Below are 230,686 nucleotides of genomic sequence, written 5' to 3'. Positions count from 1 at the left end.
CGTACGCCGTCGCGCCGCTTCGGGTCCGCGACCACGATCACGCCGAGCTGGGCGTCCACGTGGTGAACGAGAGACGAGATCCGCTCACGCAGATGCGCGACGGACGAGCCGGTCGCCGTACAGACCAGAACCACAAGGCCGGCCGATTGCAGCACGGGCAACTGCGGCGACTGCGGGCCGATCCGCCCGCAGTCGGCGAGCACGTCGCTGCCGTACATCTGGTTGAACGCCTGGCCGAGCGGCGCCCAGAGCCCACCCATGCCGCCGATCTGCTCCGGCGCCCGAACGCCCAGCAGTACGTCGAGCCCGCCGTCGAGCTGCTGGCTGTGCGCCATGATCACCTCGTCGCCGATGCCCTTGCGCCCAGCCGCCGCGAGGCTCACAAGGCCACGGTCCGGGTTGAGCGCGGTCTGGCTGGGGCCGGTCATCCGGATCGCGACATCACTGCCGGACGGATCACACTCGCTCAGCAACACCTGCCGCGGCCAAAGCGCCCCGATCACCAACGAAGCCGTCGTAACCCCCGGCGACCCCTTGGCACTGGCCAAAGCCACCAACGCCATCAGCGACCACCCGTCGCAGGCGCGATGTCGAGCTTCGTGTTCGGCGGGAGCTTCACCAGAACGACGCTCTTGGTGGCCGCCGCGCCACCAACCGGCGCGGCCTTGTCAGCGGGAACCAGAATCGTCGCCTCTTCGGTCTTGTCGGTCGTCGTCGTCTTCTTGTCGGACTTGTCCTCCGACGCCGTCACCAGCGCGGCATTGACCAGAACCACCGGTGCGCCCTCGCTGTTGTTCACGGGCACCCGGATCACCCGCACGATGTCCCCGCCGTCGATCCCGTCCGACGGCAACTTGCCCTGTTCGAGGCTCAACCCGACCAGTGCGCCGCCCGCGGGGATCTCCGGCTTGTCGCTGTCGGTGAAGTTCTTGCGCGTGATCGGCTGGTTCTGGAACAGCTTGGTGGTCGCGTAGCGCCCGACGTAGGACTTGGCCTCGGACCACGGCACCAGCGCCTTGGTGTCGCCGGCGAAGCTCGCCCGGGCCAGGTCGTTCTCGGCCAGCTTCTTGCCTTGCGGGATATCCGTCCGGACGGCGACGAAGTACTCACGGTCACCGCTGCGCAGGGCGATCAGGGCCGATCCGGCGGCACCCAGCAGGATCAGGATCACCGCCAGCGCGGCCAGCGCGGGTCGCCGCTCCCGCGTACTGGGAAGTCGATGAGGCCCGGAGACCGGGCTCTTGCCCGCATTCCGGGAGCCGGTATCCGTGGGACGCGAAGAAGACGAGAGGCTCACGCGCCCTACCGTAATGGTCTATCAGTCCCCCGCGCCTCCCCAACCCCGCAACCTGCCTCGGTCGAGCCCTCCCGTTCGCAAAACCGTTACACCACCCACCGTCCGACGCCCGCCCCCACGTCCACCAGGCGGCACGGTAATCAGTCCACTTCGCGCGGCCCAAGATGCACCTGCAGTTCCGAAATCCGGCAAGCCGAAGGCGGTGCGGCCCGCCGATATTCGGTGGTCTGGTGGGTGGCGGTGCGGGAGAGTTCACGGGTGGAGTTGGTGGAGCTCGTCCGTGCCTGGCCCGTCGGAGCGATCGAGACGGTGGTGCTGGTTGCGCCTGGGACGAACAACCTGACGTACTTCGTCGAGGCGTCAAGCGGGCGCTTCGTGCTGCGCCTTTCGGCGGCTACGCCCGACCGGTTGGCGTTCGAGCAGGCGCTGTGCGAACGGCTGACCGGCCTGCCGTTCGCGATTCCGATGCCCCTGGCAACGATCGGCGGACGCCCTTGGATCGAGATCGAGCCTGACGGAGGCGATCCGGACCGACGCGGGCTGGGCGGAACGAGGCTGGTCGCGCGGCTGGCCCGGGCGATTCCCGGCGACCACCCGCGTCGCGGTGACGCCGTACAAGCGGAGCTCTGCGGGCGGGCGCTCGCGCAGCTGGATCACGCCATGGCCGAACTACCGCCCGAAAGCCTTCCGCCGATTCGCGAGTGGAACGCGGAATTCACCACGCTGCACCCGCGCGTACGGAGTCTCGCCAGGTTCTTCGAGCTGCTTCCCGCCGACCGGCGGGAGGCGGCTCGCGAGTTCTTCGACCGGGTCATCCAGACCTTTGACGGCTGTGACCTGCCGCGCCAGGTGATCCACGCCGACTTCGGGGTCTCGAACGTCCTGTTGGCCGGCTACCAGGTGACCGGCATCCTCGATCTGGAGTTCGCCTGCCCCGGCTATCGGGCCATGGACCTCGCGGCCGCCCTTTGGTCCTTCGGCACCGACGACGAGACTGCCAAGGCCTTCCGTCGCGGCTACCTCGCCGAGTTCCCGCTCACCGACTCCGAACTCGCCTGGATACCCCACCTGCAACGCCTCCGCGAAGCCACCAGCCTCGTCCACCGCGGCGGCCGCCACCTAGACGGCCACATCTCCGCTACCGAGCTGGACGACCGTCTCAACCGCCTACTCACCCTCGACGCGAGCTTGCCGTTAGGCGGGTTCGGTTAGGTCTATTCGGAGGGCGCGGGCTTCTTGGCCGGCTTGTTCGAGGACCTTTTGGCGGGGGTCGGGGACTGGGAGGAAGGGGCCGCGGACCAACGGCGGGAAGGCCTTGAGGCGGGGGTCGAGCAGGACGCCGTCTACGGCGGTTCGGTCGCCGCCGCAGATGAGGGCGTCCAGGTCGCGGGCGTGCGGGACGAGGATGCGGACGGCGGCTTCGGCGGCGGCTTCGAAGGCGACGCGGGCTTGGCCTTCGCGGCGACGGGCGAAGCGTTGCTGGGACCAGCCGCCGGCTTTGGTTTTACCCTGCACGTGCCGCGATCCGACCTTCGAGTCGATCAGCTTGAGGCCATGGAAAACTCCCGCGCCGTAACCGCCGCGCCGTACCAGCAGGATGCCGAGACGGCGGTCCTTGAGCACGTGCGCGATCAGGCCTTCGCGGGACAGGTCCTCGAGCGGCCCGAACGGTACGTCGATCCGCGCCGTCGCGCCGTCGGCCGCATGGGCCGTGACCACCGACGGCTGGACGTCGTACGTCGTTTCGCCGTGGCGCGTGGCGAAGTTGTCCAGCCAACGGGCCAGACGTTCCGGCGGGATGTGCACCGCCTTCGCGACCTCAGCCGAGCTGGAGGAGTCGGACGAGCCGCCGCCCTCCGAAGAAGGCGACGGCTCGGGTGAACCAGTGGTCACCGGTGGATCAGACGTTGAAGCCGAGGGCGCGGAGCTGCTCGCGGCCGTCGTCGGTGATCTTCTCGGGGCCCCACGGTGGCATCCAGACCCAGTTGATCCGGAAGTCGTTGACCAGGCCGTCCAGCGCCATCCGGGTCTGGTCCTCGATCACGTCGGTCAGCGGGCAGGCCGCGGACGTCAGCGTCATGTCGATGATGGCGGTGTTGCCCTCTTCGATCGAGACGCCGTAGATCAGGCCGAGGTCGACCACGTTGATGCCCAGCTCGGGGTCGACAACATCCTTCAGGGCCTCGGTCAGGTCCTCGTCGGACACGACCGAACCGGCCGGCTTGGCCGCCGCGTCGAGGTCGACCTCAGGCAGCTCGATCTCGTCCTTCGCGACCCCAGCCTCAGCCACGTCGGCTTCGACAGCGGGCGCAGCCACGTCGGTCTCGGCACCAGCCTCGGCGGCGGTTGTGGCCGCCTCGGTCTCGGCGACAGCCGCGGCCTCGGTGCCCGCGTCAGTGGCCGGCGAAGCGGGAGCCGTCGCAGCCGAAGCCGCCACCTCGTCGGTGGTATCGATCTGCTCGGTCTCAGGCATTGCTAACTCCAGACTTGTTATCGGTCTTGGCCAGGGCCTGCGCGGTGGCGTCCCGCCAGGCCGACCAGCCCAGCAGGGCGCACTTCACCCGGGCCGGGAACTGCGCGACACCCGCGAAGGCGACGCCATCCTCAAGAACTTCTTCGTCCGGCTCGACATTCCCCCGGCCCTGCATCAGCTCGAGGAACTTCTCGTACGTCGCCATGCCCTCGGCCACCGGCTTACCGATGACCAGGTCGGTCATCACCGAGGTGGAGGCCTGGCTGATCGAGCAGCCGACGCTGGCGTGCGTCACCGCGGTCACGGTGTCACCGTCGAGCTCGACGCGCAGGGTGACCTCGTCGCCGCAGGACGGGTTCACGTGGTGCACCTCGACGTCGTACGGATCGGACAGTCCCGCGTGATGCGGGCTGCGGTAGTGATCCAGGATGATCTCCTGGTACAGCGATTCCAGCTGCATACGCCTCAGGCCACCTTGAAGAACGATCGAACGAAGCCGAGGCCGTCGACCAGCGCGTCGACCTCCTCCGGCGTCGTGTAGAGGTAGAAGGACGCGCGGGTCGAGGACTGTACGCCGAAGCGCTCGTGCACCGGCCGTGCGCAGTGATGCCCGGCCCGGACGGCGATACCGCGGGTGTCGAGCACCGTGGCCACGTCGTGCGGGTGAACACCGTCGAGCTCGAAGCTGATCGCGCCACCGCGGTTCGCGATGTCGGTCGGCCCGAGAATCTTCAGCCCGGGCACGCTCAGCAGGCCTTCCAGCGCATACGCCGTGATGGCCTGTTCGTGCGCCGCGACCTTGTCCATGCCGATCCCGGACAGGTAGTCCAGCGCCGCGCCGAGACCGACGGCCTGCGCGATCGGCGGCGTACCGGCCTCGAAACGCGCGGGCGGAGCGGCATACGTCGAGCCGGTCATCCGGACGACCTCGATCATCTCGCCACCACCGAGGAACGGCGGCAACGAGGCGAGCAGGTCGTACCGGCCCCAGAGCACGCCGATACCCGTCGGGCCGACCGCCTTGTGACCGGTGAAGGCCAGCAGGTCCGCGCCCAGCGTCGAAACGTCCACCGCGAACTGCGGAACCGCCTGCGAGGCGTCGACCACCAGGAGCGCGCCGACGGCGTGCACCTTCGCGGCGATCTCCTTGACCGGGTTGATCGTGCCGAGCGCGTTCGACACCCAGGCCAGCGAGACGACCTTGGTCCGCTCGTTGATCAACGTGTCGATCTGAGACAGGTCGAGCCGGCCCTCGTCGGTGACGCCGAACCAGCGCAGCGTGGCGCCGGTCCGCTCACAGGCGAGCTGCCAGGGCACGATGTTCGAGTGGTGCTCCATCTCGGAGATCACCACCTCGTCACCCGGCTTCAGCCCGGCGGTCAACGTGTGCGCCGCCAGGTTGAGCGCCTCGGAGGCGTTCTTGGTGAAGATGATCTCGTCCCGCGAGGGCGCGCCGATGAACGACGCCACCTTGTCCCGGGCACCCTCGAACGCGGCCGTGGCCTCGGCACCGAGCTGGTGCATGGCGCGAGCCACGTTCGCGTTGTGCTCGAGGTAGTGCGCGCGGATGGCGTCGACGACCTGGACCGGCTTCTGCGAGGAATTCGCCGAGTCCAGGTACGTCAGGGGGTAACCGCCCGCCAGCTCGCGCCCGAGGATCGGGAAGTCCGCCCGGACCGACTGCAGGTCCAGCGGGCTGCTGAAGGTCCGGGTAGAGGTCATGCCTGCGCGCTCGCCTTCAGGAACCGCTCGTAACCGTTGGCCTCGAGCTCGTCGGCCAGCTCCGGGCCACCCTCTTCGGCGATCCGGCCGTCGACGAACACGTGCACGAAGTCCGGCTTGATGTAGCGCAGGATCCGCGTGTAGTGGGTGATCAGCAGTACGCCCTTGTCACCCTGCTCGGCGAAGCGGTTGACGCCGGTGGAAACGATCTTCAGCGCGTCGATGTCGAGGCCGGAGTCGGTCTCGTCGAGGATCGCGATCTTCGGGTTGAGCAGCTCGAGCTGAACGATCTCGTGGCGCTTCTTCTCACCACCGGAGAAGCCCTCGTTCACGTTGCGCTGCGCGAAGTCCGGGTCCATCTCCAGGTCGCTGAGCGCCTTGTTGACATCCTTGACCCAGGTGCGAAGCTTGGGCGCCTCGCCGTCGATGGCGGTCTTCGCGGTACGCAGGAAGTTCGACACCGAGACACCCGGCACCTCGACCGGGTACTGCATGGCGAGGAACAGCCCGGCCCGGGCGCGCTCGTCGACGGCCATGTCGAGCACGTCTTCGCCGTCGAGCGTCACCGAACCGCTGGTGATGTTGTACTTCGGGTGTCCGGCGATCGAGTACGCCAGCGTCGACTTGCCGGAGCCGTTCGGGCCCATGATCGCGTGCGTCTCACCACCGTTGATGGTCAGGTCGACGCCCCGCAGGATCTCCTTCGGGCCGTTCTCGGTGTCGACCGACACGTGCAGGTCGCGGATCTCGAGCTTCGCCATGGGAATCTTCTTATCTCCGTAGTTCATTCAGGACGCTTGATTCAGGGGGTTCTTGACGTCGACCAGCACGTCGTCGCCATCGACTCGCACCGGATAGACCGGTACCGGGTCGTAGGCCGGCAGGCTGAGCGGTTCGCCGGTGCGCAGATCGAAGCGCGAGCCGTGCAGCCAGCACTCGATCTCGCAGTTGCCGACATCGCCTTCCGACAGCTGGATCTGCGCGTGCGAGCACTCGTCCCGCACCGCGAAGACCTGGCCCTCGCTCTTCACGACGGCGACCTCCACGCCGCCGACCTCGACCGCGACAACACTCTCGTCGGTCAGGTCGGCCAGCGCGCAGGCACGCTCGAAACTGTCGCTCATCAGCGCTGGCCGGCTCCAGCCGAGGCCTCGGCGGACAACGTCGCCGCGCGGGCCAGCTTCTGCTCGATCACCTCGTGCAGGCGCTCGATCACCTCGGGCACGCCGATCCGGCCGATGATGTCGTTGAAGAAGCCGGACACCACCAGGCGGCGGGCCTCGTCCTCGGGAATGCCCCGGGCCTGCAGGTAGAACAGCTGCTCGTCGTCGAACCGGCCGGTCGCCGAGGCGTGACCCGCACCCTCGATCTCACCGGTCTCGATCTCCAGGTTCGGCACCGAGTCGGCGCGCGCGCCGTCGGTGAGCACCAGGTTCCGGTTCAGCTCGAACGTGTCGGTGCCTTCGGCAGCCGCGCGGATCAGCACGTCGCCGATCCATACCGAACGGGCCGACTCACCGGCGAGCGCGCCCTTGTAGAGCACGTTGCTCTTGCAGTTGGTGGCCTCGTGGTCGACGAACAACCGGTGCTCGTGGTGCTGACCGGTCTCGGGGAAGTAGACCCCGAGCAGTTCGGCGTCACCGCCGGGACCGGCGTACATCACGTTGGTCGAGACGCGGACCAGCTTGCCGCCGAGCGTGACCACGACGTGGTTCAGCTTGGCGTCCCGGCCGACCTTGGCGTCGTGCTGGGCCAGGTGGATCGACTCGGAGTCACCGGACTGAATGCTGACCACGCGCAGCTCGGCGCCGTCGCCGACCACGATCTCCACGTTGCCGCCGAACTCACCGGCGCCGCTGTGGTCGATGATCACGGTCGCGCGGCTGTGCCGGCCGGCGTCGACGATGAGGTGGCTGTAGCCGCGACCACCCAGACCGGCGACGTTCACGTGCACCGCCTCGGTCAGCTCGGCGTCGGCCGGAACCCGCACCGCGACGGCCTTCTCCGCGTGGGCCCAGGCCACCACGGCGGCCCGGTCCTGCGGCTTGCCGGCCAGCACCGCGTCGGCCGCGACGGTCTCGACCGTCACGCCCGCGGGCGCCTGCACGTCGACCTTGACGGACTCGGTGCCGGGCTCGTCGGCGAACAGACCCTTGAGGAGCTTCACCGGGGTGAAACGCCACTCTTCCTCGCGCCCGTGCGGCACGGCGAAGTCGGCCACGTCGTACGACGCGACGCGCTCGCTGCGGGTCTGCAGGGGCACCTCGGACCCCGCACCGTGAGAGTGGCCCTTGTTGCCGGTGGCAACCAGGGTTTCGGTGGCTGACATCAGCCGACGGCCCCTTCCATCTGCAGTTCGATCAGGCGGTTCAGTTCCAGCGCGTACTCCATCGGGAGCTCGCGGGCGATCGGCTCGATGAAGCCACGGACGATCATCGCCATCGCCTCGTCCTCGGCCATACCGCGGCTCATCAGGTAGAAGAGCTGGTCGTCGCTGACCTTCGAGACCGTGGCCTCGTGGCCCATCGCGACGTCGTCCTCGCGGACGTCGACGTACGGGTACGTGTCCGAGCGGCTGATCGTGTCGACCAGCAGCGCGTCACAGCGCACCGTGGACTTGCTGTGGTGGCTGCCCGGCGCGACCTCGACCAGACCGCGGTACGACGTCCGGCCACCGCCACGGGCGACGGACTTCGACACGATCGAGCTCGAGGTGTACGGCGCGTTGTGCACCATCTTCGAACCGGCGTCCTGGTGCTGGCCCTCGCCCGCGAACGCGACCGACAGCGTCTCGCCCTTGGCGTGCTCGCCCATCAGGTACACGGCCGGGTACTTCATCGTCACCTTGGAACCGATGTTGCCGTCGATCCACTCCATCGTCGCGCCGGCCTCGCAGGTGGCGCGCTTGGTGACCAGGTTGTAGACGTTGTTCGACCAGTTCTGGATCGTCGTGTAGCGGCAGCGAGCGCCCTTCTTCACGATGATCTCGACCACGGCGGAGTGCAGCGAGTCCGACTTGTAGATCGGCGCGGTGCAGCCCTCGACGTAGTGAACGTAGGCGTCCTCGTCGACGATGATCAGGGTCCGCTCGAACTGGCCCATGTTCTCGGTGTTGATCCGGAAGTAGGCCTGCAGCGGGATGTCCACCTTCACGCCCTTGGGCACGTAGATGAACGAGCCGCCGGACCAGACCGCCGTGTTCAGCGCGGCGAACTTGTTGTCGCCGACCGGGATGACCGAGCCGAAGTACTCCCGGAAGAGGTCCTCGTGCTCGCGCAGACCGGTGTCGGTGTCGACGAAGATGACGCCCTGCTCCTCCAGGTCCTCACGGATCTGGTGGTAGACGACCTCGGACTCGTACTGCGCGGCGACACCGGCGATCAGGCGCTGCTTCTCCGCCTCCGGGATGCCGAGCTTGTCGTAGGTGTTCTTGATGTCGTCGGGCAGCTCGTCCCAGCTCGTCGCCTGCTTCTCGGTGGAGCGGACGAAGTACTTGATGTTGTCGAAGTCGATACCGGACAGGTCGGCACCCCACGACGGCATCGGCTTGCGGTCGAACAGCTTGAGACCCTTGAGGCGCAGGTCGAGCATCCACTCCGGCTCGCTCTTCAGCCCGGAGATACCCCGGACCACGTCGGCACTGATACCGCGCTGGGCGACAGCACCGGCGGCATCGGAGTCGGCCCAGCCGTACTGGTAGTTGCCGAGGCCTTCCAGTTCGGGGTGAGCGGTTTGCGTCATCTTGCAGTCCTCGCAGATTCGCCGTCGGAAACAGGGGCAACCGAAGCCGGGGCTCCGGGGATATGTGTGGTGCAGACGCCGTCACCATGCGCGATGGTGGCCAGGCGCTGAACGTGCTTACCGAGCAACCGGGCGAATACCTCGGTCTCGGCCTCGCACAACTGGGGGAACTGCTCGGCCACGTGGGCGACCGGGCAGTGGTGCTGGCACAGCTGGGCGCCGGTACCGGCGGTCATCGCGGAGGCCGCGAACCCGTCGGCGCTCAGGGCCCTTGCGAGCACCTCGGCCTTCTCCGCCTCCGGAGCGGCCTCGAGCAGCTCACGGTAACGAACCTCGACCTCGGCCACACGGCGGCGCGCGAACGCCGCCACCGCCTCCTCACCACCGGACTCGGCGATGAAGTGCAGCGCGGTCGCGGCCAGGTCGTCGTACGCCTGGTGGAACGCGTGCCGGCCGGTGTCGGTGAGGCAGAACACCTTGGCCGGGCGGCCGCGGCCGCGAGGGCCGTAGACGCGCTCCTCGCGGGCGATCACCAGCCCCTCGTCGAGCAGGTGGTCCAAGTGCCGCCGGACTGCGGCGGGCGTAAGCTCCAGGCGCTCCGCGAGCACCGCGGCGCTGGACGGCCCGTTGGTCAGGATCGACCGGGCAACCCGGTCGCGAGTGGACTCGTCCCGCGCGGCGGAAGCGCCCGCTGGGGCCTTGCCGGTCGTCGCGGAAGTTTTCACAACGCAAGTGTCGCGTAAATCGGGAGGCCCTTCAAATAAGGGCAACCTAACCCCGACGGCCTTTCGTTCCGTACGGTCTCCGGCTGGTCGCTCGCTGCTACCAGGGATGGTTCAGGGTCGGCCAGGGGCGTCCTGAGTGCCGGGACACGGCGGGAGTTTCCTACACTGCTTGCGTGCCAGCAGCGGTGGAGATCCACGACCTCGTCGTCCGGTACGGCGAGAAGACCGCCGTAGACGGCCTGAGTCTTTCCGTTGCGACCGGCTCGGTTACCTCTGTATTAGGGCCGAACGGCGCTGGTAAGACCACCACGGTGGAAAGCTGCGAGGGCTTCCGGCGGCCCACCTCGGGCCAGGTTCGCGTGCTCGGGCTGGACCCGATCGCCGACCATGACGCCCTGATGCCGCGGATCGGCGTGATGCTGCAGGAAGGCGGCGCGTGGTCCGGCGTACGGGCCCTGGAAATGCTCCGCTACGTCGCCGCGCTGCACTCGAACCCGCTGGACGTGAGCATGCTCACAGACCGGTTGGAGCTCGGCAGCTGCGGCCGGACGCCGTACCGCCGGTTGTCCGGTGGCCAGAAGCAGCGCCTCTCGTTCGCCCTGGCCATCGTGGGCCGGCCCGAGATCGCGTTCCTGGACGAACCGACCACCGGTCTCGACCCGCACGGCCGCCGCGAGATCTGGCAACTGATCCGCGAACTCCGCACCGACGGGGTGACCGTGGTGCTGACCACCCACGCGATGGACGAGGCCGAGCAGCTGTCGGACCAGATCCATGTGCTGTCCGCCGGGCAGGTGATCGCCTCGGGAACGCCGGGCGAGCTGACCGACCAGGGCGCCCGGTCCCTCGAGGACGTGTACCTCTCGCTCACCCATCCCCGGAAGTCGGAATGATCACAACCCCCAGCGTGCCGGACGCCCTCTCGGGTTCCTTCGCGCCGATGCCCGGCTCCGCGCCGTGGCGACAGAAGGTGCTCGCCCACGCCGGGATGGAGCTCCGCCTGCTGCTTCGGAACGGCGAACAGCTTCTCCTGGCTCTGGTCATCCCGCTGACCTTGTTGTTCCTCCTGGGCGGTACTGGCCTTGGTGACCGGTTGCCGCTTGGCGAGGGCCGGACGATCGACCTGGTCGTACCGCGAGTTCTAGCGCTTGCTGTGCTCTCGAGCTCCTTCACGTCGCTTGCGATCGCTACGGGCTTCGAACGTCGCTATGGCGTCATTAAGCGACTTGGGGCGTCTCCCCTGTCTCGGACAGGCCTACTCGCTGGGAAGATCGGGGCCGTTCTGGCGGTGCAAGCCGTGCAGATCGCCGTACTGGCCACTGCGGGTTTTGCTCTTGGCTGGAAGCCCTCCGGCGGTTTCGTCGCCTTCCTGGGCGTTGTGGTGATGGTTCTCTGCGGTACGGCGGCCTTCGCGTCGCTGGGCTTGCTGATGGCCGGGCTGTTCCGGGCCGAGGCCACGCTGGCGGCGGCCAACCTGCTCTATCTACTGCTCCTGGTCGGTGGTGCCGTGATGACGCCGGTGACCGAATATCCGTCCGGTCTGCAGACTCTGGTGAAGATGCTGCCGAGCGCCGCGCTGTCGAGCGGGATGTCGGATGCCACCCTCGCGGGCGTGGTTCCGTGGCCCGCCGCGCTGGCCCTGGTGCTGTGGTCGGCGGTGCTCGGTTATGTGGTCTCCCGCACGTTCCGGTGGGACTGACGCGAAGACGGGTGCACGCCTTGCCTAGACTGCGGCCGTGACCACGGAGACCCCGGCTCGTGCGACCGAGCCTGTGACCGGTATTTGGAAGTACGTCCCGGCGCCGAACCTGGACGTGGTCCGCCGGTGGGCCTGGGCCTCGGTCATCGCGAACATCGGCATCGTCATCACCGGCGGCCTGGTCCGCCTGACCGGCTCGGGCCTCGGCTGCCCGACGTGGCCTCGTTGCACCGAAGAGTCGTACGTGCCGCACGGCGAACTCGGCATCCACGGCGCCATCGAGTTCGGCAACCGCCTGCTCGGCTTCGTGGTCGCCGCCATCGCGATCGGTACGTGGATCGCGGTGATGCGCTACCGGCCGCGTCGTACCGATCTGCGCCGCCTCGCCACCGCGGCGGCCCTCGGCGTACCGCTGCAGGCCATCATCGGCGGCATCAGCGTGCGAATGGCCCTCAACCCGTGGGTCGTGTCGGCCCACTTCCTGGTCTCGATGGTGATCATCACCCTGACGGTCGCCATGCTCCGGCGATCGCGGACCAGCCCCTATCCGCACACGCCGCCGGTCGTACGCGCCCTCGCCACGTTCTGCGTCGCGGCGGTCTGGATCACCGTCGTACTCGGCACGGTCGTTACCGGAAGTGGCCCGCATGCGGGTGATCCCGACGTACCGCGGACCGGCTTCGACGAGGTGACGATCAGCCAGTTGCACGCGCATGCGGTCTTCCTGCTGCTGGGCATCTCGGTGGCGCTGGTGATCGCCACGCGCATCACGGCCACCTCGCGCACCCTGCGCAAGATGGCGGCCTGGCTCCTCGCGATGGAGCTGATCCAGGGCGCGGTCGGCTTCATCCAGTACTTCACCGGCCTACCGATCCTCGCCGTAATCCTCCACATGGCCTTCGCCGCCATCCTGATCGCCCTGGTAACCGCCGTCTACGGCGAACGCGGCACCCCCGCCACCTAGCCCCTCGCCAAACCCGCCCCACCGCCCAGCCCAGCCAGCCCGGCCCGGCCCGGCCATCGCGGCCATCGCGGCCGGAAGACCGCCGGGTGGACCGGGCTGACCGTTAGGCGCCGGGGCGGCGAGATTGGCCACCGGGTGGACGGATCGGCCGCCAGGTGGACGGATCGGCCCGGGTCGACAGGCGGACCGGGTGCAGGGCGGTATTAGCCGCCGGGTGAACAGGCTGACCGGGTGCAGGCCAGATTGGCCGCCAGGTGGATGGATTGGCCGCCGGGTGGATGGATTGGCCCGGGTCGACAGGCGGACCGGGTGCAGGGCGGTATTAGCCGCCGGGTGGACAGGCTGGCCGAGTGCGGGCTGGATTGGCCGCCAGACTGGATGGGCCGGCCGGGTGCAGGCCGGATTGGCCGCCTGGTGGACAGGCTGACCAGGTGCGGGCCGGATTGGCCGCCAGACTGGATGGGCCGGCGTTAAGCGCCGGTGGTGGAGCCGGGGCGGACGATCATCAGCACGGTGACGATTACCCAGAGCAGGTTGAAGATGCCCGTGTACATCGCAAGCCGGCCAGGCGTCACCGGCGCGTAGGCCGCCACCTGAGACGCCCCCACCTTGGGATCTGCCGGGTCAGCAGCCGCCTGAGGCGACGCCTCCGTGGCCTGAGGCGACGCGTCCGTCGCGTGAGGCGAAGCAGCGGACGTCTGAGATGTGGCCGGCGTCATCTGAGGCGAGGCAGCCGTCGTCTCGGGTGCGGTAGCCGTTGCTTGGGGCGAGTCGGCCGGGGAGGTGGTGAAGGACGCAAGGATGCTCTGCTGTCCGGGCAGGACCAGTACGACGAGTACGCCGGCGGCGGCAGCGGTCAGCACAATCGACGCCTGCACCCAGATGTCCCCGAAAACGCCCATACTTCCGGCGGTCGCGAACCCGAACACCGGCACGGCGATGCCCAGCCCGGCATAAACCTGGCAGATCCGGTACAACGTCCGCAGACTGGCGACCTCCCCATCCCCCGTCTTCCCCGCGGCCCGCGCGGCAAGAACCTGGCGCGTGGCGGCAGGAAACATGCTGGCCGCCACCGTCACCGGCCCAATCGCCAGAATCGCCACCACCACATGCAAACTCAGCAGAAATTTAGTCACGCGCGCGACGGTAGCGCCCCACCCGCCCCAAGAGAACTGGCTCAATCGCCACACACCGACAGATTCGCGCCATCTCCGGGCAGCAAACGTCAACCGGCTCCCGCGGCGGCGGGCACCACGCCAGGGCTGGCTCTCGCCAGAGCCTTCGCACGGTTGATGCGGGCAACAATCTCCGCCGGGTGGTCGAGATCCCGCCATGCCACCCGAACCACTTGGTATCCCAGTCCTCGCAACCGATCCTCTCGCCACTTCTCGGCCACGACGGCCTCCGCGCCGTCGGTGCCCCGGTATTTTGCTTCGCCATCGAACTCCACCACCACCCGCCAATCCGCGAACAAGAAGTCGACCCGACCCACCAACTGCCCCTCGGAGTCATGGATCTCCGCCTGCGGTACGGGCGGCGGCAAGCCGTGCTCCGCGATGACCACTCGCAATAGTGATTCGCCCACCGATTCCGTGCGGGCCTCTGCGAAATGAACCGCCCGCTCCGCCGTACGGATGCCCGTTCGCGAGGCGAACAGCGTCAGCGCGTCGGCCAGCTCCGCCGACGTCGTACGGCTGGAGTGCAGAGCGGCATCCACGACAGAGACCGCCACCGGATAGCGGGCGAAGCGGATCGCCTCCACCACCGCGCGGGCCATGGGCATCACCTCCGCTCCGCGGATCGTCAGCACCTCTCGCACCGGTGGCACGCCAACGTGCTGGACCACCTCAGGCGTCGTACGCCCATGGCCGGAGAACCTGGTCACGTGGACCCGGCTCAGGTCGAGCAACGAGACCGGCACGCCGAGCACGGCGAGCGCTGATTGGTGGCTCAGCACTGCTCGACCGCCCAGCCGGTGATAGACCGCCTGCGACATTCGGATATAACGCTCGAGCTGCGTCTGCCAGAGGGCCTGGTCCCCGTCTGGCTCGGCGAGCATGAACGCGCCTCGGCACAGCCTTGTCCATGCGCCGGTCCGCACGAAGGTTCGGATGTCGGAATCGGTGTAGCCGCAGCACAACGCGTCGGCGCGGCTGAACCAGCCACCCCGCCAGTCGGCGACCACCTGCAGTTTGTGTCTCATGCAGAGAAGATGCCGGGTTCCGGCAGGCCCCGCACAGCCGACAGTTCGGGTGTGGATAACGCCCGCTGCCGAGTTTTTGCGCCACTACCCGGCTGCAACCGGGTAGCCGTCACAAAAGTCGGTAGCGGCCCGACCAAAAGCCGGTAGCCACGCAAAAAGCCGCTAGCCGAAGCGCCCGGAGCCGCGGACGGTCCGCGCCGGGAAGCCGGAGGCCGGAGGCCGGGACGCCGAGGGCTGGGGGCCGGGGGCCGGGGGCTGGGCGGGGTTTAGCGGAGGAGGGGGTCTACGGCGGCGGCTACGAAGAGGAGGGCCAGGTAGATGTTGCTGTAGTGGAAGAGGCGCATTGGGCGGAGGGCGGCGCCTTCGGCTCCGGTGTGGGCGCGGGACAGGAGGGCCCACGCTTCGCGGAGGAAGACGACGGCCAGCGCGGCGGCGGCCAGGGGGTAGAGCCAGCCGGTGCCGGCGACGGGCCAGAGCGCGAGGGAGGTGATCACCATCACGACGCTGTACGCGAAGATCTGGCGGGCGGTCGCGACCGGGGTGGCGACTACGGGCAACATCGGTACGTCGACCGAGGCGTAGTCCTCGCGGTAGCGCATCGCCAGGGCCCAGGTGTGCGGCGGCGTCCAGAAGAACACCACGCCGAAGAGCACGAACGGCGTCCAGTCGAGCGAGTTGGTGACCGCGGTCCAGCCGATCAGCGTCGGGAAACACCCGGCGATTCCGCCCCAGACGATGTTCTGCACGGTCCGGCGCTTGAGCCAGATCGTGTAGACGAACACGTAGAACAGGTTCGCCACCAGGGCCAGGCCGGACGAGAGCCAGTTGACCAGCAGGCCGAGTTCGAGCGTGGCGAGCACGCCCAGCACGATGCCGAAGGTCATCGCCGAACGAGGTGAGATCGCGTGCCGCGGCAACGGGCGGCGCCGGGTGCGGCGCATCTGCTCGTCGATGTCGCGGTCCAGCACGCAGTTGATCGTGTTGGCGCTGCCGGAGGCCAGCACGCCGCCGAGCAAGGTGGCGGCGACCACGCCGAGCGCGGGCACTCCGTTGGCGGCCAGGAACATCACCGGCACGGTGGTGACCAGGAGCAACTCGATGATGCGCGGCTTGGTCAGGGCAACGTACGCACCGACGATGTCGCGGACCGACGGACGCGGCAGCTCAGCGGTTGCCAGGTCGAAGGAAGGCGGCGTCTCCGGGTACGACGTCGTCGCGGCTTCACGCGGGTCGACGGCCGTCACGAACACCTCGAGCGAATTGAACTGACGCCGGCGATCCGGCGCTGACGATTCGACAGTCTACGACCGCCAGGACAGTGCTCCCGCACCGCCCACCCCCAGCGCCCCGGACTTATGTAGCACAACTCACCCTCGACGTCCCGGGACCGTTGGAGCGACAGGCATTCGATGCATGTCCGGGCGGCTTCGGGGGCACGGGAACAAATGAAGACCTCGTGACGGTTGGCGAGGGGTGGAAGGCACTGTCCTTCCAGGCGAGTAGGCTCGCTTCCGGTGACGCGCGGGGGCGTGGTCAGCGGCACGGAAACGTGCTACGGACGCTCCCGGAATCGCTCGCCGCTACGTGCCGAAGCTTTGTGAGAGGAGCGCCGCCGGCGTGACGGAGAAGACCACCCCCGAGCTTGACTGGACCGACCTCGACCAGCGTGCCGTCGACACCGTGCGGGTGCTCGCCATGGACGCCGTGGAGAAGGTGGGCAACGGCCATCCGGGTACCGCGATGAGCCTCGCCCCGGCGGCGTACCTGCTGTTCCAGAAGGTGATGCGGCACAACCCCGCGGATCCGACCTGGGCCGGGCGCGACCGGTTCGTGCTCTCGTGCGGGCATTCCAGCCTGACGCTCTACATCCAGCTGTACCTGGCCGGCTTCGGCCTGGAGCTGGACGACCTGAAGGCGCTGCGCACCTGGGGCAGCCTGACGCCGGGTCACCCCGAGCACGGGCACACCAAGGGCGTCGAGACCACCACCGGGCCGCTCGGCCAGGGTGTCGGCAACGCGGTCGGGATGGCGATGGCGGCCCGCCGCGAGCGCGGCCTGTTCGATCCGGACACCGCCAAGGGCGAGAGCCTGTTCGACCACCACATCTACGCGATCGCGTCGGACGGTGACTTGGAGGAAGGTGTCGCCAGCGAGGCCTCCTCGCTCGCCGGGCACCAGCAGCTGGGCAACCTGACGCTGATCTGGGACGACAACCGGATCTCGATCGAGGACGACACCGCCATCGCGTTCACCGAGGACGTCGCCGCCCGCTACGCCGCGTACGGCTGGGATGTGCGCGAGGTCGACTGGACCAACGACGGCACGGGCTACGAGGAGAACGTCCAGGCCCTGTACGACGCGATCCAGGCCGGTAACGCGGTCACCGACAAGCCGAGCTTCATCCGGCTGCGCACGATCATCGGCTGGCCCGCCCCGAACAAGCAGAACACCGGCAAGATCCACGGTTCGGCCCTCGGTGCCGACGAGGTCGCCGCCACCAAGAAGGTCCTCGGGTACGACCCAGAGAAGACGTTCGACGTCGCCGCCGACGTGATCGAGCACACCCGCAAGGCTGTCGAGCGCGGTACCGCCCTGCAGACCGAGTGGCAGCAGAAGTACGACGCCTGGGCGAGCGCCTCGGCCGAGCGCGCCGAGTTGTTCCAGCGGCTGGAAAAGCGCGAGCTGCCCGCGGGCTGGGCCGACGCGCTGCCGAGCTGGGAGGCCGACGCGAAGGGTGTCGCCACCCGGTCCGCCTCGGGTGACACGCTCAGCGCGCTGGCGCCGAAGCTGCCCGAGCTGTGGGGCGGTTCGGCCGACCTCGCCGGTTCGAACAACACCACCCCCAAGGGTGAGCCGTCGTTCATTCCGGCCGAGCACGCCACCAAGGAGTACCAGGGCAACGAGTACGGCCGGGTGCTGCACTTCGGTATCCGCGAGCACGGCATGGGCGCCATCCTGAACGGCATCGCGCTGCACGGTGGCACGCGGCCCTACGGCGGCACCTTCCTGGTGTTCAGCGACTACATGCGCCCGTCGGTCCGGCTGGCGGCGCTGATGAAGCTGCCCGTCACCTACGTGTGGACGCACGATTCGATCGGTCTCGGCGAGGACGGTCCGACGCACCAGCCGGTCGAGCACCTCGCCTCGCTGCGCGCGATCCCGGGCCTGGACGTGGTCCGCCCCGGCGACGCCAACGAGACCGCCGCCGCCTGGAAGGCCGTACTGGAGAACACCGACCGCCCGGCCGCGCTGGCGCTGACCCGGCAGAACGTGCCGACGTACCCGCGCGGTACGGAGGGTTTCGCGACCACCGAGGGCGTTGCCAAGGGTGGTTACACCCTGCTCGACACCGAGGGCACGCCCGACGTGGTCCTGATCGCGACCGGTTCGGAGCTGCAGCTGGCCGTCGAGGCCCGCACGAAGCTGGCCGAACAGGGCGTGCAGGCGCGCGTCGTCTCGATGGTGTGCCGCGAGTGGTTCGACGAGCAGGACGCGTCGTACCGCGACGAGGTCATTCCGCCGTCGGTGCGGGCCCGGGTCTCGGTCGAGGCCGGTATCGCGCTGGGCTGGCGCGAGGTGGTCGGTGACGCCGGCCGCAGCGTGAGCCTGGAGCACTTCGGTGCCTCGGCGGACTACAAGGTGCTGTTCAGCGAGTTCGGCATCACCGCCGACGCGGTCGTGCAGGCCGCGCGGGACAGCATCGCCGCGGCCGCCGAGCTGGGTGGCGCGGGCGTTTCCGCGCAGCGCCGGCCCGCCGGTCCCGTGGGCCCCGGCGACGACGCCAGCGTGAGCGCCGACCCGGACGCCGACGCCACCAACGAGCGCAACTGAACCACTCACAACAGAACATCTCGGAGGGCTTCGGACATGAATGACCGATTGAAAGCACTCGCCGACGCCGGCGTTTCCATCTGGCTTGACGACCTGTCCCGCGACCGCATCAGCAGTGGCGGGCTGGCCAAGCTGATCCAGGACCAGCACATCAGCGGTGTGACCACCAACCCGACGATCTTCGCCAAGGCGCTGTCCACCGCCACCAAGGAGGACAGCCCGTACGCCGAGCAGGTGGTCGCGCTGGCCCAGGCCGGTACGTCCACCGAGGACGCCGTGCGGGTCATCACCACCGATGACGTGCGCGCCGGCGCCGACCTGTTCAAGCCGGTGTACGACGACACCGACAGCGTGGACGGCCGGGTCTCGATCGAGGTCGACCCGCGGCTGGCCCGCGAGACCGATAAAACGATCGACGAGGCCAAGACCCTGTGGGGCATCGTCGGCCGGGAGAACGTCTTCATCAAGATCCCGGCCACCAAGGCGGGTCTGCCGGCGATCACCGCGGTGCTTGCCGAAGGCATCAGTGTCAACGTGACGCTGATCTTCTCGCTCGAGCGCTACCGCGCGGTGATGGAGGCCTTCCTGGCCGGTGTCGAGAAGGCGATCGACAACGGCCACGACGTGACGAAGCTCGCCAGCGTGGCGTCGTTCTTCGTCAGCCGGGTCGACACCGAGATCGACAAGCGCCTGGACGCGATCGGTTCGGACGAGGCCAAGGCGCTCAAGGGCAAGGCCGCGATCGCGAACGCCCGCCTGGCCTTCGAGGCGTACGAGGAGGTCTTCGCCTCGGACCGCTGGCGCGAGCTCGAGACCGCCGGGGCCAAGCCGCAGCGCCCGCTGTGGGCGTCCACCGGCGTCAAGGACCCGGCGTACCCGGACACCCTGTACGTCGACCAGCTGGTCACCCGCGGTGTGGTCAACACGATGCCGCAGGCAACGATCGACGCGTTCGCGGATCACGGCGAGGTCAGCGGTGACACCGTGCGCGGCACGTACGACGAGGCCCGCAAGGTGATCGCGGACCTCGAGGCCCTCGGCGTTTCGTACGACGAGGTCGTGCAGCAGCTCGAGGACGAAGGCCTGAGCAAGTTCGAGGCCTCCTGGACCGAGCTGCTCGACACGGTCACCGGCGCCCTCAAGGACGCCAAGTGGTGACGGTCGTTCCGTCCGGCGGCGACTGGTCGGCAACCGTCGACAAGCTCGTCGCGGACAAGATCGCCTCCCGGATCGCCGCCAAGGACGCCACCATCTGGGGTCCCGAGGCGGAGTCCGAGTCGTCCATCCGGCTCAACTGGGTCGACCTGCACGAGACGAGCCGGCCGTTGCTGGCCGAGATCGAGGCGCTGCAGGCCGATCTGCGGGCCGAGGGCCTGGACCGGATCGTGCTCTGCGGTATGGGCGGTTCGTCCCTGGCGCCGGAGGTCATCACCCGGACCGCCGGCGTTGAGCTCGTCGTACTGGACTCCACCAATCCGAGCGTGATCGCCCGGGCCCTGGCCGGAGATCTGCAGCGCACGGTGATCGTCGTGTCCAGCAAGTCCGGCGGCACGGTCGAGACCGACAGCCAGCGGCGCGCGTTCATCCAGGCTTTCACCGAGGCCGGGATCGACGCTGCCAGCCGGGTGGTCGTGGTCACCGACCCGGGTTCGCCGTTCGAGCAGCTGTCGGCCGACGAGGGCTATCGCAAGACGTTCCTGGCCGACCCGAACGTGGGCGGGCGCTACAGCGCGCTCACCGCGTTCGGCCTGGTCCCGTCGGCACTGGCCGGCGCGGACGTGGCCGAGCTGCTGGACCAGGCCGCTGAGGCGGCTCCGGCCCTGCAGGCGGACAGCCCGGACAACCCGGCCCTCGTGCTCGGTGCTGTCCTGGCCGCGAGCCAGGGGCGCGACAAGGTGATCATCGCGACGGACGACTCCCCCATCGCCGGGTTCCCCGACTGGGCCGAGCAGCTCATCGCGGAGAGCACCGGCAAGAACGGCACCGGCGTACTGCCGGTCGCGGTGAAGGGCTTGCACGCGCCCGAGCTGCACAGCTCGGCCGCGGATCTCACCCGAGCCGTGCTCGTCGCCGACGCGCAGAAGACCGATGCGGCGAGCTACATCCCGTCCCTGGTCACGTCGGGTTCGCTCGGTGGGCAGCTGCTGTTGTGGGAGACCGCCACGGCCGTTGCGGGTTACCTGCTCGGGATCAACCCGTTCGACCAGCCGGACGTGGAGGCCGCCAAGAACGCCGCACGCGCTCTGCTGGACGCACAGCCCGAGCCAGAGGCCGCCGCGTTCAGCGACGGCGTGGTCGAGGTTCGTGGTTCGGAGGGCCTGCTCGACTCGGTGGACACCCTCGAAGCCGCGCTCGACACGCTGCTCGGCAAGCTGCCGGACGACGGATATCTCGCCGTCATGGCTTACCTGGATTCCGAGCGCGACGAGAACCTGCTGGCGATTCGTCCGGCCCTCGCGGCGAAGACCGGGCGACCGGTCACCTTCGGCTGGGGTCCGCGGTTCCTGCACTCCACCGGGCAGTACCACAAGGGCGGACATCCGCAGGGCGTCTTCCTGCAGATCACCGGTCAGGAGTCGGCCGACGTCGACATCCCGGACCGGCCGTTCAGCTTCGGCACGCTCATCTCGGCCCAGGCCGCGGGTGACGCGAAGGTGCTGGCCGAGCGTGGCCGTCCGGTGCTCCGCCTGCATCTGACCGACCCGCAGGCCGGCGTACAGCAGTTGATCTCGCTTCTCAACGCACACGACAAGAGGGACGGCGGGGAATGACCGTAGAGCTCGACGAGGATGGTTTGCCGCTGCCCCCGGTGAACCCCCTCCGGGACCCGCAGGACCGGCGACTCCCCCGGATCGCCGGGCCCTGCAGCCTGGTGATCTTCGGCGTCACCGGCGACCTGGCCCGCAAGAAGCTGATGCCCGCGGTGTACGACCTGGCCAACCGTGGCCTGCTGCCGCCGGGCTTCGCGCTGGTCGGGTTCGCCCGGCGCGACTACTCCAACCAGGACTTCGCGCAGATCGTGCACGACTCCGTCAAGGAGCACGCGCGGACGCCGTTCCGCGAGGAGGTCTGGCAGCAGCTCGCGGAGGGCTTCCGGTTCGTTCCCGGCGAGCTCGACGACGACGAGGCCTTCAAGCGGCTGCGGGAGACCGTCGACGAACTCGACGTCAACCGCGGCACCGGTGGTAACCACGCGTTCTACCTGTCGATCCCGCCGGGCCTGTTCCCGACGGTGGTGGAGCAGCTGTCCGAGCACGGTCTCGCCGACGACGTACCGGGCTCGTGGCGCCGGGTCGTCATCGAGAAGCCGTTCGGGCACGACCTGCAGAGCGCGCGCGAGCTGAACAAGGTGGTCGAGAGCGTGTTCCCGCCGCAGGCGGTGTTCCGCATCGATCACTACCTGGGCAAGGAAACCGTTCAGAACATGCTGGCGCTGCGGTTCGCCAACTCGATGTTCGAGCCGGTCTGGAACAGCCACTACGTCGATCATGTGCAGATCACGATGGCCGAGGACATCGGTATCGGCGGCCGCGCCGGCTACTACGACGGCATCGGCGCCGCGCGCGACGTGATCCAGAACCACCTGCTGCAGCTGCTCGCGCTCACCGCGATGGAGGAGCCGGTCAGCTTCGACGCGTGGTCGCTGCGCCAGGAGAAGAAGAAGGTGCTCGCGGCGGTCAAACTGCCCGATCGCCTCGACCTGCATACGGCCCGCGGGCAGTACGCCGCCGGCTGGGCGGGTGGCTCGAAGGTCAAGGGTTATCTGCAGGAGGACGGCATTCCGGCCGAGTCCGCGACCGAGACCTTCGCCGCGATCCGCGTGGACGTCGACACCCGCCGCTGGGCCGGTGTGCCGTTCTACCTGCGTACCGGTAAGCGCCTCGGCCGCCGGGTGACGGAGGTGGCCGTGATGTTCAAGCGCGCGCCGCACCTGCCGTTCACCGCGACGGAGACCGAGGAACTCGGCCAGAACGCCCTGGTGATGCGGATCCAGCCCGACGAGGGCATCACCATGCGGTTCGGGGCGAAGGTGCCCGGAACCGCCATGGAGATCCGCGACGTGAACATGGACTTCGCGTACGGCGGCTCGTTCACCGAGTCGTCTCCGGAGGCCTACGAGCGGTTGATCCTGGACGTACTGCTCGGCGATCCGCCGTTGTTCCCGCAGCACACCGAGGTCGAACTCGGCTGGAAGATCCTCGACCCGGTGATCAACTACTGGGCCGATAACGGCAAGCCCGAGCAGTACGAGTCCGGCGACTGGGGTCCGGACTCGGCGCACGCGATGCTCGCTCGTGACGGACGCGCCTGGAGGCGGCCATGATCATCGATCTGACCGATACGACGTCCAGCCAGATCGCCTCGGCCCTGCTGAAGGCCCGGCGCAACGCGGGCAGCCCGGCGATGGGCATGATCGGCACCATCGTGGTCGTGGTCGACGAGGCCTCGCATCACGACGCGCTCAAGGCGGCGAACGAGGCCGGCCGTGAGCACCCGTCCCGCGTCCTGGTCGCGATCCTGCGGCCCGGCCGGGGCCCGAGCGGTCTCGACGCGGAGGTTCGCGTCGGCGAGGGCGTGCCGGGTGAGGCCGTACTGCTGCGGCTGCACGGTGAGCTCGCGAAGGAGCCACAGTCGGTGGTCACGCCACTGCTGCTGCCCGACTCCCCCGTCATCGTCTGGTGGCCGGGCGGCGGGCCCAAGGTGCCGCACGAGGACCCGCTGGGCGCGCTGGCGCGTCGCCGGGTCACCGACGCGGCGGCAACTCGCCGGGGCTCTGTCGACTTCACCGCCCGCGCCGAGGGATACGCCCCGGGCGACACCGACTTCGCCTGGTCGCGGCTGACGCCGTGGCGGGCGTTGATGGCCGCCGCGCTGGACCAGTTCCCGACCGAGGTCACCGGCGCCGAGGTCGTCTCGGCCAAGGGCAACGCCAGCGCTGACCTGATGGCCGCCTGGCTGCAGAGCCGCTTGCAGATTCCAGTCGAGCAGAAGGCGTCGCGCGGTCCCGGTCTGACCGCCGTGCGGCTCTTCACGCCTGCCGGACCGATCGCGTTGACCCGGCCGGACGGCGCTGTCGCGACGTTCAGCATCCCGGGTCAGCCGGACCGGCCGGTCGCGCTGAAGCGGCGGAGTACGGCGGAGTTGCTGAGCGAGGAACTGCGGCGGCTCGACCCGGACGACGTCTACGCGCGCACGCTGAGCTACCTGGTCGAGCGGGAAAAGCTGCCCGCCGACGCCAAGAAGGTGGCGCCGGAACAGCGCCGTTCGACGCACGCCACGGCGAAGAAGGCCGCGGCCAAGACGGCGAACGCACCGGTCAAGACCACGACCAGCAAGCCGGCTCCGGGCAAGAAGACCACCACTTCTGCCGCCAAACCCTCCGCGGCGAAGGCGACCGGCGGTAAGGCTGCGGCCAAGAAGACGCCGGTGAAGAAGGCTGCTGGGCAGAAGAAGGCGGCCAAGTAGGTATGGGTTCACCCTCGATCCTGGTGCACGCCGACGCGGAGGCCCTGACCCACGCGGCGGCGGCACGGTTCATCACCCGCCTGGTGGATGTCCAGGCGAGCAGCCGAATCGCGCACGTCGTACTGACCGGTGGCCGGATCGCCGCCGCCATCTACCAGGTGGTGGCGGCATCTCCGGCCCGGAGCGCGGTCGACTGGAAGCGGGTCGACTTCTGGTGGGGCGACGAGCGGTTCCTGCCCGACGGTGACGCCGAGCGCAACGAGACCCAGGCCTGGGACGCGTTCCTGTCCACGGTTGGCGTCGACCCGGCGCGGGTGCACCCGATGCCGGCCGACTCGGGCCAGGGCCCGGAGAAGGCGGCGGCCGACTACGCCGAAACCCTCGCGGCCGCGGCGGGCCCGGGCGATCGGTTCGGCGTACCGACGTTCGACATCTTGATGCTCGGGGTCGGTCCGGACGGGCACGTCGCGTCGCTCTTTCCCGAGCAGCCCGCACTGCATGAGCAGGAGCGGTCGGTCGTGGCCGTGCACGGTGCTCCGAAGCCGCCGCCCACGCGGGTCTCGCTGACCCAGCCGGCGTTGGCCCGGGCGCGGGAGGTCTGGTTCGTGGTCTCCGGCGAGGACAAGGCGCAGGCCGCTCGGCTGGCGCTTTCGGGCGCCGGGGAGTTGCAGATTCCAGCTGCCGCTCCGAAGGGCCTGAATCGTACGCTCTGGCTCCTCGACGAGGCAGCCGCCAGCCAGATCCCCAAGCAGATCAGGGCTCCGCGCACATGACCTCGTTCCGCGACCTCCACACCGGTGGTCTGCTGATGCCGAACGCGTGGGACGCGGGCAGCGCGCTCGTGCTCGCCGAGGCGGGATTCGCCGCGCTGGCCACCACCAGCGCGGGAATCGCGTTCTCGCTCGGCAAGGGCGATCACGCCAAACCCGATGGCGCTCCGTCGGTCTCGCGCGACGAGATGTTCGAGCGCATCCGGCAGATCACGTCCGCCGTCGACGTACCGGTGAACGGCGACCTCGAAGACGGGTACGGCGCCGCGCCTTCCGTGGTCGCGGAAACGATCAGCCTGTCGATCGAGGCCGGTCTGTCCGGCGGCAACATCGAGGACTTCGACGGCCAGGGGCTGTACGACGAAGGGCTGGCCGTCGAGCGGATCGCGGCGGCCCGGGAGGCGGGTGGTTCCAGTTTCGTGCTGACCGCCCGGACCGACGGGCAGTTGCTCGCTTCACCAACTGGCCTGGACGAATCGATCCGCCGGGCCAACCGGTATCGCGCCGCCGGTGCCGACTGCCTGTACGTTCCCGGCGTCAACGACCTCAGCGCCATCACCACCTTGGTGCGCGAGATCGACGGCCCGCTGAACGTCGTACTCGGCCTCGGCAGCACCGCGCTCACGGTCTCCTCGTTGACGGACGCGGGCGTGGCCCGGATCAGCCTGGGTGGCAGCATCGCGCGTGCCGCCCTCGGCTTCATCCGGGAGAGCGCCCGCGAGTTACTGGACCAGGGCACGCTCGGCTTCGCGGCCCGGCAGATCCCGCACGCTGAGCTCAACGCGCTCTTCGCCGGACGCGCTCAGGTGCTCGATGGCGGCCAGGATGGCGGCAACTCCCATCAGGGCGCCGAAGACCGTGGCGGCCAAGGCCGTCAGCCGTAGTACGTCGCCCTCAGGGTCTACTAGCAGTTCGAATAGGCCCGACGCGAAGATGAAGCCGGTGCCGACCCAGGCGCCACTTAGCGTCAGCCAGCTCGAACGGCCCTGCACGAACGTCAAGAGGCCTACCACGCCAGCGAGAGCTATCAGGCCGCGCACTAGGTAGAACGTCTTCTGGGCGGCGGTTTCCACTGCTGTCGGGTTACCCCCGAACTCGCCACCAGTGGCCGCCCAAGCGAACTGGATCGCCGCGTAGCCGGTAGCAACAATGGCGGCCGTCTTGGCGATCAGTACCTGCAGGTCGTGCGTGGCTCCCCTGCGGAGCTCCCGGACCTCGAACAAGGCGGCCCAGCGTGTCCGTGCGTACAGGGCGAAGGCGATGGTCAGGCCGATTGCCTGCAGGGTGAACCCGCCATACACAACGGCGAACACCCAGTTGTCCAGGGTCGCTCCACTCGATGCGGGCGTACCGCCGACGATCAACTGGACCAGTACGCCGAGCGGCAGCCCTAGTGCGATCGGCGCGAGCAATCCGGTGCCAACCCACATCGGCACGAGCACCAGCCAGGCCGGGAGCCGTTTGCCCCAGGAGTAGGTGAACGCGAGCACGATGACGATCGCAATCAGGTCCATGCCCATGGTGATCACGTTCGCGGCGACCACCGAGGAGCGAGTCATCTGGTCGTCGGCACCACCGATGCCGCTGCCGAAGATCCACGCCAGCTTCAACCCGACGTACGGCAGGCAGGCCGCGATGGTCAGGTAACACGTCAACATCCGCGCTCTCGTCATAACCCCAGCCTGTCCCGTCAGCCCCTCCCCCGGCTCCCGCCCAAGCGGGATCTGCCTCCCCTACGCGAGGGAACTCGCCTTTCCAACAGGCCTTTCCTCATCACGCCGCCAACGTCCCTCCACGGCGAACCACCCACCTGCCGCCACTCCGTCTGACCGGTGACGAGCCGACCAGCGGCTGTGCGGCAACGGCCGCAGAGGTCGGTCCGGCTGAGATGGCGCCGTTCTGGTGACACTTCGGTGGGTGCTTCGAAGGGCGCTTCGGTGGTGCGCTTCGGTGGGGTGCTTCGGTGGTGCGCTTCGGTGGGGTGCTTCGGAGGGCCGCTTCGGTGGCGGCGCGCAGGCGGGTGGCTGGAAGTGGCCGAGATGCCTGTGCTGGCGTGATTGGTTCAGGCGGTCGGGTTCGGGATGTAGCCGGCTTGGCGGATTGCTTGGTGTAAGTCTTCGATGTCGAGGGCGGCATCGGCGGAGACCTCGACGGCGCCGGTATCAAGGTTGACCGAGATGGCGGAAACGGTGGGAAGCGTCATGAGTTCGTCGCTGATGAGGGCAACGCAGTTGCGGCAGGTCATGCCCTCTACCGCGATCATGTGAGTCGCCATTCAGATCGTCTGGGCTGGTTCGAGGGAGCGCGTGAGCTGGTGGGAACGCGCATCCCGCCGTCGGGCGCGAACTCCGCCATCCTCAGCGCGGCGATCCAGGTCCTCGACCGGGACGGCGAGGCCGGACTGGAGGCGATCGCGGCGGCGGGGGTGTCCCGGCAAACGGTCTACGCGCACTTTCCCAACCGAGCCGCCCTGCTGGACGCCGTACTCGCGGAACTGACAGCCGAACTACTCACCGAGCTGGACGAGCCTGGTCTCGAACTGCGTCCGGCGGCTGAGGGTCTGCGACGGGTATTGGCCGCGAGCTGGCTATCGTTCCAGCGTCATCCCCTGCTGTTGAGTCCGGGAGCGATCAGCGCCGGTTCCGCCGAGCTACATGAGCCCGTACTCGATCGAATACGCGCCATTCTCGAGCGAGGCAAAGTGGATGGCTCCTTCGATCCCGACACCAATTCGGACTGGCTGTTGATGGCGTTGATGACCCTGGGGCACGCCGCCGGTGAAGCGGTCGCGAGCGGCGCAATGACCCGGACCGAGGCGTGGGACTCGTACAAGTGGAGTATCGACCGGCTGACTGTTCGAGCCTGATCGAAAGGCTGGGCTGTGGCCGGGCGGGCACGGCTACCGTCGGAATCTCCGGTTGGTTCTGCGAAAGGTCCGGTCTTGCTGACACGACGTCGCGCCCTGGAAGTACTCGCGCTGAGTGCGACTTTGTTGCTCGGGGCAACCGTTCCGCTGACCGTGGACCGGCTCGGCGATGAGGTCGAGGCCGCGCCGGCCGCACAGTCCGACGCCGGTGGTTTCGACGGCACGGGCAAGGTGCTGATCCGCAAGGCCTCGATGGTGCTGACGATGGACCCGAAGCTCGGTCAGGGCCGGCTCGGCCAGCTCGAGAAACCCGACGTACTGATGACGGGTGACACCGTCACCGCGGTCGGCCCGAACCTGTCCAGCACGGGCGCGCGCGTGATCGACGGGCGCGGCAAGATCGTCTCACCAGCCCCGACGTCGACCGCGTCCTCACCGACGCCCAGACCGCCAGCGACCACGTAATGACCCTACTGAGTCGCTGACGCCGCTGCCCGGGGCTCTTTGCGGGAGCCCCGGGCAGCAACCATTCGAGCGATACCTCCCACCGACTCACCAGATAACACTCAGAAGGCCGGGCGGTGCATGCGCGTCGCCGTGTTTGCGCCCCGAGGCCGGGATCGGGGTCCTGGCAGGACAACGGGGCCTAGCACGGGAAAGCCGGGGCCTGGCAGGGGTAATCAGTTCCTGGCAGGGGTAATCGCTTCCTGGCCGGGGTTATAACCCGTGCTCGGACGCCGTTTGGGGTGCTCGGCTCCCGCAACGTGTCCCCCGTGCGTCGTCGCGATGAATCTGCGGGAAGTCATGCGCCCCTCCGCGCGAGTGGACGCGTACGAACCACCCCGACGGAAGACTTGCACGCCAGGAGTTTGGTCGCGGCCGAGCGACCTGATGCGGCTACCCGGTTTCAGCCCGGCTACCGGCTTTCGGCAGTGCCGCTGCCGGGTTTCGTACCGACTACCCGGTTGCAACCAGGTAGCGGCACCACAACCCGGTAGCCACCCTCCACCGCATAAGCGCTATCGCGAGCGGTGGAACGTGCGCAGCATCGACCACTCGGGGGAAGGGGGGTGCGGGCGGACGCGCCCAACTCGCGGGGAGTGGTGGGGGCGGAATGTGGCGAAGCGGGCCCGGTGGTGCGTGGGCCCGCTTCGTCGTACGGCTTGAGGTGGCGGTTTAGTAGAAGACTTCGCCGCGGGCCTTTTTGGCGCGCAGGGTCTGGACGGCCTCGGCCAGGATTTCGGCGGCTTCGGCCTCGCTGCGACGCTCTTTCACGTAGGCCAGATGCGTCTTGTACGGCTCGATCTTCGGTGGTGGCGGTGGATTCGTCGAGTCGGTGCTGGTGGGCAGACCACAGCGTGGGCAGTCCCACGCCTCCGGGATCGAGGCCTCGACGGCGAAGACCGTCGCGGTCTGATGTCCGTTGGCGCAGAAGAACACGATGCGCTGGCGGGGCGCGGAGTCGCCGCGCTCTGCCTCGCCCATCGGCCCAGCGCCGACCCTGCTACCGCGAATTGCACTGCCACTACCGGCCACTGGTGCGTCTCCTCAGTTACCGAGCTTGTACAGCAGCCCGAGGGCGACGATGGAGGCGAACCAGATCAGGCCGACGCCGATCGTGATCCGGTCCAGGTTGCGCTCAGCCACCGAGGACCCGCCGAGGCTGGACGAAACGCCACCGCCGAACAGGTCCGAAAGACCGCCACCGCGGCCTTTGTGCAGCAGAACGAGCCCCGTCAGGATGAGGCTGCAGATGACCACGACGATCGAGAAAGCGAGAATCACGAGGAGTAGCCTAACTGAAGGTCCAAGTAACGACAGATACCGGCGAACTCGTCGACCTTCAGGCTGGCACCGCCAACCAGGCAGCCGTCGACATCCGGCTGGGACATGATGCCACCTGCGCTGGCCATCTTCACCGATCCGCCGTACAAAATTCGCACCGAATCGGCCACAGCCGGCGAAATCGTCTCTTCGAGCCGGCCCCGGATCGCCGCGCAGACCTCCTGCGCGTCCTCCGGAGTGGCCACCTCGCCGGTACCGATCGCCCAGACCGGCTCGTACGCGATGACGACCTTGCGGGCGTCGTCCGGCTTCAGGCCGGCCAGCGCGCCGTCGACCTGGGCGAGGGTGTGCTCGACCTGACGGCCTTCCTTGCGCACCTCCAGGCCCTCACCGACGCACACGATCGGCGTGATGCCGGCCGCGAGCGCCTTGGTGGCCTTGGCGTTGACCGTCGCGTCGTCCTCGTTGTGGTACTGCCGGCGCTCGGAGTGACCCGCCAGCACGTAGCTGCAGCCGAGCTTGCTCAGCATCGCGGCCGAGATCTCGCCGGTGTAGGCGCCTTCGTCATGCACGGAGATGTCCTGCGCGCCGTACACGATCTTCATCCGGTCACCGTCGACCAGCGTCTGCACACTGCGCAGATCGGTGAACGGCGGCAGCACGGCGACCTCGACCCGCTCGAAGTCGTGCTTCTTGTCCTGCAGGGTCCACGACAGCTTCTGCACCAGGTGCACGGCCTCGACGTGGTTGATGTTCATCTTCCAGTTGCCCGCCATCAAAGGCGTGCGAGTGGTGTCGGCCATGGGTCAGTCCTCTTCCAGCACAGCGAGTCCGGGCAGTTCCTTGCCCTCGAGGTATTCCAGCGACGCGCCGCCACCGGTCGAGATGTGGCCGAACGCGTCGTCGGCGAAGCCGAGTTGCCGGACGGCGGCCGCGGAATCGCCACCACCGACCACACTCAGGCCGTTCACCTCGGTCAACGCACTCGCGACGGCCTTGGTTCCACCGGCGAACGCCTCCATCTCGAAGACGCCCATCGGGCCGTTCCAGAACACCGTCTTGGCCGCGGCGATCTCGGCGGCGAAGGCCTTACCGGACTCCGGGCCGATGTCGAGGCCGAGCTGGTCGGCCGGGATCGCGTCGGCGCCGACCACCGTGGCAGGCGAATCGGCCTTGAACTCCGGCGCCACCACGATGTCGGTCGGCAGCACGATCTCGACACCCTTGGCCTTCGCGGCCTCCAGGTAGCCCTTGACCACATCGAGCTGGTCATCCTCGAGCAGGCTCTTACCGACCTCGTGGCCCTGGGCCTTGAGGAAGGTGAAGACCATGCCGCCACCGATCAGCAGCTTGTCGGCCTTCTCGATCAGGTTGTCGATCACCGCGAGCTTGTCGGAGACCTTCGCGCCGCCGAGCACCACAACGTACGGCCGCTGGGGGGACTCGGTGAGCTTCCTCAGCACCTCGACCTCGGCCAGCACCAGGCCACCGGCGGCGTGCGGCAGCTTGCGGGCCACGTCGTACACGCTGGCCTGCTTGCGGTGCACAACGCCGAAGCCGTCGCTCACGAAAACATCGGCCAGACCGGCGAGCTCGTCGGCCAGCGTCGCGCGCTCGGCCTCGTCCTTGCTCTCCTCGCGCGGGTCGTACCGCACGTTCTCGAGCAGCAGCACCTCGCCCTCGTCGAGCTCCTGCACGGCCTCCTGAGCGCTGTCACCGGTCACATCGGTCGCGAAGTGGACCTTGATGTTCTGCTCGGCGAGCAGCTCGCCGAGGCGCTTGGCGACGGGCGCGAGCGTGAACTCCGGGTTCGGCTTGCCCTTGGGGCGGCCGAGGTGGGCGGTGACGATCACCTTGGCGCCGGCCTTGGCCAGCTTCACCAGGGTCGGCACGCTGGCGCGGATGCGGCCGTCGTCACCGATCGTCTCGCCGTCGATCGGCACGTTCAGGTCCGAGCGCACCAGCACCCGGAGCCCGGCGACGTCACCGAGGTCGTCGATGGTCTTCACAGTTCAGCTTTTCCTTCGGCGAACGCCTACGTCCGAAGAACCGAGGCTGGTTCTTCGGACGTAGGCCGGGTGAATGGAGAACGTCAGAGCGTGGCGCCGACGTGGTTGACCAGGTCAACCAGGCGGTTCGAGTAGCCCCACTCGTTGTCGTACCAGCCGACGACCTTGACCTGGTTGCCGAGCACCTTGGTCAGGCCGGAGTCGAAGATGCAGGACGCCGGGTCGGTGACGATGTCGCTCGACACGATCGGGTCCGCGGTGTAGCGCAGGAAGCCCTTGAGCGCGCCCTCGGCGGCCGCCTTGACGACCTCGTTGACCTCTTCGACCGAGGTCTCACGGCCGACGGTGACGGTCAGGTCGGTGGCCGAACCGGTCGGCACCGGCACGCGCAGCGCGTAACCGTCGAGCTTGCCCTTGAGCTCGGGCAGGACCAGGCCGATCGCCTTGGCGGCACCGGTCGAGGTCGGCACGATGTTCAGCGCGGCGGCGCGGGCGCGACGCAGGTCGCTGTGCGGGCCGTCCTGCAGGTTCTGGTCCTGGGTGTACGCGTGGATCGTGGTCATCAGACCCTTTTCGATCGTGAACGCGTCGTGAATGGCCTTCGCCATCGGAGCCAGGCAGTTGGTGGTGCAGGAAGCGTTGGAGATGATCGTGTGCTTGTCGGCGTCGTACAGGTCGTGGTTCACGCCCATGACGATGGTGAGGTCCTCGTTCTTCGCCGGGGCGGAGATGATGACCTTCTTGGCGCCGTTGTCAGCGTGCGTCTTGGCCTTGGTGGCGTCGGTGAAGAAGCCGGTCGACTCGATCACCACGTCGGCGCCCACGTCGGACCACTTCAGGTTCGCGGGGTCGCGCTCGGCGAAGGCCTTGAAGGTGTGACCGGCGACGGTGATGTCCTCGTCGGTCGCGGTGACGTCGCCCGGGAAACGGCCCAAGATCGAGTCGTACTTCAGCAGGTGGGCGAGGGTCTGGTTGTCGGTCAGATCATTGACGGCGACGACCTCGATGTCGGCACCTGACGCCTGAACGGCGCGGAAGAAGTTACGGCCGATGCGGCCGAAGCCGTTGATACCTACGCGAACGGTCACGGGACTGCGTCTCCTCAGATCTAGCTTTGAGCACTACCGCTACATCCCGAAACACTAGCCCAACCGCCCACTGAGCTCACTGGTGCTATCCACATAATGCCACCGGTACGAGGTGGTACGGGTTTCATCGCGACCCTTCATTAGGGCCGGGACGTACGACGGCCCCCGCTGATCACAGCGGGGGCCGGCTGGCGAGAGATCAGGCCGGGTCGAGCATGTCCGGGGTCAGGTTGGCCTCGGTGTTCGGAATGCCGAGGTCCGCGGCGCGCTTGTCGGCCATCGCCAGCAGGCGGCGGATCCGGCCCGCGACGGCGTCCTTGGTCAGGGCCGGCTCGTGCAGCTGGCCGAGCTCTTCCAGGCTGGCCTGCTTGTGCTCCAACCGGAGCTTGCCGGCCACCTGCAGGTGATCCGGTACGTCGTCGCCGAGGATCTCCAGCGCGCGGGCCACCCGGGCCCCCGCCGCCACCGCGGCCCGGGCCGAACGGCGCAGGTTCGCGTCGTCGAAGTTGGCCAGCCGGTTCGCCGTGGCACGCACCTCGCGGCGCATCCGGCGTTCCTCCCAGGCCAGTACGGACTCGTGCGCGCCGAGCCGGGTCAGCAGCGCGCCGATCGCGTCGCCGTCGCGGATCACCACCCGGTCCACGTTGCGCACCTCGCGGGCCTTCGAGCCGATCCCCAGCCGACGGGCCGCGCCGACCAGCGCGAGCGCCGCCTCGGGACCCGGGCAGGTCACCTCGAGGCTGGACGAACGGCCCGGCTCGGTCAGTGACCCGTGGGCCAGGAACGCTCCCCGCCAGGCCGCCACCGCGTCGCAGGACGCGCCCGACACCACAGCCGGGGGCAACCCCCGGACCGGACGTCCCCGGTTGTCCACCAGCCCGGTCTGCCTCGCCAGGGCATCACCGTCGCGAACGACGCGTACGACGTACTTGGTCTGCTTGCGGATTCCGGACGGAGAGATCACCACCACGTCGCTCGGGTGGCCGAAGATCTCCGCGATGTCCTTACGCAGCCGACGGGCCGCCGCGCCGCTGTCGAGTTCAGCCTCGACAACGATTCGGCCGGACACCAGATGCAGTCCCCCGGCGAACCGGAGAACGGAGGAAACCTCGGCCTTGCGGCAACAGGGCTTGGTGACCTGGATGCTGGTCAGCTCGGACTTCACCTGTGCGGTCATCGCCATGAAGGAAATCCTCCCACCGCTGTCAAAGACCCTTCGCCCGGGGTGACATAGCCACTACACATTGTCAGGAGAAACCTCCCGTTTCCTTGGCGTTCACTCGTCGCAATCCGCCCTCCAGCACACCCTGGCCTGCTGATTTCGTGAGTCCACTGGCGTACTAATCGTCGCTGGCCTGTCCCGAATGACCGAAGCCGGGATAGGCCGTGGTCACCCGTCCTCCTGAGGAGGCGCGAATGTCAGGCCGAACCGACCCGCGTCAAGGATTTGGGAATCGGCGTCGCCGACGCGTGCGCGCCTTGCCCCGGGCCGGTCCGGGGCAAGGACAGCGGGCTGTCAGGGGGCGGGTGAGGTATGACCGGTTGCCTCGAGTGGTCCGTACCCGGAGGACCAGCGGTGCCTCCGCGCCTGCGGACGAACGGGTCCTGCGTCGCCCAGTCGCGCCGGTGCGACCAGGTTGAACACTCGCGGCAGACGCCGGCGTGGTCCCGGGGCGACCTCGGTCGGTGCCTATTCGCCGGGTCGACCTTTGAAGTCGGGGGTCGACGTGCCAAATCTGACGGGTCCACTCCCTGTTCCGACGGTCGACCCTCGGAATAAGCCGCCCGACACGCCACCCGGACCCGGCGGACGCCACCCTCACCCGAGACGGTCGGATGCCGGGTTGTTGCGCGACTACCTGGCTGCAACCGGGTAGCCGGGCAAAAACTCGGTAGCGGGCACACCACAAGCCGGTAGCCGCGCCATAACCCGGTAGCCGCGCCATAACCCGGCAGCCGCCAGAGCGCCCGCACCGGCTCGCGGCGGCAGAGGGCGGATTGCGGCGAACGAACGCAAGGGGGAACGGTTTACTCGAAGATCTCGCCGTAGACCTTCGCGAGTTTGCCCGGGTGGTGATGGAACTGGGTGGTCGCCGTGTCAGCGATATCCGCGATCACCAGCTGCGCGCCGAGCGACTCCGCCGTACGACGCAACGAGGCCGGATCCGGCACGTGCCGCACATCCGCGAGCACCACGTCGATGCGCAGATCCGGCGCGTGCGCCGCGAGCACTTCGAGATGGGTCTCCGGGGAGAACCCGTCGGTCTCGCCCTTCTGCTCACCCAGGTTCAACGTCACCAGCCGGCGGGCCGAGGTCTGCTCGAGGGCGCGCGCGAGCGCCGGCACCAGCAGATTCGGAATCACCGAGGTGAACCACGACCCCGGGCCGACCACAACCCAGTCCGCCTCCGCGACCGCGACCAGCGCCTCCGGGCAGGCCGGTGGATCGGCCGGATCGAGCGCGACGTCGACCACCCGGCCGGTAGTGGTCGCCACCTCGGCCTGGCCACGGATCTCGCTGATCACACCGGGATGGTCGGGATCAACGCCGAGCACCCGGGCGGTGATGTCCAGCGGCACGGCCGACATCGGCAGCACCCGGCCTTCGGCACCGAGCAGCCTCGCGACCCAGTCGAGCCCGTCGACGGCTTCGCCGAGCAACTCCCACAACGCGACGATGAGCAGGTTGCCCACGGCGTGATCGTGCAGCCCGCCGTCACTGGTGAAGCGATGCTGCAGTACGTCGGCCCAGGTACGGCCCCACTCGTCGTCGCGGCACAGCGCCGCCAGGGCCATCCGAAGATCGCCCGGCGGCAGTACGCCCAGCTCGCGGCGCAGGCGGCCCGAGGAGCCGCCGTTGTCCGCGACCGTGACGACGGCGGTCAAGTGGTCCGTGACGTGCCGCAGCGCCGACAGAGAGGCCGCCAGGCCGTGCCCGCCGCCCAGGGCCACGACTCGTGGCGACCGGGTCACTCCCGCCCCAGATCCCTGTGTACGACCAACGTCGGTGATCCCTTCTCGCGCAGCCTGCGGGCCAGTTCCTCGGCCATCGCGACGCTGCGGTGCTTACCCCCGGTACAACCCACCGCGACCGTGACGAAGCGCTTGCCCTCGTTCAGATAGCCGGTCCGCAGGGTGTTCAGCACGCCCTCGTAGTCCTGCAGGAACTGCTGCGCCAGCGGATGGCCGAGCACGAAGTCTGACACGAGCCGGTCCTGTCCCGTCATCGGCCGCAGGTCGGGCTGCCAGTACGGGTTCGGAATGAACCTCATGTCGGCCACCACGTCCGCGTCGACGGGAATGCCGTACTTGAAGCCGAACGAGACGACCGTCGCGCGCAGCTCGGCGTTCTCCTCGTCACCGAAGGCATTGCGGACCTTGGCGCCGAGCTGGTGGATGTTCAGGTTGGAGGTGTCGATGACCAGGTCCGCCGTACCGCGGATCTCGGCCAGCAGTTCGCGTTCGCGCTGGATGCCGTCGAGCAGCCGGCCGTCGCCCTGCAACGGGTGCGGGCGGCGCACGGACTCCTGGCGACGCACGATGATGTCGTCAGCCGCCTCCAGGAACAACGTCAGCGGCCGGTAGCCCTTCTCGCGCAGGTCCTCCAGCGCCTTCGGCAACGTGTCGAAGAAGCTGCCGGTCCGGACGTCCACCACGATGGCCATCCGTGGCGTGGCGCCGGTGCCGATCACCTGGTCGACGATCGTGGTCAGGAACATCGGTGGCAGGTTGTCGACCACGAACCAGCCGAGGTCTTCCAGCACATCCGCGACGGCGCTGCGGCCTGCGCCGGACATCCCGGACACGATGATCAAGTTGCCGCTGGACTTCTCCATCAGTTCTCTTCCCCGTTCGAATCCCCGCTGCGCGCCCCCGCCACCTGGGGGGCGTCGTCGTCGAGTATCTCGCCCGTTGCCGTGTTGACCGACGGCGCCCGGCCGGTGTCGGCTTTCGTTGCCGCGGAGTTCACCGCGGCGACCACCGATTCCGCCGTACGACGGCCGAACCCGGGCAGCTCCGCCACCTCGTCCACCGACGCCTGCCGCAACTTCTTCAGCGAGCCGAAGTGCCGCATCAGGGTCTTGCGGCGGACATCGCCCAGACCTTGTATGTCGTCCAGCACGCTCTCCACCATCGTCTTGGAACGGCGGCTGCGGTGGTGCGTGATGGCGAAGCGGTGAGCCTCGTCGCGCAACCGCTGCAACAGGTAAAGGCCTTCCGACGTTCGCGACATGATGACCGGGTCCTCGGTGTCCGGCAGCCAGACCTCTTCCAGGCGCTTGGCCAGACCGCACACCGGGATATCGCCGACGCCGAGTTCCTCCATCACCTGCCGGGCGGCCGCGACTTGGGGCGGACCACCATCGACCACGACCAGCGCGGGCGCATACGCGAACTTGCGGGCGCGGCCGGTCTCGGGATCGATCAGGTTCGCCGTGGGGTCTTCCTCGACCACCTCCCCGGCCGCGGTGGCCGCAGCGGTTGCCACCGCCGTCGCGGCCCGGTCGTCGAGTAGGCGCTTGAACCGCCGCGTCAGCACCTCCGCGATCGAGGCGACATCGTTCTGCCCGTCGACACCCTTGATGACGAACTTGCGGTACTCGCTCTTGCGCGGCAGGCCGTCCTCGAAGACGACCATCGACGCGACCACCTCGGTGCCCTGCAGGTTGGAGATGTCGTAACACTCCATCCGCAACGGCGCCTCCGGCAGATCGAGCGCCTCCTGGATCTCCTCCAGCGCCTGGTTGCGGGTGGTGAGATCGCTGGCCCGCTTGGTCTTGTGCATCACCAGGGTCTGCTGCGCGTTCGCGTGGACCGTCTCCATCAGGCCCTTCTTGTCACCGCGCTGCGGTACCCGGATCGCCACCCGCGAACCACGCAAGCCGGACAGCCACTCGGTCAGCGCGTCCACGTCATCCGGAATCGCCGGCACGAGGATCTCGCGCGGGATCGTGTCGCCCGACTCACCGGCATACGTCTGCTGGATGAACCGCTCGACCAGGTCACCGGTGGTCGCCGTACCGTCGGCCTTGTCGGCGATCCAGCCGCGCTGACCGCGGATCCGGCCGGCGCGCACGTAGAAGATCTGCACCGCGACCTCGAGCGGATCCTCCGCGAGGGCGATCACGTCGGCGTCGGTACCGTCACCGAAGACCACCTGGTTCTTCGCGAGGGCCTTGTCGAGCGCGCTGAGGTCGTCGCGGATCTTGGCGGCGCGCTCGTACTCCATCAGGGCCGCGGCGGCCTTCATCTCCTTTTCGAGACGGCGCACATACGTCGTGGTCTGGCCGGAGAGGAACGCGACGAAGTCGTCCACGATCTGGCTGTGCTCGTCCTGCGACACATTGCCGGTACAGGGCGCGGCGCATTTGCCGATGTAGCCCAGCAGGCAAGGGCGGCCGATCTGGCGATGCCGGTTGAACACGCCCTTGCTGCACGAGCGCATCGGGAACACCCGCAACAGCAGGTCGACCGTCTCGCGGATCGCCCAGGCGTGACTGTACGGGCCGAAGTACTTGATGCCCTTCTTCTTCGCGCCGCGGCCGACCATCACGCGCGGATAGTCCTCGTTGAGGGTGATCGCGAGCCAGGGATACGACTTGTCGTCGCGGTACTTCACGTTGAAGCGCGGGTCGTACTCCTTGATCCAGGAGTACTCCAGCTGTAGGGCCTCGACCTCGGTACTGACAACCGTCCAGTCCACCTTGGCGGCGGTCGTGACCATCGACTGGGTCCGCGGGTGCAGATTGACCAGATCCTGGAAGTACGACGACAACCGCGCACGCAGGTTTTTCGCCTTGCCAACGTAGATCACCCGCCCCGAAGCGTCCCGAAACCGGTACACCCCAGGCGCGTCAGGAATTGAGCCCGCACTCGGGCGATAAGTCGACGGATCAGCCACACCACCACCCTAATTCCCTCCACCGACAGTCCTTCGCCACCGCCCTGCCCGGCGAGGGTTATCCCTTGCGGTACGTGCAGAAGCGATGCGCGTCAGGCGGGAATGCTGGGCATAGGCCTGGGCTGATCCCTGCTTGGGATGGGCCAAGGAGTGGGACGGGGGCGCAGGGTGATTAGGCATTTCGTATTCGCCCAACGTGAGGAGCACCGCCCTATGTCGCCCAAGCACGTCCGATCACGCCTGTCCCGCCGCAGCACCACCATCGCCACCGCGACCGTTGCGGCTCTGAGTGCCACCGCACTCGGTCTGACCGGCGCGATCACCTCGGCCAACGCCGACGAACCACCCGCGACCACTCTTGCCAAGGACGTAGTCACCGAGGTCGTCATCAAGGGCGCGAACAGCCCCGACGCGATCGCCGGCAGCTACCTCGTCGTACTGAAGGAACAACCCGCCACCCGCGCCGCGACCGCCCTGGTCGCGAAGACCCTGGCGTCGACGTACGACGCGAAGGTACGACGTACCTTCAGCTCGGCGCTGAACGGCTTCAGCGCGAGCCTGACCGAGGAGCAGGCGCGGAAGCTGGCCGGGGACGAGCGGGTGGCCTACGTGCAGCAGAACCAGCGGTTCCGGATGAGCCAGGACAACCCGGCGTGGGGCCTCGACCGGTCGGACCAGCGGGACCTTCCGCTCGACAAGTTGTACGAGGCACCGAACGCGGCCGACAACGTCAACGTCTACGTGATCGACACCGGCATCTTCGCCGGCCACGAGGACTTCGGCGGCCGGGCCTCGGTTGGTACCGACACCATCAGCGACGGCCAGAACGGCAAGGACTGCCAGGGCCACGGCAGCCACGTCGCGGGCACGATCGCCGGCAAGACGTACGGTCTCGCGAAGGGCGCGAAGGTGTTCGGCGTCCGGGTCCTCGACTGCCAGGGCTCCGGTACGACGGAGAGCGTGGTCGCCGGTATCGAGTGGGTCACCGCCAACGCCAAGAAGCCGGCCGTCGCGAACATGAGCCTCGGTGGTCCGGCCGACCAGGCCCTCGACGACGCGGTGAAGAAGTCGGTCGCGGCGGGTATCACCTACGCCGTGGCGGCGGGCAACGAGAGCGCGGACGCGTGCAAGGTCTCTCCCGCGAAGGAGCCGACGGCCATCACCACGGGCGCGACGGATGACACCGACACCCGGGCCAACTTCTCCAACTTCGGCAAGTGTGTCGACATATTCGCTCCGGGCGTTGACGTCGAGTCGGTCGGTATCAGCGGACCGACGGCCACCGCGACCCACAGCGGTACGTCGATGGCCTCGCCGCACGTGGCGGGCGCCGCGGCCCTCTATCTGAGCGCCAAGCCGGACGCGACCCCGGCCGACGTGGCCGCGGCCCTGATCGGCGCGGCGACGCCGGACAAGGTCAAGAACCCGGGCACGGGTTCGCCGAACAAGCTGATGTTCACCGGCGCGCTCACCTCGCCGCTGAGCTGACCCGAACGCGGAACGACCCGGCCTGCTGAGGTTGGCCGGGTCGTTCCATGTCCGCATTCAGCCGGTCGGCCTGCTAGCTAGTCGTTCTGTTGGCTGGCCGATCTGTTAGCTGGCCGGGCCGAGGATGTTGCCGTTCTCGACCGTCACAGCGACCGAAGCGAGCGGGCTGGTGGCCGGGCCGGTGGTGACCGAACCGTCCGCCACCTTGAATTTGCTGCCGTGACAGCCACAAACGATGGAGCCGTCGGCAACGGACTCCACGACACAACCCGCGTGGGTACAAACCGCGCTGAAGCCCTTGAACTGACCAGCCGTCGGCTGGGTGACGACCAGCTTCTGGTCCGGGAAGATCTTGCCGCCGCCAACCGGTACGTCGCCGACCGGTCCGAGCACCGCACCCCCGCCACCCGTCGAAGCGGTCGCACTCGGCGCCGAACTCGGTGCCGTAGTGGGCGTGGTCGCGGGTCCACTGCTCGGGGCTGTGGACGGCCCGGCCGAGGGCGCACCGTCGTCGCCGCACGCCACCAGCAGGCTGCCGCTCACTCCGGCGATGCCCGCGACGGCGGCTCCGCGCAGCACGGTTCGCCGATCCCGCACGACGCCTGCGATCGGTTCCTCGCTGTTGTTCTTGCTCATCGATCAGTCCTTCCAGAGGCTGACAAGAGGCCGTGTCCAACGACTCAACCACGCGAGACCGAAAGCGCGGCGAAATAGTTGAACGCTCTGCTACTCCAAGTTCTACCCGACCCGATCCGCCGAAGCGACCGATCCAGCCGGACTCTCCGATACACGGATCGCACCCCAATCCGGTTCAGCCCCCTGAGTACCAGTTCCCCAGCCCCCACCACCCCCGACACGCAGCCCCACCTCCACACCCCCACCAGCCACCGCCCCGCCGGCCACCCGCCGGCCACCGTGGTTCGGCCAGCTCCCTGTGGACAAACACCCCACGGTCGGACGCAAAATACGACCACCCTCCGCGCACCCCTCCACGAGCGGCCGCGCCTGAACACCCTGTTCGACTGGTCGCGCCCCCGAGGCGCCTCCGCAGATGGGCCGTAGCCGTACGCCGGTCAGTCCCGCAGTGGTCGTACGCCGCCCCTGCCGCAAGTGGTCAAGACCGCACACCGGTTCCTGCCGCGAGTGGTCACGACCGCACGCCGATTCCTGCCGCGAATGGTCACGACCGCACGCCGATTCCTGCCGCGAATGGTCGCGGGGGTACGCGACCACTCGCGGGGAGGCGGTAGTAAGTCCCGGGGTGCAGGCGACCACTCGCGGGAGTGGCGGTGCGGACGGGTTGGCGGGACGCGTCTGTGCGTCGGCTGCAGTGATCTCGGCCAGCTCCGCCTAGGGGCGGTCAGGCCAGGGAGAGGCAGATCGGGATCGAGATGGTCTGGATCGGCTGCGTACGGTCGGGCTGGGAGAAGAACTGGCCGCAGTACTGCGTATCAGCCGGCGTTCCCGGCGCTACCTGAAGGCCTTCGTTGAAGCCCTGACCGGCATCCCAATGCCAAGCCCCCGTGTACGACGTCCCGTTGCTGCCGGTCACTCGCGTAACCCCGTCCAACCGGGTGACGTTGTCGTCCTTCGTCATCACCAGGACCTCGTAATCACTGGACCCTTCAGGACAGACAGTGATCTTGATCGTGCCCTTGAGGCCGAACCCCAGCGGCTGCTCCTTGCTGACACACGCCATCGCCCCACCCGCCCTCTGAGCAGACGATGCGGCCGCACCAGCCGACTGGGCGGTTGGCGCCGTCGCACCCCCAGCCGACTGCGCCGATGCCACGGCGCCATCGGCGGAGTGGACCGATGCACCTGCGCTATCGGCGGACTGGGCGGAGGCGACTGCGCCGCCGGCGGGCACGGCCAACGCCGCCAGCCCGGCCAGTACGCCGATCGCCTTGCGCCGCGCGGAAATCCCCAGAATCGTCATTGCTCCACTCCCCTGTTTCGAACCAACGGTCGGGAGCAGTCGACCAGGAATCGATTTCAAGGGTCAACGAAATCGCAGGCATTCGACCCGCGTCGAAACGTCCATGGCACAAAGAAACACCTTGCCAACAACACGATTCGCCGGGCACTCAACGAGTACCCGGCGAACCACAACCAACTGACGGCCACCGTCCAACCACCAGCAGGCCGCCGCTGCGACCAGCAAAGGCGCCGCACCCACCAGGGGTCACCGCTGCCAACCCCAGCGGGTCTACAGCGCAGGCCACCGGTGGGTGGCCTGCGCAGCGATCAGCGGGTTGCGGTTAGGCCTTTCGTGCGGCTGCCTTGGTGGCGGTCTTTTTGGCCGGGGCCTTCTTCACCGCGGTCTTCTTCGCCGTGGTCTTGGACGTCCCTGCCTTGGCACCTACCTTCGCGGCACCGCTCGCGGCGGCGCCGTTCGACGCGGCCTTGGAGACCGTCGTCTTACCGCCCGCAGCCGAACCCGAAGCAGCAGCCGTCTTGGCCGAAGCCGGAGCCTTGGCCGAAGCGGCCGGGGCCTTGGCGGCTGCTCGCGCCGCGACCGCCTGCTGCTTCGGGCTGGGCTTGGCCGCACGGCCTTCGAGGATCTCCGCGAGGAACTGCCCGGTGTACGAGTCGGGGTTCTTCGCGACCTCCTCCGGCGTGCCCTCGGCCACCAGCGTGCCGCCGCGGCGACCGCCGTCCGGGCCGAGGTCGATGATCCAGTCGGCCGTCTTGATCACGTCGAGGTTGTGCTCGATCACCAGCACCGAGTTGCCCTTGTCCACCAGGCTGCCGAGCACGCCGAGCAGCTTGCGGATGTCCTCGAAGTGCAGACCGGTCGTCGGCTCGTCCAGCACATACACCGTCCGGCCGGTCGAACGCTTCTGCAGTTCGGACGCCAGCTTCACCCGCTGGGCCTCACCACCGGACAGCGTCGGCGCGGGCTGCCCGAGCCGGACATAACCCAGGCCGACCTCGTTCAGCGTCTTGAGGTGACGGGCGATCGCGGGAATGGCCGCGAAGAACTCCGCCGCCTCCTCGATCGGCATGTCGAGAATATCCGCGACGGTCTTGTTCTTGTAGTGGACCTCGAGCGTCTCGCGGTTGTACCGAGCGCCGTGGCAGACCTCGCAAGGCACGTACACATCCGGCAGGAAGTTCATCTCGATCTTCAGCGTGCCGTCACCGGAGCAGGCCTCGCACCGGCCGCCCTTCACGTTGAACGAGAACCGGCCCTGCTGGTAACCGCGAACCTTCGCCTCGGGCGTCTCGGCGAACAGCTTGCGGACGTGGTCCCAGACGCCGGTGTACGTCGCCGGGTTCGATCGCGGAGTGCGGCCGATCGGCGACTGGTCGACGTGAATGACCTTGTCCACGTGCTCCAGGCCGGTGATCTTCGTGTGCCGCCCGGGCACGTCGCGAGCGCCGTAGATCTGCTTGGCGAGCGACTTGTAGAGGATGTCGTTCACCAGGGTGGACTTGCCGGAGCCGGACACACCCGTGACCGCCACGAACATGCCGAGCGGCACGGCGACGTCGATCCCGGTGAGGTTGTGCTCCTTCGCGCCGAACACCTTCAGCTCGCGGCCCTCGGTCTGCGGACGGCGCACCGCCGGAATCGGGATCTCCTTGCGGCCGGAGATGTACGCGCCGGTGATCGAGTCCGGGTGGTTGCGCAGGTCCTCGACCGTGCCGGAGACGACCACCTGGCCGCCGTGCTCACCGGCACCCGGGCCGATGTCGACCACCCAGTCGGCGTGATCGATGGTGTCCTCGTCGTGCTCCACCACGATCAGGGTGTTGCCGAGGTCCTTCAGCCGGACCAGCGTCTCGATCAGGCGGCGGTTGTCGCGCTGGTGCAGGCCGATCGACGGCTCGTCCAGTACGTACAGCACGCCGACCAGGCCGGAGCCGATCTGCGTGGCCAGCCGGATCCGCTGCGCCTCGCCACCGGACAGCGAGCCCGCCGGGCGGTTCAGCGCGAGGTAGTCCAGACCGACGTCGAGCAGGAACCGCAGCCGCTCGCCGATCTCCTTGGTGACTCGCTCGGCGATCTGCTTCTCACGCGGCGTCAGATCCAGGTCGCTGAGGAACTCGTGCACCTCGTCGATCGACATCGAGCTGATCTCGGCGATGTTCTTGCCGCCGAGAGTGACCGCCAGCGAGATCGGCTTCAGCCGGGCGCCACCGCAGGACAGGCAGGGCACCTCCCGCATGTAGCCCTCGAACCGCTCGCGGCTGGTGTCGCTGGACGACTCCGCGTGCCGGCGCTCGACGTACGGAATCGCGCCTTCGAAAGTGGTGTAGTACGAGCGCTCGCGGCCGTACCGGTTCTTGTACGAGACGTGCACCTGCTGGTCGTGCCCGGTCAGCAGGGCCTTCTTCGCCTTCGCCGGCAGATCCGCGAACGGCGTCGTGGTCTTGATCTTGAGGTCCTTCGCGAGCGCGGCCAGCAGGCGCTCGAAGTACTGCGAGACGTTCGCCCCGGACCAGGGCTGGATCGCGCCCTCGTCCAGCGACTTCTGCGGGTCGGGCACGATCAGGTCGGGATCGACCTCCATCCGCGTGCCGAGACCGGAACACGCCGGGCAGGCGCCGTACGGCGAGTTGAACGAGAACGATCGCGGCTCCAGCTCGTCGATCGCGAGCGGGTGATCGTTCGGGCAGGCGAGCTTCTCGGAGAACCGGCGCTCGCGCAGCGGGTCCTTCTCGTCCAGGTCGACGAAGTCCAGCGTGACGATGCCGCCGGACAGGCCGAGGGCCGTCTCCACCGAGTCGGTCAGCCGGCGCTTCGCGGCGGACTTGACCGCGAGCCGGTCGACCACCACGTCGATGGTGTGCTTCTTCTGTTTGTCCAGCTTCGGCGGCTCGGTGAGCTGGATCGTCTCGCCGTCCACCCGGGCGCGTGAGAAGCCCTGACCGGACAGCTGCCGGAACAAGTCCAGGTACTCGCCTTTGCGGCCGCGGATCACCGGCGCGAGCACCTGGAAGCGGGCGCCCTCGTCGAACTCCAGCACCCGGTCGACGATCTGCTGCGGCGTCTGCCGGCTGATCGGCTCGTGGCACTCGGGACAGTGCGGGCGGCCCGCCCGGGCGAACAGCAACCGGAGGTAGTCGTAGACCTCCGTGATGGTGCCCACGGTCGAGCGCGGGTTCCGCGAGGTGGACTTCTGGTCGATCGAGACGGCCGGTGACAGCCCCTCGATGAAGTCGACGTCCGGTTTGTCCATCTGGCCGAGGAACTGCCGGGCATACGCCGAGAGTGACTCGACGTAGCGCCGCTGGCCCTCGGCGAAGATGGTGTCGAAGGCCAGGCTGGACTTGCCGGACCCGGACAGTCCGGTGAAGACGATCATGGCGTCGCGCGGCAGGTCGAGCGACACGTCCTTCAGGTTGTGCTCACGCGCGCCGCGCACGATCAGACGGTCAGACACAAGCTCTCTCTCAGCCGTTCTCGAGGGGTTCGGAACCGCCTCCGGAGGCACCTTTCCAGGCGTCCGGACACGGTCCAGGGACAAGCGCGATCATGCTAGCGAGGCCCTCCGACAGTTTTTGATTCGTCGCCGCCAGGTACCCCGGGCGACACCTGGGACGAGGTCTGAAAACGGGTTCAGCCGGGAAAGTGTCAGAGGCCTCTGGAACTGACCACCTGGGCCCGCACCAGCGTACCTACTGCCGCCTACTGCTCGGTCGAGAGCCGCAACACCCGACATCGAGGCGAGGGCCGGCAGCCCCCGCGCACCGACGACATGGGTTGGGCTGGGGCGAACCGGATGCGAGGATCGTTCCTGGAGACAGTGCCGCTCTGCTCGGCTGGTTGCCCGGCCGCGCGGACGGCGCAGACCTGACCACGACGGCGAACTGCCGGGCCTGGGGCTGAGGAGCGAGCGATGACCGAGTATCACGGCAACGTCCACGTCGGCGGCCCGGCGCAGACGCATGAACTGGCCGCGCTGATGATCACCAAGGTCGCGGTCGGCCCGATGAACAACAACGCGTACCTGCTGCGCTGCCGGCAGTCCGACGAGCAGGTGCTGATCGACGCGGCCAACGACGCGAAGATGCTGCTCGGCGTGATCGGCGGCGCCGGCCTGACCCGGGTGATCACGACCCATCGGCACGGCGACCACTGGCAGGCCCTGGCCGAGATCGTCGCGAAGACCAGCGCGATCACGGTGGCCGGGCGGTTCGACGTCGAGGGTATTCCGGTGCCCACGGACGAGGCCGTCGGCGACGGCGACCGGATCAAGGTCGGCGAGTGCGAGCTGGAGGTCATCCACCTGGTCGGTCACACGCCGGGCTCGATCGCCCTGCTGTACGACGACCCGGCCGGCGCGCCGCACGTCTTCACCGGCGACTCGTTGTTCCCGGGCGGGGTGGGCAACACCCACGACGATCCGGAGGCCTTCGAGTCCCTGCTCGGGGACGTCGAATCGAAGTTGTTCGACCGGTTACCGGACGAGACGTGGGTGTATCCCGGTCACGGCGCTGACACCACGCTCGGGGCCGAGCGGCCGAGCCTGCCGCAGTGGCGGGCCCGAGGCTGGTGACTCGCCCTCGACGTGGAAACTGACGAAAACTGGCGCATACTGGAGGAGACATGGAGCCTTATCGCGCGACGACGCGTCGTCACCTCGCCACTAGCCCCTTCAAGCCTCCGGTGCGGGAGCCGCTCAAGGTGTTCGCACCTGGAGACCGGGTTTCGCACGACCGGGAAGGCCTCGGCACGGTAGCCGCCGTGGAGGAGGGCGTCGCGGTGCTCGTCGACTTCGGTCCGAACCGGATCCGGGTCCTCGCGCCGTACGCCAAGCTTCACCTGCTCTGACCCTGCTGCCGCCGGGTTCAGCCCCGGTCGTTCCGGGCTGAGCCCGGCGGTGTGCTCATACGCCGGTTCGTCCGTGCCCGGTGTGAATCCCACCGTCGGCCTACCGCGCGAACCGCAGCCGGTCACAGCATCACGCAGAACTCGTTGCCTTCCGGGTCGGCCAGTAGCACGTGTTCGTCGTAGCGTTCGATCAGCCGTGCGCCGAGACCGGTCAGGCGGTCGACCTCCAGGGTGACGTCGTCGGCCGAAAGGTCGATGTGCATCCGGTTCTTGACCGACTTCGCCTCGGGCACCTGCTGGAAGAAGAACCTCGGGCGTACGCCGGGCGCCGGTTCGAGCAGTACGGAGGGATCGTCCTCGGGGTCGTCGATACCGAGGGCCCGCAACCGCGCGAGCTCCTCCTCGTCGTACGGCGCGATCGTGTAACCGTCGAGGACTTCCGCCCAGAAGCGGGCGAGCGAGGCGGGATGGTGGCAGTCGATCACCACGTCACGAAGGCGAGCCATACGGGCAAGCCTCACAGTTCGGCGGTTCAGCCGCCACCGGAAATCCGGACGCGTTTTGTCGGTGCCCGCGTGTTGAATGTGCGCATGCGAAGACGGATCGAGCAGCCACGGTTCGTGGCGGCGCTGCGTGAGGTGAACGAGAGCCTCGAAGCGGCCTGGCGGGAGTTCCGCGCCACGGCGGGAGTTGAGGCGGGTGGCCCGGATGACGAGCGGGAGCTGGCTCGCGTGGTGTTGCAGGACCCGTCGGAGTTCGACTGGCGGGTGGTCGATGCCGCGTTGACGAAGCTGAGTTGTGACGGGTGCGGCAACGGCCTCGGCGCCGGCCCGGTCGGCTGCCATCCCTGCGATCAGGCGAACGGGTTTCGCTTCGCCGCTCGTGAGACCGACCGCCCGGCAGTGCCGCCAGGTAACGAGCACGCGATCCGGGTGTCCTCGGCGGTCGCGCGCACCCGCGATCGGTACAGTCCGCGCGCCCGCTGCGGCTACGAGGTGTTCCTGCCGGACCTGCTCGCCGGCGAGTTACCCACCACGCCGGAGGCGCAGGCGCTGAAGGCCATCATCAATACCCGCACGGATGACCAACTGGAGTCCGTGACCACCTATGAGGAGTTGATCCGACGATGACGTCCCCTGAGGTGGTGCTGGCCGAGGTCGAGGCCCACCACGAGACGCTGACCGCCTGGCTCGGGACCGAGGCGGAGACAGCCGTGCTCGATCGGTTCCTGGCCGGGCAGTCCCCCGACTTCAGCCTCGTCGATATCGAGGGCAGAGTGCTCGGTCTGACCGACCTGGAGAACCTGTTGTCCGGCGCCCGCAATGCCGCGCCAGGTCTGCGCATCACGATCAGCGAGTTCGCGGTCGTCGCCCAGACGGCCGAGGTGGTGGTGTGCCGGTTCCTCGAACAGCACTCCATCGGCATCTCCCGTCGCGTCACCGCGGTGCTCGTGCCGGACACGGCCGCGCGCCATGGCCTGCGCTGGCTGTCGGTGCACGAGACGCCAACCCACTGAGTGCGACCGGCTCGTAGGGTGGGGTCATGCCACGTTCGATCGCCACCAATACGAAGGTCGACCTCGAGGGACTGCTGGAGTTCGTGCGACCGCGGCATCACCTGCTGCTGGTGACGCGTCGCCAAGACGGTTCGCCTCAGCTCTCGCCGGTTTCGGGAGGGGTGGACAGCGAAGGCCGGATCGTCATCTCGTCGTATCCGGAACGGGCCAAGAGCAAGAACATCCACCGCGACAGCCGTACGAGTGTGCTGGTGCTGTCCGACGACTGGGACGGCCCATGGGTCCAGGTCGACGGCACCGGCGAGGTGATCGAGCTGCCCGACGCGGTCGAGCCGCTGGTGGACTACTACCGGTCGATCGCCGGCGAGCACCCCGACTGGGACGAGTACCGCGAGGCCATGCGGAACCAGGGCAAGTGCCTGATCCGGATCACGCCCGAGCGCTGGGGCCCGGTCGCCACCGGCGGTTTCCCGGCCCGCTTCGCCGACTGACCCACGAGCCGGGCGCGGCCCGCTTCGCCGACTGACGCGCGAGGCAGGCCGGCGCGAGCGCTATTCGGCCGGGCCGGCGGCGGCTCGGGCGGCCATGGTCTCGGTGATGCGGACCATGGCGCCTTCGAGGTGCGAGCGCAGCGCTGCCTCGGCGGCGTCGGGATCCTTGGCCAGGCAGGCGTCGAGAATGGCCTGGTGCTCCTGGCGGGTCTGCTCGATCCTCGCCCGGGTCTGGCGCGAACCGAACCGGTAGCGCTCGCTGTTCTGCCAGACGGGTTCGATCGCGCGCGGCAGCCAGCGCGAGCCACCCGCGCGGTAGATCGCGAAGTGGAAATCGGTGTGCGCCTGCCGGGACGCGACGATGTCACCCACCCGGGACAACCTCACGTGCTCGGCCAGTGCCGCGCTGGCGGCCTTCGCGTCCGCCTCGGAGAATCGGCCCGCGGCGGCCCGGACGGCCAGGGATTCCAGCGCGAGCCGGGTCTCGTGGGTGTCGCGCAGGTCGTCCATCGACAGTTCGCGGACCCAGGCGCCCTTGTGCGGCACGATCTCGACCAGGCCGAGCGCCTGCATCCGGCGCAAGCCTTCGCGGATCGGCATCTGGCTCATGTCGAGCCGCCGGGCCAGTTCCTCCAGCCGCAACGGGGTACCGCTGGGCAGCTCGCCGGACAGGATCAACGCGTGCAACTCGGCCGCCGCCTCCTCGGCCAAGGTGCGCCGCCCGCTCGGTCCCCTGGGGGTGAGTTCGAGCCGTCGGGTCATCGAAGTGTCAGCCTCTCTTGTGGCTTTGAGAGGCAACCGTAACCGCGCTGAGGCCAATTAGCTCGTCACAGCAGCCTGAAGGGTGTCACGCCCTTGTTCACGCAGTACCGCCTTGGCGATCTTGCCGTTCGCAGTGTGCGGTAATTCGTCCACCACGAAGACGTAGTCCGGTACTAGGCCTGCAGGCAGTTCACGCGTCGCGAAGCCCGCCAACTCGTCCGCGCCGACCCGAGCGCCTGGAACCAGTCGAACCGCCGCGAGGATGTCGTCGCCGCCCACGGCCGGTACGCCGTACACCGCGCATTCGAGCACAGCCGGGTGGTTGTGGAAGGCGGCCTCGATCTCCCGGCTGGAGACGGGATGACCGCCACGGTAGATCGCGTCGGCCACGCGGTCGACGTACCGCAGTGAGCCGTCGGGCTCCCACGCGACCAGGTCGCCGGTGTGGAACCAGAGATTCCGCCAGGCGTCCATCGTGTCCTGCGGCGCGTTCCAGTAGCCGAGGGCGGTGATGAACGGCGAGCGCGGGCGCACGAGCAACTGGCCGACAGACCCGTCCGGCACCGGGACGTCGTACCGATCGGCGACGCGGATCTCGAAGTCGGGGAACGGTACGCCCATCGAGCCGCTCACGATCCGGTCGAGTGGTTCGTAACTGACCACGTTCAGCTCGGTCATTCCGAACGCGTCCACCACCAGTACGTCGGACCACTCCGTGAACCGATGCTTGGCTTCCACGCCAGCGCCGGGCGCGAGAACCAGTCGCAGCCGGTGGTCGCTGGGTGGCGGGATCTCGTTCGACCGCGCGATCAGCTGGTGGATCATCGAGCCGAGCAGGAAGGTGATGGTCGCCTCGTACTCCGCGAGCTGCGCCCAGAACAGCCCGACGTCGAACTCCCGGCCCACCACTGCCGTGGCTCCCGCGACCCAGGACTGCGTGAGCGTGACCAGGGCGTTGCAGTGGAACAGCGGCAGGTTCGTGTAGAGCACGTCCTCCGACGTCACCCCGAGTTGCTCGTTGCCGAAGATGCCCCACGACAGCAACTGGCTGTGCGGGCACAACACGCCCTTGGCCGGCCCGGTGGTTCCCGAAGTGTGCAGGATCAGCCCTGGCAGTGTTCCGTCGTACGACGCCTCCGGCAGGCCGTCCGCCAGCAGCGGTTCATCCCCCGCTATGGCCAACTGGCCGGCCTGCGGGTTCTCCGCGTAAATCGCGACGGGCTCGACGGCGGCGATGCGTTCGGCCAGTTGATCGGCCGGGAGGCCCGGGTCGAGCGGTACGTAGATGGCGCCGGTGACCGTACAACCGAGGAAGAGCTGGACCAGGTGGACCGAGTTGCCCGCGATGGTGACGACCCGCTCGCCCGGGCTCACCCCCGCGGCCTGCAAGCGTTTCCGCCCGGCGGCCGCGAGCCGGGGCAACTCGGCGTACGTGACGGTGGTGTCCCCCGTCCGCAGGGCGGCCTTGTCGCCGAGGTCCTCCGCCTGGCTGACCAGCAGGCGGGCGAGGTGGCGTTCATCCGGGCGCAGACCGCGCAGCAAATGACGGCCCGGCGCGGCCGCGAGGTCCAGGGGAAGGAAGGTCATCAGATGTCTCCGAGCAGCTACCGGCCTCCGCGTATCCGAGGCAACATTTGATATTTGATCATGAACCGCTGCCAAGCTCTAGTGGTTGAACGGTCAATTCGAGAGTGGCCGGGTCAGCCGTTCGGTCTCGGCGGCACGCTTCGCGGCCCGATCCCGGTCGAGCTGGTCCGCGCCCATCGGGAACGGCCAGTCACTACCCACGAGTACGCGATCGGGCCCGAAAACCTCGGTCACGAGGCCAAGCACGGCCGGATCGTGAACGAGGTCGTCCACGTAGAACCGCCGCAGCGCGTCCGCGACACCAACCTCGGGCACCCCCGGGCGATCCGTGGCCACTCCGCGCTGCCATCGACCGGCCAGCGCGGCGGCCACTCCCCCGCCGTGGCACAGGCAGAACCGGATGCCCGGGAACCGCCCGGGCACCTCGCCGAAAACCAGCTCGGCGGCGGCGAGGGCCGTCTCGTACGGGTTCCCGAGAAGGTTCGACAGGTAGTACGGCGCGAGGCGCGCGTCGTCGCAATGGCCAGGGTGGATCAGCGTGAAAGCCTCCAGCTCGTGCAACACCTGCCACAGCTCATCGCGCTCGCGGAATCCCGCCGTGCCGAGGGCGAATCCGCTGAAAACACCTTCGGCAGCGAGCGATACGGCCATCGCCGGTTCCGCCAGCACGAGATGGCCGAGCACCCGCAGGCGTGGTTCGGCCAGTTGCCGAAGTCCTTCGTTCACCAGGTCGGCCCACTCGGCGCCGAGTTCGTAGCGGAACAGCGGCGGCGGTACGGAGACCAGCGCGCCATCCAGCCCTTGGGCGTCTACCCACTCCAGCAAGGCCTGCGGCGAGGCCATCCGGCGTAGCGGCAGGCGCGTCCGCCCATCCACCACCAGCGAATTGCCGTCGATCGACAGGCCGAACCGCTTCTGCTGAGCGGCGCCGAGCACCGTCGGCGGGATCAGGTGCGTGTGGACGTCCCAGCCGGCCATTTCAGCGAGCGTCCTCGTCGTTGTCGTAGAACGACGGCCGCTCCGGATAGTGCGGGCCGTCGTACACCTCGAGCAGGATCGAGGTCTCGTCCGCGATGGTCGGGCCGTGCGTCGAGCCCTTCGGGTTCCAGTAGAAGCTGCCCTTGGTCAGGGTGGTCCCGGTCGGGATGTACCGGTAGCGCCCGGACAGGCAGAACATGAACTGGTTCGAGGCGTGCTGGTGGGCAGTCGGAATTCCCGCGCCCTGCTCGAACCGGACCAGCGCGATGGACGCCTCGGTCTGCTCGTCCCGCCACAGCATCTTGTGCGACAGCCCGGCGAGCGACTTCTCCACCCACTCCAGGTCGTCCGTTTGCAGCAGCACCTCCTGGAAGTGCCGCATCACGTCCTCAGCCATCACCGACCTCCCGTCCCGGTACCGGCCGTCCCGTGATGGCCGTGTACCGATCCTCCGCCACACCTGGCCGCATCGGCTCGACCGACGCGATATGTCCGTCCGGCCGGATCAGCACCATCGTGTCCGCCGGTACGCCGTACCGCCCGGTGGCGATCTCGCCCGGGTCGAACAGCGAGCGGTCCCGAAGACCCGAGTCGAGCGGCGCGTCCCAGCGCGAAACCACGTAGTGCTTCAGCGCGGGCGAGGTGTTGACCGGGATGTCCGGCCGCCGTCGTACGTCGGTGAAGTACAACGCGACAAACGAGTCCCGGCTCAACGAGTGGATCGCGGTAGGCCCGGCCGAACCCCGCAGTACCAGGTCTGGCGCTCTGTCCCCGGCCCGAACTGCTGGAGGCTCCGCACTGGTCATGACCATCGACCAGTCGCCTTCGCCCTCCACATCAAGCCGTACGCCGAGCAGGGTCCGGGTGTACGCGGTCGCCCAGGCACTACCGGCTGCGGTGACTGCACCCCTCTGGTGGGACATGTACTTGCGGGCGGCCTCGGCCATCTCCCCCGAGCCTTCGATCGCTACGGGCCGCTGCTCCTGCTCGTAGCCCGCAAGCACTTCGGGAGTGGCCCAGCCGCGTAGAACCCACGCGAGTCGCCAGGGCAGGTTGGAGGCGTCTAGGACACCTGTGTTCAGGCCGAGCGCCCACATCGGGGTAATGAGGTGTGCGGCGTCTCCCATCAGGAACACCTTGTCCTCAGCCGACCAGTGGTCCGCTACCCGGTGGTGCACGTTGTAGATGACAGAGCCGTGCAACTCCATCCGGTCGACTTCACCGATGAACTGGCGCACCTTGGCCAGTAGGCCCTCTTCGTCCGGTGGAGTCTGGTCAGGACCTAGTGGAAAGAGGAAGCGCCAGTACTCGGGTTGGCGGATCAAGACCATCCACTCGCTGTGATCCGCGAAATAGGCCAGATACGGGTAGTCCCGCGCGTTGGTGACGTCTAGGTCCACCACAACGTCGATGAGCATGTACCGCTCGGGGAGGGTCTCACCCGCTACTGTCGCTCCGAGCGCGTCCCGGACCTTACTGCGGCCTCCGTCGCACGCGAGTAGGTGCGACGCCTCGATCTCCTTACGGCCATCTGGAGTCTCTACGAACAACACGACCCGGTCGTTCTTGATCTCGAACGACTCGAGCCGGTGTTCGGTCATCACCGAGCCCTTGCCCGAACGTTCCAGCGCGGCCGCCAGGATCGGCTCCAGGTGGTGCTGCGGGATATTGATGACAAACGGGAAGCGGGTGTCCCGGACGAGTTCTTCCAGCTGGACCGAGGCCCGCGGCGTATTGGTGGACTTGTCGATGTCGCCGATCTCGTCGATCCGCAATGCTGCCGCGAGAACTTCCTCGACGCAGCCGTACCGGTCCCAGACCTCCAGGGTGCGGGTCAGCACCGTGCCGGCCTTGGTGTCCAGTGACAGCACCGCATCCTCCTCCAAGAGGATGAACGGCACGCCGTAGTGCGCGAGACCGAGGGCGGTGGTGAGGCCGATCGGGCCGGCCCCGACGACGGCAACCGGCAACTGGTCGGGCAAAGCGCCTCCTGGGAACTAGAAGTCGGTGAGCCGGCCGAACGCCCGCTCCCGGGTGAGCTGGGAGCCGGTCATTCCGGCGGCGTCCGACAGCAGGAAGAGCAACGGCCCGACCACGTCGTCGGGATCACCTACGCCGGTGGTCGATCGCCAGTGGTCCAGGTCGGCACCGGGGTTGGCTGCGCGGAACTGGTCGGTGTCGACGACGCCCGGCGCGATCACGTTCACCCGTACGCGGTGTTCGGCAACCTCCGCCGCAAGCGTCTTCGCGAACGCGGTCAGCGCCGCCTTGCTGGCCGCGTACGCCGCGGCGCCGGGATAACCCGTCTGAGCGAGGCCGGAGGTGAAAACCACGACCGAGCCGGAACGCCGTTCGATCATGTGCGGCACGACCGCCTGACAGGTCCAGACGACGCCATCGAGATTCACGTTGAGTACGCCGGTCCACTCCTCCGGGTCAGTGGACAGCACCGGGTTGCGAGGCTGGATCGCGGCTCCGGCGACGAGGCCGTCGATCCGCCCGTGCCGCTCGATCACCCCGGCCACGGCCTTGCCGACGGCGTCCCGATCCGCCACGTCCACCTCGACGTACTCGACCCGACCCGCTGCGTCACCGCCGGACTTCGGCTCGCTTCCGGGCGCTGCGTTGCCGATGGGATTCGGCTCGGTGGACGGTGCCGAGTCGCCGACGGGTTTCGGCTCGGGGGCGTGGACGTCGAAGACGACGGCGGTTCCCCCGAGGCGGGCAACGGCCGCGGCCAGGGCAGCACCGATCCCGCGTGCACCACCGGTCACGACAACGACCTCACCGGTCGCGTCGAAGCTCGCCTTCATCGCCCTGCTCAGTCCTTTCCGGTCCCGCCCGCCTCGCCGGTCATCAACGCGCTGATGCGTTCCGTGGCGCCGTCGAGGTGCTTCCGCAGCGCCTCCTCGGCTCCCGCCACGTCATGCGCGATACAGGCCTTCAAGATCGCCTCGTGCTCCCGGCGATGCAACTCGATCCGGTCCGGGCTCTGCGGACTGCCGAACCTGTAGCGCTCACTGTTCTGCCAAACCGGCTCGATCGCCCTGGTCAGCCACCGCGAGCCACCGGCTCGGTAGATCGCGAAGTGGAAGTCCGTGTGCGCTTGCCGGGCACCGACGATATCGCCTGCCTTTGCGAGCTTCACCTGGAGCTGGAGCGCGTCAGCCGCCGTACACGCGTCAGCCTCGGTGAAACGCTCCGCGGCCGCTCGAACCGCCAAGGCCTCCAAAGCGATCCGGGTCTCCTGAGTGTCCCGGAGATCCTCCAGCGACAGTTCGCGGACCCAGGCGCCCTTGTGCGGGACGATGTCTACCAGCCCGAGGGCCTCCAGACGGCGCAGTCCTTCGCGCACCGGCATTTGGCTCATCTCAAGCCGGTTAGCCAGGTCCACCAGGCGTAGCGGGGTTCCGCTCGGCAGTTCGCCCGAGAGGATCAACTGGTGTAGCTCCGCCGCTGCGGTCTCAGCCAAGGTACGGCGACCACCCGGTCCTCCAGGCATCAGCTCCATCTTGCGGCTCATGCTCCTGGCTCCGTGATCTCAGCCCTCACCGTTCTGGCCGCCGCGAGTAGACCGTCCAACCCGGCCTTCTCCAGCAGTACGCCCTCGCGAAGCTGGTACTCCGCTTGCTCCGCTTCGAGCTCCCCCGGCACGTGCAGGCGTTCAACGCCGGGCGCGGTGGCCGACGTACGAACCTTGGTCGCAAGGTGGGACGCGCGGGTCCGGAACTCGGTGATGCCACCAAGCAGTGCAGGGTCGATCGCGAGGAAGAGGTGGGCACAGTCGTTCGGACTGCCCGGCTCGCGGTAGAGCGGCCGAACCTGGTCACCCCAGCCGCCACCGCTCAAGACGCCGGTAAGGATGTCGATGATCAGGGCCAGCCCGAATCCCTTGTGACCGGCGGCAGGCAGCAACATGCCCAGAAGCGCCTGCTCGGGATCGGTAGTCGGCGTACCGCTCGGGTCGGTCGCCCACGTGTCGGGAATCGGCCGACCGGCGGCCGCCGCCATCCGGACCTTGCCGAGCGCAACGGCCGACAACGCCATGTCCAGCACGATCTCCACCCCGGCCTCGGTCGGTACGGCGACCGCCAGCGGGTTGTTGCCGACCACGCGCTCGGCGCCACCCGGCGCGGGCATCAACGGCGTCGTATTGGACATCGCGACGCCCAGGCAGCCCGCCTCGGCCGCCTGGATCGCCCAGCGGCTGGCGGCACCGAAGTGGTGCGCGTGCCGAACCGAGACCATGCCGATGCCATACCGGCCGGCCCGCTCGATCGCGAGGCCCATCGCCTGCGGACTGGACAACTGGCCCATGCCACCCCGCGCGTCGACCACCAGCGCCGCGCCGGCGTCGTGGCAGACCTCGACCTCGCACTCCCGGGTGACGCCGCCGGCCCGCAGACGCTCGACGTACATCGGCACGAGCATCACGCCGTGCGAGCGGACACCACGCAAATCGGCGTCAACCAGCGCGGTCGCGATCGACCGGGCGTCGGCCGGACTGAAGTCCAAGGCGGTGAAAATGGCCGTGACGGTCTGTTCGAGCCACTCGGCCCGAACGCGCACCAGGTGCCCGTCGACGACGGCCTTCACCGGCTCTCCTCGGCCCACGGCAACAGCTTCTTCTCGAGCAGGACCAGACCGTAGAAGAGCACGATGCTGATCACGCCGAGCAGAGCCATCGCGGCGAAGGCCAGCGCGGTGTCGGCGCTGGCGCCGGAGGTGACGATGACATAGCCCAGTCCAGCGGTGGCGCCGACGAACTCCGCGATGACCGAACCGATCACGGCCAGCGAGATGGCGGTTTTGAGGCCCACGAAGATCTGCGGCAGGGCGTACTGGAAGCGCAGTTTGAAGTACTCCTGGCTGCGGGTGGCGTTCAAGGAGCGCAGGAGTTCGACCAGCTCGACCGGGGTCGACTTCATGCCGGAGGCGGTCGAGATGACCACCGGGAAGAAGCAGACCAGGAAGACCAGCACGACCTTGGGCGCTTGGCCGAAGCCCATCCAGATCACCAGCAGCGGCGCGACGGCGATCTTCGGAATGGCGTTCACGGCCAGCATCAGCGGATAGAGCACGCGTTCCAGCACCACCGACCGCACGATCAGCAGCGCCAGCGGCACACCCGCCACGATCGCCAGGAGAAACCCCTCGACCGTCTCGATCAGGGTCACCAATGACTGGTCGAGCAGATAGCCGGGCTGTTCGCGGAAGGCCACGTAGACGTCGCCGGGACTGGGCAGCAGGAAGTCGTCGATGGCGAAGACGATCGTCGCGGCCCACCACAGACCAAGTACGACGATGAAGCCGAGAAGCGGCAACAACCAGTTGGCGAGGGTGGAGCCGGACCGGCGCGGGCGGGTGGGCTCGGGCGCCGCACTCATGCCGGCGCCATCAGCAACGTGTGCAGCTGGCCACTCACCTTGGCCACCGCGGCGGCGTCGGCGTGAATGCCGAGCGTGCGCGGACGAGGGATCCGCACGTCGACGATCTCGCGAATCTGGCCGGGCCGGGGGGTCATCACCACGACCCGGTCGGCCAGCAGGATGGCCTCCTCGATCGAGTGCGTGACGAAGACGATCGTGGTGGACAGCTCCATCTTGATCCGCTGCAGTTCCTCCGACAGCTCGGCGCGGGTCAGCGCGTCGAGCGCGGAGAAGGGCTCGTCCATCAACATCACCTTCGGCCGGGTGATCAGCGAACGGCACAGCGAGACCCGTTGCTGCATACCGCCGGACAACTCGTGCGGACGCTTGTTCTCGAAACCGTTCAGGCCCACCAAGTGCAGGAGTTCGTGAGCCCGATCGCGATACTGCCCACGGTCACCGCCGGCGATCTCCACCGGCAGCATGACGTTCGACAACACCGAGCGCCACGGCAACAGGGCCGGGCGCTGGAACATCACCGACACGTCCGGCCGGGGCGCGGTGACGAGTTCCCCCGCCACCTGCACCCAGCCGTTCGTCGGTTCGAGCAGGCCCGCGATCAACCGCAGCAGGGTGGACTTGCCACAGCCCGAACGGCCGATCAACGTGACGAACTCGTTCTCCTGGACCTCCAGGTCGATGCCCTCGAGCGCGTGCACGGAACCGTCCCGCGACTCGAAGACCTGCCCGACCTTGTCCAGCTGGATCATGGGTCAGGCCTTCGGCGCCAGGTCGAACGAGACGTAGTCCCCGATGTTGAACAGATCCGACTCGAGCGCGTCCGCGGTGTCCAGAGTGGCCTCCACGGTCGACACCTTCTCGCGCTGAATCGCACCGATCGGACCGGTGTAGCTCGGCGGCTTGACGTAGTCGCGCATGATCTGAAGCTCCGCCGTGGCGACGGCCACGTCGGTCTCCGGCACGTACTTCTTCAGGATGTCCGCGGCCGCACTCGGATCCGCGATGGTGTCCGCGAGACCCTTGAGCAGTGCGGTGGTGAACTTCTTGACCTGCTCCGGGTTCTCCTTGACGACGTCCTGACGGGTCAACAGCGCGTTGCCGTACAGGTCGGGCAGCACGTCGCCGTACGGCAGCACGACGGCCTTCTTGCCCTTGGCCGCCTTCTCGATGGTCGGCTTGCCGACGACGAACTGGCCGATGCCGTTCACCTGGCCCGAGACGAGCAGCGCGGGCAGGGCCGGCGGAGCCGCGGGCACGAACTGCACAGACTTGGGGTCGATGCCCGACGCCTTGGCGTAGACGGGGAACATCACCTGGTTCGTCGAACCCGGCTGGTCGCCGATCTTCTTGCCGACCAGATCGCCGGCCTTGTTGATGCCGGAGCCCTCGAGCGCAACGATCGCCGCGAGCGAGCGCTGGTGGATCATGCCGACGGTGGTCACCGGTAGGTGCTGCTTGGAGGAGGTGATCAGGAACGCGGTGAAGTCGCCCACGCCGTAGTCGGCCTGCCCGCCCGCGACCAGCTTCATCACGTCGACGGTGCCGGAGCCCGGAGTGATGGTGACGTCGAGACCGGCCGCCCGGAAGTAGCCCTTCTCCAGGGCGACGTACGCGTACGCCTCCCGCCCGAAGGTGCCGAACGAGGTCAGGTAGCTGACCTTCTCCCCCTTGTTGCCGGATGTGGAGTCGGGATTGCCGCCGCAGGCGCTGACGAGCAGCCCCATGGCCACCACCAATGCGGCAACCGAACGCCTCAGTCTCATCGACCCATCCTCCTATATTTGATCAAACATCAGACATTCGCACTCGGTCAACACCCGTCCGCCCGTTCGGGACCAGGGCGTGCGCTCCCCAACCACCGCGGACTCTACGTCGCACGAGGCGAACTCACGGTCGCTGAGCGGGCTGATTTGGCGTTCTCTTTACGTGCCGATGAGCGCGCTCCCCAGCCTGGCCCAAACGACACCTGCAACGTTGTGGAATCAGTCACAAACTCAGCGTATCCACCCCCACCACCCCTCCCACTCCGGCGCGTCATCGGACGCTTGTGACGCGGCGTGTCGCCGTTCATCGGACCCTTCCGACCAAAACCCGGCGCGTCATCGGACGCTTGTGACACGGCGTGTCGCCGTTCATCGGACCCTTCCGACCAAAACCCGGCGCGTCATCGGACGCTTGTGGCCGCCGCGTCGGCGCCCGTCGGGTCCTAGAGATCCAGACGACGGCGCGGCATCGGCCACTTGGCGGGCGAGGGCTGTGGTCAGAAGAGTCCGATGAACGGCGACACGCCGCGTCACTAGCGTCCGATGAACGGGATACCGCGGGCAGCCGGGCGTGGCGGGAACGGCGCCGGGCGGGCGAGCGGGGGCGCGGAACCGAAGGATGCGGGCAACTTGGCGCGGGCGGGGGTGGGGCGCGTCGGGGGTGGGTCACTCGGTGGAGGGAGGGCGGAGGGCGCGGGGTTTGGCAGGATGTGGGGGTGGCGGTTCCTGGGGTGCGGGTGTTGGCGCGAGGGTCGACGTACCTGCGCTGGGTTTACCTATTGCTCGGGGCCGCGCTCGTGCTGGCGTTCCTGCTGGTCGAGAGTGCGTTGGGCGCGCTGGTGCAGGACCTGAACGCGCCAAAGATCCTCGGCGTACTACTCATCGCGATCGTGGTGGCCGCTCCGCCGGTGGTCCTCGGTCTACTGCCCGCGGTGCGCGAGGTGGAGGGCATCGCGGTCGAGTCGTTGCTCGGCGTCCGCTTCGACGAACGCCCGCTCGGTCCCGCGCGGACGTGGGCCCAGCGCCGTCGTACGTCGCTCTGGTTCGTCCTCCACCTCATCGCGGGTGGTCTCACCGGAGTCGTGGCCAGCATCGCCGTGGCCATGGCGGTCATCCTCGTCGCCGCGCCGTTCCGTGCGCCCGGGAAGCACGAGATCTTGCCCGACATCACCTATACGACGGGCGGCTCGTGGGGTGACATCTGGATGCCGTTCGTCGGGCTGGCCCTGATACCGCTGCAGTTCTACCTCGCGGCGGGATTCGGCGCGGTACTCGCTCGATGGGCTCCGCGAGTTCTCGGACCAACCCCGGCGGAGCGGATCGAGCTGCTCGAACGACGTACAGCCACCCTGGCAGAGCGGAACCGGCTGGCGCGCGAACTCCACGACAGCGTCGGGCATGCCCTCAGCCTCGTGACGCTCCAGGCCGGGGCCGCCCGTCGGGTGCTCGCGACCGACCCTGCCTTCGCCGAGAACGCACTCGCCGCGATGGAGACTTCCGCGCGTGCAGCCCTCGCCGACCTCGACCACGTACTCGGGCTGCTCCGGGACGACCGGCGCGAGGGATCGGCTACTGCGCCTCAATCCACCCTTGGCGACCTGACCCGCCTAGTCGACGCCACCCGCGCGGGCGGGATCACTGTCGTCGTACGGTGCGAGGGCGATCTCGACGACCTGCCAGCCGCCGTGTCGCGGGAGGCCTACCGGATCGTTCAGGAAGGCCTGACCAACGCGATCCGCCATGCGGGCCATCGCGCCGATGACCTGGCAGTAGACCTCTCGATCATTCTGGACGCCTCCGGCCTTCGGCTCGAGATGTGCAATCCCGTGCACGGCCCGACCTCTAGCCGGACTTCAGGCGGCCGCGGCCTGGCCGGGATTCGCGAGCGGGTTGAAGTACTCCGGGGCACGGTCGGGGCCGGCCTGATTCCCCGCGAGGATACGAGTCCGGGCGACGACGCCGTCGGTACGTGGCGGTTGGCGGTTACGCTGCCGGTCGCGATCACCAAGAACCCTTCGAAAGCGAGAGGCTGATCCTGTGCCCATCACCGTGGTGGTCGTCGACGACGAACCGCTGATCCGCAGTGGTCTACGAGCCATCATCGACGCCGAGCCGGACCTGAGCGTGATCGGCGAGGCGGCCGACGGCGCGGAGGTCGTACCGCTGGTGCGCCGGACCAACCCGGACGTGGTCCTGATGGACGTGCGCATGCCCGCGGTCGACGGCATCCAGGCCACCCGACTGCTTGGCGAAGGGCTGGCGAACCCGCCGCGGGTGCTGGTGGTGACCACCTTCGAGAACGATGACTACGTGTACGACGCGCTGCGCGTTGGTGCCGCGGGCTTCCTGCTCAAGCGCACGCCACCCGCGGAAATCGTGCAGGCCATCCGTACGGTCATGAACAGCGAATCCCTGCTTTTCCCCGAGGCCATCCGATCGCTGGCGCTGGCCCACGTCCGCGCGGATCAGGGACGGGCCAAACCGTCCGGGCTCGACCACGCGCAGTTGACGGAGCGCGAGCGCGAGGTGCTGCGCTTGATGGCGAAAGGCCTTTCGAACGCGGAGATCGCGGCCGAACTTGTTCTAGGCGTCCAGACGATCAAGACGCACGTCGCGAACGTACTGGCCAAACTTGGTGCGCGGGACCGTACTCAGGCGGTTATCACCGCGTACGAGTCGGGCTTCGTTCCACTTACCTGAACCGCTGCAAGCCGGAGTCAGCAGTTCTCGCCGGCCCCGAGGTCCTCGGCCAGTTTGCAGGCGTCGGCCGAGTGACCGGTGACCTCAGCCCGAACCGCGACCCGCTGCAGCAGACTGCGGAACAACTTCCGCTCATCCGCACCGAGGCTGTCCAGCACGATGGCCTCGGCCGCTTCTAGGCGCTTCTCAAGCTCACAAAGCTGCGACTTGCCGGCCTCGCTCACGACGATCAGCCGCGCCCGACGATCGGTCGGGTCCGGCTGACGCTCGACCAGACCGGCCTCCTCGAGGTCGTCCAGCAGGTACGTCATCACCGTCCGGTCGACGCCGAGACGTCCGGCCAGGTCCAGTTGGCGGCGCGGACCATCGCGGTACGCCGTCGCCAGCACCTGGTAACCCCGCGGCCCGCCGGGCATATCGGCGAGCGCCTCGCCGGCCGCCTTCGCATACCGGCGGAAAACCACGCCAAGCGCCCAGCCCAGATCGTCCTCGACCGAGGTCGGTACTTCCGTGATGGGGCTGGACATGTGCCCAGTCTACGTGGCGTGCCTTGTCCGCAATATGATCTGACTTGAATATGTTCTGTTCTGCAGATTATCTTTCAAGTAGCTCATACCGAGTCGAAACCTCAGGTCATCGTCGAAAGGACCACCTCTATGACCACCCTGCTTCGCGTCGACGCGAGCTTTCGGATCGAGGGATCCGTCAGTCGCGGTCTCGCCGACAGCGCCCAGGCCGCTTGGGAAGCGGAGCACCCGAACACCAAGGTCGTGCGTCGCGATCTCGGGTTGAACCCGCTGCCCGCCGACGCCTGGGCCAGCGCGGTCTCGGCCAGCTTCGCCCCGGCCGACACGCACACGCCTCAGCAGCGGGCCGCCCTGATGCTGGCGAGCGCGCTGCTCGACGAACTGCTCGACGCGGACGCGACGATCGTCGCCGTACCGCTCTACAACTATGGAATCTCCCAGCACGTGAAGACCTGGATCGACCTACTCCTGGCCGATCCTCGGCTCCGGCCCGGGGCTGGCAAACCGCTCATCGGCCGGCCGGCCATCATCGCCCTCGCTCGTGGCGGCGGCTACGGCCCGGGCACTCCGCGCGAAGGCTGGGACCACGCGACGCCGTACCTGCAGCGGATCTTCGGCGACGTGCTCAAGATGGACGTACGCATCACCGCCGCCGAGCTGACCCTCGCGCCGGTCAAGCCCGAACTGGCCGACCTCATCGACCTGTCCAAGCAATCCGAGGCGGCCGCCCACGAGCAGGCCAACGCCCACGCCCAGGAAATCGCCCGCCGTCTGGCCCTCCCCGCCGCCTAACCGCGCTTGGGCCCCGCCGTCAGTCGCTCCCCCGGCCGTCAGGCGTTCGGCAGTCCGGCGAGCGTTGGTCACAAGCGTCCGATGAACGCCGACACGCCGCGTCACAAGCGTCCGATGAACGGTATACAGCCAGCCCGCCGGCGCGGAGGGCGGGGCGTTAGGGGGTGGGGGTCCAGGTGGAGATGGTGGTGGAGAGGGTGACCGGGGTTGGGTCGGGGAGGTGGGCGAGGCGTTCGGTGAGGGACTGGGGGTTGGTGTGCCAGGCGCTGGGGCCCATGGCTACGAGGTGGTGGATCGAGGCGTGGCTGAGAGTCATCACGTGCTCGACCAGTACGTCGGACTCGCGGGCGAAGTGACTGCCGAGAGTTGAGGTGAGACGAACGTCCTTCGACTCGTCCACCTTGACCAGGCCGAGGACGTCGATCAGTTCGGCCAGGTGTGCCGGGTTCGGCGTGACGACGAGGAGGGTGCCGTCGGGCGCGAGGACGCGGGCCATTTCGGCGGCGTTGCGCGGGGCGAAACGTTCAGCAGGACCTGAGCGGAATCGTCCAGCAACGGCAGTTCGCGCCACGCGTCCGCGACTACCGCCCCGATTCGCTCGTGCGCCTTCGCCGCCCGGCGCGCCGCATACCGCGATACATCCAACGCAACCCCCACAACCCCCGGCACGGATTCAACCGCGCCGGCGAGGTAGTACGCCGTGCCGGCGCCGATCTCGACGATTGGGCGGTTCACGGATCGCGCGGACGCGGTGGACGTGAGGGTGGCGAGGGCGTCGCGGATGGGGGCGTAGTGGCCTTCGGCGAGGAAGGCGGTGCGGGCGGCGACCATGTCGGCGGTGTCGCCCTCGATGCCGGTTGATGCTGAGGGCAACAAGTTGAGGTAGCCCTGTTTCGCCAGGTCGAACGCGTGGCCCTCGCCACAGCGCGCCGTACGACCCTGGAGTCGCAGGCCTTGACGGCAATGCGGGCATCGCAGCGCGGCGGCCACCTCGGTCAACACCCCGCGAGGCTATCGCGCCACCACCCGCTGCCAACCGCCGCACCGCCACGCAACAAAACGCGGCGCCAGCGCGGCGAGCTGAGGTCAGCCGGTGATGTCGCGGGTGGTTAGGCGGGCCCAGGCGGCGGAGTAGAACACGGCCAGGTAGGCCAGTTGCAGGCCGAGGTTGCGCAGGATGCCGTCCCAGTACGGCGGATCGCGCAGGAGATCGGCGAACGTCATCCAGCCATACGGAAGCAACCACGGGTGGATCACCTCGAGCTGGGGAATCGCCCCCAGGATGCCGATCACGATGAAGCTCGTGAACGTCGCGGCCATCGCGGCCAAGGGCGTCGAGGTCAACGACGAGACGAACAGCCCGATCCCGGCAAGCCCGAGCAACGAGCCGGCCACCACCACGGCGATACCGAGAGCGCGCACGATGCCCTCGGCCAGCGGCACGGTGGATCCGGAGATCAGCACCACATCGCCCACCGGAAACAGAATCACGCCCACGATCAGACCCGAGATCCAGATCGTCATCGTCGCGGCGAGCGCGAACACCGCGAGTGCCAGCATCTTCGCCGCGAGCAGGCGGGAACGCCCGGCCGGCGCGGTGATGAGGTTTCGCAGCGTGCCGAGGCTGGACTCCCCCGCGAGCGATTCACCGGAGATGACGGTGATCGCCGTAGGCAGGAAGAACGGCAACGACAGACCAAGGCTCGCCACCACGAGGAACAGGCCGTTCTCGGTGATGTCGCCGAGGAATCCCTCGGCATCGCCCGACGAACCGGCGATCCGCACAGCCACACCGATCAACAGCGGCACCGCCGCCAGAACGGCCAGCAACACCCACGTCCGGGCGCGGCCGAACACCAGGCGCAACTCGGACCCGAACAACCCGAACCCAGCGCCAATCGACCGCCGTGGTGCGAGGGTGACGGCTTCACTCTGCGACATCGAAGCCCTCCCCGGTCAGCGCCACGAAGGCGTCCTCAAGACTGGGCCGTTCCAGCCCGAACCCGTGAATGCGAACGTCAGCCGCCACCAGCGCGGCGGCGAGCTTGTCGATCGGCAGTTCGCCGGGATCACCGTCGACGGTCTCTTCCTGGCGGCGCAGATCCGTCACGCCGAGACCCGTCAACGTCTCCGCCGCGGCACCGAGATCCGGCGTACGCACCACGAGCCGGGGCCGCAGCTCGGAACGCAGCTCCACCATCGAGGACTGCCGGAGCAACTTGCCGCGGCTCATCACGGCAGCGTGCGTGCAAACCTGTTCGACCTCGGCCAGCAAGTGGGTTGAGGTGAAGACCGTGATGCCGTCCGCGGCCAGTTCGCGGATCAGCCCGCGCACCTCGCGGGTGCCCTGCGGGTCGAGACCGTTGGTCGGTTCGTCGAGCACCAGCAGGTCCCGGCGTTGCATCAGCGCGACCGCGATGCCGAGGCGCTGCTTCATCCCGAGCGAATAGGCCCGCACCTTCTTGCCCGCGGCGGCGGAGAGACCCACTCGCTCCAGCGCCTCCCCCGCTCTGGCCTTCCGGGTGCGGGGGTCGGACGTCCGGTCGGCGGCATCGAACCGCATCAGGTTCGCCTGGCCACTCCAGAACGGGTAGAACGCCGGCCCTTCGACCATCGCCCCAACCCGTGGCAGAACCGCCAGCTGGGCCTTCGGCATCGGCTGACCGAGCAGCTCCACCGAACCGGACGTCGGCGCGATCAGGCCGAGCAACATCCGGATCGTGGTGGTCTTGCCCGAGCCGTTCGGCCCGAGGAATCCGAACACCGAGCCGGTCGGTACCTCGAGATCAACCGAGTCGACGGCCACCTGCCCGCTGCGGAACCGCTTGGTCAGACCCCGGGTGATCACCGGGGCCGTATCACTCATCGGCCGGTCCGATCAGCGCGGCGCTTTGGCGGCGGCCGCTTCGAGCGCCTTCGGTGTCACCAGTCCAACGATGATCCGGCCGTCGTCGGTGAACAGCGCGCTCACCATCCGGGTCGTCAGGACCTTGCCACTGCCCCAGCTACCCTGCACGGCCGGGGCGTTAGCAAGGAGCTGCTGCAGCGGGCCGCTGTTGGCCTTGTCCCCCTTGAGCACGACGACCGAGCTCCAGCCCTCGCCGATCACGGTCGGCTTGCCCTTGCCGTCCCACTTCGGAGCGTGCTTGCCTTCCGGCAGCACGGGCTTGTCGGCCGGACCGCGCTTGCCGGTCAACGCCGGCAGTTTCTCCTCGGTCACCTTCGTGCCCTTCGGCGGCGTGAAGCTGAACGTGCTCACGGCAGGTACGTCGAACGACACCTCGGTGAAGCCGACCTCCACCGCCGGGTCGCCACCGGCCCTGGCCAGCACCTTCACCTGCAGCGGCACCCACTTCTTCGCGTCAACCGCCAGCAGCACCGAACCGACCGTGGTCTGGTCCGTGCGCGGGGTCAGCTTCAGCAGGTAGGCGTCGCGACCGGCGACCGATTCCGTGCCGGTGACCGAAACGTCGGTGGACGGATCGACCGCGTCCAGGAACTGCTTCGCGACCTTGGTCGGGTCATACGCCTGGCCGGGAGCCTTGTCCGGCCTGCCCTCGAACGGGCGGCCGGCGGGCAGCGTCACCTTGGTCGCCTCGCGGCTACGGGAGTCATACGCCCAGGCGGTCTTGCCGTCGGTGGTGAAAACCCGCTCGGCCATGTCGTCGAGCACGGCGGCCCGGGCCTTGTCCGGCGCGGCGAGCGCGATCCGGGCGGTGTGGTCCCCGGTGATCAGGTCCAGCGCTTCACTGCCGCCAACACCTGGCAGGGCCGGCAGGCCGAGATCCGTGGACGAGCGCACCACCCCGGACAGGCCGTCCACCTTCGCGCGCTGCACGTTCGTCAGCAGTTGTTGCGCGGTGATGTCCGGCAGGTCTGGTGAGGCATCCGCCACGACCGGCACCAGTGCGGCGCCTCCGGCCACGACCGCTATCGCCGTGACCGGCGCCAACCAACGTCGAGTACTCCGCGTTCCACCCATGCGTCAAGACTCGCACCGCGACCGGCCGGAACCAAGGTGGATCGGCCGGTTCAGGGATAGTTCCCCCAAATGGGTGACCGAGCCTGATCCGGCATACCGCAGAAGTCGTACGCCGGATCAGACCATAGGCCGATAACTCAGCGGCTCTGCAGTGCGTCCAGCGCCACGGTCATCGCGGCGGCGACGCGGAAGTCGACGCGCTGGTCCGGCACGTGCACGGTGTAGCGGTCGCGGATCGACTTCTTGCGCTCGACCGACATCACCGGCTGGCTGCTCGCGTTGTCGGTGAAGTCGAAGTGGAAGATGAACGGCAGCGGGATGTCGCCGATGACCGGCACGAACTGCCACAGCCGCCGGACCACCGCGATGGTGTGGTTGCGCTCGGTGCCGAAGGCCTCCACGCCCGGCGCGGACAGGTGCCAGCTCGAGCGCAGCAGGCTCTTGCCGAAGTCCTTCTTGAACCAGCCGATGGCCTGGCCGTTTGCGTCGAACACGTCGTACCCGGCGCCGAGGTCGATCTTCTTGCGCGCCTTGAACGAGAAGACCGCCTGGCTCTTGCTCTGGTCGGCGTAGAAGGTCACCTGTTCCTTGAGCGCCATTCGCTTCTGCTGGGCGAACGCCAGCACGTGCCCTTCGCTGCCGTCCGGGTTCGCCGCGATCAGTTCGTACTGGTTCACCATCATGGTGATGCGCTGCTTCATGAAGAAGCTTGGGACATACATCGGTGCCGTCATGCGGAGAAGTTTCTCAGAGCCCCAGCTCACCGCTGACCACGGCCACCCCACACGCCCGTCCACCAAGCTCCAAGCCGCGCACCAGGCCTTGGGCGATTGCCAAACCACCAGCCGGTTGCGACACCTCGATCCGGCCAACGCCCTGGAGACCCAGGTCCCGAACTAGTTCGACCCCATGCTCAACTGCCTCGTCCACGGAACGAGCAGGGCGCCACAGCACGCCGAAGTTCCAGTCGGGCTTAACAGAGTCCACGCACACGACCAGCGCCTCCGCCCGTCCGAGCGCAGCCGTCTCCGGTGTATCCGCCACCACGATCTCAATCCGCTGTACGCCGACCGGAATCACCTGAGGCGCCGTGCGGGCGTCGTCGGCGATAGACGAGGCCGGAGCGCCCGGTAGACCTCGCTGGCCCCACGAGTCGTGGTGGACCGTCCACGAGAGTGGACGACGCGACGCCCAGCCGGACTGAACAAGCTCGGGTGTCTCCGGGAAAGCCTCCACGTGCCCGACACACAGATACCCAACCAGCTCAACGTGACCCGGCAGGTCCAGAACGGCAGAGACCTCAGCAGGTTCGAAGAACGACACCCAGCCGACGCCCAGGCCTTCAGCTCGTGTGGCAAGCCACAGGTTCTGTACGGCGATCGCGGCCGAGAACCAGGTCGTACGAGGATCCGCGTGCCTCCCCAGTACGTGCCGGCCACCTCGGCCCGGGTCACACGTCACCGCGATGTTCAACGGCGTATCGAGGATCGCCTCGATCTTGAGCCCGTCGAACGCGTTACGCCGATCCTCAGGCAGTGAGGCAGCGAAGGCATCTCGCTGGGCCATAGCCAGGTCGTAGATCTTCCGCCGGGTCGGAACGTCCTTGATCAGCAGGAAGTCCCAAGGCTGGCTCAAACCAACACTGGGCGCTCGATGAGCCGAGGCCAACACCCGGGTCAGTACGTCGTCCGCGATAGGCCTATCGACGAAACCGCGGCGGATGTCCCGCCGCTCGGCTAGAACGCGGTGAACCACCTCCCGCTCCCCCAGCGGGTACGGCGCCGCGAAGGGCAGCCGGCCTACCGCAACCGTCGCACCAGCCGAACGCTGCTTAGGTACAACCAACGACGCCCCCGCCAGCAAGACCGCCGCCTCGGCAACACTCGCCGAGCCCACGTGAGCCTCAACCGCCGCACTAGGCGTCGGCACATCCTGCAGAGCCAACTCGCCAGCAGGAGCGGCAACCACGGACGCACCGAGCTCGGAGGCCAACCGAGCGACTGCCGGCTCAGAAGCCTTCGAATCCACCGTCACGACCTGGAGGACCTCGTCACGCGGTAGACCGGCCAACGCGGTGTCGGCCAATGCCCGCAACTCGTCGTACGACGTGCCCTGGCGAAGGCCGACGCCTAGTACAAGCGTCATGCGTGCACCGCGGCTGCCGCAACAAAGCGAGCGGGTACGTCGGGGGTGGCCGTCCAATGCACGTGCAGGTACGACGCGTGCAGGTTAGCCGTCGCAAAGCCCTCAGGCCCGTCCGGCAAGTACCACGCGGATGAACCGCCCGAGGTGGTCACGGCTGTTCGGTGGAACTCGTGCCCGCGGACGCGCCGCCCCTCGTCGTACCAGGCGCTAGTCGTTGCAGCGACGGCAGTTCGGTATCCCAGCGTCAGGCGGCTCGTCATCTCCGCGACAGCTGGTAGAACGCCAGTCATCTCATGCCCGTCCAGCGACTTGCAGAGGTACAGCAAGCCCGCGCACTCCGCGACCACCGGTAGGCCGCGATCGACTAGAGCCGCCACTTCCCGACGCAAGGGCACGTTGGCGGACAAGGCTTCCGCATGCATCTCGGGAAAGCCGCCACCGAGATAGAGGCCTGCAGTCCTGTCAGGCAGTGGATCGAGCAGCGGGTCGAACGAGATCACCTCAGCACCTGCGGCGGTCAGTAGCTCCGCCGTCTCGGTATAGCGGAACGAGAAGACCGGTCCACCTGCCATCGCTATGACTGGCCGAGCCGCGTCCGGGTCGCAAACAACCTCAGCCGACGCGTCCCAGGCAGAGGTCTCCAACGGCATGGCTGCACGAGCCGCCGCGACAAACGCCTCCAGGTCGACGCCTTGACGTACTAGCGCGGCAGCAGCGTCCACGGCCGCCAAGGCCTGTCCGCGTTGTTCATCGGCCGGAACCAGGCCGAGATGCCGCGAAGGCACAGTGACACTCGCATCGCGCCGCAGCACTCCAAGCACGGGTATCCCCGTCGGAGCCACCCCAGCGCGCACCTCGGCCTCGTGGCGGTCCGACCCGACCTTGTTCAGGATGACGCCTACGATCCGTACGCCCGTGTCGTAAGCCACGAAACCCGCCACGACCGCACCAACACTTCGGCCCGCCGCAGACGCGTCGACGACTAGAACCACCGGGGCCTGCAGCAGCTTCGCGACATGCGCGGTGGAGGAATAACCCTCTGTACCGAGAGCACCGTCGTACAAGCCCATTACGCCTTCCACCACTGCGATGTCGGCTCCAGCACAGCCGTGCGCGAACAGCGGCGCCACGCGCTCCTCCCCCGACAACATCGGGTCCAGGTTGCGACCGGGCCGACCGGTAGCCACCGCGTGGAAGCCGGGATCGATGTAGTCCGGTCCCACCTTGAATCCGGCGACGGTGTGCCCGGCCTGGCGAAGCGCCGCCATCAGGCCGACCGCGACGGTGGTCTTGCCCGCGCCGGACGAAGGCGCGGCCACGACCACACGTGGAATCACCACTCGATCCCCCGCTGCCCCTTCTGTCCCGAGTCCATCGGGTGTTTGACCTTCGTCATCTCCGTGACCAGGTCGGCCGCGTCGAGCAGGCGCTGATCGGCGTTCCGCCCGGTGATGACGACGTACTGATGACCGGGCCGGTTCTGCAACGTCTCGACCACCTCGTCGACATCCACCCAGCCCCACTTCATCGGGTAGGTGAACTCGTCCAGCACGTAGAGGTCGTGCGTCTCGGCCGCGATCCGGCGCTGGATCTCCCGCCAGCCTTCGAGCGCGTCGGCGGCGTGGTCCTCCTCGGTACCGGCCTTGCGGGACCAGCTCCAGCCCTCACCCATCTTGTGCCACTCGACCGGACCGCCCTGCCCCGTTGCCTCGTGCAACGACCCGAGCGCCTTGAAGGCCTCTTCCTCGCCGACCTTCCACTTCGCGCTCTTGACGAACTGGAAGACGCCGATGTTCCAGCCCTGGTTCCAGCCGCGCAAGGCCATGCCGAAGGCGGCGGTCGACTTGCCCTTCATCTCGCCGGTGTGCACCATCAGCAACGGCCGGTTCCGCCGCTGCCGGGTGGTCAGACCGTCCTGCGGTACGACGCTCGGCTGTCCCTTCGGCATCAGGCGGCCCTTTCCGTGACGGTGCGGACGAGGTTGCCCGCGGCAACTTCACCCAGATCCAGGTACTCCGCGCGCAGGTCGGTCGCGAGCTCGCCCGCGAGGCCGAGCCGAACGCCCCGGCGCGGTTCGCAATCGACCACCACGGCCGCGATGCCCTTGTCCGCAAGCCATCCCGCGGCCCGCCGGGCCTTCTCGAAGGCGTCCGCCCCGGCCGTCGCCCGGCCATCGGTCACGAGCACCAGCAAAGGCCTTCGCCGGGGATCACGAATGGCGGCGATCCGGAGCACCTCGGCCGCTTGCAGCAGACCCTCCGCCAACGGCGTACGGCCTCCGGTGGGCAACGACTCGAGCCGTCGTACGGCGGTCTCGACGCTTCCGGTCGGCGGCAACGCCACGGTGGCGGCCGATCCGGCGAACGTCACCAGCCCAACCGTGTCCCGGCGCTGGTAGGCGTCCATCAGCAGCGAGACGATGGCCGTTTTCACCTCGGTCATCCGCTTCTTGGTGCCCATCGAGCCGGACGCGTCGACGCAGAACAGCACAAGATTGCCCTCGCGCCCTTCACGAACGGCCAGCCGTACGTCGGTGGGCCGAACCGCGAGGCCCGGGCCGGACCGGCCACGCGCGTGCTGATGCGGCGCGGCGGTACGGATCGTGCCGAGCAGATGCGGACGACCTGGCTCACGACCGACGCGAGCCCGATCGCCGACCACCCGGCCGACCTCGGTCAGCGCCCGCGAACGCCGTCCGGACACACCCCGGCCGGCGGCCTGCACACTCAGCAGCCTGGCCTTGAACGGTTCGCCCGCGCCCTCGACCTGCCCACTCGGCGCCTGCCCCGGTTGCGCCTGCGCCCCCTCATCAGCGGAAGCCTCATCCGCGGAGGACTCAGCTGGGGACTCCTCGCCACCACCGTCCGGGCCGTTGTCAGGCCCGTTCGGCTCGGGGTCCGGCTCGTCCTCCGGCGGGGTGCTGTCGTTGATGGCCTGCTCGAGCTGTTCGTCATCGAGGCCCGGCGGGTCGAACGGGTTGCGCCGCTTGCGGTGCGGCAAGGCCAATTTCGCCGCGGCGCGGACGTCCTCGACCTCCACCACGGTGCGCCCGGACCAAGCGGCATGCGCCATCGCCGTACGTGCCGTGACCAGGTCGGCCCGCATCCCGTCCACGTCGAACGACGCACAGATCTCCGCGATCTGCCGCAACGCGCCATCGGTGAGGATGACGTCGGGCAGCAGGCTCTGGGCCTTCACGATCCGCTCGGCGAGTTCGCGCTGGGCGGCGTCGTACCGGCCGGCGAAGCCCAGCGAGTCCGCCTCGTACGCCAGGCGCGCGCGCATCACCTCGACCCGTACGGCGGGGTCCCGGCTGGCCATCACGTCGACGGTGAGCCCGAAGCGGTCCAGGAGCTGGGGACGGAGTTCGCCCTCCTCCGGGTTCATCGTGCCGACGAGCACGAACCGGGCCGGGTGGGTGACGGAGACGCCGTCGCGTTCGACCGTGGCCCGGCCCATCGCGGCCGCGTCCAGCAGTACGTCGACCAGGTGGTCGTGCAGCAGGTTGACCTCGTCCACATAAAGGAGGCCTCGGTGCGCTGCCGCGAGCAGGCCTGGCTCGTACACGGTCACGCCCTCGGACAACGCCCGCTCCAGGTGCAACGACCCGAGCACGCGGTCCTCGGTGGCGCCGACGGGCAACTCGACCAGCCGCGCGGGCCGGGACGTCGTACCACTGTCTACGTGCGGCGCGTCCGGGCAACCGGGGTCGGGCCGGCCGGGGTCGCAGGAGAAGCGGCAGCCCTGGACGACCTCCACCGCGGGCAGGACCTCGGTGAGCGCGCGCACGGCGGTGGACTTGGCCGTGCCCTTCTCGCCCCGGATCAGCACGCCACCGATCGCCGGGGACACCGCAGCCAGCACGAGCGCGAGCTGCAGGTCGTCCATGCCGACGACGGCCGTGAACGGAAAGCCGACAGAAGCGGCGGTGGGGGTGGGCTGAGCAGACCGCATCGGCGGCAATTCCCTTCGTCCAGCGGGTGTCCACGCCCGCAACGGCACTGGTACGCACACCTGGGTCGAGCGGCATGCGCAACTGGTACGCGAACCGCAGCAACGGCCCACGGACGGCAGGAGATGTCCTGGCTTCCAGCCCATGTCGGCGCCGGTCACAGTGGCGGGACCGCCCCGGACTCCCAGCCTCAGCCAGTCACCGGTGTTCCTCCCCAACCGTCCCCGCGATCCTCCCACACCCTCACCTCAGCCCGGATGCCGCTTCCGTCACACCCACTCCCCTGCTCGCGTTCGTTCGTCGCGATCCGCCTCGCCCTACAGTTGTCGCGAGTGGGGAACCGAGCGGTTCAGGTGGGTGAGGCGTCGCCAGAGGCGTGGTCGGACGAGTTGCGCCGTACCGGCAAGGTGGTCTTCACGCTGCGGCCGCGGTTCGCGGGCGGCACTCTGGGCGTGATGTGGCTGCTGCTCGTTACCACGCAGATGTCCACACTTCGCTCGGGGTTGGCAGGCGACGACTTCGAGCTCGTGATCGCCGGCCTGCTCGTCGCGACCGCCGTCGCCACGACAGCGGTCTACGCCTGGCAGCTTTTCACGCGGGGCCAAGGAATTCACCGTCGACCGATCGTCGGTCAAAGACCTGCCCGCCCTGGGCAACTGGCTCGAGCAGGTTCACAAAGAGCAACGGACCTCCGACGCGCATTGAGCCTCGTCCTCTGAGTCCACCAGACATCTGAGCGGCCGAATTCTGTCCAGTGGACTCACTAAGCGACTAAGCCATCCTCGCCGCTTCTTGCCCGGCTGCCGGGTTGTCGCACGGCTACCGGGTTGTGGTGTGGCCGCTGCCGAGTTGTTTGGCCGCTACCCGGTTGCAGTCAGGTAGTCGTACGAAAACCCGGCAGCCCCACCAAAACCCGGCACCGGGCGCGCCTCATCCACCGCATTCCGCGTCCGACCGTGCGAAAAGATCCACCCGCACGACCAACCAACGCCGCCACCCACCAACGACCCCGGCCCGGCACAACCAGCACAACCCCCACAACCGGCACGACGGCGACGGGACGCGCACACGTGTGCGCGGGCGGGAGGTCAGCGGTCTTCCAGGTCGCCTTCGGTTTCCAGGAGGGCGGTGCGGAGGGTGGCCAGGGCTTCGGGGGTGGGTTCGGCCCAGAGGCCGCGTTGGGCGGCTTCGAGCAGGCGTTCGGCGATGCCGTGGCGGGCCCAGGGGTTGGACTTGCGGAAGAACTCGGCCATTTCCTCGTTGGCGACGTACTCGGTGGTGAGGGTCTCGTACATCCAGTCGTCGACCACGCCCGCGGTGGCGTCGTAACCGAAGAGGTAGTCGACCGTCGCCGCCATCTCGAAGGCGCCCTTGTATCCGTGCCGGCGCATGGCCGACATCCAGCGCGGGTTCACCACGCGAGCCCGGAAGACCCGCTTGGTCTCCTCCTCCAACGTCCGCGTCTTAACGGCAGCCGGTACGGCGGAGTCGCCGATGTAGGCCTTCGGGTTGGAGCCGGTCAGGTGGCGCACCATCGCGACCATGCCGCCGTGGTACTGGAAGTAGTCGTCGGAGTCCATGATGTCGTGCTCGCGGGTGTCGGCGTTCTTGGCCGCCACCTGGATCCGGGCATACGCGCGCTCCATCGACGGACGGGCCTCAGCGCCGTCGAGGTCCTTGCCGTAGGCGTATCCGCCCCAGACGGCGTACACCTCGGCGAGTTCGGCGTCGGTCCGCCAGTTGCGCGCGTCGACCAGCGGCAACAGGCCGGCGCCGTACGAGCCGGGCTTGGATCCGAACACCCGGGCCGTTGCCGCGCGCAACTCGTTGCCCGCCGCGACATCATCCAGGACGTGGGCCCGCAAATAGTTGTCCGCAGCATCTTCGTCGAGCTCCGCGACAGTCCGAACCGCCTCGTCCAGCAGCGAAACCACGTGCGGGAAGGCATCCCGGAAGAACCCGGAGATGCGGATCGTCACGTCCACCCGCGGCCGACCGAGCTCCGCCACCGGTACAACCTCGAAACCGCTCACGCGCCGCGAGGCCTCGTCCCAGACCGGGCGGCAGCCGAGCAGCCAGAGCACTTCGGCGAGGTCGTCGCCCTGAGTCCGCATGGCCGACGTACCCCAGATGGTGAGCCCTACCGAGCGCGGCCATGAACCGGTCTCGGCCTGGTGCCGGTTGAGCAGCGAGTCGGCCAGCGCGACGCCGACGTCCCACGCGTTGCGGCTCGGAATGGCCTTCGGGTCGACGGCGTAGAAGTTCCGGCCGGTCGGCAGCACGTTCACCAGACCACGCGTTGGCGAACCGGATGGGCCGGCCTCGACAAAACGGCCGTCCAGTGCGCGCAGTACGTTCGCCAGCTCGTCCCCGGTGCGAGCCAAGCGCGGTACGACCTCTTCCGCCGCGAACCGCAGCGACGCCTCCACGCCGTCGGACTGCACACCGATGACCTCGGCAACAACCACCGGCACCTTCTCGGCGGACCAGCTCAGCGTCTCCATCGCGACCACCAGCTTGCGCGCGACGGCCTCGAGCAGATCGACACCGTCCGCCGCCGAGACCGCGGGCAGATCCGTCAACGCCGCAAGGGCTTCCAGCGACTCGACGCGCAGGCCGGGATTCTCCAGCAAGGCGGCCTCGTCCACGCCGAAGGTGTCCCCGAGCGCCGCGCGCAGACCCCGGACGGCGCCGGAGCGGCCGCCCCACATCTGGTTCGCGCGCAGAATCGCCAGCACGAGATTGACCCGCGCCTCCCCCACCGGACCGCCACCGAGAATATGCAGGCCGTCGCGAATCTGAACGTCCTTGATCTCGCACAGATACCCGTCGAGGTGCAACACGAAGTCGTCGAACTCGTCGTCTTCGGGCTTCGACTCGGTGTGCAGATCGTGGTGCAACTGCGCGGCCTGGATCAACGTCCAGATCTGGGCGCGCAACGTCGGCACCTTGTCCGGGTCGAGCGCCTGCACGGTCGCGTACTCGTCGAGCAGGTACTCCAGCTTCGCCATATCGCCGTACGTCTCGGCGCGCGCCATCGGCGGTACCAGGTGATCGACGATGACGGCGTGACCGCGGCGCTTGGCCTGCGTACCCTCGCCCGGGTCGTTCACGATGAACGGGTAGACCAGCGGCAGGTTGCCCAGTACGGCGTCGGGCGCGCAATCGGCGGCCATGCCGATTCCCTTGCCTGGCAGCCACTCGAGCGTGCCGTGCTTGCCGAGGTGGACGACCGCGTGCGCGCCGAACCCGCCATCGGAAGGCGCGGCCTCGAGCCAGCGATAGGCCGCGAGGTAGTGATGCGACGGCGCCATCTCCGGGTCATGGTAGATCGCGACCGGGTTCTCGCCGAAGCCCCGGGGCGGCTGGATCATCAGTACGACGTTGCCAAATCTCAACGCCGCAAGCGCAATCGCCGACTCCGGCCCGGAGTTGTCGACGTACAACTCGCCGGGCGCGTCCCCCCACGCCTCGGTCATTGCCTCCTGCAACGAAGAAGGCACCGCGCCGAACCACTTCGCGTACGTGGACAGCGGGATCTTCGCGACAGCGTTCGCGAGCTGCTCGTCGGTCAGCCAGTCGACGTCATGCCCACCGGCGGTGATCAGGCGGTGGATCAGCCCATCGGCGCCGTCACTGCCCTGCAGTTCGGCGAGATCCAGATTGCCGAGGTCGTAGCCGGCTTCCTTCAACTGCCCGAGCAGTACGACGGCGCTGGCGGGGGTGTCGAGGCCGACGGCGTTACCGATCCGGGCGTGCTTGGTCGGGTACGACGACAGCACCAGCGCGAGCTTCTTGTCCTTGGGCTCAACGTGGCGCAGGCGGGCCTGGGCGACCGCGATTCCGGCCAGCCGCGCGCAGCGTTCCAGATCCGGCGCGTACGACGCGATGCCCTCGGCGTCGTACGCCTTGAACGAGAAGGGAATGCTGATCAGGCGGCCGTCGAACTCCGGGATCGCGACCTGGGTGGCGGCGTCGAGCGGGCTGATCGCGGCGTCGCTCGCCTCCCACACCTCACGGGTCGACGTCAGCGCGAGGCCCTGGATCAACGGGATGTCGAGTGATGCCAGCGCGCCCGCGTCCCAGGCGTCGTCGGCGCCACCCGCGCTCGCGTCGGCCGCGACCGTGCCGCCCGCGGCGAGCAAGGTCGTGACCAGGGCGTCGCATTTACTCAACAGGCCGAACAGCTCGGCGTTCTCCTCCGACGACGGGTCGAGCCCACGCAAGGTGCCGCAGTAGACCGGCAGGGCCTGCGCGCCGGCGGCCTCGATCGCGTCGGCCAGCGCATCCACGAAGGCGGTGTTACCGCTGATCTCGTGCGCCCGGTAGTACACGACGCCGATCACGGGCCGCTCGTCCGGCACGAAGGAACGGCCTTCGCGCACGCCGTACGTCGGCAGGGTCTGCGGCGGCTCGAAGGTGTCACCGGTGAGCAGCAGGGTGTCGCGCAGGAACGCGGCCAGGTTCGCCAGGTTGGCCGAGCCGCCTTCGCGCAGATAGGCGAGGGCCTCGGTGACGGCACCGGCGGGCACGGTCGACAGCGACATCAGCTCGGCGTCGGGCGCGGCCTCACCGCTGAGCACCACCACCGGAAGGCCCGAGGAGATGACGGCGTCGAGGCCCTCCTCCCAGGCGCGGCGACCGCCGAGCAGGCGGACCACTACGACCTCGACGCCGTCAAGCAGGGTGGGCAGCGAGTCGAGCTCGACCCGCGCCGGGTTCGCGACCCGCCAGCCGGTATCGGCCTGGGCGGCCGCGAGCAGATCGGTGTCCGCAGTGGAGAGCAGGAGAAGATCGGGGGTGGCCGAGGCCATGTTCCGGCGTCCTTCCTCGGGGTGTCCGCGCCCCGGGTGGGCTGATCCGACGGCGGCAGTTCCTGACTCCCCCGGGTTACGGGGTCACAGTGGCGGGACCGTCCCGGACTTGCACCGGGTTCCTGCATTGCCGTCGATGACGTCCCGAACTCTAGCCGACCACCGCCCCTCCTGCTGCCTGCGGCTGGCGAGCCGCCAACGCCGAGGCCTTGACGTTCGCACGTGCCTGCTCAAAACTCTCGAAAGCGTGAAACTGCGCATTCAAAGCTCTAATGATCATGTTCGGGCATGAGTGTTGTACTAAAGGAGCGCCGATGAGTCGTTTGTGCACCGCCCTGCTACTGGTGGCCGGCCTGCTGGCCACCGCCACACCACCCGCCATCAGTCCAGCAAGCGCCGCGACAGTCGAAGCTGAAGAAGTCAACGCCGCACCAGCCGTAGTGCCCGCCCTGCAGCAGTGGACCGGCGGCACCGGGCAGCTGAGGCTCCGCCGCGACCTGCGAGTCACTCTGCGGCCCGCCGACGCGGTGGCACTTCGCGAGGTCGCCGGGCAGCTCCGTGACGACCTGCGGGCGATCACCGGCTGGAGCGTTCCGGTCGTGGTCGAGTCCCGTCCGACCGCGCGCGACATCGCCGTACGGCTGGATCCCGCCGCCAACGTCGGTCCCGCCACGGCAGTCGCCGCGAAGGAGGGCTACCAGCTGGACACCACCAACGGCGTACGAATCGTGAGCCGTACGACGACCGGCGCGTTCTGGGCGACGCGCAGTCTGCTGCAGATGCTGGTGCGCCAAAGCCCCGGCGAGGCCACGGTTCCGGTGGGTAGCGCGATCGACTGGCCGAACTATGCCGTGCGTGGGTTCATGCTCGATGTCGGACGGCGTTGGTTCGACCAGAAGTACGTCCGCGACTACGTCCGCTACATGAGCTGGTTCAAGCTCAACACCTTCCAGATCCATCTGAACGACAACGAGATCACCGCGCCCGGTGGTGACTGGTCGAAGGCACAGTCGGCGTTCCGGTTGGCCTCGGACAATCCACGGTTCGCGGGCCTCGCGGCGAAGGACGGCTCGTTCAGTCGCGCCGACTGGGATCGGCTGGAGTCGGTGGCGGCGGATCACCACGTCACGATCGTGCCGGAGATCGACGCACCCGCCCACGCCCGCGCGTTCATCGAGTTCGATCCAACCCTCGGGCTCAACGGCGGCAACTCCGACCACCTCGATCTGACCAAGCCGACAACGACCGAGTTCATGAAGCAGGTGTTCGACGAGTTCATCCCGTGGTTCCGAGGGCCGGCCGTACATGTCGGCGCGGACGAGTACCCGAGGGAGTACGAGCCGCAGTACCGCCAGTACTTCAACGACATCACCGCGCACGTTCGCAGCCTCGGCAAGACCGCTTCGGCGTGGGGCAGCTTCTCGGTGATGGCCGGCAGCGCGAACGGCTACGACCGCGACGTCACGATCAACTCGTGGAACAACAGCTGGTACGGCCCGAAGGCGGCGCTGGCCGACGGGTATCCCCTGATCAACACGAACGACGCGTTGCTCTACATCGTGCCGTTCGCGAACTACTACCACGGTCGCGGGCTGGACGGCCGCTGGCTGTTCGACAACTGGCAGCCGAACGTCTTCGCCGGTGGGCAGACGGTCGACGCCGCCGACCCGCTGCTCCGGGGCGCCATGTCCGCGGTCTGGAACGACCTCGTGCACGCTGACTACGACGAGCTGGACGTGCATGGGCTGGTCGAACCGGCCTTCGGCGTTCTCGCACAGAAGATGTGGCGGGGCGCGGAGCCCGGTCTGTCGTATGAGTCCTTCATGAGCAGGGCTTCCGCTTTGGGCATCGGACCCGGCACCGAGATGATCGCGACCACGCTGCCCACGGCCGGTGATCCGCGGCTCGGCATCACGGCCGGCGCCGTCGCCCCGCTCGCGGCGGGCGAGTCGGCCACCTTGTCGGCGACTGTCACGAACCGCGGCGGTACGACGTTGACCCGGGTGCAGCCGGCCGTCGAACTCGCCGCCACGGGTGTCTCGATCGAACCACTCAGCGCGGGCGACGGAGATCTCGAAGCCGGCGAGTCCGCCGTTTGGAGCTGGCGGCTCACCGCACAGCGGACCGCGCCGAGTGCCGCCGCACCAGCCGTGCTGCGTGTCTCGGCGTTGCATCGCGGCATCCACTTGCGGTCCACGACGCAGACGGCCGTTCGTACCGTGCCGCCCGCTCCCGAGGGGCTGCGGCACCTCTCCTTCACGGCGACCGCCTCGGCCTCGTCCGTGGAGGCGGGTCTGGATCGGCTGGCCGCCCGGCACGTCAACGATGGCGATCTGACCACACGGTGGGCGTCCGGTTATGCCAACGGCGAGTGGCTCCAGCTCACGCTCGCGCAGCCCGCGCGGGTCAGCTCGGCTCGCTTGTTCTGGGAGGCGGCTTGCGCGTCGGCGTACCGGATCCAGGTTTCGGCCGATGGGACCAGTTGGCGTGACGCGGCCACGGTCGGCACGTCGACCTGCAAGGACGACACCGTCACGCTCAATGCGCCCGAGCCGGTCAAGTTCGTGCGGATGCAAGGTGTCACCCGCGCGACGACGTACGGCTATTCGCTGTACGAGTTCTGGCTTTACGGGTCCTGAGGTCCGTTAGCTATGGGCGGCGTAGTGGGCGGCTAGGAGGTCGTGGGCCCAGTCGTTGCGCAGATCGCGCCAGACCGAGTGGATGTGGTTTCCCTCGTCCTGGGTGTTGTCGTACTCCAGGAGGAACGTCGGGCCGGCGATCGAGTAGTAGTGGCCTTCGCCTGGTTTCGGGCTACCCGCCCAGGCGAAGGTCAGCTGCTCGATGCCCGCGTCGGTGATGTCGTGCCACGCGCGCTGGGCGATCGGTTCGGCCGCGCGGCCGACGTACTGGTCGACCAGGCGGGTGAACAGGTCGCGCTGGCGCGGATCGAGTTCGCCGTACGGCAGGCCCTTGTGCAGCAGGCCCGGATCCGCGACCGGGTCGAACCGGGTGAGGATGTCGTCCGGCGCGTCCGGGGAGACGATCGCGAGCTCCCGCTGGGCTGGTTCGAGCGCGGCGAGCAGGTCGCGGGCGAGCCACTCCTCCGCCGCGAGGAACCGCCGGCCGGTGTGCGGGCCTTCGAGCACGGTCGTCGGCTCGGAACCGAAGAACTGCGGCGTGATCGAAACGCCCGCGGCGGTGACGGTCTGGTGGAGGGCCAGGTGATGGCCGTTGAGCCGCCAGGCCCACGGCTCGTCGCCGGCGGGATCACCGAGGATGCGCAGGAAATACCGCTGGTCCTCGAACAGGTCGACGGTCGAACCCGGCGCGAGCTGCGGGAGGTTGCGCCGAATGCCCTCGGCCGCGATCACGCCTAGTGCGTCGGTCAGGCCGCGCTCACTGCAGGCGATCTCGATCAGCCGCCGCGCGAGCACTCGCTGGTCCGCGGTCATCTCCCCGAGGGTCAGCCCGGGACGAGCGCCCGGCAGGTACGTCCACTCGAGCCGGTCGTCCACATCGAACGGCGCCCGGATCGCGCTGCTCTGCGCCTCGTCGAGCGTCTCCAGCAGTTCGAGCGTGACATCGCGCAGCAGATCCCTCATGAACGGCCTCCCAATCCGAAGTTCCCCGCGACCCTAGACGCCGGTTGGCTCATTCCGGGGTCAGAGCCAGGCGGAGCGTTCGCGTGGCGTGGGGGTGTAGTCGCACCACTGGTCGAACGGCCGATCGAGCTTGTAGCGGTAATCGGGCTGCCGGAGCAGGACCCGGGTCTCGGCGTTGTCCGGATTCGACAGGGTCTCGAAGAACCGCACGGACCACTTGAACCAGCGCATACAGAACAGCCGCATCGTCAGACCGTGCGAGACCAGCAGGATGTTCCGCGGCGCGTCCGCGCTCTCGAAGTCGCGGTGCATCGTCTCCAGGAACGTCGAGACCCGGTCGTACACGTCCGACCCGGACTCGCCATGCGTGAACCGGTAGAAGAAGTGGCCGTAGGAGTTGCGCAGTTCTTTCTGGCGGAGGATGTCGGCAGTGTCCTGGTAGTTCGCCCAGTCCTGTTCCCGCAGCCGCGGCTCCTCCCGGGCAGTCTCGACCAGGTCGTCGATGCCGAGGCCCTCCAGGGTTTGCAAAGCCCGCAGGTACGGCGAGACGTAGACGCGGACGGGCTCGTTCTCGAACAGCTCGCGCAGTTCCGCGCCGGTTTTGGCCGACTGCTGCCAGCCGTGTGGGGTGAGCGGAATGGCGTGGTCTGGCACGCGCTCGAAGATGCTTTTGTCCAGGTTGGCCTCGGACTCGCCGTGCCGCACCAGCGCGATCCGCAGCGGCCGCTTGCTCAACCCCATCAGGAGGTCCCCTTCCTACCGGTACGGAAAGACAGCACCACGGCGGTGGCCGCGGCCGCAATCGCGACGCGCCGGGCGAGGTCGGCGGTACGGCGGATGTCGGGTACGCCGGGGCGCGGGCCGTCGCCGAGCGTGCCCCGGTCCTCCACCTCGTTCCCGTAGGTGTTCGAACCGCCCAGGCGAAGCCCGAGCGCTCCGGCGAACGAGGCCTCCACCGGTCCCGCGTTCGGACTCGGATGGCCGGGCGCGTCGCGACGCCAAATCCGCCAGGCCTCGGCAGGCCTTCCCGCGACCAGCCCGGTGAGTACGGCGCACGCCCGGGCCGGCAGGTAGTTCGCCACGTCGTCCAGCCGAGCCGAGGCCCAGCCGAACTTCAGGTACTTCGCCGAGCGGTAGCCCACCATCGCGTCGAGCGTGTTGACCGCGCGATAACCGACAAGCCCCGGTACGCCGAAGGCGCCTCCCCAGAGCAGGGGTGCAACGCAAGCGTCCGAGGTGTTCTCCGCGATCGACTCGACCGTTGCCCGCGCCAGTTCCGCTGGAACCAGGTCTGTCGCGTCGCGGCTGCAGAGGTGGCTCAGGCGTTTGCGAGCGGCAGGCATGTCCCCGGCGTCTAGGTGCGACGCCATGATCTCGGCTTCCCTCTCGAGGCTGCGACCGCCTAGAACCGCCCAAGTGGCTACGCCAGTCGCAAGGGCCTGAACCACTGGATGGCGGTTGGCCAGCTTCTCGACAGCTAGACCGGCGGCAGTCGCCGTACCGACCAGCACGACCGTGTACGCCGTACCGGCCGCGCGGGAGTCGGCGTACATCCGTTGTTGCAGCGCCGCGGCGGCCTGCCCGTACCCGGCTACAGGGTGGTAGCGCTCCGGATCACCCAGAACACGATCCGCCACGAACCCCAGTACCAACCCGATCCCACGCGCTACGAACACCCGGGCAGTCTGCCAGGCCCGTGAAGGCGCAGGGTTTTCCATCGTGGGAAAACCCCGGGGATCCGGCAGGCGGAGCTGCGGCGGATATGCGAGGGTGGCGGGCATGGGAATTACGGAACTGCTCGAGGGCGTGGCCGGGACCGGGGAGTTCGGGGTCTGGCTCGGGCGGATGGACGGGACCGCGGTTTTCACCGCTGACGCGGACCGCACGCACTACTCGGCCAGCACGATGAAACTACCGGTGGCGATCGCGATGATGCGCGAGGTCGAGGCCGGGCGGCTCGACCTGGACCAGAAGATCACCGTGCACAACGACTTCCCGTCGGCGGCCGGCGGCCGGTTCGGGCTGACCGAGGCGAACGACGATTCGAAGACGGTCTGGCAGGAGATGGGCAACGAGGTCACGCTGCGCTGGGTGGCCACGAACATGATCACCGTGTCGGGCAATCTCGCCACCGATCTGGTGCTCGACCTGGTCGGCATCGACAAGGCGAACGCCGTGCTGGCCGAATTCGGCTCGGGCCGCAGTGTGATCCAGCGCGGTATCGATGACGTCCGCGCCCGCGACGCCGGTATCAACAACGTGATGAGCCCCGCCGACCTGGCCGCCGTACTGGTGGCCGTTGGCAACAACAAGGCGGCCTCGGCCGGTTCCTGCACGTACCTGCGGGACCTGCTGGCGGCCAACGAGTGGAACGACGAGATCCCCAAGCTGCTGCCCGCCGGGACCCGGGTGGAGCACAAGAACGGCTGGGATGATCGCGTTCGCCACGACGGCGGCATCGTGCGCCCGGCCGACGCGGATCCGTTTGTGCTGGCGGTGTGCACGAGCTCTTCGTTGCCCGAAGCAACGGCCCAGGCGCTGATCGCCGATATCGCCGCGGCGGCGTTTGCCCACCGGCACGACTTGGCGGCGGTTCGGTGAAGCTCACAACGCATCTCGTTTCGGCTCCGCTGCACACCCCGTTCGTGACGGCGCTGCGCACGGCGACGCACGCGGACTCGCTGCTGGTCGAGCTGTCGGCCGACGGCCTGAGCGGCTGGGGCGAGGCTCCGCAGGTTTGGAAGGTGACGGGCGAATCGCTCGCCGGCGCCCAGGCCTGTGTCGAGGGACCACTCGCCGCCGCGCTCAACGGTCTCGGACCCGACGACCTGACCGAGGCACTTCGCCGGGTGCAGGACGCGGCCGTCGGCAACTTCGGCGCGAAGGCCGCGGTCGACGTCGCGTTGCACGATCTGGCCGCGCGCCGAACCGGCCAGAGCCTGCAGGGATTCCTCGGCTCGAGCGTCACGACCGTGCGAACCGACGTGACGTTGTCCGCCGGGAACGCCGACAGCCTCGCGACGGCCGCGCAGGCCCGGATCGCGGACGGGTTCGACGTACTCAAGATCAAGGTGGGGACCGGCGACGGGCTCGCCGATTTCGAGCGGGTCCAGCGGGTGCGTACGACTGTCGGCCCTGAACCGCGCATCCGGCTCGACGCGAACCAGGGCTGGACCGCGCGTGACGCCGTCCGGGCGATCCGCGCGATGGAGGACGCGGGCCTCGACATCGAACTGGTCGAACAGCCCGTGCCCGCGGCCGATCTCGACGGCATGGCCTGGATCGTCGACCGGGTCAGTACGCCGATCCTGGCCGACGAGTCGGTCTTCGGCGTACGCGATCTGGTGGCGGTGATCCGGCATCGCGCGGCCGACCTGGTGAACGTCAAGCTCGCCAAGTGCGGCGGCCTCGGCCCGGCCCGCACGCTGCTCGAACTGGCTCGCGCCCATGGCCTCGGTACGGTCGTCGGCTCGATGATGGAAGGCCCGGTCGGAGTCGGCGCAGCTGCGGCGTTGGTGGCCGCGTATCCGACCACCGCGGTGAGCGATCTTGACGCGGCGTGGTGGCTGGCTGAACCGTCCGTCACCGGCGGCATCAGCTATGACGGCGCCGACATCCGTTTACCTTCGGCCAATGGCCTCGACGTGACAGGGTTACCGGTATGAAGCTAGCCGCCATCAAGGTCGGAGTCAGCACGGTCTGGACCTCCCCCGAAGCTCCTCGCGATCTGGACGCTCCCGCCATCGCGGCCACGCCCGACGTCGCCGCCTGGGCCGATTCGATGAACACCGAGGTCCGCCTCGGCCTGCACGGGCGAACGTTGACCCAGGCCCTGTACGCCGAGCCGGTGCTGATCCGGTCCGAGCGCGACGGCTGGTCCGAGATCATCGCGCCCTGGCAGCCCTCGTCGAGCGATCCCCTCGGCTATCCCGGCTGGATCCCGTCAAGCCATCTCGGCGAACTCCCGGCCGCGGCGTCGGACCCGGTCGCGGTCGCCGTACCGCTGACGCAGTTGATGGCCGAGCCGGGTGGATCGCCCTTGCTGGAGTTGTCGTTCGGGACCGTGCTGGCCTCGACCGAGCGCACGGACGGGTATGTCCGGGTGGCCTTGCCCGACGGCGGTTCGGGCTGGCTAGCGGATGAGGCCGTGCGAGTGGTGAGCGAACCTGCTGACGCTATGGAGCGGTTACGGCTCGGATCGCAGTTCCTCGGCCTGCAGTACTTGTGGGGCGGTACGTCGGCGTACGGGCTCGACTGCTCTGGACTGATCCACGCGGTTAACCGGGTTGTGGGCCTCAGAACGCCTCGCGACGCGCATGACCAGTGCGACGCGCTCGAACACGTCGCAGTGGACGAGGCCCAGCCGGGCGACTTGTACTTCTTCGCCCGGCCAGGCGACACCGTGCACCACGTCGGCTTCGTATCCCCCGCCGGGATGCTGCACGCCTCAGAGACCGGCAAAGTCCTTGAGGACGAAGCACTGGCCCCGGAGCGCCTTAGCACCTTGGTCGCTGCCGCCCGGCTCTAGCTCGCTCCAGCGGTTCGGATAACTCGGACGCCGCCTGGCGGGACCTTGTGCGAATCGCCGTCTTGACCGGACAACAGGTCCGTACCACCGACTGCGAGGTCGAACGGCTTGTCGCCGTGGTTGATCGCGATCTGGTAATCGACGCCCTGGCCCGATCGCCGGACCAGCTCGAGCTCCTCAGGTAGATCCGCCGGCACGTCGATGCCCGCGTCCTGGTAGGCCCGGTTGAACACGACAGCCAGGTCCTCGACGGTCAACCGGGTTGAGACGTACCAGGCCTTGCCGTCGCCCAGGGTGTTCCGCGTGATGGCGGGACCACCCGCGGCCGGGCCGTCCTCGAACACCGTCATCACCTCGGCGCCTTCCAGCGTGATCGCGTCCGCCCACACGTCCCCGGTCAGCCCCGGCTGATCGAGCTGGACCTTCTCGCCCGCCCGCAACGGCAGGAACTCCTCCACCGTCAGGCCGAGTACGTCGCGCAGCGGCGCCACGTAACCACCCGGGTGGACCGCGTCGTACTGGTCGACGATCGCGGAGAAGTACGACACCACCAGCGTGCCACCGGCCTCGACGTACCGCCGGAGGTTGTCGGCCGCCGCCTGGCTCAGCAGGTACGACGCGGGCGCCACCACCAGCCGGTACGACGTCAGGTCCGCCTCGGGATGAGCGAAATCGACCGTGACCTTGTCCCGCCACATCCGGTCGTAGCAGGCGTCGATCCGTTCGCGATGGGACACGTCCTCGCTCGGTCGCCACTCCAGGTCTTGGGCCCAGAACGACTCCCAGTCCCAAAGGATCGCCGCCTCCGCCTTCACCTCGGAGCCGGTCAGTTCCGCCAGCCGGCCGAGATCGCTGCCGAGGGCACAGACCTCCGACCAGATCCGGCTTCGCGTACCGGCGTGCGGCACCATCGCCGAGTGGAACTTCTCCGCGCCCGAGCGGGAGGCCCGCCACTGGAAGAACATGATCGCGTCCGCGCCCCGGCCGAGATGGGCCAGCGCGTTCCGGGCCATCTCCCCCGGCCGCTTGGCGACGTTGCGGGGCTGCCAGTTGACCGCCGAGGTCGAGTGCTCCATCAGCATCCACGGCCGTCCGCCCGCGATCGAGCGGGTCAGATCGGCTGACAGCGCCAGACCGACCTGGGCCCGGGTGTCCTCGGCGATCAGATAATGGTCGTTCGCGACGATGTCGACCTCGTTCGCCCACTTCCACAGGTCGACCGATGGGCAGGTACCCGCCATGAAGTTGGTGGTGATCGGCACGTCCGGGCTTTTCGCCCGGATCACGTCGCGCTCGATGATGAAGCACTCCAGCAAGGCGTTCGAGCTGAACCGGGCGAAGTCCAGCCGCTGGGCCGGATTCACCACACTCGCCGACTCCGCCGGAGCCGAGATGTGCTCCCACTCGCCGTACGCCTGGCCCCAGAACGCCGTACCCCAGGCGGCGTTGAGGGCGTCCAGGGTTCCGTACCGCTCCTGCAGCCAGATCCGGAAGGCGCGGCAGCTTTCGTCGGAGTAGCACTCGGAGACGGGCGCACCGTACTCGTTGTGCACGTGCCAGATGGCCAGCGCCGGGTGCTTGCCGTACCGCTCGGCCAGGGCGTTCGCGATCGAGGCGCTCGCCCGGCGGTACGCGGCGGAGCTCGGGTCGGCCATGCCGCGGGAGCCGAAGCCCAGCGTCATACCGTCGCGGGTGACGACCCGGGCCTCGGGATAGCGGTGGAAGAACCAGGCGGGCGGCGAGGCGGTCGGCGTACCGAGGCTGATCCGGATGCCCGCCTCGTGCAGCATCGCGAACAGGCGGTCCAGCCAGCCGAAGTCGTACTCACCCTCACGGGGCTCGAGCAACGCCCAGGAGAAGATCCCGATGCTGACCAGGTTCACCCCGGCCTCGCGCATCAGCTCGATATCGGTCGGCCAAAGCTCCTCGGGCCACTGCTCGGGGTTGTAATCGCCACCGTATTTGATCGCCGGGACCTCGCCGAACAACCGGTCCAGGTTGGGGCGGTGCGGTGTGGGGCTCAAGCTGGCTCCTCAAAGCTGTGCACGCTCACAGGGCGAACTGGCGCTCGCAACGCTAAGGAAACAGCACGAAACCCGCCGTTGACAAGTATGTGAACCGCACTGCACTGTGAACGTGCACAGTCGCCGCCCGGCCGATCCCGAATGCCTGGAGCCAGCGGCTGTCCCCTGAGGAGGAATCACGATGCGAAGCAACACGGCCCGTCGGCTCACCGCGCTCGCGGCGGCAGCGGCACTGGCGCTCACCGGGTGCTCCGGCGGCGACAGCCCCAGCGCCACGGACAGCGGCAGCAAGCCGCAGCAGCCGGTCAAGCTGAACTTCTGGACCTGGGCGCCGAACATGGACAAGGTGGTGAGCGCCTGGAACGCCCAGCACCCGGAGATCCAGGTCACCGTCAACAAGCAGGACGGCGGCGACGCGGCGGTGACGAAGCTGCTCACCGCGATCAAGGCCGGCAGCGGCGCGCCCGATCTGATGCAGGCCGAGTACCAGAAGATCCCGACCCTCGTCTCCTCCGACGCCCTCGCCGACATCGCGGGCCACGTCAGCAAGGACACCGCCGGTCACTTCCCGGAGAGCGTCTGGAAGTCCGTCACCCTGGGTGGCGACGCGGTGTACGCCATTCCGCAGGACTCCGGGCCGATGCAGTTCTACTACCGCGCGGATATCTTCAAGTCGCTCGGGCTGACCGTGCCGAAGACCTGGGACGAGTACGCCGATGTCGCGGCCAAGCTGCACAAGGCGGACCCCAAGAAGTACCTCGGCACCTTCTCGGCCAACGACCCGGGCTGGTTCGTCGGTCTGGCGCAGCAGGCCGGCGCCTCCTGGTGGGGTATCGACGGTGAAGCCTGGTCGGTCTCGGTCGACGACGAGGCCACCCTCAAGGTCGCGGACTACTGGGGCGGACTGGTCGAGTCCGGAGTCATCGCGAACAAGCCGATGTACACGCCCGAATGGAACGCGGCCCTGAACAACGGCACCCAGGTCGGCTGGCTGTCGGCCGTCTGGGCCCCGGGAGTTCTCGAAGGCAACGCGCCCGCCACCAAGGGCAAGTGGGCGATGGCGCCTATGCCGCAGTGGGACGCCTCCCAACCCGCCACGGGCAACTGGGGTGGTTCCGCGACTGCAGTAACTACGCAGTCGAAGCACCCGGCAGAAGCGGCCAAGTTCGCCGAGTGGCTCAACACCTCCCAGGACGCTGTAGCCGCTCTGGTCACGAAGAGCGCCCTCTACCCGGCGGACCAGCCTGGACAGGAGAAGGCGCTCTCCGCTCCCCCGGCCTTCTTCAGCAACCAGCCGGACTTCTACACCGTCGCGGCCGAGACCGCCAAGACGGCCCGCAGCTTCACCTTCGGCCCGAACGTGAACGTCGCCTACTCCGCCTACACCGATGAGTTCGGCAAGGCCACCGAGGCGAAGTCCCGGAGCGCGTTCACCGCCGCGGTGAAGGCGATGCAGAAGATCACCCGCGAGGACCTCCAGAAGTCCGGATTCACGGTCAAGTGAGCAAATCGCCCCGTCGCCCGCTGACGGCGTACGTTTTCCTCGCGCCGGCGATGCTGCTGTTCATCGCCTTCCTGGCGCTGCCGATCGTGTACGCGATCTACCTCAGCCTGCGAACCGTCAAGGTGAAGGGCCTCGGCCTCGGCAAGGGCGCTCGCGAGGAAGTCTGGGCCGGGCTGTCGAACTACACGCGCGCGCTGGGCGATCCGGAGCTGGCCTCGAGCCTGCTCCGGATCGGGGCCTACGGCCTGCTGGTAGTACCCGCCATGCTCGGACTGGCTCTGCTGTTCGCGTTGCTGCTCGACAGCCCGCGCACCAGCGTGAAGGGCTTCACCCGGCTGTCGATCTTCCTGCCGTACGCCGTACCCGCGGTGATTTCCTCGTTGTTGTGGGGATTCCTGTACCTGCCGTCGGTCAGCCCGTTCCACTCGCTGGCGGACAAGGCCGGCCAGGTGCTACCGAACCCGCTGTCGTCCGGGCTGATCATCTACGCGATCGCCAACATCGCGGTCTGGGGTGGCGTCGGCTTCAACATGATCGTCATCTACACCGCGCTCAAGGCGATTCCGACCGACATCTACGAGGCCGCCAAGCTGGACGGCTGCAGCGAGATCGCGATCGCCTGGCGGATCAAGGTGCCGATCGTGATGCCGTCGCTGATCATGACCTTTGTCTTCTCGCTGATCGCGACCCTGCAGGTCTTCGCCGAACCGACCACCCTGCGGCCGCTCACCAACAACATCTCCAGCACCTGGACACCGCTGATGAAGGTCTATCGCGACGCCTTCACCCGCAACGACCTGCACTCGGCCGCCGCGACCTCCGTCATCCTGGCGCTGGCGACGTTCGTGCTGTCGTTCGGATTTCTGCGGCTGGTCCAGAACCGCGCGTTCAGCCAGGAGGGCCGATGACGACCTTGGTACAGGAACCGGCCGTACGCGAGACGCCGGGTCCTGTTGCCGACCGGCGCTCCCCGGACGGCAAGCGCAGCCCGATCGGTACGACGCTGCTGTTGCTTGGCGCGGCCTACTGCCTGCTGCCGGTGTTGTGGGTGCTGATCGCGTCCACGAAGAGTGGAGCCGACCTGTTCTCCACCAACACGTTCCGGCCGTCGACCCACCTGTTCAGCAATATCGCCGAGCTGACCGCATATCGCGGTGGCCTGTTCTGGCGCTGGATGGCCAACACCGCGTTGTATGCCGGCGTGGGCGCGCTGCTCTCGACGGTCGTGTCGGCCGCCGCCGGATATGGCCTGGCGAAGTACGCCTTCGCGGGGAAGGCGGCCATCTTCAATTTGCTGCTCGCGGGTGTGCTCGTACCGGGCGTGGTGCTGGCCATTCCGCAGTACCTGATGCTGGCCGAGCTCGGATTGACCAACACCTACTGGGCCGTGCTGCTGCCGAGCATCATCAGCCCGTACGGCATCTACCTGGCCCGGATCTACGCCGCGGCCGCCGTACCGGACGACATCGTGGAGGCGGCCCGGGCCGATGGCGCCGGGGACTTCCGGATCTTCCGTTCGATGGCGGTTCCGTTGATGGCGCCGGGGCTGGTGACGGTGTTCCTGTTCCAGTTCGTGGCGATCTGGAACAACTTCCTGCTGCCGTACATCATGCTCGGCAACGACCGGCTGTTCCCGCTCACGGTCGGACTGTCCGGCCTGCTCAACCAGGGCGCCTCGCAACCCGCGCTCTACATCTCGGTGATCACCGGCTCACTGCTGTCGATCCTGCCCCTGCTGGCGTTGTTCCTCACCCTCCAGCGGTACTGGCGTGTCGATCTCGCGGCCGGCGGGGTCAAGAGTTGAGGTGGTCATAAACTCTCGGTTCGTGGCGGAGAACGGCGGGCGCAGGCGTCCGACCATCAAGGATGTGGCCGCGGTCGCGGGAGTTTCCCGCGGCACGGTCTCCCGGGTGCTGAACGGCGGCCACTGGGTCTCACCGGACGCACTCGCCGCCGTTAACGCCGCGATCCGCTCAACCGGGTACGCCGCGAACCGGCACGCCCGGAGTCTGGTGACCGGCCGGTCCAACTCGGTCGCGTTCCTGCTCACCGAACCACATCAGTTGCTGTTCGAGGACCCGAACTTCGCCGTCCTGCTTCGTGGCGCGGCCGATGCGCTCGCCAAACTCGACATGCCGCTGCTGCTGATGGTGGCGGGCACGGCCGAGGAACGAAGGCGCGTCACCGAGTACGTCACCGCCGGGCACGTGGACGGCGTACTGCTGATCTCGTCCCACCGGGACAACCAGGTCGTCGCCAGTCTGCTCCACGAGCAGGTGCCGATGGTTGCCTGCGGCACGCCACTCGGCTACGAGGGCAAGGTCGCGCACGTCGCGGCGGACGACGTCGCGGGCGCCCGCGAGATGGTCCGGCACCTGCTCGATCGCGGGCGACGGCACGTCGCGACCATCACCGGGCCACTCGACACCCCCGGCGGCGTACTGCGTCTGCAGGGCTATCGCGACGAACTCGGCGACTCGTACGACGAGGAGCTGGTCGCGCACGGGGACTACACCCGGGCGAGCGGGCAACGCGCGATGGCGGAACTGCTGGATCGCAGGCCGGACCTCGATGCCGTGTTCGTCGCGTCGGACCTGATGGCCGCCGGCGCCCTCACCACGTTGGCGGCGCGCGGTCTCGCCGTACCGGGTGATGTCGCGGTAGGCGGTTTCGACGACTCGGGTCTCGCCGCCACGGTGCAGCCGCCGCTCACCACCATGCGCCAGCCGTTGGAACGCATCAGCGCGGAGATGGTCCGCCTACTCAACGAGGTCATCAACGGCCAGCAACCCGCCGCCGTCACCTACCCCACCACCCTCATCGCCCGCTCCTCCACCTAGCGGCCTCCCTTTCCCAGGGCTCCGCGGCTTCTCGCCGCACAGTGGGCTTCCTTGCCGCACGGTGGGCACGAGAAAGCCCCGGCTCTCCCTGCTAGGTGGAGAACCGGGGCTTTCGCTGGCTAGAGCCGAACTCTAGGACCGGGCTTTGATCAGGACTTCTTTGCCGAACCCGACTTGCTGGGCTCGTCCGAGACATCTTGTACGCCGCTTCGGGCCGCGCTGTCGACCGTCGCACCGTTCGCCGTGGTGCTGCCGACCGCCGCGTTGCCGGAGTCGCCGGGCTTGGGCCCATCGCTCGGCGGCACGGATCCGGCCGCGGCCGGGTCCTCGCCGCGGGCGGCGTCGCGCCGGGACTTGCGCAGGCTGAGGATCGTCGTGATGCCCAGGGTGATGATGATGAACCCGAGCGACACCCAGATCGGCACCTCCGGCGCCCACTCCACGTGCTTGCCGCCGTTGATGAAGGGCAGCTCGTTCTCGTGCATGGCGTGCAGCACCAGCTTCACACCGATGAACGCGAGCACAACCGACAGACCGAGCGACAGGTACACCAGGCGGCGCAGCAGGTCACCCAGCAGGAAGTACAGCTGGCGAAGACCCATCAGCGCGAACACGTTGGCCGTGAAGACCAGGAACGGCTCCTGGGTCAGACCGTAGATCGCGGGAATCGAGTCGAGCGCGAACAGCAGGTCCGTCGTACCGAGCGCGATGATGACGATGGCCATCGGCGTGATCAGCCGCTTGCCGTTCTGCTTCACCGTCAGCTTGACGCCGTTGTACTCGTCGGTGGCCGGCAGGCGGCGCTTGGCGAACCGGATGACCGCGTTCTCCTGGTAGTCCTCATCGTCGTTCTCCCCCTGGCGAGCCAGATGGACCGCCGTGTAGATCAGGAAGGCGCCGAAGATGTAGAAGATCCACGAGAACTGGTTGATCGCGGCCGCGCCGAGCGCGATGAAGATGCCACGGAACACCAGCGCGAGAATGATGCCGACCAGCAGTGCGGTCTGCTGGTACTTCCTGGGCACGCCGAAGCGGCTCATGATGATCAGGAAGATGAACAGATTGTCCACGCTGAGGCTGTACTCGGTGAGCCAGCCGGCGTAGAACTCTCCGGCATACCGCCCGCCGGAGAAGTACCAAACGCCCAGACCGAAGATCAGGGCCATCGAAACGTAGAAGATGATCGCCGACGCCGATTCCTTGGTGCTCGGCTCATGCGGGCGGCGTCCGATGACAAAAACATCGAACGCGAGCACCGCGAGCAGAACGCCAACGGTGATGTACCAGACGTACGGGTGAACGTCCACAGGTCCTCCGGAGCTCAGACGAAAAGACGGACTCCGAAGGTCTCTTCCGCCTGGCGCATATGTAGCGGGCCGGGCCAGCGGCACCGGGTGAAGGGGTTGCCCTCCGACCGTGATGACGATACCGCTGCGAAGGAATACTCCCCTTCAACGACCCCCATTCTGATGGCTGACACCCAGTTGTTCCAAATCCGGGACACCCGTTCTACCTGTTGGGATGCTCACGCAACACTCGGGAATACCACAGCGCACGACAGTTGCCCCCGCCCCCAGTCCCCTGCAGCCGGCCTGAACCGAGGAGCCGAGGCCGACGCACACGCGACCAGTCCGGAGCAGCCACCAGACCGGCCACCGGCCCGGCCAACCGGACCAACGACGCCACAGCCGGCCCTCCCCGACAGCCCGACGGACCAACGTGGAGGTTGCTGGCCACGCGCCGAGCGGCCGATCGGGGCGTCGGCGAGTTGGGTAGTCAGTCGTTGGCGAGGGGGCGGCGGGACTTGGGGAGTTTCGCGACGATCGTGTCGTACGAGGCGTCGACCAGTTCCAGGATCTCGTCATCCGGCACGCTGCCGCCGAGTTTCACGGTGTTCCAGCCGGAGCGGCCGATATACGCCATCACGGAGACGTCTTCGGGGTAGGCCGCGATCAGCTCGTCGGCCTCCTCACGGTTCCGGCCGCACTTGATGCCGACGGAATCACCACCGCCGAGGAACGCGAAGATCTTGTCGCTCACCTTCGCCACGACGTCGCCCTCCCACGGCTCGTCCTGCCACGCCCCCGGCTTGGCCAGGCAATGCTCAAGCAGTTCTTTCCCGCTCAGCCTCATCCATCCTCCATCCACGCCCGACCCCCAGTGCACCAGACCACCGGCCGCATTGGCCACCACCGCATTGGCCACCACCGCAGCCGAACGACCGCTCCGACCGACCCCGTCGAGTCCCAGAGCCGAGGCCCGTTTGGCCACCCGCCCGGGAGACCCGCCCGATGGACAACCCGCCCGATGGGCCAGCTCTGCCAGAGGCCACCCGCCGAGTGGATTGATGGCCGACTCGGCGGGTGGGCGATTATTTGGCGCCGGCTTGGACCATTTGGCGGAGTTCCTTTTTGAGTTCGGAGATCTCGTCGCGGTAGCGGGCGGCGACCTCGAACTGGAGTTCGGCGGCGGCGTTGTGCATCTGGTCGGTCAGTTGCTGGATGAGGTCGGCCAGATCGGACGACGGCATGCCGCCGGCCAGTTCGCGGGCCTTCTCCCCTGGTTTCGTCTTGGCCAGCGCGCCTGGCACCGGTGCCTTGCCCCGGCTCTGGGACCGCCCGTTGCCGAGCAGTTCGGCCGTGTCGGCATCTTCGCGGGCGAGCATGTCGGTGATGTCGGCGATCTTCTTGCGCAGCGGCTGCGGGTCGACGCCGTGGGCCTTGTTGTACGCGACCTGCTTCTCGCGGCGGCGGTTCGTCTCCTCGATCGCCATTTCCATCGAGGGCGTGATCTTGTCCGCATACATGAAGACGGCGCCGGAGACGTTTCGGGCCGCACGGCCGATCGTCTGGATCAGCGATCGCCCGCTGCGCAGGAAGCCCTCCTTGTCGGCGTCCAGGATCGCCACCAACGAGACCTCGGGCAGGTCGAGACCTTCCCGGAGCAGGTTGATGCCGACGAGTACGTCGTACTCCCCCATGCGTAGTTCGCGCAGCAGTTCGACCCGGCGCAGGGTGTCGACCTCGCTGTGCAGATAGCGCGTACGGATGCCCATCTCGAGCAGGTAGTCCGTCAGGTCCTCGGACATCTTCTTCGTCAGCGTGGTCACCAGGACGCGCTCGTTGCGCTCGGTGCGGATCCGGATCTCGTGGATCAGGTCGTCGATCTGGCCCTTGGTCGGCTTCACGATGACCTCGGGGTCGATCAGGCCGGTCGGGCGGATGATCTGCTCGACGAAGCCGTCGGACTTGTCCTGCTCGTACTGCCCCGGGGTGGCGGAGAGGTAGACCGTCTGGCCGATCCGCTCCAGGAACTCCTCCCAGCGCAGCGGCCGGTTGTCCATCGCGGAGGGCAGGCGGAAACCGTGCTCCACGAGCGTGCGCTTACGGGACATGTCGCCCTCGTACATGCCGCCGATCTGCGGCACGGTGACGTGCGACTCGTCGATGACCAGCAGGAAGTCCTCGGGGAAGTAGTCCAGCAGGCAGTGTGGTGCCGTGCCGGGCTCGCGGCCGTCGGTATGGCGGGAGTAGTTCTCGATACCCGAGCAGGTGCCGATCTGGCGCATCATCTCGATGTCGTACGTCGTGCGCATCCGGAGGCGCTGGGCCTCCAACAGTTGGCCGCCACGCTCGAGTTCCGCGAGGCGCTCGGCCAGCTCGGCCTCGATCCCGGCGATCGCCCGCTCCATCTTCTCCGGAGCGGTGACGTAATGGGTGGCGGCGCCGATGTAGAGCTCTTCTTCTTCGCTGAGCACCTCGCCGGTGAGCGGGTGCAGCGTCATCACGCGCTCGATCTCGTCGCCGAAGAACTCCACCCGAACGGCGAGCTCCTGGTACACCGGGAAGACCTCAAGCGTGTCGCCCCGGACCCGGAACGTGCCGCGCGTGCCCGCGAGGTCGTTTCGCGCATACTGCACGCCGACGAGTTTGCGGAGCAGGCCGTCGCGATCCATCTCGTCGCCGACCTTCACGTGGATCATGCGGTTCAGGTACTCATCGGCGGAGCCAAGACCGTAGATACACGAGACGGTGGCGACCACGATCACGTCGCGCCGGGTCAGCAGCGACCAGGTGGCCGAGTGCCGGAGCCGCTCGACCTCCTCGTTGATCGAGCTGTCCTTCTCGATATAGGTATCCGTCTGCGGCACGTAGGCCTCAGGCTGGTAGTAGTCGTAGTACGACACGAAGTACTCGACGGCATTCTTGGGGAAGAAGTGGCGCAGCTCGTTCGCGAACTGGGCGGCGAGCGTTTTGTTCGGCTGCAGAATCAGCATCGGCCGCTGGATCCGCTCGGCCAGCCACGCCATCGTCGCGGTCTTACCCGTACCCGTGGCGCCGAGCAGGACGACATCCTGCTCGCCGGCGTTGATCCGGCGCTCGAGCTCGGCGATCGCGGCCGGCTGGTCACCTGCCGGCTCGAAGTCTGACACCACTTTCAGCGGCGCGACCATACGCTGGAGATCCGTCACCTGTCTCATGGCATCCACCGTACGGCCCGCCGCCGACATTTTTCCCGTCCGGCCGTCAGCACCCTCCCGATGCGATGGCCGAACGACCTCAGCCTGGGTCCGCGACGGGCCAATTCGAAGGCCCAGCGACGGCCCAGCGACGGCCCAGCGACGGCTCAGCGACGGCTCAGATCGGCCCAGACATGACCCTGGCCAGGCCCGGAAACCGGGCCTGGCCAGGGGATGGATCAGAACTCAGAACGACTTGAGCATCGAGTTGATCATGGCCTGGACCTGCGGGTAGGTCTTCTTCCAGATGTTTCCACCCAGGGCCGAGTCGGTCGCGGTGGTCAGGCCGTTCTTGTCCTCGAAGGCCTGCACGAAGCCCGCGAAGACGATCTTCTTACCGGCCTTGTTCTTCACCACGGCCGAGTAGTTGATCGCGTAGCACTTGCGCAGCGCCTCGTTCGGGCACTTCATCACCCGGCCGGACCGGATCACAACGTGCTCGAGGTTGTTCGACTCGATGTCGACCAGGCGGTGCGCGAACTCCTTCGCGCCCATCAGCTTGGTCTGCCGCGCCCAGAACCAGCCGTCGATGAAGCCGCCGCCACCCGGCGAGGGCAGCAGGTAGCTCGCGCCGGACCGCTTGACCGAATCCTTGACCCAGCCCTTGGTCGGCGTGAACCAGACGCCGTTGCCGATCTCCACGCCGACGTCGTACGGGCCCTTCGTCGGGGTGGTCTCGGTCGGGCTCGGCACGCTGGTCGGGAACGTGTTCGTCAGCGTCGGCTCACTCGTCGGCTGCGTGGCCGGTGGCGCGTCGTCGTCGCCACCGTTGACCAGCAGCACCACGCCCAGGATCACCAGCAGTACGGCGAGCGCGCCGCCGCCGATGGCGATCAACTGGTTCCGCCCGAGGCCCTTGTTCTTGCGCTCGAACTGGTGTCCCGGCGGGAAGCCGAACGGCCCCATCGGCGCCGGCGGCCCACCCGGCCCCATCGGTCCACCAGGCCCACCGGGTCCACCTGGCCCACCCGGACCGGCAGGACCACCTGGACCGGCGGGAGCGCCCGGACCGGGGCCGTAGCCGGGCTGAGCGCCATACCCGGGTTGACCGCCGTACGGCGGTTGCTGGGGCTGCTGGGGTCCGCTGTAGCCCGGCGGGGGTTGCTGGCCGTACGGCGGCTGGCCCTGGCCTTGCCACTGGCCACCCTGTCCGGCCGGTCCCTGCGGCCCCTGCCCCGGCGGCCCGTACTGCTGACTCATGAGTGTCCTTCGCGTTCGGATCCTGCTGGTTCTACATGCTGTCGATGACGGACTTCTTCATGATCTGCGCGTCGGCCGTCGCCTTGGCCGCGAAGTCGTCGCGCGACTGGAAGTCGATCGCGGTGACCACACCGTCCTTGCGGCGGTAGGCCTCCACAAAGCCCTGCAGCTTCACGCCCTTCTTCGTCCCGGTGTAGGTGATCGCGACACACTCCACCAAGACGTCGCGCGGGCACGGCAGGTTCCGCTGCAGTTCCCCGAGCTGGGCCACCATCAGCCCGGTCTCGCCCTCGACCACGCGCAGCAGGTAGGTCTCGGCCGTCATGTCCCGCCGCTGCCGGACCCAGAAGAAGGCCCGCGCCTTGCCGTTCGGATCGGGCGCGATCACCTCCTTGCCCTGCTTCTCGGCGGTGTACTCGGTCCAGCCGTCTGCCGGGACCAGCGTGACGCCGAAACCGACCTTGAGCGCGTTCGGCGGCGGCGTGTACGTCGGACCGGGCGGCGTACTCACCGTGGTCGGGGCCGGCGTGGGCGAGTTCGTCGGGTCCGCGGCGGGCTTGTCGTCGCTACCCAGGAACACGACCAGACCGACGCCGATCAGCGCCAGTACGACAACGGCCGCCACCACCGGAATCAGAAAAGGCGGCAGCTTGCGCTTGGGCTCGGGCGCCGGCCGCCGCAACGACGGCGGGCTGATCTGCGCGCCCCAACCAGTCGGCTCCCCCGGCAGGTTGGCGCCCGGCGGCGGGTTGGCGCCCGGCGGCGGGCCACCCAACGGGCTGGGCCCGTTCAGCGGACCGCCCGGCCCGGGACCAGGAGCGGAACCGGGCATGCCAGACGAAGGCTGATCGCCCCAGGTGTCGGGGCTGGAGCCGGCCGTTCCGCCACTGGCCTGACGGCCGCCGGGCGTACCCGGTGCGGCGTTACCGGACCAGGTCTGGCTGCCGGGTGGCGGCGCGACCGGGTGGTTCCACGGCGAGGGCGGCAGGTCAGGCTCCGGCTCGGGGGTCTCCCCCGCGCCGGAGTCCTTCTTCACCCAGGGGTTCTCCCCCGGCCCTTGACCGCGCTTGGAACTCATTGGCTTTGAACGACCGACGACATCATGCCCTTGAGTTCCAACTTCGCCACCTCCGCGGCGCTGCGCACTGAGAAGAACCGGACCAGCGTCAGCACACCATCGCTGCGCTGCACTACGCCGATGTAGCCAACCAGCTTCACAGTACCGTTCTGCCCGGCGAGCTCCCCGGTCCACGTGACCGACTCGACCTTCGTCACCTTGGTCTTGCGACCGGCGGGCGGGGTGTCGGTCTTGGTCGGCGTGTTCTCGAAACGGGTCATGCCCTTCTTCTCGACCGAGATCACCTGGGCCAGCAGCGCGGTGGCGTCGGACGCCGTGCCCTTGCCGGTCTGCACCCAGAACGCGCCCTGCCCGTGCTTTTGCAGGTAGACGCCCTTCGCGCCTTTGGGCGTGGTCCGGACGTAACCCGGCATCGGACGCACGAACACACCGTTGCCCGCGTCGATCCCGATGTCCTTGCCGTCCGGCCCGTCGGTCGGGTCGGCGGTCGGATCCGCCGTCGGGTCCGCGGTGGGCTCGGTCGTCGGCTCGGCGCTCGGGTCGGCGCTCGGGTCAGTACTCGGGTCCGCGGACGGGTCGCTGGTCGGGGCATCCGTCGGCTCGGTGATCACCGGACCGGGCCCGGCCTCGATGTCGTCGCCACCGTTCAGCGTCAACGCCAGCACGATGCCGATGATCGCGACCACGACGAAGCCGCCGATCGCGAGTACCAGCAGCTGCGCGTTGCTCTTGCGAGGCGCGGCGGGACCGCCCGGCCCCCAGCCAGCGGGGCCACCCTGGCCGCCCTGGTTCCAGGGGCCTTGCGGCGGATAGCCCGGCTGACCGGCAGGACCAGGCTGGCCGCCGTACTGCTGGCCAGGAGGTCCGTACGGCGGTTGGCCTGGTCCGGGCTGTCCACCCGGTCCGTAAGGCCCGGGCTGACCTTGGCCTGGTTGACCGCCGTATGGCGGCTGGGCCGGGGGCTGTTGGCCGTAACCCGGCGGAGGCCCTTGCGGCGGTACACCCTGCGCAGGAGGCCCATAGCCGGGAGGCGGCTGCTGGCCCGGCGGAGGCTGATACCCAGGAGGCGGCTGCTGACCACCCGGACCGCCCTGACCGGGATAACCCGGCTGACCCGGGCCGCCGTAGCCGGGCTGACCGCCAGGGCCGTACGGCGGGTTCTGGTTGTCGGTCATGCCTGAGGCTCCTCTGCGGGGGTCGAGGCGTCCGTACCGGTTGTTCCCGCTGCTACGGGCGTTGCCGCGCCCCGGGCGCCCTTGGGCGTGGACCGGACCGAACTGCCGCAAGCGGAGCAGAAGTCGGAATGCGTGATCAGAGGCATCTCACACCGACCACAGAAGGCCAGAGCGCCCGACGAGTGGTTCGTACCGCCACGAGCGGCCGACTCCAGCGCAGCCTCGAGCAGACCCTTGTGAAGCACCGTACGGACCCGGATGACCAGGACGCCCAGAATGAGCAGACCCCAGATAACCCCGAGCACAGCCCCGACAAGCGAGCCCGGGCCTCCGACGAACGACAGCAGGTAGATCCCGCCCCAGAAGGCCACGTTGGCGCCGACGGCCTGCAGCAGGCCGACGAAGTACCGCGGGGTGAAACCGTCATATCCCTCGCCCAGACCGGAGAACTCGGCTGCCGCGAGACCGGACGCCGTACCGTAGATGAGCGGCTTCACGAAGCCCTGCAGCACCACGATGCTGATCCAGACCCCGGCGCCCGCGCCCGGACCGGCGAAGCCGCCGCTGATCCAGGCCCAGTGCAGTACCAGCGTCTCGAAGCAGGCGAAGCCGACACCAGCGACGACACCGAAGGTGAGACCGTCCATCAGGTCGTCGTACTTGGGCCGCGAAGCCAGGTAGACCGGGCCGAGCTGGCGAATCGCCTCGGAGACGATCGGAACCAGCAGGGCCATCACCAGCAGGTCGCGGAGCCTCGGCCCGGCCCCGATCTCACCGATGCCCTCGACCGCTAGGCCGAGGTTGCCGCGCCACAACCAGGTGAAGATGGCCGCCAGTACGCCGGTGGCCACGAACGCCGCAGCCACGACCGGGATCGGCTCGTCCTCCCAGAGGTTCACGTCGTACAAGTAGAGGATGTAGACGATCGGAAGTGCGAAAGCCGCGACCATGATGGCCACCGGCAACGCCCCGAGGGCGGCGGTGATCACCGTGATGCCGAGTGCGATGCCGAGCGCGATGCGATACGTCTGCGGGCGCTGGCCGGCTCCCTGCGGCATGATCGTCGAAACCAGCCGGAACGACGCGACGGGCTCGTCCGGCCTGGCGGCATAGGCCTTCTTGCGCTCGGAGTCCCCGGCTTGCACGTCGTTGCCACAGTGGTGGCAGAAATGCGATACGTCGGGAACGTCAGAGCTACAGCGCGGACAGTCCACGCCATCCTCCAAACGTCTAAGTCTTCAGGTCCGTGGCACGGCCACGGTGAGGGCAGCGACGCTCCGGGCGATCCGCCCGGCTACGCCACGGGACAGGCTCTCATCCCGGACGGGCTCAACCCATCATTTCCCCCGTGGGGGTCACCCTTTCGTGATCTGGCCGGTGCTCAACCGGGCCCAGAGATCATCGATCCGCGCGTCCAGTTCGGCCAGTGAGCCGTCGTTCGGCACCACCACGTCGGCGACCGCCAGGCGCTGTTCGCGCGTTGCCTGGCTGGTGATCCGGGCCCGGGCCTCGTCCGCGCTCATGCCCCGGTTGGCGACCAGGCGGGTCAGCTGCACCTCGGGCGGTACGTCGACCACCAGCACCAGGTCGAACCGGCCGGCCTGGCCGGTCTCCACCAGCAGCGGGATGTCGTGCACGATCACCGCCTCCGGATCCGCGGCGGCCTCGATCTCGGCCGCGCGGACCCGTACGCGCGGATGAATGATCGCCTCCAGCCGGCGCCGGGCGGTCTCGTCACCGAAGATCACCTTGCCCAGCGCGGGCCGATCGAGCGCGCCATCCGCGGTCAGGATGTTGTTGCCGAAGGCCTCGATCACCTCCGCGAGGCCGTCCGTGCCGGGCGCGACCACCTCGCGAGCAAGCAGGTCCGCGTCGATCACCACGGCGCCGCGCGCGGCCAGGCGCGCGCTCACCTCGCTCTTACCCGATCCGATTCCACCGGTCAGCCCGACTCTCAGCATGGGTATGACCCTAAACATGCGGAACCCCCGCGCCCTCGAAGGGGTGCGGGGGTTCCGGAGTCACTGCGACACCAAGGCTGGATCAGCCCTGGCCGGTCAGCTTCTCACGCAGGGCCTGCAGGGCCTCGTCCGAAGCGAGCGCGCCCTCAACGGGAGCGTCGTCCTTCGGCGCGGCGGCCGAGGAGTAGGTCGAAGCCTCGCCGGCCTCGACGTCCGCCGTCTTGGCGTCCTCGATCTGCTTCTTGTGAGCTTCCCAGCGCGTGTGGGCCTCGGCGTACTGCCGCTCCCACTCTTCACGCTGCGCGTCGAAGCCCTCGAGCCACTCGCCCGTCTCGGGGTCGAACCCGTCCGGGTAGATGTAGTTGCCTTCCTTGTCGTACGTCGCCGCCATGCCGTAAAGCGTGGGGTCGAAGTCGTCCGACACGGGGTCAACACCCTCGTTGGCCTGCTTCAGCGACAGCGAGATCCGGCGACGCTCGAGGTCGATGTCGATGATCTTGACCATCACATCGTCGTTCACCTGAACGACCTGCTCCGGGATCTCGACGTGACGCTCGGCCAGCTCGGAGATGTGCACCAGACCCTCGATGCCCTCCTCCACGCGCACGAACGCACCGAACGGAACCAGCTTGGTGACCTTGCCGGGCACGATCTGGCCCATCTGGTGGGTCCGGGCGAACTGCTGCCACGGGTCCTCCTGGGTCGCCTTCAGCGACAGCGAGACGCGCTCGCGGTCCATGTCGACGTCCAGCACCTCGACCGTGACCTCCTGGCCGACCTCGACGACCTCGGTCGGGTGGTCGATGTGCTTCCAGGAGAGCTCGGAGACGTGCACCAGACCGTCGACGCCGCCGAGGTCCACGAACGCACCGAAGTTGACGATCGAGGAGACGACACCCTTGCGGATCTGGCCCTTCTGCAGCTGGGTCAGGAAGTTCATCCGGACCTCGGACTGCGTCTGCTCCAGCCACGCACGACGCGACAGGACCACGTTGTTGCGGTTCTTGTCGAGCTCGATGATCTTGGCCTCGATCTCCTGGCCGACATACGGCTGGAGGTCGCGGACACGACGCATCTCGACGAGCGAGGCCGGCAGGAAGCCGCGGAGGCCGATGTCCAGGATGAGACCACCCTTGACGACCTCGATGACGGTGCCGGTGACGACGCCGTCCTCTTCCTTGATCTTCTCGATCGTGCCCCAGGCCTTCTCGTACTGGGCGCGCTTCTTCGAAAGGATCAGGCGGCCTTCTTTGTCCTCCTTCTGGAGAACCAGGGCCTCGACGTGGTCGCCGACCTTGACGACCTCGTTCGGGTCGACGTCGTGCTTGATCGACAGCTCACGCGAAGGGATGACGCCCTCGGTCTTGTAACCGATGTCGAGGAGAACCTCGTCCCGGTCGACCTTGACGATGGTCCCCTCAACGATGTCGCCGTCGTTGAAGTACTTGATGGTCAGATCGATCGCCGCGAGGAAGTCTTCCTCCGACCCGATGTCATTGACCGCTACCTGCGGGGTGATGCGAACTGCGGGGTCGAGAGGTGCCTCGATGCTGGCCGTCATGTGGTGAATTGCTCCGTGGGTGGGTGATGTCGTCCGGGTGCGCTCAGGCCGTTTGATCGCGCCGCCGAAGGATTGTCTAGGAAGACCTTGGATTCACCACCGACCACTGCGAGCACGAGCCTGCTCCGTCCGAGGTCGCGCGGGCCCGTAGCGCATCTCACAGAATACGTGGATGAGTGAGGGCACGGCAACCCGGGGTGCCCGGTGAGAAACCGGCCACCCGTCGAGACAACCCGACGCCGCCCAGAAGCACTGCTGACAATGTACGACCCCGGGGCCCGCGCGGCATCACAACATCATGAAGATCCAAACCCTGATCCCGCCTGACCGACGCCCCGAGAGGTCTAACCGTCACGCCGGGTCGAGGTCGGGGCGGCCGGCGGCCAGCTCGCCGGATTCGGCCATTTGGGCGAGCAGGTCGCGCGCGGCGGCGGCGACCGGGTTCTGCGCGGCCCGGCCGGCGAGCTCGATCAGCGCCCACAAGTCCGCCTCCCGCGCCCGCCTCTGCAACGGCTCGGCCAGCGCCGGGGCGCGTCGCCGTACGACGTCCAGTACGGCGCCCGCCAGCACCGGGTCGTCGCAAAAGCGCAGGAGATTACCGAGATCCGTGTACGGCGAACCGCTGTGGGCGAACTCCCAGTCCACCAGGCCGGTGATGATGGCGGTCTCGGGATCGACCAGCAGGTTCTTCGGATTGAAGTCGCTGTGCACCAGGCAGAACCGCTCAGGCGGTAACTCCACCTGGTCATCAACCTCGTCGAGCACCACCTGGTCGTCGACCTCAGCGAGCACCACCGTCAACTTGGCGCCGCGAACCGGATCGAGCGCGATGGCCGCCGCGTGCTTTCGGTACCAGTCGACCAATCCCCCCTCGCCGAGGTCGAACTCTCGCGGTATCAGGTCGTCGCCCTCGAACATGCCACCGCGCAGGAACGGCATGCCGCTCAGCCGGGCCAGCAACTCCCCCAGCTGTTCGCCGATACGACGGCGCTGGTCCTCGGCCGCGGTGGGCAGATAGGTCTCGAGATTCACGCCCGGCAGTCGCTCGCAGAGCACATACGGCGGATCCTCGACCGAGCCGACCAGCTTCGCGTCGAGCACACGCGGCACCGGCAGGATGCCCCGGACGAGCCGCATCAGGGCGACATCCACGCTCACCCGATTCGGATCGCGCAGATACAACCGCAGTACGGCGTCCTCACCCGCGGCGCTCACGGTATACGTCTCTCCGCCGTATCCACCCGTCATCGGTACGGCGCTCGCGGCGATCGACTCCCAGCCATCCATGCCCGCGAGTCTCCCATCGGCCACCGACGGTTTCGTTTCGCTACTTACGTATCGTATTGCGCTCGCGTATTTTCGATACTGGCGTAGCGTTATAACGAGGAGGTGGCCATGCCGACCAGAGGACGACCACGCGATCCCGAGGCGGAGGCCCGCATCCTGACCACCGCCGCGGCGGAGATCCGCCTCCGGGGGTACGACGGCCTCTCGGTCGAGCGCGTCGCGGCCCAGGCAGGTGTCGCCAAGACCACGCTCTACCGGCGCTGGCCGACCAAGGCCCAGCTGGTCATCGCGCTGATCACCCGAATGCGCTCGGACGTGCCGTTCGAGCCGACCGGGGATGCCCGGCGCGATCTCACCGATCTCGTCGCGTCGATCGCGGCGAGCCTCGCGGGCACTTCCGCCGCGCTGATCGCCGATCTGGCCGCGGCCGCCGCGCGCGACCCGGCGGTGGGCGAGAGCGTGCACGCCCTCTGGGCCGAGCGGCATCGCCTCGTCACCGAGGTCGTCGCGACCGCCCAGGAGGCCGGGGTGATCCACTCGCGCGTTCCGGCCGCCGTACTGGTCGATCAGCTCGTCGGACCGCTCTACTACCGCCTGCTGGTCACGGGTGAGCCCGTCACCGAGGCGTATGCCCGCACTTTGACCCAATCCGTGCTCAGCTGAATGGAACCGCCATGTCCTGGAAGAAGCGCCTGCTGATCGGTTGTGCCGCCGCGTTCGTCGTACTCGCCGGCTATACGACGTACTCCGTGGCGCGTCCGACCGTGCTGACCACCTCGATCGAGATCGAGGCCGGCCCGGAGCGGGTTTGGGCGGTGCTCAGCGATCGCGCCGCGTACGGCGAGTGGAACCCGTTCATCATCTCGTCCACCGGCGATCTGGTGACGGGTTCGACCATCACCAACGTCATGCGCGACGCCACCGGTAAGGACTCCACCTTCACCCCGACCGTGCTGGTCGCCACCCCGAACCAGGAATTGCGCTGGCTCGGTCGCGTCGGCCCCGGCGCCATCTTCGACGGCGAGCACACCTTCCGGATCGAGCCGCTCGGTCCGGGCCGCGTCCGCCTCGTGCAGGAAGAACGCTTCCAGGGCGTGCTCGTGCCCTTCATGCGCGGCTGGCTCCGCGACTCGATCGAACCCCAGTTCATCGCCATGAACGAGGCGCTCGCCAAGCGGGTCAGGTGACGTACATGAAGTTGTCGATGGCGGAGATCAAGATCTTCCGCCGCGAGTAGGCCTCGGGGCGCGCCGCGTTGTACTCCTCGATGATCGCGTAGCTGCCGTCGAGCCCGGCCACCCAAGCCACGTGACCGTAGGTGCCGGCGTTGAACTGGGCGATCGCGCCTACCGCAGGTGTTCGGGAGACGCCCCCGCCGTACTTGCGGGCGGCCTCGTCCCAGTTCTTGGCGTCACCGTAGTTCCAGCCGTTGAACTTCGATCCGTTGGCGGGCTTGTAGTACTTGTCGACACGTGATGCGACGAACGACGTGCACTGGTCGACAACGAACATGTAGGGATCGAGGATCCACCAGCCGCCCCATGGATAGTCGTCGTGAGTCCCGAAGGCGATCACCTCACCGGCCGACGGCAGCCCGTACTTGCCGTAGCGGTCGGCAACGACGGAGTAGAGGTAGCAGCCGTGCACGTAGTGGACCCGCGCGTGGGTGCCGGTGACCATGATGGCGGCGTTGGACCAACTGCCGCCACGGCAGGGCTTCACCTTGACCGTGTAGCCCGTGGCGTGGGACGCCGAGTTCCAGTAGACGTCAACGGACGCATCGTCGATTCTCGGTACGGCTCGTACGTTCGTGACTGGCGCGGGCGTGATGATCGTGAGGGTGGCTATGGCCGTCGGGTTCGGTGCGGGGCTGTAGCCGGCCAGATTCTCCGCCGCGAGCACGAAGATGTACGTCCGCCCGGGGATCAGGTAGCTCATGGTGAAGTCGCAGCAGACCACTGGGTAGACCGCTTGCGTCCAGTTCTCCTGATCGCTCAGGCGGTACCAGATGCGGTAGTAGACGTTCGGCGTCGGGCTCGCCGACCAGGTGAGCCTGACGGCGCTGTCACCGGAAGGAGTCGCCGTGAGGTTTGTGGGCCGTTCAGGGATCGGTGGCATCGGCTTAGCCCCAGCGGCGACAGAGGGCGCCGAATCGCCCGCGAGGTTGGTCGACCTGACACGGAACTCGTAGTACGTGCCGTTCGCCAGGTAGCCGACGGTGAACGTGCAGCAGGTGTCTAGCGGGTACTTGAGTCGCTGCCAGGTACCACCGGCCGGGCGGTATTCGATCCAGTAGTACACGTCAGGGCTGGTACTGGCCCGCCAGCGAAGCGTCACCTTTCCATCGCCCGGTGCGGCCGTTAGACCGGTCGGTGCGGCTGGCAGCGGCGGCAGCGGTCTCGCCTTCGCAGTGTTGGAAGCAGAGCTATCCCCCGACACGTTCGTCGCACGCAGCCGGAACTCGTAGGTGGTGCCATTGGCCAGATGCGACACGGTGAACGAGCAGCAGGTGTCCACCGGGTACTGCAGTCGCTGCCAGGCGCCACCGGCCGGGCGGAACTCGATCCAGTAGTAGACGTTCGCACTCGGGCTCGCCGACCAGTGCAACGTCACCTGGCCATTACCGGCCTGAGCCGACAGGTTGGACGGTGGCAGCGGTAGCCCGCCAATCGCGGTAGCGCTCGCTGCGGCCGAGGTAAGTCCCTCACCACCTGGATTCTCGGCGGATACCTTGAACTCGTAGACGTGCCCATGGACCAACGGCCCGACGCTGTGCGCCGTACGGTCCGTTGGGTAGATCCCCTTGGTGAAGCCCTGCCCAGCCGTAACGTCTCGCTGGTAGATCCAGTAGTAAAGACCATCGCCCGCAGAGTCCCAGTCAAGGTCGATGCTTCCGTCGCCAGCTGCGATCGCCGTCAGGCCTGTCGGAGCTCGTGGCGGGCTATAGCGAGCAGTAGCCCGGACCGGATCGGACTGCGGGCCGTCGCCAGTCGTGTTGGTACCAGCCACTTTGAAGTCGTAGACGTGGTTGTGAAGCAGTAGACCCGCTGTGTGAGTACAGCACTGCCCCAGCGGCAACGGGAGCTTCTTGTAGGTGGTCTCGCCTGCAGTGACGTCTCGCTGGTAGACCCAGTAGTAGAGGTCCGATGCGGGCTCGCTCCAGTTCAGCCGGATACGGCCGTCCGCGAGAGTTGTAGCCGTCAGACCCGTCACCTTCGGCGGCAAGGGTAGTTGCGGAGTTGCCCGGACTGCGTTCGAGTAGGTGGATTCACCGCCCTGAGAGATGGCTGTCACCTTGAACTCGTAAACGTGATCGTTGACGAGGTAACCCGCCGTGAACTGGCAGCACGTCGTCAACGGCAGGGGCAGTTTGGTGAATTCAACCTGGCCTTCCGTCACGTCACGCTGGTAGATCCAGAACCAGGTGTCGGTCGAGTTCGCCTTCCAGTTCAAGCGGACCTGCCCGTTGAGCGCGACCGCCTCGAGTTGGGACGGCGCGGCCGGTGCCGGATACTTCGAGGTGGCCCGAACGATGTTGGAAGCGGGCGAGTTGCCGCCGGAGTTCGACGTCTCAACCTTGAATTCGTACTCGTGGTTGTGCGCGAGATACCCAGCGCGCAACTGGCAGCAACTGACGGGCAGTGGCAACTCGGTGAAGGTGGTGTCGCCTGCGGTGACGTCCCGCTGGTAGACGCGGTAGTAGACGTTCTCGCTCGGCCCGGACCAGTTGAGCTCGATAGTCCCGTCAGCCTGCGGTACGGCGCTCAGCCCCGTCGGCGCCGGCGGTACGGCGTACCGGGCTGTAGCGCGTACTGGCCCGGACCTCGCCGACTCGCCTCCGCCGTGCTTACTGGTGACGACGAACTCGTACTCGTGGTTATGCGTCAGCCACAAGGCTTTTGCGGCCGTATCCCGTGAATCGCCGTCTCCCACCAGGCTGAACTCTGTCTCGCCTGCAGTGACGTCCCGGCGGTACGCCGCATAGCTCCACGCGTACGGCACAGCAGTCCACCCCAGCACGACCGAACCGTCAGACCCCGCCGTGGCAGTCAACCCCGCCGGGGCGGGCGGCTGGGCGATCGTGACGGCCACACTCCGCGTTGGCGTCGGCAGCCCTTCGCCCGCGCTGTTGGTAGCCGTGACCCGGAACTCGTACGTATGGCCTGTCTTGAAGCCACCAAGCGTCCGAGCCGTGTCAGACCCTTGCCACACCCTCGCGAAGTGCGTCTGCCCCGCGGTGACATCGCGCTGGTACGCCGAGTACGTCGTCACCGTGCCGGGTGAAGCCGTCCAGCTCAGCCGTACGGCGCCAGACTCCGCCTCGGGCGACGCCGTAAAGCCCGCAGGCGCTGCCGGGACCAGGGCCGGGTCGGGCGTCGGGACGGGCCAAGTCGCGCTCACGAACCTCGGCCGGTAGATCCGCGCGTCGTCGTACAGGTCGTTGTCATTGAGGCTGTGCACGTTGTACGACACGAGCAACTTGCCCGGCTCCGCCAGGGATGGGTGGAGGCGTGCGTCGTACACGATCACGCCCTGACGTGCTGCGGGCTCGGGAGCCGTGAAGAGTTCGATTGGCCCGGTGAACGGACCTGTGGGACTTGTGGCCGTGTACGCCACTACCTGCTGGCCGAAGACCACGTTGCTCTCGACGGTGACCACGACGTACTGACCGTTGACCTTCTGCACTCCGAAGGCTGTACCGATTCCCGACAACTGGAGCCGTGCGGAGGCGCTCCCCCACGTCGTACCGTTCCAGAACTGCCAGGTGCCGCCGAGGCCGCCCGCGGGAACTCGTGCGAGGTGAGCGAACCTCATGCCGGTTGAGGCGACGTACTCCGAGCCGTAGATGTAGGTGTATTGCCCGTCCTCTAGTACCGCGGCGCCCCAGGCGATGGTCGAGCCGACAGGCAACTCGACGACGCTGCTGACGGTTAGCGCTGGCAGGGCGAGAGTCGCCAGTGCAGTGCCGGTAAGCGCTACGTCCAGGGCGCCTTGACCAGTCTTCTTGTAGCGGTTGTAGAGGACCTTGACGGCTCCGGCTTCCACTGTCGCGTCGGCGACCCAGTAGAACTCGCCTGCGACTGTCGGCTTCACTAGCGCCTGTGGTGCCGCTGAAGTGCCGCCGTGAAGTGTGGCGGTCAGTGCGCCGCCCGACTGGACTACCAGGGTGTTGTTGACCATCGGGCTGGTGCGCGGCCTGGTGAAGTCGGCGTTGACTGAGCCGAGCATCGTGTCCGAGAAGATCCAGGCGGTTCTGCCGTCGGGTAGCGCCACGGAGACGGTGCTGTCGCCGCCGCTCCACTTACCACTGGTATTGCCGTAATCGTTGAACATCGCCGTCAGCTGTTGCCCCTGATCGGCGGTCGCCACGACTGGTGATGCGACGGCCGCGGGCGCAGGTGACATCACCAGCGATGCGGCCAGCAGGGCAAGGGAAACCAGGACACGGACCAGCATGCGCGCTCTCCTCGAGACCGCCGGAGATCCGGCGCAGGGGGCGGCAAAATTATCAGCGCTAGTTGTTGTCCTGGAAGCTATTGCACGCAGATCGAACCAGTTGCCAATCGGCCCCGGATGTGCCCGCGCTAGCGTGTGGGCCGTGGCGGACGAGTTTGAGGTTGTGGTGAGTCAGCGGATCGAGTTGACCGAGGCGGAGACGTCCCGGGCGAGCCGGGCCTGGTGGGACGAGAACGCGGCGGAATACATCGGCGAACACGGCGGCTTCCTCGGCGACGCACGGTTCACCTGGTGCCCCGAAGGGATCGACGAGGCCGACGCACAACTGCTCGGGCCCGTTCGTGGCAAGCGCATCCTCGAAGTTGGTTGCGGCGCGGCTCAATGCGCCCGCTGGCTGGTCGGCCAGGGCGCGGACGTGGTGGCGTTCGACATCTCCGTCGGGCAACTCGCGATGGGCAGAATCCTCGACGGCCGTACGGGTGTGCCGGTCCGTACGGTCGCGGCCGACGCGGTGTCCGTGCCGTTCGCGGACGACTCGTTCGACATCGTTTGCTCGGCCTTCGGCGGACTGCCCTTCGTCGCCGACGCGGGTATGGCTCTACGCGAGATCGCCCGGGTACTACGCCCTGGCGGCCTGCTGGTCTTCTCGGTGACCCACCCGATCCGGTGGGCGTTCCCGGACGACCCGACGCCTACCGGTTACGCGATCACCCACTCGTACTTCGACCGCACGCCGTACGTCGAGGTCGACTCGGCCGGCACCCCGACGTACGTCGAGCACCACCGGACCATGGGCGACTGGGTCCGCCTGCTGACCTCGGCCGGCTTCGTCATCGACGACCTGCTCGAACCGGAATGGCCCGCCACCAACACCAAGGTCTGGGGCGGCTGGGGCCCCGACCGCTCCCGCCTAATCCCCGGCACCACCATCTGGACCACCCACCTCGGCTAACCCCGTCTTGGTGAGTCCACTGGACGTTTTCGGGCTCGTAAAATGTCCAGTGGACTCACCAAGTGGGCCGGTTCGCGTCAGGTGATGGCGGCCGCGGCGTGGGTGGCAGCTTCGGCCAGGAGGGCCTGGTTGTAGGGGGCGTCGCGGCTGGGTTTGCTCGACATGATCGCTAGGACCAGCGGTGGCTTGTTCGGCGGCCAGGCGATCGCGATGTCGTTGAGGGTGCCGTAGTCGCCCGTGCCGGTTTTGTCCGCGACGGTCCAGCCGCGGGGCAGTCCCGCGCGGATTCGCTGGCCGCCGGTGGTGTTGCGTACGAGCAGGTCGCGCAGGAAGGCGCGCTTGTCCGGCGGTAGGGCGTCACCGAGTACGACGCGCTGGTAGTCCGTGCCGAAGGCCCGTGGCGTGGTCGTGTCGCGTGGATCGCCGGGAGTGGCCTGGGTGATGGCCGGTTCGATCCGGTCCATCCGGCTGACGTTGTCGCCGAGGCTGCGCAGGTAGGCCGTCAGCTGTGCGGGACCACCGAGCTCGCGAAGCAGCAGGTTGCCGGCCACACCGTCGCTGTAGCGGACCGCGGCGTCGCATAGCTGGCGGATCGTCATGCCGGTTGCGAGGTGGCGGCCGGTGATCGGGGCACGCTTCAGGAGGTCGGCCTTGGTGTACGTGACGAGCGTCTCGAGATGGGACAGCGGATGGTGGTGCAGAACCGCCGCTGCCGCCATGCCCTTGAACGTCGAGCAGAAGGCGAACCGCTCGTCGGCCCGGTAGGCGAGGGTGGCGCCCGTACCGGTGTTCAGGGCGTAGACGCCGAGGCGTGCGCCGTACTTGCGCTCCAGCCCGATCAACTGACCTTGCGCCGCCTGATCCGCCTTCGCCTTCGGGGTAGTTCTTGGCGTCGGGCTGGGCGTGGCTTCGGGGGGCGTGGTCGTGGTCGGGCTGGGTGCGCTCGCGTTGGGTGCCGCCTGGTCTGGCGAGCAGGCGGCCAGCGGAATCAGTGCGGCGGTGCCGAAGAAGGCGCGACGGCTGATCGATGACGAGCCCATGATCTCCCTAGCGTCGACGAATTGCCGAAGATAGCAATCCGCCGCGTCGGCCACCCGCGCATCCGCCATCGATCGCAGCGGCAGCCGTTGTAACCACCTCACCATCCAACGGATTCGGCCACGAACACATCGCCCGTTTCCGCGCCAACTCCGGCCCTTCCGCCCGCCGGAGGCCATTCTCTGCAGTCCAACAAGAAGTGGTCCCGCGCCCGGTGGTACTGGGCGTCGGGACCACTTCAGTTAGCGGTTGTTGTTAGGCGAAGCGGCGGCGGATCAGGCCGGTTGCGCCTAGGGCTAGGCCGAAGACGGCGAGGGCCGCGATGAGGCGGCCGAAGTTGCGGCCGCCTTCGCCGGTGGCGCCGGCCAGCTTCAGCGAGTACGCCGTCGAACCGGATGCGCCCTCGGGTGCGCCGTACGGCATGGACTCGGTCTTGGCGCGGTCGGCCGACGCGGCCAGCATCGCGTAGCGACGGCCGAAGTCCATCGCGGTCTCCTCGCCCTTACCGACCAGCTTCTTCGCGCCTTCCTTCGACAGCCGGTCGGCGCCGTTACCCAGCGCCGGGGCGGAGTCTGAAGCCTTCTTGAGGCCGTCGGCGATCTTGCCCGAACCCTCAGCGGCGGTACCGATACCGGTCGCCAACTCGCCAGCACCATTGGACAACTGCTGCGAACCGGTCGACGCCTTGCCAGCGCCATCGGCCACCTTGCCCGCACCACCGGTCAACAGCGTCAACCCGTTGTCCAGCTTCTCGGTGCCGTCAACGAGCACGCCCGTACCAGCCTTCAGCCGATTCGTACCAGCCGCCAACTCGCCCGCACCGGCGTCCAGCTTGCCGGCGCCATCGGCGATCTTGCCCGCTCCGGTGTTGAGCTTGCCCGCGCCGTCGGCCAGTCGGCCCGAACCGTCGGCCAGCTTGCCGGCGCCAGCGTCCAGCTTGCTGGTGCCATCCGCAAGACGGCCGGCGCCAGTGTTGAGCTGGCTAGTGCCGTCTTTGAGTTCGCCGACCTTGCCGTTCAGCAGGTCCAGGCCACCGGCGAGGGCGCCCGCGCCCTGGTCAGCAGTGCCCAGACCGGTCGCGATCTTCCCGGTGCCGGCATCGATCTGTCCCGCGCCGACGCCCAACTGCAGGAGACCCTGCATCAGCGTGGTGCCGCCGGCCTGGATCTTGCCAACGCCGGCCTGCAAGCCATGGACTCCGCCACGGAGGGTTCCGCTGGCCGGGGTGTCGTCGTCCTTGCCGATACCGCCCTGGACGTTCTTCACAACGCCGGAAACGAGTTGCCCGACACCAGCGTCAAGGGCACCGAGTCCCTGCAGCAAGCCAGGCTTACTCGTGTCGCAGGCCGAGTCCGCGACATTGCTCAAGCCGCACTGCAGTTGGGTGATACCCGGCACCGCACGCTTGGTCAGACGGCCTTGCAGGTAGGCGAGCCCGAGCTGCAGGGTCGCGTCGCCCGGTAGCGGCTTGTCGATGTCGGGCGTCAGATTGTCCGGGTCCGCCAGCTTGTTACGCCCCGCGGCCAGTTCGTCGGACAGCGACTTGAGGACCGTCTTACGAACGACGCTCAGGGCGGGCTCGGCGCTGATGCCGACCGTGTTCAGCAACTGCCATTGGGCTCCGTAGCAGAACCGGTCCTGCGGGTTGTTGAACGAACCAGCGGCTTTGCCCTCGTTCAGCGCCTTGACGACGCTGACGGCGCAGCCGATCTTCTGGTAGGCCCCGGACGATTCCTTGCTGTCCCCATCGCGGTACACGCCGTCGATCATCTTGTCGATACCGACCCCGGCGCTCGCGAGCTGACCCTTGAGCTGCTCGAGACCGCCCAGCAAGGTCGCAGAGTTGCTCGTGCTGCCGATACCGGCCTGAAGCTGCTTGATGCCGTCATGCAGCGGCTTCGCCTGCGCGGGCAGCGTGCCGATGCCGCCGTACATCTGGACGAGCCCGCCCTCGACCTTGTCCAAGCCGCCCTTGATCTGGCCCAGCCCGGCGATCAGCTCAGGAGTCTTGGAGTTGACCTGCTTGAGGCCATCGTTGAGGGCGCCGGTGCCCTTCTTGAGGTTGCCCGCGCCAGTGCTCAGCTCGCCGATACCGGCCTTGAGCTTGCCGGCTCCGTTCTTGAGCTCGCCCGAGCCCTTCTTGAGCAGGCCGACGCCCTTGTCCGCCTTGTCGAGGCCGGCCTTGAGCGCACCGGCACCCTTCTTCAGATCGCCCGCGCCCTTCTTCAGATCGCCGGCGCCCTTGCTCAGGTCGCCCGCGCCGTTCTCCAGGTCGCCGGCGCCCTTCTTGAGCTGGCCGGCGCCCTTTTTCAGTTCGCCGGTGCCGGTTTTGAGTTTGCCGGCGCCGTCGGCGAGTTTGCCGGCGCCGGTTTTGAGCTCGCCGGCGCCCTTGTTGAGTTTGGCGGCGCCCGCGTCGGCTTCGGCCATCTTGTCGCGGAGGGTGCCGGCGCCGCTTTCGAGGTCGCCGAGGCCCTTGCTGAGCTTGCTGGCGCCGGCCGCGAGCTTGTTGGCGCCTGGGGCGGCCTTTTCGGCGAGGCCCTTGTTGAGTTCGGCCGCGCCCGCGTTGAGCTGGAGCAGGCCGGACAGCAGCTTGTTGGCGCCGTCGCGGAGCTTGATCAGGTTGGCGTCGAGTTCGGTACCGCCTTCGACCAGGTCGGCGCCCTTCTCCGCGCCGCTCTCGTAGCCGGTGACGGCGCTCTTGAAGCTCGGGCTTTCCAGCGGGCTGACCGGCAGCGCGGTCAGCTCGGCCTCGGGAATGACCGCGTCCTTGACCTCGGCGGCCCAGCCGAACTCGGCCGTCGCCGCACCAACCGGCGGGAACAGGGTGACGGTGAAGCTCAGCTTCGTACCGCCCTTGCCGTCGCCGGCCTTGTTGGCCTCGGCCGACGTCACGTCGGTGAACTCCGGCGGCAGCACGGTCGCGAGCTGGCCCACCATCGGGATGACGACCTGGTTCTCCTCGGCGATGTTCTGGCCGCGAGCGTCCTTGATCGTGATGGTGCGCGGCTGGGCGGAGGTGTTCTCGACCAGGTAGCGCGCCTCGAGCCGGCCGCTCTTGCCGACGGCGTCAGCGGGCTTGCGCAGCTTCTTGCCGTTCAGGGTGTAGGTGACGGCGACCTTGATCGGCAGCTTCTTCTTGTCGAAGTCGCTGACCATCCGCATCCGCTCGTCACCGTCGACCTCGGTGTCGACCGTCATCACGCCGTTCTTCTCGGAGACTCCACCGAAGCCGTCGAGATTACGCAGGCCGTCGGCCGCGACCGGGTTGCTGATCTTCACCGTGCCCTTGCCGGTGAACGAGAGCTGCTCGTAGATCCGGGCGCCCTCGACCTTGCCGCTGGGATCCAGCTGCGCCTGCACGGTCTCGGTGTTCGTGACCGTGACCGGGTCGGCCAGCGAGCCGGCGTACGCGGTCGAGGTGGCGAGCAGGAACGAGGACGGCAGCGCCACGCCCAGGGCCACACCACGGTTGAGCCACTTCACGAACGATCTCCTTCAACAGAGGCGAATTCCTGGGTGGGTGCGGGCCGGGTCTCGCGGCGCCGGGCGGCCGAGACCTGCGGGCCGAGCACCGTGGTGGCGAGGAAGCCGATCGCGGCAGCGAGCAGTACGCCGGTGGCCGCGCCGGGCGATTCGGCCAGGAACGCGGGGGTATCCGCGGTATAGGCCTCCTCGTACGCGCCGACCATCGCGGCAGCGCCGACCAGCAGCGACCACAGGGGCAGCCGGCTAGCGGTGGCGGCGGCGATGCCCAGACAGATGGCGGCCACCAGGAACGCCGCGAAGGCCCGACCGGAGACGGCGTCGGGCAGGTACAGCGCCCGGACGGCGAAGCCGAACCAGGCCACGAACAGACCGGCGGCAAAACCGGCCACCCGCATCGCGGGGCTACGGTCCGGGACCAGACCGATCACACCGCCCAGGGCGCCTCCCAGCAGGGCCACGTGCTGCGTGTCGAGACCGAGGGCTTCCCCGATCACCACCAGCAGACCCGCGGCCACCGCCAGCAGAGCACCTCCGAGCAAGGTACTGCGCTGCATGCGTCCTCCACCTCACTGTGGACAAGCCACTTCACCGTGGACGAACCGCGGACCCCAACCCGGCCATCCAAGAACAGGACCTGGACATATGTCCCGATCCGAAAGCTGAAGGTTGTTACTACCAGGGAGTAACAGGGCCGCACAAGACCTGGGCAGCCCGTAGCAAAGGCCGAGACCCAGTCGTTGTCGAGTTAGCGAACTGGTCCGGACAAGCACTACAGTCACGGACCGCTACGCTGCCATCGCAGAAAGTCAGATGTCAGGCCTCACCCGACCGCCAGGGAACCCAGCCCATGTACTCCGAAACAACGCCTGAGCACCAGCCAGCCACGTCCGCAACCGGCCCGTCCGCCGGTTCGGACCCGAGCCAGTCCCCGCCGCCGAGCCCGTCCAAGGGGCTGCTCAAAGGCGCGAGTCTGGTCGGTATCGGCATGGCCGTGATGAACGTCGCCGCCTACGGTTTCACCCTGGTGGCCGTGCACTCGCTCGCACCGGCCCAGTTCGGCGCGCTCACCGCCCTGCTCGGCCTCGTGCTGATCGGCAACGTGGCCTCGCTCGGCCTGCAGGCCACCGGCGCCCGCCGCATCGCGACCCACACCGGCCCCGGCCAGGCCGTGCTCGCCGACAGCCTGCTCAAAGCCGGTCGTGTCGGCGGGACCTGGCTGGCCGTGCTCGCACTGCTGGCCACGCCGGTGATCATCCTGCTGCTGCACATCGACTCGATCGTGGCGGTGGCCCTGCTCGCGCCCACTCTCGGCCTGCTGACCGTGCTCGGCGGCCAGCTCGGCGTGCTGCAGGGCGGTGAGCACTGGCGCGAACTCGCCGTCGTGTACGCCGTCATCGGCGTCGGCCGGCTCGGCCTGGGTGGTCTGGGCCTGCTGATCGAGCCCACCCTGGTCGGCGCGATGGGTGGTATCGCCCTCGGCGCGGCGCTGCCGGTGATGGTCGCGGCCTTTGTCCTGCGCGGCTCGACCGGGGCCCAACCCGGCGAGGTGCGGCAGATCTTCCACGAGACCCTGCAGGGCACCCACGCGCTCGCCGCGTTCTTCGTAATCGCGAACGCCGACGTGCTGCTGGCCCGCGCCCTGATGGACCCCGACGACAGCGGGCGGTACGCCGCCGGCGTGATCGTGGCGAAGGCCTGCCTGTTCCTGCCGCAGTTCGTCAGCGTCGTGGTGTTCCCGTCGCTCGCCTCCGATCCCGACGACAGCCGCCGGCTGCGCAACGCGGTCAAGATCGTCGCCGGAATCAGCCTCATCGCCGTACTGGGCACGCTTTTGCTGCCGAAGCTGGTCGTCGCCGTCGTCGGCGGCGAGCAGTACGCCGCGATCGGGCCGATCGCCTGGTTGTTCGCGATCTCCGGTTCGGCGTACGCCGTACTGCAACTGGTCGTACTCGCGGCGATCGCGCGGCAGGAACGGTTTGTCGCGATGGTCGAGTGGATCGGCCTGGGCATTCTCACCGGCAGCGTGCTGCTCCTGCTGGCGGGTGGTTTCGCCGCCGGGACGGCCGGTATCAACGCGCTGGTGGCGATGACCGCGACCTGCGCGGTCGGTCTGTCGATCGCCTTGGCGAACGGCGTGCACCGTCCCCTTCGGCCGGCTCCGGCCAACCAGCTCTGAGCCCCAAGACCTGGTCTGATCCGGCGCCCGCCCGGCGCCGAATCAGACCAGGGGCCTATCCCGCCGCGACCGCGTAGACGTGCATGCGGCCGAAGCCTCCGCTTGGCGGCGGCAGCACGATGGCCGCCGCGGTCTTGCCCGTGGCCAGCGGCACGGTCTCGGCGTACAGATAGGTGGTGATGGTCTGCCGGCCGAACGGTGTCCAGTTCCGGTACGGCATCGTCGCCACCACGGAGTTGCCGTGCCCAACCGCCTCCGTGCCGCCGCCACGGGTCCAGTCGGTCAGGCCGATCGTCACCGCCTGGCGAGTGCCGTCGGTGTACACGATCGTGGCCTGACCGGAAACGCCTGTCGGCCAGCCCTCGGCCGAACCGAGCAGGCCGAGCTTGGTCGCACCGGCCTTCGGCGCCACGGGCACGGTCTGGCCCGCGGCCACGTAGTTGTCCCGATCCCCCGCGGCCGTCCCTGGCCAGGTGTAGGTCACGCCATCACGCACCACCTGGCCACCCGGACTGATGCCAGCGGCAACAAGCGCCTGGCGGGAGTAACTCGCCGCGCCGTTGTCGTAGTCGGCCGTACCGAGTTTGGTGTCGTCGCTGATACCCGCGTTGTCGCGATGCCCGGCGAATCCGACGTCGAACACGTGCAGCCGTCCAGGCGCGGCCGGGGCCGGGAGTTGTACGCCGACCACGGTTTTGGCCGGATCGATCGCGAACGACGTGCTGTACAGGTACGTACGGACTTGCTCGGGCCCACCGGCCCAGTAGTTGTTCCGGTACGACATGTCCGCCGCGATCTGGTTGTCCGGCCTTACCGCGGCGGTTCCACCGGCCAGGGTCCAGTCGCTGAACCCGAGTTCGACGGCCTGACTGGTCCCATCCGAGTACCTGATCAGGGCTTGACCGGAAACACCGGCCGAATTGCCCTCGGCACTGCCCAGAATGCCGATCCGGTTGGCGCCGGGCGGACTCGCCACCTGAAGGGTCTGGCCCGCCGCGATGGCGTTGTCCGGCTGGCCCGCGCCGACGTTCGGCCAGGTGTAACCGATGCCACCGGCAACCACTTTGCTACCCGGCACGAATCCCTTCGCCGCCAGGGCTTCCACGGAATAGCCCGAGCCGAAAGCGTCGTAGTTCGACTCCCCCGGCGCCGCGTCGTGGCTCGTGCCGGTGCTGTCCGCGACGGCCATGGCGTCAGCGCCGTACGACGGGGGTTTGCCGTTGACCGCCCAGGCCGTGTTCGGCTGCGCGCCGAGGACCACGTCCACGAGACCGCCGTCGGAGATCAGCCCGGGAGCAAGGAAGGCCTTGTCCCAGGTGGCGCCGTTCACGGTCATGCTCTGCACGTACGGCGTTGCGGCCGTCGCGGCGGGCGCGTTGATCCGCAGGGACTTGCCGCCCTGCAACCGGATCACCGTCTCGGGAAACAACGGACTGCCCAGCACCAGGTCCGCCGTACCGGGCACGGCCGGATAGAACCCGAGCGCGGACCACACGTACCACGACGAGAGCGAGCCGAGATCGTCATTGCCCGCAAGGCCGTCGATCCGGTTGCCGAACAGCTCGTTCTGGACCCGCCGGACCACCTGTTGCGTCTTGTACGGCGCACCCGTGTACGCGTACAGCCACGGCGTACCGAAGCTCGGCTCGTTGCCCATCCACGCGGACGAGCCGGGGATCTGGTTGAGCGTCTGGAAGTGCGTGTCGAGGTACTGGTTCATGGGCACTGGGCCACCCTTGGCCGCGATCAGGCCTTGCGCGTTGAACGGCACCATCGGCGTGTACTTCCAGGCGTTGCCTTCGGCCCAGTCGGCCTGGTCGAAAACGGTGGGGTCGAAGTTCTCCTTCCACGCGCCGGTCGATCTGCGCGGCTGCATGAACCCGGACTGCGGGTTGAGCAGGTACTGCCACCCCTGTGCCCGGCCGAGGAACTTCGCCTCCGCGGCGGAATTGCCGCGAGCCTTCGCGAAGGCCGAGAGGGCGAAGTCGGCGATGTTGTACTCCAGCGAGGTGGAAACCGTGCCGTAGTGGTGACAACAGTCGAACCCGCCATCGGTGGGCAGATAGCCGTGGGTGTCGAGATAGCCGTTGCCCGGCCTGATGTCGCTGCGCCCGGTGGCCTGGTCGATCATCGCGTTCAGCGCCTTGGTGGCGTCGAAGTTGCGCGCACCGAAGGCGTACGCCGAGGCGATGATGGGAATGGCCGGATCACCCACCATCATGTAGCTCTCGCCGTTCGCCACCGGCCATTTCGGTAGTCGGCCGCTGTGGTCGTAATTCAGCAACAGCGATCTGACCATGTCCGAGGTTTGCGATGGAGCCACCAACGCCGTCAGCTGTATCTGCGTTCGATAGGTATCCCAGCCGGAGAAATTCGCGTAAAAGAAGGACTGTCCGGCCGGCAAAGTCCGTACCACTTTGTCGAAGCCGATGTACTGGCCGTTGGAATCGCTGAACACATTCGGATGCAGCAGCGAGTGGTACAACGCCGTGTAGAAGGTCTTCTGCTGATCGAGCGTGCCACCACCGATCTGAATTCCGGTCAGCAGGTTGTTCCACGCGGTTTTGGTGGTCGCCTCGACCGCCGCGAGATCCCACGTCGCCATGGTGTCCCGATTGGCCTGCGCGTTCGCCACGCTCACGAACGAGATCCCGACCTTCGCCTTCACCACCGTGCCGGCTGGGAATGTCAATGCCATCCCGCCGTCGCCAGTTACCCAAGGCCATTTGCCAGGCCAAACCGTGGGCGCGGAGAAAGCCTTGTCGAACTTGACCGCATAGTAGAGCTTGTAATGCTGGTCTTTCCTGGCGCAGAAGGCCCCGGCTCCGGTCCACCCGGTGACCTCTGTCGTGCTGACGGCGTTGATATCGCCCTCGGACGCTGCCGCGCCACCCGAACCCTTGAGCAGCATCGTCGCGGCCACGCCCGCGGGGAAGGTGAATCGGCCCAGGCCCGCGCGCAAACTGGTGGTCAGCTCGACTCGCACGTTGTTGTTCATCAGCAGGCCGTAGTACCCGACGCGGGCCGTCTCGTTCGTGTGCTTGAACCCGACGGTCGCGTCATCCTTGTTCGCCGGCACGGTCCCGGTGATCGGCAGGAAGGGCAAATCGCCGTACGCGTGGCAACCGGCCCCACTCATCCGCGTCATCCCGAACCCGCCCAGCGCCGTGGCGCTGTAGTCATACCCACCACCCGGGAACCGCGGCGACGTATCCGGCCCCCACTGAACCTGCCCGAACGGCGCGCTCGGACCGGGAAAGGTACCGCCGGCATTCCCCACCTGCCCCGGCTGATGCATGGTCCCGATCATCGGATTCACCAACCCCGCCGGATCCGCCACCAACGCCGAAACCCGCGCCACCGCGCCAGGTACAGATGATCCTGTCGAACCGACGACCAACGCTCCAAGCAACGCAACTACCCGTCGACTCCACTGCGTCGTCATTCCACCGGCTCCGGCGCCGACTTCCGGGGACAGATTTCCGGCGTAGCACTGTGACGCCAGTAGCTGCCGTGGTAGAGGTTCGCATCGATCTCGAACTTGTTCTGCGTGCCGTTTCGGCGGGCGATGAGGTCGGCGGCGCCGTACATCGCTCCGAACTCCAGTCCCCATCGGGCCCACTGCTCGGAGTGCGCTGCTTCGTGCCGCTGCAGGTCAGGCCCTTTCTCGAGCGCCGTGGCCGTGCCGAGCGCACGTGCCAGGCCGGCACGCTCTTGCGCCTCGCACTTGATCTTCAGATCCCAGACGTCTTCGCTGTTGGGATAGCCGAGGTAATCGCCCAACGTCATCGGGCGCTTTTGACCGAGCGTGAGGTCGGTGTTGAAACAGATGTTCTGCCTGTCGGTCGACTTGCAGTTCCGCCCTCCGACAATGGATTCGGCGAGCGCGTTCACCTTGTCGCTCCCCGGCCGGTCCGTGTGGAACGGATACCAAGTCGTGCGCGGCACGGCCGACTTGGCGGCCGACCATGGACCCCAGCCCCGGACATTCCAGCTCCGCACCTGAAAGCGGTACTCCTCTTGGACCGGGATTCGCAGGCGGGCCTTGCGATCCGTCGTCCAATGCGAGCGAACCACCCCTGTCACGCCATGCACCCGACGGATCTCGTACTGCTCCGGGTCGATGGTGTTATCGGACCAGGATAGGTCGACCCCACCATTGAACTCACCGGTCCACCAGATCGAGGGCGCCACGGGCAGCGGCGGAATCGGTGTCGCGGCGGCAACTGGCGACGGAGCCGATACCCCGCGCTCGTTCGCGGAAAGCACCCGGAACTCGTACCGGGTCTTGTTCGCCAACGGCAGTACGGTCAGGTGAGTCTGACCGACCACGGGGTACGGCAACCGGATCCACCCCTTGCCGGCAATGCGGTACTCGACCCAGTAGTAGACACCAGCCACGCTGCTGGCCGACCAGTCGATGGCGACCCTGCGGTCTCCCGCCGTTGCCGTCAGGGTGGCAGGCGGGGTCGGCGCCGGTGGCATCGGCCGCGCCGTGTCCACGGGAGACGGCGAAGACGTTCCACTCAGGTTGTTCGCACGCACCCGGAACTCGTACGTCACCGCGTTCCGCAACAGGTTCACCCGCAGCGAGGTGCCGCTGACAGGCAAGGGGAGGCGATCCCACACGCCACCGGCTGGGCGCATTTCGACCCAGTAGAGCACCTCCGGAGTGGCGCTGGCCGACCAACTGAGCGACACCGCGCCGTTCTCCGGCGAGGCGTTCAACGATGCCGGCGCGACCGGGAACGGCGGCATCGGCTTGGACTGCACGGTGTTGGAACCACCGCTCTCACCGATACCGTTTTGCGCAGTCACCCGGAAGGCGTAGGTGTGACCGTTCGCCAGGTAGCCCGCCGTCATCGTCGTTCCGGTGATCGGCAGCGGCAGCCGTTGCCACGGATCTCCTTCGGTCAGATCGCGTTGATAGACGATGTACTGCACGCCCGCGGTCGAACTGCCGGTCCACGACAACCTGACCTGCTTGTTCAGCGCCGTCGCCGTCAACCCGCTCGGCGCGCCCGGCAAACCGCCGTACGACGTGGCGGACGCGACGGCTGAGAGGGCACCCAGACCACCCTGGTTCTCGGCGGCGACCTTGAACTCGTACTTGTGGCCGGCCTTCATCAATCCGAGTTCGGCCGTCTTGTCGAGCGAAGGCAGACCAAGCTTGGTGAAGGCCGCCTCGCCGGCAGTCACGTCCCGCTGGTAGACCCAGAAGGTCACGCCGGCCGGGCCGTTCCAGTCGAGCCTGATCGTCGCGTTGCCCATCGCGCGGGCAACCAACCCGGTCGGTGCCGGCGGCTTCGCATAGAAGGAGGTGGCCCGGACCACCGCGCTGATCGGTCCGTCGACGCCGTACGCGTGCGGCTGGACCTTGAACTCGTAGACATGACCGTGCTTCAGGCCACTGGCTGTGAAGCTGCCCTTGTCCGACGGGTACTGCAGCTTTCGGAACGCCTCTCCGGCGGTCACGTCGCGCTGGTAGATCCAGAAGAACGTGTCCGCCCGATCGGTCCACTTCACCGCAATGTCGCCATCAGCCTCAGCGGTCGCGGTCACACCGGCGACCGGCGCGGGCGGCGGGAACTTCGGCGTGGCCGAGACGACCGCGGACAAGGCTCCTTCACCGCTCGGGCCGATACCCGAAACCCTGAATTCGTAGGTGTGTCCGTTGGACAGGTAGCCCGCCGTCATCGTCGAGCCGGAGGAGATCGGCAGCGGGAGCTTGGTGAAGGCGGTTTCCCCGGCCGTCACATCGCGCTGATGCACCCAGTACCAGGTGTCCGCCCCGAGCGGCGTCCATTTCAGCACCACCTCGCCGTTGCCCGCCGTCGCGGTCAGCCCGGTGGGCGCGCCCAGCTGCGGGTACGCCGAAACCGCCGCCGCCACTGGGGATTTCGCCGACTCGCCGCCACCGCCGTAGGCAGAGACCGCGAACTCGTACCGGTGGCCATCGGCCAGGTAGCCGGCCTCCATCGACGTACCGGTTGAGATCGGCAGCGGGAGCCTGACGAAGTCCTCGTCCGCCGTCACGTCACGCTGGTAGACCCAGTACCAGACGTCGGGGGTGGTCGACGCCGTCCAGGCCAGCCGGATCGACCCCGTGGTCGTGGCTGTCGCGGTCAAACTGGCCGGCGTGGCCGGCGGAATGCCGACGGGCGTCGCGGTCACCAGGGCCGACTGCGCGGAGTTTCCCCCGGCACCCTTGGCGATCACGTAGAACTCGTAGAGATGGCCCAGATTCAGGTTCTTCACCTGCAGGTTCCGTGCGTCGGGGCCTGCCATCGTCGCCGCCTCGAAGCCCTCGTCCGGGACAGTGGTGTCGCGATAGAACACCTCGTAGTTCCAGGCGCCCGCGACGCCCTGCCAGCCGACCCGCACCCCACCGGTCGTGCCGTCCGGTGTCGCGGTGATTCCGGTCGGCGCCGCCGGCGGTAAGACGTTCATGGTGATTCCAGCCGAGTCCGACACCGGCCCTTCACCCGTGGCGTTGGCTGCGGTCACCCGGAACTGGTAGTTCTTGCCATGGCGAACCATCGGCACCACGTCCGACAGCGTGGTAAGAGGTTCGGCGTTGCGGGCGAAAGCGGTCTGTCCATCAGTGACATTGCGCTGGTACAGCCAGTACTTGGTCGCGCCCGGGGTGGCTGCCCAAGTCACGACCGCTTGGCCGTCGGTGTTCTGAGTGACACCAACTCCGGTCACCTTCGCGGGCACCAACGAGGGATCGGGCGCCGGCACCGGCCAAGAGGTCTCCACGAAGCGCGGCCGATAGATGCGGGCATCCTGGCTGTTGCCGGTCTCGCTCAGCGTGTTCACGTTGTACGACCAGAGCAGCTTGCCGGGGGTGGCCAGATTGGGATGGACATGTACGTCGTACACGATCTTCTCGCTACCCGGAGTCGGCTCCGGTGCGCGGTAGAGATGGGTCGCCTCGCCGAAGGGGCCGGTCGGTGCCGTCGCCGTGTAAGCAACGATGTCGGAACTGAAGATGCCGTGGCCCTGCTGCGTGACCAGCGCCCAGCCGCCCGCCACGCGCTGAACACCGAAGGTGGTGCCGACCCCGCTCGTCAGTCTGGCCGACGCCAACTCGCTGGTGACCCAGCCACTGCCGTTCCAGTACTCCCAGGCGGCACTGAGGTCGTTGCTCGTCCGCGCCACATGCGCGAACCTCATCCTGGTCTCCTCGACGTACTCCGAGCCGTACACATAGGTGGTGGCCCCGTCCTCGACCATCTCCACGCCCCAGGCGATCTTGCTGCCCACGGGCAAGGCGGGCGCCGACTCCAGCGCGAAGGTGGTGAGGTCGAACGTGGCCAGGTTCGTGCCCTGCAGGGAGACGTCGAGCGAACCCTGACCGGATCGGGCATAGCGCTGGTACGCAACCCGAAGCTTGCCTCCGGCAACAGTGCCGTCGCCCACCCAGAAGAACTCCCCGGCCGCTGTCGGTGCCATCAAAGCCGACGGCGCGACGGTGGTGCCGCGGTAGAGCGACTCCATGCCGTCACCGGACTGCAGCACCATGGAGTTGTTGATCATGGGCGTACTCGCCGGGCGCGTGTGGTCGGCGTTGACCGGACCGATGTAGGTATCGGAGAAGAGCCAGGCGACACGTCCGTCGGGCAGCGTCACCGACGCCGTGCCGTCGGCCCCACTCCACCGCCCGGAGGTATCGCCGTACGTGTTGAAGGCGGTGTTGAGCTGTGCGGCCGTCTGTCGCCCAACGGGTGTCGCGGCGGTGGCACTCGGCTGCGCCACGATGAAGCTGGCCACGAGCGCGAGGATCGCGGCCAGACCGGTCAAGGTTCTCGTATTCGTTGTCGATCGGCGCGCGCCCATTGATCCCCACCTCACTAGTTGTGGCCTGAAGGTAAGGGGCGGGAAAAGGCCGTCACAAGCAGGAGTTCCTGCAACGCGCGAGCCATTGACGGTTGCCAGGGCGGGGGCTTACAAGCGGTGGAATAAGGTCGGTTTCATGCCTACACCCGAGTTCATCCTGGCGCTGCGCGAGAAGATCGGGCACGACCTTTTGTGGCTTCCCGGTGTCACCGGGATCGTGCTGAACGACGACGATCACGTGCTGCTGGCCCAGCGCGTGACCAACGGCCGCTGGGGTCTGGTGGCCGGCATTCTGGAACCAGGTGAGCAGCCGGCGATCGGGCTGGCCCGGGAGATCCTCGAGGAGACCGGTATCGAGGCGCGCGTGGAAAGCCTTGTGAGCATGGAGACGTTGCCACCTTCGGCCTATCCGAACGGCGACAAGGTGCAGTACCTCGACCTGACGTTCCGCTGCCGCGCCATCGCCGGCGAAGCCCGCGTGAACGACGACGAGTCCCTCGACGTCGGCTGGTTCGCCCCCGACACCCTACCCGACATACCGCCGCGCGAACTCCGCAACATCAAAGAAGCCCTACGTGGCCCGACCACGCCCCACTTCCTTACCACCTAACGCCTTCGCAACCGAAGCGCCCCGGCCACACCCGACCGGTCACGTCAGCAGCTCCGCCGTACCACCCGGCCTCGCCCGCGATGGCCTGGATTCGCAGTCCTAGTGTCCTGAGTCGGAAGTTCGTGCTTCAGCTCCGGTGTCCAGGTGCGTGCATCGCAAGGCGGAGAAGCGGTCGCGATGCTCTAGCATCGTGGCCGTTTCTCCAACGCCGCGAGGTGCGTGCCTGGGCGCCGGAGATGTGCACGAACTTCCGACTCAGGACACTAGCGGGGGAAACGGTGACCAAGCGGGGGAAACCGCTTCCGAGCAGGAGTTATTCCCCCTGCTCAGACGCCGTTTGAGGTGCGCGGTGCGGCAGGCGCGACTACCAGGTTTCAGCTTGGCGACTACCGAGTTTTGTCACGGCTACCCGGTTGCAGCCGGGTAGCGGCACCAAAACTCGGTAGTGGAGCAGCGATCGCGAGAGCAGTCGCGCGGCGGGCCCGGGTGGTGGCCAGCATGCTCCTACGGACGCCGAGCGGCGGGTGGCGCGTGGTGAGACTCGGACGCTGAGCGGCGGTGGGACGCGGCGAAGGGACGGGTGCGTGCGCGGCGTTAGGCGTAGGTGATGGCTAGGAAGATGGTGGTGAGGGCTACGACTAGGCCGGCTATGCCGATGATGATGCCGACTTTTTGGGCGCGGTCGAGGCGTTGGGCCCAGCCGAGGCGGCGGGCGGCGGTGGTGATCAGGCGGCGGGCTTCCTCCGACGAGAAGGTGTAATCCGTCTGTACGTCGCGAACCGCGGAGGCGCGGCTGAAGGTCAGGTTGACCACCTTGCCGGCGCGGTGCTTGATGCGAACGCCCAGGCGTGGTTGGAGCCCGGCCCCCGCGCCGACGGCCCAGTCGACCTCGTAGGCCTCGTCGGTGATGCGGTAGAGCCGGCTCGATCCCTTCAGTGCAACGTGCTGCACGAACGTATGGCGCAATCCCTGCCGCTGGTACAACGACCACCAGCGGGCGTCGACCAGGTTCAGCGCGACGTCGAACCCTGCGCGGGTAGGCCGCACGACGTACGGCGAGTCGACCAGCGAGGCCTCGACCGCGGCCATCAGTTCGGCCGCGACCTGCACGCCCGCGCTGTCGCTCACCTTGCCATGCGGCCTCGGCTCCGCAAGCCCCGACCGCGGCGCAGACTGCCCCGACCTGGGCGCCGGCGGGCCTGAGATCGGCGCAGACTGCGCCGGCCTCGGCGCAGGTGAACCCGCTCTTGGCGCGGGTGGTTTTGGCCTTGGCTCGGGTTGGCCGGTTTCCCGGGCGGGGCGTTCGGCGGCGGTCAGTGGGCGGCCTCGTGCCAGGAGCGGCCGACACCGATGGAGACGTCCAGGGGCACGGCCATCTCGACCGCGGCACCCATGTCGCGACGGACCAGTTCCTCCAGGGCTTCGCGCTCGCCCGGTGCGATCTCGAAGACCAGTTCGTCGTGGACCTGCAACAGCATCCGCGACTTCATGCCGGATGAGCGCAGCGAGGCCTCGACCTTGAGCATCGCCATCTTGATCACGTCGGCGGCGGAGCCCTGAATCGGCGCGTTCAACGCCATGCGCTCGGCCATCTCGCGACGCTGACGGTTGTCGCTGGTCAGGTCCGGCAGGTACCGGCGACGGCCCAGGATCGTTTCGGTGTAACCCGACTTGCTCGCGTCGCTGACGATGCTGCGCAGGTAGTCGCGAACACCACCGAAACGCTCGAAGTACTCGTCCATCAGGCCCTTGGCCTCGTCGACGCCGATCTTCAGCTGCTGGCTCAGCCCGTAGGCGGACAGTCCATACGCCAGGCCGTAGTTCATCGCCTTGATCTTGGCCCGCATCTCGCCGGTGACCTCACCGGGCTCGACCGAGAACACTCGTGCGGCCGTGACCGAGTGGAAGTCCTCGCCGGAGTTGAACGCCGCGATCAGGCCTTCGTCCGCCGAGACATGCGCCATGATGCGCATCTCGATCTGGCTGTAGTCGGCACTCATCAGCGCCTCGAACCCGTCGCCCACGATGAAGGCCTCGCGGATCCGGCGGCCCTCTTCGGTACGGATGGGAATGTTCTGCAGGTTCGGATCGGTGGAGCTGAGCCGGCCGGTCGCCGCGATCGTCTGGTTGAACGTCGTGTGGATACGCGCGTCGGACGGGCTGATCGTCTTGAGCAGGCCCTCGACCGTCTGCCGCAGACGCGAAGCGTCCCGATGCGCCAGCAGGTAGGCCAGGAACGGGTGCTCGGTCTTCTCGAACAGCGACTGCAGTGAATCCGCGTCGGTGGTGTAACCGGTCTTCGTACGCTTGGTCTTCGGCATGCCGAGCTCGTCGAACAGCACCACCTGCAGCTGCTTCGGCGAACCGAGGTTGATCTCCTTGCCGATCACCTCATACGCCGAGGTGGCGGCCTCCTTCACCCCGGTCGCGAAACGCTGCTCGAGCTGCTCCAGGTAGTCGCGATCGACGAAAATGCCGTGGCGCTCCATACCCGCGATGACATCGATCAGCGGCAGTTCGACATCGGACAGCAGCGTGGAACCCGCCTGCTTCTCGATCTCGGCGTCGAGGGTGTCGGCCAGATCGGCGATCGCCCGCGCGCGCAGCATCGTCGCGTCCGCGGCCGGTCCACCCTCGATGTCGTCGAAACTGAGCTGCCCGTTGTCGGCCTCTTCGGCGCGCAGTTCGCGGCGCAGATACCGCACGGTGAGGTCGGCCAGATCGTACGACCGCTGGTCCGGGCGGACCAGGTACGCGCTGAGCTGGGTGTCGGAGGTGAGCCCGCCGAGGGTCCAGCCGCGCTCGAGGAACGCCAGCAGCGGGCCCTTCGCGTCGTGCAACGCCTTCGGCTGGTTGGCGTCGGCCAGCCAGGACCGCCAGGCCTCGTCGTCATCCGGCGTCAGCGCACCCGGGTCGAACCAGGCCGCCGCGCCGCTGACCGTGGCCAGCGCGATCCCGGTCACCTCACCGGTGCCACGACCCCAGCTGCCCTGTACGGCGATACCGGTCCGCGCACCGGTGGAGACGTTCTCCTTGAGCCAGGCGGCGACCTCACCGGCGGACAGCTGCGTGCCGTCCAGGTCGAAGCCGTCCTCGATCGTCTCGTCGGTCTCCTCGTGCTCGGCGACCAGCCGCTCGCGCAGCACCCGGAACTCCAGGCCGTCGAACAGCGTGTGCACCTTCTCCCGGTCCCACGGGTGCCGGACCAGGTCGTCGATCGACACGTCGAGGGTGAGATCGCGAACCAGCTCGTTGATCTGGCGGTTGCGGATCACGTTGGCGAGGTGCTCGCGCAGCGACTCGCCCGCCTTGCCCTTGATCTCGTTGACACGATCGATCAAGTCGTTCAGCGAACCGAACTGGTTGAGCCACTTCGCCGCGGTCTTCGGGCCGACACCGGGCACGCCGGGCAGGTTGTCGCTCTGCTCACCGACCAGGGCCGCGAGGTCGGAGTAGCGGTTCGGCGGCACGCCGTACTTCTCCTCGACGGCGGCCGGGTCCATCCGGGCGATCTCGGAGACGCCGCGCTTGGGATACAGCACGGTGACGTTGTCGTTGATCAGCTGGAACGCGTCGCGGTCACCGGAGCTGATCAGCACCTCGAAGCCCATCGCGTCGGCCTGGGTGGCCAGTGTCGCGATGACGTCGTCGGCCTCCCAGCCGTCGATCTCGGTGGTCGGAATGCGCAGCGCCTCCAGCACCTCCTTGACCAGCGAGACCTGACCCTTGAACTCGTCCGGGGACTTGCTGCGACCGGCCTTGTACTCGGCGTACTGCTCTGAGCGGAAGGTCTGGCGCGAGACGTCGAAGGCCACGCAGATGTGCGTCGGCTTCTCGTCGCGCAGCATGTTGATCAGCATCGAGGTGAACCCGTACACCGCGTTGGTGTGCTGACCGGTACTGGTGGAGAAGTTCTCCACCGGCAGCGCGAAGAAGGCCCGGTAGGCGAGCGAGTGCCCGTCCAGCAGCAGGATCCGCGGCCGGCCGCCATCTGCGCCGGTCGCCGGGTCCTTGGTCAAGGTCGAAGTGTTGGAGTCTGCAGCCACGGAAAGAGCCTAGTGCTAACCACCGACAATTTTGACCAGCGCCCGGCCGATCCGGCTTCGGCTGCTTGTACTGTTCGGTAGACCGATCGACGGAAGGAAGTTCGTGGGCGAGATCGAGATCAGCGAGCAGATGTACCGCGGCGCGCTCACCGACAAGCTGGGCATCGAGATCCTCGAGGCCACGCCCCAGCGGCTGGTCGGAACCATGCCGGTGAAGGGCAACGAGCAGCCGTTCGGCCTGCTGCACGGCGGCGCGTCCTGCGTGCTGGCCGAGAGCCTGGGCTCGATCGGCTCGGTGCTGCATGGCGCCCCGATGGGCAAGGTGGCGGTCGGCGTCGACATCAACGCGACCCACCACCGCGCCGCCCGCGACGGCGTCGTCACCGGCGTCGCCACCGCGATCTATCTCGGCCGGACCACCACGACGTACGACGTGGTGATCACCGACGACCGCGACAAGCGGATCTGCACGGCACGTATCACCTGCCAGCTGATCCAGGCTCCGGCGAGCCCACCCGCCGAATGAGCTCAGGCTCCGGCTGATTCCGAAGCCGGCAAGCTGATCTCCGGATGGACCAGCGTCACCGCCTCCGCGAGTGAAGACGCCTCGCTCAGCGGAAGCGTCTCCCCCAGCGACACCCCCTCCCCCGACGCCGACTGACCGGCCGAAGCCGCAGTCGCAGCCGGCTGACCGGCCGAAGCCGCGGCGGCGGACGAGGGCGGCGGTGTTTCCGGTACGGCGGGAGCCCCCGCGCGGTGCAGCAAGGCGGCCCGGCGCGCGAGCACCGAACGCCGCGACGACAACAACGCAAGCAGATTCGGCGCATGTTCCGCCGCAAGCCGACGGCGGATCGTGTGCGTACTGGCGAAGCGCAGTACGGCGGCCTGCCCGAGGCCCAACCGGGCCAGGAACCGGTTCGCCTCCCGGGCCGCGCTGGGAGCCAGTACGGCGACATGCGGGCTGTTCTCGTACTCCGCCCAGGCCGCCGCCTCCGCGATCAGGGCCTTACCGAGACCGTGCCGACGCGCGGAACTGAGCACGTGCAGGTATTCCACCGTGATGGTGGCGTCGTCATGCACCGGGCTGAACGCGATCCGTCGCAGGAAGGCCATCGCCGCGACCTCGTCGTCCAGCAACGCGACCACCAGACGCGCGTTCGGATCGGCTTGGTGACGCTCGATCGCGGACCGGATCGACGTCTCGGTGGGCGGCGGTAGCACCCGGGACTGCTGCCCGGTACCGGTGGTCATCTCGCGCCACAAGCCGTTCAGGGCCTCGGCATCATCGGCCTGGGCATCGCGCACCACGATCGCTGGCGGCACGGCGGCCCTCCTGTCTCGGTCCCCCGGGATGTCGACCGGGCGGACGGTTACGCTCATCCCCGCGCAACAGTAGGGCTTTCGGACGGACTTGCAAAGCACTACGGCATCCCGCCGAACGACGTGATCGGAGACCAGGCTTGTTCATCGGTATCGGTACTGTCGTGAACGTCGCGACGATTCTCGCCGGGTCGATACTCGGCGTACTCATCGGGCATCGTCTCAGTCACCGAACCCGCGACCTGGTCACCGACGCCCTCGGTCTGGTCACCCTGCTGATCGCCATCATGTCGGCACTTACGGTGCAGGACGAGGCTCTCAGCGCCGCCGTGGGCGACAGCGCTCCGGTCCTGATCGTGCTCGGCGCCATGCTGATCGGTGGTATCACCGGATCGATGCTGCGGATCGAACAGCGCCTGGAGGGATTCGGCGCGTGGCTACAGCACCGGTTCAGCCGGCGCAGTGAGAACGGCGAGGAGGAGAACCGCTTCGTCGAGGGTTTCGTCTCGGCGTCGATGGTGTTCTGCGTCGGGCCACTGACGATTCTGGGTGCGCTGTCCGACGGCCTCGGCCGCGGTGCCGATCAGTTGCTGCTCAAGGCGGTGCTGGACGGTTTCGCCTCGATCGCCTTCGCGGCCTCCCTCGGTTGGGGCGTGGCCGCGTCCGCTTTGGTGGTACTGGTGATCCAGGGCTTGATGACGGGCGTTGGCGCCTTGCTCGGCGACGTACTGCCCGACGCGCATGTCGCCGCACTCGGGGCGACCGGTGGCCTGTTGCTGGTCGGCGTGGCCCTGCGACTGCTGAAGATCAAGCAGATCGCGGTCGCGGATCTGCTGCCCGCCCTGGTCGTCGCACCGCTGCTGGTCCAGCTCCTGTTCGTCATTCGCTGATCCGAAAGAACCCCGGCCACCACGAGGGCGGCCGGGGTTCTGCGTCGTACGGCGGGTCAGTCTTCGCCGAGGTACGCCTTACGGACCTGGTCGTTCACCAGCAGCTCGCGGCCCGGGCCGTTCAGCACGATGCTGCCGACCTCGAGCACGTAGCCGTGATCGGCCCGCTTCAGCGCCGCCTGGGCGTTCTGCTCGACCAGCAGAATCGTCGTACCCTGCGCCTGCAGTTCCGACACCGTGGACATGATGCGCTTCATCATGATCGGCGACAGCCCCATCGACGGCTCGTCCAGCATCATCAGCTTGGGACGGCTCATCATGGCGCGGCCCATCGCGAGCATCTGCTGCTCACCACCGGAGAACGTGCCGGCCGGCTGCTTGCGCCGCTCCCCCAGGATCGGGAAGAGGTCGTACGCCGCGTCCAGGTCGGTCTTGATCGCGCCGTGGTCGTTGCGCGCGAACGCACCGAGCAGCAGGTTCTCCTCCACCGTCAGCTTGGGAAAGATCCGGCGGCCCTCGGGTGAGTGCGCCAGCCCGCGCTTGACGATCTCGTGCGCAGCCATCTGGTCGATCCGCTCACCCTGGAACCAGACCTCGCCGTGGGTCGGCCGGAGCAGACCCGAGATCGTGCGCAGGGTGGTCGTCTTACCGGCACCGTTGGTACCGATCAGCGTGACGACCTGGCCCTGCTCAACCGAGAAGCTGATCCGCTTGACCGCCACGATCTTGCCGTAGGCGACCTCCAGCTCCTTGACCTCGAGCATCGCGGTCATGACTTCACCTCCGCGTCCTGCACGTCGTCATCGTCATCGTCTCCACCGGCGCCGATGTAGGCCTCGATCACCCGCGGGTCCGACTGCACCTCGGCGGGCGTGCCCTCGATCAGGGCTTCACCGCGGACCAGGCACAGCACCCGGTCACACAGGTTGAAGATGAACCGCATGTCGTGCTCGATCACCACGACCGACAGCCCCGAGTCCCGGATCTTGAAGATCAGGTCACTGGCCTGCCGGGTTTCCTGCGGGTTCATGCCGGCCGTGGGCTCGTCCAGCAGGATGAGCTTCGGGTCGGTCGCGAGCGCCCGGGCGATCTCGAGGCGCCGCTGGTCGCCGTACGGCAGGTTGCGGGCGAGATGCTCCGACACCTTGCCGAGGCCGACGAACTCCAGCAGCTCCTGCGCCTTGGCCCGGGTCTCCCGCTCCTCGCGGCGGAACTTCGGCCCGCGCAGGATCGAGGTGATCGCGCCCGAGCTGGTCCGGCAGTAACGCCCGACCATCACGTTCTCCAGCGCGGTCATGTTGCCGAACAACCGGATGTTCTGGAACGTCCGGGCCATGCCGGCGCGAACCACCAGCCGCGGCTTCGGCGCCAACGGCTTGCCGGCGAACCGGACCTGACCGCTGGTCGGCTTGTACAGGCCGGTGAGGCAGTTGAAGAACGTCGTCTTGCCGGCGCCGTTCGGCCCGATCAGCCCGACGATCTCCCCTTCGGAGACCGTCAGGTTGACGTTGTTCACCGCGAGCAGACCACCGAACCGCATGGTCACCCCGGAGGCCTCCAGTACGACACCACCCACGGCCGGAGCCGTCGGGGTCACTTCATCGGTGACGGTCATTTTTTGACATCCTCCACCAGGAGATCACTCTCAATGGCGTCCGCGAGTTCCTCGTCTTCCTCATGGAACTCCAGCTGCCGGCGCTTGCTCGCGACCAGCCCCTCCGGACGGAACCGCATCATCAGGATCAGCACCAGGCCGAACAGCAGCAACCGGTTCTCCGCGAAGAACCGCAGCTTCTCCGGCATCAGCTTCAGCACGGTGGCGCCGATCAGGACACCGGCGATCGTGCCCATACCGCCCAGCACGATGGCGGCGACCAGGAAGGCCGACTCCAGGAACACGTACTGGTCGGGGGTGACCGAAACATCCTGATGCGCCTTGATCGTGCCGGCCAGACCGGCCAGGAAGGCGCCGACCGCGAACGCGAGCAGCTTCAGGCCGAAGATGTTCACGCCCATGGCCTCGGCGGCTTTCTCGTCCTCGCGGATCGCCACCCAGCCACGGCCGATCCGGCTGTCGTTGAGGCGGGCGAACACGAGAATGACGAACGCGATCAGGATCAGCAGCAGGAAGTAGTAGTTCGAGAAGCGGCCGAGCGTGAGGCCGAAGACCTCGTGGGTCGCACCGAAGTCGAACCCGAAGAAGTTCAGGTTCGGAATCGCGGCGATACCGTTCGGGCCGTTGGTGAGGTCCGGGCCGTTCGAGCCGTCCAGGTTGTTCATCCCCAGACGGAAGATCTCACCGAAGCCCAGCGTCACGATGGCCAGGTAGTCACCGGACACGCGTAGCGTTGGTGAACCGATGATCAATCCGAAGATCGCGGCCACCACACCACCGATCAGCACGACCACCATGAACGGCGGCTGCCAGTCGACGGTCGAGAACGCCGAGGCCGACAAGATGGCCGCGACGTACGCACCCGAACCGAGGAACGCGATGTAGCCGAGGTCGAGCAGACCGGCCAGGCCGACCACGATGTTCAGGCCCATGGCGGTCGCGGAGAAGATCAGGATCTGCGCGGCGATGGACATGTTCGCGTCCGAGCCGTCCTGCGTGAACGGGAACAGGAACGCGACCGCGAAGGCGGCCAGCGTCAGTACCCGGCGGTGCCGGTTGGCCAGGTGCGCCACCCAGCCGAAGTAGCCGAACCGGAAGGTGGCCAGCACCAGACCACCGACGAAGATCAGCAGACCGGTGAAGTGCCACGACTCGTCGATGCCCAGGATGTACGCCGAACCGAACAGCGCGATCGACATCATCACCACGATGACGAGGATTTCGAGCGTGCTCTTGAGCCGTACGTCGCTCGCGTCGGTGGGCTCCGGCAGGGGCAGCACCCGCGAGCCGAGGAACAGCACCAGCGCGCCGGCGAACGCCACCCACGCGCCCGGGTCGAGATTGACCAGACCACCAAGGGGCTGGACGATGCCGCCGAGCAGGATCACCACGGCGATCAGGGTCGTCGTACCCAGTGCCTTGAGCGCGGCCGCGGGATTGAAGTGCTCCGCCAGACCGTGCAGGAATCCCAACCGCGGAATGAGGATCAGGAAGATCGCGAGCACACCGGCGAGCAAGGTCAGCCACTGCGGACCGGCTGGGTAGAAGTAGATCGTGAGATCGCCCATGATCGAGCGGTCGTACGTCCACGCCATCAGTGAACCGGCGATCAGCAGGATCGCGCCGGCCAGAATCGCGGGGAACGCGGCACCGGAATAGCGGGCCACGAGGGCGTCAGGAGTCTTGAGCTTCATGCGCGGTCCACCACCTTTGCACCCATCAGGCCCTGCGGACGGAAGACCAGGACGACGATCAGGATCACGAAGGCCCAGATGTCCTTCCAGCTACTGCCACCGAACTGACCGGGAACGTACTCGGTCACGAGGGTTTCAGCCGCACCGAGCACCAGACCACCGACGACGGCGCCCTGGATGTTGCCGATGCCACCGAGCACCGCGGCCGTGAAGGCCTTCAGACCGGCGGTGAAGCCCATCTTGAACTCGATGTTGGTATTGCGCAGGCCGTGCGCGACACCGGCGACCGCGGCCAGCGCGGCACCGATCACGAACGCGATCACGATGATCCGGTCGACGTTGATACCCATCAGCCGGGACGTGTCCGGGTCCTGCGAGGTCGCCTGCATGGCACGACCCAGTTTGGTGCGGTTCACGAAGTACCAGAGGAACAGCGCGCACACCGCCAGCGCGGCGAAGGTGAAGATCGTCGGCCGGGAGATGCTGATGCCCCCGACCTGGAACGGCGCGCCGGTGACGGTTTCGATCGGCGGATAGGCGATCTTCGCCTTCGCGCTCGGGAAGCCCGGGATCTTGTCGTAGAACAGGCGCACGAACTCCTGCAGGAAGATCGACACGCCGATGGCGGTGATCAACGGCGCGAGTCGCGGCGCGTTGCGCAGCGGGCGATAGGCGAAACGCTCCATCAGGACCGCGATACCGACCGAGGCGGCGATCGCGCCGATCAGCATGATCGGCAGCACCCAGACCGCGGTGTTGCCGTCGAACAGCGCGAGCCAGACCGTGAGCGAGCCGAAGCCACCGATCATGAACACCTCGCCGTGGGCGAAGTTGATCAACTGCACGATGCCGTACACAACGGTGTAGCCGACCGCGATCAGCGCGTAGAGCGCTCCCAGCGACAAACCGTTGATGAGTTGTTGAAGGAACTGATCCATTCGGGCCTCTCCGAGGGACGACCTGCATGCTGCGGGGGTGGGAGCGCGGTTTCGGCTCCCACCCCCGGAGTCACGAGGTGTTCTTGCGAACTACTTACGGCTTGGCGAAGTCCTTGGTCTCAACCGCGACCCACTTGCCGGCCTTGACCTGGTACGTCGTCAGCACCTTGGCGGTGCTGTCGCCGTACTGGTCGAACGACACCGCACCGGTCGCACCGTCGAACTTGACACTGCCAAGCGCGTCGATCGTCGGCTGGCGGGCGCTGGTCGCGTCCGCCGCGTCCTTCAGCGAAACCTTGAGCGCCTCGATGATGGCCAGCGCGGCGTCGTACGCGTACGGGCCGTAGGCCTCGTACGGGTCCTTGAAGCTCTCCGCCTTGTAGTCCTCGAGGTACTTCTTGGCCGACGGCAGGGTCTCCGGCGGCGCGCCGACGGAGGTCGCGAGGTCACCCTCGGCGTTCTTCGCGGCCAGTTCCAGGTACTTGGCGTTGAACATGCCGTCGCCGCCCATCAGCGGGATCTTCAGACCGGCCGTCTTCATCTGGTTGGCCAGCGGGCCCGTGACCGGCGACTCGCCACCGGCGTAGACGGCCTGCACACCGGCCGGCTTGATCTTCGAGATGACGGCGCTGTAGTCAGTGTCGTCGGGGTTGACCGTCTCGGCGACCGCGATCACACCGCCGAGCTTCTTGTACTCCTCGGAGAAGCTCTCGACCAGGCCCTGGCCGTAGGTCTTCTTGTCGTGCACCGTGGCGATCTTCTTGATGCCCGCGGTCTCGAACAGGTAGCGCGCCGCGAACGGACCCTGGATGGCGTCCGTGGTGCAGGTACGGAAGTAGCCCGGGTAGGTCCGCTTCGGGGCGGTCTTCCAGTCGGGGCCCTGGGTCAGCGACGGGTTCGTGTTCGCCGGGGAGATCTGCGCGATCTTGGCAGAGCTCAGGATCGGCTGAACCTTCTCGGAGACTCCGGAGTTCAGCGTGCCGATGACGGCCACCGTCTCCTTGTCGCCGGCGACGCTGGTGGCGGCGTTGGCGCCGACGTCACCCTTGGCCTCGTCGTCCTTGGCGTCCAGCTCGAGCTTCCAGCCAGGGATCGCGTTCGATTCGTTGGCCTGCTTGATCGCCAGCTCGGCGGAGTTCCTCATACCGAGGCCGAGCGCGGCCAGGTCACCGGACAGCGGCACGATCATGCCGATCTTGGCGACCTTCTTGTCGTCACCGCCGCCGCCGGTCTCACCGCCGCGGGAGCCACAAGCCGTCAGGGCGAGCGACGCAACAAGCAGCGACGCACCGACCCGTACTACGGAACGCTGGTGCACTGTTCCTCCCATATCTGGATACCCCGGGCGAAACGGCCCGGACCCCCGCGAATGCCGCGAGCACCCGCAGGTTAGACCTGTTCCGCCACCGGGAGCGAACCACCAGCAGCGTGTGTTGCCAGGTCGTTACCGCTGTAAGCACCATGGCTATCAGTCGCGACTGTCCCACCCTCTGAGACGGTCACGCTGAGCAACTTTTTGCTTGCTAACCGCGATTCGGGGTCAGCTCTGCGTGAAGTGTAAAGAATATGCAAATGCGCGCGCGGCCGGGCATGGCGGATCTCGTTCGTGGGCATCTCAATACCGTCGGCCGCAGGTCAATTGATTCCGCAGTGGCCGGAGCGGGCGATGGTTTGACGGATTTGTTGCCGCTCGCGGTAAATAAGCAACGATCGGCCGCCGCGGGCCGCATTCCAGGCATCCGCGGTCGACCGCCGGGCCACCGCTGACCAGTGACTTCGTCGTGCGGCCGGGCCGGTTTCGCCATCTACTACGGCGCTGCGGCAAGCCTGGGAAACGCTTGCCAATACGGATGGAATTGCCTCGCGAAAGTGCGTCGTTCGCGCTTTTCGGCTTAACCACGCACAGCGGGTGATTAACGTCGGCCGAAAGAATCGGTCCGGGCTGGGTCAGGCAGCGAAATGGCCGTTTTGGGTGCGCGGCTGCGCCTCGGGCCGATCGCTACCGAGCGCGGTCAGGTGCCGGCTTCGTCGACGACCAGTTCGGCGACCTGGCGCATCGAAACACGCTTGTCCATCGCCGTCTTCTGGATCCACCGGAACGAGTCCGGCTCGGACAGCCCGAACTTCGTCTGCAGCACGCTCTTGGCCCGGTCCACCAGCTTGCGGGTCTCCAGCCGATCGGCCAGGTCCGCGACCTCACGCTCCAGCTCGGCCAGTTCGACGTACCGCGAAGCCGCGATCTCGATCGCCGGCAGCAGGTCCGTCTTGGAGAACGGCTTCACCAGGTAGGCCATCGCGCCCGCGTCCCGCGCCCGCTCGACCAGTTCCCGCTGCGAGAACGCCGTCAGCATCAGCACCGGGGCGATCCGCTCCCCCGCGATCTTCTCCGCCGCGCTGATGCCGTCCAGCTTCGGCATCTTCACGTCCAGGATCACCAGATCGGGCCGAAGCTCCGTCGCCAGCCGAATGGCCTCCTCGCCGTCCCCGGCCTGCCCGACGACGTCATAGCCCTCTTCAGCCAGCATCTCCGCCAGGTCCATCCGGATCAGCGCCTCGTCCTCGGCGATCACCACTCGCTTCCCAGTCACACCCCCACCCTATCGACCCACCACCCCGCGCCAGCGCACCACTAGCTCTTCGGGCCCACAAACCGATCCAGCGCCGCCACCGCCTCCTTCCGGCTGACCGCGATCGCGTTCCGTCGCGGCCTGCGCCACGCGATCCCCAACTGATCCAACGCGTTGGTCAAAATGCCGACGATGTCCTCGGATTCGTTGGAGAACATGTACCGCGTGTATTCGTAGCGCTTCACCGCTCCACCGATCGGCTTCTCGGTCCAGTTGGTGAACCGGCAGCCGTCCGAATGAAAGAGTCCGCGTAGCAGCTGCTCCGGGTACTTCCTGGCGATCTCCTGCTGCCAACCAGCCAACTCGATCTTCCTGAGATGCTTTCGCCCAGGGCCGTGCTGCGGGAAGAGGCAGGGCCAATGCTTCCAGCGCACCTCGACACGAATGGCCGGTCCGCTGCGCATACAGGGACTTCCGGTCGGTTTGACCCGCCGCATGATGCCAGCGATTTCCTCGTTCAGCCTTGGGTACTTCGCGTCGTTGGCGATCGACAAGACGTAGACGCCGCGGGGCGCGAGGACGATATGACCGTCGCCCAGATACCAGCCGAGAAGCTGTGCGTAGGCGGCCTCATCCAGCTCCGCACCATCGCACCGCGGACACGGCGTCGCCGGGAACGCCTGTCCTCTCGGCAACCCGAGCTCGCGATACTGCCGTCGCCACCGGCGGATCGTCTTGATCGCCACGCCGTGGATATCAGCGTTGGCGCGATCGCTCACGCCGTTGTCAGACATCCGCAGCGCGGAGTCGACAGTCTCCTGTGAACGAATGTGCGCCATGCGAGATGATCCCTCGCGGCACCGACAATTTTGTGCCGGGTGTGGGATTCGAACCCACAAGCCCTTGCGGGCAATGGTGTTTGAGACCATCGCGTATGCCGTTCCGCCAACCCGGCCAGGTTGCAGGGAAAACTGTAGCGCGTCCCGCCGGTCAGTCCGAACCGGGGCTCACCCGAAGGTGCTCAGCCAAGGCTAGGGGTTGGGGCGGCGGTGGCGGAGTAGGGCGGTGGTGAGGGTCCAGAGGAGGTCGATGGTGAAGATGATGAGCCAGATGCGGCCGATGTTGGTTAGGGCGTTGGTGGAGCGGGTGTTATTGCCGCCGAGCCAGTTCCACCAGCGCCCGCCCGCGGGCGGGCCGTGCTGGATGGTGTCGAGTAGCCAGGAGTGGCCGATCAGGATCAGGGCCAGTTGGGCGAGGGTGAAGATGCCGGCGTGGGAGGCCAGCCGGCGGAGGTCCTTGCGCGTCTTTTCGGCCGGACTCAGCTCCGCCGCTTCGGTCTCGGCCTGAGCCGGCGCGTCGGTCGCAGCCTGAACCGGCGCTTCGGTTGAGGGCTGGGATTTGGGCAGGGCCTCGGTGGAGGCGGCTGGATCGCCGGTGAGGGCTTGAGCCGGTGGCTTGCTGGCCGTGGGAGTAGGTGGGGCTGGGGCGGGGTGGTTGGGGGTGTTGGTGGCGCGGAGGGCGGGGCGGACGAAGGCGGCGGTGAGTAGCAGGAGGGCGGCCGCGGCCAGGGAGGCGGTTTGCCAGCCGTTGCCGGTTTGATAGAGAAAGCCCGCGGTGACGGCGCCGATGGTTGCCCCTAGCAACGTGGCGCTCTCGTAGATGCCCATCGCGCGGCCGAGCCCGAGGCCCGCGGCGTCGGCGACGATGGCCTGCTCGGTCGGGATGGCCACGGCGTACGAGGCGGCCGAGAGGATCCACAGGCCCGCGATCACGATCCGCCCGCGGTCGTAGCGATCGGCCAGCACCCTTCCCCAGTAGGGGCAGAAAACCGCCCTCCCCCAATCAGGGAGAGGGCGGTTCAGCGAAGAGAAAATCAGCTGCGATAGGCGGGCGCCACACCGGCGATGGCGTCGCCCATGCGGTGGATCCGCAGGGCGTTGGTGGAACCGGGAATGCTGGGCGGGCTGCCGGCCACGATGACGACCAGGTCCCCCTCCTGCAGCTTGCCGAGCTCCAGCAGGCGCTGGTCGACCTGGCGGACCATGTCGTCGGTGTGATCGACCGTCGGCACGATGAAGGTCTCGATACCCCAGACCACGCTCAGCCAGGACCGAACCTCCGGCACCGGCGTGAACGCGAGCACCGGGATCTCGGTGCGGTACCGGGCCAGCCGCAGCGCGGTGTCACCGCTCTGCGTGAAAGCGACCAGGTACTTCGCCTCCATCGCCTCGGCCACGTCGGCCGCGGCCTTCGCGATCACGCCGCCCTTGGTACGCGGCTCCCAGTCGATCTCGGCGACCCGGCCGAGCCCGTGCTTCTCGGTCGAGGCGACGATCCGCGCCATCGTCTTGACCGTCTCGATCGGGTACCGGCCGACGCTGGTCTCACCGGACAGCATCACCGCGTCGGCGCCGTCGAGAACCGCGTTCGCGACGTCGGACGCCTCGGCCCGGGTCGGGCGCGGCGCCGAGATCATCGACTCGAGCATCTGGGTGGCGACGATGACCGGCTTCGCGTTCAGCCGGGCCTGGTCGATGATCAGCTTCTGGACCAGCGGCACGTCCTCGAGCGGCAGTTCGACGCCGAGGTCGCCACGGGCCACCATGAAGCCGTCGAAGGCCTCGATGATCTCGTCCAGGTTGGCGACCGCCTGCGGCTTCTCGATCTTGGCGATGACGGGGAGCCGGAGCCCCTCCTCGTCCATGATCTTGTGCACCAGCTGGATGTCCGAACCGTCGCGCACGAACGACAGCGCGATCATGTCGGCCGGCAGGTGCAGCGCCCAGCGCAGGTCCTCGATGTCCTTCTCGGACATCGCGGGCACGCTGACGGCGACACCGGGCAGGTTGATGCCCTTGTGGTTCGAGATCGGCCCGCCGACGGTGACGCGGCAGACCACGTCGGTCTCGGTCACCTCCTCGGCGACCAGGGCCACCCGGCCGTCGTCGATCAGCAGCGGATCGCCCGGGTTGACGTCACCCGGCAGGCCCTCGTACGTCGTACCGCAGATGGTGACGTCACCAGGGACTTCCCGGGTGGTGATGGTGAAGCGTTCGCCATAGGTCAAGGTCACCTTGCCCTCGGCGAACTCGGCCAGGCGGATCTTCGGGCCTTGCAGGTCGACGAGGATGCCGACACTGTTCCCGGTCTCCTCCGCTGCGGCTCGGATCCGGTGATAGATACGTTCGTGCTCAGCGTGGGCACCGTGGCTGAGGTTCAGCCTAGCGACGTCCATGCCGGCTTGGACGAGTTCCAGGACACGCTCGGGGGCGGCAGTAGCCGGGCCGAGGGTACAAACGATCTTTGCGCGACGCACGTCACAAAACCCTACTCCTACAAGACCACTGGCCCGGTGGTCCGCCCCCTCCTTACCGGCGGGTCACAAACTGCCGATCGGCCGGTACGACCCGATCGTGAGCTCTCCGGTGAGCTCGAACGTCACCGGTTGCATGCCCACCGGCACCCCGTCCTCGTACGTGATCAGGGTGACCTGGGCCTGCCTGCGCAAGGTGTAGCCGAGGGCAAAGGCGTACGCCGCGCCGCCGGTGGTTCCGTTGGTGAAGGTGGTGGTCTGACGGCCCTCGATCTCCTTGGTTTCGGGCCCGATCTGCCGGTGCATGTGGCCCGAGACCACGAGCGTCGCGCAGCCCCGGTTGGCCGTCTCCGTGCCGGATCCCGGGTCGTGCACCACCATCGTCGAGATGCGCTGGTCCTCGTCCTGCTCGCAGGCCACCTGGGCCAGCCGCTCGGACTGTTCCGCCACCGTTTCCTTGCCCGGCGTGTCGCTGCTGCCGAGGCCCGTGCTGGTCGGGTCGTTGTCGCCGAGGAAGCGAATACCCTCCACCTCAACGGGTTTGCCCTCGAGCACGGTGAAACCGTTCGCCTTCATCGCCGAGGTGACGTAGCCACCCGCATCGTGATTACCGGCGACGGCAACAACTTTCAGATCGCGGAACTGCTGGGCCAGCGAGTTGATGCTGAAGGCCTCCCACCGCTCCCCCGCGGACGTGTCGTCGCCCGCGTCGATCAGCACCTTCGCCCGCGCGACCCGGGCCACCTCGCCGATCACCGGGTCCATACCGATGTTGTTGTGCCGGTCGGACACCAGCAGCGCGACGGTCTCGTCGGGCGCGGGCTGGCGGATCCGGCCGCCCGAGCGAACCACCTTCTCCTTCAGAGCGCCGTAGAACTTGGTGGATTTCTCGTACGTCTCGACGGCCGTGCGGATCAGGCCGATGCCACCCGTGGTGGAGAAGCCGGTCGCCACCTCGATACCGCGCAGGCGTTCGTCGAAACGGACCTCGGGCAGCAGTTCGCCCAAGGGCCGCCACTCGGTCGGTTCGACCTCAGGCGTACGGACCAGGCCGGGCAGGACGACCGCGGCAGTGGTTGTTGCCATCGCCAACAACAGCACCAGGGCACGTCGTTCCACCCGGTGCTCGTCGTGGTGCAGCAGTGCCAGCAGTTCACGGCGGCGGCGCGCGCCGAGCATGCCCCACGTCGTACTGACGACCACAACGGCGAGCAGGCCCGCACCGGCACCGGCGATCGCGTTGTCCAGGGCCATCTGCTCGACCACCTGGCGAACGCGGGCGATCTCACCGTCCGGCTGGCTCGCGATCAGGGCGTCGCGGGTGATCAGATCGTTCAGATCGCGGGCGTCGGTCTCCTGCACGTCGACGTTGACGCCGATGCCGAGTGGCAGATCCATCCGCAACCGCAGCCGGGGCAGTATGGCGCCGAGGTCGAGCGTGGCGGCGCCGTCGAACGTCGGCGAGACGCGCGTGGTGTGCGCGCCGATCGTGACCGGCTCGCTGTCGTTGGCGAACGCCATCAGGCCGACGGAGGCCGAGACGACGAACCAGAGCAGGGTCAGACCCGCCCACGGCGCGGCGGCCTTCAGACGGGCGTTCGTCAACAGTCGACGGGCCATACGCCCTAACCTACCGACGTAGGCCAGCCGTCCGGAAACGACTGGCCCACGAACCTCAGACCACCAGTGGGCGGGCCGTCGGTGGGATCGGGGTGGGCAGGGTTGACGAGCCGGTGAGGAAGGCGTCCACGCCGGCGGCGCAGGAACGGCCTTCGGCGATGGCCCAGACGATCAGGGACTGACCACGGCCCGCGTCACCACAGGCGAACACGCCGGGCACGCTGGTCTGGTAGGCCTTGTCGCGCTTGACGTTGCCTCGCTCATCGAGTTCGACCTCAAGCTGCTCCAGGAAGCCCGCGCGCTCCGGGCCGGTGAAGCCCATCGCGAGCAGCACCAGCTGGGCCGGGATCTCCCGCTCGCTGCCCTCGACCGGGGTGAACTGGCCGTCGACCAGCTCGACCTCGACCAGCTTCAGCCCCGAAACGTTGCCCTCGGCATCGGCGACGAACTCGTTGGTGGAGACCGAGTAGACCCGCTCGCCACCTTCCTCGTGTGCCGAGGCGACCCGGTAGATCATCGGGTACGTCGGCCAGGGCTGACCGGCCGGACGCTCGTCGGTCGGCCGCGGCATGATCTCCAGCTGGGTGATCGAGCGAGCACCCTGGCGGATCGCCGTACCAAGGCAGTCCGCGCCGGTGTCACCGCCACCGATGATGATCACGTCCTTGCCGGTGGCAACGATCTGGTTGTCGACGGTTTCGCCGAGCGCGATCCGGTTGGCCTGCGGCAGGTACTCCATCGCCTGGTGGATACCGCCGAACTCGCGTCCCGGCACCGGCAGATCCCGCGCCGCGGTGGCGCCGGTGGCGATCACCACGGCGTCGTACCGCTGCTTGAGCTGGGTCCCGGTGACGTCCGCGCCGACGTTCACGCCGGAACGGAAGACCGTGCCCTCTTCCTTCATCTGCTGGATCCGGCGCTCGACCTGGATCTTCTCCATCTTGAACTCGGGAATGCCGTAGCGCAGCAGACCACCGGGCGCGTCGGCCCGCTCGTACACCGCGACGGTGTGACCCGCGCGGGTCAGCTGCTGGGCGACGGCCAGACCGGCCGGGCCGGAACCGACCACGGCAATGGTCTTACCGGTGAGCCACTCCGGCGGCTGGGGCCGGACGTCACCGGCTTCCCAGGCCTTGTCGATGATGGCGACCTCGACGTTTTTGATCGTGACCGGCTGCTGGTTGATCCCGAGCACGCAGGCCGGTTCGCACGGCGCCGGGCACAGCCGCCCGGTGAACTCCGGGAAGTTGTTGGTCGCGTGCAACCGCTCGATCGCGCCGGTCCAGTCGTCGCGCCAGACCAGGTCGTTCCACTCCGGGATCAGGTTGCCCAGCGGGCAGCCCGAGTGGCAGAACGGAATACCGCAGTCCATGCATCGGCCGGCCTGCTTGCCGATGATCGGCAGCAGTGCCTTGCCCGCGCCACCGGGATAGACCTCTTTCCAGTCGTTCACCCGCTCGCCGACCGGGCGGCGATCCGCGACCTCGCGCGGGGTGGTCAGGAATCCCTTCGGGTCAGCCATCAGATGGCCTCCATCATCGCTTTGGTGGTGGCGGCCTCGTCCAGCCCGTCCCGCTCCGCTGCGGCTTTGGCGGCGAGCACCCGTGCGTAGTCGCGGGGCATCACGGTGGTGAACCGGCCCGCGGTGGCGGTCCAGTCGGTGAGCAGCTCGGCCGCGCGCGGCGAACCGGTCTCCTCGTGGTGGCGACGGACCAGGTCGTGCAGCAGTTCGCTCTCGTGCTCGGTCAGCGGCAGCAGGTCCACCAGTTCGGGGTTGACCAGGGTCTGCTCGAGGTCGAGCACGTGCGCCGTACCACCGGACATACCGGCGGCGAAGTTGCGTCCGGTCGGCCCGAGCACGACCACGCGGCCACCCGTCATGTACTCGCAGGCGTGGTCACCCACGCCCTCGACGACGGCGGTGGCACCCGAGTTGCGCACGCAGAACCGCTGGCCCGCGCCGCCGTTGATGAACAGCTCGCCACCGGTCGCGCCGTACGCGATGACGTTGCCGGCGATGATCTGCTCGGCCGCGGCGAAGGTCGCCGAACGGTCGGGGCGGATCACCACCCGGCCGCCGGACAGGCCCTTGCCGACGTAGTCGTTCGCGTCACCCTCCAGGCGCAGTGTCACGCCCTTCGGTACGAACGCCGCGAACGAGTTACCCGCCGACCCGGTGAAGGTCAGGTCGATCGTGCCGTCGGGCAGGCCTTCACCCTTGTAGCGCTTGGTGATCTCGTGCCCGAGCATCGTGCCGACGGTCCGGTTCACGTTCCGGATCGCCAGTTGCGCGCGCACGGGTTCACCGCGTTCGAGCGCCGGCTGGGAGATCCGGATCAGCTCGTTGTCGAGGGCCTTGTCGAGACCGTGGTCCTGCTCGGTGGTCCGGTGCAGCGCCGCGCCCGCGGGCAGGTCCGGCACGTGCAGGATCGGCGACAGGTCGAGCCCGTCGGCCTTCCAGTGGTTCACCGCGCGGGTGATGTCGAGGACCTCGGCGTGACCGATCGCCTCGTCCAGCGTGCGGAAACCGAGCTCGGCCAGGTACTCGCGGACCTCTTCGGCGATGAACTCGAAGAAGTTCACCACGAACTCGGGCTTACCGCTGAAGCGCTCGCGCAGCACCGGGTTCTGGGTGGCGACGCCGACCGGGCAGGTGTCCAGGTGGCAGACCCGCATCATGATGCAGCCCGACACCACCAGCGGCGCGGTGGCGAAACCGTACTCCTCGGCGCCGAGCAGCGCCGCGATGACAACGTCCCGGCCGGTCTTCAGCTGGCCGTCGGTCTGTACGACGATCCGGTCGCGCAGGCCGTTCAGCAACAGGGTCTGCTGGGTCTCGGCCAGGCCGAGTTCCCACGGGCCACCCGCGTGCTTGAGCGAGGTGAGCGGCGAGGCGCCCGTACCACCGTCGTGACCCGAGATGAGTACGACGTCCGCGTGCGCCTTCGAAACGCCGGCGGCGATCGTACCGACGCCGACCTCGCTGACCAGCTTCACGTGGATGCGGGCCGACGGGTTCGCGTTCTTCAGGTCGTGGATCAGCTGGGCCAGATCCTCGATCGAGTAGATGTCGTGGTGCGGCGGCGGCGAGATCAGGCCGACACCCGGCGTCGAGTGCCGGGTCTTGGCCACCCACGGGTAGACCTTGTGGCCCGGCAGCTGGCCACCTTCGCCGGGCTTCGCGCCCTGGGCCATCTTGATCTGGATGTCGTCGGAGTTCGTCAGGTATTCCGAGGTGACACCGAACCGGCCGGACGCGACCTGCTTGATCGAGCTGCGCAGCTCCGGGTCGTGCAAGCGCTCCGGGTCCTCGCCACCCTCACCGGTGTTCGACTTGGCGCCGAGCCGGTTCATCGCGATCGCGAGGGTCTGGTGCGACTCGGCGCTGATCGAGCCGTAGCTCATCGCGCCGGTGGAGAACCGCTTGACGATCTCCGAAACCGGCTCGACCTCTTCGATCGGGATGGACTGCCGTCCCGGCTTGAAGGCGAACATGCCGCGCAGCGTCATCAGGCGCTCGGACTGCTCGTCCACGCGCGAGGTGTACTGCTTGAAGATGTCGTAGCGCCCGGTCCGGGTGGAGTGCTGCAACCGGAAGACCGTCTCGGGATCGAACAAGTGCGGCTCGCCCTCGCGACGCCACTGGTACTCGCCACCGACCTCGAGCGTCCGGTGCGCCGGCAGGATGCCGTCGGCCGGGTAGGCCTTGAGGTGCCGCTGGCGGACCTCTTCCGCGATGACGTCGAGGCCGACGCCACCGAGCTTGGACGACGTACCGGTGAAGTAGCGGTCGACCAGCTCCGGGGACAGACCGGTGGCCTCGAAGATCTGGGCACCGGTGTACGACGCGACGGTGGAGACGCCCATCTTGGACATCACCTTGAGCACGCCCTTGCCGAGCGACTTCACCAGGTTCTTCACGGCGTTCGCGGGCTCGATGCCGGGCAGGTACGTTCCGCGCCGGGCGAGGTCCTCGGCGGACTCGAGCGCCAGGTACGGGTTGACGGCGGCAGCGCCGTACCCGATCAGCAGCGCGACGTGGTGCACCTCGCGAACGTCACCGGCCTCGACGACCAGACCGACCTGGGTGCGGGTCTTCTCGCGGACCAGGTGATGGTGGACCGCAGCGGTGAGCAGCAGCGACGGGATCGGCGCCTTCTCCGCGGTGGCGTGCCGATCGGACAGCACGATGATGCGCGCGCCGTCCGCGATGGCGGCCGAGGCCTCCGCGCAGATCTCGTCCAGCCGGGTCGCGAGCGCGTCTCCCCCGCCCTCGACCTCGTACAGGCCGCGCAGCACGGTGGTCGCGAGGCCGGGCAGATCGCCGTCCAGGTTGATGTGCCGGATCTTGGCCAGCTCGTCGTTGGTCAGCACCGGGAACGGCAGTACCAGCTGACGGCACGAGGCCGGGCCCGGGTTGAGCAGGTTCGCCTCCGGCCCGAGCGACGAGGACAGCGAGGTCACCAGTTCCTCACGGATCGCGTCCAGCGGCGGGTTGGTGACCTGGGCGAACAGCTGCGCGAAGTAGTCGAACAGCAGTCGCGGCCGCTCGCTCAGCACCGCGATCGGGGTGTCGGTACCCATCGACCCGATCGGCTCGGTCCCCAGCTTCGCCATCGGCGTGACCAGGACGCGCAGCTCTTCCTCGGTGTAACCGAAGACCTGCTGACGTCGAGCCACCGAGGCGTGGCTGTGAACCACGTGCTCGCGCTCGTGCAGGTCCTCGAACCGGATCAGGCCGGCGTGCAGCCATTCGTCGTACGGGTGCTGGGCGGCGAGCTCGGACTTGACCTCGTCATCGGTGACGACGCGGTGTTCCTCGACGTCGACCAGGAAGATCTTGCCGGGCTCGAGCCGGCCCTTCTGGACCACCTTGGCCGGGTCGATGTCGAGCACGCCCGCCTCGGAGGCCAGGACGACCAGGCCGTCGTCGGTGACCCAGTACCGCGAGGGGCGAAGGCCGTTGCGGTCCAGTACGGCGCCAACCTGGGTACCGTCGCTGAACACCACCGACGCGGGCCCGTCCCACGGCTCCATCAGGGTGGAGTGGAACTCGTAGAAGGCCCGGCGCTTCGGGTCCATCGTGGTGGCGTTCTCCCAGGCCTCCGGGATCATCATCAGCATCGCGTGCGGCAACGAGCGGCCGCCCAGGTGCAGCAGCTCCAGTACCTCGTCGAACGACGCCGAGTCCGATGCGTCCGGCGTACAGATCGGGAAGACCTGCTCCAGATCGCCCGGGATCACGTCACTGGCCAGCAGCGCCTCGCGGGCCCGCATCCAGTTCCGGTTGCCCTGCACGGTGTTGATCTCGCCGTTGTGCGCGATGTACCGGTACGGGTGGGCCAGCGGCCAGGACGGGAACGTGTTCGTGGAGAACCGCGAGTGCACGATGCCGATCGCCGAGGCGAGATCCGGATCGGTCAGCTCGGGAAAGAACTTGTCCACCTGGTCGGTGGTCAGCATGCCCTTGTAGATGATGGTCCGGCTCGACAGCGACGGGAAGTACGTGCCGGTCTCGCGCTCGATCCGCTTGCGCAGCCGGAACGCCATCCGCTCCAGCGCGATGCCCAGCACCCGGCCGGTCGCGGCGGTCACGAACAGCTGGCGGAACTGCGGCATCACCGAGCGGGCGGTGCTGCCGAGCAGCTCGGGCGTGGTCGGAACCTCGCGCCACCCGACGACGCGCAGGTCCTCCTCGGCGGCCAGTTCCTCGATCCGCGCGACGGCCTTGGCGGCGTCCTCGGCGTCTTGGGGCAGGAACGCCATACCGGCGGCATACGCCCGGGCGACGGGCAGCTCGAAATCGCAGACCTTGCGGAAGAACTTGTCCGGGATCTGCAGCAGAATGCCCGCACCGTCACCGGAGTCGGGCTCGGCGCCCGAGGCGCCTCGGTGCTCGAGATTACGCAGTGCGGTGAGCGCCTTCGCGACGATGTCGTGGCTGGGCTCGCCGGTCAAAGTGGCGACGAACGCGACACCACAGGCGTCGTGCTCGTGCTTTCCGTCGTAGAGACCCTCACGCGGCAGGGGACCAAACATTCAGGGGGCTCCCGTCGTCCTACGGTCAACAACTGGCCGCGGGACAACATTGGCCCAAGCCGGGAGTACTGAGATTACCCCATACCGCCCAACCCGTGGACTGCCATCCCACCCCAGCCCTCCGCGCCGTACCCCTCAGTAACCCTTTCCGCACCGCTGTTCTGCGCCGTCTTGGTGAGTTCACTGGACATTCTTCCGGCCGAATTATGTCCAGTGGGCTCACCAAGACGCCTCGAATCCCGGCGGCGCGACGCGCCAGCGGATCGGAGGGCCTGTGCGGCGGAGGCCGCGAGCGAACGCCTGCCGAAGGCGGCGGACCAGGTCTGCCGGTTCATGAACTGCGTCCTCCCAGCCGAAGCGCACGAGTTCCGCGCCGTGGGCGGCAAGGCGCTGTTCACGGACGAAGGCGGCCCGGTGCAATCGCCTACGCTCCGCCGGGGTCGCCGCCTCGAACTTGGCCAGGCCATCCGCCTCCGCGTGCGTCCGGAACTGCGGCCACCAGAAGTCGGTACGCTCCGGCGTCCACCGTTCGCCGTCGAAGAACTGCGCTTGCAGCACCGGCGCGGGCAGACCCGCCTCGGCGAACACCGCCCGCGCGATCGACTCCAGCACCGACTCCGACTGCGGATCCCCTAGACCGATGGCCTGCCTGGCCGCTTGCACGCCCGGCCAGCCGCATTGCCGGTCGAGAACGTTCTCGAGTTCGTCACGGCCGACCATGAGAGCAAGCGCATGGTCGACCGTGACCAGCGCTTCGGCCAGCGGGAGCTGCCTGGCGAGGTCCACGACGGTCCGGGCTGGAGCGGTCATCGGCGCGCCGTCCAGACAGGCCAGCGGGTCGTCCGGACCGGCAACGCGGAACCGCCTGAGGTCGCCGAGATCCAGGCGAGCGACTCGAAGCGCCAGGTCCGGACCGTGGCTACGGCGTCCGAAACGCCGGGTTCGGGTGAGGCAGACCGGCTTTTCGCTTGTGTCGTGCCTCGTCCAGGTGCGGAGTCCGGCCAGCCGTGCGGCGGTGAAGTGGCTGAGCACCGCGCCGGGGTAAGAGCTCAATGCGCAGAGAACCCGCGCGGCTTCGGGGTCGAACGTGCCGTCGACGTACCACTTCCAGAAACGTTGCAGGGTGCGATTCCGCACCAGCCGCTTGAGGTCACCATCGGTCAGCCCTAGCCGCAGTAGATCGTCGCGGCGCCGCGGGCGGTTGATTCCGGCGAGGAGGCGCTCGCGAACCGCCGGTTCCAGCCGTCGCATCCCTGAATTCTCGCCGCTCCACCTCCCCGCCGCAGCTCGCTGCAGTCCCCCTGTGGACAACCTCGCCTTGGTGAGTCCACTGGACATTTTCGCGGACGATTTTTGTCCAGTGGGCTCACCAAGACGGCGTTAGCCGAGGGTGGTGCCGGCTAGGGAGCCGATGGCGTAGGTGACGGCGGCTGCGGCGCCGCCCAGGAGAAGCTGGCGCAGGCCGGAGTACCACCAGGAGCGGGTGGTCACGCGGCTGACGAGGGCGCCGCAGCCGAACAGGGCCAGCAGGGAGACGATCATCGCGGGGATCACGTCGCCCGCGCCGAGCAGGTACGGCAGCAACGGCAGGAAGGCGCCTACGGCGAAGCAGATGAACGACGATGCCGCCGCGACGACCGGATTCGGCAGGTCGTTGGGATTGATGCCGAGTTCCTCGCGGACGTGTTCCTCGAGGGCCTGGTCCGGGTTCGCGTGGAACTGGTGCGCGACCTCGCCCGCCAGCGCGGGGTCCAGGCCTTTCGCCTCGTAGGTTTCGGCGAGTTCGCGTTCCTCGTAGGTCGGGTGGTTGCGGATCTCGCGGCGTTCGACCTCGATCTCGGCCCGGGCCAGTTCGCGCTGGCTCGCGACCGACGTGTACTCCCCCGCCGCCATCGAGAACGCGCCCGCGACCAGACCCGCGAGTCCGGCCAGCACGACCACCTTCGAGCCCGGGCTGGTACCGCCGTCCATGCCCGCGATCAGCGCGAAATTCGAGACCAGCCCGTCCATCGCGCCGAAAACCGCGGGCCGCAGCCACCCACCGTTCACATCGCGGTGGGTATGCCCCTCGGTATCGCGATCAGGCACGAGCCCCATCGCCCGGCGCCTTCACATCCCCGCCATCGGCTTTCGGATCGGCGGGTACGTCGGCCTGGGGCTCTGCGGAGTTGTCGGCCTCAGTGGCGTCGGCGGAGGCCGGGGCGGTGGCGGGCTTTTCCATGTCCGTGGCGGCCTCGGTGTCGTCGGCGGCGGCGGACGCAGAGGTGTCGTCGTCTGCGGAGGTCGCCGTCTCGGCGTCAGCGTCAGCATCAGCATCGGCCGCGGTTGCGGCTGCGCTTCCGGAGCCGGAATCACCGTCGGGGAGGGCGGTGAGGTCTTCCTGGCCGGGGCGGCGGCGGAGGCTGATGACGAAGTAGGCGATGGCGGCGATGAAGAGAATGATCGAGGTCCACACGTTCAGGCGCAGGCCGAAGACGTGGTTGACCGTGTCGATGCGCATGTACTCGATCCAGCCGCGGCCCAGCGTGTAGCCCGCGACGTACAACGCGAACGCGCGGCCATGCCCGAGCTTGTAACGACGGTCCACCAGAATCACCAGCGCGACCACGCCGAGGTTCCAGAGGAATTCGTACAGGAACGTCGGGTGGAACGTCGCGAACTGCTCGTAGCCCTCGGGCCGGTGGGCCAGGTCGATCTCCAGGCCCCACGGCTGGGTGGTCGGGCCACCGAAGAGCTCCTGGTTGAACCAGTTGCCCCAGCGGCCGATCGCCTGAGCGAGCGCGACGCCCGGCGCGAAGGCGTCGGCCATCGCGAGGAACGGGACGCCGTGGCGGCGGCAGGCGATCCAGGCGCCGAGCGCGCCGAAGGCCACGCCGCCCCAGATACCGAGCCCGCCGTTCCAGATCTTCAGCGCGTCGACCGGGTTCCGGCCGTCACCGAAGTAGAGCTGGTAGTCGGTCAGCACGTGGTAGATCCGCGCGCCGACCAGGCCGAACGGCACCGCCCACATGACCATGTCACCGGCCACCTCGGCTTTGCCGCCGCGAGCGACCCATCGGCGCTTGCCGAGCAGATAACCGGCGAAGATGCCGAGCAGGATGCACAGGGCATAACCGCGCAGCGGCAGCGGGCCGAGCTCCCACACGCCTTGGCTTGGACTGGGAATGAAGGCCGGAACAAGCACGGCGGTCAGCTGAGTAGACATGGCAGCAGGAACGCTACTCGACCACGATTCCACCTGACCACCGAATCGTGGTCACGATGGGGACTCGAGATCAGGACGCGGCCGCGACGGCGACCTGGAGGGCTTGTGCGCTGGCGTCGATCTTCTTGCCGTTGACAAAGACCGTCGGGGTGGACTCGATGCCACGCTGCTGGGAGGCGGTCTGGATCGACTCGATCCACTTGGCCTGGCCATTCTCGGTGACGCACTTGTTGAAGTCGGCGTTGTCGATCTTCAGCGCCTTGCCGAGCGCGAGCAGCTGCTCCTCGGTCCAGGACTTCTCGAAGCTGCGGAAGATCTCGTCGCTGTAGCTGCGGGCCTTGCCCTGGGCGGCGGCGCAACCCCAGGCGTTCGCGATCCGGGGCGAGTTGTCCTTGCTGACGAAGTCCATCGGCCAGTAGGTGACCTTGGCGCGGCCCTCGTCGATGTACTTGTTGATGGCCTCGCCGGCCTCGTCCTCGAACTCCTTGCAGTGCGGGCAGCGGAAGTCGAGGTACACCTCGATCGTGGTCTTCGCGTCGGCCTTCCCGAAGGTGACGCCCTGGCCATCGGTGCCCGGCCCCGTGATCACGGCGGGTTCCGGCGCGTCCGCGTTCTCGACGGAGACGCCCGAGTTGCTGCGCCAGTACTGCACGCCGACACCGCCGGCCAGCACGAGCAACAGCACGACCAGCACCACCACACCCGGCGTGATCCGCCGCTTCTTCGGCGGAGTCAGCAGTTCGGCTTTACGGGACTTGCTCACGGCGTTCCTTCTCCTGTCGAGGCAACAAAATTACTCAGCGGTCCGGGGGTCCAGCGAGAACCGGCTACGCGGGCGGAACCACAACCAGACCGCCAGCGCCAGCAGACCAAGGTCGCGCAGGATCTCCTGCAGGTACTTGGTCTGGCCGGGTGCGACCTTTCCGCCGCCGCCGAAGCAGCCGCAGTCGATCGCCAGACCGCGAGCCCAGGCGGAGGCCACCGCGGCGATGAACACCACCATCAGTACAGCACTCACCGCCGCCGCCGCCCGGGTGCCATACCCGACGATCAGCAACAATCCGATCGCGACCTCAACAAACGGCAGGCCCCAGCCGATCGGCTGTTCGAGTGCCTTGGGCAACAACTCGTAGGCGGCGACGGCCAGCCGGCTCTGCTCGGGATCACCGATTTTCAGCGCGCCCGCGACCAGCATCACCGCGCCGAGCACCAACCTGGCCAGTGTGGAGAACCACGGCTGCCAGCCGAATCGAGCCGTCATCGGTTCCGTTCCACGAGTTGGCCGAGATCATGGGACAGATCACCGATCGCGGCGTTCGACAGCCACAGCACCGAGGCCTTGTCGTCCTTGCCGAAGCCGAGGGTCTGCGCGCCGTGGCCGACCTCGTAACCGCCCGACGGCAGTTTCTTCATGCCCTCGACCGGTACGCCGATCTTCTGCGCGATCGTTTTGATCTTGTCCAGCGAGCCGGTCAGCCCGACGAACGACGGATCGAACCGGTCCAGGTATTTGCGAATGGCCGGGCCGTCGTCGCGGGCCGGATCGGTGGTGATGAAGATCATCTGCACCTGGTCCCGCACGGAGTCGTCGAGCTTGGTCAGCGCGGAGGCGATATCGGCCAGCACGGTGTTGCAGACGTCCGGGCAGTTCGTATAACCGAAGAACACCAGCGTGACCGGCTTCTTCGTCGAAGTGACCAGGTTGAACTCGTTGCCGGCTGTATCGGTGAGCGAGCTGGCCGGCATCACATACGGCCGGTCCAGCGTCGCTCCGCGCAAGCCGTTCGGGTCGGACTTCGGGGTACGGATCACCGCTCCGCCGGGGTTGTCGGCGGATTGACCGCCGCCGCCCCCGCACCCGGCGAGGGCAAGCAGCGTCACCGCGGCCAGTAGGACGACCGCACTCCTGGTTCGACTCACGACGCGTCTAACGTGCGGCCGTGGTCCTGGGTTCCCGGCGAACGCCCTCCGCCAGGCTCTCCGTGAGCGATCGCACACCGGCCGGGCCCGCACCGGCCTCCAGCACCTTCACGAACGCCGAGCCGACGATGACCGCATCGGCGTACGACGCGATCTGGGCGGCCTGGTCCGCGTTGGAAACGCCGAGGCCGACGCCCACCGGAAGATCGGTGGTCGCCTTGGTCCGGGCCACCAGTACCGGGGCCAGTTCCGAGGTGACCTCGCGCGCTCCGGTGACACCCATCACGGCCGTGGCGTAAACGAAACCACGGCAGGCCTGGGTGGTGAGGGCGATCCGCTTGTCGGTGGACGACGGCGAGACCAGGTAGACCTTGTCCAGGTTCTCCTTGTCGGCGGCCGCGTTCCACTCGGCGTCCTCGTCCGGGATCAGGTCGGGCGTGATCAGGCCGGCTCCCCCGGCGGCGGCCAGATCGCGCGCGAACGCGTGGGCGCCGTACCGCTCGATGGGGTTCCAGTACGTCATCACCAGGGTCGGAATACCGGTGGCCGCGACGGCCTCGACCGTGCGCAGCACGTCCTTGGTACGCAGGCCGTTGGCGCGGGCCTTCTCGGTGGCCCGTTGCACGGTCACGCCGTCCATCACCGGATCGCTGTACGGCAGGCCGATCTCGATCACGTCGGCGCCACCGTCGACCAGCGCCTTCAGCGCGTCCACGCCACCGTCGTACGTCGGGTAGCCGGCCGGTAGATACGCCACCAGCGCGGCGCGGCCTTCGTCGTTCGCCTTGCGGATCGCGGCCCCGGCGTTGCCCAGGGCAATCATGTCGCTCATACCTGGGACGCTCCTACCTGGTCGGCCTTGGCTGCTGCGGCGTCGATCAGGCCGAACCACTCGCCGGCCGTGTCCATGTCCTTGTCGCCACGACCGGACAGGTTCACCAGAATGGTTGCCTGCGGCCCCAGCTCCTTGGCGATCTCCAGCGCGCCGGCGATCGCGTGCGCCGACTCGATCGCGGGAATGATGCCCTCGGTCCGCGCCAGCAGGCGGAACGCCTCCATCGCGGCAGCATCCGTCACCGGCCGGTACGACGCCCGGCCGGTCTCCGCCAGCCACGCGTGCTCCGGGCCGACGCCGGGATAGTCCAGTCCGGCCGAGATCGAGTGCGACTCGATGGTCTGGCCGTCCTCGTCCTGCAGCAGGTACGAACGGGCGCCGTGCAGTACGCCGACCTGGCCCGCCGTGATCGTGGCGGCGTGCCGGCCGGTGTCGTACCCGTCGCCGCCGGCCTCGATGCCGTACAGCTTGACCTCGGTGTCGGGAACGAACGCCGCGAACAGGCCGATCGCGTTGGATCCGCCGCCTACACAGGCGACGGCCGCGTCGGGCAACTTGCCGAGCAGTTCGAGCGACTGCGCCCGGGCTTCGTCGCCGATACCGCGGACGAAGTCACGGACCATCGCCGGGAACGGATGGCCGCCGGCCGCCGTACCGAGCAGGTAGTGGGTGTCGTCGACGCTGGCGACCCAGTCGCGCAGGGCCTCGTTGATCGCGTCCTTCAGCGTGCGGCTACCGGTCTTCACCGGGATGACCTCGGCGCCGAGCAGCTTCATCCGGGCCACGTTCAGGGCCTGGCGCTCGGTGTCGACCTCGCCCATGTAAACCACGCATTCGAGGTCCAGATAGGCGCAGGCCGTCGCGGTGGCGACGCCGTGCTGGCCGGCGCCGGTCTCGGCGATCACGCGGGTCTTGCCCATGCGCTTGGTGAGCAGCGCCTGGCCGAGCACGTTGCGCACCTTGTGCGCGCCGGTGTGGTTGAGGTCCTCGCGCTTGAGCAGGATCCGCGCGCCGGCCACCTGCGACAGCCGGGTGGCGTCGTACAGCAGGCTGGGGGTGCCGGCGTACTCGCGCAGCATGCGCTCGAACTCGTCGGTGAAGGCCTTGTCGGCCATCGCCTCCTGCCACGCCTGTGTCAGTTCATCGAGCGGCCCGATCAGGGCCTCCGGCATGAACCTGCCGCCGAAGCGGCCGAAGTGCCCGAGCTGATCGGGCAAGACAGCAGTCATCGTGGTTCGCCTTCCAGTGGACCCCTGTCCCAGCAGGGCAGGGGTCCTACGTCGTCTTAGTGACGCTGCTGGATGGCGGGGTGCGATCCCGCAGCGACGAGATCGGCGACCGAGGCGCGAGGATCGCGGCCGGTCACCAGGGTTTCACCGACGAGGACGACATCGGCCCCGGCGCGCGCGAATTCGATTACATCATGCGGCCCGCGCACACCCGACTCCGCCACCCGGACCAGGTTCGACGGGATCAGCGGTGCCAGCCGGCCGAACGTGGAGCGGTCGACGTCGAGCGTCTTCAGGTTGCGGTTGTTCACGCCGATCAGGACCGCGCCGGCGTCCACCGCACGCCGGGTCTCCTCCTCGTCGTGCACCTCGACCAGCGGGGTGAGCCCGATCGAGACGGCCCGCTCGATCAGCGAGACGAGCGCCTCCTGCTCGAGCGCGGCCGCGATCAGCAGCGCCATGTCGGCACCGGCCGCGCGGGCCTCCCACAGCTGGTAGGAGGACACGATGAAATCCTTGCGCAGCACCGGTACGTCGACCCGGCCGCGCACCTGGCGCAGGTCGTCCAGGCTGCCACCGAAGCGCCGTCCTTCGGTCAGCACGCTGATCGCGGCGGCACCGCCGGCGGCGTACTCCCCCGCCAGCGCGGCCGGATCGGCGATGTCGGCCAGCGCGCCCTTGGACGGGCTCGACCGCTTCACCTCGGCGATGATCGAGATTCCGTCGCCCCGGAACGCGGGCATCGGGTCCTTCGCGTCGGGCATCCGGTGCGCCTGGGCCTTCAGGTCATCAAGACTGACCTTCGCCTGACGCTCCTCGAGGTCCTCGCGGACCCCGGCCATGATCTCGTCGAGAACGCTCATCTGGTCCCCAGTCCTCAATGCCTGCTCGTGCCGAAGCCGAGTAGCTGCAGCACCTTGCCGATCAGCGCGCCGACAGCAGCCAGCGCCACGGAGGCCCAGAACAGCACCCAGTTCGGTCCGAGCACGATCGCGATCGCGCCCAGGGTGAAGGCGATCAGCAAGATGACCACGGCGGTCCAGGCCGCGGGCGTGTTGCCGTGGTGGTCATGTGCGTCTTCGGTGGGCGTGCTAGCCGGGGTAGTCACTGTCTGCTCCGCTGCCTTGTCCATCGTGGCCTGCTCCTCGTGGTCGTCCCGACCTATTGTGGCGGTAGTGCTCTTCGTTCAGGCAGTCGGGTCCTCACCCGCGTCGATCGCCTTCCACTGATCGGCCGGTGTCCCGCCTGCGACGCCGTCACCTGGACGCTCGTAACGCGCCGTCGGTCCTCGCCAACGGTGCGCGGTCAGCACTCCGAGCATGCCCGCCACAACGAGCGCGACACCTCCGGCCAGTGCCGGCCAGGGCGCCGCTCCCGTACTCACGGTGACGTGATCGGTGACGACTTCGCTGAGCGCCGGACGTAGCCGGGCCAGCTCCGCGGACGACGGCCGCACCTGGGTCGCGACCAGAATCGCCGCCGCGCCAAGGACCGCGACGAGCCCGGACAGAATCCGGCGCATCGCTGTACCGGCCAGGCGAACGACGACCAGCGCCACCACCGATGCCAGCGCGATCGTGATCGGCGCCTTGGTGACGTCCTTCCCGGCCAGGGTGACAACCTCACGGCCGTTGCCGGGATCGGCCGTGGTCCAGGTCAGATAGGCCGCCAAGGCGAGCAAGGCGGCTCCAACGAGGACCAACAGGTCGACCAGGCGTTGCGACTTCATAGGGACGTGAAGGTGCCGGCGACCGCGACGGCGTTGAGCACCGCTGCCGCCTTGTTCCGGCATTCGGCGTCCTCGGCGGCCGGGTCGGAGTCCGCCACGATGCCCGCACCCGCCTGCACGTACGCCGTACCGCCGCGCAGCACGGCTGTACGAATCGCGATAGCCGTGTCGACGTCACCGGCGAAGTCGAGATAGCCGACCACACCGCCGTAGACGCCGCGGCGGCTGACCTCGAGCTTGTCGATGATCTGCATGGCCCGCGGCTTCGGAGCGCCCGACAGCGTTCCGGCCGGGAAGGCCGCGCACAACGCGTCGAAGCTGGTCTTGTCGGCGGCCAGCCGGCCCGTCACGGTCGATTCCAGGTGCATCACGTGGCTGTAGCGCCGTACGTCCATGAAGTCGACCACCTCGACCGTACCGGGCGCGCAGACCCGGCCTACGTCGTTGCGGCCGAGGTCGACCAGCATGAGGTGCTCGGCGCGTTCCTTCGCGTCGGCCTTGAGCTCTTCCTCGAGCTCGTGATCCTCTTCCGGATCGGCGCCGCGCGGCCGGGTTCCCGCGATCGGGTGCAGGATCACCTTGTTGCCGGTCACCTTCACCAGGGCCTCGGGGCTGGACCCGACGATATCGAAACCGTCCAGCCGGACCAGGTACATGTACGGACTCGGGTTCGATCTGCGCAGCACACGGTAGATGTCCAGCGCGGAGGCACTCGTGGCCAGCTCGAACCGCTGCGACACGACGATCTGGAAGGCCTCGCCCGCGCGGATCTCCTCCTTCGCGTGCTCCACCGCCTCGCGGTACTCGGCGCTGGTGCGCTGCCGGTGCGGATCGGCCTGCCGGTCGCGATCGGCCTGTACGACGTACGACGGGGTGGGCTGGGCGAGATCGGCCTGCATCGCGTCGAGCCGGCTGACGGCGTCCGCGTAGGACTCGTCCACCCGCTCGTCGGAGTCGTCCCAGTTGATGGCGTTCGCGATCAGCCAGATCTCGCCGGTCTCGTGGTCCAGTGCCGCGAGGTCGGTCGCGAGCAGGAAGGTCAGCTCGGGCAAGCCGAGGTCGTCGGTTGTTGTATCCGGCAACTTCTCCAGCCGGCGGACCGCGTCGTACCCGAGGAAGCCGACCATGCCACCGGTCAACGGCGGCAGACCTGGCAGACGTGGCGTGTGCAGCACCTCGAGGGTCTCTCGAAGCACCTGCAGCGGATCGCCGGTTTCGGGCAGGCCGACGGGCGGGTTGCCGGTCCAGCGGGCCTGGCCGTCGCGTTCGGTCAACGTGGCGGCGGATCGCACGCCGATGAACGAGTACCGCGACCACAGGCCGTGCTCGGCCGACTCCAGCAGGAACGTGCCCTGGCGCTCGGCCGCGAGCTTGCCGTAAACGCCGATCGGGGTCTCCGCGTCGGCGAGCAGCCGCCTGATCACCGGAATGACCCGGCGGTCCTTCGCATACTCGCGGAAGGTGTCCAGGTCGGGGGTAACGGGTCCTGCCGTGGTGGTCATGCGGTCACCTTGATCTCGCCGTGCTCGAAACAACTGTGGGTGCCGGTGTGGCAGGCCGGGCCGACTTGATCCACCAGGACCAGCAGGGTGTCGGCGTCGCAATCCACCAGCACCTGCTGCACGTGCTGGTGATGACCGCTGGTCTCACCCTTGACCCAGTACTCCTGACGGCTGCGCGACCAGAACGTGGTGCGACCGGTGGCCGCGGTACGGCGCACGGCCTCCGCGTCCATCCAGCCGACCATCAGCACCTCGCGGGTGTCGAACTGCTGGATCACCGCGGGGATCAGCCCGGCGGCGTCGAAGCGCAATCGATCAAAGCCATCTGGAGAACTCACCGTGACATTGTCGCCGATCACCGGGCCCTGGCCCGCCGCCGGGTCTCACCACGCGGCCAACCCAACCCCTGAGTCGCCGGGTCTCGCCACGCCACCGTTCGCCGCCGGTGACAGGATGGGCCGGTGACGAGTGAGCGGATCAGCCGGCTGTTGCGGGATCACCCCTTGGTCGACGGGCACAACGATTTGCCGATCGCGATGTACGAGCTGTGCGGGTACGACCTCGACAAGATCGATCTCGGTGGCGACGTACCGGGGCTGAACACCGATCTGCCCAGGCTGGCCGCGGGTCAGGTCGGCGCCCAGTTCTGGTCGTTGTGGGTGCCACCGAAACCGCAGGCCGAGGCGGTGCACCGGACGCTGGAGCAGATCGACTTCGTCTACCGGCTGGTCGAGCGGTTCCCGGACCGGCTGCGGCTGGCCGTCAGCGCGGACGACGTCGAGACGGCCTTCCGCGCGGGCCAGGTCGCGTCGCTGATGGGCATGGAGGGCGGCCAGTCGATCGACGGTTCGCTCGGCGTGCTGCGGATGATGCGCACGCTCGGCGTTCGGTACATGACGCTCACCCACAACGACAACCTGCCCTGGGCCGACTCCGCCACCGACGAGCCCGTGCTCGGTGGACTGAGCGAGTTCGGCGAGCAGGTGGTGGCCGAGATGAACCGGATCGGCATGCTGGTCGACCTGTCGCACGTGTCGGCGGACGTGATGCGGCACGCGCTGCGCGTGACCAGCAAACCCGTCATCTTCAGCCATTCGTCGGCCCGGGCGATCTGCGACGTACCGCGCAACGTGCCCGATGACGTGCTGACCTCCCTGGCGGCGAACGACGGTGTCTGCATGGTGACGTTCGTGCCGATGTTCGTCTCGCAGCGACTGGTGGACTGGGTCGCGGAGATGACCGGCAGCGACGCGGCGCCACCGCCGACCTCGATGGCGGCGTTGCGGGAGAAGTTCGGCGTCGAACCGCCGGCCGCGACGCTCGACGAGGTGGTTCGGCATGTGGAGCACGTCCGCGAGGTGGCCGGCATCGACCATGTCGGTGTCGGCGGTGACTACGACGGCTGCCCGGACTTCCCGCCGGAGTTGCCCGATGTCGCGTCGTACCCGGTGCTGTTCGAGGCGCTGGCGGAGCGGAAGTGGTCCGACGCCGATCTGGCCAAACTCGCCGGAGGCAACGTACTGCGGGCACTGCGCGCCGCTGACGACTGAGGTCTAACCGCAACGCCGTTCGGTTAAGGGTTTCGGTTCGCGCGCAAGTGCCGGTGTTCGGCTGGTGTGATGGGCGCGGGCCGTTGTGGAGGTGTCCGGTGCGCCAAGCCTGGTCACCTCCACCAACTGCGTCGAGTCGATTCGGATCGGGTCGCGGCGGCTGGGAGTTCTGTTCAGTCTGACGAAGGGCCTACGGCGCGTCTTATTGAGCTTGTCCACAGGCCCGGGGGTTGTTGTGCCGGGCCTGCGTGGGATCGGTACCTTCTCCGCAGGGAGCACTCTGCCTGCGTGACGCGAGGGCGTTTCGCCTTGTAAATAAGGCCTTTCCGGTTTGGTGTCGAACATGTGTTCGAGTAGAATCAGCCGCATGTTCGCCGAGTTGGTACGCCTTCCACCTGACGAGATCCTGTCCGTCGGAGATGAGTCGTGCACGGTGCGGGATCTGGCCGATGCACGGTTCCTGGCGGCGGTATCGGCTTATGCCCATCACCACACCGAACTCGACCCTCCCGCCAGCGGCGCAGGTGGTGGCGGGTTGCCGGAGACGGTGGTGGCCTCGGAGCGGTTGAAGGTGTACGGCGGTGAGGGATGCCCGGGGGTGGGCGAGTTCGCGGTGCTGGAGCTGGGGTGCCGTTTCGGGTTGTCACCGGGGACTGCGTCGGATCTGGTCGGTGAAGTGTTGTCGTTGCAGTACCGGTTGCCGCGCACCTGGGCGCGGGTGATGGCCGGGGAAGCGGTGCCATGGCGGGCGCGGCGGATCGCACGAGCCTGCATGTCACTGTCGGTGGAAGCAGCCGCGGTAGTGGATGCACGAGTGGAATCGCTGGTGAACTCACTAACACCACGACGCCTGATGAGACTGGTGCGGGCCGCGGTCATGGAAGCCGACCCAGAACTGGCGAAGACGGCCGCAGAGGTGGCGGCACGGTCGCGCGGAGTATGGATCGGCCGGTCCGACAACCACGGTACGAAAACCGCCGCGGTGCGCGCCTCAGCCGGCGACATCGCACGTTTCGACGCCGCGATCCAAGACATCGCCGAGACCCTGGCCGTATTGGGCGACCCGGACGGCCTGGACGAGCGCCGCGCCAAAGCACTGGGCTGGCTCGCCGACCCCCGAGCCGTCCTGGAACTACGCAAACACCGCCGCCACCCCACCCGCTCCCGACTCCACGCCGGACAGGGACCCCGACCTGGATCCCGAGACCTACCCCGACCGCGACCTCGGGGCTGACCTCGGGGCTGACCTCGGGGCTGACCTCGGGGCTGGACCCGGTCCCGGCTCCGATCCTGGTGTTCACCCCGACACTTACCCTGACCTCGACCTCGCCACGGGTCACGACGGCGACCCCGGTCCCGGTCCTGATTCCGGGCGGGCCCGCGGGGCTGATTCCGGACGCGGGACTGTCCCGCCCCCACCGCCGTCGCCTGGGACTGGGCCTTCGCCGGTGGGTGGGCGAGGGCCGGTGAGTGCGGATGACTTGGCGCAGCGGTTGGCCGAGGTGAAGGAGCGGGCCCGGGCACAGGATCGCGCCGCAGCGCGCGCCGATCGCACCACCACCACCGCCACCACCACCGGCAGCTCCCGCAGCTCCGGCATTACCGGCGGCTCCGGGAGTGGCGGCGCGGGCGGGGTTCACCATGTCTACGTGTTCTTGAGTGATCAGACCTTGGCAACAGGACAAGGCGTGGTCCGGGTGGAGGGTTACGAGCCGATGCTGGCCACACAAATGCGCGAGTTGCTCGGCCACGACAAAGTGATCGTGAAACCAGTGATCGATCTACGCCACAACGTCAGCGTGGACCAATACGAGATCCCGCAACGGATCCGCGAACGGGTCCGATTGATGTATCCAGTAAGCCCGTTCCCGTGGTCGAACGCGGAAACGACACTGCGCACCGACCTGGACCACATCCAGCCTTACGACAACAACGGTCCACCCGGCCAAACCAGCCTGGCCAACCTCGGCCCGTTACCCCGCACGCCACACCGGGCGAAAACCTTCGGCGGATGGCGGTACCAGCGCCTGCCCGACGGCGCCATCCAATGGGTCACCCGCAACGGCACCGTGTACCGCGTCGACCACAACGGCACACACCGCATCAGCACGCCCCAAACGAACCAGGCACCCGCACCCGACCCCGCACCCGGCGCCGACACCCGGCGCCGACACCGGCACCAGTGACGAACCGCGCCGCACCAAAGGGCGCCGGTCCCGCGCCGGAGACACCAGCTCCGCACCGGAGACCGCCCGACCTACGGCGGAAACCTCGAACCGGCCGGACGAAGCTACCGAAACGTCGCAGGATGCCGCAGCGGTCGCCTAGTCGCTAGGCGCCCCACCCACCCACCCACCACCATCCACGTCACGATCTGAGCCCTTGCCACTACAAACCCGGCGGCCTAGCCGAATGGCGTTGAGGCTAACCGAGTTGCTTTGCCGGGCGGTGATTGGTGGGATCGGCCCATGGCGATCGAATGCAGTACGCCGGGGGTCGACGACCTGCCCGGGCTTTCCACGATCTTGGCCGGCTGGCAGCGCACGGGTGAACCCGCGCAACTGCACTCCGGCGACGTGGGCTGGTTCTGGCGGTTCGGCCCGGAGCGGACGGCGAACGCCCTGCGGGTCTGGCGGCGCGACGGCCAGGTGGTCGCGATGGGCCTGCTGGACGAACCGGAGTACCTGCGTCTCGCGATCGATCCCGAGCTACAAGGTGACGCCGTACTGGCCGAGGCGCTGGCCGCCGGATCCGCTGAGGCGGTGAGCCCGGGCGAGGCCTTCGTGGACGTACCGGAGGGTTCGCCCGTGCGGGAGATCCTGCTCGCGCTGGACGGCTGGGAGCTGGACGAACCGTGGCAGCCGCTCGTGCGGGATCTAACCGAGCCGGTGGAAGACTCGGGTCTTTCGATCGAGGTGGTGACGGTTGAGACGGCCGCGGAGCGTACGGCGGTTCAGCGCTCTGCCTTCGACGGTTCCACCTTCACCGATGAACGATGGCACGCGATGGCCGCCGGTGCGCCGTACGGCGATGCGCGCTGTCTGCTCGGACGCGATGGCGCGGGTCATGCCGTGGCGGCGGTGACGGTTTGGGCGGCTGGTCCGGGCCGGCCCGGCATTCTGGAGCCGATGGGCGTGCATCGGGATTTCCGTGGGGTGGGATACGGCCAGGCGATCACGGTTGCGGCCGCGGCGGCGCTTCGCGAACTCGGTGCGTCCGAGGCCACCGTGCACACGCCGAGCTTCAACACCGGCGCGGTCGCCACGTACCAGTCGGCCGGTTTCACGGCGTTGCCGCAGATGCGCGCGATCCGGCGCCTCCCGACGGCCTGAACGCTGTGAATTGAGGCTGAACAGGCGAAGGACCCTTGCGCTCGGTGGGCACAAGGGTCCTTCGGGTCAAGCTTTTACGGGTTCGAGCTTCGGGTCTGGGTCAGACCGGGGCTACGCCGTTCTCACGGCCCTGGCCCGGCTGCGGCACCAGCAGGAATTCGACGCCGCCCTGCTCGTCGACCGCCGCGTCGAGCACCTTGTCATCCAAGGTCTGCGCGGCGACCTCCTCGAGAAAGACCCGGGCGCCGTTGTCCTCGACCACCTGGTCCCCCGGCTGCGGGGCCTCGGTCGTGGTGATGGCAAGCGCCTGGCTGGCCGGACTGTCCTGGGAGATGCGAACCCCCGCACCGTCCGGCGCACTGTCGATGCCGGTGATGCTCTTGATGACCAGGGTGGCGTTCTCCGTCAGGGTAAGCACGAGTAACTCCTCGTCTCGATTACGGTGAGCCACCCCCGTGCCCGACCCTCGAGGTCCTAAACCCCGCACGTCTCACCAAATGTCAGCCGGTCGCGGTCAGGCCTTGCGGAGGCGGGCGATCGCGCCGTCGATGTCCGCTGCCAGTAGGTGCGGGCGGACGAAGTGACCACCGGGCTCTTCGTGCCACTCGTGGTGAATGCCGGCGCGACCGAGGGCGGCCCGGAACTCGCGCTGACCGGCCAGCACCTGGGTCTCGTTCGCGGTGTCGAACCAGTTGATCGGGTCGGGACTCGTGCCGGCGACCAGGAAGACGCGCTTGTTGCGGTAGCTCTCGATGCGCTGCACCGGGTTGTCGGCGGTGACGCGGTTCTCGTCCCAGAACGGCACGCCGTAGACCGAACCGCCGCCTAGGTCGAGCGCGGCCGAGCTGACGTTGGCCCAGTGCACGACCAGGCCGTTGTCGCGGCGCAGGCTGGCCGGGCCCGAGTGCGAGCTGACCGACGCGAAGTGGCCCCAGTACTTCGCGGCGTACTTGAGGGCGCCGAATCCGCCCATCGAGAAACCGGCTACCGCGCGGCCGTCGTACTCCGCGAAGGTCCGGAAGTTGGCCTCGATCCACGGCAGCAACTGCTGGATGTGGAACGTCTCCCAGTCACGGGGACCGGTGTTGGAGTGCACGGGGTTGGAGTACCAGCCGGCGTGGCCGCCGTCCGGCATCACCACGATGATCGGCTTACCCGCGGTCAGCTGGCGAATACCGAGGCGGTCGAAGGTGATGAAGTCCTGATCGGTGCCACCGCCGTGGAACAGGTAGAGCACGGGATACCGGCGGCCACTGTCGTACCCGTCGGGCAGCAGGACGTTGACGCCCGGGTCCCACTCGATCGCGTCGGTGGCGAAGCGGTAGTACTTCATCCGCGGATCGCTTTCGTTGCGGTCGACGATCCGCAGGCCAAAACCATCGCCGGCGGCGCTCGCGGTCGCGGTGGTCGCCAGCAGGCTGCCTCCGCTCAGACCGAGGGCGGCGGTGACTCCGCCGGCGGCCTTCAGCACACTTCTCCGGGTAGGGCGGCGATCAGTCACGAGAATGACCTCCAAAGGTCGATAGGTGACAAAACGTGGGCCGCTGGTGACGGTCCGTCTAAGTTAATACCCTAACTTAGGGTCAAAGCGGGAAAGAGGACGAGTGGCAGACAAGTCAGGGCGGCCGCGAACCGGCGGTCGGCGGGCTCAGATCTCGCTGGACGACATCCTTCGCGAAGGCCGGCGGCTCGGGCTGGCCGCGCTCACGGTGAACGGCGTGGCCGATGCGCTCGGGGTCTCACCGACGGCGTTGTACCGGCACATCGACGGCAAGCTCGGCCTCGAGCGATTGGTGGGCGAATCGGTACTCGCCGAACTGCACATCACGGACGACCCGACGGCCAGTACGGCGCGGTACCTGCTGTCACTCGCCCAGCAGGTACGGGCCTTCACGCTCGACCATCCGGGGCTGGCGGCGTACATGCAGTCGTTGTTTCCGCGGGACCGGTCCGGCGTACGGCTGCAGCGGGAGTCGATCGAGGCGCTGGGGCGGCGCGGTTACAGCCCGGAGGTGGCAGTGATGCTGTCGGGCACGGTGGCCATGCTCGGGATCAGCCTGACGGCGGCGGAGGAACGCCATCGTCCGTACATCGACGGACCGTTCCGGCGCGAGCTGGAACACGCGTATGGGTTGATGGCGGCCGACGAGGTACTCACCGCGGCGCAGGCCGGCCTGCCGCCGGTCGATGGTGGGACGTACTTCCAGCTGGTGATGACCGCCTACATCCGTGGCCTCACCGCGGTCGCGCCGCCTGGCCGGCCCGCCGCGGAGGTGCTGGCCGACCTCGGCGACCTAGACGCTCTGGGCGGGCACGCCGGCTAAGGCAGGCGGTCAGCCGGCGTCGCGTTGGGAGATCCAGCTGGTGTGCAGGCCGGCGTAGACGCCTCCGGCCGCGACCAGTTCGGCGTGCGAGCCGCGCTCGACGATGCGGCCGTCGGCGAAGACCAGGATCAGATCGGCGGCCTCGGCGGTCGACATCCGGTGGGCGATCGTGACCGAGGTCCGGCCGGTCATCAGCCGTTCGAGGGCGGCGTTGATGCGCATCTCCGTGCCCGGGTCGACGGCCGAGGTGGCCTCGTCGAGCACAAGCAGATCCGGATCCGCGATGTTGGCGCGGACCAGGGCGACAAGCTGGCGCTCACCGGCGGACAGCGATTCACCGCGCTGGCCGACCGGCGAGTCCAGACCGTCCGGCAGCGATTCGAGCCAGTCGCCCAGACCGAGATCGGCGAAGGCCGCGAGCAGCTGCGCGTCGGTCACCTCCGGACGGCCGAAGCGCACGTTCTCCGCCAGCGACGCGTCGAAGAGATACCCGTCCTGCGGCACCATCACGACCCGCTCGCGCAAGGACGCGAACGCGATCTGCCGGGCGTCGACACCGTCGAGCAGCACTTCACCCGAACTCGGATCCATCAACCGGGTCAGCAGCTTGGCGAAGGTCGTCTTACCGGAACCGGTCTCCCCCACCACCGCGACCCGCTGGTGCGGCGCGATCCGCACATTGACGTCGCGCAGTACAAGATCGCCCTCGGGATAACCGAAGTCGACCGCGGCGAACTCCACCGTGACCGGCCCGCGGGCCTGATGTACGCCGGACTCGCCCGGGTCCACCACATCGGCCGGGGTGGCGATGACGCCGAGCACGCGGCGCCAGCCGGCCAGCGCGCTCTGGGCGTCGGTCAGCACCTGGGTGGCGAGCTGGACCGGGTCCGAGAAAAGCGCCACCAGGAACATGAACGCGAGCACCTCGCCCATCGTGACCTGGCCGTCGACGCCGAGCAGCACGCCCGCCGCGAGCACACCCGCGTTGGCCAGACCGGCCGCGATACCGCCGATGGAGAACGTCACGCCGGTCAGCGTCTGCGCCTTGGTCGCGGTCTTGCGATAGGCCTCGATGGAGTTGTCGATGCGCTGCTGGGTGCGGTTCTCGATCGCGTACGAGCGCACGACCTGAGCGCCGACGACCGGCTCGGCCACGGCGGACAGCATCTCGCCGACCTTGGCCCGGACCACGCCGTACGCCCGGGACATCAGCTTCTGCAGGTAGTTCAGGCTGAAGAACAGCGGCGCGAAGCAGATCAGCACCACCAAGGCGAGCTGCCACGAGTAGACGAACATCACGACCGTTGCCAGCAGCATCTGCCCGATGCTGACCAGGAACATGAAGCCGCCGAACTGCAGGAACTGCGACACCGTGTCCACGTCGGAGGTGACCCGGCTGACCAGGGCGCCCCGACGCTCGGTGTTCTGCGTGAGCACCGGCAGGTCGTGCACGTGCCGGAAGGCCTTCAGCCGCAGCGTGGCGAGACCGCGCTCGGAGTTGCGGGCCAGCCGCACGGTCGTCAGGTACGACGCGTAGCCGGTCAGCAGGATGCCGGCGGCGCACGCGAGGCACATCCAGGCGACATACGACAGGTCGGGACCGCCCGGGCCGGACAGGCCGTTGTCGATGGACTTCTGCACGGCGATCGGGATGACGATCCGGCCGGCCGTCATCAGCAGCGCGAGCAGCCCGGTGATCCACCAGCCCTCGGAGAGCTCTGGCGAAACGCGCAGTCCCTGGCGCAGGGTGGCGAAACCGCCCGCCGCGTCTCCGGCGTCGACTCTGCTGGCCTCGTGCGGAGTGGCGCTCATGCCGACTCCTCCTCGTCCTCGATCGCCTGGGCGGCCTCTTCCGCGCGTCTGGCGGCGTCCTTCTCGTAGGCGTCCACGAGATCGCGGTACGCCTCGGAACGCTGTTGCAGCTCGGCATGCGTGCCTTGATCCGCGATCTGGCCGTCCGCCATGAACAGCACCTCGTCGGCCAGGCCGATCGTGGCCTTGCGATACGCGATCACCAGCACGGTGGTGTCCGCGCCGCCGGCGTCGCCCTCGCCTTGTCCGTTTTGCGCGGTTTGTACGGCGCTGCGCAGGCCGGCGAGGATCCGCGCCTCGACGGCAGGGTCGATCGCGCTGGTGGCGTCGTCCAGGATCAACAGGCGCGGTCGCCGGACCAGGGCGCGGGCCAGCGCGATGCGTTGGCGCTGGCCACCCGACAGCGTCGTACCGCGCTCGCCGACGGTGGTGTCCAGGCCTTCCGGCAGGGACTTCACGAACGCGTCCGCCTGGGCGATGCGCAACGCGTCCCAGATGTCCTCGTCGCCGAAGTCCTGGCCGAGCGTGATGTTGCCGCGGATCGAGTCGTCGAACAGGAAGGCCGTCTGGCCCACCATCGCGACCGACCCGGCCAAGTCGTCCCGGGCCAGCTCGCGCACGTCGATACCGTCCACCCGGACCGCGCCCTCGTCGGGATCGACCAGGCGGGTCAGCAAGGTGGTCAGCGTGGACTTGCCTGAGCCGGTCGGACCGACCACGGCGACGGTCTTGCCCGCGTCGATGCCGAACTCCACCCCGGTGAGCACGTCCCGGTCGGGGAGATATCCGTAGCGCAGCTTCTCGACCTCGACCCGGGCGGCGCCGGACTTGGGCAGGTGCCGGTCGCCGTACTCCATGCCGCCGGTGGCGGTCAGCACGCGCTGGACCCGGTCCCAGCCGACCACGCTGCGCGGGAGTTCACCAAGCACCCAGCCGAGGGCCCGGATCGGGAATCCGATCAGCGTGAACAGGAACGCGACCTGCACCACGTCACCGGCGTCGGCCGAGCCGCTGCGAACCCGGCCGACACCGACCAGCAGCACGGCCAGTACGCCGACCCGGGGCAGGCCCTCGATGAACGGGTCGAACATGCCGCGGGCCTTCATCACGGCGACGTTCGCCTCGCGCAGCGCGTGGGTCGGCTTGCGGAAGCGCTCGGTCTCGGCGGCCTCGCGGCCCAGCGTCTTCACCACCAGCGCGCCGTCGAACGACTCGTGCGCCACCTCGGACACGTCGGCCCGCAGCTGCTGGGCACGGGTGGCAAGCGGCTGCAGCGTGCGCTGGAAGACCACGTTGGCCAGGAAGACGAGCGGAAAGACCAGGCAGCCGACCAACGCCAGAATCGGATCGGCGGCGAACATCGCCACGGTCGCGAAGGCCAGCATCGCGATCACGCCGACCGCCATCGGCAGCGGCGCGATCACGAACCAGATCGACTCGACGTCGGCGTTCGCGTTGGACAGCAGCTGACCGGTCGGATTGCGGTGGTGCCAGGACAGCGGGAGCGTCAGGTACTGCCGGGTGACGCGACGGCGGTACGTCGCCTGCAGGCGGTACTGCATGATGCCGGCGCCGATCCGGCGGCCGACCACGCCGATGGCCCGCAGGATCGCGATCCCCAGGAAGAGTGCGACCAGCGACAGCAGCGCGCCCTTGGTGGTCTCACCGCGCTCGAACGCGGGCCGGATCACGTGATCTGTGGCCCAGCCGAGCGCCCAGCCGTCGGCCACCGTCATCGCGCCGTACAGCACGCTGGCGGCGACCGAGAAGGCGAACACCCAGGGCTCTTCGTAGATGGCGACCCGCAGGACCGCGAACCCGCGCCGGGTCACGCTCCCGGCGGCGGGGACGGTGGGTGGCCGCACGATCAGGCACTCCTCGGTTGGAACGAACGAGCTGGCACGAACAAGCAGGAGTCAGGGGTGAACGATTTCCTAGAACCTGACAACGATCGCCATTCTGCCACCACCGACCGACAACTACGATTCGTTTCGTGACCGACTACAGCCGGACCGAACGACGCGCGCTCTGTGACCTGTTCGATCAGGTGGGGCCGGATCAAGCCACGCTTTGCGAGGGGTGGACCACGCACGATCTCGCGGTGCACCTGTACGTGCGGGAGGCCGATCCGGTCGCCGGGCCGGGCATCATGATCTCCGCGCTGGCCGATACCACGGCCAAGCGTTCGGCCCAGGTGAAGGAACGGTGGACGTTCACCGAACTGGTCGACAAGGTCCGCAACGGGCCGCCGACGTTCTCGATCTACTCGCTGCCGGTGCTGGGCAGCAAGCTGAACGTGATCGAGTACTTCGTGCACCACGAGGACGTTCGCCGGATCGACGCCGAGGCCGGTCCGCGCGAGCTGGAGCCGGCCCATCAGAACGAGATGTGGGGGCAGTTGCGGCTGAGCGTGCGCCCGATGGTGCGCAACGCGCCGACCGGAGTGGTACTGCGCCGGCCGGATGGTGCCGAGGTGGTCGCCCACAAGCCAACCGCCGCCGGCTCGGTCACGGTGACGGGCCATCCGGCCGAGCTGGTGCTCTTCTGCTTCGGCCGAGGCGCCGTCGCCGACGTCACCTTCGACGGCCCCGAACCCGCCGTAGAGGCCCTCCGCACCGCCAACTTCGGCACCTAGGCCCCCACAACGTGTCCCCAGTCCAGCGGCCCGTCGCCCGAGCCGGAACGCCGCAAGGCGGCGCAGCACACCCCATCCCGACCTGCCCCACCCGTCCCCGCGGGTGGAGCGGTGGGTCAGACTTCGGCGGGGGTTTCAGCCGGGGCTGGTGGGGGTGGGTTGTGGGCGCGACGGCGGGATTGCAGCCAGCTGCTGATGATGGTGGTGAGGGCGACGAGGACCACCGCGGCGACGATGCCTTCCCACGGTTCGTCGAACAGGACCGAGCCGAGTAACCCGATCGCCATGTAGACGGCTGCCCACAGCACCGAGGCGGACAGGTCGACCACGGCGAAGCGATGCCACGGATACCCCGCGAGCCCGGCCGACAACAACACCGGTACGCGACCACCCGGAACCAGCCGCGACGTGAGCAGCACGCTCACCTCATGCTCGGCCAGCCTCTCGCGGAGCGCCGCCAGCGAAGCGCTGTTGCGGAGCCAGCCGACGCGACGGGCCAGGCGCTCGCCACCGGCGCGGCAGGCGGCGTACACCACGAGGTCACCCAGATACGCGCCACCCGCGCCCGCGATCAGTACGCCGACCAAGCCGATCGGGGACGAGTGCATCGCCAGCACGGCACCTGCGGACACGGCCGCTCCCGTCGGCACCACCGGCACCACCGCGCCGAGGAAGACGGCGCCCGCGAGTGCCACCAGGTACCAAAGACCGAAGTCCGTCACGCGTGCAGCACCTCCGTGGTATCCCCTGGTTCCAGCAGATCGACCCGCACCTGCGGATCGAGCTCGGCCATCGCCGTGACGAACCGTTCGCCCGGTGGCAGGAACAACTCCGGGCGCAACCAATCGCATCCCACCGGCCAGAACGTGCCGAAATGGATCGGTACGGCGGCGCGGGCGCCCACCCGCTGAACGGCCTCGGCCGCCCGGACCGGGTCGAGGTGGCCCGGACCGAGGTTCGGACCCCAGCCGCCGACGGGAACCAGAGCCAGGTCCACCGGTCCGATCTGGCTATTGAGCTCCTCGAACAAGTCGGTATCGCCCGCGAACCAGACGCTGGGCGAACCGTCCACGCGATAGCCGAGCGCCGGAGCCCGCAACGCGGCCCACGGATGGCGGCGGCCGTCGTGATGCGCGGGCACGGCCGTGATGTCGAGGTCGTTGATCCGCACCTTCTCCCCCGCGGTGACCTCCACGCAACGCTCGCCGTACGACGGACCGCACACCTGACTGATCAACCGGGCGGCACCGCGCGGCACCACAAACGTCGCCTTCGGTGAGACCAGCCGCAACGACGGCAGGTGCAGATGATCGGAATGCAGATGCGAGATCAGTACAGCGTCGCAATGACCCGCCGCCGGCACCGGCACCGGCCCTCGCCGCCGCCGAAGATGCGCCAGCCGGTAGGTGAGCACGGGATCGGTGAGCAGGCGCGTGCCGTCGACGTCGATCGTGGTGGTCGCGTGGCCCCACCAGCTCAGCTTCACGACACCACCCCGGCTTCGACCGGCTCGATCTCGGGCTCAGCGGGATCAGCTTGGGCGGGATCAGCTTGAGCGGGATCAGTGGCGGCACCAGCGGAGTCGACGCGCTGGCCGAGCTCCGCCAGCCAGCCGACCAGCACCTCGTGCACGGCGTCGGAGCCGACCAGCGGTTTGTCGATGGTCCAGCGGCTCGGGTGCACCAGCACGGCCTGGGTCTGCCAGCCGCCAACGCCACCGTGGCAGCCGACCAGCTCCTCGAACGCGGCCACCTCGTTGGTGTGCTGGTCCATCCTGCTGATCACGACGACATCGCCGACGTGCGGAATGGCCGACTGCTTCAGCAACGACGGCACCAGCTCCGGGTCGTCGTACACGGCGAGTGGGTCTTTGCCCTCGATCCGCCCGGACTTCAGCACGTGCACCCCGGCGCGGCCGATCGCGACCGGGCCGTCGGCCAGCGTGTCCACCACGACGAACCCGACGCCTGGGTGCTGCGCCAGGCCTGGCACGAGCCTCGGCTGCAGCTCAGCCAGTTCCTCCAGCGGAATCCGGCCCGGACGATCCGCCAGATAGACCATCGCGAGATTGCCCGAAGCGATCACGACGGCCTGGTCATCGACGGGGAGACGCCCTTCGCATTCGGCCGGGCCGAGTTCGATGTCGCCGTCCGACGCGCTGCGCAGCGCCCGGCGGGTGACCGAGCCGGCCACCGAACCGCGCGTGCACAGCTCGGTGAGGAAGCCGTTGACCGGTCCCCAGTCCTCCGCCCGGCTGGTCGCGCCGACCGGCTCGACGTTGCCCTCGAGCAGTTCGTCCACGACGGCGGTCAGGGTCCGGCCGTAGCGCTGCTGGAACGTCGCGCCCTGGCTCTGGCCATGGTCGGACAGGATCACGATCTCGTAGTCGTGCGGCAGCATGTCGATGATGCGTTGCAGCCCACCGACGACGCGGTCCAGCCCTTCGAGGGCCTGCAGCGACTCGGGCCTGGTCGGACCGGCGTGATGCGCGACCTCGTCGTAGTCGATGAAGTCGCAGTAGATCACCGGCGTGCCCTTGACCAGTTGCTCAGTGATGAGCGAAACGTTCAGATCGCGCAGTAGCACGTTGCTGACCGCCCGCAGCAGCACATAGGCCCCGCCGCGATGCACGCGTGGCCAGATTTTCAGGCGTTTCTGCCGCCGGGCCTGGTGCAGCTCTTTCACCATCTCGGCGATGGTCAGCACCAGTCCGCGGGCGAATCCCTGCGGGCTGGAGAAGAACGTCACGTAACCGCGGGTGCGCCCGGTCGGCAGGGCGGCCCGGCTGAACGTCAGCAGCGAGGTCGGCGCATCGCCGGAGAACACGTTGCTGATACTCGCGCCACCGTCGGCGAGGAGGCCCCGGCCGTTGCTGATCCGGGTCTCGATGTCGGCGGCGTCGCGGGGCCGGTTCGTCACGATGATCCGGCCGGAGTCCTTCTCGTACCACCGGAAGGCTGGGATCTGGCCCGAACCGCCATGCAGGATGCCGGCCTGGCTGGCAGGAGTCGTGGACGGGATGCCGGTATGCCAGGGCACGAGCGAATGGCTGCCGGTACGGATCCAGCCGCCGAGATGTGGAAGGTTGCCCGACATCACCATCCAGTTCAGCAACGGCGCGGACAGGCCGTCGAGCTGGATGATCAGCAGGCCGGTTCGCGGCGCCGGCGGGAGACGGCGGCCGGAGCGCCGGGCGCTGCGCAGCATCTCGTTCAGATAAGCGTCCTCGCTGCCGGCGTACGCGATCCAGGCGACCAGGGCGCTGATCGACGACATCACGATCGACACCACGACCGCCACCTCGACACCACCGGTGAGCCGGATGCCCGGGTCGAGCCGGATGCCGAGGTACACCACCGCGAACTGCGACAGCACCCCGCCGATCAGCACGCCGACCGAGCCGATCAGCATCGCGACACCGGTCAGCACCCAGCGCATCAGCAAGCCGATCAGCGCGAAGATGACCACCAGCCGGAGCAGCGGCAGCGCGCCCTCGCTGCTGACCTGCGGCAGGATCCAGAACGTGAGCGCGAGCACGATCAGCGAGGCCAGGCCACCGGTCAGCATCGACCGCAGACCTGCCAGACCGCGCCACCACCAAGGGCGGCGCGGTCTCAGGCGCTTCGGTCGGCGCGCAGGTGGTCCCTGCGGCTTGTCACTGTGGTTCGGCATGGCTCCCCGTTGGCAGACGTCCCAGCACTGCTACCGAGAGTACGAGGCGCCACCGACGATTTTCTCGACGCACGCCGGTCACTGGATTTCGACGTAGTCCAGCTCGGCCGGCGTACTGGCTGTCGCGACGCCGACGCACTGCTTGCCGGCGGCCCCTGCGCTTAGGCGGTGTACGTCAGCGGGACGTGCCGTCGACTTTCGGCTCCACATCCGGCGCCCAGTTCCGACCGCCCTCGGCCCATTCGGCACTGGGACTATCCGGCATGGCGCCCGTACCGGTCGTCCAGGTTCCATCCGGCGAGGCAGTGGAGGCCGTCGGCACGCGCTGTCCCCGCAAGGTCTATCGCCATCACGCCTGCCCCGAACCCTTCCACCTGCTGGCATCCCCGTTCCCTGCCCCTTCCCGGCCATGCCCCGCCGACGCGGGGAGCTTGCCGCGCGGAGCCACCTCCAGAACGGCGTACCCGCGCTCGGCCCAGTAGTTCGGGATCACCGGCTCCGAGATGTACCCGGGAATCGTGACCAGGGCGGGGTACGGCGTGGGGCGATCCGGGGTACGGCGTACCACCCGGCGATGCGCAGGCCGCCGTACGAGGTGTTTTGCACGTCGAAGCTGGCACCGGCGATTGTGACAAGCCGATCGCTGGACGAGCGGGGCGCGGGGGTGTTGAGTTGAATTCTGCCCGAGTTTGAGGAGTCGTCGTGAAATTCTTCCGCCGTCATGTCGGGGTGGCCGTCTTGGTCGCCATGGGAGCCGTTACCGGGATCACCGGCGTTACAGCCGGCAGTGACTCGACAGAGCTGCAGCAGCGGCTCGACGGATTACTGGCGGACAGCCGGTACCAAGGTTCACAGGTGGCACTTGTAGTGCGCGACGCCACTACTGGCGAGGTCTTGTACGACCGGAACAGTGGGAACCGCGTACTGCCCGCCTCCAACACGAAGTTGTTCACGTCGGCAGCAGCGCTCGAAACGCTGGGAGCCGACTTCCGCTTCCACACCGACGTACTGACGACTGGCAAGACGTACGGCGGCGTGCTGGCGGGTCCGCTCTACCTGAAGGGGTACGGCGATCCGACGTCGCTGGAATCGGATTACCGGGCGCTGGCGCGTCAGGTGGCTGCAACCGGGATCCGCCGGGTAGTCGGAGATCTGGTTGCCGATGACACCTTCTTCGACAACAGGCGGCTGGGCAACGGCTGGTCCTGGGATGACGAGTCGTTCTACTACTCGGCTCAGACCTCGGCACTGACCGTCGCGCCCGACACCGACTACGACTCGGGCACGGTCATCGTCGAGAGCGCCCCGGGCGCCACTGTCGGCGCACCCGCACAACTGAAGCTCATACCCCAGACAAGTGCCGTACAGCTGGTGAACACGTCCAAGACGGGACCGGCCGGTTCGGCGTACACGTTGAACATCGAGCGGGACCACGGCAGCAACGTCGTACGGATCACCGGCTCGATCCCGGCGGACGACACGGGCGGCCAGGACTGGGTCGCGGTCTGGGAACCGGCCAACTACGCCGCGGACATCTTCCGGCGCGCACTGGCCGCCGAGGGCGTGCAGGTGCTCGGCAAGATCCGCACGGGCGCTACGCCGGCCACGTCACGGCGGTTGGCGCATGACGAGTCGATGACCATGGCCGAGCTGATGGTGCCGTTCATGAAGCTGTCGAACAACATGCACGGCGAGGCCCTGCTGAAGCGAATGGGCAACGGCGACTGGGATCGCGGTCTGGCCGTCACCCGGTCGTACCTGCAGAGCAACGGCGTCGACGTGGCCGCGATGCGCATGGTGGACGGCTCCGGCCTGTCCCGGATGAACAACCTGACCGCCGACGGCATCGCCGATCTCCTGGTGGCGGCACAACGCGAGCCCTGGTTCGGCGCCTGGTACGCGTCCCTGCCGATCGCGGGCAACGCGGATCGTGCGATCGGCGGCACGCTGCGCAACCGGATGCGCAACACGGCCGCGGCCAACAACGTGCACGCCAAGACCGGCACCCTCACCGGCGTGACCGCGCTGTCCGGTTACGTCACCAACGCCGACGGCCGGAAGCTCGTTTTCTCCTTTGTCTCCAACAACTTCATGGTCAGTCCGCGCCCGATCGAGGACGCCGTCGCGATCACGCTGGCGTCGTGGTCGGACCGTGCGGATGTGCCGACGATCACGCCGAACGGCCAGCGTGTCGCCCCGGCTGAGGCGGAGCTGGAGTGTTCGAAGCAAAAGGACTGCTGAACACTCGGCCAATTGACTCGACAGGCGGGCGGCGGGGCCTCACCATGACCTCATGGAGATGACCGCCGCTCCGCCGGCCGGGTATACCGTGCGGCGGCCGCGGCCGACCGACGCCGCAGACATCCTCGAGGTCGTGTCGGCTTACAACACCCGGGTGGTCGGCTATCCCGACTGCACTCTGGACGACATTTTCGACAACATGGCCGAGCCGGGTTTCGATCCCGAGACCGACGGCTGGCTGGTGCATACCGAGGCCGGTGAGGCCGCGGGTTATGCGTGGGTCTACGGCACCAGCGGCGCGGACCAGGTCGATATCGACGTGGTGGCCGACGATCCGGTGCTGTCGCGCTGGTTGTTCACCCAGGCCACCGAACGCGGCCGGGTGATCGCCCGCAACAGCGGCCACGATCACGTCGTACTCGACGCCGGGATCTACCGCGGTGACCAGGCTCTGCGCGATCTCGCCTCGGGCCGCGGTTTCAGCCCGAGTACGACGTACCACCGGATGCGGGTGGACCACGGCGCCGGTACGCCCGAACCGCGATTGCCCGCAGGCGCGGTCCTGCGCCGCGGTGCGCACGACGAGGCCTCGCGGCGCACGGCGTACGAGGTGATGACGCGCTCGTTCGCCGATCAGGAGGACGTGACGGTTCGCCCGTTCAAGGAGTGGGTGGAGGTGCGCGAGGCGCGGCCGACGTTCTCCTGGTCGCAGCTGTCGGTGCTGGCGGTCGACGGCCGTCCGGTCGCGGTGTGCGAGTCGAACGACCAGTTCGTCGAGGACGAGAACTGCGGGTACATCACCCGGCTCGGGGTGCTGCCGGGCGATCGCGGCAAGGGCTACGCCAAGTACCTGCTGTCACAGACCTTCGCCGAGAACGCGGCCGCCGGACTCGACGGCACGATCCTGCACGTCGACACCAGCAACCCGACGCCCGCGCTCGGTCTCTACCTCTCGGTCGGCATGCAGCCAGTGCTCGTCATCGACGTCTGGCGCCAAGTCCTCTCGACCAACTGACCGCCGGTTACCCAAGACTGTCAGGGTGCGCCGAGGTCGGCCCAACCGGTCCAGCCGCTGCCTGCGCCGGTCTGCCAGGCCGTGCGAACGCGCCCGTCGAGACCCAGGCCGAACAGGCTCACCGCACCGGCCGCGCTGTCCACCGCGGCCGGTGCACCGCCCGCGCCGGTGAACGCCTCGACCACCGTGGCCCAGTGCGACCAGTTGTCGCCCGCGTGCTTTTGCCAGGCGGTCCAGATCCGCCTGTCGCTACCGAGCACGTAGGCCTGGATGGCACCGTTGTTGCCCACGACAACCTCCGGCGGACCGGTCATGGTGATACCGCCGATCGCCACGAAAGCGTGCCACGGACCGTCGTACGAGGTCTGCCAGCTGGTCTGCAACCGCCCGTCGGTCCCCCGGATGAAGACGCTGTAACCGCCGTCGTACGTCGCGGCCAGGCGCGGGTTGTCCACCGTGCTGCCGCCCAGCGGGATCCAGCCGATCCAGTCCGTGCCGGGGCCGCGCTGCTTGTTCACCCAGACCTGGTTGTCGCTGCCCCGCACCACGGCGGTCATCACACCGTTCTGGCCGACCACGACCTCAGGCTTGCCCAGCATGGTGATCCCCGGCAGCGGCACCAGCGAACTCCAGCCATCGGCCAGCTGCCAAACCGTCCACAGTTGCCCGTTCGCACCACGGGCGAACACGCTGAACCCGCCGTCGTCGGCCTGCACCACTGTCGGGCTGTCCGTCACAACGCCCTCGCTGATCTTGCTCCAGGCGCCCCACGCGGTGCCGGCGGAATTCTGCCGGGCCATCCACAACCGGTCATCGCTGCCGCGAACGAACGCGGCCATCAGCCCGGCCCGATCGGCCAGCACCTCAGGCTGTCCGTGCATGGTGATGCCGGCCAGGTCGGTGAACGGCTCCCAGTTCGAGCCCGTCGTGCGCTGCCACGCCGTGCGCAACCGGCCGTTCGACCCGCGCGCGAAGATCGACATCGCGCCGCTGTCATGCCGGATCACGGGCGCACCACGGGGCGCGGCCATCAGATCGGTCAGCTCGTCGAACACCCCCGGCGTCACCACCCGGCCGAACTTGTTGCCTTGGGCAAGGGCCAGGCCCATCGCCCGTCGTTCCGCCCGGTACGTCGCCAGGTCACCCGCCGCTTTCGCCCGCAGACCCCGTACGACGTGCTCGGCCGCGGTGGCTCGTCCTTCGAGCGCGACGAACCAGCCTTCGGAGTCGCGCAAGAACGACGGATTGGCGAGCGTCTCTCGCAACTGCTGGGGTGCCACCTTGACCTTGGCGAGTTCGGCCAGCAGGGCATCGCCGGAAGGGCCGAGATCACCACCGGTACGCCAGGCCTGCTGGAAAGCCTTCGCCAGTGGCGCGATCGGCGCGCTTTCGGGATGCAGCGGCGAGGCGGTAGAGGCCTCGGCGTACGTGCGCAGGGCCGGGTACGCCGTACCGCCGAACTCCTGCAATGATCGGGCCCACGAGGCCTGCGCGTCGTACGCCGACGGGTTCCAGGCGTAGTCGGCCACGGTGTAGAGGCTGAGCAGCGAGGCCTCGGCCTCCTGCATCTCGTTGGCCAGAATGCCGAGGGCGCTGCCGGCCAGCGCCGGATCGCGGCCGACGAGCGGACCGAGGTGCTGCTGGGTCGGCGCGAAGTCGTTCACCGGGTAGTTGTCGAAGATCAGCAGCTTCCGCCCACCGAAAGCCTGTTCGGCCTGGGCCAGCTCGGCCGCGGTGATCGTCGGCGACACCACCTCCCGGCCGGTCCAGAAGATCGGCACGTCCGCCGGCACCTGCTCGGCGAACCGCGTCCGGTACGGCGACGAGCCAGTCCCCCAGTATTCGGTCGGAACCGTCACGAGCTTCGCGCCGGGCCGCTGGGTGATGAAATGCGAGTAGACGTGCTTGAGCACGCTGGTCTGCGCGTCCGCGAGAGCGGTCGGCCCGGTCCCGAAGGTCTGGATGTCGAGATCGCAGACGAACCGCCCGTTCACGTCGTCCCAGCCGATCGAAAACGTCCGCTCGCCCACGTCGTACAACTGCTGGTACCGCGCGACGAGCTTGTCGAGGTCGGACCGCGACGCGTGGCAGATGCCGTGCTGCGGGGAGACGTTCGACTCGGGATTGATCCGGTAGATGAACTCGACGTGGTTCTGCCTGGCCCGCGCGATGGCCTCCTCGAACCGCGCCAGCTCGGCCGCCGGATACGGGTCGCGCCAGCGAACGTCCGAGGTGTGCGGGTCGCCACTGACCGTGTACTGGAAGGCGTTCATCCGGTGGGCGCCGAGCCAGTCGAGGTGGCGCAGCAGGTCGGCCTGGCTCCACGGAGTGCCGTAGAACGACTCCATTCCACCGCGTAGCCCGAAGGCCGGGAAGTCGCGAATCACCAAGCCTGGCACGCTTTTCGCTTGCTGCAGCTGGCGCAGGGTTTGCTGCGCGTAGAACGTTCCAGCGGCGTCGACACCGTCGATCGCGATGATCTTGCGACCGGCCGTTTCGCCGATCGTGAGGACATACCCGCCGGGCGGCAGACCCGCGGGCCCGTCGACCCGGAGATCGCGCAAGGCCTGCGCGGCCTCGGGCCCATCGACGTACGTCACGAAATCGTCGGCCAGGCTGAATCCGCTCGACGGCGAGATCGAGGTCGCGCGCATGGATTGCGGCGCGGGCACGATCGCGGGCAGGCCTGGTGGTGAACTGATCGGAGGTGGTTCCGCCTGGGCGGGAGGGCTGTAGGGAAGCAGGACGAGCAACGCCGACGCGAGTCTGAGCACCGGGACCTCCAAGGTGAGGAATCCGGTCTATACCAGCCGCCTCTGCCGGGCCTGTCAATCAACCTTCGATCACGGTGGAATCAGCTCGGCGGAGGCTGGTCTGCCGGCTGGAGGGCGACCGTACGACGCAGTGGCGCTTCGTGGATGAAGAGCACCGCCACCAGGCTGATCACCGCGATCACGGCGGCGATCGCGAAGATGCGACCGGTGGCGTCCGCGTACGCCTGGCGAACGAGATCGGCCAGTTGCGGCGGGAGGTGCTTCAGGTCGAGCAGGCTGGTACCGCCTGCTTCGGCCTTGCGAGCCGCCTGTTCGCCGCGCGGGCCGAGGGCGAGCAGGCTTTCGAGCAGCAGCGTCTTGACCCGGCTCGCGAGTACCGCGCCGAGAACCGAGACGCCGACCGCGCCACCGAGGCTGCGGAAGAACGCGACCGAGGCGCTGGCGGCACCGATCTGCGACACGTCGACGGTGTTCTGGACCGCGAGCACGAGGTTCTGCATCAGCATGCCCATACCGAGACCCATCAGCAGCATGCCGACTCCGACAAACCAGTACGGCGTGGTGTGGTCGATCATGCCGAGCATGCCCAGCCCCGCGATCAGCAGGATCGACCCGCCGACCAGGAATCGCTTCCACTTGCCGAACCGCGAAATCAGCTGGCCCGCACCGACCGACCCGATCAACGAGCCGAGCATCATCGGGATCGTCAGCAGGCCCGCCTCGGTCGGGCTGTAGCCACGAGCCACCTGGAAGTACTGCCCGAGGAATACCGCACTACCGAACATCGCGACACCAACGGCCAGGCTCGCCATGATCGCCAGGGCGGTCGTACGCTCGCGAACCACCTTCAGCGGCACGAGCGGCTCGGCGGCGCGGGACTCGACCACGACCGCGAGTACGGCGAGCAGGATCGTGCCGCCGACGTACAAGCCGGACTGCCAGGAGATCCACGCGAAGTCGTGACCGGCGAAGGAGACCCAGATCAACGGCAGACTTGCGGCCCCGCTGATCAGGATGGCGCCGAGGTAGTCCATCCGCACCTTGCGCCGGATCACCGGGAGGTGCAGGTACTTCTGCAACACGATCAGGCTGATCACGGCCAACGGCACGCACACGTAGAAACACCAGCGCCAGCCGAGCCACGAGGTGTCGACGATGACGCCACCGATCAGCGGACCACTCACCGTCGCGACGGCGACCACCGCGCCCATGTAGCCGGAGTACCGACCGCGATCCCGGGGCGGAATCGCCGCGCCGATGATCGCCTGGACCAGGGCCATCAGACCGCCCATCGCGAGGCCCTGCAACACCCGCGCGCCGATCAGGAACGGCACGTTGTGCGCCATGCCGGCCAACGCGGATCCCAGTACGAACAGGCTGATCGCCAACTGGACAAGCAACTTCTTGCTCATCAAGTCGGCCAGTTTGCCCCAGATCGGCGTCGTCACGGTGGTCGCCAGCAGGCTCGCGGTGACCACCCAGGTGTACTGGGTCTGGCTACCATTGAGGTCCGCGATGATCGTCGGCAGCGCATTGCTCACGATGGTGGAGCTCAGCATCGCGGTGAACAACGCGGCCAGCAGGCCGATCAGGATCTCGAGGATCTCCCGATGAGTCAGCGCCGCCTCCGCGCCCCGAACTCCCTGCAGCTGCTGCGACTCAACGACAGCCATCCCACTCCAATCAAAATCAGGCTTTCTCCCGCCGGCTGCTTACGTCCGGCCGCTTACGTCCGGGTTGTTGCCGCCTGCTGCTATGTGGCCGGGTTTTACGGCCGGCCGGTGGCGATCGTTTCGGTCATCCGGGAAATGACCGCGTTCGCCACCTCCAGTTCGGCGTCACTCCAGCCCGCCAAGGCGGCACGAAGCCGGGCGGCAAAGCTGCCGAAGATCTCCTCCAGCTTCACCCGGCCGCGATCGCTCAACGCCAACAGGGAAACGCGCGCATCAGCCGGATCCGGGCGCCGGATCACCAGGCCATCCGCCTCCAGCGCGGCGAGCTGGCGGCTGACCACCGAGGCGTCGACACCGAGCTTGGCCGCCACATCCCCACTACGGAGCTCGCCTGCCCGGGCCAGTACACGCAACACACTCAAGTCAGCCCGCCGTACGCCGAACTCCGGCCAAAGCTGCCGATGATCCGCACACCGAACAGCCCGAACCAGCCCACTGACCCCCTCAATCAACTCCAGCGCCGCCCCATCCACCCCACCACGACCAAACCGGTCGCGCTCGAGCTGATCAACCCCAGGCGCGGGCCGAGCCATCGAAGCTGACTCCCCCGACTGATCTAGTTGCATAACCCAACCATATTCCAACTAGTTGGCTTCCGCAACCATCCACCCGCCCCACCTGGTATCCCGTTCATCGGGCGCTTGTGACCCGGCGCGTCGCCGTTCATCGGACCCTTCTGACCACTCGTCGGCGTGTCGTCGGACCCTTTGAACGCTCTCCGGGCGGGCCGGGCTGGGCGACCGGGGCGGGTGGCTGGTTGGGGTGTGATTGACGGGGGTGGTGGGGTTGGGTAGCGTCTGCGGGGCGTGGTTGGGGCTGCGCCGAGACTCGCCGGAAGGCTGGAAGCCACCTCTGTTGGGAATAGCCGTGTGGAGTCAGCGCTCCCGTTGGCCCGTGCGAGTCCGGGCTCGAGAGGACGCGCTATGAGATTTCTGCCTGACAAGCCCAGCCTTGAGTTCCTGCGCAAAGAGGCCAAGGACCTCCTTGCGGCACTTCGGGAATCCCACCCGAAGGCGACGCTGGCCACCGCCCAGCAGGCCCTCGCGATTCAGTACGGCATGCGCGATTGGCCCGAATTGAAGTCCGAGGCGGTACGACGCGCGACCGCGACACCTTCCGCGCCCGCCAACCTCGCCGACGAACTGGCGACCGTCTTCGGCCTAGGCAACGTGGTCGCCGACGCGTCGCCGGTGTCGTTCACGCCGATGGGCCGGTGCTGGTCGATCAGCACGGATCGCGGCCGCTGGCTCGCGGTCACGGTCCATCCCTGGATCACCGAAGCGCAGGCCGAAGAAGGCGCGCGCCTTCGTACCGCGGCCGCCGAAGCCGGGATCACCGCGCCAACCCCGGTCCGCAGTCCCGAGGGACGCCTGATCGAGACCGTGCGGGGCGAAAGCTGGCGCGTGCGCGAGTGGATCGAGGTCGGCCCATCCCCGGTGAGCCCGACTCCGGCCGGCATCGCGCGGCGGATCGGCGCGACGTACGGCACGTTGCACAGCCTGGCCATCCCCTCGGACGCGCCGGTCAATCCGTACCTGACCGCGCGAAGGTCCCCCGCCGATTGGGAACAACTCGTCGATCGCGCCCACGCCGCGGGCAAACCCTGGGCGGATCGGCTGAAGCAAACCCTTCCGGAGCTGTACGACACGGCCGAGGCGGAGATCGATCCGGCCCAGGTCATTCTGTGCAACTGCAACCTCATCCCCGAGCACGTTCGCGCGGGCCATTCCGACGAGCTGATCGTCACCGAGTGGGACTTCGCCGGATCGCTCACCCCGGCGCTCGAACTCGGCTCGGCCCTTACGCACTGGGCGTGGCGGCCGTCGATCAATCGCCCGGCCGTCGCGGCGTTCCGGGCCGGCTACGTCGAGGCAGCGGGTTCGTGGCCGGAGCTCGACCTGTCGTCGTTCGGTGTCGCCGTGACCGGGTGGCTCAACTGGACGTACAACACGATCTGCGCGGCGATCGACCCGGCCGACGCCGATCGGGCCGCGTTCGCCGAGCGCGAGACGGTCGACCTGCTCAACCGGCCGATGACCCGCGCCGCCCTCGAAGAACTCCTAGCGGCAACCAACGAACTTCCGACTCAGGACACTAGGAGAAGTCGGCGTTCAGCCGGGTGAGCAACGTGGCGAGGGCCGAGAGGTCCTCGCCACGCCAGCGGCTGAGGATGCCCTCGAACTCCGCACGGCGTTGGCGGCGGATCGCGCCGAACCGCTCGGCTCCAGTCGCGGTCAGGCGGAGCAACCGGGCCCGGCCGTCGTTCGGGTCGCTGATCCGTTCGACCAGGCCGAGGCCTTCCAGCTGGGTGATGCCGCGGCTGACCGTCGACTTGTCCAGGCCGAGGGCCAGCGCGACGTCGGAGGCCCGTACGCCGGCCCGGCCGGACGCCGTACCGAGATCGATCTGGGACACCAGCGCATAACCCGCCGCGTCCATGTCCGGGTGGACCTTGCGGGCCAGCGACATCGAAGTGGATCGGGACCGGCGCAGCAGCAACGACAGCTCCTGCTCGATCAATCCGACCAGCTCGGCACTCTCCCCCGCCACCGCCCCAGCAGCAGAAGCCCCGGAAGAAGGAGATCCGGTCATCGGACCTCGATACCCGCTTCGCGCAGGACCTTCTTCACGTCAGCGATCCGGAAGTCGCCGAAGTGGAAAACGCTCGCGGCGAGCAACGCGTCCGCGCCGGCCTCGACCGCGGGCGGGAAGTGCTCGGGCGCACCCGCTCCCCCGCTGGCGATCAACGGCACCGAGACGACGGCCCGGACCGCCCGGATCAGTTCCAGGTCGAAGCCCTGTTTGGTGCCGTCGGCATCCATCGAGTTGAGCAGTACCTCACCGGCACCGAGCTCGACGGCCTTGCGGGCCCACTCGATCGCATCCAGTCCGGCGGAACGACGGCCGCCGTGAGTGGTCACCTCGAAGCCCGAGGGCTGGTCGGCCGCGCGCCGGGCGTCGACCGACAGCACCAGCACCTGGTTGCCGAAGCGCTGCGCGATCTCGCCGATCACCTCCGGGCGGGCGATCGCCCCGGTGTTGATACCGACCTTGTCGGCGCCCGCGCGCAGCAGCCGGTCCACGTCGGCCACCTCGCGCACGCCACCGCCGACCGTCAGCGGAATGAAGACCTGCTCCGCGGTCCGCCGAACCACCTCGTAGGTCGTCTCGCGGGATCCGGACGACGCGGTGATGTCGAGAAAGGTCAGCTCGTCGGCGCCCTCCGCGTCGTACACCTTGGCCATCTCGACCGGATCACCCGCGTCCCGCAGGTCGGTGAAATTGACGCCCTTGACCACCCGGCCGGCGTCGACGTCCAGGCAGGGAATGACTCGTACGGCGAGGCTCACCCGGCAAATCCTACCGAGCCCGGCGCAGTTCGCTTCGATCCTGCTCAAAAGGCGGCGCGACGGGCTCGAAGAGCGGCGCGAAGGGCCCCTCATCGGGTTGAGTAGGAGTATCCGCCCAGATGATCGGAGTATTCGGTGAAGCAGCGTTCCCTGAGTCGGCTGGCCGTCGGCTCGGCCTCGATTCTGGCCCTCACGGCATCCGTGCTGATCGGGCCCTCGGCCAGTGCCAGCGAGACCGGCCCCGCCGGATCACCCGGTGCGCCCGGCGTCGGCGACACGGTCTATCCGAACCTCGGCAACGGCGGCTACCAGGTCGAGCGGTACCTGATCGACATGACGTACGACGCCACCACCCAGCTGGTCGCCTCGAAGGTGAAGGCCTTCGCCGTCGCCGATCAGGCGCTCTCGCGATTCAACCTGGACTCGTTCGGGCTGGATATCGCCTCGGTGCGCGTCAACGGCAGGCCCGCCACTTTCGTTCAAGAGGGCGAGGAACTCGTCATCACCCCCGCCCGGGTCATCCGCCACGGCAGCGCGTTCGTGGTCGAGGTGGCGTACTCGGCCGATCCGCGCCGGATCAAACCGCCCGCGGGCGGCTGGGTGGCGACACCCGACGGGTTCGCGCTGGCTCCGCAGCCGAGCGGCGCGCATACGGTCTTCCCGGGCAACGACCATCCGTCGGACAAGGCCCAGTACACGTTCCGGGTGACCGCGCCGAAGGGCACGATCGGCGTGGCCTCGGGCGTTCATGTCGCGGATGTCGGCAATCCCGATGGCAGCACCACCTCGACGTACGTGACCCGGCATCCGGTCGCCACCGAGGTGGTCCAGATCTCCGTCGGCGACTACACGATCGTGGAGCGCGGCACCGTCGACGGCGCGCGGATGCGGGACGTCGTACCGACCGCGCGGCTGCCGAAGGTCGAAGCGGCGCTGCAGCTGACGGCGGGCCAGCTGAGCTGGATCAAGCAGTACCTCGGCAGCTTCCCGCTCGAGGCGTACGGCATCCTGCCCGCGAACAACGACGCCCCCGACGCGTTCGACTTCACCGGGCTGGAGACGCAGACGCTGACGTTGTACAAGCCGAACTACCTCAGCCAGACCGAGGACAAGATCGGCTCGCACATGATGCACGAACTGGTGCACAACTGGTTCGGCAACAGCGTCACCCCGGCGGACTGGGGCGATCTGTGGATCAACGAGGGCCATGCCGACTTCTACGGGCTGCTCTACCGGTACGAGCGCGGCTGGCCGGACAGCCGCGGCTTCACCACGATGGTGGACCGGATGAAGTGGACCTACAGCCAGGGCGATCTGTGGCGGGTCAGCTCGGGACCCGTGGCCCGGCCGAACGCGCAGAACCTGTTCGACAACCAGCGCTACACCGGCGGCGTACTGGTGCTCTACGCCTTGCGGGAGAAGGTGGGCGCGGCCAAGTTCGCCGAGATCGAGCAGCGGGTGCTGGCCACTTACAAGAACAAGAACGTCAGCACCGAGCAGTTCATCCAGCTCGCGACCGATGTCTCGGCTGATACCAGCGTGCGCCCGTTCCTGACCGACTGGCTGTACGGCACGAAGACCCCGCCGATGCCGAACCACCCGGACTGGACGGTCATTCCCCCGACCACAACCCGCCTCGCCGCGGTCGACACCCGCTCCGACCTGCGGGACCACTGACCAGTGCGCTAGCGCCAGGCGAAGGCGAAGAGCAGGCCCGCGATTCCGCAGGCGACGGCGATGCCGAGGAAGACGGGCAGGTGGAAGTGACCCGTGCGGGGTGCACCCGGCACGGGTGGCAGGCCGAAGTGGTTGGTGATGCGCTGGGGGAGCACCACGCCGCGCTGACCGGCCTCCAGTAGGGCCTGTCGCAGCGCCGCCGTCACAGGTCGGTCCACCGGTAACGGCAGGGCCAGCGTCGTGACGGGATCGGACAGCAGCAGTACGCGACTGCCTGCGCGGCCAGTCTGAATACCTGCTCGCCGGATGGCGGTCAGGTCCAGCGACTGCCGTCCGAGCACGGTTCCGGCCTCGAGGTACCGGCCTCGGACGCGGGGCCGAAATCCCACGCACATGATCGCGAGGGTTCCGAAGAGCAGGGCCGCTACCAGCCCAGCCAAGAGGCAGACCTCCGCCAGCACCGACGAACCGCGAGCGACACCGGTGATCAGCGCGGTGAGTACGGTCATCGGCGCCAGCCCGATCGCGACGCGTGGACCCCACGCCAGGCGGCGTGGGGCCGGCTCGTTGTCGCGCATCACTTCCAGGCGCGGCGTTTGCTTCCGGCCGGGGTGACCGGGGCGGTGGATTCCCAGACCCGGCGCCAGCGGGCCGCGTCGGGTCCGGACTGCGAAGGGGACGTCCCGGCGGCGGCGCGACGACGCGCGTCCCACCAGGTCGAGGACTCCTCGTCGAGCAGAGCAGAAACCGCCGCCGCGATGCGCGGAGCGAAGTCGCGAGCGCTCTCCCCCTCGGCCGGCCGCAGCGCGTCGCCGTACCGAACGGCCACGGACGGACGACCGGGAACGGGCCAGCCGCGGCCGCGCGGCATCGCGGCGAACGAACCCTTGATGCCCACCGGAATCACCGGCACGCCGTGCTCGACGGCGAGATAGGCCGCACCCATGCGGAAGCGTTCCATCCAGCCGTCCTGCGAGCGGGTGCCCTCGGGAAAGACCACAACGTTCCAGCCGTCGGCGAGCAGGTCGCCCGGGGTGGAGCTGAGCTTGCCACTGCGGCGCTCGATCGGGAACGTGTTGAACACGATCGCCGAGGCCGTCGCGCGCCACCAGGTGTCGAAGAAGTAGTCCGCTGCCGCGGCCACGGCCGTCTTGCGCCGCCACGCGTCGGGCAGCGTGCAGAGGATCAACGGCGTGTCCAGATGCGACGAGTGGTTCGCCACGATCAGGCACGGGCCGTCGATCTTCGTCAGCGCGTCCAGACCGCTGACCTGCGGGTTGACCTCGTACCGCAGGACGGTGTTCAGCGCGCCCTTCTGCACGACCTCGCGCAGCGCGATGGCGGCCGGCGTACGCGCCCAGCGGGTCGAGAAGACCGAGGTCTCCTTGGGAATGACATACGGCTCGGCCGAGCGCGGCACCTGCGGGCGACGGCCCCAGCGCCAGCCGCGCGCGACCTGCTTGACGTCACGCACGGTGTCTCGGGAGAACTTGACCAGGCTCGTCCCCATCAGCGCACGTCCGCGAGCAGATGCGGCGGGTTGTGCAGGTAGGTGATCGACGGCGAACGGCCGACCGAGTGGCTCACCATCTCCAGCGCGTCCTGCAGCGTCGACGCGGACCGGAAGCCCATCCGCTCGACGGACTTGCGGTTCGCACCAACCCAGACGATGTCGCCGCAGTGGTCCAGCGCGTGGCTGATCCAGTACCACATGTAGAACGGGTGCACGCCGTGGTACGCGTTCGAGGTCCGGTACAGGTGGATGTACCACGGGTCCTCGGCGTACTGCTTCTCGAACTTCGCCTCGATCGTGGCCGGGTCGGTCGACTCGGACAGGACCTCCTCGAAGAAGTCCACGTATGACGGGTGGTGCAGCTGGCTGAACTCGTAGTCGACCGGGTGATACAGGATCACCGCGCCGTCCTTGCGAACGATCGGCTGGCCGATGTAGGAGTTGAAGTAGTACCCGAGGCCCATGCAGGCGGCCAGGATCGGGTTCATCACCGAGTTCACGTTGTACGGGCCGACAAACGGCACGCCCATGATCGCGACATCGGCCTGGCCCTGGACCTCGACCTTGTGCTGGTTGTGCACGGCCTCGATGGTCTTGTCGTGCACCGGCTCGATCTTGCCGGCGTTGATACCGGTCAGGCCGTAGTTCGCCCGCACGTCCTGGAAGATCTTGCGCCGGACCCGGGTCGGGGCCAGGTCGATGCCGCGCTTGGCGGCGAGCATCGAGGCCTGGTCCTTGATCGACCACTCCCACTCACGCTTCTGCAGGAACTCCAGCGGGCCACCGAAGATGTCGTTGTTCAGCGTGGTCTCGATCTGGAAGACCCGCACGTGCGACGTCAGCACCTCGCCCATCCGCCAGGCGGAGTGGTGCATCTTCGAGACCTTGTGGTCCATGAACGACCGCGAGTGGATCATCGTGTGGCTGTTGTGGTGGTGCTTCAGCGACTTGTACGACGCGAGGCCGATCGACGTCGACTTGTGGCCGCCGTCCATCGCCACCAGGTTCACGTTCACGTAGACCAGCAGGTCGGACTCGGCCGCCCGCTTGGAGATCTCGACGTCCTCGCCGTGCTTGGTCTGGCCCAGGTGGGTCAGGTTCGCGGCGTCCTCGGCGTCGAAGTTGTACAGCTTGCCGTCGGGGTAGAACGACCGGAACACCCGCTCGCCGACGATGTCGCGCAGCTCGTTCGGCGTGAGCCGGCGGTGCAGCGCGTTGGCCGAGATCAGCTCGACGTCGTCCACACCGGCGTCGGCCGCCATCGTCAGCACGGCCTCGATGATGCGCTGCCGGATGTCCGGCTTCTTCATCGGCGGCAGCGGCAGGGAGATGTCGTCGAACGCGATCGTCAACCGCATGCCCGGGCGCAGCAGCTCCGGCAGCGGCTCGGACTCCAGCGGGTTCAGCAGCGCGTTCTGGATGGCCTCCTCGACGTCGCGCACCGGGGGCAGGGCCTCCGGTGGGTACACCACGCGAGTGCCGAGCGGGAACCGCTCCAGCTTGAATCCCTCACCGTTGTGCACGAGCAGCGGCGGTGTGCGGTCATCGACCTCAAGCACGAATCCAGGCCGGGACATGTCAGATCTCCTCTTTGATACGGGCGTTCGTCATACCGACCTCAAAGTTCATGCCGACCTCACATCGAAGGCGACCTTCACGGTACCGAGACGACCGGCGGACTGGGCGTGGTCAAGGGCCTCGCGCCAGCGGTAGAGCGGGTAGGTCGCGCCGACCACGCCGTCGAGCGGGGCCTTCGCGGCCAGTTCGAGCGCGGTCTCGAAGGCGGGTCTGCCGTTCGGCTCGTCGCGGGCCGAGGCATACGTCCCGGTCAGCTCCAGTTCACGGAACCACACCGGAGACAGATCCGCACCGGTTGACGGCATGCCACTGAGCACCACCCGGCCACCGGCCTTGGTCACCCGCAGCACGGTGTCGATCGAGTCCTTGCTGCCGACGGCGTCCACCGCGACGTCCACGCCGCCGAGCAGGAACTCGCGGCCGAGCTCGGGCTTCAGCCGGAAGGCGCCGGTGGCGCGTCGTACGCCGCGGAAGACCTCGTCCGGGGCGACCACGTCGCTGGCGCCGAAGGCCCGGGCCAGTTCGCGCTGCTTCGCGTGCTTCGCAACCACGGTGATCCGGCCGGCCTGGGTCAGCTCCCGCAGGGCCAGGGTCGCGAACAACCCGACCGCGCCGGCGCCGCTGACCAGCACGGACTGGCCCGGCTCGATCTTGGCGCGCAGGGCGGTGTGCACCGCGCAGGCCAGCGGCTCGGAGAGCACGGCCCGCTCGTTCGACATGCCGTCGGGTACGACGTACAGCTGGCTGCGATGCGCGACCATCACGTTGCCCCAGCCGCCACCGGTGTCCTGGCAGAACCCGGTCTGCAGCCCGGGCGCGACATGGCCGACGGTGATGCGGTCGCAGCGGTTGGTATCACCCGAGCTGCAGCCGTCGCAGGCCTCGACGCCACGGGCGGCGCAGGTCAGGACCGAGTCCATCACCACGCGGGTGCCCTTCGGCAGGTCCTCGCAGTCGTCCAGCAGTTCGCCGACGATCTCGTGGCCTGGCACGAACGGCATCGAGACCATCGCGGAGAAGTAGAGCTTGGTGTGGCCCGTGACCATGCCGAGGTCGGAGCCGCAGATGCCGGACAGGATCGGCCGGATCCGGGCCCAGCCGTCGCGATCGGCCTTCGGCTCGGCGATCGTCACCAGCCGCAGCGGTGCCGCCGGTCCGGTCAGGATGGCCGGAATGCGGCCGCCGACGGCCTTGGCCGCCAGGTAGCGGGCCGGCGAGCGGTACATCTCGAGCGCGAGCATCATCGGGCGTTCACCCCGGGAATCTCCAGACGGGACGAGGTGGCCGGGGTCTTCCAGTCGACGATCTGCCAGCGGCCCGCGCGGGCGGCCCGGTACAGCGAGACGTCGGGCGAGACCGCGACCGGGTTGCCGACCGTGGTCAGCATCGGCAGGTCGGAGTGGCTGTCGGCGTAGGCATACGACTTCGACAGGTCGATGTCGGTGCCGCGGGCGCGGTGCTTGATCCAGGCCGCGCGGGACTCACCGACCAGCGGCGGCCCGGTGAGGAATCCGGTGCAGCGGCCACGGTCGTCGACCGCGAGGTCCGCCGCGATGATCTCGTCGAACAACGGCTCCAGCGGCCGGGTCAACGGCCGGACCGCGCCGGTGATCAGGATCGTGCGGTGACCGGCCGCCTTGTGCTCCCGGATCCGCCGCACGGCCGCGCCGCTGAGGCGCTCCAGCACGTGCTCGGCCAGCACCTCGTCGACGATGTGGTTCAGCTGTTCGAGGTCGGCACCCTGGTAGCGACGGTAGATCGTGCGCAGGAAGGTGCCGCGGTCCTTGCGCTCGGCCGAGACCAGCTTCGGCAGCTTGCGCAGCATCGCGCCGATCTCACCGGCACGCTGGTGCGAGTCGAGCTCGGGCAGCCGCATCCACAGGTACGTCTCGATCACGTTCGACGACAGCAGCGTGCCGTCCATGTCGAACGCGGCGATGATCGAGGAGTCGCCCGGCGCCAGCTTCTTCAGCGCGCCACCGGACTCCGCGAGGGCCTTGTTGCGCTTCTTGCGAACGACGTCCAGGCGGCGCAGCGAGTCGGTGACACTCGGGCAGTGCACCTCCTGCAGGTAGTGCTGCCAGTCGACGATCGCGGAGTCACACCAGAACTTCTCCCGGTCGTCGCCTTCGAGCGCGTTGTGCAGCGCGAGCACGTTGTCGTCGATGAACTGCAGCTCGGCCTGGGCGTATTCGGAGTACAGGTCCATGTAGCGGCGCAGGAAGTCGAGCCGCCGCTTCTGTACGTCGAGCTCGCGTGCGTACTTCAGCGTCTTCTCGCCGCGCGGGATGTGCGTGATGATCTGGTCGGCGATCTTGTGCGCGCGCTCGCCGTACCGCAGCAGGCTCTCGACCGAGTCGCCGCCGGGGAACTTCCACACCGGCAGCCGGACCGCGCCACGCTCACCGAGATCGAACGGGTGCTTCTGGAAGTACGCGCGCACACCGGCGTACAGCTGCTCGAAGGTCAGCGGGTTCCGGGCGCCGGAGCTGACGTGGTAGTACTCGGGCTTGTTCAGCTCGGGCTCGGTCGCCATCACCGCGCAGATCGCGCCGACGACGTGGTCCACCGGGATGATCTCGACGACGGAGTCGGGGCTCGCCGGGAACTCCGGCAGCTCGCCACGGCCGTAGGCCAAGATGAGCGGCTCGGCCATCTTGAAGCCCTCGATCCAGCCCGGGAACGGGCTCTGGACCGCGGACTCGATGATCGCCGGACGCACGATCGACGTCGGCAGGGTACCGGCGAACTCCTCGACCACGCGCTCACCGAGGGCCTTGGTGAAGGTGTAGCAGTCGGTCCAGCCGAGGCTGCGGGCGCGCTCCGTACCGGTCTCGACCAGCTTCTTCGCGACCCACTCGGTACGGCGCCGCTCGGTGTCGGCCGCCGCGGTCAGGTGGCCGGCGCGGCGGTGCAGCTTCTCGGCCTCCTTGCGGAACTTGGTCAGCATCGCGGCGCTGCGCGACTCCTCCTCGACCCGGTCCTTCATCGCCATACCAGCCTTGGCCTCCACCCGCCAGTCGACGTTGTGGTCGACCGGGGCCTCGGGAATCGCGCCCCGGCGGCGGCCCGCGGTGTAGGCGGTGGAGATGTGCACGTAATGGACCGGCCGCTGGGTCTCCACGATCCGCTCAAGCAGGCTCTTCGTGCCGAGCACGTTGGTGGTGAAGGCGTCGTGGATCGGCGGGTCGAAGCTCACGTCACCGGCGCAGTGCACCACGATGTCGAGATCCGTCGGCAGCGCCGGTACGTCGGACAGATCGCCCTCGACGACCTGCACCCGGGCCGCGGTCAGCGCGTCCGCGTCGGCGAACGGCGTGCCCTCGCCGTAGAACGGCTTGAAGATGTCCTTCTTCAGCAGCTGCGCCATCCGGGCGGAGCCGGTCAGCGAGCCCTTCGGCCGGATGATCGCGACCACGGTGGTGTCCGGCAGGTCGCCGATCATCCGGTGCAGCAGCGCCTCACCGACAAAGCCGGTGATGCCGGTGACCAGGACCTTTTTGCCGGCCAGCTTTTCGGCCAGACTCACTGATTGCCTCCACGGGTGAGTTCGAGTGCCTCGGTCAGGGTGAACGCCCCCGCGTACAAGGCCTTTCCGACAATGACGCCCTCCACCCCGTCGGCGACCAGCGTGCTCAGCGCGCGCAGGTCGTCCAGGCTGGAAACGCCGCCGCTGGCGACGATGGGCTTGTCGGTCCGGGCACACAGGTCGGAGTAGAGCTCCAGGTTGGGCCCCTGCAGCATGCCGTCCTTGGTGACGTCGGTGACGACGTACCGCTCGCAGCCGGCCCGTTCGAGCCGCTCGAGCACCTCGTAGAGGTCGCCGCCCTCCTTGGTCCAGCCGCGCGCCGCGAGCGTGCGCCCGCGCACGTCCAGGCCGATCGCGACCCGGTCGCCATACTCCGCGACGATCCGGTCGCACCACTCCGGGTTCTCCAAGGCGGCGGTGCCGATGTTCACTCGGGCCGCGCCGGTGGCCAGCGCGTTCGTCAGCGACTCGTCGTCGCGAATACCGCCGGACAGCTCGACCTTCACGTCGAGTTTGCCGGTCACCTCCGCGAGCAGCTCGCGATTGCTGCCACGCCCGAAGGCGGCATCCAGATCGACCAGGTGGATCCAGTCGGCGCCGGCGTTCTGCCAGGCCATCGCCGCCGCGAGCGGGTCGCCGTACGACGTCTCGCTGCCGGCCTCGCCCTGCACCAGCCGGACGGCCTGACCGTCGGCCACGTCGACGGCAGGCAGCAGCACCAGGTTCTCAGACATGGGGCACACCCTAAAGGTCGGCACCCCCCGTTCCGTAACCCACTGGCCCGCTGAGTCGTTCCCTCTCGATCTGTCTCAGCAGTACCAGCGGGTGCACTGGTTCCGGTTTTCAGGCCTTCCTACGCCACCCAACGGAGGGCCTCGGGTCGGCCGTCGGCCAGGGGTTCTGCGCGGTGCGGAAGTAGAGCACGGCCAGTCCGGCCGAGAGCGCGGCCGAGGCGACGAGCCCGCCGCCCAGATCCACCTCGTCGTTGCGTCCGACGCTGATCGCCAGGAGTACGAGGGCCGCGCTCAACCCGATCGCGACCCAGCCGAGCACCTGGCCGACCCAGCCGCCGATCTCGGCTGGCGGCAGGAGGATCCCGCCGACCACTACCGCCAGGACTAGCGGAAGGAGGAACGCCAGGTACGGCGAGAGGGCGTACTCGCCGGGTTCGGCGCCGGAGGTGTCGAGGAAGGTGACCAGGCCCCAGCCGCTGTACTCGTGGTCTGTGCCGGTATTGGCGGCGGCTTTGGTGTCGTGGATCCATCGGCTCGACGCCGAAACCGCCAGCAGCACACTCGCCGCCACCAGCAAGATCCGCTCGTGCACCTGGTCCCGTGTCACTCCGAGATCACTCACCTCCAGAGCGTAATCCCCCACCAGGGTCCCCGTCGGGCTTCCCGGAGGGTCGCGGACACTGGGTGGATGCAGAACGTTGAGGTGTCGACCGGCGAACTCGAGCAGGACCCGCACGCGGCGCTCGCGGCGATGCGTACCGCTGGGCCGGTCGCCTGGGTGGAGTCGCTCGGCGCCTGGGTGGTCACGACGCGGGAAATGGCGATGCGGGTGATGCGGGATCCGGAGACCTTCACCGTCGACGACCCGCGCTTCTCGACCGCCCAGGTGGTCGGCCCGTCGATGCTCTCGCTGGACCACGCGGACCACGCCCGGCACCGCGATCCGTTCGAGGCCCCGTTCGGTCTGGCCCAGACCCGCGAACGCTTCACCGCCTTCGTCGAGGCCGAAACCGACCGCCTGGTCTCAGCCATCGAACCGCTCGGCCGCGCGGATCTCCGCCGTGCCGTCGCCGGGCCGTTGTCCGTCGCCGTGGTCGCCGACTCACTCGGCCTGCCGGGAACCGATCCCGCGACCGTGCTCGACTGGTACGACGCGATCTCCGCCTCCGTCACGGGTGTCTCGGCGGGCTGCCCGGTCACCGCGGCCGGCGGCGAGGCCTTCGACCTGCTGTACGCCCACGTCGCCAAAGCCATCGCCACCGGTAAGGTCGATTCGTCGCTGGTCGCGCACGCCGCCCAGGCCGGTCTCGACACCGACGCGGTGGTCGCGAATGCCGCCGTGCTGATGTTCGGCGGCATCGAAACGACCGAAGGCATGATCACCAACGCCCTCTGGCACCTCCTGACGAACCAGGACCAGCTCGAGCTCGTACGGGCCGATCCAGAGCTCCTCGCCAACGCCATCGAGGAATCCCTCCGCCTCGAACCAGCCGCCGCCACGGTCGATCGCTACGCCACCCGCGACGTCGAACTCGGCGGCGCGACCATCCGCCAGGGCGATCTCGTCACGGTTTCCCTGGCCGGGGCCAACCGCGATCCCGCGGTCTTCCCATCGCCGGACTCCTACGACGTACGCCGCCCCAACGCCCGCCGCCACCTGGCCTTCGCCAGCGGCCCGCACATCTGCCTAGGCATGCACCTGGCCCGCCTGGAAGCCCAAACCGCCCTCCGCCACCTCCTGACCCGCCTCCCCGACCTCCGCCTGGACCCGTCCGGCCCCTCCCCCGCCCCCCACGGCCTCGTCTTCCGCAAACCCCGCACCATCCCCGCCCTCTGGTCCCACCCCAGCCCCCACCGGCCCAAGCCCTAGCGTTCATTCGCCAACAGGTGCCCCCGGCCCTCCCGACGCGACGCGCGTGTCGCCGTTCATCGGACCCTCGTGACGCGGCGTGTCGCCGTTCATCGGACGCTTGTGACCGGGCGTGTCGCCGTTGATCGGACCCTTGTGACCGGGCTTGTGCGCGGAGATTCCGTGCGACGGCCGAAGTGGTTCGGAGCCGGTCTATGCGCGGTCCGCCGCTCCGCTGCCGAGTTGTTGCGCGACTACCCGGCTGCAACCAGGTAGTCGCCACAAAAACCGGCAGCCAGCCACCTCAATCCCGGTAGCCGCGCCAAACCCCGGTATCTGCCCGCCCTGAATAACCGCGCGCCCTGCATGGCCAGCCGCCCGTGGTCACAAGCGTCCAATGAACGGCGACACGCCCGGTCACAAGCGTCCGATGAACCGCGACACGCCGGGGCGCGCGGGGGTGGGGTTAGCCGCGGACTACGGAGAGCAGGTGGTCTACGAGGTCGGCGACGGGGACGTTGGAGCGTTCGCCGGAGCGGCGGTCCTTGACCTCGATGACGCCGTCGGTGAGGCCCTTGCCGACCACGGCGATGGTCGGTACCCCGATCAGCTCGGCGTCCTTGAACTTCACGCCGGGTGACACCTTCTCGCGGTCGTCGTACAGCACGGTCAGACCGCGGGCCTCGAGCTCGGCGGCGATGGCGGCGGCCTTCTCGAAGACCTCCGCGTCCTTGCCGGTGGCGACCAGGTGCACGTCGGCCGGCGCGATCTCGCGGGGCCAGACCAGGCCGAACTCGTCATGGTTGCCTTCGGCAATGGCCGCGACGGCGCGGGTGACGCCGACACCGTACGAGCCCATGGTGACGGTGACGAGCTTGCCGTTCTGGTCGAGCACCTTGAGATCGAGGGCCTCGGCGTACTTCTTGCCGAGCTGGAAGATGTGCCCCATCTCGATGCCGCGGGCCGATGACAGCGGACCCGAACCGTCCGGGGCCTCGTCACCGTCGCGCACCTCGGCGGCCTGGATCGTGCCGTCGGCGGTGAAGTCGCGGCCGTACACCAGGTTGATGACGTGGAAGCCGGTCTTGTCCGCGCCCGTCACCCAGGCCGAGCCCTCGGCGATCCGGGGGTCGAGCAGGTAGCGGATCCCCGAGGTGTTGTCCTTGCCGAGCACGCCCGGGCCGATGTAGCCCTTGGCCAGCGCGGGGTTCTTCGCGAAGTCGGCCTCCTCGAAGGGCACCACCTCGGCAGGCTCGACCTGGGCGCCGAGGCGCTTCTCGTCGATCGCGCGGTCGCCGGGCACGCCGATGGCCAGCGGCTCGCGCTTACCGTCGGGGTGCACGAGCATGACCAGCACGTTCTTCAACGTGTCGGCCGCGGTCCAGGGGCGATCCGCGCGGGCGTGCTTCGCGTTCAGCGCGTCGACCAGGGTGTCGATCGTGGGTGTGTCCGGGGTGTCGACCACCTCGGCGGCGGGCACGCCCGAGGCGTCCACGGGCGCGGCCTGGGGCACCACGACGGCCTCGACGTTCGCCGCGTAACCACCGGGGCTGCGGACGAAGGTGTCCTCACCGTTCTCCGCGATGGCGAGGAACTCCTCCGAGGCCGAGCCACCCATCGCGCCCGACATCGCCTTGACGATCACGTACTCGAAGCCGAGGCGGTTGAAGATGTTGATGTACGCCTGGCGGTGCAGGTCGTACGACGCCTGCAGACCGTCCTGGTCGATGTCGAACGAGTACGAGTCCTTCATCACGAACTCGCGCCCACGCAGCACACCGGCGCGCGGCCGGGCCTCGTCGCGGTACTTGTTCTGGATCTGGTAGATCGACAGCGGCAAGTCCTTGTACGACGAGTAGAGGTCCTTCACCACCAGGGTGAACATCTCCTCGTGGGTGGGACCGAGCAGGTAGTCGGCGCCCTTGCGGTCGGTGAGCCGGAACAGGTTCGGGCCGTACTCCGTCCAGCGGCCGGTGGCCTCGTAGGGCTCGCGGGGCAGCAGCGCGGGGAAGGTGAGTTCCTGCGCGCCGATCGCGTCCATCTCCTCGCGGACGATGGTCTCGACGTTGCGCAGCACCTTCAGCCCCAGCGGCAGCCAGGTGTAGATACCGGGCGCGGCCCGCCGGATGTAGCCCGCGCGGACCAGCAGCCGGTGGCTCGGGACCTCCGCGTCCGCCGGGTCCTCGCGAAGGGTTCGGAGGAACAGCGACGACATACGCAAAATCACGGGAGTCTCCAAGCAAACCGGAAAAAGGTGGAACAACTGACCGCAAGAGGATATCCGTCTCGGACCAGTGCTCTCACCCGACTTTCCGGACCTGGGGATAACCGGGCCGCCGGGCTGTGGAAACAACGCGCCGGGTCAGTCCTCGCGAGCGGCTTTCAGCGCGGCACGGATGAGCGGCAGTTGCAGTGGCAGCCGCGCGAATCCGATCGCCTTGGCCCGGGGCGAGCCCTTGCGGTTCAGGTCGAGCGCCATCTGCACGTTCGCCGGGAAAACGGCCGCCAGCAGGCCCGCCGACGCCAGCCCGGCCGCCCGCCGCGTCCGCGGGTGCAGCAACCCGGCCGCGCAGACCACCTCGGCGACACCGGACGCGTAGACCAGCTCCTTCTTCCGGGGCAGCTGCCGCGGCACGATCCGCTCGAACGGCTCCGGCTTCACGAAATGCAGCACGCCCATCAAACCGAGCAACGCCGCCAGCCCCGTCGTACTCCTGCTTCTCGCCATGCCCGCACCTTACCCGCGAGTAATGACCCGGCGCTACGGCAGGGAAAGGCGATCGGCCCGGAGCCGCTCATGCGCCAGAGCGGTTTCGGGCCGATCGCGGTTCAGGGGTACGGCGTACCGGGTCAGGACCCCGGCAGCGCGCCGTACGGATTGGCGGCGGCCTTCGCGGCGTAGATGAAGGCGCCCTTGTTCTTGGGCCAGAAGGTCGAGTCCATACACGTGTACGGCGGCAGGAATCCGGCGCACGCGCCACTGCCCGGACCGACCTCGAAGGTGTACGCCGGCAGGCCGCGCGTTCCGTACGCCCAGTCGTCCGTGGCGCCGGGCGCGAAGTACCCGACGCCGCCGTCGCCGGTGGTCACGGGATAACCGTTGAACGCGGACATCTTCTTGCCCAGGGCAACAAGCGCGGCCCGGTTCGGCGCCGGGTTGTTCGTATAACCCCACGGCGCCAAGATGTCGTTCCCGTAACTGTGCAAGGTGATGAACAGCGCCCGGGTATCAGCTGTCGCCGGGTCGTTCACGTCACCCTTGGTGTCGCGCGTGATCCGATTGACCAGCCCCTCGATGGCAAGGGTCTCCGGCTCCGACGCCGGCCCGGCCCCCGGGTTGGTCTCGTCACACGGACCACCCTCGTTGGGATCCCACTGGAAACTCGAGTTCCGGTTCAGGTCCACCCCGGTCGAACCGAGACCACAGTCACTGGTGTTGTTCGCGTTCTTGCGCTGCAGAACGGGCTTGCTCGGGTTGGACGCGACGATGTCGACACCATCCGGGTTCGCCATCGGCACCACCCACAGTTCCCGCGAGTCCACCAGCGCCGTGATGTCGGCGTCCTTGCCGTACGAGTTGACCAGCAGATCGATCCACCGATACGCCAACTCCCCCGTAGCCACCTCCCGCGCGTGGATCTGCGCGTGCAAGATGAACTTCGGCTTCTTTCCCGTCGCGTTCAGCTGACAATCGCCGGCCTGCCGCTTGGTAATACAAAGGGCCTGAATATCATGCCCACCCAGCCCCTTGCTCTTCTTCCACGAGTCACCGATATCGAACAGACTCACCAACTCCGGAAACGCCTTCGCCACCGCCGCGTTGTGCTGCTCATGCCCCAACGCCGTGTGATACCCCCCGTAATAAGCCGACCCATCCGCAGCCTTGGCAACTCGCCCCGCCGGAATCGGCTGATAAACCTCCCCCACCTTGCCCAACTCAACCCCCAGCCCCCGCAACCGCTCAACCTCCCCCGCGGTAGCCACCACCACCGGCCGCGCCCCATGCCCATGCCCCACATCAAAACCAAGCCGCCCCAAAGCCCCCACCCCAAGCCCAAGAGGCAACCGCATGGAGTAGTAGGCCGGGTCACCATCACCGGCCGGAACACTCGGCGCAACGGTCCGCGGCTCAACCACAAACCCACTAACAGCCAAGGCAACAACAGCCAAACCAGCAAGACTCTTAAGTCGCTTACGCATAGAGATTCCTTCCGCCGGGCGGTGCGGACCAGTTTCGAACGGGAGCTCCACCCAACCGCACGAACCCCGCCGGCTCCATCACGGAACCCGCTCAATCTCCCCACGGTTCATCTCGCCACGACCGAACGACAAAGGGCGGTCAAAAACGCCTAAAAAAGTACCGTGGCGAAGGTTTGGGTGGTGTGGAAGCCGACGCGTTCGTAGGCGGCGCGGGCCGGGGTGTTGAACGCGTTGACGTAAAGCGTCACCACCGGCGCAATTGTGCGGGCGAGTTCCACCACGGCCGCCATCGCGGGCGCGGCAATCCCCTGTCCCCGGCGCGAGGGCTCCACCCAAACCCCCTGGATCTGGCAAACCCCCGTCCCCACCGCGCCGATCTCCGCCTTGAATACGACCTGCCCGTCCTCGATCCAAGCGAACGCCCGCCCGGTCCGGATCAACTCCGCCACCCGCGACCGGTAGAACGTGCCATCCGGCCCGGTCTGCGGCGGGACTCCGACCTCCTCGGTGTACATCGCCACACACGCCGGATACAACGCGGGCAGTTCCACCGGCTCGACCCGCCGTACGCGCGGATCCGGCTCGATCGCGGGCGGCCCGTCGATCACCATGAACGGCTGGTCCGGCCGGATCTCCCGCGGCGGTCCCCACTGCCGCTCGACGAGCGACCAGAACAGCTGAACCGCCCGGGCCGGTCCCACGATCTGGAAGCAGTTCCGCCCGCGCCGCAACGCGTACGCGGCGAACTGGCGGATCGCGATGTCGTCGGCCTCGACCGGTACGAGGTTGCCGCCGGCGTGGCAGAGGGACTGCAGTTCGCCGCGGTCGACGTATCCCCAGACCTCGGCGCCGCGGCGCGGATCCAGCCCGGAGGACTGGATCAGGCTGTCCACGAAGACGTTGATCACCGGGTCCCGGGCGATGACGGCCCTGGCGGCTGAGAGGTCGCGAGGACCGAGTACCCGAACACCCACGCGCAGAACCTAGCCCACCAATAGGCGATTCGCCCGCCTTCCACCCAAAAGTTATGCAGGCGCGTCGGCAGGCTGCTCGCGTCCGGCGGCGATGGCCGGCAACGGTGACAGCCAGGCGAAGGCCGCCGCGAGGAAACCAACCGCCGCCATCGCGACCATCGCGGGCCGGATTCCGAACTGCCCGGCGGCCACTCCCCCAAGCGTCGCGCCCGCCGTCCAGCCGACGCCCCACGACAGCATCCGGCCCGCGGTGTTGACCCGGCCGAGCAGGTCCTCGGGCGTCACCTGCTGGCGGTACGAGATCGAGTTGACGATGACCAGCACGTACGCCGAACCCCAGGACAGCAAGGCGATCGCGGCCAGCGGCCAGGTCGGCGCGAAGGCCGTCACCACTCCGAGCACGGCCGACGCGGGTACGGCGTACAGGGTGATCCGGGCCGGCGGCATCCGCTTCAGCAGCCGGGGCAGGCCGATCGACGCGACCAGACCGCCGATACCCCAGGAACCGAAGACGAGGCCGAAGCGAAGACCGGAGGTGCCGATGTCGAGCACCCGGTCACACCAGACCACCATCAACGCGACGAACCCGCCACCGCCGAACGACTGCAACGTGCCGATCACCGTCATGCTGCGCACCCCGCCATGCCGGACCAGGAAGCGCAGCCCGGCCGCGATATCCCGGTAGATCACGGCGGGCCGCAACGGCAGCTGGCCCTCGCGCGGCAGCGAGAGCGCCCGGGTGATGCCTCGGATCGCGAGGGCGGACGCGAGGAAGCTCAGGGCATCCAGCGCGAGCAGCGAGGCGGGATGCATCACGGCCATCGCGATACCAGCGATCGCCGGGATGATCAGCTCGATCAGGCTCGACACGGACCAGACGGCGGCGTTCGCCTGGCCGACCCGGTCGCGGCCGACCAGGACTGGCAGGGCCCCGAAGTTGGCGCCGTCGAAGAAGGTGAAGACGAGTTGTACGACGAAGGCGGCGACCAGTACGTGCGCGACCGTCAACACGTCGAAGAGGTAGGCGATCGGCACGGAACCGACAACCGCCGCGTTGATCAGATCGGCCGAGACCATCACCCGGCGGCGGTTCCACCGGTCCGACAGCGCACCGGCGAGCAGACCGAAGATCAGATACGGCGCGGCCTCCAGCGCGGTCACCAAAGCGGTCAGGAACGGTGAACCGCTGAGCCGGTAGACCAGCACGGGCATCGCCACATACGTGACCATCGACCCGATCACCGAAAGCACCCGGGCCAGCCAGTACCGCCGGAAGTCCGGGTCGTCCCGCAGCCTCATCCGCGCACCGGCACGATGCACCCATCCGGATCCCGCACAACAAATCCAGCCGCGCGGTCGTCGACCGCCGGTCCCGCCTCGACCGCCTCCACCACGAAACCGGCTTCGCTGAGACGAGCCTCGACCGCGTCGAGCCCCTCCGTGGTACGGAACCCGAGCTGTACGTCGTACGCCGGGCCGGGGTCGATCTTGATCAGCCCACCGTCTCCCTGCCCGAAGTGGCGCAAGAGCGACCGCCAGCCGTCGGGATCGTCCGTGGTGAGCACAAGCCGGACGGACCAGCGGTCATCCGGCTCGGACTTGTGCAGGCGATACCCGTAGAGGTCGTCGCTGCGCTCGTCCACCCACACGCTGACCGCGCCGGGCCCCTCGACCCGCAGCACCCGGCCGTACGCCTCGTCCCAAACGGTGGCGTCCTCGTGGCCCGCGGCGCGGAGGCGCTCGGCCAGTTCGTCGATGTCGTCGGCCTCGAACGAGAGAGTGGTTTGTCCCGGGCGGCCGCCCGTGGAACTGGTCGCCGCGTCGTGCAGTGCGACCATGCCCGCGCCGGCCGGCATGTCGATCCAGCCGCCGCGCTCCAACTCGATCCGCGAACGCAGCCCGAGCAACTCCAAGAACCGGCGCATCGCCTCGACGTCGTCGCTGAACCGCAGAGGCCGCAATACGATCGCGTTCATCCTCGGGCCTCCCCGTTGCGCTGCAGGTATTCCTCCAGGGCGCGTTCCACCAACGCGGACAGGCTCGCGCCGTCGTCGATCGCCTTGTGTTTCACCCGGCGGATCAATTCCGGCGGCAGATACACGTTGAACTGCGCCTTCTTGGCAGCCGCTTCGGTCATGGCTATGTTGCTAGCATCCTAGATCGATAGCTGTCAAAGGAGGCCGTATGCCCATCCGGTTCGACCATCTGGGAATCGTCAATCCGCAAGCCGACATCGAAGCGATCCGCGCCCGCGGCGGCACCATCGCCCTCGAACCCGTATAAACCGACTGAGGCACCACCTCCGCCTACGTGGCAGGTCCTCACAGCCTGCTAGTTGAGCTCTACCGCTTCACTGAAACCATTTAGCGGCCGTTGGACCCAGCCGCACGGCCTTGCCGTCTAGTCGGCTGGGAGCGAGACCAAGTGCAGCCCCGCCGATGGCCACGACGTACGGATTCCCTGCCAGGTAAGGAAAACAGTGGGTACAGCGAACAGCCTCCGTGCCCGACCGGCGACACGAAGGCTGTTGCTTATCCAGGTTTGCGTGGTCAGCGAGTGGCCGGCGTAAGTAAGGCGGCAAGGGCCTTGTCGAGGTCGGTGAGCAGGCGCGCCTTGGGACGGGCGCCTACGGTGGTCCACACCGGCTCGCCATGGTCGAAGAGGATCAGCGTCGGCAAGGCCATCACCCGGAAGTTCGAGGCGGTGACGGGATTCTCGTCGGCGTTCAGCTTGACGATCGTGAGGCGGTCGGCGCGTTCGTCGGCGATCTCGGCCAGCACACGCTCGAGCTGGTGGCACGGTCCACACCACTGCGCCCAGAAGTCGACCAGCACCGGGCCGTCCGCGGCCAGGACGACCTCGGCGAAGTTCTGCTCGTTCACCGCAGCCAGTTGAGACATCATTTCCTCGTTTCCATCGTCGGTACGCCGGAGCCGCGTTTGCGCCAGCTCTCGGCATCGGCGAGGAGATCGGTCAGCTTCGCCCGCAGATCGCTCAGCTCCGCGATCCGCGCGTCCACCTCGGCGATCCGCGCCCGGTACGCCGTGAGCGACGCCGGGCAGACGTCCGCCCGGTCGTTCCCGGCCCGCAGACACTCGATGAACGGGTAGGTCTGCTCAGCGGTCAGCCCGAGCGACAGCAGGGCCTTGATCTCCCGGACCACGACGACATCGTGCTCGCCGTACGTCCGGTAGCCGTTGGCCTCCCGCGCGGGTTTGAGCAACCCCTGCGACTCGTAATACCGAACCGCCTTGACCGTCACCCCAGCCCGCGCGGCCAGATCACCGATATGCATGCCGCCTCCTCGTCCCGACGCTAAACCCTGCCCCCAGGGTCAAGGTCAAGTCTCCCCCACACCCCGCGCCGTGCCATCCCCTTTCACGAGTGGTCGCGTCATAACGCGACCACTCGTGGGGTGGATGGCGGGTGGGATGGTGTGGGAGGTGGCCGTACCTCGGCGTGGTCAGGTGAGGTTGGCCTTGGCCCAGTCGGCGAGGGCGTGGGCGCTTCGGTCCACCAGGGCGGGCCAGTCGACGGACGACTCGTCGGCGTTGTCGGAGACGTGCTTCACGAGGCGAAGCGGTACGTCGTACTGGCGGCAGGCATACGCGATGCCGTAGGCCTCCATGTCGACGAGGTGGGCCCGTTCGGCCAGGCGGGCGCGGATCACCGGGTCGGTGACGAAGGTGTCGCCGCTGGCCAGGACCGTGCCGTCGCCGCCCTCGATCGGCAGTACGTCGGCCGGGTCGTAGCCGAGCGCGCGAATGGCGTCCGCGTTCATGTCGTGGTTGATCACGCTGCTCGGCAGGTAGACGCCGTCGAGGCCGTCGCGCAGGGCGCCCGTACTGCCGAGATTGATGACGACCAGGTCCCGGCGGTCGCGGTCGGACAGGGCCTGGGCGGTGATCACGGCGGCCGCGGTTTTGCCGATGCCGGTGATGACGACGGGCAGGTGCCCGGGCAGATACTTCACCTCTGCCCGGGTCGCGGCCACGACCAGGTAGTTGTTGACCACTGGTTCAGCTGACGGTGACGGTCGGCTCACCGGTGACGGTCTCGCCGGATTCGCCCATCTCCTCGGCGATGCGCATCGCCTCTTCGATCAGGGTCTCGACGATCTTCGACTCGGGCACGGTCTTGATCACCTCGCCCTTGACGAAGATCTGGCCCTTGCCGTTGCCCGAGGCAACACCGAGGTCGGCCTCGCGGGCCTCGCCCGGGCCGTTCACGACACAGCCCATGACGGCCACGCGCAGCGGGACCTCCATGCCCTCGAGGCCCGCCGTCACCTGCTCGGCCAGCGTGTAGACGTCCACCTGAGCGCGGCCACACGACGGGCAGGAGACGATCTCGAGCTTGCGCTCGCGCAGGTTCAGCGACTGCAGGATCTGCAGGCCGACCTTGACCTCTTCGACCGGCGGTGCCGACAGCGAGACGCGGATCGTATCGCCGATACCGCGCGACAGCAGCGAACCGAAGGCGACGGCCGACTTGATCGTGCCCTGGAACGCCGGACCGGCCTCGGTCACACCCAGGTGCAACGGCCAGTCACCCCGCTCGGACAGCATCTCGTAGGCCTTGACCATGACCACCGGGTCGTTGTGCTTGACCGAGATCTTGAAGTCGTGGAAGTCGTGCTCCTCGAACAGCGAGGCTTCCCAGACCGCGGACTCGACCAGGGCCTCCGGCGTGGCCTTGCCGTACTTCTCCAGCAGGCGCGGATCCAGCGAACCGGCGTTCACGCCGATCCGGATCGACGTGCCATGGTCCTTCGCGGCGGCGGCGATCTGCTTGACCTGGTCGTCGAACTTGCGGATGTTGCCCGGGTTGACCCGGACTGCGGCACAGCCCGCCTCGATCGCGGCGTACACGTACTTCGGCTGAAAGTGGATGTCCGCGATCACCGGGATCTGCGAATGCCGCGCGATCTCCGGCAGCGCGTCCGCGTCGTCCTGGGACGGGCAGGCCACCCGCACGATGTCGCAGCCCGCGGCGGTCAGCTCGGCGATCTGCTGCAGCGTGGTGTTCACGTCGGAGGTGAGCGTGGTCGTCATCGACTGCACCGAGATGGGCGCGTCACCACCCACCAGCACCTTGCCGACCTTGATCTGGCGGGTCTTGCGGCGGGGTGCCAGCACGGGCGGAGGCAACGGAGGCATGCCCAGATTGATGGTCATTCGGTGCTTCGATTCCTAACCGTTGAGTCTGATCGGGTTCACCACATCGGCGACGACGAGCAAGACGCCCATCACTACGAAGATACTGGCCATCACATAAGCCACCGGCAGCAGCTTGCCCACGTCCACGTGACCGGGGTCCGGGCGGCCGGTCAGCTTGGCGAATCCGCGCTTGATGCCCTCCCAGATCGCGCCGACCATGTGACCGCCGTCCAGCGGCAGCAGCGGCACGAAGTTGAACAGGGCAAGGAACAGGTTCACCGAGGCCAGCAGCGAGATCAGGAACGCGAACCGCGCCTCACCGGTGATGGACTGGTCGGAGGCGACCTCACCCGCGACCCGGCCGGCGCCGACCACGCTCATCGGGCCGTTCTGGTCGCGCTCACCGCCGACGATGGCCTTGGCCACCCCGACCAGCTTCTCCGGGAAGCGCAGCAGCGCGTGGAAGGTCGCCTCGGTGATGACGCCCATCTGCGTGACCGTGTAGCCGAGGTCCTGGCGAACGATCTTCGTCTCCGGGGAAACGCCCAGGAAGCCGACGTTCACCACCTTCTCGGAGCCGGCCTTCTCGACCACCTGGTTCAGGATGGTGTTGGTCTTCATCGGCGGCAGCACCTTGCCGTCCCGCTCGACCACGATCGTCGCGGGCTTGTCGGTGTTGGCCCGGATCAGCGGGGTGAGCTGCTCCCACTCGGTGATCTGAACGCCGTTGAACGAGACGATCCGGTCGCCCGGCAAGATCCCCGCGGCCCGCGCGGGCGAGGGCTTGTCCTTGGTCTCGTCGCACTCGCGGGTCGGCGTGGCTTCGTTGGCCGGGATCACGCACTTGCTGACGGTTTTCACCGTGGTCTGCAACTCGGAGGCGCCGTACAACATGAACAGGCCGCCGAAGAGCAGGAACGCGATCACCACGTTCACCAGCGGTCCCGAGGCCATCACGATCAGCTTCTGCCACCACGGCTTCTGGTAGAACAGCCGCCCGTTGTCCGCCGGGTCGATCGTCTCGTACTCCGCGGCGCGGGCGTTGTCGACCAGCGACTGGAACGGACCGGTACTGGCGGCCCGGACCGTGGACGGGTCCTGGTCCTTGCCCGGCGGCAGCATGCCGATGATGCGCACGAACCCGCCGAACGGGATCGCCTTGATGCCGTACTCGGTCTCACCGCGCTTGAACGACCAGATCGTGCGGCCGAAGCCGAAGAAGAACTGCGTCACCTTCATGCCGAACTTCTTCGCCGGAATCATGTGACCGGCCTCGTGCAGCGAGACCGAGATGACCATGCCGATCGCGAAGACCAGGACGCCGAGAATGGTGAGCAATGCGGTCATACCTGTGTCGTCTCCTGTACGCCGATCAGCTGGCGGGCGCGGGTTCTCGCCCAGGACTCCGCCGCGAGCACGTCCTCGACGGAGAGGTCCACGTACGAGGGTACGTCGTGATCGGTCACTACCCGGGCCACGGTGTCGACGATCGCCAGGAACGGCAGCCGCCCGTCGCGGAAGGCCGCCACGCACTCCTCGTTCGCCGCGTTGAACACGGCCGGCGCCGTACCGCCCCTGATCCCGGCCTCCCGCGCCAGCTGGACCGACGGAAAGGCCTCGTTGTCCAGGGGCAGGAACTCCCACGTGCTCGCCTCGGACCAGCTCCACGGCGTGGCGGCGTCCGGAACCCGGTCGGGCCAGCTCATCCCGAGAGCGATCGGCAGGGTCATCGTCGGAATGCCGACCTGGGCGATGGTGGACCCGTCGACGAACTCCACCATCGAGTGCACGGCCTGCTGCGGGTGCACGACCACCTCGACCGACTCCAGCGGTACGCCGAACAGCAGGTGGGCCTCGATCAGCTCGAGACCCTTGTTCACCAAGGTGGCCGAGTTGATCGTCACCACGGGACCCATCGCGAAGTTCGGGTGTTCCAGCGCCTGCGCGGGCGTCACCCGGGCCAGTTCGCGCCGCGGCCGACCGCGGAACGGCCCGCCGCTCGCGGTGAGAATGAGCTTGCGCACCTCCCGCTCGGACCCGCTGCGCAGGCACTGGGCGATCGCGCTGTGCTCGGAGTCCACCGGCACGATCTGACCGGGTTTGACCCGCTTGGTGACCAGCGGACCACCGACGACCAGGGATTCCTTGTTGGCCAGGGCCAGCGTCGTACCCGCGTCGAGCGCGGCGAGGGTGGGACCGAGGCCGACCGAACCGGTGATGCCGTTGAGAACGACGTCACACGGCAGGCCCGCGAGCTCGGTGGCCGCCTCGGGCCCGGCGATGATCTTGGGGATGCGGAACTCGCCCTGCGCGTACCCCTGGCGCTGCGCCTCGGCGTAGAACGCGAGCTGCAGGTCCTGGACCGCGGTGGCCTTCGCGACCGCGACCACCTCGACCTCAAACTCGAGCGCCTGTTGCGCGAGCAGGCCGACGTTGTCGCCGCCCGCCGAGATCGCCAGCACCCGGAACCGGTCGCGATTGCGCCCGATCAGCTCGAGCGCCTGAGTACCGATCGAGCCGGTCGAACCGAGGATGACGACATCGCGGGAATTCACCGGGCCATTGTCCCAGGTCTGGCGGCCTGCTTTGTCCCCGCTCGGCGCTACGGTTGGCCTCATGACTCCGGAGTTCACGCCCGCGCCTCGCGCCTCTGAACCACCAGCACCGCGCGCGTCGGACCAGGACCGGGAGCGAGCCGCCGCGCAGGTCCAGGAGGCCCATGGCGACGGCCGGCTCGACCTGGAGGAACTGGACGAGCGTTTGACGCGGATCTACCAGGCGAAAACCCGGCAGGAGCTGGTCCACGTGACCGCCGATCTGGTCCCGGCCGAGCCGGATGGACCAGTCGGGCACGGTGGCCAGTCCGACGTACTGGCCCTGCGGGTCAAGCACTCGGCCGAGAAACGGGTGGGCAAGTGGCAGGTGCCGCCGCGGATCACCGCCCGCATCGAGCACTCCAGCATCAAGCTCGACTTCAGCGAGGCCGTGCTGCGATCGCCGCAGGTGCGGGTCGAGGCCGAGGTCAAGCACGGGTCGTTGCTGATGATCGTGCCGCCGGGCTGGATCATCGACGTCGACCAGATCGAGTCGACCGGCGGCGCGGTTGAGAACAAGGCGGGCGAGCCGAAGGCCGGGGCACCGCGCCTGCAGGTGGTCGGCACCGCGAAGTACAGCAGCATCACCGTGCGGCATCCCCGACGGCAGCGCTGGTGGTGGCCGTGGCGATAGTCACTGCGCCGGTGGTGGCCGCAGCACTCTGAGTTGTCGGTCCGGGCGGTTAGGTTTGTCCGCATGACCGCTGCGCTGGACCTCATCGATGTCGACTCGCTGCTCAGCTCCGAGGAGCTGGCGATCCGGACGACCGCGCGCCGCTTCGCCGACGAGCGCCTGCGGCCGCAGCTGCCCGAGTGGTTCGAGACGGGCCAGATCCCCGCGCGCGAGCTGGCCAAGGAGCTCGGCTCACTCGGTCTGCTCGGCATGCACCTGACGGGATACGGCTGCGCCGGCGTCGGCTCAGTGGCCTACGGGCTGGCGTGTCTGGAGATCGAGGCCGCCGATTCCGGCATGCGCTCGCTGGTCAGCGTGCAGGGCTCCCTCGCGATGTATGCGCTGTGGAAGTACGGCAGCGATGAGCAGAAGGACGAGTGGCTGCCGCGCATGGCGGCGGGCGAGGCCATCGGCTGCTTCGGCCTGACCGAGCCGGACTTCGGCTCCAACCCGGCGGGCATGCGGACGAACGCGCGGCGCTACGGCTCGGACTGGGTGCTGAACGGCTCGAAGATGTGGATCACCAACGGCTCGATCGCCGATATCGCCGTGGTCTGGGCCCGGACCGACGAAGGCGTGCGCGGTTTCGCCGTACCGACCGACACCCCAGGGTTTTCCGCGCCCGAGATCAAGAACAAGCTGTCGCTGCGCGCGTCGGTGACGTCCGAGCTCGTGCTGGACGACGTACGGCTGCCCGCCGCCGCGATGCTGCCGGAGGCCAAGGGGCTGTCGGGTCCGCTGGGGTGCCTGAACGAGGCGCGGTTCGGCATCATCTTCGGCGCGATGGGCGCGGCCCGGGACTGCCTGGAGACCGCGATCGCCTACGCGCAGGACCGCCAGGTGTTCGACAAGTCGCTGGCCGCCTACCAACTCACCCAGGCGAAGCTCGCCGATATGGCCGTCGAGCTGAACAAGGGCCTCCTGCTCGCGGTCCACCTCGGCCGCCTCAAGGAGAGTGGCTCGCTGCGCCCGGAGCAGGTCAGCGTGGGCAAGCTCAACAACGTGCGCGAGGCCATCGCCATCGCCCGCGAATGCCGAACCATCCTCGGCGCCAACGGCATCAGCGGCGAGTACCCGATCATGCGGCACGCCAACAACCTCGAGTCCGTTCTCACCTACGAAGGCACCTCCGAAGTCCACCAACTAGTGATCGGCCAAGCCCTAACCGGCCACCCCGCCTTCCGCTGACAGCAACGACATGAAGGCACTGAGGCGAGCGCGCGCCACCATGCCCGGCCACCACGGTCCGGACGAGTGTGACCCGCTCCCGACTGGACGCGTGGTCGCGGCCTGGCATGGGCTGGCGCCGGAGTGAACCCCTGGGCGGCCGACCCGGACACGAGTGCCGCGGGTTTTGCGCGGCTACCCGGTTGTGGCGCCACCACTGCCGAGTTGTTTGACCGCTACCTGGTTGCAACCAGGTAGCCGGGCCAAAAGTCGGCAGCCGACCCGTGCAAACCACCGGCCGGCATCACCGCCTGCCCATGGCCACGACCCAACCCGACACAACCCACGGCCGCCACTGGCGACCCGCGTGCCTTGAAGTGCGCGCGGGCCCGGGTACACCTGACCGGCCGCCTTCCCTCCCGCCGCCTCGGCCCAACCGCCTCTGCCCGAGCGCGACCGCAGACCCGATTCCGAGGGTCGACGGTCGGAACTCGGGCCAACGCCGGGGTCCGCGGCCAGATTCCGAGGGTCGACGGTCGGAATAGGGGGTAGACGGTCGAGATTGCGGACGTTGACGCCCGAGTTTCAAGGTCGACCTGTCAACCCCAGGCGGCGAGAGGCGGCTCGATCCGCAGCCGGGGGCAAACTCCGCGCGACGAGAGGCGGCTCGATCCGCAGCCGGGGGCAAACTCCGCGCGGCGAGAGGCGGCTCGATCCGCAGCCGGGGAGAGCTCCGCGCGCGAGTGGCTGGCCATTGCCAGCGTGGGTTACCCACCGGGGGATCCGAGGTGGTAACCCCTCCGCCGGTGAGCTAGCCACTCGCAGACAAGCAAAGCGCACAACGGGACTCCTCGGCTGATCCCCGTGCCGCGAGTGGACTCGTTATGACGCGTCCACTCGCGACCGACTGGCGGCGGGGTGACCAACGGAGGCGGGGTGACCGGGAACGGTTCAGACGCGACCACTCGCGGGGGAAGGTAAGGCTGCCGGCCCGCGAGAGGAGGGCGTGGGCTCGCTGCCAGGCGCGGACGGCCGCGCGGATGGTGGCGGGTGGGGTTAGGCGCTGCCGCGGAGTTCTAGGCGGGTGTCGACGATTACTTGGCCTTGGGCGGCTTTTTCGCCAGCTAGCTGGGCCAGCAGGAGGCGGGTCATTTCGCGGCCCATCTCCTCGGTGGGCTGGAAGACCGAGGTGAGGGGCGGGTCGGAGTTGCGTCCGGCCGGCGAACCGTCGAAACCAATGACCGCCACGTCCTCCGGGATGCGCCGCCCGGCTGCCTTGAGGACCCGCATGGCGCCGAAGGCCATCGGGTCCGACGCGGCGAAGACCGCATCCAGTGCCGGGTCGCGATCCAGCAGGGCGGCCATGGCCTTGGCGCCGCTTTCCTCGCTGAAGTCGCCGACCTCGGCCAAGGCGTCATCGCCCGCGACCTCGCGGAACCCCTGCAACCGGGCAAGGCCCGCCGACATGTCCTGCGGCCCGGCGATACAGGCGATCCGGCTTCGGCCCTGGTCGGCCAGGTGCTGCACGGCGAGGCGGGCGCCGGTGAAGTTGTCGGCGTCGACGTACTGCAAGGACTCCGTCTCCGGCGATTCCTTCAATGGCCGTCCACACAGCACCAGCGGTAGACCGCTCGCCTGGACCCGTGCCGGCAGCGGATCGTTCGCGTGCTGGGACAGCATCAGTACGCCGTCCACGTGTTCCCGGGTGAGGAAGCGGCCCGCGCGTTCGCGTTCCGCCGTACTCTGCACCATCGAGAGCCATAGTTGCAGCTGGGTCTGGGCCATCGCCGAGCTGATCCCGCGGACGATGCCGGCGAAGTACGGTTCGGTGAACAGCCGCTCGCCTGGTTCGGAGATCACCAACGCGACGCAGTCGGTTCGCCGGGTGACCAGGTTGCGGGCGGCCCGGTTCGGCACGTAGCCGAGTTCCTCGATCGCCTTCATCACCGCGGCGCGCGCGGCCGGGCTGACCTGGGATGAACCGTTCACCACGCGCGAGGCGGTGCCCCGCCCCACCCCCGCCCTGGCTGCGACGGTCTCGATGGTGGGACGGGGATCGGTCATACCGCTACCCTGCCTCGGATCAGATCGGAGTACCAATAGGCGCTGCTTTTCGGAGTTCGTGTCTGCGTCTCGTAGTCGACATAAACGAGTCCGAACCGCCGCGAGTATCCCCAGGACCACTCGAAGTTGTCGAACAACGACCAGCAGAAGTACCCCTTCAACGGTACGCCCGCGTCGATCGCACTGCGGCAGGCCCGCAGGTGTCCGTCGAGATAGCCGATCCGATCGGGGTCACGAACCAGCCCGTCGGCGTCCGGCTCGTCCGGGAAGGCCGCGCCGTTCTCAGTGACGTAGAGCGGTACGGACGGATACTCCCGGGCCACTCGTTCGAGCACGCGGGTGAGACCGTCGGCGTGGATCTCCCAGCCCATCGCGGTCAGGGGCAACTCCCCCTTGAGGAAGCCGACGTGCTCGCTACCCGGCCAAGGCGAGCCCTCGCCGCCGGCACCACCGTGGCCGTCATCGCCGTTTGCCGGATCACCGGTGACCACGTGACGGGTGTAGTAGTTGACACCCAGGATGTCCAGCGGGGTGGAGATGACCGCGAGATCGCCCTCGCGTACGTGCGAGAAGTCCGTCACGTCGGCGAGGTCCGCGATCACATCTTCCGGGTACGACCCGAGCAGTACCGGATCGAGGAAGAACCGGTTCTGCAGGCCGTCGATCCGCCTCGCGGCCTCCAGGTCGATCTCGCGCTCGCTGGCCGGTACGACGTCGTACAGGTTGATCGTGACGCCGACCTTGTGGCCCGCCGACCGGATCAGGTTCGCCGCCATACCGTGGCCGAGCATCAGGTGATGTCCGGCGCGTACGGCGGCCGCGGGGTCCTGGCGGCCCGGGGCGTGCACGCCCGAGCCGTAGCCGAGGAAGGCCGAGCACCACGGTTCGTTCAAGGTCGTCCATTGGCCGACCCGATCGCCCAGCACGCTGGTGATCGCGCCCGCGTAGTCGGCGAACCGCTCGGCTGTCGCCCGCTCGGGCCAACCGCCCGCGTCCTCGAGCGGTTGCGGCAGGTCCCAGTGGTACAGCGTGGGCCACGGCTCGATCCCGGCCGCGAGCAGTTCGTCGACCAGGCGCGAGTAGAAGTCCACGCCCGCCTGATTGAGCGGGCCGCGGCCGTCCGGCTGGACTCGCGACCACGAGATCGAGAACCGGTAGGCCTGCAGGCCGAGCTCGGCCATCAGCGCGACATCCTCGCGGAACCGGTGGTAGTGCTCCACCGCGACGTCACCGGTCTCACCGCCGAGCACTCGCCCGGGCTCATGCGAGAAGGTGTCCCAGATCGACGGACCGCGTCCGTCGGTGCCGGCCGCGCCCTCGATCTGGTACGCCGCGGTGGCGGCCCCGAACAGGAACCCGGTCGGCAACTCCAGCACGGAGTTCGGCTCAACCTGCCCGCTGGTCTCGCCGGGCGCCAGGCTGCTGGCCGGGTTAAGGGCCTGGCTGCTCGCCTGGCTTGGGGCCGGGCTGCTCGCTGGGCTTGGGGCCGGGCTGGGGGCCTGGCTTTCGGTCGTCACGACTTGATCGCACCTTCCATGATGCCGCCGATGATCTGACGGCCGAACAAGATGAACACCGCGAGCAGGGGCAGCGTGGCCAGGGCCGTCGCCGCGAAGACCTGCGCGTAGTCGGTGTAGTACGCCGTCGCCAGCAGGGCGAGCGACAGCTGGACCGTCGGGGTGTTCGCGTCGAGCACCGCATACGGCCAGATGAACTCGTTCCAGGTCTGCATGAACGTCAGCAGGCCGAGAATCGCCGCCGCGGGCCGCAGCACCGGCAGTACGACGTTCCAGTAGATCCGGAAGGTCGAGCAGCCGTCGACGCGAGCCGCCTCGACCAGTTCGTCGGAGATCGCCTCGGCGGCGTACTGGCGCATCATGAACACGCCGAAACCGCTGACCAGGAACGGCACGATGACCGCTTGCAGGGTTCCGTTCCAGCCGATCTTGACCATCAGCATGTAGAGCGGGATCAGGCCGAGTTGTACCGGCACCATCATCGTGCCGATGATGACCAGCAGCAGCCCGTTGCGGCCGCGGAACCGCAGCTTGGCGAAGGCGAAACCGGCCAGCGTCGAGAAGAAGACCACCGACACGGTGACCACGCTGGACACCACCAGCGAGTTCACCAGCCCGTAGGCGAACGCCGCGTGCTCGTTGGCGAACACCCGGCCGACGTTCGCGCCGAGCTCGGAACCGGGCAGCAGCGGCGGCGGTACGTCGTTGATGGCGTCGTTCGACCGGGTGGCGATGACGAACATCCAGTAGATCGGGAACAGCGAGAGCAGACAGCCGACCACGAGCGCCAGGTACGTCGCGGGGCTGGCCTTCCAGAGGCGAACCGAAGCGGCCTTCATCGGGCCCACCTCGCAGCCCGCTTGACGATCAGCAGGTTGACCAGCGAGATCAGCACGATCAAGCCGAACAGGGCCCACGCGATGGCCGCGCCGTAGCCGTACTGGAAGCGCTGGAAGGCGGTTTCGTACATGTACATGGTGATGGTCTGGAACTGGCCGAGCGTGCCGCCGAGCATCTTGCCGTTGCCGAAGATCACCGGCTCGGTGAAGAGCTGCAGGCCGCCGATCGTGGAGATGATGACAACAAAAACGAGGGTCGGGCGCAGCAGCGGAACAGTTATCCGCCAGAACTGCTGCCACGGAGCCGCGCCATCGAGCGAGGCCGACTCGTACAGGTCCTTGGGGATCGCCTGCATGGCGCCCAGCAGGATCAGCGTGTTGTAACCGGTCCACCGCCAGTCGACCATCACGGCGATCGCGATCCAGCTCGACCAGGTGTTGGCCTGCCAGTCCACGGCGTCCAGTCCGACGCTGGTGACCAGGTAGTTCACCAGGCCGACGTCACGGGCGAACAACTGCCCGAAGACGATGCCCACGGCCGCCACGGAGGTGACGTTCGGAATCAGCACGCCCATCCGGAAGAAGGTGCGGGCGCGGATCTTGCGGTTCAGCAGGTTCGCGATGGCCAGGGCCATGAACAACTGCGGCACGGTCGCGATCACGAAGATGCCGACGGTGTTGGTCAGCGAGTTCCAGAACGCCGGGTCGCCGAACAACGCCGTGTAGTTGCCGAAACCGACGAAGGTGTGTTCGCCGATCAGATGCCAGTCGTGCAGCGACACCCAGCCGGTGTACAGCAGTGGGAACGCCCCGAAGATCGCGAACAACACGAAGAACGGCGTAATGAAGACGTACGGCGCGAACCTCACGTCCGCGCGAGTCAGCCGGGAGCGCCAGGGGGCCCGGTCGCCGGCGGCACGCGCTGCCGCCGACGACCGGACGACGCCGGTAAAGGTCACTTCGCCTCTTTGGCAGTGCTGGTGAGCGCCTGCTGCCAAGCCTTGTCGGGAGTGAGCTTGCCCTGCTCGACGGCCTGCATGGCCGGCTCGAAGGCCCGCTCCTTGATCGCCTGGTGCTTCGGGCCGAGGACCAGCGGCTTCAGCGCCTTGGCGCCGGTACCGAAGATCTGGCCGACCGGGGCGTTCGAGAAGTAGTCGTTCTTCAGAGCCTGGAAGGCCGGGTCGTCAAGCGCCTTCGGCGAGGACGGCAGCGGGCCGGCCTCCTTGAAGGCCTCGATCTGGCTGGCCGGGCTGGTCAGGAACTTCGCCAGCTCGTAGGCCTCCTTCGGGTGCTTGCTCTGCGCCGGCACCGTCAGCCACGAACCGCCCCAGTTGCCACCGCCACCAGGCACCGCGGCAACATCCCACTTGCCGGCGTTGGCCGGGCCGGAGTTGGTCTTGATGATGCCGAGCATCCACGACGGGCACATGCTGACCGCGAAGCTGCCGTTCTTGAAGCCGGCCTCCCAGTCCTTCGACCAGGTCGGCACCTTGGCGCTGATGTCGACCATTCTCATCGAGGTGTCCCAGGCCAGCCGCACGGCCGGGTTGGAGTCGGCGATGACCTTGTTGTCGCGGTCGTAGAAGTTGGTCTCACCGGCCTGCGAGAGCATCGCGCTGAAGCTGGTGGTGACGGAGTCGACGAAGCCCTTGGCGCCGGTGTTCGCGGCGTTGAACTTGGCGCCGGTGTTGATGAACTCGTCCCAGGTCGGCCACAGCTTCGAGACGGCCTCGCGATCGGTCGGCAGCTTCGCCTTGCCGAACAGGTCCTTGCGGTAGCAGACCGCCAGGCCGCCGACGTCGGTACCGAGACCGAGCAGGGCGCCGTCGCCGGACTTGCCGAGTTCCCACTTCCAGGGCAGGAAGCTGGACTCGAGCTCAGCGCCGCCGTGGTCCAGCAGGTTGACGAAGTTCTGCGGCTGGGTCTTGAACTCGTTGAGGATGCCCTCTTCGAGCGCCACCACGTCGCCGGCGCCGGAACCGGCGGCGAGCCACTGGGTCAGCTTCGGCTTGTAGTCGTCGAGCTTCTGCGTGCTGCGCAGCTCGACCTTGATGTTCGGGTGATCCTTCTCGTACTGCGCCGCCAGCGCCTTGTAACCGAAGTCCCCGAACGTATCCACCACCAGCTTGATCTGGCCGTCCGCCGCCGGTGCTCCGCCCTCGGTGTTCTTGCTGCATGCCCCGACCATGCCCAGGGCTGTGATGGCAGCCGCCGTCACAACCAGGAACCGCTTCGTCTGGCTCATCGCCCGACCCCTCCTAGGTATTCTGACACTCCATCTGGGAGCGCTCCCATGAGAGCATCGGGGCACGGCGAGGCGCTGTCAAGAGTTCAGTGGGAGCGTTCCCAGATTGAGTCCGGGCCGAGTCCGGGCCGTTTCTCACCCTTGAGCAGGCTGACCGCTCGGGCAGGGGGAATTCACCTGGAATTGGTTGACCTGACCGGCGGGCCGCGCAAGCGTTGGGATATGGACAGATCCGATGAAGACCGGGCCATCACCGAGGTCGTCGATCGGCTGACGAAGCAGTTCCCGGAGGTGCCGGCGGACCGGGTCGTGGAGGTTGTCGCGGACAGCCGAAGCGAGTTCGAGCCGCAGCCGATTCGCGACTTCGTCCCGCTGTTCGTGGAGCGAACCGCCAAGGGCAGACTCCGCCAGCTGGTCAACGCACACTAGCCCGCACCCCGTCTCCGGGGCACGAGCTAGGGCTGCCTGAGCACGCCGTTCGGTCGCTGAGCGCGCGGTTGGGTCGCGTAGGCTGTGCAGGCTTGCGGGTGGTCAGCTGAGGCGGTCGAGGAATTCCAGCGTGCGGCTCAGCAGCAGCGAGGCCGCCTCCTGGTCGTACGACGGCAACGAGGAGTCGGCGAACAGGTGCTCCTTGCCCGGGTAGAGGAACAACTCGGCCTCGTCGGCGGACTCGGCCAAGGCCCGCGCCTCGACCAGGTCTTCCTCCGCGAAGAACGGGTCGGACTCCATGCCGTGGATCTGCACGGGAACACCCGCCGGCCAGGCCTCACCGAACTCCGAAACCGGCAAGCACGAGTAGTAGAACAACGCTCCCTTGGCGCCCGGACGGGTTTGCGCGAGCTGCTGCGCCGGCACCACCCCGAGCGAGAAACCGGCGTACACCAAGGAATCCCCAAGGCCTTCGGCAGCGGCGACCCCGCGTTCCGCGATGGCGCCGAAGCCGACCGAGCGCGCGTAGTCGAGGCCCTCCTCCAGCGTGGCGAAGGTGTTGCCGTCGTACAGGTCCGGCACGTGCACCGTGTGTCCGGCGCTGACCAACTGGCCCGCGAAGACCTGCACTCCGGAAGTCAGCCCTTGGGCATGGTGGAACAGCACTACCTCGGCCATCGTTCGCTCGCTTTCACCGTGAATGATCCAAATTTGTGGAACGTTTGGCGATGTTAGTCTGATCCGCTATGGCGATCAATAGTCCGGTGCCGGACTACGAGCTCGAGGAGACGGTCGAGCTCACCTCGGCCGAGCAGGTGCGAGCGATCAGCAATCCCCTGCGAACGACGATCCTCGGCCTGTTGCACGAGCGCGCCGCCACCGTCACGGAGCTGGCCGCCGCGGTGAAGCGGCCCAAGAGCACGGTGGCGCACCACGTCAACGTGCTGGCCACGGCCGGTCTGCTGCGCGTCGTACGGACCCGGCGGGTGCGGGCGATCGACGAGCGCTACTACGGCCGGACGGGGCGGATGTTCTACGTCGGGCTCGGCCGGCAGTCCGACGGCGTGGACCTGCCGCTGGACTTCAACGACTTCGAGGTCGCGGCGAAGGAATCCACCGCCGCGTACGAGGCCGGGCAGATGCGATCGTTCATCCGGCACGCCCGGATCCCGGAGGAACGCGCGGCCGAGTTCTGGCAGCACGTCGACAAGCTGATCCACGACTTCGACCGGCTCCCCCGGGCCGGCGACACCACGTACGGGTTCGTCGTCGGGCTCTATCCGACGTCCGACTACCCGACGCTGCCGGCTCCTCCGGACGAGGCCTGAGCGTTTGCCGTCTCGGTTAGGTAGGCGGTCGCCTCCGGCTGCTTGAACCACTGCGCCCAGCCGAGCGGGGTCGCGTGGAACTCGGGATCTTCGATCGTCAGGTCAGCGCCATGTTCGACCAGGAGGCGCAGTACGTCGACTTGGCCCGTCCCAGCCGCTAGGTGGGCCGCGGTCCGGCCGAGGTGGTCACGGGCGTTGAGGTCGAACCCGAGCTCCACCAGCGCCGGAACCGCTTGCCACCGCTTGGCCGCGGCAGCCTCCGCGATCAACGCGGGCCGCTGCTCGCGGACGCGATCGATCACGCCGGTCTCCGCGGTTGTTTCGCCACGGAGCAGCGCCGCGACCAGGGGATCCTCGGGCTGCTCCGCCCGGTAGAGGTCGCGTAAGACGCCAACTTCCGCGCCGTGGTGGATGAGCTCGTCGAGGATGTGCAACGCGAAGGCCAACCCGTCGTACTCGGCGTATGGCCCGGCTATCTCGCCCATGGGCCGGTCGAAATCGTCCTGGCTCACCGCGGCAAGGCGTCCGCGCCACACGTCGTACGCGTGCTCCAGCGCTTGCACGGCCTCCGCGGCACTACCCGGTACGGGCGGTTCGCCATCGTCCGCGCCGGGTTTGTGGCCGAACCAGGTCGCGGTTCGTTCCTCCTGCAGGATGTCGATGATGTGCGTGATCCGCCAGGCGAGCGTCGTGAACGGAGGCGGATCCGGCGGGATCGGATCGTCGTCGGCCCGGAACGAGCCGTCCGGCGTCTTGCGGACACTCCAGCAGCCTGCGAACGGCTCCCAGAAGTACTCCTCGTCAGTGATTCCTTCGACGCGCGGACGGAGTCGTTGCCACGCGAAGTCGGACAGATCCAGCAAGTTCTCCTTGAGCTTCGTCATGGCCTCCACGCTAGAACGCTTCGCGGACAGTAGTTGTCCGCGAAGTTGAGATAGTGGGCTTATGGATACTGCGGCCCGCCTACTCCGGCTGCTCTCGCTGCTGCAGGCGCGCCCGCATTGGGAAAGCGCTGACCTCGCTGACCGCCTTGGCGTCACCACCAGGACGGTACGGCGAGACGTGGCCCGCCTTCGGTCGCTCGGGTATCCGGTGGAGGCCGACGCGGGCCACGGCGGCGGGTACCACCTAGGCCGAGGTGGCCGCCTGCCGCCGTTGCTGCTCGACGATGACGAGGCCGTGGCGATCGCTGTTGGTTTACGCGTCGCCACGACCACGACGGTGTCCGGAGTCGAGGAAGCCGCCGTGGCCGCGTTGGCCAAGCTCCACCAGGTCCTACCGACCAGACTGCGCGAACGGGTCTCCGCGATCGCCGGGAGCACGATCCAGCTGCCGCGAGGCGATCTGCCGCCTGTAGACGCAGAGGTACTGGTAGTACTCGCGGCCGGGTGTCGCCGTACCGAGGGCCTGAGGTTCGTTTACCGGGATCACGCGGGCCGAGAGAGCCGGCGCTGGGTTGAGCCGTTCCACATCGTTCACACCGGTCGGCGCTGGTACCTGGTGGCGCGGGATCGGGAGCGCGAGGCGTGGCGGACGTTCCGGGTGGACCGTATTGCCGATCCAACGCTCACCGGCCAGCGGTACCACTTCGACAGCCCGCCGGACCCTGTAGCGCTTGTAGCCGAGGGAACCGGCGTGGTCCCGTGGGAGATCAAGGCGCGCGTCTTGATCTCCGCGAGTGCGGAAGAGGTCGCGCGCGTCGTACCTGCGGGTGACGGCGTGGTGGAGGTTGTCGACGAGCGTTCTTGCGTACTGCGGTTCGGGGCGAATGACCTGGCCCCGTTGATCTCCTACACCTCCCGCATCCCCTGCGACTTCGACGTACTAGAACCGCCCGAACTCCGCGAAGCCATCCACAACCTAGGCAAACGCCTACTCCGCGGTTCGTCGCCTTCACCCGACCGGCCAGTCCCCTAATGCCTCAACGGGTTACGACCCGTGTCGGCTGGTTAGGCGTGGCGGCCGAAGGCGTCCAGCAGACGGGCTTGCACCGAGGTTGCCGATGATGTTGTCGCGCCTTTGCCGAAGGTGCCCATCTGGCGCATGTCCTCCACGTGCGGCTCGACCATCGCCCACAGCCCTGCCACGACGGACGCGTCGAGCGCCGGGTCCAGCCCGGCACCAACCGCCACGTCCCACCCATGTACGACGAGCTCTCCCAGGCGGAAACGTACGAAGGTCTCGAAGGAGATGTCGCGGCTGGGGTGGTGAAGTGGGCGGCTCTGATCCGCTGAAGCGAACGCGGCCACCTGGTGTTCGCAGGAGGTGGTCACCGCCGCTAGCGGATCCTCGCCGAGGTAGTCGCCGTCCAGACCTGCAGTGGCGTCCGCTGCCGACGCACCAGCCAGAAGCCGTACCGCGAAGATGTTGCCGGCAACGACGTGGTTCACGACCTCGTGGATCGTGAGGTCGCACGGCGTACTAGTGCTCCAGGCGTCGGCTGGAACCGCCGCAACGATTCGTACGAGTTGAGCACTCGCCGGCTTCAGGAAGTCCACCTGGCGTTATCCGGCTGCCAGCCAGGCGCGGGCCTCTTGGCCGAGCCACGTGTCTAGGCAGCCCCGGATGGCGGGCGCGGCGGGTTCGCCGATTGTGCGAAGCATCGTCCACGCCAGGTCTCGGGCGGGATCGGTCAGCCAGGGCATCGCGTCGATGAGGCGGTCGGCAAGCTGTGGCGGATTCGCGTGTGCCAGCCAGACCTCGGGGAACGTCTGGGGAGCATCGATACTGGCCCTCTTGTCGGCGACGGCGTTCAGCACTGCGACCACATCCGCCTGGACCAGAGTGTCGCTCCACGACGGGATGAGCAGCGCTCCCGGAGGCGAGCCGCCCGTCCAGTCGGCGAGTTGGGGCAAGCCCGCGTAGCCAAGGGTGGTCAGCGTGAGCGTGTCGTCATCGACCGTCACGGCGCCAAGTGCCTGAAGCCGGTCGACCAGTAGCCGAAGCCTTGCCGGATCCATCCCCTCGTACGGCATTCCCGTGGCGTCCTGGATCCGTGCCCGCCCGTCCGCGCGGGCCGCGATCAACGTGTTGAGAAGGGCATTGGTGGTTGCGGGGTACGCCTCGTCACTGAGCCCTGGGGCGGGCTGGAACGCCATGCACTGGAACGCGCGGGACCAGACTCGCACCCTGAGTTCTGGGCGGCCCGAATCCCATTGGCGCAGAGAGGGGCCGGGAAACGGCTGGCCCGCCAGTAGTCGTGGATCGCCCACTAAGGCCTGTACAACGACCTGACGCCAGATCCAGTCCTCCACGCCGTCCGGACGCTGCCCGGTCGACGCCGCCTCCCGGGCGACGGCAATGAACTGGGCCATCAGGTCCGACTCCTCGGCGAGCCTGGCGAGAACGGAAGGCACCGGCACAGGCGTGGCAGGGCCGAGAAGCTCGCTGGCTGGAACACGCGCGCCGACATTGCCCTGACCCGGGTTGCTCTCGCTGGGCTTGCTCTCGTGGGCGTGGCTGGTCTTCAAGGTGGCCGGCGCGAGGGTCGGGCCGGCCAGCGCCTCCAGTTCGGCCCAGGACAGCGTTTCGGCGTCGTCGTACCGGTCTGGCGCATTCACCAACAACCGGCCGAGCAGTGCCGCTGCGGACGGGTGCTTCGGGTGCAAATCGGCCGGGAAAGCCGCCGCGAACCCGGCCCGAGCGCCAGCCAGCTCCTCGCCCGTGACGACCGCCGTGTCCAAGGTCGCGAGGTAGTCGAAGAACAGGGGCATCGCCCGCCGCACCGCGTGCAGCCAGTCGCCCTCGACAGCCACCATGTACAACCCGCATCGAAGCAGTTCTTCGGTCGCGGCACCCAGCCAGAACCGGGGGTCGGGCTCGGTCAGCACCCCTGCCTCGATCATGGCCTGGTCGAGCAAGATCGCCTTGACGTCGCACAAGTCGGCCACCACGTTCAGATCCACCGGACGGCGCCCGCTGGATTCCACCCAGCTGGCGAAGTCTTCGAGCACGGTTCGGGTCAGCTCGTTCATGGACACCCTTCGAGGCTTTCGTCACGACCACTCGGCCAGACCCTAACGACCCCACAGGGCCAGACCTCATCACTTGCGCTCGTGGCGATGTTCTGGACTCGCTGAGACCGCCAATCGGACCGGCGGGCGTGGTACGAAGGCGAGAGGCTTGTGCCGTTCGGACGACCTTGCGAAGGAGAGTCGTGGAAGAGCAGACCCAACCAGAGCTAGCGAGTCCCGAGGTGCAGAAGCGCATCCGGGACAGCTTCGATCGCCAAGGCCTGATGGGACATCTGGGCGCCTACCTGAGCGTTATCGCGCCGGGGCGGGTGCACATCCTGCTGCCGAGCCGCCCCGAGGTCACTCAGCAGCACGGGTATTTCCATGCTGGAGCGACCAGTGCCATCGCAGACAGCGCGGGCGGCTATGCGGGCTTCACGCTGTTCCCCGAGAACACGTCGGTGCTCACGGTCGAGTACAAGATCAACCTGCTGGCGCCTGCCGAGGGCGAACACCTTGAAGCCATCGGCACGGTTCTCCGATCCGGGCGCACGTTGACGGTATGCCAGCTGGAGGTGTTCGGGGTCCAGGGCTCACGGCGGACCCTGGTGGCGGCAGGCCAGCAAACCCTGATCTGCATCGACCCTCGACCGGAACGCTGATGGCGGCGAGACCAGCCAGCCGGCCCGCCACCACCTCGACCTACAGGAAGTTGCTTGGAGCAACGTCCCGTGGCGACGGCTACTTGGCGACCTCGGTAGCGCGGGACTCGCGTACGACGGTGACGCGGATCTGTCCCGGATAGGTGAGCTCTTCCTCAACCTGCTTGGCGATGTCGCGCGCCATCACCTGCGCCGCGATGTCGTCGACGGCGTCGGGCATCACCATCACCCGGATCTCGCGACCGGCCTGCATCGCGAAGACCTTCTCCACGCCGTCGTGGAACATCGCGATCTCCTCGAGCCGTTCGAGCCGCTGCACGTACGCCTCCAGCGATTCGCGCCGCGCCCCGGGCCGACCACCGCTGACGGCATCGGCCGCCTGGGTCAGCACCGCCTCGACCGTACGTACCTCGACCTCGTTGTGGTGCGCCTCGATACAGTGCACCACGTCATCATCCTCGCCGTACTTGCGGGCAAGCTCGGCACCGACGATCGCGTGGCTGCCCTCGGACTCGTGTGTGAGGGCCTTGCCGATGTCGTGCAGGAACGCGCCGCGCTTGCACCGCTTGACGTCCAGCCCGAGCTCCGCCGCCATCATGCCGGCCAGATGCGCCGACTCGATGAGGTGCTTCAGCACGTTCTGCCCGTACGACGTGCGGTAGCGCAGCAGACCCATCGTACGAATCAGCTCGGGGTGCAACTCGGTGATGCCGACCTCCGCCATCGCGTCCTCGGCGGCACGCTGGCACAACTCGGCGACCTCGCCGCGACTGCGCTCGTACACCTCCTCGATCCGGCTCGGGTGGATCCGCCCGTCCAGCACGAGCGAGTCGAGCGTCAACCGGGCGGTCTCGCGGCGCACCGGGTCGAAGCAGGACAACAGCACGGCCTCGGGGGTGTCGTCGATGATCAGGTTGACACCGGTGGTCTGCTCGAAGGACCGGATGTTGCGGCCCTCGCGCCCGATGATGCGGCCCTTCATGTCGTCGCTGGGCAGATGCACGACGGAAACGACCGATTCACTGGTCTGCTCCGAGGCGAGCCGCTGCACCGCGCCGGTGATGATCTTGCGCGCCCGGGTCTCGCCCTCGTCCTGCGCCTGGCGCTCGATATCCCGCACGATGGTATGCGCGTGCCGCTTGGCCTCGGCCTCGATCTCGGCGACCAGCTCGGCCTTGGCCTGCTCGGCGGTGAGGTTCGCGACGCCTTCGAGAATGCGGCGGCGCTCCTCTTCCAGGTTCCGGATCTCCGCACGCTTCTGATCCAGTTCGGCCAGCTGGGTGGTGATCTCGTTCTGGCGTTCCTCGATACCGCGGTGCTGCTCGTCGAGCCGTTCTTCGCGTTCGGTCAGCCGGTTCTCGCGCCGCTCGATCTCCAGACGCTGCTCGCGCAGGTCCTCCCGGATCGACTGCGCCTCGGCTTCGGCCTCCCGCCGTACGTCGATCGCCCGCTGCTCCGCCTCGCGCCGGACATCCTCGGCCTCACGCCGAACATCTTCGGCGCGGTGCTCGGCCTCCCGGCGCGCCTCGATCGACAGCCGCTCGACCTCCTCGGCCCGGCCACGAATGGTGAACGCCTCCTCCTCCGCACGAGCACGGATCGCGGAAGCGTCATCCTCGGCCTGCCGCCGGATCTGGTCCACCTGGCTCGCCGCCTCCGCCCGGGCGGTAGCCAGCTCCAGGTCGGACTTGGCCTTCGCCGTGGCGGTCATGTCAGCCACCTTGCGGCGCGACAGCGAAAGCCCGATCCACGCCAGCAGCGCGACGATCAGCACGCCGATCAGGACAAGACCCATGGATGCCGCGTCCGGCATAGCCAAAGCCACCATCGGCCTCTCCCCTCTGTGTGCCGCGCCCGCAGGCGTGACGAGCTTCGTTTGGAAGGGATGACCCGGCGAAGACAAGCGATCGGACGGTACGACAAGTACGCCGGTACGACGAATGGCACCGTCGGACTCGGCGGTGCCCAACCACCCGGCGAACCGGGTCCGTTGCTATCCGGCAACAACCACTCGTGGTCGCGCCATCCGTCTCAGCTCGGTTGAGCGTTGGTGTTCTCGTCCCATCCAGCGGCGTCACCAGCGCGCCGCCGAATGTTCGTCATTCGCCCAGCCTGCTGAACAACCGGCCGGACGTTGCTATATACGCCATCAATCGGTGGAGTGATCCCTTACTGATTCCGAGGCTAGGCGTGGCCAACCACACGGTCAAGACGAACACCCGTCCACCAGAAGGACGACCGAAATCGATACCAAATTCCACCCCCACCCCGCCCCTCAAACCCCCCAATCTTCAACACAGAGTCAACACCCGATCACACCGGCTCCCCGTTCGCCCCTCCAGCCGTTCCTGGCCTGCCGGCCTCCCTGCCCTTCCGGGCTGTTCCGGTCTTCCTGACCCTTACGGACCCTCCGGCTCGTCCCGGTCTTCGCGGCCCTCCCAGCTCGTCCGAGCCCTCGCGGCCCTCCCAGCTCGTCCGAGCCTTCGCGGTCCCCTGTCCTTCTGGCCCTTCGGTTCTGCTGGCCCTACGTGTCACTCGGCCGCTCCGGACGAAGGCCGACCGCCTCTTATGTCCCCTCGGCACTCGTCGCTCCATGCCGAGTCGATCCGGCCGTCTGGGCGGCACAAGCGAACCGTCCCGACGCCGGCAGACATCAGCGGGCGCATCGGCTGACGCTCCGCCAGCCGCGACGCATCAAGCAGTCATCTCCGCGACACCCCCATCAGGCCTAGTCGGCGGCAGGCGCGTCATCGCTGACAACGCTGTCGCCGACCAGGCTTGAGGTGTCTTACTCGCTTGTGGTCCTCAGTCGTTGCCCGAGGCACCGGTCGCGGTGGAACCGGTGGCGGTGTTCGAGGGATCCGATCCGGCCGAACGGCTGGGGTTCTCCTCAACGTTCGGCGGCGTACCGCCAACCACATCACCAACAGCATCCTCCGGCGCCACGGCCGGCTCATCCTTCACCTCTTCAGCCGACTCGTCCCCGGCAGCCTGCTCCCCCGAGTCGTCAGCGGACGCCGTACCGGCCGGAGCATCGCTCGAACCACCCGACTGCGACTTCGCCTCAGGAGCCCCATCCCCACCGCCGGTCGTCAATCCGCCCGACTGCGCCTCCCCACCAGACTCGCCATTCCCCGAAGACGCCGCCCCACCAGCCGATTCCGCCGACCCGGTCGACTCAGCGCCGCGTGCGTCAGCGTCACCGGTCGATCCCGCGCCAGTCGCATCGGAACCGTCGGTGGACTCCGTACCACCAGCCGATTCCGCGCTGCTGCTGTCGGCCGAGTTCGAACCGCTGCTGGTCTCCCCAGCGGCCGTGGACTCCGCGCCACTGGTCGAGTCCGCACCACCCGCGGATTCCGACCTGTCGGCTGATTCCGCATTGCCCGCGGACTCCGTGCTGCCGGCGGACGCCGTGCTGCCGGTGGATTCCGTGCTGTTGGTCGGCTCGGCGTCGCCAGCGGACTCGGCGCTGCCAGCGGACTCGGCGCTGCTGGCGCCCTCGCTGCCACCAGTGGCCTCGCTGTTGGCGGTCGGCTCCGTACTGCTGGTTGGCTCGGTGGTCGGTTGCGTGTTGCTGGTGGGCTCGGTGGTGGCGGTTGGCTCGGTGGTGGATTCGGGCTGGCTGGGTTGGGCGGTATCCGCGGGCGCTTCCTGCTGGCCGGTCTGGTTCGTCTGACCGGAACGGGAGTCGACGTAGTCGCCGAGCTTGTCCTGAACGGTGTCGACCTTTTCCGCGTACTTGCCGCCGGTCTGCTTGTCGATCAAGTCACCGGCCTTCTCCAGGCCCTCTTTGATCGTGTCGGGATGTTCCTTGATGGCCTTCTCAAGGAAGTCCTTGGCCTGGTTCTGGAAATCGCTCATTCCACACTCCCGAAGATGAGGGCCGGTCATCGGCAACGACGACTGCTCACGCTGCGGATCGGCACGAACCGATCCCGTGACCGGATCACACACCTTCCGCCCGGATCACGTCAACGTTGCCGCCGGCAACACGCCGTGAATTCTCAACCCGTGCTGGCCGAACTCTGTTTCGACCCTCGTACCCTT

The 230,686-nt window shown here is 68.1% G+C and carries 196 protein-coding genes, 1 tRNA gene and 2 riboswitches (1 of these 199 running past the window's edge); of the genes, 54 read left to right on the top strand and 143 right to left on the bottom strand.

The window, feature by feature from the left end; all coding sequences use genetic code 11:
• Together ACFFGN_RS14645 and ACFFGN_RS14640 are read right to left on the bottom strand one after the other, a co-directional pair.
• Positions 1-563, bottom strand: the 5' portion of a protein-coding gene (locus ACFFGN_RS14645; protein WP_380047601.1) for a CpaE/TadZ family protein. The gene continues 259 nt to the left of window position 1, outside the view; 563 of the gene's 822 nt are visible here — the first part of the coding sequence; the start codon lies at positions 561-563; its stop codon lies beyond the left edge, outside the window.
• Positions 563-1,297, bottom strand: a complete 735-nt coding sequence (locus tag ACFFGN_RS14640) for a hypothetical protein (protein ID WP_380047598.1) — start codon at positions 1,295-1,297, stop codon at positions 563-565. The genes ACFFGN_RS14645 and ACFFGN_RS14640 overlap by 1 nt, the downstream gene beginning before the upstream one ends.
• Positions 1,298-1,555: 258 nt before the next feature.
• On the opposite strand from ACFFGN_RS14640, the gene ACFFGN_RS14635 reads away from it, so the two are divergent.
• Positions 1,556-2,509 carry a phosphotransferase enzyme family protein gene (locus tag ACFFGN_RS14635; protein ID WP_380047596.1) on the top strand — a complete coding sequence of 318 codons (954 nt, stop codon included), beginning with the start codon at positions 1,556-1,558 and terminating at the stop codon, positions 2,507-2,509.
• Here the strand turns inward: ACFFGN_RS14635 and ACFFGN_RS14630 are convergent.
• The 9 genes from ACFFGN_RS14630 to ACFFGN_RS14590 form a co-directional block, all read right to left on the bottom strand.
• On the bottom strand, positions 2,492-3,190 hold the full coding sequence (locus ACFFGN_RS14630; protein WP_380047594.1) for an acVLRF1 family peptidyl-tRNA hydrolase: 699 nt from the start codon (positions 3,188-3,190) through the stop codon (positions 2,492-2,494). The two genes, ACFFGN_RS14635 and ACFFGN_RS14630, sit on opposite strands and share 18 nt — an antisense overlap.
• A gap of 7 nt (positions 3,191-3,197) precedes the next feature.
• Positions 3,198-3,587: a metal-sulfur cluster assembly factor gene (locus tag ACFFGN_RS14625; protein ID WP_446685202.1), complete on the bottom strand. Its 390-nt coding sequence runs from the start codon at positions 3,585-3,587 to the stop codon at positions 3,198-3,200.
• Positions 3,588-3,762: 175 nt separating this feature from the next.
• Positions 3,763-4,230: a Fe-S cluster assembly sulfur transfer protein SufU gene (gene sufU, locus ACFFGN_RS14620; RefSeq protein ID WP_380047591.1), complete on the bottom strand. Its 468-nt coding sequence runs from the start codon at positions 4,228-4,230 to the stop codon at positions 3,763-3,765.
• A gap of 5 nt (positions 4,231-4,235) precedes the next feature.
• Positions 4,236-5,492: an aminotransferase class V-fold PLP-dependent enzyme gene (locus ACFFGN_RS14615; RefSeq protein WP_380047589.1), complete on the bottom strand. Its 1,257-nt coding sequence runs from the start codon at positions 5,490-5,492 to the stop codon at positions 4,236-4,238.
• A complete protein-coding gene (sufC, locus tag ACFFGN_RS14610) occupies positions 5,489-6,253 on the bottom strand; it encodes a Fe-S cluster assembly ATPase SufC (protein WP_380047587.1) in 765 nt (254 codons plus the stop codon). The genes ACFFGN_RS14615 and sufC overlap by 4 nt, the downstream gene beginning before the upstream one ends.
• 27 nt (positions 6,254-6,280) lie before the next feature.
• Positions 6,281-6,616 carry a non-heme iron oxygenase ferredoxin subunit gene (locus ACFFGN_RS14605; protein WP_380047585.1) on the bottom strand — a complete coding sequence of 112 codons (336 nt, stop codon included), beginning with the start codon at positions 6,614-6,616 and terminating at the stop codon, positions 6,281-6,283.
• Positions 6,616-7,821 carry a Fe-S cluster assembly protein SufD gene (gene sufD / locus ACFFGN_RS14600; protein WP_380047583.1) on the bottom strand — a complete coding sequence of 402 codons (1,206 nt, stop codon included), beginning with the start codon at positions 7,819-7,821 and terminating at the stop codon, positions 6,616-6,618. Before sufD ends, ACFFGN_RS14605 begins: the two co-directional genes overlap by 1 nt.
• Entirely contained in the window at positions 7,821-9,233 is a 1,413-nt protein-coding gene (sufB, locus tag ACFFGN_RS14595) for a Fe-S cluster assembly protein SufB (RefSeq protein WP_380047581.1), read from the bottom strand. Before sufB ends, sufD begins: the two co-directional genes overlap by 1 nt.
• Positions 9,230-9,958 (bottom strand): helix-turn-helix transcriptional regulator, encoded by a 729-nt coding sequence (locus ACFFGN_RS14590; protein WP_380047578.1) that lies wholly within the window; start codon positions 9,956-9,958, stop codon positions 9,230-9,232. Before ACFFGN_RS14590 ends, sufB begins: the two co-directional genes overlap by 4 nt.
• Before the next feature lie 173 nt (positions 9,959-10,131).
• Between ACFFGN_RS14590 and ACFFGN_RS14585 the strand changes: the two genes are divergently transcribed.
• Genes ACFFGN_RS14585 through ACFFGN_RS14575 form a run of 3 tightly spaced genes read left to right on the top strand, consistent with a single transcriptional unit; the run spans position 10,132 to position 12,621 of the window.
• Positions 10,132-10,851 (top strand): ABC transporter ATP-binding protein, encoded by a 720-nt coding sequence (locus ACFFGN_RS14585; protein WP_380047575.1) that lies wholly within the window; start codon positions 10,132-10,134, stop codon positions 10,849-10,851.
• Positions 10,848-11,657 carry an ABC transporter permease gene (locus ACFFGN_RS14580; RefSeq protein ID WP_380047573.1) on the top strand — a complete coding sequence of 270 codons (810 nt, stop codon included), beginning with the start codon at positions 10,848-10,850 and terminating at the stop codon, positions 11,655-11,657. Before ACFFGN_RS14585 ends, ACFFGN_RS14580 begins: the two co-directional genes overlap by 4 nt.
• 37 nt (positions 11,658-11,694) lie before the next feature.
• Complete coding sequence (locus ACFFGN_RS14575; protein ID WP_380047571.1) at positions 11,695-12,621, top strand: COX15/CtaA family protein; 927 nt, start codon at positions 11,695-11,697, stop codon at positions 12,619-12,621.
• A gap of 470 nt (positions 12,622-13,091) precedes the next feature.
• On the opposite strand, the gene ACFFGN_RS14570 is transcribed toward ACFFGN_RS14575, so the two are convergent.
• The 3 genes from ACFFGN_RS14570 to ACFFGN_RS14560 form a co-directional block, all read right to left on the bottom strand.
• Positions 13,092-13,757 (bottom strand): hypothetical protein, encoded by a 666-nt coding sequence (locus ACFFGN_RS14570; protein WP_380047569.1) that lies wholly within the window; start codon positions 13,755-13,757, stop codon positions 13,092-13,094.
• Between the two features lie 89 nt (positions 13,758-13,846).
• Complete coding sequence (locus ACFFGN_RS14565) at positions 13,847-14,824, bottom strand: type IV toxin-antitoxin system AbiEi family antitoxin domain-containing protein (RefSeq protein ID WP_380047567.1); 978 nt, start codon at positions 14,822-14,824, stop codon at positions 13,847-13,849.
• A gap of 266 nt (positions 14,825-15,090) precedes the next feature.
• A complete protein-coding gene (locus tag ACFFGN_RS14560; protein ID WP_380048738.1) occupies positions 15,091-16,002 on the bottom strand; it encodes a heme o synthase in 912 nt (303 codons plus the stop codon).
• A gap of 439 nt (positions 16,003-16,441) precedes the next feature.
• Here ACFFGN_RS14560 and tkt point away from each other — a divergent pair, with 439 nt between their 5' ends.
• Genes tkt through ACFFGN_RS14525 form a run of 7 tightly spaced genes read left to right on the top strand, consistent with a single transcriptional unit; the run spans position 16,442 to position 25,775 of the window.
• Positions 16,442-18,655 (top strand): transketolase, encoded by a 2,214-nt coding sequence (tkt, locus tag ACFFGN_RS14555; RefSeq protein ID WP_446685193.1) that lies wholly within the window; start codon positions 16,442-16,444, stop codon positions 18,653-18,655.
• A gap of 36 nt (positions 18,656-18,691) precedes the next feature.
• Positions 18,692-19,813, top strand: coding sequence for a transaldolase (gene tal / locus ACFFGN_RS14550; protein WP_380047565.1), 1,122 nt, complete (start codon positions 18,692-18,694; stop codon positions 19,811-19,813).
• Entirely contained in the window at positions 19,807-21,426 is a 1,620-nt protein-coding gene (locus ACFFGN_RS14545) for a phosphoglucose isomerase-related protein (RefSeq protein WP_380047563.1), read from the top strand. The genes tal and ACFFGN_RS14545 overlap by 7 nt, the downstream gene beginning before the upstream one ends.
• A complete protein-coding gene (zwf, locus tag ACFFGN_RS14540; RefSeq protein WP_380047561.1) occupies positions 21,423-22,979 on the top strand; it encodes a glucose-6-phosphate dehydrogenase in 1,557 nt (518 codons plus the stop codon). Before ACFFGN_RS14545 ends, zwf begins: the two co-directional genes overlap by 4 nt.
• A complete protein-coding gene (locus ACFFGN_RS14535) occupies positions 22,976-24,121 on the top strand; it encodes a glucose-6-phosphate dehydrogenase assembly protein OpcA (protein WP_380047559.1) in 1,146 nt (381 codons plus the stop codon). The genes zwf and ACFFGN_RS14535 overlap by 4 nt, the downstream gene beginning before the upstream one ends.
• A gap of 2 nt (positions 24,122-24,123) precedes the next feature.
• Positions 24,124-24,894, top strand: coding sequence for a 6-phosphogluconolactonase (gene pgl, locus ACFFGN_RS14530; protein ID WP_380047556.1), 771 nt, complete (start codon positions 24,124-24,126; stop codon positions 24,892-24,894).
• The gene (locus ACFFGN_RS14525; RefSeq protein ID WP_380047554.1) at positions 24,891-25,775 is read left to right on the top strand and encodes an isocitrate lyase/PEP mutase family protein; all 885 of its coding nucleotides are present in this window, start codon (positions 24,891-24,893) and stop codon (positions 25,773-25,775) included. Before pgl ends, ACFFGN_RS14525 begins: the two co-directional genes overlap by 4 nt.
• A gap of 1,178 nt (positions 25,776-26,953) precedes the next feature.
• Here the strand turns inward: ACFFGN_RS14525 and ACFFGN_RS14520 are convergent.
• Positions 26,954-27,154, bottom strand: coding sequence for a heavy-metal-associated domain-containing protein (locus ACFFGN_RS14520; RefSeq protein ID WP_380047552.1), 201 nt, complete (start codon positions 27,152-27,154; stop codon positions 26,954-26,956).
• Between the two features lie 51 nt (positions 27,155-27,205).
• On the opposite strand from ACFFGN_RS14520, the gene ACFFGN_RS14515 reads away from it, so the two are divergent.
• Both ACFFGN_RS14515 and ACFFGN_RS14510 read left to right on the top strand, forming a co-directional pair.
• Positions 27,206-27,757 carry a TetR/AcrR family transcriptional regulator gene (locus ACFFGN_RS14515; protein ID WP_380047549.1) on the top strand — a complete coding sequence of 184 codons (552 nt, stop codon included), beginning with the start codon at positions 27,206-27,208 and terminating at the stop codon, positions 27,755-27,757.
• A gap of 75 nt (positions 27,758-27,832) precedes the next feature.
• Complete coding sequence (locus tag ACFFGN_RS14510) at positions 27,833-28,222, top strand: hypothetical protein (protein WP_380047547.1); 390 nt, start codon at positions 27,833-27,835, stop codon at positions 28,220-28,222.
• A gap of 711 nt (positions 28,223-28,933) precedes the next feature.
• Here the strand turns inward: ACFFGN_RS14510 and ACFFGN_RS14505 are convergent.
• From ACFFGN_RS14505 to uvrC, 9 genes are all read right to left on the bottom strand, one after another.
• Complete coding sequence (locus ACFFGN_RS14505; protein WP_380047545.1) at positions 28,934-29,293, bottom strand: RNA polymerase-binding protein RbpA; 360 nt, start codon at positions 29,291-29,293, stop codon at positions 28,934-28,936.
• Between the two features lie 12 nt (positions 29,294-29,305).
• Entirely contained in the window at positions 29,306-29,542 is a 237-nt protein-coding gene (gene secG, locus ACFFGN_RS14500) for a preprotein translocase subunit SecG (protein WP_380047543.1), read from the bottom strand.
• Positions 29,539-30,345, bottom strand: a complete 807-nt coding sequence (tpiA, locus tag ACFFGN_RS14495) for a triose-phosphate isomerase (RefSeq protein ID WP_380047540.1) — start codon at positions 30,343-30,345, stop codon at positions 29,539-29,541. Before tpiA ends, secG begins: the two co-directional genes overlap by 4 nt.
• Positions 30,346-30,348: 3 nt before the next feature.
• Positions 30,349-31,551 (bottom strand): phosphoglycerate kinase, encoded by a 1,203-nt coding sequence (locus ACFFGN_RS14490; protein WP_380047538.1) that lies wholly within the window; start codon positions 31,549-31,551, stop codon positions 30,349-30,351.
• An 83-nt stretch (positions 31,552-31,634) separates the two neighbouring features.
• Positions 31,635-32,639, bottom strand: coding sequence for a type I glyceraldehyde-3-phosphate dehydrogenase (gene gap, locus ACFFGN_RS14485; protein ID WP_380047536.1), 1,005 nt, complete (start codon positions 32,637-32,639; stop codon positions 31,635-31,637).
• 199 nt (positions 32,640-32,838) lie between these two features.
• Positions 32,839-33,822: a DNA-binding protein WhiA gene (gene whiA / locus ACFFGN_RS14480; RefSeq protein ID WP_328994687.1), complete on the bottom strand. Its 984-nt coding sequence runs from the start codon at positions 33,820-33,822 to the stop codon at positions 32,839-32,841.
• Between the two features lie 845 nt (positions 33,823-34,667).
• Positions 34,668-35,612 carry a gluconeogenesis factor YvcK family protein gene (locus ACFFGN_RS14475; RefSeq protein WP_380047533.1) on the bottom strand — a complete coding sequence of 315 codons (945 nt, stop codon included), beginning with the start codon at positions 35,610-35,612 and terminating at the stop codon, positions 34,668-34,670.
• Positions 35,609-36,475, bottom strand: a complete 867-nt coding sequence (rapZ, locus tag ACFFGN_RS14470) for an RNase adapter RapZ (protein WP_380047531.1) — start codon at positions 36,473-36,475, stop codon at positions 35,609-35,611. Before rapZ ends, ACFFGN_RS14475 begins: the two co-directional genes overlap by 4 nt.
• Complete coding sequence (gene uvrC / locus ACFFGN_RS14465) at positions 36,475-38,541, bottom strand: excinuclease ABC subunit UvrC (RefSeq protein WP_380047528.1); 2,067 nt, start codon at positions 38,539-38,541, stop codon at positions 36,475-36,477. Before uvrC ends, rapZ begins: the two co-directional genes overlap by 1 nt.
• Positions 38,542-38,754: 213 nt before the next feature.
• Between uvrC and ACFFGN_RS14460 the strand changes: the two genes are divergently transcribed.
• Positions 38,755-40,029: a S8 family peptidase gene (locus tag ACFFGN_RS14460; protein WP_380047526.1), complete on the top strand. Its 1,275-nt coding sequence runs from the start codon at positions 38,755-38,757 to the stop codon at positions 40,027-40,029.
• A gap of 105 nt (positions 40,030-40,134) precedes the next feature.
• Here ACFFGN_RS14460 and ACFFGN_RS14455 read toward each other — a convergent pair whose 3' ends face one another.
• The 3 genes from ACFFGN_RS14455 to uvrA form a co-directional block, all read right to left on the bottom strand.
• Entirely contained in the window at positions 40,135-40,665 is a 531-nt protein-coding gene (locus ACFFGN_RS14455) for a Rieske (2Fe-2S) protein (protein WP_380047524.1), read from the bottom strand.
• Between the two features lie 724 nt (positions 40,666-41,389).
• On the bottom strand, positions 41,390-41,968 hold the full coding sequence (locus tag ACFFGN_RS14450) for a hypothetical protein (protein WP_380047522.1): 579 nt from the start codon (positions 41,966-41,968) through the stop codon (positions 41,390-41,392).
• A 322-nt stretch (positions 41,969-42,290) separates the two neighbouring features.
• Entirely contained in the window at positions 42,291-45,422 is a 3,132-nt protein-coding gene (gene uvrA / locus ACFFGN_RS14445; RefSeq protein ID WP_380047520.1) for an excinuclease ABC subunit UvrA, read from the bottom strand.
• A gap of 456 nt (positions 45,423-45,878) precedes the next feature.
• Here uvrA and ACFFGN_RS14440 point away from each other — a divergent pair, with 456 nt between their 5' ends.
• Both ACFFGN_RS14440 and ACFFGN_RS14435 read left to right on the top strand, forming a co-directional pair.
• A complete protein-coding gene (locus tag ACFFGN_RS14440) occupies positions 45,879-46,538 on the top strand; it encodes an MBL fold metallo-hydrolase (RefSeq protein ID WP_380047517.1) in 660 nt (219 codons plus the stop codon).
• Positions 46,539-46,588: 50 nt separating this feature from the next.
• Positions 46,589-46,813 (top strand): hypothetical protein, encoded by a 225-nt coding sequence (locus ACFFGN_RS14435; RefSeq protein WP_380047515.1) that lies wholly within the window; start codon positions 46,589-46,591, stop codon positions 46,811-46,813.
• 122 nt (positions 46,814-46,935) lie between these two features.
• Here ACFFGN_RS14435 and ACFFGN_RS14430 read toward each other — a convergent pair whose 3' ends face one another.
• On the bottom strand, positions 46,936-47,319 hold the full coding sequence (locus ACFFGN_RS14430; protein ID WP_380047513.1) for a VOC family protein: 384 nt from the start codon (positions 47,317-47,319) through the stop codon (positions 46,936-46,938).
• 84 nt (positions 47,320-47,403) lie between these two features.
• On the opposite strand from ACFFGN_RS14430, the gene ACFFGN_RS14425 reads away from it, so the two are divergent.
• Genes ACFFGN_RS14425 through ACFFGN_RS14415 form a run of 3 tightly spaced genes read left to right on the top strand, consistent with a single transcriptional unit; the run spans position 47,404 to position 48,820 of the window.
• A complete protein-coding gene (locus ACFFGN_RS14425; RefSeq protein ID WP_380047511.1) occupies positions 47,404-47,943 on the top strand; it encodes a hypothetical protein in 540 nt (179 codons plus the stop codon).
• On the top strand, positions 47,940-48,329 hold the full coding sequence (locus tag ACFFGN_RS14420) for a hypothetical protein (RefSeq protein WP_380047509.1): 390 nt from the start codon (positions 47,940-47,942) through the stop codon (positions 48,327-48,329). Before ACFFGN_RS14425 ends, ACFFGN_RS14420 begins: the two co-directional genes overlap by 4 nt.
• Before the next feature lie 26 nt (positions 48,330-48,355).
• Positions 48,356-48,820, top strand: a complete 465-nt coding sequence (locus tag ACFFGN_RS14415; protein WP_380047507.1) for a PPOX class F420-dependent oxidoreductase — start codon at positions 48,356-48,358, stop codon at positions 48,818-48,820.
• Between the two features lie 60 nt (positions 48,821-48,880).
• Here ACFFGN_RS14415 and ACFFGN_RS14410 read toward each other — a convergent pair whose 3' ends face one another.
• The 11 genes from ACFFGN_RS14410 to ACFFGN_RS14360 all read right to left on the bottom strand — a co-directional run bounded on the left by ACFFGN_RS14410 (position 48,881) and on the right by ACFFGN_RS14360 (position 59,300).
• Positions 48,881-49,582 (bottom strand): GntR family transcriptional regulator, encoded by a 702-nt coding sequence (locus ACFFGN_RS14410; RefSeq protein WP_380047505.1) that lies wholly within the window; start codon positions 49,580-49,582, stop codon positions 48,881-48,883.
• 57 nt (positions 49,583-49,639) lie between these two features.
• Positions 49,640-51,169 (bottom strand): AMP-binding protein, encoded by a 1,530-nt coding sequence (locus ACFFGN_RS14405; protein ID WP_380047503.1) that lies wholly within the window; start codon positions 51,167-51,169, stop codon positions 49,640-49,642.
• A 93-nt stretch (positions 51,170-51,262) separates the two neighbouring features.
• Positions 51,263-52,147: an amidohydrolase family protein gene (locus ACFFGN_RS14400; RefSeq protein WP_380047500.1), complete on the bottom strand. Its 885-nt coding sequence runs from the start codon at positions 52,145-52,147 to the stop codon at positions 51,263-51,265.
• Between the two features lies 1 nt (position 52,148).
• The gene (locus ACFFGN_RS14395; protein WP_380047498.1) at positions 52,149-52,544 is read right to left on the bottom strand and encodes a cupin domain-containing protein; all 396 of its coding nucleotides are present in this window, start codon (positions 52,542-52,544) and stop codon (positions 52,149-52,151) included.
• Positions 52,537-54,129 carry an FAD-dependent monooxygenase gene (locus ACFFGN_RS14390; protein WP_380047496.1) on the bottom strand — a complete coding sequence of 531 codons (1,593 nt, stop codon included), beginning with the start codon at positions 54,127-54,129 and terminating at the stop codon, positions 52,537-52,539. Before ACFFGN_RS14390 ends, ACFFGN_RS14395 begins: the two co-directional genes overlap by 8 nt.
• 15 nt (positions 54,130-54,144) lie before the next feature.
• Positions 54,145-54,960, bottom strand: a complete 816-nt coding sequence (locus ACFFGN_RS14385) for an SDR family NAD(P)-dependent oxidoreductase (RefSeq protein ID WP_380047493.1) — start codon at positions 54,958-54,960, stop codon at positions 54,145-54,147.
• 8 nt (positions 54,961-54,968) lie between these two features.
• Positions 54,969-55,670, bottom strand: a complete 702-nt coding sequence (locus tag ACFFGN_RS14380; RefSeq protein ID WP_380047490.1) for a GntR family transcriptional regulator — start codon at positions 55,668-55,670, stop codon at positions 54,969-54,971.
• Complete coding sequence (locus tag ACFFGN_RS14375) at positions 55,667-56,743, bottom strand: Ldh family oxidoreductase (RefSeq protein WP_380047488.1); 1,077 nt, start codon at positions 56,741-56,743, stop codon at positions 55,667-55,669. The genes ACFFGN_RS14380 and ACFFGN_RS14375 overlap by 4 nt, the downstream gene beginning before the upstream one ends.
• Entirely contained in the window at positions 56,740-57,534 is a 795-nt protein-coding gene (locus ACFFGN_RS14370; protein ID WP_380047486.1) for an ABC transporter permease, read from the bottom strand. The genes ACFFGN_RS14375 and ACFFGN_RS14370 overlap by 4 nt, the downstream gene beginning before the upstream one ends.
• Entirely contained in the window at positions 57,531-58,286 is a 756-nt protein-coding gene (locus ACFFGN_RS14365) for an ABC transporter ATP-binding protein (protein WP_380047483.1), read from the bottom strand. The genes ACFFGN_RS14370 and ACFFGN_RS14365 overlap by 4 nt, the downstream gene beginning before the upstream one ends.
• A gap of 3 nt (positions 58,287-58,289) precedes the next feature.
• The gene (locus tag ACFFGN_RS14360; protein WP_380047481.1) at positions 58,290-59,300 is read right to left on the bottom strand and encodes an ABC transporter substrate-binding protein; all 1,011 of its coding nucleotides are present in this window, start codon (positions 59,298-59,300) and stop codon (positions 58,290-58,292) included.
• A 716-nt stretch (positions 59,301-60,016) separates the two neighbouring features.
• On the opposite strand from ACFFGN_RS14360, the gene ACFFGN_RS14355 reads away from it, so the two are divergent.
• Together ACFFGN_RS14355 and ACFFGN_RS14350 are read left to right on the top strand one after the other, a co-directional pair.
• Positions 60,017-61,333 carry a sensor histidine kinase gene (locus ACFFGN_RS14355; RefSeq protein ID WP_380047479.1) on the top strand — a complete coding sequence of 439 codons (1,317 nt, stop codon included), beginning with the start codon at positions 60,017-60,019 and terminating at the stop codon, positions 61,331-61,333.
• Positions 61,334-61,337: 4 nt separating this feature from the next.
• A complete protein-coding gene (locus ACFFGN_RS14350) occupies positions 61,338-62,000 on the top strand; it encodes a response regulator (RefSeq protein ID WP_380047477.1) in 663 nt (220 codons plus the stop codon).
• Between the two features lie 17 nt (positions 62,001-62,017).
• On the opposite strand, the gene ACFFGN_RS14345 is transcribed toward ACFFGN_RS14350, so the two are convergent.
• Positions 62,018-62,527 (bottom strand): MarR family winged helix-turn-helix transcriptional regulator, encoded by a 510-nt coding sequence (locus ACFFGN_RS14345; RefSeq protein WP_380047475.1) that lies wholly within the window; start codon positions 62,525-62,527, stop codon positions 62,018-62,020.
• Positions 62,528-62,656: 129 nt separating this feature from the next.
• Here ACFFGN_RS14345 and ACFFGN_RS14340 point away from each other — a divergent pair, with 129 nt between their 5' ends.
• Positions 62,657-63,319, top strand: coding sequence for an FMN-dependent NADH-azoreductase (locus ACFFGN_RS14340; RefSeq protein ID WP_380047473.1), 663 nt, complete (start codon positions 62,657-62,659; stop codon positions 63,317-63,319).
• Positions 63,320-63,476: 157 nt separating this feature from the next.
• Here ACFFGN_RS14340 and ACFFGN_RS14335 read toward each other — a convergent pair whose 3' ends face one another.
• The 11 genes from ACFFGN_RS14335 to cobN all read right to left on the bottom strand — a co-directional run bounded on the left by ACFFGN_RS14335 (position 63,477) and on the right by cobN (position 78,212).
• On the bottom strand, positions 63,477-63,815 hold the full coding sequence (locus ACFFGN_RS14335) for a class I SAM-dependent methyltransferase (protein ID WP_380047471.1): 339 nt from the start codon (positions 63,813-63,815) through the stop codon (positions 63,477-63,479).
• Positions 63,743-64,321, bottom strand: coding sequence for a putative RNA methyltransferase (locus ACFFGN_RS14330; protein ID WP_380047469.1), 579 nt, complete (start codon positions 64,319-64,321; stop codon positions 63,743-63,745). The genes ACFFGN_RS14335 and ACFFGN_RS14330 overlap by 73 nt, the downstream gene beginning before the upstream one ends.
• 84 nt (positions 64,322-64,405) lie before the next feature.
• On the bottom strand, positions 64,406-65,260 hold the full coding sequence (locus tag ACFFGN_RS14325) for an ABC transporter permease (RefSeq protein WP_380047466.1): 855 nt from the start codon (positions 65,258-65,260) through the stop codon (positions 64,406-64,408).
• The gene (locus tag ACFFGN_RS14320) at positions 65,247-66,185 is read right to left on the bottom strand and encodes an ABC transporter ATP-binding protein (protein ID WP_380047464.1); all 939 of its coding nucleotides are present in this window, start codon (positions 66,183-66,185) and stop codon (positions 65,247-65,249) included. The genes ACFFGN_RS14325 and ACFFGN_RS14320 overlap by 14 nt, the downstream gene beginning before the upstream one ends.
• Positions 66,186-66,197: 12 nt before the next feature.
• Positions 66,198-67,214 (bottom strand): LolA family protein, encoded by a 1,017-nt coding sequence (locus ACFFGN_RS14315; RefSeq protein ID WP_380047462.1) that lies wholly within the window; start codon positions 67,212-67,214, stop codon positions 66,198-66,200.
• 224 nt (positions 67,215-67,438) lie between these two features.
• Positions 67,439-68,035, bottom strand: coding sequence for an LURP-one-related family protein (locus ACFFGN_RS14310; protein WP_380047460.1), 597 nt, complete (start codon positions 68,033-68,035; stop codon positions 67,439-67,441).
• 13 nt (positions 68,036-68,048) lie between these two features.
• Positions 68,049-69,446, bottom strand: coding sequence for a 5,6-dimethylbenzimidazole synthase (gene bluB, locus ACFFGN_RS14305; protein WP_380047458.1), 1,398 nt, complete (start codon positions 69,444-69,446; stop codon positions 68,049-68,051).
• On the bottom strand, positions 69,443-70,783 hold the full coding sequence (locus tag ACFFGN_RS14300) for a cobyrinic acid a,c-diamide synthase CobB (RefSeq protein ID WP_380047456.1): 1,341 nt from the start codon (positions 70,781-70,783) through the stop codon (positions 69,443-69,445). The genes bluB and ACFFGN_RS14300 overlap by 4 nt, the downstream gene beginning before the upstream one ends.
• Positions 70,780-71,394 (bottom strand): cob(I)yrinic acid a,c-diamide adenosyltransferase, encoded by a 615-nt coding sequence (gene cobO / locus ACFFGN_RS14295; RefSeq protein WP_380047455.1) that lies wholly within the window; start codon positions 71,392-71,394, stop codon positions 70,780-70,782. The genes ACFFGN_RS14300 and cobO overlap by 4 nt, the downstream gene beginning before the upstream one ends.
• Positions 71,394-73,400, bottom strand: a complete 2,007-nt coding sequence (locus ACFFGN_RS14290) for a putative cobaltochelatase (RefSeq protein WP_380047454.1) — start codon at positions 73,398-73,400, stop codon at positions 71,394-71,396. The genes cobO and ACFFGN_RS14290 overlap by 1 nt, the downstream gene beginning before the upstream one ends.
• Positions 73,401-73,498: 98 nt before the next feature.
• Positions 73,499-73,636: riboswitch (cobalamin riboswitch) on the bottom strand.
• Positions 73,637-74,486: 850 nt separating this feature from the next.
• Positions 74,487-78,212 carry a cobaltochelatase subunit CobN gene (cobN, locus tag ACFFGN_RS14285; RefSeq protein WP_380047452.1) on the bottom strand — a complete coding sequence of 1,242 codons (3,726 nt, stop codon included), beginning with the start codon at positions 78,210-78,212 and terminating at the stop codon, positions 74,487-74,489.
• Positions 78,213-78,248: 36 nt separating this feature from the next.
• Positions 78,249-78,392, bottom strand: a riboswitch (cobalamin riboswitch).
• 134 nt (positions 78,393-78,526) lie between these two features.
• Between cobN and ACFFGN_RS14280 the strand changes: the two genes are divergently transcribed.
• Entirely contained in the window at positions 78,527-80,851 is a 2,325-nt protein-coding gene (locus ACFFGN_RS14280; protein ID WP_380047450.1) for a family 20 glycosylhydrolase, read from the top strand.
• 6 nt (positions 80,852-80,857) lie between these two features.
• On the opposite strand, the gene ACFFGN_RS14275 is transcribed toward ACFFGN_RS14280, so the two are convergent.
• From ACFFGN_RS14275 to ACFFGN_RS14265, 3 genes are read right to left on the bottom strand one after another with little or no spacing between them, the layout of a single operon-like run.
• Complete coding sequence (locus ACFFGN_RS14275) at positions 80,858-81,814, bottom strand: DUF3500 domain-containing protein (protein ID WP_380047448.1); 957 nt, start codon at positions 81,812-81,814, stop codon at positions 80,858-80,860.
• A 60-nt stretch (positions 81,815-81,874) separates the two neighbouring features.
• Positions 81,875-82,555: a phosphoglycerate mutase family protein gene (locus tag ACFFGN_RS14270; protein WP_380047446.1), complete on the bottom strand. Its 681-nt coding sequence runs from the start codon at positions 82,553-82,555 to the stop codon at positions 81,875-81,877.
• The gene (locus tag ACFFGN_RS14265) at positions 82,555-83,490 is read right to left on the bottom strand and encodes a cobalamin biosynthesis protein (RefSeq protein ID WP_380047443.1); all 936 of its coding nucleotides are present in this window, start codon (positions 83,488-83,490) and stop codon (positions 82,555-82,557) included. Before ACFFGN_RS14265 ends, ACFFGN_RS14270 begins: the two co-directional genes overlap by 1 nt.
• A 103-nt stretch (positions 83,491-83,593) precedes the next feature.
• On the opposite strand from ACFFGN_RS14265, the gene ACFFGN_RS14260 reads away from it, so the two are divergent.
• From ACFFGN_RS14260 to ACFFGN_RS14250, 3 genes are read left to right on the top strand one after another with little or no spacing between them, the layout of a single operon-like run.
• On the top strand, positions 83,594-84,415 hold the full coding sequence (locus tag ACFFGN_RS14260) for a serine hydrolase (protein ID WP_380047441.1): 822 nt from the start codon (positions 83,594-83,596) through the stop codon (positions 84,413-84,415).
• Complete coding sequence (locus tag ACFFGN_RS14255; RefSeq protein WP_380047439.1) at positions 84,412-85,479, top strand: dipeptide epimerase; 1,068 nt, start codon at positions 84,412-84,414, stop codon at positions 85,477-85,479. Before ACFFGN_RS14260 ends, ACFFGN_RS14255 begins: the two co-directional genes overlap by 4 nt.
• Entirely contained in the window at positions 85,476-86,342 is an 867-nt protein-coding gene (locus ACFFGN_RS14250; RefSeq protein ID WP_380047437.1) for a C40 family peptidase, read from the top strand. The genes ACFFGN_RS14255 and ACFFGN_RS14250 overlap by 4 nt, the downstream gene beginning before the upstream one ends.
• On the opposite strand, the gene ACFFGN_RS14245 is transcribed toward ACFFGN_RS14250, so the two are convergent.
• A complete protein-coding gene (locus ACFFGN_RS14245) occupies positions 86,339-88,366 on the bottom strand; it encodes a beta-galactosidase (protein WP_380047435.1) in 2,028 nt (675 codons plus the stop codon). The two genes, ACFFGN_RS14250 and ACFFGN_RS14245, sit on opposite strands and share 4 nt — an antisense overlap.
• Positions 88,367-88,547: 181 nt before the next feature.
• Between ACFFGN_RS14245 and ACFFGN_RS14240 the strand changes: the two genes are divergently transcribed.
• Genes ACFFGN_RS14240 through ACFFGN_RS14225 form a run of 4 tightly spaced genes read left to right on the top strand, consistent with a single transcriptional unit; the run spans position 88,548 to position 92,710 of the window.
• Entirely contained in the window at positions 88,548-89,870 is a 1,323-nt protein-coding gene (locus tag ACFFGN_RS14240) for an ABC transporter substrate-binding protein (protein WP_380047433.1), read from the top strand.
• Entirely contained in the window at positions 89,867-90,778 is a 912-nt protein-coding gene (locus tag ACFFGN_RS14235) for a carbohydrate ABC transporter permease (RefSeq protein WP_380047430.1), read from the top strand. The genes ACFFGN_RS14240 and ACFFGN_RS14235 overlap by 4 nt, the downstream gene beginning before the upstream one ends.
• Positions 90,775-91,674: a carbohydrate ABC transporter permease gene (locus tag ACFFGN_RS14230; protein WP_380047428.1), complete on the top strand. Its 900-nt coding sequence runs from the start codon at positions 90,775-90,777 to the stop codon at positions 91,672-91,674. The genes ACFFGN_RS14235 and ACFFGN_RS14230 overlap by 4 nt, the downstream gene beginning before the upstream one ends.
• Before the next feature lie 22 nt (positions 91,675-91,696).
• Entirely contained in the window at positions 91,697-92,710 is a 1,014-nt protein-coding gene (locus ACFFGN_RS14225; RefSeq protein ID WP_380047426.1) for a LacI family DNA-binding transcriptional regulator, read from the top strand.
• Between the two features lie 149 nt (positions 92,711-92,859).
• On the opposite strand, the gene ACFFGN_RS14220 is transcribed toward ACFFGN_RS14225, so the two are convergent.
• The 10 genes from ACFFGN_RS14220 to ACFFGN_RS14175 all read right to left on the bottom strand — a co-directional run bounded on the left by ACFFGN_RS14220 (position 92,860) and on the right by ACFFGN_RS14175 (position 105,491).
• A complete protein-coding gene (locus ACFFGN_RS14220) occupies positions 92,860-94,017 on the bottom strand; it encodes a TerC family protein (protein ID WP_380047423.1) in 1,158 nt (385 codons plus the stop codon).
• A 469-nt stretch (positions 94,018-94,486) separates the two neighbouring features.
• Positions 94,487-94,843: an MmcQ/YjbR family DNA-binding protein gene (locus tag ACFFGN_RS14215; RefSeq protein ID WP_380047421.1), complete on the bottom strand. Its 357-nt coding sequence runs from the start codon at positions 94,841-94,843 to the stop codon at positions 94,487-94,489.
• A 238-nt stretch (positions 94,844-95,081) separates the two neighbouring features.
• Positions 95,082-97,190 carry an excinuclease ABC subunit UvrB gene (uvrB, locus tag ACFFGN_RS14210; RefSeq protein ID WP_380047419.1) on the bottom strand — a complete coding sequence of 703 codons (2,109 nt, stop codon included), beginning with the start codon at positions 97,188-97,190 and terminating at the stop codon, positions 95,082-95,084.
• 225 nt (positions 97,191-97,415) lie between these two features.
• Positions 97,416-98,429: a hypothetical protein gene (locus tag ACFFGN_RS14205; RefSeq protein ID WP_380047417.1), complete on the bottom strand. Its 1,014-nt coding sequence runs from the start codon at positions 98,427-98,429 to the stop codon at positions 97,416-97,418.
• A gap of 31 nt (positions 98,430-98,460) precedes the next feature.
• Positions 98,461-99,507 carry a hypothetical protein gene (locus tag ACFFGN_RS14200; protein WP_380047415.1) on the bottom strand — a complete coding sequence of 349 codons (1,047 nt, stop codon included), beginning with the start codon at positions 99,505-99,507 and terminating at the stop codon, positions 98,461-98,463.
• Positions 99,504-100,682 carry a hypothetical protein gene (locus tag ACFFGN_RS14195; RefSeq protein WP_380047413.1) on the bottom strand — a complete coding sequence of 393 codons (1,179 nt, stop codon included), beginning with the start codon at positions 100,680-100,682 and terminating at the stop codon, positions 99,504-99,506. Before ACFFGN_RS14195 ends, ACFFGN_RS14200 begins: the two co-directional genes overlap by 4 nt.
• A complete protein-coding gene (locus tag ACFFGN_RS14190) occupies positions 100,679-101,827 on the bottom strand; it encodes a PrsW family glutamic-type intramembrane protease (protein WP_380047411.1) in 1,149 nt (382 codons plus the stop codon). The genes ACFFGN_RS14195 and ACFFGN_RS14190 overlap by 4 nt, the downstream gene beginning before the upstream one ends.
• Positions 101,828-102,037: 210 nt before the next feature.
• Positions 102,038-102,643 (bottom strand): dephospho-CoA kinase, encoded by a 606-nt coding sequence (gene coaE / locus ACFFGN_RS14185; RefSeq protein WP_380047409.1) that lies wholly within the window; start codon positions 102,641-102,643, stop codon positions 102,038-102,040.
• 82 nt (positions 102,644-102,725) lie between these two features.
• Positions 102,726-104,204, bottom strand: coding sequence for a 30S ribosomal protein S1 (gene rpsA / locus ACFFGN_RS14180; RefSeq protein WP_380047407.1), 1,479 nt, complete (start codon positions 104,202-104,204; stop codon positions 102,726-102,728).
• A gap of 351 nt (positions 104,205-104,555) precedes the next feature.
• Entirely contained in the window at positions 104,556-105,491 is a 936-nt protein-coding gene (locus ACFFGN_RS14175) for a phosphotransferase family protein (RefSeq protein WP_380047405.1), read from the bottom strand.
• 108 nt (positions 105,492-105,599) lie between these two features.
• Between ACFFGN_RS14175 and ACFFGN_RS14170 the strand changes: the two genes are divergently transcribed.
• Together ACFFGN_RS14170 and ACFFGN_RS14165 are read left to right on the top strand one after the other, a co-directional pair.
• Positions 105,600-106,154, top strand: coding sequence for a TetR/AcrR family transcriptional regulator (locus ACFFGN_RS14170; protein WP_380047403.1), 555 nt, complete (start codon positions 105,600-105,602; stop codon positions 106,152-106,154).
• An 11-nt stretch (positions 106,155-106,165) separates the two neighbouring features.
• Complete coding sequence (locus ACFFGN_RS14165) at positions 106,166-106,678, top strand: SRPBCC family protein (protein WP_380047401.1); 513 nt, start codon at positions 106,166-106,168, stop codon at positions 106,676-106,678.
• On the opposite strand, the gene ACFFGN_RS14160 is transcribed toward ACFFGN_RS14165, so the two are convergent.
• On the bottom strand, positions 106,671-110,948 hold the full coding sequence (locus tag ACFFGN_RS14160; protein ID WP_380047399.1) for a DUF5005 domain-containing protein: 4,278 nt from the start codon (positions 110,946-110,948) through the stop codon (positions 106,671-106,673). The genes ACFFGN_RS14165 and ACFFGN_RS14160 overlap by 8 nt on opposite strands.
• Positions 110,949-111,090: 142 nt before the next feature.
• Between ACFFGN_RS14160 and ACFFGN_RS14155 the strand changes: the two genes are divergently transcribed.
• Complete coding sequence (locus ACFFGN_RS14155) at positions 111,091-111,900, top strand: class I SAM-dependent methyltransferase (RefSeq protein ID WP_380047397.1); 810 nt, start codon at positions 111,091-111,093, stop codon at positions 111,898-111,900.
• A gap of 77 nt (positions 111,901-111,977) precedes the next feature.
• On the opposite strand, the gene bla is transcribed toward ACFFGN_RS14155, so the two are convergent.
• The 3 genes from bla to ACFFGN_RS14140 form a co-directional block, all read right to left on the bottom strand.
• The gene (gene bla, locus ACFFGN_RS14150) at positions 111,978-112,940 is read right to left on the bottom strand and encodes a class A beta-lactamase (RefSeq protein WP_380048736.1); all 963 of its coding nucleotides are present in this window, start codon (positions 112,938-112,940) and stop codon (positions 111,978-111,980) included.
• 253 nt (positions 112,941-113,193) lie between these two features.
• Positions 113,194-116,421, bottom strand: coding sequence for a hypothetical protein (locus ACFFGN_RS14145; protein WP_380047394.1), 3,228 nt, complete (start codon positions 116,419-116,421; stop codon positions 113,194-113,196).
• Positions 116,418-116,978: a hypothetical protein gene (locus ACFFGN_RS14140; protein ID WP_380047392.1), complete on the bottom strand. Its 561-nt coding sequence runs from the start codon at positions 116,976-116,978 to the stop codon at positions 116,418-116,420. The genes ACFFGN_RS14145 and ACFFGN_RS14140 overlap by 4 nt, the downstream gene beginning before the upstream one ends.
• A 293-nt stretch (positions 116,979-117,271) precedes the next feature.
• Between ACFFGN_RS14140 and ACFFGN_RS14135 the strand changes: the two genes are divergently transcribed.
• Positions 117,272-118,600: a lipopolysaccharide biosynthesis protein gene (locus tag ACFFGN_RS14135; protein ID WP_380047390.1), complete on the top strand. Its 1,329-nt coding sequence runs from the start codon at positions 117,272-117,274 to the stop codon at positions 118,598-118,600.
• A gap of 55 nt (positions 118,601-118,655) precedes the next feature.
• Here the strand turns inward: ACFFGN_RS14135 and ACFFGN_RS14130 are convergent, their stop codons facing one another.
• Positions 118,656-122,045, bottom strand: coding sequence for a GH92 family glycosyl hydrolase (locus tag ACFFGN_RS14130; RefSeq protein ID WP_380047388.1), 3,390 nt, complete (start codon positions 122,043-122,045; stop codon positions 118,656-118,658).
• Positions 122,042-126,442 carry a DUF5005 domain-containing protein gene (locus tag ACFFGN_RS14125; RefSeq protein ID WP_380047386.1) on the bottom strand — a complete coding sequence of 1,467 codons (4,401 nt, stop codon included), beginning with the start codon at positions 126,440-126,442 and terminating at the stop codon, positions 122,042-122,044. Before ACFFGN_RS14125 ends, ACFFGN_RS14130 begins: the two co-directional genes overlap by 4 nt.
• Before the next feature lie 136 nt (positions 126,443-126,578).
• Here ACFFGN_RS14125 and ACFFGN_RS14120 point away from each other — a divergent pair, with 136 nt between their 5' ends.
• Positions 126,579-127,052, top strand: coding sequence for an NUDIX hydrolase (locus tag ACFFGN_RS14120; RefSeq protein WP_380047384.1), 474 nt, complete (start codon positions 126,579-126,581; stop codon positions 127,050-127,052).
• A 594-nt stretch (positions 127,053-127,646) separates the two neighbouring features.
• Here ACFFGN_RS14120 and ACFFGN_RS14115 read toward each other — a convergent pair.
• A complete protein-coding gene (locus ACFFGN_RS14115) occupies positions 127,647-128,180 on the bottom strand; it encodes a hypothetical protein (RefSeq protein WP_380047382.1) in 534 nt (177 codons plus the stop codon).
• 185 nt (positions 128,181-128,365) lie between these two features.
• The gene (gene polA, locus ACFFGN_RS14110) at positions 128,366-131,071 is read right to left on the bottom strand and encodes a DNA polymerase I (protein WP_380048734.1); all 2,706 of its coding nucleotides are present in this window, start codon (positions 131,069-131,071) and stop codon (positions 128,366-128,368) included.
• Positions 131,072-131,201: 130 nt separating this feature from the next.
• Between polA and ACFFGN_RS14105 the strand changes: the two genes are divergently transcribed.
• Positions 131,202-131,624, top strand: coding sequence for a PaaI family thioesterase (locus ACFFGN_RS14105; protein WP_380047380.1), 423 nt, complete (start codon positions 131,202-131,204; stop codon positions 131,622-131,624).
• A 2-nt stretch (positions 131,625-131,626) separates the two neighbouring features.
• Here ACFFGN_RS14105 and ACFFGN_RS14100 read toward each other — a convergent pair whose 3' ends face one another.
• On the bottom strand, positions 131,627-132,421 hold the full coding sequence (locus tag ACFFGN_RS14100; protein WP_380047378.1) for a GNAT family N-acetyltransferase: 795 nt from the start codon (positions 132,419-132,421) through the stop codon (positions 131,627-131,629).
• A 137-nt stretch (positions 132,422-132,558) separates the two neighbouring features.
• On the opposite strand from ACFFGN_RS14100, the gene ACFFGN_RS14095 reads away from it, so the two are divergent.
• Positions 132,559-133,308, top strand: coding sequence for a DUF554 domain-containing protein (locus tag ACFFGN_RS14095; RefSeq protein WP_380047376.1), 750 nt, complete (start codon positions 132,559-132,561; stop codon positions 133,306-133,308).
• 56 nt (positions 133,309-133,364) lie between these two features.
• On the opposite strand, the gene ACFFGN_RS14090 is transcribed toward ACFFGN_RS14095, so the two are convergent.
• The 26 genes from ACFFGN_RS14090 to hisI form a co-directional block, all read right to left on the bottom strand.
• The gene (locus ACFFGN_RS14090; RefSeq protein ID WP_380047373.1) at positions 133,365-134,081 is read right to left on the bottom strand and encodes an ABC transporter ATP-binding protein; all 717 of its coding nucleotides are present in this window, start codon (positions 134,079-134,081) and stop codon (positions 133,365-133,367) included.
• Complete coding sequence (locus tag ACFFGN_RS14085; RefSeq protein ID WP_380047371.1) at positions 134,078-134,923, bottom strand: ABC transporter ATP-binding protein; 846 nt, start codon at positions 134,921-134,923, stop codon at positions 134,078-134,080. Before ACFFGN_RS14085 ends, ACFFGN_RS14090 begins: the two co-directional genes overlap by 4 nt.
• Positions 134,920-136,617 (bottom strand): ABC transporter permease subunit, encoded by a 1,698-nt coding sequence (locus ACFFGN_RS14080; RefSeq protein WP_380047369.1) that lies wholly within the window; start codon positions 136,615-136,617, stop codon positions 134,920-134,922. Before ACFFGN_RS14080 ends, ACFFGN_RS14085 begins: the two co-directional genes overlap by 4 nt.
• Complete coding sequence (locus ACFFGN_RS14075) at positions 136,614-137,555, bottom strand: branched-chain amino acid ABC transporter permease (protein WP_380047368.1); 942 nt, start codon at positions 137,553-137,555, stop codon at positions 136,614-136,616. The genes ACFFGN_RS14080 and ACFFGN_RS14075 overlap by 4 nt, the downstream gene beginning before the upstream one ends.
• Before the next feature lie 94 nt (positions 137,556-137,649).
• Positions 137,650-138,873: a branched-chain amino acid ABC transporter substrate-binding protein gene (locus ACFFGN_RS14070; RefSeq protein ID WP_380047367.1), complete on the bottom strand. Its 1,224-nt coding sequence runs from the start codon at positions 138,871-138,873 to the stop codon at positions 137,650-137,652.
• Positions 138,874-139,567: 694 nt separating this feature from the next.
• A complete protein-coding gene (locus ACFFGN_RS14065) occupies positions 139,568-140,143 on the bottom strand; it encodes an ANTAR domain-containing response regulator (protein WP_380047366.1) in 576 nt (191 codons plus the stop codon).
• A gap of 41 nt (positions 140,144-140,184) precedes the next feature.
• Positions 140,185-140,961 (bottom strand): transcriptional regulator, encoded by a 777-nt coding sequence (locus ACFFGN_RS14060; protein WP_380047364.1) that lies wholly within the window; start codon positions 140,959-140,961, stop codon positions 140,185-140,187.
• Positions 140,962-140,994: 33 nt separating this feature from the next.
• Positions 140,995-141,077 (bottom strand) — tRNA-Leu (locus ACFFGN_RS14055).
• Positions 141,078-141,153: 76 nt separating this feature from the next.
• On the bottom strand, positions 141,154-141,927 hold the full coding sequence (locus ACFFGN_RS14050; protein WP_380047362.1) for an MFS transporter: 774 nt from the start codon (positions 141,925-141,927) through the stop codon (positions 141,154-141,156).
• 68 nt (positions 141,928-141,995) lie between these two features.
• Positions 141,996-143,438: a pyruvate kinase gene (gene pyk, locus ACFFGN_RS14045; protein ID WP_380047360.1), complete on the bottom strand. Its 1,443-nt coding sequence runs from the start codon at positions 143,436-143,438 to the stop codon at positions 141,996-141,998.
• Between the two features lie 63 nt (positions 143,439-143,501).
• The gene (locus ACFFGN_RS14040) at positions 143,502-145,055 is read right to left on the bottom strand and encodes a metallophosphoesterase family protein (protein ID WP_380047358.1); all 1,554 of its coding nucleotides are present in this window, start codon (positions 145,053-145,055) and stop codon (positions 143,502-143,504) included.
• A gap of 55 nt (positions 145,056-145,110) precedes the next feature.
• Complete coding sequence (locus tag ACFFGN_RS14035) at positions 145,111-146,577, bottom strand: glutamate synthase subunit beta (RefSeq protein WP_380047356.1); 1,467 nt, start codon at positions 146,575-146,577, stop codon at positions 145,111-145,113.
• Positions 146,577-151,094 carry a glutamate synthase large subunit gene (gltB, locus tag ACFFGN_RS14030; RefSeq protein WP_380047354.1) on the bottom strand — a complete coding sequence of 1,506 codons (4,518 nt, stop codon included), beginning with the start codon at positions 151,092-151,094 and terminating at the stop codon, positions 146,577-146,579. Before gltB ends, ACFFGN_RS14035 begins: the two co-directional genes overlap by 1 nt.
• A 219-nt stretch (positions 151,095-151,313) precedes the next feature.
• Positions 151,314-152,345, bottom strand: a complete 1,032-nt coding sequence (locus tag ACFFGN_RS14025; protein ID WP_380047352.1) for a type IV toxin-antitoxin system AbiEi family antitoxin — start codon at positions 152,343-152,345, stop codon at positions 151,314-151,316.
• Between the two features lie 129 nt (positions 152,346-152,474).
• Positions 152,475-153,191, bottom strand: a complete 717-nt coding sequence (locus ACFFGN_RS14020; protein ID WP_380047350.1) for a VIT1/CCC1 transporter family protein — start codon at positions 153,189-153,191, stop codon at positions 152,475-152,477.
• Entirely contained in the window at positions 153,175-154,299 is a 1,125-nt protein-coding gene (gene lgt / locus ACFFGN_RS14015) for a prolipoprotein diacylglyceryl transferase (RefSeq protein WP_380047348.1), read from the bottom strand. The genes ACFFGN_RS14020 and lgt overlap by 17 nt, the downstream gene beginning before the upstream one ends.
• 70 nt (positions 154,300-154,369) lie before the next feature.
• Positions 154,370-155,062: a DsbA family protein gene (locus ACFFGN_RS14010; RefSeq protein WP_380047346.1), complete on the bottom strand. Its 693-nt coding sequence runs from the start codon at positions 155,060-155,062 to the stop codon at positions 154,370-154,372.
• 30 nt (positions 155,063-155,092) lie between these two features.
• Entirely contained in the window at positions 155,093-155,560 is a 468-nt protein-coding gene (locus ACFFGN_RS14005; RefSeq protein ID WP_380047344.1) for a MauE/DoxX family redox-associated membrane protein, read from the bottom strand.
• Positions 155,557-156,219, bottom strand: a complete 663-nt coding sequence (locus ACFFGN_RS14000) for an SCO family protein (protein ID WP_380047342.1) — start codon at positions 156,217-156,219, stop codon at positions 155,557-155,559. Before ACFFGN_RS14000 ends, ACFFGN_RS14005 begins: the two co-directional genes overlap by 4 nt.
• A 7-nt stretch (positions 156,220-156,226) precedes the next feature.
• Entirely contained in the window at positions 156,227-157,051 is an 825-nt protein-coding gene (gene trpA / locus ACFFGN_RS13995) for a tryptophan synthase subunit alpha (protein ID WP_380047340.1), read from the bottom strand.
• A complete protein-coding gene (trpB, locus tag ACFFGN_RS13990; protein WP_380047338.1) occupies positions 157,048-158,283 on the bottom strand; it encodes a tryptophan synthase subunit beta in 1,236 nt (411 codons plus the stop codon). The genes trpA and trpB overlap by 4 nt, the downstream gene beginning before the upstream one ends.
• Before the next feature lie 56 nt (positions 158,284-158,339).
• Positions 158,340-159,146, bottom strand: coding sequence for an indole-3-glycerol phosphate synthase TrpC (trpC, locus tag ACFFGN_RS13985; RefSeq protein ID WP_380047336.1), 807 nt, complete (start codon positions 159,144-159,146; stop codon positions 158,340-158,342).
• 14 nt (positions 159,147-159,160) lie between these two features.
• Positions 159,161-159,448, bottom strand: coding sequence for an HGxxPAAW family protein (locus ACFFGN_RS13980; protein WP_380048732.1), 288 nt, complete (start codon positions 159,446-159,448; stop codon positions 159,161-159,163).
• 21 nt (positions 159,449-159,469) lie between these two features.
• A complete protein-coding gene (locus tag ACFFGN_RS13975; protein ID WP_380047334.1) occupies positions 159,470-160,012 on the bottom strand; it encodes a Trp biosynthesis-associated membrane protein in 543 nt (180 codons plus the stop codon).
• Positions 160,009-161,514, bottom strand: a complete 1,506-nt coding sequence (locus tag ACFFGN_RS13970) for an anthranilate synthase component I (protein WP_380047332.1) — start codon at positions 161,512-161,514, stop codon at positions 160,009-160,011. The genes ACFFGN_RS13975 and ACFFGN_RS13970 overlap by 4 nt, the downstream gene beginning before the upstream one ends.
• Positions 161,511-161,852 carry a phosphoribosyl-AMP cyclohydrolase gene (hisI, locus tag ACFFGN_RS13965; protein ID WP_380047329.1) on the bottom strand — a complete coding sequence of 114 codons (342 nt, stop codon included), beginning with the start codon at positions 161,850-161,852 and terminating at the stop codon, positions 161,511-161,513. Before hisI ends, ACFFGN_RS13970 begins: the two co-directional genes overlap by 4 nt.
• Before the next feature lie 123 nt (positions 161,853-161,975).
• Here hisI and ACFFGN_RS13960 point away from each other — a divergent pair, with 123 nt between their 5' ends.
• The 4 genes from ACFFGN_RS13960 (at position 161,976) to ACFFGN_RS13945 (ending at position 166,396) form a co-directional block, all read left to right on the top strand.
• The gene (locus ACFFGN_RS13960; protein ID WP_380047327.1) at positions 161,976-163,064 is read left to right on the top strand and encodes a dipeptidase; all 1,089 of its coding nucleotides are present in this window, start codon (positions 161,976-161,978) and stop codon (positions 163,062-163,064) included.
• 367 nt (positions 163,065-163,431) lie between these two features.
• Positions 163,432-164,298 (top strand): DUF222 domain-containing protein, encoded by an 867-nt coding sequence (locus ACFFGN_RS13955; RefSeq protein ID WP_380047325.1) that lies wholly within the window; start codon positions 163,432-163,434, stop codon positions 164,296-164,298.
• Between the two features lie 232 nt (positions 164,299-164,530).
• Positions 164,531-165,250 (top strand): hypothetical protein, encoded by a 720-nt coding sequence (locus ACFFGN_RS13950; protein WP_380047323.1) that lies wholly within the window; start codon positions 164,531-164,533, stop codon positions 165,248-165,250.
• Between the two features lie 282 nt (positions 165,251-165,532).
• Positions 165,533-166,396 carry a GNAT family N-acetyltransferase gene (locus ACFFGN_RS13945; protein ID WP_380047321.1) on the top strand — a complete coding sequence of 288 codons (864 nt, stop codon included), beginning with the start codon at positions 165,533-165,535 and terminating at the stop codon, positions 166,394-166,396.
• Positions 166,397-166,496: 100 nt separating this feature from the next.
• Here the strand turns inward: ACFFGN_RS13945 and ACFFGN_RS13940 are convergent, their stop codons facing one another.
• Positions 166,497-166,814 (bottom strand): Fe-S cluster assembly protein HesB, encoded by a 318-nt coding sequence (locus tag ACFFGN_RS13940; RefSeq protein ID WP_380047319.1) that lies wholly within the window; start codon positions 166,812-166,814, stop codon positions 166,497-166,499.
• A gap of 96 nt (positions 166,815-166,910) precedes the next feature.
• Entirely contained in the window at positions 166,911-167,897 is a 987-nt protein-coding gene (locus ACFFGN_RS13935) for an alpha/beta hydrolase (RefSeq protein WP_380047317.1), read from the bottom strand.
• A 103-nt stretch (positions 167,898-168,000) separates the two neighbouring features.
• On the opposite strand from ACFFGN_RS13935, the gene ACFFGN_RS13930 reads away from it, so the two are divergent.
• Positions 168,001-168,720, top strand: a complete 720-nt coding sequence (locus tag ACFFGN_RS13930) for a TetR/AcrR family transcriptional regulator (RefSeq protein WP_380047315.1) — start codon at positions 168,001-168,003, stop codon at positions 168,718-168,720.
• A gap of 9 nt (positions 168,721-168,729) precedes the next feature.
• Here ACFFGN_RS13930 and ACFFGN_RS13925 read toward each other — a convergent pair whose 3' ends face one another.
• Together ACFFGN_RS13925 and ACFFGN_RS13920 are read right to left on the bottom strand one after the other, a co-directional pair.
• Entirely contained in the window at positions 168,730-170,532 is a 1,803-nt protein-coding gene (locus ACFFGN_RS13925; protein WP_380047313.1) for an ABC transporter ATP-binding protein, read from the bottom strand.
• Positions 170,529-172,397 carry an ABC transporter ATP-binding protein gene (locus ACFFGN_RS13920; protein WP_380047310.1) on the bottom strand — a complete coding sequence of 623 codons (1,869 nt, stop codon included), beginning with the start codon at positions 172,395-172,397 and terminating at the stop codon, positions 170,529-170,531. Before ACFFGN_RS13920 ends, ACFFGN_RS13925 begins: the two co-directional genes overlap by 4 nt.
• A 128-nt stretch (positions 172,398-172,525) precedes the next feature.
• Here ACFFGN_RS13920 and ACFFGN_RS13915 point away from each other — a divergent pair, with 128 nt between their 5' ends.
• Positions 172,526-173,167, top strand: coding sequence for a TIGR03085 family metal-binding protein (locus ACFFGN_RS13915; protein WP_380047308.1), 642 nt, complete (start codon positions 172,526-172,528; stop codon positions 173,165-173,167).
• A 116-nt stretch (positions 173,168-173,283) separates the two neighbouring features.
• On the opposite strand, the gene ACFFGN_RS13910 is transcribed toward ACFFGN_RS13915, so the two are convergent.
• The 3 genes from ACFFGN_RS13910 to ACFFGN_RS13900 are packed head-to-tail and all read right to left on the bottom strand — an operon-like array spanning position 173,284 to position 176,734.
• Positions 173,284-173,889 (bottom strand): DedA family protein, encoded by a 606-nt coding sequence (locus ACFFGN_RS13910; RefSeq protein WP_380047306.1) that lies wholly within the window; start codon positions 173,887-173,889, stop codon positions 173,284-173,286.
• Entirely contained in the window at positions 173,886-174,653 is a 768-nt protein-coding gene (locus ACFFGN_RS13905) for an MBL fold metallo-hydrolase (RefSeq protein WP_380047304.1), read from the bottom strand. The genes ACFFGN_RS13910 and ACFFGN_RS13905 overlap by 4 nt, the downstream gene beginning before the upstream one ends.
• Positions 174,650-176,734: an alkaline phosphatase family protein gene (locus tag ACFFGN_RS13900; protein WP_380047302.1), complete on the bottom strand. Its 2,085-nt coding sequence runs from the start codon at positions 176,732-176,734 to the stop codon at positions 174,650-174,652. The genes ACFFGN_RS13905 and ACFFGN_RS13900 overlap by 4 nt, the downstream gene beginning before the upstream one ends.
• Before the next feature lie 807 nt (positions 176,735-177,541).
• On the opposite strand from ACFFGN_RS13900, the gene dacB reads away from it, so the two are divergent.
• Together dacB and ACFFGN_RS13890 are read left to right on the top strand one after the other, a co-directional pair.
• Positions 177,542-179,080: a D-alanyl-D-alanine carboxypeptidase/D-alanyl-D-alanine endopeptidase gene (gene dacB / locus ACFFGN_RS13895; protein WP_380047300.1), complete on the top strand. Its 1,539-nt coding sequence runs from the start codon at positions 177,542-177,544 to the stop codon at positions 179,078-179,080.
• A gap of 52 nt (positions 179,081-179,132) precedes the next feature.
• Positions 179,133-180,095, top strand: coding sequence for a GNAT family N-acetyltransferase (locus tag ACFFGN_RS13890; protein WP_380047298.1), 963 nt, complete (start codon positions 179,133-179,135; stop codon positions 180,093-180,095).
• A gap of 20 nt (positions 180,096-180,115) precedes the next feature.
• On the opposite strand, the gene ACFFGN_RS13885 is transcribed toward ACFFGN_RS13890, so the two are convergent.
• From ACFFGN_RS13885 to ACFFGN_RS13875, 3 genes are all read right to left on the bottom strand, one after another.
• Positions 180,116-182,869 carry a beta-N-acetylglucosaminidase domain-containing protein gene (locus ACFFGN_RS13885; protein ID WP_380047295.1) on the bottom strand — a complete coding sequence of 918 codons (2,754 nt, stop codon included), beginning with the start codon at positions 182,867-182,869 and terminating at the stop codon, positions 180,116-180,118.
• An 80-nt stretch (positions 182,870-182,949) separates the two neighbouring features.
• Entirely contained in the window at positions 182,950-184,542 is a 1,593-nt protein-coding gene (locus ACFFGN_RS13880) for an MDR family MFS transporter (protein ID WP_380047293.1), read from the bottom strand.
• Positions 184,543-184,637: 95 nt separating this feature from the next.
• Positions 184,638-185,135 (bottom strand): MarR family winged helix-turn-helix transcriptional regulator, encoded by a 498-nt coding sequence (locus ACFFGN_RS13875; RefSeq protein WP_380048730.1) that lies wholly within the window; start codon positions 185,133-185,135, stop codon positions 184,638-184,640.
• 390 nt (positions 185,136-185,525) lie between these two features.
• Here ACFFGN_RS13875 and ACFFGN_RS13870 point away from each other — a divergent pair, with 390 nt between their 5' ends.
• A complete protein-coding gene (locus tag ACFFGN_RS13870) occupies positions 185,526-186,725 on the top strand; it encodes an aminoglycoside phosphotransferase/kinase family protein (RefSeq protein WP_380047291.1) in 1,200 nt (399 codons plus the stop codon).
• On the opposite strand, the gene ACFFGN_RS13865 is transcribed toward ACFFGN_RS13870, so the two are convergent.
• Both ACFFGN_RS13865 and hisF read right to left on the bottom strand, forming a co-directional pair.
• Complete coding sequence (locus ACFFGN_RS13865) at positions 186,697-187,194, bottom strand: MarR family winged helix-turn-helix transcriptional regulator (protein WP_380047289.1); 498 nt, start codon at positions 187,192-187,194, stop codon at positions 186,697-186,699. The genes ACFFGN_RS13870 and ACFFGN_RS13865 overlap by 29 nt on opposite strands.
• Positions 187,191-187,952, bottom strand: coding sequence for an imidazole glycerol phosphate synthase subunit HisF (gene hisF, locus ACFFGN_RS13860; RefSeq protein ID WP_380047287.1), 762 nt, complete (start codon positions 187,950-187,952; stop codon positions 187,191-187,193). Before hisF ends, ACFFGN_RS13865 begins: the two co-directional genes overlap by 4 nt.
• Before the next feature lie 135 nt (positions 187,953-188,087).
• Here hisF and ACFFGN_RS13855 point away from each other — a divergent pair, with 135 nt between their 5' ends.
• A complete protein-coding gene (locus ACFFGN_RS13855; protein WP_380047285.1) occupies positions 188,088-189,629 on the top strand; it encodes a M1 family metallopeptidase in 1,542 nt (513 codons plus the stop codon).
• Between the two features lie 8 nt (positions 189,630-189,637).
• Here ACFFGN_RS13855 and ACFFGN_RS13850 read toward each other — a convergent pair whose 3' ends face one another.
• From ACFFGN_RS13850 to ACFFGN_RS13820, 7 genes are all read right to left on the bottom strand, one after another.
• A complete protein-coding gene (locus ACFFGN_RS13850; RefSeq protein WP_380047283.1) occupies positions 189,638-190,207 on the bottom strand; it encodes a hypothetical protein in 570 nt (189 codons plus the stop codon).
• Complete coding sequence (locus ACFFGN_RS13845) at positions 190,207-191,139, bottom strand: lysophospholipid acyltransferase family protein (protein ID WP_380047281.1); 933 nt, start codon at positions 191,137-191,139, stop codon at positions 190,207-190,209. Before ACFFGN_RS13845 ends, ACFFGN_RS13850 begins: the two co-directional genes overlap by 1 nt.
• Positions 191,139-192,719: an NPN-dependent hydroxyacid isomerase, LarAH14/15/16 family gene (gene larAH, locus ACFFGN_RS13840; RefSeq protein WP_380047279.1), complete on the bottom strand. Its 1,581-nt coding sequence runs from the start codon at positions 192,717-192,719 to the stop codon at positions 191,139-191,141. The genes ACFFGN_RS13845 and larAH overlap by 1 nt, the downstream gene beginning before the upstream one ends.
• A gap of 48 nt (positions 192,720-192,767) precedes the next feature.
• Positions 192,768-193,964, bottom strand: a complete 1,197-nt coding sequence (locus tag ACFFGN_RS13835) for a zinc-dependent alcohol dehydrogenase (protein WP_380047277.1) — start codon at positions 193,962-193,964, stop codon at positions 192,768-192,770.
• A complete protein-coding gene (locus tag ACFFGN_RS13830) occupies positions 193,961-196,249 on the bottom strand; it encodes an HAD-IB family hydrolase (protein ID WP_380047275.1) in 2,289 nt (762 codons plus the stop codon). The genes ACFFGN_RS13835 and ACFFGN_RS13830 overlap by 4 nt, the downstream gene beginning before the upstream one ends.
• Positions 196,246-196,983, bottom strand: coding sequence for a bifunctional 1-(5-phosphoribosyl)-5-((5-phosphoribosylamino)methylideneamino)imidazole-4-carboxamide isomerase/phosphoribosylanthranilate isomerase PriA (gene priA, locus ACFFGN_RS13825; RefSeq protein WP_380047273.1), 738 nt, complete (start codon positions 196,981-196,983; stop codon positions 196,246-196,248). Before priA ends, ACFFGN_RS13830 begins: the two co-directional genes overlap by 4 nt.
• Positions 196,984-197,092: 109 nt before the next feature.
• Positions 197,093-197,605 carry a hypothetical protein gene (locus ACFFGN_RS13820; protein WP_380047271.1) on the bottom strand — a complete coding sequence of 171 codons (513 nt, stop codon included), beginning with the start codon at positions 197,603-197,605 and terminating at the stop codon, positions 197,093-197,095.
• Positions 197,606-197,671: 66 nt separating this feature from the next.
• Here ACFFGN_RS13820 and ACFFGN_RS13815 point away from each other — a divergent pair, with 66 nt between their 5' ends.
• Positions 197,672-198,853, top strand: a complete 1,182-nt coding sequence (locus tag ACFFGN_RS13815) for a cytochrome P450 (RefSeq protein ID WP_380047269.1) — start codon at positions 197,672-197,674, stop codon at positions 198,851-198,853.
• A gap of 445 nt (positions 198,854-199,298) precedes the next feature.
• On the opposite strand, the gene ACFFGN_RS13810 is transcribed toward ACFFGN_RS13815, so the two are convergent.
• From ACFFGN_RS13810 to dxr, 13 genes are all read right to left on the bottom strand, one after another.
• Positions 199,299-201,059 (bottom strand): proline--tRNA ligase, encoded by a 1,761-nt coding sequence (locus ACFFGN_RS13810; RefSeq protein ID WP_380047267.1) that lies wholly within the window; start codon positions 201,057-201,059, stop codon positions 199,299-199,301.
• A 135-nt stretch (positions 201,060-201,194) separates the two neighbouring features.
• Entirely contained in the window at positions 201,195-201,560 is a 366-nt protein-coding gene (locus tag ACFFGN_RS13805) for a DoxX family protein (protein ID WP_380047264.1), read from the bottom strand.
• Between the two features lie 122 nt (positions 201,561-201,682).
• On the bottom strand, positions 201,683-202,672 hold the full coding sequence (locus tag ACFFGN_RS13800) for a M14 family zinc carboxypeptidase (protein WP_380047262.1): 990 nt from the start codon (positions 202,670-202,672) through the stop codon (positions 201,683-201,685).
• A gap of 509 nt (positions 202,673-203,181) precedes the next feature.
• On the bottom strand, positions 203,182-204,006 hold the full coding sequence (locus ACFFGN_RS13795; RefSeq protein ID WP_380047260.1) for a GNAT family N-acetyltransferase: 825 nt from the start codon (positions 204,004-204,006) through the stop codon (positions 203,182-203,184).
• A gap of 51 nt (positions 204,007-204,057) precedes the next feature.
• On the bottom strand, positions 204,058-205,305 hold the full coding sequence (locus ACFFGN_RS13790; RefSeq protein ID WP_380047258.1) for an MFS transporter: 1,248 nt from the start codon (positions 205,303-205,305) through the stop codon (positions 204,058-204,060).
• A complete protein-coding gene (locus ACFFGN_RS13785) occupies positions 205,302-205,982 on the bottom strand; it encodes a VOC family protein (RefSeq protein WP_380047256.1) in 681 nt (226 codons plus the stop codon). Before ACFFGN_RS13785 ends, ACFFGN_RS13790 begins: the two co-directional genes overlap by 4 nt.
• Positions 205,979-206,143 (bottom strand): ribbon-helix-helix domain-containing protein, encoded by a 165-nt coding sequence (locus tag ACFFGN_RS13780; RefSeq protein WP_380047254.1) that lies wholly within the window; start codon positions 206,141-206,143, stop codon positions 205,979-205,981. The genes ACFFGN_RS13785 and ACFFGN_RS13780 overlap by 4 nt, the downstream gene beginning before the upstream one ends.
• Positions 206,144-206,555: 412 nt before the next feature.
• Positions 206,556-206,906, bottom strand: a complete 351-nt coding sequence (trxA, locus tag ACFFGN_RS13775; protein WP_380047252.1) for a thioredoxin — start codon at positions 206,904-206,906, stop codon at positions 206,556-206,558.
• A complete protein-coding gene (locus ACFFGN_RS13770; RefSeq protein ID WP_380047250.1) occupies positions 206,906-207,301 on the bottom strand; it encodes a MerR family transcriptional regulator in 396 nt (131 codons plus the stop codon). Before ACFFGN_RS13770 ends, trxA begins: the two co-directional genes overlap by 1 nt.
• A 168-nt stretch (positions 207,302-207,469) precedes the next feature.
• The gene (locus ACFFGN_RS13765) at positions 207,470-208,021 is read right to left on the bottom strand and encodes a nucleosidase (RefSeq protein WP_380047247.1); all 552 of its coding nucleotides are present in this window, start codon (positions 208,019-208,021) and stop codon (positions 207,470-207,472) included.
• A gap of 4 nt (positions 208,022-208,025) precedes the next feature.
• Positions 208,026-209,183, bottom strand: a complete 1,158-nt coding sequence (gene ispG, locus ACFFGN_RS13760; RefSeq protein ID WP_380047245.1) for a flavodoxin-dependent (E)-4-hydroxy-3-methylbut-2-enyl-diphosphate synthase — start codon at positions 209,181-209,183, stop codon at positions 208,026-208,028.
• Positions 209,184-209,198: 15 nt separating this feature from the next.
• Positions 209,199-210,512 (bottom strand): M50 family metallopeptidase, encoded by a 1,314-nt coding sequence (locus tag ACFFGN_RS13755; RefSeq protein WP_380047243.1) that lies wholly within the window; start codon positions 210,510-210,512, stop codon positions 209,199-209,201.
• Entirely contained in the window at positions 210,509-211,720 is a 1,212-nt protein-coding gene (gene dxr / locus ACFFGN_RS13750; protein ID WP_380047241.1) for a 1-deoxy-D-xylulose-5-phosphate reductoisomerase, read from the bottom strand. Before dxr ends, ACFFGN_RS13755 begins: the two co-directional genes overlap by 4 nt.
• A gap of 61 nt (positions 211,721-211,781) precedes the next feature.
• Between dxr and ACFFGN_RS13745 the strand changes: the two genes are divergently transcribed.
• Together ACFFGN_RS13745 and ACFFGN_RS13740 are read left to right on the top strand one after the other, a co-directional pair.
• Positions 211,782-212,393 (top strand): DUF1707 SHOCT-like domain-containing protein, encoded by a 612-nt coding sequence (locus ACFFGN_RS13745; RefSeq protein ID WP_380047239.1) that lies wholly within the window; start codon positions 211,782-211,784, stop codon positions 212,391-212,393.
• A gap of 63 nt (positions 212,394-212,456) precedes the next feature.
• Complete coding sequence (locus ACFFGN_RS13740) at positions 212,457-213,620, top strand: acyl-CoA dehydrogenase family protein (RefSeq protein WP_380047236.1); 1,164 nt, start codon at positions 212,457-212,459, stop codon at positions 213,618-213,620.
• A 1,035-nt stretch (positions 213,621-214,655) separates the two neighbouring features.
• Here ACFFGN_RS13740 and ACFFGN_RS13735 read toward each other — a convergent pair.
• From ACFFGN_RS13735 to ACFFGN_RS13715, 5 genes are all read right to left on the bottom strand, one after another.
• Positions 214,656-215,663 carry a LacI family DNA-binding transcriptional regulator gene (locus ACFFGN_RS13735; RefSeq protein WP_380047234.1) on the bottom strand — a complete coding sequence of 336 codons (1,008 nt, stop codon included), beginning with the start codon at positions 215,661-215,663 and terminating at the stop codon, positions 214,656-214,658.
• Positions 215,660-217,039, bottom strand: coding sequence for a GH1 family beta-glucosidase (locus ACFFGN_RS13730; RefSeq protein WP_380048728.1), 1,380 nt, complete (start codon positions 217,037-217,039; stop codon positions 215,660-215,662). The genes ACFFGN_RS13735 and ACFFGN_RS13730 overlap by 4 nt, the downstream gene beginning before the upstream one ends.
• Positions 217,040-217,176: 137 nt before the next feature.
• Positions 217,177-218,019 (bottom strand): carbohydrate ABC transporter permease, encoded by an 843-nt coding sequence (locus tag ACFFGN_RS13725; protein ID WP_380047232.1) that lies wholly within the window; start codon positions 218,017-218,019, stop codon positions 217,177-217,179.
• Positions 218,016-218,978 (bottom strand): carbohydrate ABC transporter permease, encoded by a 963-nt coding sequence (locus ACFFGN_RS13720; protein ID WP_380047230.1) that lies wholly within the window; start codon positions 218,976-218,978, stop codon positions 218,016-218,018. Before ACFFGN_RS13720 ends, ACFFGN_RS13725 begins: the two co-directional genes overlap by 4 nt.
• On the bottom strand, positions 218,975-220,264 hold the full coding sequence (locus ACFFGN_RS13715; protein WP_380047227.1) for an ABC transporter substrate-binding protein: 1,290 nt from the start codon (positions 220,262-220,264) through the stop codon (positions 218,975-218,977). Before ACFFGN_RS13715 ends, ACFFGN_RS13720 begins: the two co-directional genes overlap by 4 nt.
• A 222-nt stretch (positions 220,265-220,486) precedes the next feature.
• Between ACFFGN_RS13715 and ACFFGN_RS13710 the strand changes: the two genes are divergently transcribed.
• Positions 220,487-220,693 (top strand): three-helix bundle dimerization domain-containing protein, encoded by a 207-nt coding sequence (locus tag ACFFGN_RS13710; RefSeq protein ID WP_380047225.1) that lies wholly within the window; start codon positions 220,487-220,489, stop codon positions 220,691-220,693.
• Between the two features lie 102 nt (positions 220,694-220,795).
• On the opposite strand, the gene ACFFGN_RS13705 is transcribed toward ACFFGN_RS13710, so the two are convergent.
• Positions 220,796-221,371: a dienelactone hydrolase family protein gene (locus ACFFGN_RS13705; RefSeq protein WP_380047223.1), complete on the bottom strand. Its 576-nt coding sequence runs from the start codon at positions 221,369-221,371 to the stop codon at positions 220,796-220,798.
• A 68-nt stretch (positions 221,372-221,439) separates the two neighbouring features.
• On the opposite strand from ACFFGN_RS13705, the gene ACFFGN_RS13700 reads away from it, so the two are divergent.
• Entirely contained in the window at positions 221,440-222,021 is a 582-nt protein-coding gene (locus ACFFGN_RS13700; protein WP_380047220.1) for an ArsR/SmtB family transcription factor, read from the top strand.
• Here the strand turns inward: ACFFGN_RS13700 and ACFFGN_RS13695 are convergent.
• A complete protein-coding gene (locus tag ACFFGN_RS13695) occupies positions 221,985-222,905 on the bottom strand; it encodes an ankyrin repeat domain-containing protein (RefSeq protein ID WP_380047218.1) in 921 nt (306 codons plus the stop codon). The genes ACFFGN_RS13700 and ACFFGN_RS13695 overlap by 37 nt on opposite strands.
• A 61-nt stretch (positions 222,906-222,966) precedes the next feature.
• Here ACFFGN_RS13695 and ACFFGN_RS13690 point away from each other — a divergent pair, with 61 nt between their 5' ends.
• Complete coding sequence (locus tag ACFFGN_RS13690; protein ID WP_380047216.1) at positions 222,967-223,938, top strand: helix-turn-helix transcriptional regulator; 972 nt, start codon at positions 222,967-222,969, stop codon at positions 223,936-223,938.
• Positions 223,939-223,970: 32 nt separating this feature from the next.
• On the opposite strand, the gene ACFFGN_RS13685 is transcribed toward ACFFGN_RS13690, so the two are convergent.
• Both ACFFGN_RS13685 and ACFFGN_RS13680 read right to left on the bottom strand, forming a co-directional pair.
• On the bottom strand, positions 223,971-224,519 hold the full coding sequence (locus ACFFGN_RS13685) for a TIGR03086 family metal-binding protein (protein WP_380047214.1): 549 nt from the start codon (positions 224,517-224,519) through the stop codon (positions 223,971-223,973).
• 6 nt (positions 224,520-224,525) lie between these two features.
• A complete protein-coding gene (locus tag ACFFGN_RS13680) occupies positions 224,526-225,995 on the bottom strand; it encodes a hypothetical protein (protein WP_380047212.1) in 1,470 nt (489 codons plus the stop codon).
• A 182-nt stretch (positions 225,996-226,177) separates the two neighbouring features.
• Here ACFFGN_RS13680 and ACFFGN_RS13675 point away from each other — a divergent pair, with 182 nt between their 5' ends.
• On the top strand, positions 226,178-226,636 hold the full coding sequence (locus tag ACFFGN_RS13675) for a PaaI family thioesterase (RefSeq protein ID WP_380047210.1): 459 nt from the start codon (positions 226,178-226,180) through the stop codon (positions 226,634-226,636).
• A 79-nt stretch (positions 226,637-226,715) separates the two neighbouring features.
• On the opposite strand, the gene rny is transcribed toward ACFFGN_RS13675, so the two are convergent.
• Together rny and ACFFGN_RS13665 are read right to left on the bottom strand one after the other, a co-directional pair.
• Positions 226,716-228,464, bottom strand: coding sequence for a ribonuclease Y (rny, locus tag ACFFGN_RS13670; protein ID WP_380047208.1), 1,749 nt, complete (start codon positions 228,462-228,464; stop codon positions 226,716-226,718).
• 977 nt (positions 228,465-229,441) lie between these two features.
• Positions 229,442-230,500, bottom strand: coding sequence for an Rv0909 family putative TA system antitoxin (locus tag ACFFGN_RS13665; RefSeq protein WP_380047206.1), 1,059 nt, complete (start codon positions 230,498-230,500; stop codon positions 229,442-229,444).
• Positions 230,501-230,686 lie beyond the last annotated feature (186 nt).

This window comes from Kribbella deserti, assembly GCF_042434725.1.
Classification (GTDB): Bacteria; Actinomycetota; Actinomycetes; order Propionibacteriales; family Kribbellaceae; genus Kribbella; species Kribbella deserti.
Note: the sequence above shows the minus strand (reverse complement) of the source record. Positions and strands in the feature narration are given on the sequence as shown.

Coding starts and splice junctions, on each gene's coding strand:
- sufU (WP_380047591.1), bottom strand. CDS start 4,230: ATGCAGCTGGAATCGCTGTACCAGGAGATCATCCTGGATCACTACCGC.
- ACFFGN_RS14615 (WP_380047589.1), bottom strand. CDS start 5,492: ATGACCTCTACCCGGACCTTCAGCAGCCCGCTGGACCTGCAGTCGGTC.
- sufC (WP_380047587.1), bottom strand. CDS start 6,253: ATGGCGAAGCTCGAGATCCGCGACCTGCACGTGTCGGTCGACACCGAG.
- ACFFGN_RS14605 (WP_380047585.1), bottom strand. CDS start 6,616: ATGAGCGACAGTTTCGAGCGTGCCTGCGCGCTGGCCGACCTGACCGAC.
- sufD (WP_380047583.1), bottom strand. CDS start 7,821: ATGTCAGCCACCGAAACCCTGGTTGCCACCGGCAACAAGGGCCACTCT.
- sufB (WP_380047581.1), bottom strand. CDS start 9,233: ATGACGCAAACCGCTCACCCCGAACTGGAAGGCCTCGGCAACTACCAG.
- ACFFGN_RS14580 (WP_380047573.1), top strand. CDS start 10,848: ATGATCACAACCCCCAGCGTGCCGGACGCCCTCTCGGGTTCCTTCGCG.
- ACFFGN_RS14565 (WP_380047567.1), bottom strand. CDS start 14,824: ATGAGACACAAACTGCAGGTGGTCGCCGACTGGCGGGGTGGCTGGTTC.
- tal (WP_380047565.1), top strand. CDS start 18,692: ATGAATGACCGATTGAAAGCACTCGCCGACGCCGGCGTTTCCATCTGG.
- zwf (WP_380047561.1), top strand. CDS start 21,423: ATGACCGTAGAGCTCGACGAGGATGGTTTGCCGCTGCCCCCGGTGAAC.
- ACFFGN_RS14535 (WP_380047559.1), top strand. CDS start 22,976: ATGATCATCGATCTGACCGATACGACGTCCAGCCAGATCGCCTCGGCC.
- pgl (WP_380047556.1), top strand. CDS start 24,124: ATGGGTTCACCCTCGATCCTGGTGCACGCCGACGCGGAGGCCCTGACC.
- ACFFGN_RS14525 (WP_380047554.1), top strand. CDS start 24,891: ATGACCTCGTTCCGCGACCTCCACACCGGTGGTCTGCTGATGCCGAAC.
- ACFFGN_RS14520 (WP_380047552.1), bottom strand. CDS start 27,154: ATGATCGCGGTAGAGGGCATGACCTGCCGCAACTGCGTTGCCCTCATC.
- tpiA (WP_380047540.1), bottom strand. CDS start 30,345: ATGGCCGACACCACTCGCACGCCTTTGATGGCGGGCAACTGGAAGATG.
- whiA (WP_328994687.1), bottom strand. CDS start 33,822: ATGGCGATGACCGCACAGGTGAAGTCCGAGCTGACCAGCATCCAGGTC.
- rapZ (WP_380047531.1), bottom strand. CDS start 36,475: ATGGAGAAGTCCAGCGGCAACTTGATCATCGTGTCCGGGATGTCCGGC.
- ACFFGN_RS14460 (WP_380047526.1), top strand. CDS start 38,755: ATGTCGCCCAAGCACGTCCGATCACGCCTGTCCCGCCGCAGCACCACC.
- ACFFGN_RS14455 (WP_380047524.1), bottom strand. CDS start 40,665: ATGAGCAAGAACAACAGCGAGGAACCGATCGCAGGCGTCGTGCGGGAT.
- ACFFGN_RS14450 (WP_380047522.1), bottom strand. CDS start 41,968: ATGACGATTCTGGGGATTTCCGCGCGGCGCAAGGCGATCGGCGTACTG.
- ACFFGN_RS14440 (WP_380047517.1), top strand. CDS start 45,879: ATGACCGAGTATCACGGCAACGTCCACGTCGGCGGCCCGGCGCAGACG.
- ACFFGN_RS14435 (WP_380047515.1), top strand. CDS start 46,589: ATGGAGCCTTATCGCGCGACGACGCGTCGTCACCTCGCCACTAGCCCC.
- ACFFGN_RS14430 (WP_380047513.1), bottom strand. CDS start 47,319: ATGGCTCGCCTTCGTGACGTGGTGATCGACTGCCACCATCCCGCCTCG.
- ACFFGN_RS14425 (WP_380047511.1), top strand. CDS start 47,404: ATGCGAAGACGGATCGAGCAGCCACGGTTCGTGGCGGCGCTGCGTGAG.
- ACFFGN_RS14420 (WP_380047509.1), top strand. CDS start 47,940: ATGACGTCCCCTGAGGTGGTGCTGGCCGAGGTCGAGGCCCACCACGAG.
- ACFFGN_RS14415 (WP_380047507.1), top strand. CDS start 48,356: ATGCCACGTTCGATCGCCACCAATACGAAGGTCGACCTCGAGGGACTG.
- ACFFGN_RS14410 (WP_380047505.1), bottom strand. CDS start 49,582: ATGACCCGACGGCTCGAACTCACCCCCAGGGGACCGAGCGGGCGGCGC.
- ACFFGN_RS14405 (WP_380047503.1), bottom strand. CDS start 51,169: ATGACCTTCCTTCCCCTGGACCTCGCGGCCGCGCCGGGCCGTCATTTG.
- ACFFGN_RS14400 (WP_380047500.1), bottom strand. CDS start 52,147: ATGGCCGGCTGGGACGTCCACACGCACCTGATCCCGCCGACGGTGCTC.
- ACFFGN_RS14395 (WP_380047498.1), bottom strand. CDS start 52,544: ATGGCTGAGGACGTGATGCGGCACTTCCAGGAGGTGCTGCTGCAAACG.
- ACFFGN_RS14385 (WP_380047493.1), bottom strand. CDS start 54,960: ATGAAGGCGAGCTTCGACGCGACCGGTGAGGTCGTTGTCGTGACCGGT.
- ACFFGN_RS14380 (WP_380047490.1), bottom strand. CDS start 55,670: ATGAGCCGCAAGATGGAGCTGATGCCTGGAGGACCGGGTGGTCGCCGT.
- ACFFGN_RS14370 (WP_380047486.1), bottom strand. CDS start 57,534: ATGAGTGCGGCGCCCGAGCCCACCCGCCCGCGCCGGTCCGGCTCCACC.
- ACFFGN_RS14365 (WP_380047483.1), bottom strand. CDS start 58,286: ATGATCCAGCTGGACAAGGTCGGGCAGGTCTTCGAGTCGCGGGACGGT.
- ACFFGN_RS14360 (WP_380047481.1), bottom strand. CDS start 59,300: ATGAGACTGAGGCGTTCGGTTGCCGCATTGGTGGTGGCCATGGGGCTG.
- ACFFGN_RS14345 (WP_380047475.1), bottom strand. CDS start 62,527: ATGTCCAGCCCCATCACGGAAGTACCGACCTCGGTCGAGGACGATCTG.
- ACFFGN_RS14340 (WP_380047473.1), top strand. CDS start 62,657: ATGACCACCCTGCTTCGCGTCGACGCGAGCTTTCGGATCGAGGGATCC.
- ACFFGN_RS14335 (WP_380047471.1), bottom strand. CDS start 63,815: ATGGCCCGCGTCCTCGCGCCCGACGGCACCCTCCTCGTCGTCACGCCG.
- ACFFGN_RS14325 (WP_380047466.1), bottom strand. CDS start 65,260: ATGTCGCAGAGTGAAGCCGTCACCCTCGCACCACGGCGGTCGATTGGC.
- ACFFGN_RS14320 (WP_380047464.1), bottom strand. CDS start 66,185: ATGAGTGATACGGCCCCGGTGATCACCCGGGGTCTGACCAAGCGGTTC.
- ACFFGN_RS14310 (WP_380047460.1), bottom strand. CDS start 68,035: ATGACGGCACCGATGTATGTCCCAAGCTTCTTCATGAAGCAGCGCATC.
- bluB (WP_380047458.1), bottom strand. CDS start 69,446: ATGACGCTTGTACTAGGCGTCGGCCTTCGCCAGGGCACGTCGTACGAC.
- cobO (WP_380047455.1), bottom strand. CDS start 71,394: ATGCCGAAGGGACAGCCGAGCGTCGTACCGCAGGACGGTCTGACCACC.
- ACFFGN_RS14290 (WP_380047454.1), bottom strand. CDS start 73,400: ATGCGGTCTGCTCAGCCCACCCCCACCGCCGCTTCTGTCGGCTTTCCG.
- cobN (WP_380047452.1), bottom strand. CDS start 78,212: ATGGCCTCGGCCACCCCCGATCTTCTCCTGCTCTCCACTGCGGACACC.
- ACFFGN_RS14280 (WP_380047450.1), top strand. CDS start 78,527: ATGAGTCGTTTGTGCACCGCCCTGCTACTGGTGGCCGGCCTGCTGGCC.
- ACFFGN_RS14275 (WP_380047448.1), bottom strand. CDS start 81,814: ATGAGGGATCTGCTGCGCGATGTCACGCTCGAACTGCTGGAGACGCTC.
- ACFFGN_RS14270 (WP_380047446.1), bottom strand. CDS start 82,555: ATGGGGTTGAGCAAGCGGCCGCTGCGGATCGCGCTGGTGCGGCACGGC.
- ACFFGN_RS14260 (WP_380047441.1), top strand. CDS start 83,594: ATGGGAATTACGGAACTGCTCGAGGGCGTGGCCGGGACCGGGGAGTTC.
- ACFFGN_RS14250 (WP_380047437.1), top strand. CDS start 85,476: ATGAAGCTAGCCGCCATCAAGGTCGGAGTCAGCACGGTCTGGACCTCC.
- ACFFGN_RS14240 (WP_380047433.1), top strand. CDS start 88,548: ATGCGAAGCAACACGGCCCGTCGGCTCACCGCGCTCGCGGCGGCAGCG.
- ACFFGN_RS14230 (WP_380047428.1), top strand. CDS start 90,775: ATGACGACCTTGGTACAGGAACCGGCCGTACGCGAGACGCCGGGTCCT.
- ACFFGN_RS14215 (WP_380047421.1), bottom strand. CDS start 94,843: ATGAGGCTGAGCGGGAAAGAACTGCTTGAGCATTGCCTGGCCAAGCCG.
- uvrB (WP_380047419.1), bottom strand. CDS start 97,190: ATGAGACAGGTGACGGATCTCCAGCGTATGGTCGCGCCGCTGAAAGTG.
- ACFFGN_RS14205 (WP_380047417.1), bottom strand. CDS start 98,429: ATGAGTCAGCAGTACGGGCCGCCGGGGCAGGGGCCGCAGGGACCGGCC.
- ACFFGN_RS14200 (WP_380047415.1), bottom strand. CDS start 99,507: ATGAGTTCCAAGCGCGGTCAAGGGCCGGGGGAGAACCCCTGGGTGAAG.
- ACFFGN_RS14195 (WP_380047413.1), bottom strand. CDS start 100,682: ATGACCGACAACCAGAACCCGCCGTACGGCCCTGGCGGTCAGCCCGGC.
- coaE (WP_380047409.1), bottom strand. CDS start 102,643: ATGCTGAGAGTCGGGCTGACCGGTGGAATCGGATCGGGTAAGAGCGAG.
- rpsA (WP_380047407.1), bottom strand. CDS start 104,204: ATGACGGCCAGCATCGAGGCACCTCTCGACCCCGCAGTTCGCATCACC.
- ACFFGN_RS14175 (WP_380047405.1), bottom strand. CDS start 105,491: ATGGATGGCTGGGAGTCGATCGCCGCGAGCGCCGTACCGATGACGGGT.
- ACFFGN_RS14170 (WP_380047403.1), top strand. CDS start 105,600: ATGCCGACCAGAGGACGACCACGCGATCCCGAGGCGGAGGCCCGCATC.
- ACFFGN_RS14165 (WP_380047401.1), top strand. CDS start 106,166: ATGTCCTGGAAGAAGCGCCTGCTGATCGGTTGTGCCGCCGCGTTCGTC.
- ACFFGN_RS14160 (WP_380047399.1), bottom strand. CDS start 110,948: ATGCTGGTCCGTGTCCTGGTTTCCCTTGCCCTGCTGGCCGCATCGCTG.
- bla (WP_380048736.1), bottom strand. CDS start 112,940: ATGGGCTCGTCATCGATCAGCCGTCGCGCCTTCTTCGGCACCGCCGCA.
- ACFFGN_RS14140 (WP_380047392.1), bottom strand. CDS start 116,978: ATGCAGCGCAGTACCTTGCTCGGAGGTGCTCTGCTGGCGGTGGCCGCG.
- ACFFGN_RS14135 (WP_380047390.1), top strand. CDS start 117,272: ATGTACTCCGAAACAACGCCTGAGCACCAGCCAGCCACGTCCGCAACC.
- ACFFGN_RS14130 (WP_380047388.1), bottom strand. CDS start 122,045: ATGACGACGCAGTGGAGTCGACGGGTAGTTGCGTTGCTTGGAGCGTTG.
- ACFFGN_RS14125 (WP_380047386.1), bottom strand. CDS start 126,442: ATGGGCGCGCGCCGATCGACAACGAATACGAGAACCTTGACCGGTCTG.
- ACFFGN_RS14120 (WP_380047384.1), top strand. CDS start 126,579: ATGCCTACACCCGAGTTCATCCTGGCGCTGCGCGAGAAGATCGGGCAC.
- ACFFGN_RS14090 (WP_380047373.1), bottom strand. CDS start 134,081: ATGACCGCGATGCTCGAGGTCAAGGAGCTGGAGGTCGCCTACGGCAAG.
- ACFFGN_RS14085 (WP_380047371.1), bottom strand. CDS start 134,923: ATGACCGTCACCGATGAAGTGACCCCGACGGCTCCGGCCGTGGGTGGT.
- ACFFGN_RS14080 (WP_380047369.1), bottom strand. CDS start 136,617: ATGAAGCTCAAGACTCCTGACGCCCTCGTGGCCCGCTATTCCGGTGCC.
- ACFFGN_RS14075 (WP_380047368.1), bottom strand. CDS start 137,555: ATGGATCAGTTCCTTCAACAACTCATCAACGGTTTGTCGCTGGGAGCG.
- ACFFGN_RS14060 (WP_380047364.1), bottom strand. CDS start 140,961: ATGGCGCACATTCGTTCACAGGAGACTGTCGACTCCGCGCTGCGGATG.
- ACFFGN_RS14040 (WP_380047358.1), bottom strand. CDS start 145,055: ATGGCCCGTCGACTGTTGACGAACGCCCGTCTGAAGGCCGCCGCGCCG.
- ACFFGN_RS14035 (WP_380047356.1), bottom strand. CDS start 146,577: ATGGCTGACCCGAAGGGATTCCTGACCACCCCGCGCGAGGTCGCGGAT.
- gltB (WP_380047354.1), bottom strand. CDS start 151,094: ATGTTTGGTCCCCTGCCGCGTGAGGGTCTCTACGACGGAAAGCACGAG.
- ACFFGN_RS14025 (WP_380047352.1), bottom strand. CDS start 152,345: ATGCGACGGCTGGAACCGGCGGTTCGCGAGCGCCTCCTCGCCGGAATC.
- ACFFGN_RS14020 (WP_380047350.1), bottom strand. CDS start 153,191: ATGGGGCTCGTGCCTGATCGCGATACCGAGGGGCATACCCACCGCGAT.
- lgt (WP_380047348.1), bottom strand. CDS start 154,299: ATGTCTACTCAGCTGACCGCCGTGCTTGTTCCGGCCTTCATTCCCAGT.
- ACFFGN_RS14005 (WP_380047344.1), bottom strand. CDS start 155,560: ATGACGGCTCGATTCGGCTGGCAGCCGTGGTTCTCCACACTGGCCAGG.
- trpA (WP_380047340.1), bottom strand. CDS start 157,051: ATGAGCGACATGATTGCCCTGGGCAACGCCGGGGCCGCGATCCGCAAG.
- trpB (WP_380047338.1), bottom strand. CDS start 158,283: ATGACTGCTGTCTTGCCCGATCAGCTCGGGCACTTCGGCCGCTTCGGC.
- trpC (WP_380047336.1), bottom strand. CDS start 159,146: ATGAGCGTTCTCGACGAGATCATGGCCGGGGTCCGCGAGGACCTCGAG.
- ACFFGN_RS13975 (WP_380047334.1), bottom strand. CDS start 160,012: ATGAAGTCGCAACGCCTGGTCGACCTGTTGGTCCTCGTTGGAGCCGCC.
- ACFFGN_RS13970 (WP_380047332.1), bottom strand. CDS start 161,514: ATGACCACCACGGCAGGACCCGTTACCCCCGACCTGGACACCTTCCGC.
- ACFFGN_RS13955 (WP_380047325.1), top strand. CDS start 163,432: ATGTTCGCCGAGTTGGTACGCCTTCCACCTGACGAGATCCTGTCCGTC.
- ACFFGN_RS13945 (WP_380047321.1), top strand. CDS start 165,533: ATGGCGATCGAATGCAGTACGCCGGGGGTCGACGACCTGCCCGGGCTT.
- ACFFGN_RS13925 (WP_380047313.1), bottom strand. CDS start 170,532: ATGAGCGCCACTCCGCACGAGGCCAGCAGAGTCGACGCCGGAGACGCG.
- ACFFGN_RS13900 (WP_380047302.1), bottom strand. CDS start 176,734: ATGCTGACCGGTGGCCTGGCCTCGCTGATCGTGCTCGCGCTCACGTTC.
- ACFFGN_RS13890 (WP_380047298.1), top strand. CDS start 179,133: ATGGAGATGACCGCCGCTCCGCCGGCCGGGTATACCGTGCGGCGGCCG.
- ACFFGN_RS13880 (WP_380047293.1), bottom strand. CDS start 184,542: ATGGCTGTCGTTGAGTCGCAGCAGCTGCAGGGAGTTCGGGGCGCGGAG.
- ACFFGN_RS13875 (WP_380048730.1), bottom strand. CDS start 185,135: ATGGCTCGGCCCGCGCCTGGGGTTGATCAGCTCGAGCGCGACCGGTTT.
- ACFFGN_RS13870 (WP_380047291.1), top strand. CDS start 185,526: ATGAGATTTCTGCCTGACAAGCCCAGCCTTGAGTTCCTGCGCAAAGAG.
- ACFFGN_RS13865 (WP_380047289.1), bottom strand. CDS start 187,194: ATGACCGGATCTCCTTCTTCCGGGGCTTCTGCTGCTGGGGCGGTGGCG.
- ACFFGN_RS13850 (WP_380047283.1), bottom strand. CDS start 190,207: ATGCGCGACAACGAGCCGGCCCCACGCCGCCTGGCGTGGGGTCCACGC.
- ACFFGN_RS13845 (WP_380047281.1), bottom strand. CDS start 191,139: ATGGGGACGAGCCTGGTCAAGTTCTCCCGAGACACCGTGCGTGACGTC.
- larAH (WP_380047279.1), bottom strand. CDS start 192,719: ATGTCCCGGCCTGGATTCGTGCTTGAGGTCGATGACCGCACACCGCCG.
- ACFFGN_RS13835 (WP_380047277.1), bottom strand. CDS start 193,964: ATGATGCTCGCGCTCGAGATGTACCGCTCGCCGGCCCGCTACCTGGCG.
- priA (WP_380047273.1), bottom strand. CDS start 196,983: ATGTCTGAGAACCTGGTGCTGCTGCCTGCCGTCGACGTGGCCGACGGT.
- ACFFGN_RS13815 (WP_380047269.1), top strand. CDS start 197,672: ATGCAGAACGTTGAGGTGTCGACCGGCGAACTCGAGCAGGACCCGCAC.
- ACFFGN_RS13805 (WP_380047264.1), bottom strand. CDS start 201,560: ATGGCGAGAAGCAGGAGTACGACGGGGCTGGCGGCGTTGCTCGGTTTG.
- ACFFGN_RS13790 (WP_380047258.1), bottom strand. CDS start 205,305: ATGAGGCTGCGGGACGACCCGGACTTCCGGCGGTACTGGCTGGCCCGG.
- ACFFGN_RS13785 (WP_380047256.1), bottom strand. CDS start 205,982: ATGAACGCGATCGTATTGCGGCCTCTGCGGTTCAGCGACGACGTCGAG.
- ACFFGN_RS13780 (WP_380047254.1), bottom strand. CDS start 206,143: ATGACCGAAGCGGCTGCCAAGAAGGCGCAGTTCAACGTGTATCTGCCG.
- trxA (WP_380047252.1), bottom strand. CDS start 206,906: ATGTCTCAACTGGCTGCGGTGAACGAGCAGAACTTCGCCGAGGTCGTC.
- ACFFGN_RS13770 (WP_380047250.1), bottom strand. CDS start 207,301: ATGCATATCGGTGATCTGGCCGCGCGGGCTGGGGTGACGGTCAAGGCG.
- ispG (WP_380047245.1), bottom strand. CDS start 209,183: ATGACCATCAATCTGGGCATGCCTCCGTTGCCTCCGCCCGTGCTGGCA.
- ACFFGN_RS13755 (WP_380047243.1), bottom strand. CDS start 210,512: ATGACCGCATTGCTCACCATTCTCGGCGTCCTGGTCTTCGCGATCGGC.
- ACFFGN_RS13745 (WP_380047239.1), top strand. CDS start 211,782: ATGACTCCGGAGTTCACGCCCGCGCCTCGCGCCTCTGAACCACCAGCA.
- ACFFGN_RS13740 (WP_380047236.1), top strand. CDS start 212,457: ATGACCGCTGCGCTGGACCTCATCGATGTCGACTCGCTGCTCAGCTCC.
- ACFFGN_RS13735 (WP_380047234.1), bottom strand. CDS start 215,663: ATGACCGATCCCCGTCCCACCATCGAGACCGTCGCAGCCAGGGCGGGG.
- ACFFGN_RS13725 (WP_380047232.1), bottom strand. CDS start 218,019: ATGAAGGCCGCTTCGGTTCGCCTCTGGAAGGCCAGCCCCGCGACGTAC.
- ACFFGN_RS13715 (WP_380047227.1), bottom strand. CDS start 220,264: ATGAGCCAGACGAAGCGGTTCCTGGTTGTGACGGCGGCTGCCATCACA.
- ACFFGN_RS13710 (WP_380047225.1), top strand. CDS start 220,487: ATGGACAGATCCGATGAAGACCGGGCCATCACCGAGGTCGTCGATCGG.
- ACFFGN_RS13705 (WP_380047223.1), bottom strand. CDS start 221,371: ATGGCCGAGGTAGTGCTGTTCCACCATGCCCAAGGGCTGACTTCCGGA.
- ACFFGN_RS13700 (WP_380047220.1), top strand. CDS start 221,440: ATGGCGATCAATAGTCCGGTGCCGGACTACGAGCTCGAGGAGACGGTC.
- ACFFGN_RS13695 (WP_380047218.1), bottom strand. CDS start 222,905: ATGACGAAGCTCAAGGAGAACTTGCTGGATCTGTCCGACTTCGCGTGG.
- ACFFGN_RS13690 (WP_380047216.1), top strand. CDS start 222,967: ATGGATACTGCGGCCCGCCTACTCCGGCTGCTCTCGCTGCTGCAGGCG.
- ACFFGN_RS13680 (WP_380047212.1), bottom strand. CDS start 225,995: ATGAACGAGCTGACCCGAACCGTGCTCGAAGACTTCGCCAGCTGGGTG.
- rny (WP_380047208.1), bottom strand. CDS start 228,464: ATGGTGGCTTTGGCTATGCCGGACGCGGCATCCATGGGTCTTGTCCTG.
- ACFFGN_RS13665 (WP_380047206.1), bottom strand. CDS start 230,500: ATGAGCGATTTCCAGAACCAGGCCAAGGACTTCCTTGAGAAGGCCATC.